228 protein-coding genes, 5 tRNA genes and 3 pseudogenes (2 of these 236 running past the window's edge) are annotated in these 220,721 nt (G+C 62.8%); 116 read left to right on the forward strand and 120 right to left on the reverse strand.

Annotation, left to right across the window (positions count from 1 at the left end; translation table 11 throughout):
- The 4 genes from B6S01_RS09555 to B6S01_RS09570 form a co-directional block, all read right to left on the reverse strand.
- Positions 1-1,225 carry the 5' portion of a GGDEF domain-containing protein gene (locus tag B6S01_RS09555; protein WP_051908030.1) on the reverse strand. It extends 11 nt beyond the left edge of the window, so only the first 1,225 of its 1,236 coding nucleotides appear in the window; its start codon is at positions 1,223-1,225; the stop codon falls past the left edge of the window.
- 216 nt (positions 1,226-1,441) lie between these two features.
- Positions 1,442-2,020 (reverse strand): YybH family protein, encoded by a 579-nt coding sequence (locus tag B6S01_RS09560; RefSeq protein ID WP_081570359.1) that lies wholly within the window; start codon positions 2,018-2,020, stop codon positions 1,442-1,444.
- A gap of 17 nt (positions 2,021-2,037) precedes the next feature.
- Complete coding sequence (locus tag B6S01_RS09565; protein ID WP_051908028.1) at positions 2,038-3,786, reverse strand: amidohydrolase; 1,749 nt, start codon at positions 3,784-3,786, stop codon at positions 2,038-2,040.
- Positions 3,787-3,847: 61 nt separating this feature from the next.
- Complete coding sequence (locus tag B6S01_RS09570; protein WP_081875938.1) at positions 3,848-6,193, reverse strand: TonB-dependent receptor; 2,346 nt, start codon at positions 6,191-6,193, stop codon at positions 3,848-3,850.
- A gap of 50 nt (positions 6,194-6,243) precedes the next feature.
- Here B6S01_RS09570 and B6S01_RS21030 point away from each other — a divergent pair, with 50 nt between their 5' ends.
- Together B6S01_RS21030 and B6S01_RS09575 are read left to right on the forward strand one after the other, a co-directional pair.
- Entirely contained in the window at positions 6,244-6,387 is a 144-nt protein-coding gene (locus B6S01_RS21030) for a hypothetical protein (protein WP_156103317.1), read from the forward strand.
- Between the two features lie 166 nt (positions 6,388-6,553).
- On the forward strand, positions 6,554-7,543 hold the full coding sequence (locus tag B6S01_RS09575; protein ID WP_037462930.1) for an AraC family transcriptional regulator: 990 nt from the start codon (positions 6,554-6,556) through the stop codon (positions 7,541-7,543).
- Positions 7,544-7,650: 107 nt separating this feature from the next.
- On the opposite strand, the gene B6S01_RS21035 is transcribed toward B6S01_RS09575, so the two are convergent.
- Together B6S01_RS21035 and B6S01_RS09585 are read right to left on the reverse strand one after the other, a co-directional pair.
- Positions 7,651-7,827, reverse strand: a complete 177-nt coding sequence (locus B6S01_RS21035) for a transposase (protein WP_156103316.1) — start codon at positions 7,825-7,827, stop codon at positions 7,651-7,653.
- 133 nt (positions 7,828-7,960) lie between these two features.
- Positions 7,961-8,035: transfer RNA gene (locus B6S01_RS09585), tRNA-Gly, on the reverse strand.
- Between the two features lie 252 nt (positions 8,036-8,287).
- On the opposite strand from B6S01_RS09585, the gene paoA reads away from it, so the two are divergent.
- From paoA to B6S01_RS09610, 5 genes are all read left to right on the forward strand, one after another.
- Positions 8,288-8,923 carry an aldehyde dehydrogenase iron-sulfur subunit PaoA gene (gene paoA / locus B6S01_RS09590; protein ID WP_037462929.1) on the forward strand — a complete coding sequence of 212 codons (636 nt, stop codon included), beginning with the start codon at positions 8,288-8,290 and terminating at the stop codon, positions 8,921-8,923.
- Complete coding sequence (locus B6S01_RS09595) at positions 8,920-9,876, forward strand: FAD binding domain-containing protein (RefSeq protein ID WP_037462928.1); 957 nt, start codon at positions 8,920-8,922, stop codon at positions 9,874-9,876. Before paoA ends, B6S01_RS09595 begins: the two co-directional genes overlap by 4 nt.
- A complete protein-coding gene (gene paoC / locus B6S01_RS09600; RefSeq protein WP_037462927.1) occupies positions 9,873-12,089 on the forward strand; it encodes an aldehyde oxidoreductase molybdenum-binding subunit PaoC in 2,217 nt (738 codons plus the stop codon). The genes B6S01_RS09595 and paoC overlap by 4 nt, the downstream gene beginning before the upstream one ends.
- Before the next feature lie 68 nt (positions 12,090-12,157).
- Positions 12,158-14,200, forward strand: a complete 2,043-nt coding sequence (locus B6S01_RS09605) for a TonB-dependent receptor (RefSeq protein WP_037462925.1) — start codon at positions 12,158-12,160, stop codon at positions 14,198-14,200.
- Positions 14,201-14,332: 132 nt separating this feature from the next.
- The gene (locus B6S01_RS09610) at positions 14,333-15,043 is read left to right on the forward strand and encodes a Crp/Fnr family transcriptional regulator (protein ID WP_231567924.1); all 711 of its coding nucleotides are present in this window, start codon (positions 14,333-14,335) and stop codon (positions 15,041-15,043) included.
- A gap of 47 nt (positions 15,044-15,090) precedes the next feature.
- Here B6S01_RS09610 and B6S01_RS09615 read toward each other — a convergent pair.
- Positions 15,091-15,165, reverse strand: a tRNA-Thr gene (locus B6S01_RS09615).
- Between the two features lie 112 nt (positions 15,166-15,277).
- On the opposite strand from B6S01_RS09615, the gene B6S01_RS21340 reads away from it, so the two are divergent.
- Positions 15,278-15,415, forward strand: coding sequence for a hypothetical protein (locus B6S01_RS21340; protein WP_169802862.1), 138 nt, complete (start codon positions 15,278-15,280; stop codon positions 15,413-15,415).
- A 7-nt stretch (positions 15,416-15,422) separates the two neighbouring features.
- On the opposite strand, the gene B6S01_RS09625 is transcribed toward B6S01_RS21340, so the two are convergent.
- Complete coding sequence (locus tag B6S01_RS09625; RefSeq protein WP_037462990.1) at positions 15,423-17,204, reverse strand: aminopeptidase P family protein; 1,782 nt, start codon at positions 17,202-17,204, stop codon at positions 15,423-15,425.
- A gap of 107 nt (positions 17,205-17,311) precedes the next feature.
- Here B6S01_RS09625 and B6S01_RS09630 point away from each other — a divergent pair, with 107 nt between their 5' ends.
- From B6S01_RS09630 to B6S01_RS09640, 3 genes are all read left to right on the forward strand, one after another.
- A complete protein-coding gene (locus tag B6S01_RS09630; RefSeq protein ID WP_037462923.1) occupies positions 17,312-19,372 on the forward strand; it encodes a S9 family peptidase in 2,061 nt (686 codons plus the stop codon).
- A 100-nt stretch (positions 19,373-19,472) separates the two neighbouring features.
- Positions 19,473-19,871, forward strand: coding sequence for an acyl-CoA thioesterase (locus tag B6S01_RS09635; RefSeq protein ID WP_037462921.1), 399 nt, complete (start codon positions 19,473-19,475; stop codon positions 19,869-19,871).
- A gap of 90 nt (positions 19,872-19,961) precedes the next feature.
- Complete coding sequence (locus B6S01_RS09640; RefSeq protein WP_231567923.1) at positions 19,962-20,447, forward strand: hypothetical protein; 486 nt, start codon at positions 19,962-19,964, stop codon at positions 20,445-20,447.
- A 40-nt stretch (positions 20,448-20,487) separates the two neighbouring features.
- Here the strand turns inward: B6S01_RS09640 and B6S01_RS09645 are convergent, their stop codons facing one another.
- The 6 genes from B6S01_RS09645 to B6S01_RS09670 form a co-directional block, all read right to left on the reverse strand.
- On the reverse strand, positions 20,488-20,766 hold the full coding sequence (locus tag B6S01_RS09645) for a hypothetical protein (protein ID WP_037462919.1): 279 nt from the start codon (positions 20,764-20,766) through the stop codon (positions 20,488-20,490).
- Between the two features lie 7 nt (positions 20,767-20,773).
- Complete coding sequence (locus tag B6S01_RS09650) at positions 20,774-22,630, reverse strand: ABCB family ABC transporter ATP-binding protein/permease (RefSeq protein ID WP_037462917.1); 1,857 nt, start codon at positions 22,628-22,630, stop codon at positions 20,774-20,776.
- 108 nt (positions 22,631-22,738) lie between these two features.
- Positions 22,739-23,578, reverse strand: a complete 840-nt coding sequence (dapD, locus tag B6S01_RS09655; RefSeq protein WP_037462915.1) for a 2,3,4,5-tetrahydropyridine-2,6-dicarboxylate N-succinyltransferase — start codon at positions 23,576-23,578, stop codon at positions 22,739-22,741.
- On the reverse strand, positions 23,575-24,246 hold the full coding sequence (locus B6S01_RS09660; RefSeq protein ID WP_037462913.1) for a pyrimidine 5'-nucleotidase: 672 nt from the start codon (positions 24,244-24,246) through the stop codon (positions 23,575-23,577). Before B6S01_RS09660 ends, dapD begins: the two co-directional genes overlap by 4 nt.
- Before the next feature lie 171 nt (positions 24,247-24,417).
- Positions 24,418-25,296, reverse strand: coding sequence for an LOG family protein (locus B6S01_RS09665; RefSeq protein WP_037462910.1), 879 nt, complete (start codon positions 25,294-25,296; stop codon positions 24,418-24,420).
- A 42-nt stretch (positions 25,297-25,338) separates the two neighbouring features.
- Positions 25,339-26,034 carry an extensin family protein gene (locus tag B6S01_RS09670; RefSeq protein ID WP_037462909.1) on the reverse strand — a complete coding sequence of 232 codons (696 nt, stop codon included), beginning with the start codon at positions 26,032-26,034 and terminating at the stop codon, positions 25,339-25,341.
- A 160-nt stretch (positions 26,035-26,194) separates the two neighbouring features.
- Between B6S01_RS09670 and B6S01_RS09675 the strand changes: the two genes are divergently transcribed.
- From B6S01_RS09675 to B6S01_RS09705, 7 genes and pseudogenes are all read left to right on the forward strand, one after another.
- Positions 26,195-27,358 carry a phosphoserine transaminase gene (locus B6S01_RS09675; protein WP_037462908.1) on the forward strand — a complete coding sequence of 388 codons (1,164 nt, stop codon included), beginning with the start codon at positions 26,195-26,197 and terminating at the stop codon, positions 27,356-27,358.
- Between the two features lie 122 nt (positions 27,359-27,480).
- Entirely contained in the window at positions 27,481-29,061 is a 1,581-nt protein-coding gene (gene serA / locus B6S01_RS09680) for a phosphoglycerate dehydrogenase (protein ID WP_037462906.1), read from the forward strand.
- 56 nt (positions 29,062-29,117) lie between these two features.
- Entirely contained in the window at positions 29,118-29,507 is a 390-nt protein-coding gene (locus B6S01_RS09685) for an endonuclease domain-containing protein (RefSeq protein ID WP_094182611.1), read from the forward strand.
- Positions 29,507-30,636: pseudogene (locus B6S01_RS09690) on the forward strand (ATP phosphoribosyltransferase regulatory subunit). Before B6S01_RS09685 ends, B6S01_RS09690 begins: the two are co-directional and overlap by 1 nt.
- A gap of 131 nt (positions 30,637-30,767) precedes the next feature.
- Positions 30,768-32,057, forward strand: coding sequence for an adenylosuccinate synthase (locus B6S01_RS09695; RefSeq protein WP_037462903.1), 1,290 nt, complete (start codon positions 30,768-30,770; stop codon positions 32,055-32,057).
- Between the two features lie 5 nt (positions 32,058-32,062).
- Positions 32,063-32,245 (forward strand): hypothetical protein, encoded by a 183-nt coding sequence (locus B6S01_RS09700; RefSeq protein WP_037462902.1) that lies wholly within the window; start codon positions 32,063-32,065, stop codon positions 32,243-32,245.
- Between the two features lie 163 nt (positions 32,246-32,408).
- The gene (locus B6S01_RS09705; RefSeq protein ID WP_037462901.1) at positions 32,409-32,978 is read left to right on the forward strand and encodes an NADPH-dependent FMN reductase; all 570 of its coding nucleotides are present in this window, start codon (positions 32,409-32,411) and stop codon (positions 32,976-32,978) included.
- 30 nt (positions 32,979-33,008) lie between these two features.
- Here the strand turns inward: B6S01_RS09705 and B6S01_RS09710 are convergent, their stop codons facing one another.
- From B6S01_RS09710 to pdxH, 3 genes are all read right to left on the reverse strand, one after another.
- Positions 33,009-34,262 (reverse strand): dicarboxylate/amino acid:cation symporter, encoded by a 1,254-nt coding sequence (locus B6S01_RS09710; RefSeq protein WP_094182638.1) that lies wholly within the window; start codon positions 34,260-34,262, stop codon positions 33,009-33,011.
- A gap of 161 nt (positions 34,263-34,423) precedes the next feature.
- On the reverse strand, positions 34,424-35,755 hold the full coding sequence (locus B6S01_RS09715) for a dicarboxylate/amino acid:cation symporter (protein WP_037462898.1): 1,332 nt from the start codon (positions 35,753-35,755) through the stop codon (positions 34,424-34,426).
- A gap of 103 nt (positions 35,756-35,858) precedes the next feature.
- Positions 35,859-36,434 carry a pyridoxamine 5'-phosphate oxidase gene (pdxH, locus tag B6S01_RS09720; protein ID WP_037462897.1) on the reverse strand — a complete coding sequence of 192 codons (576 nt, stop codon included), beginning with the start codon at positions 36,432-36,434 and terminating at the stop codon, positions 35,859-35,861.
- Between the two features lie 118 nt (positions 36,435-36,552).
- Between pdxH and B6S01_RS09725 the strand changes: the two genes are divergently transcribed.
- From B6S01_RS09725 to B6S01_RS09750, 6 genes are all read left to right on the forward strand, one after another.
- Positions 36,553-37,476, forward strand: a complete 924-nt coding sequence (locus B6S01_RS09725) for a DnaJ C-terminal domain-containing protein (RefSeq protein WP_037462895.1) — start codon at positions 36,553-36,555, stop codon at positions 37,474-37,476.
- Positions 37,477-37,502: 26 nt separating this feature from the next.
- Positions 37,503-38,522: a YihY/virulence factor BrkB family protein gene (locus tag B6S01_RS09730; RefSeq protein ID WP_051908024.1), complete on the forward strand. Its 1,020-nt coding sequence runs from the start codon at positions 37,503-37,505 to the stop codon at positions 38,520-38,522.
- A complete protein-coding gene (fabI, locus tag B6S01_RS09735) occupies positions 38,470-39,279 on the forward strand; it encodes an enoyl-ACP reductase FabI (protein ID WP_037462894.1) in 810 nt (269 codons plus the stop codon). Before B6S01_RS09730 ends, fabI begins: the two co-directional genes overlap by 53 nt.
- A 69-nt stretch (positions 39,280-39,348) precedes the next feature.
- Positions 39,349-39,762, forward strand: a complete 414-nt coding sequence (locus tag B6S01_RS09740; protein WP_051908047.1) for an endonuclease domain-containing protein — start codon at positions 39,349-39,351, stop codon at positions 39,760-39,762.
- A complete protein-coding gene (gene aroC / locus B6S01_RS09745) occupies positions 39,759-40,832 on the forward strand; it encodes a chorismate synthase (protein WP_037462893.1) in 1,074 nt (357 codons plus the stop codon). The genes B6S01_RS09740 and aroC overlap by 4 nt, the downstream gene beginning before the upstream one ends.
- Before the next feature lie 390 nt (positions 40,833-41,222).
- Entirely contained in the window at positions 41,223-42,011 is a 789-nt protein-coding gene (locus B6S01_RS09750; RefSeq protein WP_037462891.1) for a PhzF family phenazine biosynthesis protein, read from the forward strand.
- Here B6S01_RS09750 and B6S01_RS09755 read toward each other — a convergent pair.
- Positions 42,008-43,132: a serine hydrolase domain-containing protein gene (locus B6S01_RS09755; RefSeq protein ID WP_037462889.1), complete on the reverse strand. Its 1,125-nt coding sequence runs from the start codon at positions 43,130-43,132 to the stop codon at positions 42,008-42,010. The genes B6S01_RS09750 and B6S01_RS09755 overlap by 4 nt on opposite strands.
- A gap of 38 nt (positions 43,133-43,170) precedes the next feature.
- On the opposite strand from B6S01_RS09755, the gene B6S01_RS09760 reads away from it, so the two are divergent.
- The 4 genes from B6S01_RS09760 to B6S01_RS09775 all read left to right on the forward strand — a co-directional run bounded on the left by B6S01_RS09760 (position 43,171) and on the right by B6S01_RS09775 (position 47,272).
- Entirely contained in the window at positions 43,171-43,491 is a 321-nt protein-coding gene (locus tag B6S01_RS09760; RefSeq protein WP_037462887.1) for a hypothetical protein, read from the forward strand.
- A gap of 51 nt (positions 43,492-43,542) precedes the next feature.
- The gene (gene recQ / locus B6S01_RS09765) at positions 43,543-45,315 is read left to right on the forward strand and encodes a DNA helicase RecQ (protein ID WP_037462885.1); all 1,773 of its coding nucleotides are present in this window, start codon (positions 43,543-43,545) and stop codon (positions 45,313-45,315) included.
- 344 nt (positions 45,316-45,659) lie between these two features.
- On the forward strand, positions 45,660-46,088 hold the full coding sequence (locus B6S01_RS09770; protein WP_037462883.1) for a protein tyrosine phosphatase family protein: 429 nt from the start codon (positions 45,660-45,662) through the stop codon (positions 46,086-46,088).
- Positions 46,088-47,272 (forward strand): BaiN/RdsA family NAD(P)/FAD-dependent oxidoreductase, encoded by a 1,185-nt coding sequence (locus B6S01_RS09775; RefSeq protein ID WP_037462881.1) that lies wholly within the window; start codon positions 46,088-46,090, stop codon positions 47,270-47,272. Before B6S01_RS09770 ends, B6S01_RS09775 begins: the two co-directional genes overlap by 1 nt.
- A 13-nt stretch (positions 47,273-47,285) precedes the next feature.
- Here the strand turns inward: B6S01_RS09775 and dmeF are convergent, their stop codons facing one another.
- Both dmeF and B6S01_RS09785 read right to left on the reverse strand, forming a co-directional pair.
- Positions 47,286-48,275, reverse strand: a complete 990-nt coding sequence (gene dmeF, locus B6S01_RS09780) for a CDF family Co(II)/Ni(II) efflux transporter DmeF (RefSeq protein ID WP_037462879.1) — start codon at positions 48,273-48,275, stop codon at positions 47,286-47,288.
- The gene (locus B6S01_RS09785; protein WP_037462878.1) at positions 48,272-48,544 is read right to left on the reverse strand and encodes a metal/formaldehyde-sensitive transcriptional repressor; all 273 of its coding nucleotides are present in this window, start codon (positions 48,542-48,544) and stop codon (positions 48,272-48,274) included. The genes dmeF and B6S01_RS09785 overlap by 4 nt, the downstream gene beginning before the upstream one ends.
- 108 nt (positions 48,545-48,652) lie before the next feature.
- Between B6S01_RS09785 and crtY the strand changes: the two genes are divergently transcribed.
- The 4 genes from crtY (at position 48,653) to B6S01_RS09805 (ending at position 52,862) form a co-directional block, all read left to right on the forward strand.
- Complete coding sequence (gene crtY, locus B6S01_RS09790; protein ID WP_037462876.1) at positions 48,653-49,804, forward strand: lycopene beta-cyclase CrtY; 1,152 nt, start codon at positions 48,653-48,655, stop codon at positions 49,802-49,804.
- Entirely contained in the window at positions 49,804-51,285 is a 1,482-nt protein-coding gene (locus tag B6S01_RS09795) for a phytoene desaturase (RefSeq protein ID WP_037462875.1), read from the forward strand. Before crtY ends, B6S01_RS09795 begins: the two co-directional genes overlap by 1 nt.
- Positions 51,282-51,863: an LOG family protein gene (locus B6S01_RS09800; RefSeq protein ID WP_037462874.1), complete on the forward strand. Its 582-nt coding sequence runs from the start codon at positions 51,282-51,284 to the stop codon at positions 51,861-51,863. The genes B6S01_RS09795 and B6S01_RS09800 overlap by 4 nt, the downstream gene beginning before the upstream one ends.
- 99 nt (positions 51,864-51,962) lie before the next feature.
- Entirely contained in the window at positions 51,963-52,862 is a 900-nt protein-coding gene (locus tag B6S01_RS09805; protein WP_051908045.1) for a phytoene/squalene synthase family protein, read from the forward strand.
- Between the two features lie 101 nt (positions 52,863-52,963).
- On the opposite strand, the gene B6S01_RS09810 is transcribed toward B6S01_RS09805, so the two are convergent.
- The 13 genes from B6S01_RS09810 to B6S01_RS09870 all read right to left on the reverse strand — a co-directional run bounded on the left by B6S01_RS09810 (position 52,964) and on the right by B6S01_RS09870 (position 63,980).
- Positions 52,964-54,298 carry an ammonium transporter gene (locus B6S01_RS09810; RefSeq protein WP_037462871.1) on the reverse strand — a complete coding sequence of 445 codons (1,335 nt, stop codon included), beginning with the start codon at positions 54,296-54,298 and terminating at the stop codon, positions 52,964-52,966.
- A gap of 13 nt (positions 54,299-54,311) precedes the next feature.
- Positions 54,312-54,650, reverse strand: coding sequence for a P-II family nitrogen regulator (locus tag B6S01_RS09815; RefSeq protein ID WP_037462870.1), 339 nt, complete (start codon positions 54,648-54,650; stop codon positions 54,312-54,314).
- 155 nt (positions 54,651-54,805) lie between these two features.
- The gene (locus B6S01_RS09820) at positions 54,806-55,381 is read right to left on the reverse strand and encodes a DUF924 family protein (protein WP_037462868.1); all 576 of its coding nucleotides are present in this window, start codon (positions 55,379-55,381) and stop codon (positions 54,806-54,808) included.
- A gap of 54 nt (positions 55,382-55,435) precedes the next feature.
- Positions 55,436-56,878, reverse strand: coding sequence for a metalloprotease TldD (gene tldD / locus B6S01_RS09825; RefSeq protein WP_037462867.1), 1,443 nt, complete (start codon positions 56,876-56,878; stop codon positions 55,436-55,438).
- A gap of 62 nt (positions 56,879-56,940) precedes the next feature.
- Positions 56,941-57,168 (reverse strand): zinc-finger domain-containing protein, encoded by a 228-nt coding sequence (locus tag B6S01_RS09830; protein WP_037462865.1) that lies wholly within the window; start codon positions 57,166-57,168, stop codon positions 56,941-56,943.
- A gap of 45 nt (positions 57,169-57,213) precedes the next feature.
- A tRNA-Val gene (locus B6S01_RS09835) sits at positions 57,214-57,289 on the reverse strand.
- An 83-nt stretch (positions 57,290-57,372) separates the two neighbouring features.
- Entirely contained in the window at positions 57,373-58,371 is a 999-nt protein-coding gene (locus tag B6S01_RS09840; RefSeq protein ID WP_037462864.1) for a helix-turn-helix domain-containing protein, read from the reverse strand.
- A 250-nt stretch (positions 58,372-58,621) separates the two neighbouring features.
- Positions 58,622-59,473: a D-amino-acid transaminase gene (locus B6S01_RS09845; RefSeq protein WP_037462862.1), complete on the reverse strand. Its 852-nt coding sequence runs from the start codon at positions 59,471-59,473 to the stop codon at positions 58,622-58,624.
- 80 nt (positions 59,474-59,553) lie between these two features.
- Entirely contained in the window at positions 59,554-60,954 is a 1,401-nt protein-coding gene (locus tag B6S01_RS09850) for a UdgX family uracil-DNA binding protein (RefSeq protein ID WP_037462861.1), read from the reverse strand.
- Positions 60,955-60,961: 7 nt separating this feature from the next.
- On the reverse strand, positions 60,962-61,426 hold the full coding sequence (locus tag B6S01_RS09855; protein ID WP_037462860.1) for a hemerythrin domain-containing protein: 465 nt from the start codon (positions 61,424-61,426) through the stop codon (positions 60,962-60,964).
- A gap of 58 nt (positions 61,427-61,484) precedes the next feature.
- The gene (locus B6S01_RS09860) at positions 61,485-61,781 is read right to left on the reverse strand and encodes a hypothetical protein (RefSeq protein ID WP_094182641.1); all 297 of its coding nucleotides are present in this window, start codon (positions 61,779-61,781) and stop codon (positions 61,485-61,487) included.
- A 134-nt stretch (positions 61,782-61,915) separates the two neighbouring features.
- Positions 61,916-63,166 (reverse strand): putative DNA modification/repair radical SAM protein, encoded by a 1,251-nt coding sequence (locus B6S01_RS09865; protein WP_037462858.1) that lies wholly within the window; start codon positions 63,164-63,166, stop codon positions 61,916-61,918.
- Positions 63,167-63,221: 55 nt separating this feature from the next.
- Positions 63,222-63,980: a class II aldolase/adducin family protein gene (locus B6S01_RS09870; protein WP_037462856.1), complete on the reverse strand. Its 759-nt coding sequence runs from the start codon at positions 63,978-63,980 to the stop codon at positions 63,222-63,224.
- A 225-nt stretch (positions 63,981-64,205) separates the two neighbouring features.
- Here B6S01_RS09870 and rpsU point away from each other — a divergent pair, with 225 nt between their 5' ends.
- Together rpsU and B6S01_RS09880 are read left to right on the forward strand one after the other, a co-directional pair.
- Complete coding sequence (gene rpsU / locus B6S01_RS09875; protein ID WP_004208618.1) at positions 64,206-64,412, forward strand: 30S ribosomal protein S21; 207 nt, start codon at positions 64,206-64,208, stop codon at positions 64,410-64,412.
- Between the two features lie 74 nt (positions 64,413-64,486).
- Positions 64,487-65,050 carry an FKBP-type peptidyl-prolyl cis-trans isomerase gene (locus B6S01_RS09880; RefSeq protein WP_037462855.1) on the forward strand — a complete coding sequence of 188 codons (564 nt, stop codon included), beginning with the start codon at positions 64,487-64,489 and terminating at the stop codon, positions 65,048-65,050.
- A gap of 45 nt (positions 65,051-65,095) precedes the next feature.
- Here B6S01_RS09880 and B6S01_RS09885 read toward each other — a convergent pair whose 3' ends face one another.
- From B6S01_RS09885 to pyrE, 5 genes are read right to left on the reverse strand one after another with little or no spacing between them, the layout of a single operon-like run.
- Positions 65,096-66,175: an AI-2E family transporter gene (locus B6S01_RS09885; protein ID WP_174525927.1), complete on the reverse strand. Its 1,080-nt coding sequence runs from the start codon at positions 66,173-66,175 to the stop codon at positions 65,096-65,098.
- Positions 66,176-66,199: 24 nt separating this feature from the next.
- Positions 66,200-67,096 carry a signal peptidase I gene (gene lepB, locus B6S01_RS09890; protein WP_037462853.1) on the reverse strand — a complete coding sequence of 299 codons (897 nt, stop codon included), beginning with the start codon at positions 67,094-67,096 and terminating at the stop codon, positions 66,200-66,202.
- Between the two features lie 31 nt (positions 67,097-67,127).
- Complete coding sequence (gene acpS / locus B6S01_RS09895; RefSeq protein ID WP_037462851.1) at positions 67,128-67,529, reverse strand: holo-ACP synthase; 402 nt, start codon at positions 67,527-67,529, stop codon at positions 67,128-67,130.
- Positions 67,526-68,263 (reverse strand): pyridoxine 5'-phosphate synthase, encoded by a 738-nt coding sequence (locus B6S01_RS09900; RefSeq protein ID WP_037462850.1) that lies wholly within the window; start codon positions 68,261-68,263, stop codon positions 67,526-67,528. Before B6S01_RS09900 ends, acpS begins: the two co-directional genes overlap by 4 nt.
- A gap of 5 nt (positions 68,264-68,268) precedes the next feature.
- Positions 68,269-68,850, reverse strand: coding sequence for an orotate phosphoribosyltransferase (pyrE, locus tag B6S01_RS09905; protein WP_037462986.1), 582 nt, complete (start codon positions 68,848-68,850; stop codon positions 68,269-68,271).
- 281 nt (positions 68,851-69,131) lie between these two features.
- Here pyrE and coxB point away from each other — a divergent pair, with 281 nt between their 5' ends.
- The 9 genes from coxB (at position 69,132) to B6S01_RS09945 (ending at position 77,594) form a co-directional block, all read left to right on the forward strand.
- Entirely contained in the window at positions 69,132-70,130 is a 999-nt protein-coding gene (gene coxB, locus B6S01_RS09910) for a cytochrome c oxidase subunit II (protein ID WP_037462849.1), read from the forward strand.
- A 17-nt stretch (positions 70,131-70,147) separates the two neighbouring features.
- Positions 70,148-71,815: a cytochrome c oxidase subunit I gene (ctaD, locus tag B6S01_RS09915; RefSeq protein WP_037462847.1), complete on the forward strand. Its 1,668-nt coding sequence runs from the start codon at positions 70,148-70,150 to the stop codon at positions 71,813-71,815.
- A 118-nt stretch (positions 71,816-71,933) separates the two neighbouring features.
- Positions 71,934-72,854: a heme o synthase gene (locus B6S01_RS09920; RefSeq protein WP_037462985.1), complete on the forward strand. Its 921-nt coding sequence runs from the start codon at positions 71,934-71,936 to the stop codon at positions 72,852-72,854.
- Positions 72,851-73,009 carry a hypothetical protein gene (locus tag B6S01_RS21345; protein WP_197689933.1) on the forward strand — a complete coding sequence of 53 codons (159 nt, stop codon included), beginning with the start codon at positions 72,851-72,853 and terminating at the stop codon, positions 73,007-73,009. The genes B6S01_RS09920 and B6S01_RS21345 overlap by 4 nt, the downstream gene beginning before the upstream one ends.
- Positions 72,981-73,556, forward strand: a complete 576-nt coding sequence (locus tag B6S01_RS09925; protein ID WP_037462844.1) for a cytochrome c oxidase assembly protein — start codon at positions 72,981-72,983, stop codon at positions 73,554-73,556. The genes B6S01_RS21345 and B6S01_RS09925 overlap by 29 nt, the downstream gene beginning before the upstream one ends.
- A 43-nt stretch (positions 73,557-73,599) precedes the next feature.
- Positions 73,600-74,430, forward strand: coding sequence for a cytochrome c oxidase subunit 3 (locus B6S01_RS09930; protein ID WP_037462841.1), 831 nt, complete (start codon positions 73,600-73,602; stop codon positions 74,428-74,430).
- Between the two features lie 211 nt (positions 74,431-74,641).
- Entirely contained in the window at positions 74,642-75,283 is a 642-nt protein-coding gene (locus tag B6S01_RS09935; RefSeq protein ID WP_037462837.1) for an SURF1 family protein, read from the forward strand.
- A gap of 44 nt (positions 75,284-75,327) precedes the next feature.
- On the forward strand, positions 75,328-76,728 hold the full coding sequence (gene thrC, locus B6S01_RS09940; RefSeq protein WP_037462835.1) for a threonine synthase: 1,401 nt from the start codon (positions 75,328-75,330) through the stop codon (positions 76,726-76,728).
- Entirely contained in the window at positions 76,725-77,594 is an 870-nt protein-coding gene (locus B6S01_RS09945) for a class I SAM-dependent methyltransferase (protein WP_037462834.1), read from the forward strand. Before thrC ends, B6S01_RS09945 begins: the two co-directional genes overlap by 4 nt.
- A gap of 8 nt (positions 77,595-77,602) precedes the next feature.
- Here B6S01_RS09945 and B6S01_RS09950 read toward each other — a convergent pair whose 3' ends face one another.
- The 8 genes from B6S01_RS09950 to B6S01_RS09985 form a co-directional block, all read right to left on the reverse strand.
- Positions 77,603-78,841: a murein hydrolase activator EnvC family protein gene (locus B6S01_RS09950; protein ID WP_037462833.1), complete on the reverse strand. Its 1,239-nt coding sequence runs from the start codon at positions 78,839-78,841 to the stop codon at positions 77,603-77,605.
- 81 nt (positions 78,842-78,922) lie between these two features.
- Positions 78,923-79,345 carry a 23S rRNA (pseudouridine(1915)-N(3))-methyltransferase RlmH gene (locus B6S01_RS09955; protein WP_037462831.1) on the reverse strand — a complete coding sequence of 141 codons (423 nt, stop codon included), beginning with the start codon at positions 79,343-79,345 and terminating at the stop codon, positions 78,923-78,925.
- Positions 79,346-79,389: 44 nt separating this feature from the next.
- The gene (gene rsfS, locus B6S01_RS09960) at positions 79,390-79,779 is read right to left on the reverse strand and encodes a ribosome silencing factor (RefSeq protein ID WP_037462830.1); all 390 of its coding nucleotides are present in this window, start codon (positions 79,777-79,779) and stop codon (positions 79,390-79,392) included.
- A 12-nt stretch (positions 79,780-79,791) separates the two neighbouring features.
- A complete protein-coding gene (locus B6S01_RS09965) occupies positions 79,792-80,421 on the reverse strand; it encodes a nicotinate-nucleotide adenylyltransferase (RefSeq protein WP_037462828.1) in 630 nt (209 codons plus the stop codon).
- A gap of 4 nt (positions 80,422-80,425) precedes the next feature.
- Positions 80,426-80,938: a sterol desaturase family protein gene (locus tag B6S01_RS09970; RefSeq protein ID WP_037462827.1), complete on the reverse strand. Its 513-nt coding sequence runs from the start codon at positions 80,936-80,938 to the stop codon at positions 80,426-80,428.
- Between the two features lie 90 nt (positions 80,939-81,028).
- The gene (gene metC / locus B6S01_RS09975; RefSeq protein WP_037462825.1) at positions 81,029-82,252 is read right to left on the reverse strand and encodes a cystathionine beta-lyase; all 1,224 of its coding nucleotides are present in this window, start codon (positions 82,250-82,252) and stop codon (positions 81,029-81,031) included.
- Positions 82,249-83,097 carry a 3-mercaptopyruvate sulfurtransferase gene (gene sseA / locus B6S01_RS09980; RefSeq protein ID WP_037462822.1) on the reverse strand — a complete coding sequence of 283 codons (849 nt, stop codon included), beginning with the start codon at positions 83,095-83,097 and terminating at the stop codon, positions 82,249-82,251. Before sseA ends, metC begins: the two co-directional genes overlap by 4 nt.
- Before the next feature lie 159 nt (positions 83,098-83,256).
- Positions 83,257-84,492 carry a hypothetical protein gene (locus B6S01_RS09985; protein WP_062793050.1) on the reverse strand — a complete coding sequence of 412 codons (1,236 nt, stop codon included), beginning with the start codon at positions 84,490-84,492 and terminating at the stop codon, positions 83,257-83,259.
- 101 nt (positions 84,493-84,593) lie between these two features.
- Here B6S01_RS09985 and queF point away from each other — a divergent pair, with 101 nt between their 5' ends.
- From queF to B6S01_RS10000, 3 genes are all read left to right on the forward strand, one after another.
- Positions 84,594-85,061 carry a preQ(1) synthase gene (gene queF, locus B6S01_RS09990; RefSeq protein ID WP_037465589.1) on the forward strand — a complete coding sequence of 156 codons (468 nt, stop codon included), beginning with the start codon at positions 84,594-84,596 and terminating at the stop codon, positions 85,059-85,061.
- Positions 85,062-85,367: 306 nt separating this feature from the next.
- Positions 85,368-85,673: a GIY-YIG nuclease family protein gene (locus B6S01_RS09995; RefSeq protein ID WP_081570361.1), complete on the forward strand. Its 306-nt coding sequence runs from the start codon at positions 85,368-85,370 to the stop codon at positions 85,671-85,673.
- Between the two features lie 177 nt (positions 85,674-85,850).
- On the forward strand, positions 85,851-88,481 hold the full coding sequence (locus B6S01_RS10000) for a M1 family metallopeptidase (protein ID WP_037465584.1): 2,631 nt from the start codon (positions 85,851-85,853) through the stop codon (positions 88,479-88,481).
- Positions 88,482-88,524: 43 nt separating this feature from the next.
- On the opposite strand, the gene B6S01_RS10005 is transcribed toward B6S01_RS10000, so the two are convergent.
- Positions 88,525-89,574: a phytase gene (locus B6S01_RS10005; protein ID WP_407695229.1), complete on the reverse strand. Its 1,050-nt coding sequence runs from the start codon at positions 89,572-89,574 to the stop codon at positions 88,525-88,527.
- Positions 89,575-89,720: 146 nt separating this feature from the next.
- Here B6S01_RS10005 and B6S01_RS10010 point away from each other — a divergent pair, with 146 nt between their 5' ends.
- Positions 89,721-89,969: a hypothetical protein gene (locus B6S01_RS10010; protein ID WP_037465581.1), complete on the forward strand. Its 249-nt coding sequence runs from the start codon at positions 89,721-89,723 to the stop codon at positions 89,967-89,969.
- 43 nt (positions 89,970-90,012) lie between these two features.
- On the opposite strand, the gene B6S01_RS10015 is transcribed toward B6S01_RS10010, so the two are convergent.
- On the reverse strand, positions 90,013-90,945 hold the full coding sequence (locus B6S01_RS10015; RefSeq protein WP_156103355.1) for a hypothetical protein: 933 nt from the start codon (positions 90,943-90,945) through the stop codon (positions 90,013-90,015).
- Between the two features lie 374 nt (positions 90,946-91,319).
- Between B6S01_RS10015 and B6S01_RS10020 the strand changes: the two genes are divergently transcribed.
- Complete coding sequence (locus B6S01_RS10020) at positions 91,320-91,721, forward strand: type II toxin-antitoxin system PemK/MazF family toxin (protein WP_037465579.1); 402 nt, start codon at positions 91,320-91,322, stop codon at positions 91,719-91,721.
- 149 nt (positions 91,722-91,870) lie between these two features.
- Here B6S01_RS10020 and B6S01_RS10025 read toward each other — a convergent pair whose 3' ends face one another.
- The 3 genes from B6S01_RS10025 to B6S01_RS10035 form a co-directional block, all read right to left on the reverse strand.
- Positions 91,871-92,863: an IS1595 family transposase gene (locus B6S01_RS10025; protein WP_051908238.1), complete on the reverse strand. Its 993-nt coding sequence runs from the start codon at positions 92,861-92,863 to the stop codon at positions 91,871-91,873.
- A gap of 289 nt (positions 92,864-93,152) precedes the next feature.
- Complete coding sequence (locus tag B6S01_RS10030) at positions 93,153-93,359, reverse strand: hypothetical protein (RefSeq protein WP_081570363.1); 207 nt, start codon at positions 93,357-93,359, stop codon at positions 93,153-93,155.
- Between the two features lie 83 nt (positions 93,360-93,442).
- The gene (locus B6S01_RS10035; protein ID WP_157704815.1) at positions 93,443-94,084 is read right to left on the reverse strand and encodes a hypothetical protein; all 642 of its coding nucleotides are present in this window, start codon (positions 94,082-94,084) and stop codon (positions 93,443-93,445) included.
- A 374-nt stretch (positions 94,085-94,458) separates the two neighbouring features.
- On the opposite strand from B6S01_RS10035, the gene B6S01_RS10040 reads away from it, so the two are divergent.
- Positions 94,459-94,860 carry a type II toxin-antitoxin system PemK/MazF family toxin gene (locus B6S01_RS10040; protein WP_037465579.1) on the forward strand — a complete coding sequence of 134 codons (402 nt, stop codon included), beginning with the start codon at positions 94,459-94,461 and terminating at the stop codon, positions 94,858-94,860.
- A 149-nt stretch (positions 94,861-95,009) separates the two neighbouring features.
- Here the strand turns inward: B6S01_RS10040 and B6S01_RS10045 are convergent, their stop codons facing one another.
- The 4 genes from B6S01_RS10045 to hspQ form a co-directional block, all read right to left on the reverse strand.
- Positions 95,010-96,002, reverse strand: coding sequence for an IS1595 family transposase (locus tag B6S01_RS10045; protein ID WP_051908238.1), 993 nt, complete (start codon positions 96,000-96,002; stop codon positions 95,010-95,012).
- 139 nt (positions 96,003-96,141) lie between these two features.
- Positions 96,142-98,109 (reverse strand): OPT family oligopeptide transporter, encoded by a 1,968-nt coding sequence (locus B6S01_RS10050; RefSeq protein ID WP_037465578.1) that lies wholly within the window; start codon positions 98,107-98,109, stop codon positions 96,142-96,144.
- Between the two features lie 65 nt (positions 98,110-98,174).
- Positions 98,175-98,978 (reverse strand): GDSL-type esterase/lipase family protein, encoded by an 804-nt coding sequence (locus tag B6S01_RS10055; RefSeq protein ID WP_051908237.1) that lies wholly within the window; start codon positions 98,976-98,978, stop codon positions 98,175-98,177.
- The gene (hspQ, locus tag B6S01_RS10060) at positions 98,935-99,306 is read right to left on the reverse strand and encodes a heat shock protein HspQ (protein ID WP_037465613.1); all 372 of its coding nucleotides are present in this window, start codon (positions 99,304-99,306) and stop codon (positions 98,935-98,937) included. Before hspQ ends, B6S01_RS10055 begins: the two co-directional genes overlap by 44 nt.
- Positions 99,307-99,429: 123 nt before the next feature.
- On the opposite strand from hspQ, the gene B6S01_RS10065 reads away from it, so the two are divergent.
- The 5 genes from B6S01_RS10065 to B6S01_RS10085 all read left to right on the forward strand — a co-directional run bounded on the left by B6S01_RS10065 (position 99,430) and on the right by B6S01_RS10085 (position 102,797).
- Positions 99,430-99,519, forward strand: a tRNA-Ser gene (locus tag B6S01_RS10065).
- Between the two features lie 220 nt (positions 99,520-99,739).
- Positions 99,740-100,345, forward strand: a complete 606-nt coding sequence (locus B6S01_RS10070) for a peptidylprolyl isomerase (protein WP_231567990.1) — start codon at positions 99,740-99,742, stop codon at positions 100,343-100,345.
- 38 nt (positions 100,346-100,383) lie between these two features.
- Positions 100,384-101,127 (forward strand): DUF72 domain-containing protein, encoded by a 744-nt coding sequence (locus tag B6S01_RS10075; RefSeq protein WP_037465575.1) that lies wholly within the window; start codon positions 100,384-100,386, stop codon positions 101,125-101,127.
- Between the two features lie 305 nt (positions 101,128-101,432).
- Entirely contained in the window at positions 101,433-101,819 is a 387-nt protein-coding gene (locus B6S01_RS10080; protein WP_037465572.1) for a gamma-glutamylcyclotransferase family protein, read from the forward strand.
- Positions 101,820-101,882: 63 nt separating this feature from the next.
- Positions 101,883-102,797 (forward strand): dienelactone hydrolase family protein, encoded by a 915-nt coding sequence (locus tag B6S01_RS10085; protein ID WP_037465570.1) that lies wholly within the window; start codon positions 101,883-101,885, stop codon positions 102,795-102,797.
- Between the two features lie 5 nt (positions 102,798-102,802).
- Here the strand turns inward: B6S01_RS10085 and B6S01_RS10090 are convergent, their stop codons facing one another.
- Entirely contained in the window at positions 102,803-103,339 is a 537-nt protein-coding gene (locus B6S01_RS10090) for a peroxiredoxin (RefSeq protein WP_094182614.1), read from the reverse strand.
- 36 nt (positions 103,340-103,375) lie between these two features.
- Here B6S01_RS10090 and B6S01_RS10095 point away from each other — a divergent pair, with 36 nt between their 5' ends.
- The 4 genes from B6S01_RS10095 to B6S01_RS10110 all read left to right on the forward strand — a co-directional run bounded on the left by B6S01_RS10095 (position 103,376) and on the right by B6S01_RS10110 (position 106,503).
- The gene (locus tag B6S01_RS10095; protein ID WP_037465568.1) at positions 103,376-103,948 is read left to right on the forward strand and encodes a hypothetical protein; all 573 of its coding nucleotides are present in this window, start codon (positions 103,376-103,378) and stop codon (positions 103,946-103,948) included.
- A gap of 40 nt (positions 103,949-103,988) precedes the next feature.
- Positions 103,989-105,059, forward strand: a complete 1,071-nt coding sequence (gene recF / locus B6S01_RS10100) for a DNA replication/repair protein RecF (RefSeq protein ID WP_037465565.1) — start codon at positions 103,989-103,991, stop codon at positions 105,057-105,059.
- Positions 105,060-105,166: 107 nt separating this feature from the next.
- On the forward strand, positions 105,167-105,694 hold the full coding sequence (locus B6S01_RS10105; protein WP_037465564.1) for a CHAP domain-containing protein: 528 nt from the start codon (positions 105,167-105,169) through the stop codon (positions 105,692-105,694).
- Positions 105,695-105,774: 80 nt separating this feature from the next.
- Positions 105,775-106,503 carry a CHAP domain-containing protein gene (locus B6S01_RS10110; RefSeq protein WP_037465562.1) on the forward strand — a complete coding sequence of 243 codons (729 nt, stop codon included), beginning with the start codon at positions 105,775-105,777 and terminating at the stop codon, positions 106,501-106,503.
- A gap of 69 nt (positions 106,504-106,572) precedes the next feature.
- Here the strand turns inward: B6S01_RS10110 and B6S01_RS10115 are convergent, their stop codons facing one another.
- From B6S01_RS10115 to B6S01_RS10145, 7 genes are all read right to left on the reverse strand, one after another.
- Positions 106,573-106,848 (reverse strand): DUF3297 family protein, encoded by a 276-nt coding sequence (locus B6S01_RS10115; RefSeq protein ID WP_037465606.1) that lies wholly within the window; start codon positions 106,846-106,848, stop codon positions 106,573-106,575.
- A 55-nt stretch (positions 106,849-106,903) separates the two neighbouring features.
- Complete coding sequence (locus tag B6S01_RS10120; protein ID WP_037465561.1) at positions 106,904-107,734, reverse strand: S1 family peptidase; 831 nt, start codon at positions 107,732-107,734, stop codon at positions 106,904-106,906.
- A 4-nt stretch (positions 107,735-107,738) separates the two neighbouring features.
- Positions 107,739-108,161, reverse strand: coding sequence for a DUF350 domain-containing protein (locus B6S01_RS10125; protein ID WP_037465559.1), 423 nt, complete (start codon positions 108,159-108,161; stop codon positions 107,739-107,741).
- A gap of 90 nt (positions 108,162-108,251) precedes the next feature.
- The gene (locus B6S01_RS10130) at positions 108,252-108,551 is read right to left on the reverse strand and encodes a hypothetical protein (RefSeq protein WP_037465557.1); all 300 of its coding nucleotides are present in this window, start codon (positions 108,549-108,551) and stop codon (positions 108,252-108,254) included.
- Between the two features lie 139 nt (positions 108,552-108,690).
- Positions 108,691-109,932 carry an SAM-dependent methyltransferase gene (locus tag B6S01_RS10135; protein ID WP_037465556.1) on the reverse strand — a complete coding sequence of 414 codons (1,242 nt, stop codon included), beginning with the start codon at positions 109,930-109,932 and terminating at the stop codon, positions 108,691-108,693.
- A 32-nt stretch (positions 109,933-109,964) separates the two neighbouring features.
- Positions 109,965-110,717: a molybdopterin-binding protein gene (locus B6S01_RS10140; RefSeq protein WP_037465554.1), complete on the reverse strand. Its 753-nt coding sequence runs from the start codon at positions 110,715-110,717 to the stop codon at positions 109,965-109,967.
- The gene (locus tag B6S01_RS10145) at positions 110,714-111,442 is read right to left on the reverse strand and encodes a cytochrome b/b6 domain-containing protein (protein ID WP_037465551.1); all 729 of its coding nucleotides are present in this window, start codon (positions 111,440-111,442) and stop codon (positions 110,714-110,716) included. Before B6S01_RS10145 ends, B6S01_RS10140 begins: the two co-directional genes overlap by 4 nt.
- Positions 111,443-111,857: 415 nt before the next feature.
- Here B6S01_RS10145 and B6S01_RS10150 point away from each other — a divergent pair, with 415 nt between their 5' ends.
- Complete coding sequence (locus B6S01_RS10150) at positions 111,858-112,364, forward strand: outer membrane protein (RefSeq protein WP_037465548.1); 507 nt, start codon at positions 111,858-111,860, stop codon at positions 112,362-112,364.
- A gap of 240 nt (positions 112,365-112,604) precedes the next feature.
- On the opposite strand, the gene B6S01_RS10155 is transcribed toward B6S01_RS10150, so the two are convergent.
- From B6S01_RS10155 to B6S01_RS10170, 4 genes are all read right to left on the reverse strand, one after another.
- The gene (locus B6S01_RS10155) at positions 112,605-113,522 is read right to left on the reverse strand and encodes an EamA family transporter (RefSeq protein WP_037465546.1); all 918 of its coding nucleotides are present in this window, start codon (positions 113,520-113,522) and stop codon (positions 112,605-112,607) included.
- A 2-nt stretch (positions 113,523-113,524) separates the two neighbouring features.
- Positions 113,525-114,001: an endonuclease domain-containing protein gene (locus tag B6S01_RS10160; RefSeq protein ID WP_407695230.1), complete on the reverse strand. Its 477-nt coding sequence runs from the start codon at positions 113,999-114,001 to the stop codon at positions 113,525-113,527.
- On the reverse strand, positions 113,998-115,518 hold the full coding sequence (locus tag B6S01_RS10165) for a fumarate hydratase (protein WP_037465543.1): 1,521 nt from the start codon (positions 115,516-115,518) through the stop codon (positions 113,998-114,000). Before B6S01_RS10165 ends, B6S01_RS10160 begins: the two co-directional genes overlap by 4 nt.
- Before the next feature lie 62 nt (positions 115,519-115,580).
- On the reverse strand, positions 115,581-116,225 hold the full coding sequence (locus tag B6S01_RS10170; protein WP_037465540.1) for a glutathione S-transferase family protein: 645 nt from the start codon (positions 116,223-116,225) through the stop codon (positions 115,581-115,583).
- A gap of 532 nt (positions 116,226-116,757) precedes the next feature.
- Between B6S01_RS10170 and B6S01_RS10175 the strand changes: the two genes are divergently transcribed.
- Positions 116,758-118,692, forward strand: coding sequence for a ribonucleoside-diphosphate reductase subunit alpha (locus B6S01_RS10175; RefSeq protein WP_051908235.1), 1,935 nt, complete (start codon positions 116,758-116,760; stop codon positions 118,690-118,692).
- Positions 118,693-118,755: 63 nt separating this feature from the next.
- Here the strand turns inward: B6S01_RS10175 and B6S01_RS10180 are convergent, their stop codons facing one another.
- Entirely contained in the window at positions 118,756-119,010 is a 255-nt protein-coding gene (locus B6S01_RS10180; RefSeq protein WP_037465597.1) for a DUF2171 domain-containing protein, read from the reverse strand.
- 87 nt (positions 119,011-119,097) lie between these two features.
- Here B6S01_RS10180 and B6S01_RS10185 point away from each other — a divergent pair, with 87 nt between their 5' ends.
- From B6S01_RS10185 to B6S01_RS10195, 3 genes are all read left to right on the forward strand, one after another.
- Positions 119,098-120,153 carry a ribonucleotide-diphosphate reductase subunit beta gene (locus B6S01_RS10185; RefSeq protein ID WP_037465538.1) on the forward strand — a complete coding sequence of 352 codons (1,056 nt, stop codon included), beginning with the start codon at positions 119,098-119,100 and terminating at the stop codon, positions 120,151-120,153.
- Between the two features lie 2 nt (positions 120,154-120,155).
- Complete coding sequence (locus B6S01_RS10190; RefSeq protein WP_037465536.1) at positions 120,156-121,265, forward strand: DUF4917 family protein; 1,110 nt, start codon at positions 120,156-120,158, stop codon at positions 121,263-121,265.
- Positions 121,266-121,444: 179 nt separating this feature from the next.
- Entirely contained in the window at positions 121,445-122,032 is a 588-nt protein-coding gene (locus tag B6S01_RS10195; protein ID WP_037465533.1) for a glycine zipper 2TM domain-containing protein, read from the forward strand.
- 129 nt (positions 122,033-122,161) lie between these two features.
- Here the strand turns inward: B6S01_RS10195 and B6S01_RS10200 are convergent, their stop codons facing one another.
- On the reverse strand, positions 122,162-122,467 hold the full coding sequence (locus B6S01_RS10200; protein ID WP_037465530.1) for a hypothetical protein: 306 nt from the start codon (positions 122,465-122,467) through the stop codon (positions 122,162-122,164).
- A 136-nt stretch (positions 122,468-122,603) separates the two neighbouring features.
- On the opposite strand from B6S01_RS10200, the gene B6S01_RS10205 reads away from it, so the two are divergent.
- Genes B6S01_RS10205 through B6S01_RS10220 form a run of 4 tightly spaced genes read left to right on the forward strand, consistent with a single transcriptional unit; the run spans position 122,604 to position 124,538 of the window.
- Complete coding sequence (locus B6S01_RS10205) at positions 122,604-122,984, forward strand: RidA family protein (protein ID WP_037465528.1); 381 nt, start codon at positions 122,604-122,606, stop codon at positions 122,982-122,984.
- Positions 122,985-122,988: 4 nt separating this feature from the next.
- Positions 122,989-123,351 carry an ArsC family reductase gene (locus B6S01_RS10210; protein WP_037465527.1) on the forward strand — a complete coding sequence of 121 codons (363 nt, stop codon included), beginning with the start codon at positions 122,989-122,991 and terminating at the stop codon, positions 123,349-123,351.
- Positions 123,352-123,403: 52 nt separating this feature from the next.
- Positions 123,404-123,829, forward strand: coding sequence for an RrF2 family transcriptional regulator (locus tag B6S01_RS10215; protein WP_037465524.1), 426 nt, complete (start codon positions 123,404-123,406; stop codon positions 123,827-123,829).
- A 52-nt stretch (positions 123,830-123,881) separates the two neighbouring features.
- On the forward strand, positions 123,882-124,538 hold the full coding sequence (locus B6S01_RS10220; RefSeq protein WP_037465522.1) for an MBL fold metallo-hydrolase: 657 nt from the start codon (positions 123,882-123,884) through the stop codon (positions 124,536-124,538).
- Positions 124,539-124,543: 5 nt separating this feature from the next.
- On the opposite strand, the pseudogene B6S01_RS10225 reads toward B6S01_RS10220, so the two are convergent.
- Positions 124,544-124,971 (reverse strand): annotated as a pseudogene (locus B6S01_RS10225) (MAPEG family protein).
- Between the two features lie 213 nt (positions 124,972-125,184).
- Here B6S01_RS10225 and rpmF point away from each other — a divergent pair.
- The 5 genes from rpmF (at position 125,185) to B6S01_RS10250 (ending at position 128,286) form a co-directional block, all read left to right on the forward strand.
- Positions 125,185-125,364 (forward strand): 50S ribosomal protein L32, encoded by a 180-nt coding sequence (gene rpmF, locus B6S01_RS10230; protein WP_081570365.1) that lies wholly within the window; start codon positions 125,185-125,187, stop codon positions 125,362-125,364.
- Between the two features lie 65 nt (positions 125,365-125,429).
- Entirely contained in the window at positions 125,430-126,455 is a 1,026-nt protein-coding gene (gene plsX / locus B6S01_RS10235) for a phosphate acyltransferase PlsX (RefSeq protein ID WP_037465520.1), read from the forward strand.
- The gene (locus B6S01_RS10240) at positions 126,452-127,420 is read left to right on the forward strand and encodes a beta-ketoacyl-ACP synthase III (RefSeq protein ID WP_037465518.1); all 969 of its coding nucleotides are present in this window, start codon (positions 126,452-126,454) and stop codon (positions 127,418-127,420) included. The genes plsX and B6S01_RS10240 overlap by 4 nt, the downstream gene beginning before the upstream one ends.
- A gap of 124 nt (positions 127,421-127,544) precedes the next feature.
- A complete protein-coding gene (gene ihfA / locus B6S01_RS10245) occupies positions 127,545-127,841 on the forward strand; it encodes an integration host factor subunit alpha (protein ID WP_037465517.1) in 297 nt (98 codons plus the stop codon).
- A 73-nt stretch (positions 127,842-127,914) separates the two neighbouring features.
- A complete protein-coding gene (locus B6S01_RS10250; protein ID WP_037465595.1) occupies positions 127,915-128,286 on the forward strand; it encodes a MerR family transcriptional regulator in 372 nt (123 codons plus the stop codon).
- Positions 128,287-128,289: 3 nt separating this feature from the next.
- Here the strand turns inward: B6S01_RS10250 and B6S01_RS10255 are convergent, their stop codons facing one another.
- The 3 genes from B6S01_RS10255 to B6S01_RS10265 are packed head-to-tail and all read right to left on the reverse strand — an operon-like array spanning position 128,290 to position 132,112.
- Positions 128,290-128,811 (reverse strand): GNAT family N-acetyltransferase, encoded by a 522-nt coding sequence (locus B6S01_RS10255; protein WP_037465514.1) that lies wholly within the window; start codon positions 128,809-128,811, stop codon positions 128,290-128,292.
- A gap of 11 nt (positions 128,812-128,822) precedes the next feature.
- Entirely contained in the window at positions 128,823-129,365 is a 543-nt protein-coding gene (locus tag B6S01_RS10260; protein WP_037465512.1) for a SixA phosphatase family protein, read from the reverse strand.
- Positions 129,362-132,112, reverse strand: a complete 2,751-nt coding sequence (locus B6S01_RS10265) for an ATP-dependent DNA helicase (protein WP_037465509.1) — start codon at positions 132,110-132,112, stop codon at positions 129,362-129,364. The genes B6S01_RS10260 and B6S01_RS10265 overlap by 4 nt, the downstream gene beginning before the upstream one ends.
- A 141-nt stretch (positions 132,113-132,253) precedes the next feature.
- On the opposite strand from B6S01_RS10265, the gene B6S01_RS10270 reads away from it, so the two are divergent.
- A complete protein-coding gene (locus B6S01_RS10270) occupies positions 132,254-133,831 on the forward strand; it encodes a lysine--tRNA ligase (RefSeq protein ID WP_037465508.1) in 1,578 nt (525 codons plus the stop codon).
- Between the two features lie 247 nt (positions 133,832-134,078).
- On the opposite strand, the gene B6S01_RS10275 is transcribed toward B6S01_RS10270, so the two are convergent.
- From B6S01_RS10275 to B6S01_RS10285, 3 genes are all read right to left on the reverse strand, one after another.
- Positions 134,079-134,552, reverse strand: coding sequence for an RcnB family protein (locus tag B6S01_RS10275; RefSeq protein WP_037465500.1), 474 nt, complete (start codon positions 134,550-134,552; stop codon positions 134,079-134,081).
- A 189-nt stretch (positions 134,553-134,741) separates the two neighbouring features.
- Positions 134,742-135,419 carry a 2OG-Fe(II) oxygenase gene (locus B6S01_RS10280; RefSeq protein WP_037465498.1) on the reverse strand — a complete coding sequence of 226 codons (678 nt, stop codon included), beginning with the start codon at positions 135,417-135,419 and terminating at the stop codon, positions 134,742-134,744.
- Between the two features lie 99 nt (positions 135,420-135,518).
- Positions 135,519-136,382, reverse strand: a complete 864-nt coding sequence (locus tag B6S01_RS10285) for an RcnB family protein (protein WP_037465593.1) — start codon at positions 136,380-136,382, stop codon at positions 135,519-135,521.
- A 287-nt stretch (positions 136,383-136,669) separates the two neighbouring features.
- Between B6S01_RS10285 and B6S01_RS10290 the strand changes: the two genes are divergently transcribed.
- The 3 genes from B6S01_RS10290 to B6S01_RS10300 all read left to right on the forward strand — a co-directional run bounded on the left by B6S01_RS10290 (position 136,670) and on the right by B6S01_RS10300 (position 140,596).
- A complete protein-coding gene (locus B6S01_RS10290) occupies positions 136,670-137,155 on the forward strand; it encodes a biliverdin-producing heme oxygenase (RefSeq protein ID WP_051908234.1) in 486 nt (161 codons plus the stop codon).
- Complete coding sequence (locus tag B6S01_RS10295; RefSeq protein WP_037465496.1) at positions 137,148-139,718, forward strand: HWE histidine kinase domain-containing protein; 2,571 nt, start codon at positions 137,148-137,150, stop codon at positions 139,716-139,718. The genes B6S01_RS10290 and B6S01_RS10295 overlap by 8 nt, the downstream gene beginning before the upstream one ends.
- Before the next feature lie 68 nt (positions 139,719-139,786).
- On the forward strand, positions 139,787-140,596 hold the full coding sequence (locus tag B6S01_RS10300; protein ID WP_037465493.1) for a DODA-type extradiol aromatic ring-opening family dioxygenase: 810 nt from the start codon (positions 139,787-139,789) through the stop codon (positions 140,594-140,596).
- A 6-nt stretch (positions 140,597-140,602) separates the two neighbouring features.
- On the opposite strand, the gene B6S01_RS10305 is transcribed toward B6S01_RS10300, so the two are convergent.
- From B6S01_RS10305 to B6S01_RS10315, 3 genes are read right to left on the reverse strand one after another with little or no spacing between them, the layout of a single operon-like run.
- Entirely contained in the window at positions 140,603-141,139 is a 537-nt protein-coding gene (locus B6S01_RS10305) for a (2Fe-2S)-binding protein (protein WP_037465490.1), read from the reverse strand.
- The gene (locus B6S01_RS10310; RefSeq protein WP_037465487.1) at positions 141,136-141,612 is read right to left on the reverse strand and encodes a DUF2721 domain-containing protein; all 477 of its coding nucleotides are present in this window, start codon (positions 141,610-141,612) and stop codon (positions 141,136-141,138) included. Before B6S01_RS10310 ends, B6S01_RS10305 begins: the two co-directional genes overlap by 4 nt.
- Positions 141,613-141,652: 40 nt before the next feature.
- Positions 141,653-142,861, reverse strand: a complete 1,209-nt coding sequence (locus B6S01_RS10315) for an LL-diaminopimelate aminotransferase (protein ID WP_037465485.1) — start codon at positions 142,859-142,861, stop codon at positions 141,653-141,655.
- Positions 142,862-143,002: 141 nt separating this feature from the next.
- Between B6S01_RS10315 and B6S01_RS10320 the strand changes: the two genes are divergently transcribed.
- The 5 genes from B6S01_RS10320 to B6S01_RS10340 all read left to right on the forward strand — a co-directional run bounded on the left by B6S01_RS10320 (position 143,003) and on the right by B6S01_RS10340 (position 148,596).
- Positions 143,003-144,745, forward strand: coding sequence for a PHA/PHB synthase family protein (locus tag B6S01_RS10320; RefSeq protein ID WP_037465482.1), 1,743 nt, complete (start codon positions 143,003-143,005; stop codon positions 144,743-144,745).
- Between the two features lie 139 nt (positions 144,746-144,884).
- The gene (locus B6S01_RS10325) at positions 144,885-145,739 is read left to right on the forward strand and encodes a phasin family protein (RefSeq protein ID WP_037465479.1); all 855 of its coding nucleotides are present in this window, start codon (positions 144,885-144,887) and stop codon (positions 145,737-145,739) included.
- A gap of 141 nt (positions 145,740-145,880) precedes the next feature.
- Positions 145,881-146,255, forward strand: coding sequence for an ATP-dependent Clp protease adapter ClpS (gene clpS / locus B6S01_RS10330; RefSeq protein WP_037465476.1), 375 nt, complete (start codon positions 145,881-145,883; stop codon positions 146,253-146,255).
- Positions 146,256-146,336: 81 nt separating this feature from the next.
- Complete coding sequence (locus tag B6S01_RS10335; RefSeq protein WP_037465474.1) at positions 146,337-148,118, forward strand: sensor domain-containing diguanylate cyclase; 1,782 nt, start codon at positions 146,337-146,339, stop codon at positions 148,116-148,118.
- 100 nt (positions 148,119-148,218) lie between these two features.
- Positions 148,219-148,596 carry a MerC domain-containing protein gene (locus B6S01_RS10340; RefSeq protein WP_037465590.1) on the forward strand — a complete coding sequence of 126 codons (378 nt, stop codon included), beginning with the start codon at positions 148,219-148,221 and terminating at the stop codon, positions 148,594-148,596.
- A 72-nt stretch (positions 148,597-148,668) separates the two neighbouring features.
- Here B6S01_RS10340 and glpX read toward each other — a convergent pair whose 3' ends face one another.
- From glpX to B6S01_RS10355, 3 genes are all read right to left on the reverse strand, one after another.
- Positions 148,669-149,649, reverse strand: coding sequence for a class II fructose-bisphosphatase (gene glpX, locus B6S01_RS10345; protein WP_037465467.1), 981 nt, complete (start codon positions 149,647-149,649; stop codon positions 148,669-148,671).
- 483 nt (positions 149,650-150,132) lie between these two features.
- The gene (locus tag B6S01_RS10350) at positions 150,133-151,437 is read right to left on the reverse strand and encodes a homoserine dehydrogenase (RefSeq protein WP_037465463.1); all 1,305 of its coding nucleotides are present in this window, start codon (positions 151,435-151,437) and stop codon (positions 150,133-150,135) included.
- A 98-nt stretch (positions 151,438-151,535) separates the two neighbouring features.
- Entirely contained in the window at positions 151,536-152,393 is an 858-nt protein-coding gene (locus tag B6S01_RS10355; RefSeq protein ID WP_037465460.1) for a hypothetical protein, read from the reverse strand.
- A 233-nt stretch (positions 152,394-152,626) separates the two neighbouring features.
- On the opposite strand from B6S01_RS10355, the gene B6S01_RS10360 reads away from it, so the two are divergent.
- From B6S01_RS10360 to B6S01_RS10410, 11 genes are all read left to right on the forward strand, one after another.
- Positions 152,627-153,982, forward strand: a complete 1,356-nt coding sequence (locus B6S01_RS10360) for an IS1380-like element IS1247 family transposase (RefSeq protein ID WP_006473457.1) — start codon at positions 152,627-152,629, stop codon at positions 153,980-153,982.
- A 269-nt stretch (positions 153,983-154,251) separates the two neighbouring features.
- A complete protein-coding gene (locus tag B6S01_RS10365) occupies positions 154,252-154,554 on the forward strand; it encodes a YciI family protein (RefSeq protein ID WP_037467959.1) in 303 nt (100 codons plus the stop codon).
- A 1-nt stretch (position 154,555) separates the two neighbouring features.
- Complete coding sequence (locus tag B6S01_RS10370; protein WP_037467957.1) at positions 154,556-155,185, forward strand: glutathione S-transferase family protein; 630 nt, start codon at positions 154,556-154,558, stop codon at positions 155,183-155,185.
- Between the two features lie 7 nt (positions 155,186-155,192).
- Positions 155,193-155,816, forward strand: coding sequence for a glutathione S-transferase family protein (locus B6S01_RS10375; RefSeq protein WP_037467955.1), 624 nt, complete (start codon positions 155,193-155,195; stop codon positions 155,814-155,816).
- Positions 155,817-155,852: 36 nt separating this feature from the next.
- Positions 155,853-156,116, forward strand: coding sequence for a nitroreductase family protein (locus tag B6S01_RS10380; RefSeq protein ID WP_081570369.1), 264 nt, complete (start codon positions 155,853-155,855; stop codon positions 156,114-156,116).
- On the forward strand, positions 156,101-156,379 hold the full coding sequence (locus B6S01_RS10385; RefSeq protein WP_081570370.1) for a hypothetical protein: 279 nt from the start codon (positions 156,101-156,103) through the stop codon (positions 156,377-156,379). Before B6S01_RS10380 ends, B6S01_RS10385 begins: the two co-directional genes overlap by 16 nt.
- 656 nt (positions 156,380-157,035) lie before the next feature.
- Positions 157,036-157,689: an energy transducer TonB gene (locus B6S01_RS10390; RefSeq protein WP_037467796.1), complete on the forward strand. Its 654-nt coding sequence runs from the start codon at positions 157,036-157,038 to the stop codon at positions 157,687-157,689.
- A 68-nt stretch (positions 157,690-157,757) separates the two neighbouring features.
- Complete coding sequence (locus tag B6S01_RS10395) at positions 157,758-158,516, forward strand: MotA/TolQ/ExbB proton channel family protein (RefSeq protein WP_174525907.1); 759 nt, start codon at positions 157,758-157,760, stop codon at positions 158,514-158,516.
- A 116-nt stretch (positions 158,517-158,632) separates the two neighbouring features.
- Entirely contained in the window at positions 158,633-159,121 is a 489-nt protein-coding gene (locus B6S01_RS10400; RefSeq protein WP_037467794.1) for an ExbD/TolR family protein, read from the forward strand.
- A 19-nt stretch (positions 159,122-159,140) separates the two neighbouring features.
- On the forward strand, positions 159,141-159,563 hold the full coding sequence (locus B6S01_RS10405; RefSeq protein ID WP_037467793.1) for an ExbD/TolR family protein: 423 nt from the start codon (positions 159,141-159,143) through the stop codon (positions 159,561-159,563).
- Positions 159,564-159,754: 191 nt separating this feature from the next.
- A complete protein-coding gene (locus tag B6S01_RS10410; protein WP_037467792.1) occupies positions 159,755-160,072 on the forward strand; it encodes a PilZ domain-containing protein in 318 nt (105 codons plus the stop codon).
- 19 nt (positions 160,073-160,091) lie between these two features.
- Here B6S01_RS10410 and B6S01_RS10415 read toward each other — a convergent pair whose 3' ends face one another.
- Both B6S01_RS10415 and B6S01_RS10420 read right to left on the reverse strand, forming a co-directional pair.
- The gene (locus B6S01_RS10415) at positions 160,092-161,879 is read right to left on the reverse strand and encodes an ABC transporter transmembrane domain-containing protein (protein ID WP_037467790.1); all 1,788 of its coding nucleotides are present in this window, start codon (positions 161,877-161,879) and stop codon (positions 160,092-160,094) included.
- A 57-nt stretch (positions 161,880-161,936) separates the two neighbouring features.
- Entirely contained in the window at positions 161,937-163,223 is a 1,287-nt protein-coding gene (locus B6S01_RS10420; RefSeq protein WP_037467788.1) for a class I SAM-dependent methyltransferase, read from the reverse strand.
- A 103-nt stretch (positions 163,224-163,326) separates the two neighbouring features.
- On the opposite strand from B6S01_RS10420, the gene dgcA reads away from it, so the two are divergent.
- Positions 163,327-164,304, forward strand: coding sequence for an N-acetyl-D-Glu racemase DgcA (dgcA, locus tag B6S01_RS10425; RefSeq protein WP_037467786.1), 978 nt, complete (start codon positions 163,327-163,329; stop codon positions 164,302-164,304).
- Here the strand turns inward: dgcA and B6S01_RS10430 are convergent.
- The 5 genes from B6S01_RS10430 to B6S01_RS10450 form a co-directional block, all read right to left on the reverse strand.
- Complete coding sequence (locus B6S01_RS10430) at positions 164,298-164,699, reverse strand: hypothetical protein (RefSeq protein WP_407695218.1); 402 nt, start codon at positions 164,697-164,699, stop codon at positions 164,298-164,300. The genes dgcA and B6S01_RS10430 overlap by 7 nt on opposite strands.
- A gap of 85 nt (positions 164,700-164,784) precedes the next feature.
- Positions 164,785-165,957 carry a mechanosensitive ion channel family protein gene (locus B6S01_RS10435; protein WP_037467784.1) on the reverse strand — a complete coding sequence of 391 codons (1,173 nt, stop codon included), beginning with the start codon at positions 165,955-165,957 and terminating at the stop codon, positions 164,785-164,787.
- A 22-nt stretch (positions 165,958-165,979) separates the two neighbouring features.
- A complete protein-coding gene (locus B6S01_RS10440; protein ID WP_037467782.1) occupies positions 165,980-166,987 on the reverse strand; it encodes a DNA topoisomerase IB in 1,008 nt (335 codons plus the stop codon).
- 58 nt (positions 166,988-167,045) lie between these two features.
- Positions 167,046-167,762, reverse strand: coding sequence for a hypothetical protein (locus B6S01_RS10445; protein WP_051908421.1), 717 nt, complete (start codon positions 167,760-167,762; stop codon positions 167,046-167,048).
- Positions 167,762-169,129, reverse strand: coding sequence for a putative O-glycosylation ligase, exosortase A system-associated (locus B6S01_RS10450; RefSeq protein WP_037467780.1), 1,368 nt, complete (start codon positions 169,127-169,129; stop codon positions 167,762-167,764). Before B6S01_RS10450 ends, B6S01_RS10445 begins: the two co-directional genes overlap by 1 nt.
- A 200-nt stretch (positions 169,130-169,329) precedes the next feature.
- On the opposite strand from B6S01_RS10450, the gene B6S01_RS10455 reads away from it, so the two are divergent.
- Positions 169,330-170,556, forward strand: a complete 1,227-nt coding sequence (locus B6S01_RS10455; protein WP_037467778.1) for a TIGR04063 family PEP-CTERM/XrtA system glycosyltransferase — start codon at positions 169,330-169,332, stop codon at positions 170,554-170,556.
- A gap of 29 nt (positions 170,557-170,585) precedes the next feature.
- Positions 170,586-171,416, forward strand: a complete 831-nt coding sequence (locus B6S01_RS10460; RefSeq protein ID WP_051908420.1) for a hypothetical protein — start codon at positions 170,586-170,588, stop codon at positions 171,414-171,416.
- Between the two features lie 6 nt (positions 171,417-171,422).
- On the opposite strand, the gene B6S01_RS10465 is transcribed toward B6S01_RS10460, so the two are convergent.
- Together B6S01_RS10465 and B6S01_RS10470 are read right to left on the reverse strand one after the other, a co-directional pair.
- The gene (locus B6S01_RS10465) at positions 171,423-171,794 is read right to left on the reverse strand and encodes a hypothetical protein (RefSeq protein ID WP_037467777.1); all 372 of its coding nucleotides are present in this window, start codon (positions 171,792-171,794) and stop codon (positions 171,423-171,425) included.
- Positions 171,791-171,976, reverse strand: coding sequence for a hypothetical protein (locus B6S01_RS10470; RefSeq protein ID WP_037467856.1), 186 nt, complete (start codon positions 171,974-171,976; stop codon positions 171,791-171,793). The genes B6S01_RS10465 and B6S01_RS10470 overlap by 4 nt, the downstream gene beginning before the upstream one ends.
- Positions 171,977-172,091: 115 nt before the next feature.
- Here B6S01_RS10470 and B6S01_RS10475 point away from each other — a divergent pair, with 115 nt between their 5' ends.
- Positions 172,092-172,763 (forward strand): S24 family peptidase, encoded by a 672-nt coding sequence (locus B6S01_RS10475; protein WP_037467775.1) that lies wholly within the window; start codon positions 172,092-172,094, stop codon positions 172,761-172,763.
- A 53-nt stretch (positions 172,764-172,816) separates the two neighbouring features.
- A complete protein-coding gene (locus tag B6S01_RS10480; protein ID WP_037467772.1) occupies positions 172,817-173,734 on the forward strand; it encodes an XdhC family protein in 918 nt (305 codons plus the stop codon).
- Positions 173,735-173,743: 9 nt separating this feature from the next.
- Here B6S01_RS10480 and B6S01_RS10485 read toward each other — a convergent pair whose 3' ends face one another.
- The 11 genes from B6S01_RS10485 to B6S01_RS10535 form a co-directional block, all read right to left on the reverse strand.
- On the reverse strand, positions 173,744-173,929 hold the full coding sequence (locus B6S01_RS10485) for a YbdD/YjiX family protein (RefSeq protein WP_037467769.1): 186 nt from the start codon (positions 173,927-173,929) through the stop codon (positions 173,744-173,746).
- Positions 173,926-175,974, reverse strand: a complete 2,049-nt coding sequence (locus tag B6S01_RS10490) for a carbon starvation CstA family protein (RefSeq protein ID WP_037467768.1) — start codon at positions 175,972-175,974, stop codon at positions 173,926-173,928. The genes B6S01_RS10485 and B6S01_RS10490 overlap by 4 nt, the downstream gene beginning before the upstream one ends.
- Before the next feature lie 53 nt (positions 175,975-176,027).
- Complete coding sequence (locus B6S01_RS10495; RefSeq protein ID WP_081570371.1) at positions 176,028-176,480, reverse strand: DoxX family protein; 453 nt, start codon at positions 176,478-176,480, stop codon at positions 176,028-176,030.
- Positions 176,480-177,127, reverse strand: a complete 648-nt coding sequence (gene yihA / locus B6S01_RS10500; RefSeq protein ID WP_037467766.1) for a ribosome biogenesis GTP-binding protein YihA/YsxC — start codon at positions 177,125-177,127, stop codon at positions 176,480-176,482. Before yihA ends, B6S01_RS10495 begins: the two co-directional genes overlap by 1 nt.
- A gap of 95 nt (positions 177,128-177,222) precedes the next feature.
- Positions 177,223-178,923 (reverse strand): membrane protein insertase YidC, encoded by a 1,701-nt coding sequence (gene yidC / locus B6S01_RS10505; RefSeq protein WP_037467765.1) that lies wholly within the window; start codon positions 178,921-178,923, stop codon positions 177,223-177,225.
- Positions 178,924-178,959: 36 nt separating this feature from the next.
- Positions 178,960-179,172 (reverse strand): membrane protein insertion efficiency factor YidD, encoded by a 213-nt coding sequence (gene yidD, locus B6S01_RS10510; protein ID WP_081570372.1) that lies wholly within the window; start codon positions 179,170-179,172, stop codon positions 178,960-178,962.
- Positions 179,169-179,585, reverse strand: a complete 417-nt coding sequence (gene rnpA, locus B6S01_RS10515) for a ribonuclease P protein component (protein WP_037467853.1) — start codon at positions 179,583-179,585, stop codon at positions 179,169-179,171. The genes yidD and rnpA overlap by 4 nt, the downstream gene beginning before the upstream one ends.
- Positions 179,586-179,617: 32 nt before the next feature.
- Complete coding sequence (gene rpmH / locus B6S01_RS10520; protein ID WP_062113878.1) at positions 179,618-179,752, reverse strand: 50S ribosomal protein L34; 135 nt, start codon at positions 179,750-179,752, stop codon at positions 179,618-179,620.
- A 195-nt stretch (positions 179,753-179,947) separates the two neighbouring features.
- Positions 179,948-180,718, reverse strand: a complete 771-nt coding sequence (locus B6S01_RS10525; protein ID WP_051908418.1) for a DsbA family protein — start codon at positions 180,716-180,718, stop codon at positions 179,948-179,950.
- Positions 180,715-182,067 (reverse strand): M48 family metalloprotease, encoded by a 1,353-nt coding sequence (locus B6S01_RS10530; RefSeq protein WP_037467764.1) that lies wholly within the window; start codon positions 182,065-182,067, stop codon positions 180,715-180,717. Before B6S01_RS10530 ends, B6S01_RS10525 begins: the two co-directional genes overlap by 4 nt.
- A gap of 149 nt (positions 182,068-182,216) precedes the next feature.
- Positions 182,217-184,877 carry an Rne/Rng family ribonuclease gene (locus tag B6S01_RS10535; RefSeq protein ID WP_037467763.1) on the reverse strand — a complete coding sequence of 887 codons (2,661 nt, stop codon included), beginning with the start codon at positions 184,875-184,877 and terminating at the stop codon, positions 182,217-182,219.
- Between the two features lie 482 nt (positions 184,878-185,359).
- Between B6S01_RS10535 and B6S01_RS10540 the strand changes: the two genes are divergently transcribed.
- From B6S01_RS10540 to B6S01_RS10565, 6 genes are all read left to right on the forward strand, one after another.
- On the forward strand, positions 185,360-186,286 hold the full coding sequence (locus B6S01_RS10540; protein ID WP_037467762.1) for an N-acetylmuramoyl-L-alanine amidase family protein: 927 nt from the start codon (positions 185,360-185,362) through the stop codon (positions 186,284-186,286).
- Between the two features lie 66 nt (positions 186,287-186,352).
- Positions 186,353-188,890, forward strand: coding sequence for a penicillin-binding protein 1A (locus B6S01_RS10545; protein ID WP_037467761.1), 2,538 nt, complete (start codon positions 186,353-186,355; stop codon positions 188,888-188,890).
- A 135-nt stretch (positions 188,891-189,025) separates the two neighbouring features.
- On the forward strand, positions 189,026-189,313 hold the full coding sequence (locus B6S01_RS10550) for a GIY-YIG nuclease family protein (protein WP_037467760.1): 288 nt from the start codon (positions 189,026-189,028) through the stop codon (positions 189,311-189,313).
- Positions 189,314-189,684: 371 nt separating this feature from the next.
- Positions 189,685-190,812: a peptide chain release factor 2 gene (gene prfB, locus B6S01_RS10555; protein WP_037467759.1), complete on the forward strand. Its 1,128-nt coding sequence runs from the start codon at positions 189,685-189,687 to the stop codon at positions 190,810-190,812.
- Positions 190,812-191,537, forward strand: coding sequence for a class I SAM-dependent methyltransferase (locus B6S01_RS10560; protein ID WP_037467757.1), 726 nt, complete (start codon positions 190,812-190,814; stop codon positions 191,535-191,537). Before prfB ends, B6S01_RS10560 begins: the two co-directional genes overlap by 1 nt.
- Before the next feature lie 111 nt (positions 191,538-191,648).
- On the forward strand, positions 191,649-191,960 hold the full coding sequence (locus B6S01_RS10565) for a PilZ domain-containing protein (RefSeq protein ID WP_037467849.1): 312 nt from the start codon (positions 191,649-191,651) through the stop codon (positions 191,958-191,960).
- 3 nt (positions 191,961-191,963) lie between these two features.
- Here the strand turns inward: B6S01_RS10565 and B6S01_RS21350 are convergent, their stop codons facing one another.
- Genes B6S01_RS21350 through B6S01_RS10575 form a run of 3 tightly spaced genes read right to left on the reverse strand, consistent with a single transcriptional unit; the run spans position 191,964 to position 194,096 of the window.
- On the reverse strand, positions 191,964-192,119 hold the full coding sequence (locus tag B6S01_RS21350) for a hypothetical protein (protein ID WP_169802846.1): 156 nt from the start codon (positions 192,117-192,119) through the stop codon (positions 191,964-191,966).
- A gap of 17 nt (positions 192,120-192,136) precedes the next feature.
- Positions 192,137-192,847, reverse strand: a complete 711-nt coding sequence (locus B6S01_RS10570) for a hypothetical protein (protein ID WP_037467755.1) — start codon at positions 192,845-192,847, stop codon at positions 192,137-192,139.
- Between the two features lie 34 nt (positions 192,848-192,881).
- Positions 192,882-194,096 carry a toxic anion resistance protein gene (locus B6S01_RS10575; RefSeq protein WP_037467753.1) on the reverse strand — a complete coding sequence of 405 codons (1,215 nt, stop codon included), beginning with the start codon at positions 194,094-194,096 and terminating at the stop codon, positions 192,882-192,884.
- Between the two features lie 196 nt (positions 194,097-194,292).
- Between B6S01_RS10575 and typA the strand changes: the two genes are divergently transcribed.
- Together typA and B6S01_RS10585 are read left to right on the forward strand one after the other, a co-directional pair.
- Positions 194,293-196,128, forward strand: a complete 1,836-nt coding sequence (gene typA / locus B6S01_RS10580) for a translational GTPase TypA (protein WP_037467751.1) — start codon at positions 194,293-194,295, stop codon at positions 196,126-196,128.
- A gap of 148 nt (positions 196,129-196,276) precedes the next feature.
- Positions 196,277-197,324: pseudogene (locus tag B6S01_RS10585) on the forward strand (DUF1176 domain-containing protein).
- 21 nt (positions 197,325-197,345) lie between these two features.
- Here B6S01_RS10585 and egtD read toward each other — a convergent pair.
- The 5 genes from egtD to gluQRS form a co-directional block, all read right to left on the reverse strand.
- On the reverse strand, positions 197,346-198,305 hold the full coding sequence (gene egtD, locus B6S01_RS10590; RefSeq protein WP_037467750.1) for an L-histidine N(alpha)-methyltransferase: 960 nt from the start codon (positions 198,303-198,305) through the stop codon (positions 197,346-197,348).
- 3 nt (positions 198,306-198,308) lie between these two features.
- A complete protein-coding gene (gene egtB / locus B6S01_RS10595) occupies positions 198,309-199,577 on the reverse strand; it encodes an ergothioneine biosynthesis protein EgtB (RefSeq protein WP_037467749.1) in 1,269 nt (422 codons plus the stop codon).
- A 90-nt stretch (positions 199,578-199,667) separates the two neighbouring features.
- The gene (locus B6S01_RS10600) at positions 199,668-200,237 is read right to left on the reverse strand and encodes a cob(I)yrinic acid a,c-diamide adenosyltransferase (protein WP_037467846.1); all 570 of its coding nucleotides are present in this window, start codon (positions 200,235-200,237) and stop codon (positions 199,668-199,670) included.
- A gap of 7 nt (positions 200,238-200,244) precedes the next feature.
- Positions 200,245-200,478: a twin transmembrane helix small protein gene (locus tag B6S01_RS10605; RefSeq protein ID WP_037467748.1), complete on the reverse strand. Its 234-nt coding sequence runs from the start codon at positions 200,476-200,478 to the stop codon at positions 200,245-200,247.
- A 9-nt stretch (positions 200,479-200,487) separates the two neighbouring features.
- Positions 200,488-201,372, reverse strand: a complete 885-nt coding sequence (gene gluQRS, locus B6S01_RS10610) for a tRNA glutamyl-Q(34) synthetase GluQRS (protein ID WP_051908413.1) — start codon at positions 201,370-201,372, stop codon at positions 200,488-200,490.
- A 121-nt stretch (positions 201,373-201,493) separates the two neighbouring features.
- Between gluQRS and B6S01_RS10615 the strand changes: the two genes are divergently transcribed.
- On the forward strand, positions 201,494-202,060 hold the full coding sequence (locus tag B6S01_RS10615; protein ID WP_037467746.1) for an HNH endonuclease: 567 nt from the start codon (positions 201,494-201,496) through the stop codon (positions 202,058-202,060).
- A 23-nt stretch (positions 202,061-202,083) separates the two neighbouring features.
- Here B6S01_RS10615 and B6S01_RS10620 read toward each other — a convergent pair whose 3' ends face one another.
- Positions 202,084-202,827, reverse strand: a complete 744-nt coding sequence (locus B6S01_RS10620) for a Crp/Fnr family transcriptional regulator (RefSeq protein WP_037467745.1) — start codon at positions 202,825-202,827, stop codon at positions 202,084-202,086.
- Between the two features lie 204 nt (positions 202,828-203,031).
- Here B6S01_RS10620 and murA point away from each other — a divergent pair, with 204 nt between their 5' ends.
- Together murA and B6S01_RS10630 are read left to right on the forward strand one after the other, a co-directional pair.
- Positions 203,032-204,315: a UDP-N-acetylglucosamine 1-carboxyvinyltransferase gene (gene murA / locus B6S01_RS10625; protein ID WP_037467744.1), complete on the forward strand. Its 1,284-nt coding sequence runs from the start codon at positions 203,032-203,034 to the stop codon at positions 204,313-204,315.
- Positions 204,308-205,831, forward strand: coding sequence for a PAS domain-containing protein (locus B6S01_RS10630; protein WP_037467743.1), 1,524 nt, complete (start codon positions 204,308-204,310; stop codon positions 205,829-205,831). Before murA ends, B6S01_RS10630 begins: the two co-directional genes overlap by 8 nt.
- On the opposite strand, the gene B6S01_RS10635 is transcribed toward B6S01_RS10630, so the two are convergent.
- The 3 genes from B6S01_RS10635 to B6S01_RS10645 form a co-directional block, all read right to left on the reverse strand.
- Entirely contained in the window at positions 205,776-206,213 is a 438-nt protein-coding gene (locus tag B6S01_RS10635; protein WP_037467742.1) for a response regulator, read from the reverse strand. The two genes, B6S01_RS10630 and B6S01_RS10635, sit on opposite strands and share 56 nt — an antisense overlap.
- 69 nt (positions 206,214-206,282) lie before the next feature.
- Positions 206,283-206,513: a hypothetical protein gene (locus B6S01_RS10640; protein WP_037467741.1), complete on the reverse strand. Its 231-nt coding sequence runs from the start codon at positions 206,511-206,513 to the stop codon at positions 206,283-206,285.
- A gap of 3 nt (positions 206,514-206,516) precedes the next feature.
- Positions 206,517-207,134 (reverse strand): DNA-3-methyladenine glycosylase family protein, encoded by a 618-nt coding sequence (locus tag B6S01_RS10645; RefSeq protein ID WP_037467845.1) that lies wholly within the window; start codon positions 207,132-207,134, stop codon positions 206,517-206,519.
- A gap of 75 nt (positions 207,135-207,209) precedes the next feature.
- On the opposite strand from B6S01_RS10645, the gene B6S01_RS10650 reads away from it, so the two are divergent.
- Positions 207,210-207,527, forward strand: coding sequence for a 2Fe-2S iron-sulfur cluster-binding protein (locus tag B6S01_RS10650; RefSeq protein WP_037467740.1), 318 nt, complete (start codon positions 207,210-207,212; stop codon positions 207,525-207,527).
- Between the two features lie 23 nt (positions 207,528-207,550).
- On the opposite strand, the gene B6S01_RS10655 is transcribed toward B6S01_RS10650, so the two are convergent.
- Both B6S01_RS10655 and B6S01_RS10660 read right to left on the reverse strand, forming a co-directional pair.
- Positions 207,551-208,297, reverse strand: a complete 747-nt coding sequence (locus tag B6S01_RS10655; protein ID WP_037467738.1) for a hypothetical protein — start codon at positions 208,295-208,297, stop codon at positions 207,551-207,553.
- Positions 208,298-208,353: 56 nt separating this feature from the next.
- On the reverse strand, positions 208,354-209,094 hold the full coding sequence (locus B6S01_RS10660) for a TrmH family RNA methyltransferase (RefSeq protein ID WP_037467735.1): 741 nt from the start codon (positions 209,092-209,094) through the stop codon (positions 208,354-208,356).
- Between the two features lie 107 nt (positions 209,095-209,201).
- On the opposite strand from B6S01_RS10660, the gene B6S01_RS10665 reads away from it, so the two are divergent.
- The 6 genes from B6S01_RS10665 (at position 209,202) to B6S01_RS10690 (ending at position 215,862) form a co-directional block, all read left to right on the forward strand.
- Positions 209,202-209,288: transfer RNA gene (locus tag B6S01_RS10665), tRNA-Tyr, on the forward strand.
- A 98-nt stretch (positions 209,289-209,386) separates the two neighbouring features.
- Entirely contained in the window at positions 209,387-209,707 is a 321-nt protein-coding gene (locus B6S01_RS10670; protein WP_037467733.1) for a DMT family transporter, read from the forward strand.
- A 70-nt stretch (positions 209,708-209,777) separates the two neighbouring features.
- A complete protein-coding gene (bglX, locus tag B6S01_RS10675; protein WP_037467731.1) occupies positions 209,778-212,048 on the forward strand; it encodes a beta-glucosidase BglX in 2,271 nt (756 codons plus the stop codon).
- A 65-nt stretch (positions 212,049-212,113) separates the two neighbouring features.
- Positions 212,114-213,982, forward strand: coding sequence for an ABC-F family ATP-binding cassette domain-containing protein (locus tag B6S01_RS10680; protein ID WP_037467729.1), 1,869 nt, complete (start codon positions 212,114-212,116; stop codon positions 213,980-213,982).
- A gap of 42 nt (positions 213,983-214,024) precedes the next feature.
- Positions 214,025-214,498: a MaoC family dehydratase gene (locus tag B6S01_RS10685; protein ID WP_037467727.1), complete on the forward strand. Its 474-nt coding sequence runs from the start codon at positions 214,025-214,027 to the stop codon at positions 214,496-214,498.
- A gap of 113 nt (positions 214,499-214,611) precedes the next feature.
- A complete protein-coding gene (locus B6S01_RS10690; protein WP_197053230.1) occupies positions 214,612-215,862 on the forward strand; it encodes a glycosyltransferase in 1,251 nt (416 codons plus the stop codon).
- A 12-nt stretch (positions 215,863-215,874) separates the two neighbouring features.
- On the opposite strand, the gene B6S01_RS10695 is transcribed toward B6S01_RS10690, so the two are convergent.
- The 3 genes from B6S01_RS10695 to B6S01_RS10705 form a co-directional block, all read right to left on the reverse strand.
- A complete protein-coding gene (locus tag B6S01_RS10695; protein ID WP_037467726.1) occupies positions 215,875-216,306 on the reverse strand; it encodes a hypothetical protein in 432 nt (143 codons plus the stop codon).
- A gap of 1 nt (position 216,307) precedes the next feature.
- Positions 216,308-217,225, reverse strand: a complete 918-nt coding sequence (locus B6S01_RS10700) for a sterol desaturase family protein (protein WP_051908410.1) — start codon at positions 217,223-217,225, stop codon at positions 216,308-216,310.
- Between the two features lie 101 nt (positions 217,226-217,326).
- Positions 217,327-217,773 carry a nuclear transport factor 2 family protein gene (locus B6S01_RS10705; RefSeq protein WP_051908408.1) on the reverse strand — a complete coding sequence of 149 codons (447 nt, stop codon included), beginning with the start codon at positions 217,771-217,773 and terminating at the stop codon, positions 217,327-217,329.
- 201 nt (positions 217,774-217,974) lie between these two features.
- On the opposite strand from B6S01_RS10705, the gene B6S01_RS10710 reads away from it, so the two are divergent.
- The gene (locus tag B6S01_RS10710; protein WP_231568048.1) at positions 217,975-219,174 is read left to right on the forward strand and encodes a GGDEF domain-containing protein; all 1,200 of its coding nucleotides are present in this window, start codon (positions 217,975-217,977) and stop codon (positions 219,172-219,174) included.
- A 272-nt stretch (positions 219,175-219,446) separates the two neighbouring features.
- On the opposite strand, the gene B6S01_RS10720 is transcribed toward B6S01_RS10710, so the two are convergent.
- Positions 219,447-220,721: the 3' portion of a penicillin acylase family protein gene (locus B6S01_RS10720; protein WP_231568047.1), read on the reverse strand. It continues 894 nt past the right edge of the window; only the last 1,275 of its 2,169 coding nucleotides appear in the window; the start codon falls outside the window, past its right edge; the stop codon is at positions 219,447-219,449.

Raw genomic sequence — 220,721 nt, forward strand, 5'->3', positions numbered from 1 at the left:
CAACTCGCTGCGGCTGCAATCGGTGGAAGCCTGATCTCGCTTCTCCGGCGCATGAAAGGGCCGTACTGACATTGCCCCGCTTGTCACGGTATCGCACGCCGATGCCCTTGCCAGCTTCCTTTGCCTTGTAGAGCGCCTGATCTGCCCTTAGCCGCAATTCAGCCGCCGTAGCGGCATCTTCTGGCAAACAGGCATAGCCAATGCTGGCGCCGATCCGCGCCATCATGCCGCCATGCAGCTCATAAGGGCGATGGGATATGGCGGCAATCAGGGCTTCCGCGAAGGGACCGACCTGCGCAGGAGACACGTCACGCATCACCACCATGAACTCATCGCCTCCCATTCGTCCAAGGAGGTTTTCGCCAGAAACAAGGGCCTGGATCCGTTGCGCCACTTTGATCAGGAGGAGATCGCCCGCCCCATGACCGTAGCTGTCGTTCACCTGTTTGAAGCCATCAAGGTCGATCGCCATCAGCGCCATCTTACGCTGCGCGTCAGGCTTGATGCGACTAAGTGCGGTATCCATCCCATGGCGATTGAGGATGCCGGTAAGTGAATCATGTTGGGCAAGGTGGAGATTTCGAGCCTGGGCCTCAAGGCTAAGCAATAACGCGCGGTGAAAAGACACGATGATCTGCATCGCTCCGATCAGGAATGGCGGTGTCATCACGACGAGGACGAGTAACCACGGATCATGAGAGGCAATGGCTCCTGCCACAAAAGGCAGGTCGAGCAGGAGTACGAGCAAGAAGGCGAAACGCGGGGCAGCGTAATTCCTGGAGCAGATGGGTCCGATGAGCGCCATGACCAGCGTTGCCGATAACACGCGCAATACGGAGTCTCCGCTCGACATGATGATGTATGTCGACAGCCCCTGAAGCGTGCACCAGAGGAGGGACAACAGCGCCGAGAGATCAATGGCGGGGACATATCCTGAATGTGCGCGAAGATGCGCTTGCCTCCATCTCCACTCCAGAAAGCGCGCCGCGGCAAGCGCCAGTTCGACAACAATCAGGACGCCGAAGAAGAAGTGGGCGGTTCGCAGGTAAGCGGTGGCCAAAACCATGAGAGCGCAAAATGAGCCCATGAGGGCGGCCAACGGAGCGTTCAGGAGCTGCCCAAGCAAAAACCCGCGGCCCGTGTCGTTCACGTTGCCGAGCGGCTTAAAAAACCAGGCGACAGTCGCGCTGCGCGTTATGAGCCTGCCGTGAGCAGCTTTCTGCATGGTGAAAATTCCCGGTGATTTATTCCCCGGAGTAGCAGGAACTCCCCTGCCATTTAGTAAACGGGTAACGAATCCAGAGCGGCGACGGCGGGTGGTGTGCGCTGGTCGCAGGACGATCCTTATGTTTTCGCCCGCATGTGTCTCACCGTCCCCTTTCGGCGGCGCCGGCATCTCCGGGATGAGCCGCGAAGGCGGCGGTTATGCGCTCGACCTGCTTCAGGGATTGCCCATGACCACATCAAGGTAGCACAACCACTTGCCATCGTCGCTCTTTCGCCAGACCGTCAAAAGACGACCATCGCGCGTTTGCTTTTGGCCGTCGGGCATTGCGAACGAAATGACGGACTTGCCGGTTACGTAGCCGACATTGCCATCGATGCTCAACGACACCGAGTCCGGCTTGAACTCGACGTGGAAACCGGGCGTCGCCACCAGCTTCGACACATAGCCGACCAACTGCTCCCGCCCCTGAGCCTGGGTTCCATCAGGCGCGATTATCGCGGCATCAGCGGTCATGCCGGCAATTCCGCGCGCCACGTCCTTGCTGTTGACATCAGTGATCCATTGCTCGCTGGCGGCTGTCAGCCGGCTGACCTCCGCCTCGTTGCTCGAAGACTGCCCAGAAGCGCCGGTGCTTGACTGCGCAGCACTGGCGCAAATCGATACCGAAATCAGCGGCAATATTGCCAGCCGCAGCCAATGGGAAAATTTGCTCATTCGATGCCCTCGCAAAAAATATCGAGCCAAATGTTTCGGGCGGCATCGCGACGACGATACTGCCGCGATGCCGCTCATCAGCCGGTTCTGGGAGCTTACTTCCGCTCGTAGACTGTCTTGCCACCGAATAGCGTCATATCGACCTTGGTCGCGGCGATCCTGTCAGGCGAGATATTGAACAGATTCTGGTCGAGTACGACAAGGTCTGCATCCTTCCCGACCTTGATGGACCCAATGCGGGCGTCGGCTCCCATCGCCCTGGCGGAATTGATCGTGTAGAACCGGATCATGGTTGCGACGTCGATTGCCTGCTCGGGCCAGAGCGCACCTGGTGCTGCGCCCCGCGGATTTCGGCGCGTGACCATGCCCTGCATGCCGTCCCACAGGCTTGAGAACTCGCCCGGCAACGTTTTCCAGTCCGTTCCACCCGCGACGACAACGCCATTTTCTGCAAAAGTCTTGAAGGGCCAGAAACGGTTGGCGCGCTTTTGGCCGATCACGGCCTCCGTGCCCGTCAGAATTGGCCCCGGATACCAGACCGTGGGCGACGCATCGACGGCAGCATTAAGGGCGGGCAACCTGGCAATATCAGAGTCGGCTATGTAGCCCGCGTGCGCCAGGGTATGGATCGGCCCGTTCGTCCCATTTGCGTTGCGCGCCGCTGCGATCGCGTCGAGCGCCATTCGCACCGCGCCATCGCCGGCCACGTGCATCTTCACCGATACCCCGCGGCGGTCGAGTTCCTTGACCAGCCGGGTCAATCGCTCCCCGCTTATCTTCGTCATCCCCCTGAAGTCGGATCCGTGCGCCTCATCGGGCAAGTAAGGGTCAATGAATTCGGCGGTGTGGCTGACCATGACTCCATCGACCATGATCTTCGCAAAGTTCATGTTGAGGAGCGCCGAGTTGGTTTCGGCCCGATCTGCGTAAATCTCATCGAGCGCAGGGCCATCCGGGTCGACAAGCATCGAAAGGGCGACGTGCGCTGTCAGACCTCCGCGCTTGTCCAGCAGACGATAGGCCCGCACGTCGGAAAATGTTCCGGGACTGTGCGTGACGCCTGCGTCGTTGAAGCCGGTGATGCCTTGGGAGTTCAAGAACCGAATGCCGACGGCCAGGGCGTCCGCTTCTGCCTCGACTGTCGGATTGGCATTCATCGCGGGTACGACGCGCTCGACGAGTTCGCCGGCGCGCTCAAGCATGAGACCGTTCAATTCGCCCGTTTTCGGATCGCGCCCGATCTTCCCGCTCTTTGGATCCGGAGTATCCTTTGTGATCCCCGCAAGAGCCAGAGCCTTGGAGTTGACCCAACGGTCATGAATGCTGTCATTGCGCAAAAGGACCGGGTGGTCGCCGCTGGCCTCGTCGAGCATTTTCAGCGCGGTTGCGTCGGACAGACGCCCGTACAGTCCGCTTCCCCAACTCTCGCCAAGAATCCAGTCGCCGGGCTTTGTCTCGGCTGCACATTTGCGAATGTTTGCGAGCAATGCTTCAAGGTCGCCATAAGCGGAAAAGTTGCAGGTATAGGTTTGCAGTTCAAACGCTGCTGCAGCGACATGCACGTGATTGTCGACAATTCCCGGCATCACCATCCGCCGCTTGAGATCGATGATCTTCGTTGCACGACCCTTCAGTCGATCGACCTGACGATTTGTCCCGACAGCAGCAATCTTACCGTCGCGCACCGCAACTGCCTCGGCCCATTTGCCTTCGGGTTCGACCAGATAGACCGACCCATTCCGAAGTATCAGGTCGGCGGGAGCCTCCCTGGCAACAGCGGCGCCAGCGGCACTCGTGAACAGGGAGGCCAAAATCACTGGCGCCGTTAGGATCGCGTTTTTCATGAATGCTCCTGCAATCTGTGCTCTGGCGCCGTTTTCACGGCGCCAGTTTTGGTCCCGCGAGTCAGTATCGCAGGGTTGAAGTCAGCCCGATCGTCCTTGGCCGAAAGCCGGAGAAGCGCGTCAGGAAAGTATTGTTTTGATTTTGCCCGTCCAGGATTGCCGTCGTATTGGTAAGATTGTCGATGAATAGGGACACATCGAACCTCGAAAGCTTTACACCCGCTCGCAAGGCGACGAAGTGGCTTTCCGCCGCCCCGAAATATTGCGGGATGAAGTTCAGGCCGTTGGTCGGGTTTGTCTGTGCAACATTCGCCGGTTCCTGGCTGGCGAACTGATAATCTACGCGCCCGTAGACTTCGGCGCTGTCGGAAACCTGGTGGCGATATTCGGCATTTGCCGAGATACGCCACGGCGAGCCCTGGATCCGGTCGCCCCGGCTGACTGCCGATTGCCCCGGGACAGGGCCTGCGGCAAAGACCGTGTCCTTGAACTCGCCATGAGTGTAACCCGCCGCAAGGCCCAGGTTCAATCCGGGCGCCGGGCTGGCCGACACTTCGAGGTCAAAGCCCTTGCTGACTGCTCGACCAAGGTTCGCAAGGAAGCCGCCACCGCAGCTGGCGAGGGTAACGAACTGCTGGATGTTGTTCCAGTTTACGTAGAACAGGCTTCCGTTAACCTGCAGCTTCCGGTCGAATAGTCGGTTCTTGCTACCGATTTCGTAGCTCCAGACCGTGTCGGAATCGTAGCGCGTCGGGTTTATGCCCGCCAATCCCAGGCTTGCCAGCTGCGGGCCGCACACCGCGAGTTGCCGGGCATTGGAGCCACCCACGCGGTAGCCCTTGCTGACCGAGGCATAGACGCTGGAATCGGGATCGAAGCGATACTCCAGCCCGAATTTCGGCGTGACAGGTGTTTCGGACTGTCGGCCTGAGTCATTGAAGGTTGGACCGGCGAACGGACCGCCAGTCGTGGTCTCGAAGGAAAACTTCGTGTTCGAAACGCGCAGGCCCACCGTGGTCGTCAATCCCGGAAGAACATCGAGATCCGCCTGCGCGAAGCCGGCGATCTGGGTATCCTTCGTCCGGAAGGGATCCTGGAAAAAGACGAGATCGCCTGCAGGGCTGCCAAAGAGACTGGCGATGAACGGATCGTAGGCGAACTGGGAAGCGTTCTGCCGCGTATTCTGGTAGAAAGCACCCGCTACCCACCGCAACTTTTGCGAGGGATCCGTCGACTGCAAACGCACTTCCTGGGTGAAGCTTCTTTGCGAATTGTCGAACAGGTTGGGCCCCTTGTTGCCCGGGATCGGGATGGGAGTGCCAAGTATGATGGCGCTGCCTTGAGCCGTGTAGTCGGCAATCGCGTTCTGATCGCGATGCAAATAGGAAGTTACCGAAACCAGCGAGACTTTCTCGCCCAGTTCCGCTGAAATATTGAGCGACGGTATGTAGAACTTGTCGGTGTTCGGCGAGGCAAGTTCATTGCCGCTGATATAGCGACCCTGTTTCGGCGATGAAAGGTAACCCCAATAGCTGTTGACGTCGTCGCTATGCTCTCTCTGGAAGTAGATCGACGGCGTGATCAGGATGCCTTCGGTCGGCGCCAGCGCAATGGCAAGGCGCCCGACAAATGCATTGCCTGTATTTACGTCCGTGTCCTGCACGGCGCCGGTCCGAGGATCAACCCGATCGATCCATCCTGCGGTTTTGCGATACCATGCGCTCGCCCGAATACCAACCTTGTCCTCGACAAGGGGACCGCCCGCCGCGGCGCCGATTTCGTACCCAACGCCACCGTACTTCGTTTGCGTTATCTCCGCACGTCCATAGGCTGAAAAGTCAGTCAGGCTTGGCGCTGGAGTGATGAAGCGGATCGTGCCCCCCTGGGAGCCCGCCCCAAACAAGGTGCCCTGAGGGCCGCGCAGCACTTCAACACGCTCGAGATCGAAGGTCAGCGGAAAGGGCGATCCGCCCGAGTAGCCCGCACGACGAACCTGCAAAGGAACATCGTCCAGGTAGATGCCCGTCGTGCTCGCACCACCGTTCGACCGAATGCCCCGGATGGAAATGTTGGTGAGCCCCTGCTGCCCGCCCCGGCTGAAGTTCAAGCCTGGAGTGAGACGGACGATGTCCTGGATGTCGCGCACGCCCTGCCGGTCAAGGGTCGCCTGGGTGAAGGCGCTAATGCTGATCGGCACCTTCTGGATACTTTCCCCGCGGCGCTGCGCCGTGACGACGATCTCGCCGACTGCGCCATTTTCAGGATCGTCTGGTTGTGCAGTCCCACCTTGGGATGCGGTTTGCGCCTGGCAGGCCGCAGAAAGCGCCATCAGCGAAACGACCGCCGCAAACGCTTGAACATGAGGCATCTTAGAAGCCATTTTTATCTCCCCGTTATTGCGTTCCACGCTCGCCCCTTTCCCCTGAACAGTTCTCAGCAGGCGTGATCTTTTCGTGGTTGCTTGATTTTCTGTGCAGCAAAGAAGCGCTTGTCAAAATGCGAGCGATGCAAGGCAGGGACGCAAAGGAAAATGCTCAAACATTTGGTTTTAATGGCGTTTTTTCCAAAGGCACGAATGGCGATTGCAAAGACTGGCACTGACAGACCAAAGTTTGGCAGTATCGTCCCAGAAAGCGGCCGATTGTGACTAGGGGAAACGGCCCAGTGCAGCAGACACCGGGCGTGGAGTACGGCACCGACATTGCCGAGGTGCTTCTGCCCGCTGTTTCTGGTTGAAATCAATACGCCGAATCGTCAGGCTGCGAAGATGTCGTGTCGCAACGTCCATTCGCCGCTCCAACGGCGCGAAAAGGTTCTGCAGCAGCTGGTCGGTCCCATCCGCCTCAATCTGCGTGGGCCGGGACAGGCGCGTTTCGACATCGAGAAACGCGATTGCGCCTCCAGTGCGCTCTTTGTTTCCAGATTGTCCAACGTGGCGGTTGTGCGAACACACAGAGATCTCAGGGAACGCTGGCACGGCGATGTCTTTGTCAATTTTCAAGCCAAAGGGAACCTCCACGCCTGTGAAGATGGCCATGCTTTCACGGTCAAACCTGGCGACGTAACATTGTTGGACCCGCTAACCTCCAATGTTTTCTGGGCAGACAGTGAGTCCTGCTTTCTTTCCCTATCGATCCCACGACACGAAATCGCCAGTGCCGGGCTGCCGATGCAGATCCCCGCCGGCTTGGTCATACCAGGAGATCAGGGAAAGGGAGTATTGCTCTCTACAATCGTCAGATCGTTTTTTACAACGCTGCACAAAATGGATGAAACAGCAGGAGCCGCCGGTCGCGGGATCATATTACAGCTCATTCGTGAAGGACTCGAGGAGCAATGGTCCTCGAATATATCTGATGACGCGCTGCTGCTTGACAGAATGTGCTGCTGGGTCAAATCACGACTGCTCATCCAGAAGATAACAGTCGATGAGTTGGCAAAGAATTTCGGTATATCCGTGCGGTCTTTGTACAGACTATTTCAACGGAACAGCACTTCTCCGCAGTTATGGTTGCAAAATATTCAACTCGAAGTCGCTAGAGAAATTCTTAGATCAAATAATGCGCACATAGCAAAAATCGCCCATGATGTCGGCTTTAAAGATGCCTCACATTTTACAAGGCTCTTTAAAAAAGCCTATGGTGATACTCCTATTTCATTGAAGTCAAAGAACAATCAAGCTGTCGAAATTCATGCGGAACCTGGCAGTCTTCGGTCGTCCCATCGCCACCGGGAACGTCATGGTGGTTGGCACTAGGTTTCGTGGACAATGGGTATCCATAGCAACGCTGAAGCGATTCTGACGAAAGCCGAGGTAGGATTCCCTGGTTTTGTCGTAGCGGGAAGCAATAGGCCGCCAGTTCTTTAGCTGTTTAACAGCCGCTCGACGAGATTTCGCCAGCGGCATATTTCGCGGTCGTGCGGGATGGGTTCGCGTCGGGTGCTATTGGCCGGGATGACGGCTTCGACTTCCGCCTTCGCCAGTTCCGCGCGGAAAACATCGGCGTCATAGCCTCTGTCGGCCAGCAGCGCCTCGATCATGCGGAACAGCGGGCCGAAGCCCTGGATGTCGTGGGCCCGCCGGTGTCAGGGCAAAGCCGAGTGGGCGGCCTTTGGCGTCGCACCGTGCGTGGAGTGGTGCTGAAGCCGCCATGCGAGATTTGCGAAGAAAAACTGGAGCGGGCGAAGGGATTCGAACCCTCGACCCCAACCTTGGCAAGGTTGTGCTCTACCCCTGAGCTACGCCCGCTCTGGCGGCCGGAGGATGTCCCTCTCGGCGGGTGAGGCGGGCAACTAGCAGCGGTTATTCACCTGGGCAAGGGAGAAATGGCCGTCGGCGCAAATTTCTTCATTCGCGGTCCCGCGCGGCGCTTGGGCGCTTTTCGGCTTGGCGCGGCGGGTTGGGCTGTTAGTCTGCGGCCTTCAACTTTTCCGGCGGGTCCGGGATCATCTTGGTCTGTGTTGCGTCATATGATCCGGGCCAGCAGCAGGAGGTGGAGCTTTGACGTCCGATAATCTGACACGCCGTGGCCTGTTGCAGGGAAGCGCCGCTGCGGCTGCGGCGCTTCCTTCGCTGGGCGAGGCGCGGGCTGCGCCGCGCCGCCAGCCGCCATCAAGCAAGGGAGAGCCCATGGCTGCCGTGGAATTGACCGTGAATGGCCGGGACGTGCATCTGCAGATCGATACGCGGACGACGCTGCTGGACGCGCTGCGCGAACATCTGCACCTGACCGGCACCAAGAAGGGCTGCGATCACGGCCAGTGCGGCGCGTGCACGGTCATTGTCGAAGGACGGCGGATCAACAGCTGCCTGACGCTGGCCGTCATGCACGAAGGGGATTCGATCACCACGATCGAAGGCCTGGGCACGCCGGAAAAGCTGCATCCGATGCAGCGCGCCTTCATCACCCATGATGGCTATCAATGCGGCTATTGCACGCCGGGGCAGATCTGTTCAGCGGTGGCCATGCTCGATGAACTGGATGCTGGCATCCCAAGCCATGTGACCGACGATCTCGAGAAGGTCGATTTGTCGGACGCGGAACTGCGGGAGCGGATGAGCGGCAATATCTGCCGCTGCGCCGCCTATCCCAACATCATCGCCGCCATTCGCGATGTCGCGGGGGAAAAGGCGTGAGACCGTTCAGCTATACCCGCGCCACCAGCCCTGAAGAAGCGGCAAAGGCTGCGGCCGCCACGCCGGGCGCACGCTTCATTGCCGGCGGCACCAATTTGCTCGACCTCATGAAGCTGCAGATCGAAACGCCTGCCCATCTGATCGATGTCAACCGCCTGGGCCTTGATCGTATCGAACGCACGGCGGAGGGCGGGCTGAAGATCGGCGCCCTGGTGCGCAATACGGATCTCGCGGCCGACAGGACGGTGCGCCGCGATTATGCGGTGTTGAGCCGCGCGCTGCTGGCCGGGGCATCGGGACAGTTGCGAAACAAGGCGACGACCGCGGGCAATCTGCTCCAGCGTACCCGCTGCCCCTATTTCTACGACACGCGCATGCCGTGCAACAAAAGGCGTCCGGGCAGCGGGTGCGGCGCATTGCAGGGGATCAACCGCAGCCTGGCGATCATCGGCACGAGCGACGCCTGCATTGCCCAGCACCCATCCGACATGGCGGTGGCGATGCGGCTGCTGGATGCGACGGTCGATACGGTGGGCGCGGATGGCGCGCGGCGGTCCATCCCGATTGCGGACTTCCACCTTTTGCCCGGCGATACCCCCAATGTGGAACATGCGTTGAAGCCCGGCGAACTGATTACATCGGTCACCTTGCCGCGACCGCTGGGCGGGGCCCATGTCTATCGCAAGGTGCGCGACCGCAGCTCCTACGCCTTCGCGCTGGTGTCGGTGGCGGCGGTGTTCGGCAAGGATGGCGCGGCGCGCTTCGCCTTTGGCGGTCTCGCGCCCAAGCCCTGGCGGGTCGCAGAGGCCGATGCGGCGGCATCTGCTGGCGCGGCGGCGGTGGCGGAGGCGGCGATGGCGGGCGCAAGGCCCACGACGCAAAACGCCTTCAAACAGGGCCTGACCGCCCGGACGCTCGCATCCATTTTCCGGCAGAAGGAGGCCCGGTCGTGAAGTTCGACACGCCTGCCACCAGCAATCCCATCGATCGCGGCCGCGTCGTCGGCCTTCCTCATGATCGCATCGACGGACCGGCGAAGGTCACTGGCACCGCGCCCTATGCCTATGAACGTCATGACGCAGCGCCCAATGCCGCCTATGGATGGATCGTGGGATCGGCCATCGCCAAGGGGCGGATCGGGGCCATGGACCTGCGCGCGGCGGAAGCTGCTCCGGGCGTGCTCGCCATCATCACGCATCAGAATGCGGGACAACTGGGCAAAGGCGACATGAACACCGCCCACTTGCTGGGCGGCCCGCAAATCGAACATTTTGAGCAGGCCGTCGCGGTGGTGATCGCCGACACGCTTGAAAATGCGCGCGATGCGGCGGGGCAGTTGCGCATCGACTATATCCCGGAACGGGGTCGTTTCGACCTGGCGGCTGAACGCAGCAAGGCGGCTGTGCCGAAAGGGGGGTTCGGTGGCGAGCCGGACAGCAAGGCGGGGGATTTCGAGGGCGCATTCGCCAAGGCCGCCGTTCGGATCGACCGACACTACACCACGCCGGACCAGAGCCATGCGATGCTGGAGCCGCATGCTACCACAGCGGCATGGAATGGCGACAAACTGACGCTCTGGACCTCCAACCAGATGGTCGCATGGGCTGTCGGGGAAATGGCCAAAACGCTGAAGATTCCGAAGGCCAATATCCGGGTCGTCGCGCCCTATATCGGCGGCGGCTTTGGCGCCAAGCTGTTCCTGCGGGCTGACGCGCTGCTCGCGGCGCTGGGCGCCCGGGCGGTGGGACGGCCGGTCAAGGTCGCGATCGCCCGGCCGCAGATACCCAATAACAGCACGCATCGTCCTGCGACCATCCAGCGCATTCGCCTGGGCGCTAGCCGCGATGGCATCATAGATGCGGTTGGCCACGAATCCTGGTCCGGCGACCTTCCCGGCGGCAGCCCTGAAATCGCGGCCCAGCAGACACGGCAACTATATCGTGGCGCGCACCGGATGACCACGCACCGCCTGACGACGCTCGACCTGCCCGAAGGCAACGCCATGCGCGCTCCGGGCGAAGCGGTGGGCATGCTCGCGCTGGAAATCGCGATGGATGAACTGGCGGAGGCTTGCGGGATCGATCCGGTCGAACTGCGCATCCGCAACGATGTGCAATATGATCCGGAGGCCGGACCGGAACGGCCTTTTTCAAGCCGCAAATTCGTCGAATGCCTGCGCGAAGGGGCGCAGCGTTTCGGCTGGGACCGGCGCAATCCCCGGCCGGGGCAGGTGCGCGACGGCCGCTGGCTGATCGGCATGGGGATGGCTGCTGCTTTTCGCGGCAATCTGGTCCTGGCTTCCGGCGCGCGGGTGGGCGTTGATATGCGCGGCCATGTGACAGTTGAAACCGACATGACCGATATCGGCACGGGCAGCTACACGATCATCGGCCAGACCGCCGCGGAAATGCTGGGCGTGCCGCTCGACGCCGTGACGGTGCGGCTGGGCGACAGCCGTTATCCTGTCTCGGCCGGCTCGGGCGGACAGTTCGGCGCGAACAGCTCGACCGCAGGCGTCTATGCCGCCTGCGTCGCGCTGCGCGCCAAACTCGCCGAAGCGGCCGGGTTTCCTGCCGATCAGGCGCTGTTCGAGGACGGGCTGGTGCGGCTTGGCAACCAGTCGAAGAAACTGGGCGCGATGGCGGGACGCGATGGTTTGTGGGCCGAGGACCGGATCGAGTTCGGGGATCTTACCCAACGCTATGCGCAGGCGACGTTCGGCGCGCATTTCTGCGAGGTGGGCGTGGATATCGACACGGCGGAAGTACGCATCTGCCGCATGGGCGGAGCCTTCGCCGCCGGGCGCATCCTCAATCCCAAATCGGCGCGCAGCCAGGTCATCGGCGCAATGACCATGGGCGTGGGCGCGGCATTGATGGAGGAATTGGCCGTCGACACCCGCTTCGGCTTCTTCGTCAATCATGACATGGCCGAATATATGGTGCCGGTGCATGCCGACATTCCCGAACAGGATGTGCTTTTCATCGAAGAGTTGGATGACAAAAGCTCGCCGATGAAGGCCAAGGGCGTGGGTGAACTGGGCATTTGCGGCGTCGGGGCGGCGGTGGCCAACGCCATCTACAATGCCACGGGGGTAAGGATCAGGGACTATCCGATCACCATCGACAAGATGCTGGCGGCAGTGGACGGTTCGGCGCTCGCCTGATTGCAGGCCTTCGCCAACGGCCCGTCATCTCATTGTCAGCATGACAGCGGACGATTAAGCGGGGGCGCATGAAAAAATGTGCGCCCCTGTTGTTTCCCGCCCTGCTGCCCTCGCTTGCAGCCGCCCAGCCCGCACTGAATGACGGGCCAGAGGCGCGCATTGTCATCACCGGCGCGGGTTTGCCCCTGCCGCCCGGCACGCCCGCCTACGGTTCGGTAGTCATCGAGCGTGAGCGGATCGTAAACAGTGCGTCCGGGCGACTGGAAAACATCCTCGGCGATGTCGCGGGCTTTCAGCAGTTCCGCCGGTCGGACAGCCGTTCGGCCAACCCCTCCGCGCAAGGGGCGACTCTGCGTGCGCTTGGCGGCAATGCGTCCAGCCGGACGCTGCTGCTGCTCGACGGCGTGCCGATGGCCGATCCCTTCTTTGGCTATATCCCGTTCAGCGCGCTGGCGCCCGATCGCCTGTCGGGCATCCGCGTGACGCGCGGCGGCGGGGCAGGGGCGTTCGGCGCGGGCGCTGTCGCCGGGACCATCGAACTGGCCAGCGCCACGCGCGATCAACTGCCGCTCGTCGCCGCCAGCGCGCTGTACGGCAGCCGCGACGCCAGCGAATTGTCCGCCAGCTTTTCTCCTGACCTTGGAAGCGGTTACGTCTCGCTGTCGGGCCGCTGGGACCGGGGCGACGGATTTCAAACGACGCCAGCCGATCAGCGCGTCGCCGCCACCGTGCCCGCTGCTTATGATGGCTGGTCGGCCAATCTGCGCGCTGTCGCACCCATTTCGGCCAATTCGGAAGTGCAGTTCCGCGCCACCCTGTTCCGGGACGAACGCACGCTGCGCTTTCGGGGCGCGGACAGCATGAGCGAAGGGCAGGACGCCAGCATCCGCTATGTGTCGCGCGGGCGCTGGCAAGTGGATGCGCTTGCCTATCTGCAGGCCCGCAACTTCACCAACATCGTGGTTTCCTCCACCCCGCCTTCCCGCAAGTCGCTCGACCAGCGCGCCACGCCGTCGACCGGCCTTGGCGGCAAGATCGAACTGCGCCCGCCGGTCGGCAGCGACCATGTGCTGCGGGTCGGTGCTGACGCCCGCTTCGCCAGCGGCGACATGTTTGAAAATGCCTATAATGCAGTCGATCCCGCTAATCCGGTGACCGCGCGCCGCCACGCCGGGGGCAGGCAACTGACGACCGGCTTCTTTGCCGAGGATGACTGGACGATCGGCCGGCTGGTGCTGACGGCGGGCGCAAGGGCCGACCGCTGGTCGATCAGCGACGGCTTCTTCCGCGCAGATGCAGCCATTTCGTCGGACAATCGCTTCCCCGACCGCAGCGGATGGGAATATTCCGGGCGGGCGGGGGCGCTCTACCGGATAGACGATGGCGTCGCGCTGCGCGCGGCGGCCTATACAGGTTTCCGCCTGCCGACCCTCAACGAACTATACCGGCCTTTCGTGATCGCGTCCCCCGCCTCAATGGTAACGACGCGGGCAAATCCGGCGCTGACCAATGAAAAGCTGAAAGGGGTTGAGGCAGGCATCGACCTTTCTCCCATCTCTGGAGTGACGCTGGCCGCGACCGCCTTTTACAACCGCCTGGATGGCGCGATCGGTAACGTGACGACCAGTTCATCGGTGGTGGGCGGACGCAGGATGATCGTGCGTGAAAGGCGGAATATCGACCGGATCGTCGCCAAGGGCATTGAACTGACCGCGTCCGCGCGAGCGAACGATTTCCAGTTGAGCGCATCCTATGCCTACAGCCACAGCAGCGTCCGTGCGCCGGTTGAGGATTTCGACGGCCTCACGCCTGCCCAAAGTCCCCGGCATGCCGCCAGCGCCACGCTGGCCTGGCAACCCGTCAGCGGGCCGATGCTGTCCACGACGCTGCGCTATGTGTCACGGCAATTTGAAGATGACCTGCAAACCGATGTTCTGCCCGAAGCGTTGACGGTCGATGCGGTGGCGCGCATTCCGCTCGCACGCGGCCTCACCTTTGTCGCGCGCGGCGAAAATCTGTTCGACGAAGAAGTGGTGACGCGCAACGCGGGAGGCTCGATGGATCTCGGCACGCCGCGAACCCTGTGGGTCGGCTTCGCCCTTGCGCGCTGAATTATGTGCTTCTTGCTCCACTTTAAAGAGGGCGCATGCGCCATTTGCTACAGCGGCGGCGACTATCCGTCCTGAGGCTGTGTGCGCGTATTTTCCGACGAACCCCTTTCGCAGGCTCTCCCGCGAGCAAGATTGACCGAATTTCGTTCGCCCAGCCCGGCGGAGCTGGCGATTCTTGCCAGTCTGGCAGGGCCGGTGCAGTCCGTGGCGCGCCATCGCACGATCCGGCGTGAAGGAGACCGCCCTCAATCGGTCTACATGCTGGTCGAAGGATGGGTGTTGAGCAGCATCACGCTTGCCGATGGCAGCCGCCAGATATTGAAGGTCCACCTGCCCGGAGACATACTCGGCGCGCCCAGCATCGCGCTGGATCGCGCGGCGGAGACGCTGACCGCGCTGACCCCGACGAGGCTGCGGACGATAGGCCTTTCAGCGCTTGGCGGCCTGTTTACGCGCGCTCCGCATCTGGCCGCGCTGCTGTTTCTTAGCGCCCAGCAGGAACGGGTGATCCTGATGGACCGGCTCTGTTCGATCGGGCGGACCTCGGCGGAATGCCGCCTGGCCGCCTTTCTCGTGCATCTCCACGATCGGCTGAAACTCATCACGCCTGACGTCGGCGCGCGGTTCGATCATCCGCTGACGCAGGAACAGATTGGCGACATCATCGGCCTGACCGCGGTCCATGTGAACCGGGTATTTCGTGCGTTGGAGGACAGGAAGCTGATCCTGCGTGAAGGCCACGGCATCGAACTGCTCGACATGGCCGCCTTGCGCAAGCTCAGCGGCGTTCCTGCAAGAACGCTGGCGCAGGACCTCAGCTGGCTACCCAAACCGCTCGACTGACGCGGCGGCCCGCCTTCATCTGTTGATCGGGAAGGGGGGAGGGGAAATGGTGCTGCCGGCGAGGATTGAACTCGCGACCTCAGCCTTACCAAGGATGCGCTCTACCACTGAGCTACGGCAGCACTTTCACCATCCGCAGGGCCTTTCGGCTTGCGGAGCCGGGCCTATGGCCGCGCGCGTCCGGCTTGTCAAGGCGGGTTGCGGCGGGCGGCGCAATTTGGCTATGGCGCGGGCATGACAAGCGGGCAGGATGATCGCAAGGCACGGCTGGCGCAGGCGCTGCGCGACAATCTGCGCCGCCGAAAGGCGCAGGCGCGTGAGAGCGTGAACGACCCCGCGCCTGCGGATCCAAAGCCCAGGCAGGACGATTAGACCATATTCACAGGGGCGCGCAGGCCGCCGTCAGCCATGCCAGCGCATCGCCCTCCAGTTGCGACCCCACTATCTCCACCACCTTCGCATGATAGGCGTCGATCCACGCCCGTTCATCGCCGGTGAGCAGGCCAACCGCGATAGCGTTGCGGTCGATCGGCGCAAAGGTCAGCGTCTCGAAGCCCAGCATCTCCCGCTCGGCCCCCGGCACCTCGCGCGGTTCGACCAGCACCAGATTTTCGATGCGGATGCCATATTCGCCGGTCTTGTAATAGCCCGGCTCGTTGGACAGGATCATGCCGGGTTGCAGCGGTTCGTCGCCGCCGCCAAAGGTCGCGATACGCTGCGGCCCTTCATGCACCGACAGGAAACTGCCGACGCCATGACCGGTGCCATGGGCGTAATCCAGCCCCTCGGCCCACAGGAACTGGCGCGCCAGCACATCAAGCTGGCTCCCTCGCGTGCCCGCCGGAAATTGCGTCCGGGCCAGCGCGATATTCCCTTTCAGCACCAGGCTGAAGCGGCGCTTCATCTCCTCGGTCGGCGTCCCGATGGCGATGGTGCGGGTGACGTCCGTCGTGCCATCGCGATACTGGCCGCCCGAATCGACCAGATAGAAGGAACCCGGCTCGATCCGCCGGTTGGTCTTTTCCTCGACCCGGTAATGCACCACCGCGCCATTGGGGCCTGCGCCGCTGATCGTGTCGAACGACAGATCCTCCAGCAGCCCGGTATCTCTGCGGAACGCCTCCAGCCGGGCAGCGGCGGTCAGTTCATCGATACCGCCCGCAGGCGCTTCGACTGCGATCCAATGCAGGAAGCGGGACAGGGCGGCCCCATCGCGCGCCTGCGCCGCCTTGTGCCCCGCGATTTCGACGGGGTTCTTGATCGCCTTGGGCAGGACGGCGGGATCGCGCAGCGGCAGCACTTTTGCGCCGCCCGCCTCCAACGCTTCGAAGATCGCCGCCACTGCCCGCTCCGGGTCCGCCGCCACCGTCTTTCCCGTAAAGCCCTTCAACGCTTCGGCAAAATCGACCCGTGGATGCACGCGGACGGCATTGCCCAGATGCTGCACGACCGTTTCGTCGATCTTTTCCGGCGCAACATACAGGTCCGCCGTCGCGTCGGCATGTACGATGGCATAGGCCAGCGCGACCGGCGTGCGCGCAACATCCTTGCCCCGGATGTTGAATGTCCAGGCAATGGAATCCAGTGCGGACAGCACTACCGCATCGGCCTTCCGCACCGTCAGCCAGTCGGCCATCGCCTGCCGTTTTTCCGCCGCGCTCTGCCCGGCATGGCGTTCCTCATGCACTACCAGCCGCGCGTCGCTGGGCGCGGGCCGGTCCGGCCAGACCGCATCGACGGGATTGCTATCCACCGCCACCAGCCGCGCCCCGCGTTCCGTCAGCGCTTCGCCAGCCGCCTTCACCCATGCGCGGGTGTGCAGCCACGGATCATAGCCGATCCGCCCACCTTCGGGCGCATGGGCGCCAAGCCAGGCCGCAACCGATGTCTGCGGCACGCTTTCATACCGCCAATGCGCGCCATCCACCTGCTCGCGCACCTGCAACGTGTAGCGCCCATCGACAAAGATCGCCGCTTCCTCCGGCAGCACCACCGCGCTGCCCGCCGACCCCTGAAACCCCGTCAGCCAGGCGAGGCGCTGGGCATAGGCGCCGACATATTCGCTCATATGCTCGTCGGTCAGCGGCACGACGAACCCATCCAATTGCACGCGCACCAGTTGGGCGCGCAGGGCGTTCAGACGGTCTTGATAGGTGGACATCGCAATTCCCTTGATACACAGCCCTTGCGCAAGGCGCTTCACCGCCAACATAAGCAGGCAAATGCGCTTATGCCAGCACATCACCCGATCGAGAATCTGGACTTTGAATGACCGCAAACAACACGCCTCCCTCCGCCGCCCGCCGTCCGCACAGCTTCACTCGCCACGGCATTACGGTGGACGATCCATGGGCGTGGCTGCGCGATCCTGGCTATCCTGAGGTCAAGGACAAGGATGTCCTGGCCTATCTGGAGGCGGAGAACGCCTTTTTCGAAAGCGCGATGCAGCCGCACAAGGCGCTGACCGACGGCCTGTTCGCGGAAATGAAGGGCCGCATCAAGGAAGACGACAGCTCCGTCCCGCAGAAGGATGGCGACTATGTCTACTGGCGCGCCTTCGAAACCGGCGCGCAATATCGCAAATGGTATCGCCGTCCCGTGGCTGGCGGGGACGATCAACTGATCCTCGATGAGCCGTCGCTGGCCGAGGGACATGACTATTTCCGCCTCGGCGCTTTGTCGGTAAGCCCCGATGGCCGCTATCTCGCCTACGCCATCGACAATGACGGGTCGGAACGGTTCGAGGCGCGGATCAAGGATCTGTTCACCGGCGAAATCCTGCCGGAGGTCATCCCCGACACCCTGTCGTCGCTGGTGTGGACCAGCGACAGCAAGGGGCTGCTCTATGGCGTCGCCAACGACCAGTGGCGCACCGACAATGCGCGGCTGCACTGGCTTGGGCAGCCGGTCGACAGCGATGTCGAGCTGTTCCACGAGGATGATGACGGCTTTCGCGTATCGGTGGGCCTCACCTCATCGGAAAAATGGATCGTGATCGCGACCGGCGATCATGTGACGACCGAAAGCTGGCTGCTGCCCGCCGACAATCCGCTGGCCGAGCCTTTGCTGATTTCCGCGCGCAAGCCCGGCCGCGAATATGATGTCGATGAGCATGAAGGCACGCTCTATATCCGCACCAACGACATCCACCCCAATTTCCGGTTGGTAAAGGCATCGCTGGCGGCGCCGGCGCAATGGGAGGAAGTGATCGCGCCGGACGCGCATTTCTACCTGACCGATTTCACCCTGTTCAAGGGCTTCTACGTCACCGAAGGGCGGCAGGACGGCCTCGACCAGATCGAGTTGCGCGATTACGCGACGCATTCGGCCAAGCGCCTGTCCTTCCCGGAGGCCAGCTATTCCGCATCGCTCGACGACAATCCCGAATATGATGTGACGAAACTGCGCATCGGCTATGAATCGATGGTCACGCCCGACACCATCTATGACTATGATCTGGCGACCGGCGAGATGGAAGTGCTCAAGGTTCAGGAAATCCCTTCGGGCTATGACGCGACCCGTTACGCGACCGAACGGCTGATGGTGCCCGCGCGCGACGGCACGCCGATCCCGGTGTCGATCGTCTACCCGAAGGATTTGCCCCGCGACGGCAGCGCGCCACTGCACCTCTATGGCTATGGCGCTTACGGCATCGCGATGGAGCCGGGCTTTTCGACTGGCCGCCTGTCCTTGCTGGATCGTGGCTTCGCCTTCGCCCTCGCCCATATTCGCGGCGGCGATGATCTTGGCCAGCAATGGTATCTGGACGGCAAGCTCGACAAGCGCAGCAACACGTTCAACGATTTCGTCGATGTGGCGAAGGGCCTGATCGAGCGCGGCTACACATCGAAAGGCCGGATCAGCATTTCCGGCGGATCGGCGGGCGGCGAGCTGATGGGGGCCGTCATTAACAGCGATCCCGACCTGTGGGGCGCGGTAGTGGCGCATGTGCCCTTCGTCGATGTGCTGAACACCATGCTGGACGAAACGCTGCCGCTGACGCCGGGCGAATGGCCCGAATGGGGCAATCCGATAGAGGACAAGGCGGCGTTCGAGACGATCCTGTCCTACGATCCCTACTGCAATGTGAAGGCGCAATCCTATCCGCCGCTGCTGGTGACGGCTGGCCTTAACGATCCGCGCGTCACCTATTGGGAACCGGCCAAATGGGTGGCTAAGCTGCGTTCGGCCAAGACCGACGACAACATCCTGCTGCTCAAGACCAATATGGGCGCGGGCCATGGCGGCAAGTCGGGCCGCTTTGAAAGCCTGCAGGAAACCGCGGAGGAATTTGCCTTCATCCTCTGGCAGATGGGCGTGGCGGAGTGAGCATGTCTCACTCTCCCACGCTCGCCCTGAGCCTGTCGAAGCGCGCTTTGCCGATACAGGGGAAGTGCTTCGACAAGCTCAGCCCAAACGGAAACGAGTAATGTCCTCCACCTACACCACGCACATCACCGCAGGCCCCGAGCATATCGACATATTGGGCCATGTGAACAACGCGGTCTGGGTGCAGTGGATGGAGCAGGTCGCGACCGAACATTGGACGCGTGACGCAGCGCCGGAACATCTCGATGCCTATATCTGGGTCGTGACCCGGCATGAAATCGACTATCGCGGCAATGTGAAGCAGGGCGAAACCGTTACCGCGCGCAGCTGGATTCCGCAAGGTCCGCGTGGCGCGCGTTTCGACCGGCACATGGAATTTATCGGCCCCGATGGAAAGGTGAAGGTCGCGGCCAAATCCACCTGGGCTATCATCGACAAGGAAACGGGCCGCATCCTGCGCGTGCCCCCGGATGTCGCCGCGCCATTTCTGGCCGACTGACAGATAGTTGGCTTCCCTCCGGCCACTACGCATGCGGAACCTGGCCGTTGAAGGCACGTTACCCCGCTCTCAACAATGACAGGAGAGCATATGCGTAAATTTGGCTTTTCCATGAGCGTCATCGCCGCCGCTTCCGCGCTGTTCATCGCCAGCGGTCCGGCGTTCGCAGGTGACGAAGAACGCGCGCTCAAGGCCATCGCACAAGCGCAGGGCAAGATCGACGCCGCAACCAAGCTGACGACCGGGCAGGTCGATCCGGCCGTTCTCGCCCAGGCTCAGGCCTCGCTCCGTCTCGCGCAGGAAAAGCTCAAGAGCGGCAAGGAACAGGACGCCATCACCGCCGCCGTCGAAGCGCAGGGCTTTGCCGACACCGCCATCGGCCAGAGCCAGGCGAACGCGCAAACCGACGCGCAGGTTCAGGCATCGACCGCCGCCGCCGCGCAGCAGGACGCCGCCGCCGCCAACCTGCGCGCTGACGCGGCTGCCCGCGCCGCTGCTTCTGCCGCAGCCGATGCGCGCGCCGCCCGCGCCTCGGTCGTCGAAAAGACGACGACCACCACCGTCACCAGTCGCTGACATAAAGGGGCGGCTCCCCTTTGCAGGAGCCGCCTCCCGGTCAGAAGATGCCGACCGCGCCTTGCGCCCAGACGATCATGACGAACAGCAGCAAACCGCCGCCCAGCAGAACGCGCCATCGCCGGTCCTGAATGAAGCGCGCCGCCAGTTGATACCCGCCGACCGCGCCGCCCAGCAGCCCGGCCGCCACCGCAAAGTCGAATCCGGTCCAGCGCACCTCGTCCGTGAATCGCATCGCGACAAGCGGGGTCAGCAGGATCAGCGCGATCATTATCCATGGCGCCACCCGCCAGATTCGCCTGCCCATGCTGTCCATCATCTGTCCTTCAATGCACGGACGTCGCGGGTTCAGCCCCATCATAGTCCAGAATGTCAGGATCGGCGCCGCCCTCGGTTCGCTCCGATGCCTGGCGCGTCCACATGACGGCATATAGGCCGTCCGCCTGAACCAGGTCCGAATGGCGTCCGCGCTCCACGATCCTGCCCTGATCCAGCACGATGATCTCGTCAGCATCCACCACGGTAGACAGGCGGTGCGCGACGACCAGCGTCGTCCTCTTGCGCGATATGTCGCGCAGCACGGTCTGGATCTCGGTCTCTGTCCGGCTGTCGAGCGCGCTCGTCGCCTCGTCCAGCACCAGTACCGGCGGATCTTTCAATAGTGTCCGGGCGATCGCCACGCGCTGCTTCTCGCCGCCTGACAGCTTCAACCCGCGCTCGCCTACCCGCGTGTCATAGCCCTGCGGCAGGCGCATGATGAAATCATGGATGGACGCGGCGCGCGCGGCCTGCTCGATTTCGGCCTGGCTGGCGTCTGCCCGTCCATAGCCGATATTATAGCCGACCGTGTCGTTGAACAGCACCATGTCCTGCGGCACGATCCCGATGGCGGCGCGCAGCGACGCCTGGGTCACGCGCGCAATGTCCTGCCCGTCGATCAGGATGCGCCCCGCCTGAATGTCGTAGAATCGGAACAGCGTTCGCGCGATGGTGGACTTGCCCGCGCCCGACGGCCCCACAATCGCCAGCGTCTTGCCGGCTGGCACCGTGAAGCTCACATCATGCAGAATCTCGCGGTCGGGGTCGTAGCCAAAGCGCACATGCTCGAAACGCACCTCGCCGCCACGCGGCTGGAGCATGGGCGCGTCGGGCACATCGCTGATCTCGGCCGGCGTATCGATCAGCTTGTACATCGCCTCCATGTCGATGACGCCCTGCCGGATCGTGCGATAGACCATGCCCAGCAGGTCGAGCGGGCGAAACAGCTGGGCCAGCAGGGTATTCACCAGCACTACGTCGCCGGTGGTGAAGATGCCCCGGCTCCAACCCCACACGGTATAGCCCATGGCCCCGGCCATCATCAGGTTCGTGATCAGCGACTGGCCGACATTCAGCCAGGCCAGGCTGTTTTCCGATTTCACCGCCGCTTCGGCATAGCGGCGCATCGCATTGCCATAGCGCGCGGCCTCGCGCTCCTCCGCGCCGAAATATTTGACCGTCTCGAAATTCAGCAGGCTGTCGACGGCGTGGGCGACGGCATTGGTGTCCATGTCCACCATGTCGCGCCGCAACTGATTGCGCCATTCGGTGATGGTGCGCGTGAACCAGATATACAGGGCGACCATCGCCAGCGTCGCCGCAACCAGCTCCGCCCCGAACTTCACGAAAAAGATGACGCACACCGCCGCCAGTTCCAGCACCGTTGGCGCGATGTTGAACAGCAGGAAATACAGCATCGTGTCGATGCTCTTGGTCCCGCGCTCCACGATCTTGGTGACAGCCCCGGTCCGCCGGTCGAGGTGAAAGCGCAGCGACAGCCGGTGCAGATGGACGAACACGTCGTCCGACAATCGCCGCCCGGCTTCCTGCCCGACCCGTTCGAACACGGCGTTGCGCAGATTGTCGAACAGCACGCTGCCAAAACGCGCGCCCGCATAGGCGACGACCAGCGCGATGGCGAGGCCGGCGGCAGGCTCCAGCCCCGGCGTCATGCGATCAATCGCGCCCTTATAGGCGAACGGCATGGCCAGGCTGATGACCTTGGCCATCACCACCAGGATCATGGCGATAGCCACGCGCCGCCGCAGCGCGGGGGCGTCAGCAGGCCACAGATAGGGCAGAAACCGCCTTAAAGTCGCCCAGACAGGCGGAAGGGGTGTGTCGTCGGGGGTGGATGGCGGCATGCGCGCTATGTAGGCGAATGCCGCCGATCTTATAAGCCCCTCCCTTTCAAGGGAGAGGGAAGGCGTGGGGGCGAGAGCAGCAAGCGCGCCCCCACAGGCCAATCCGGATCAGTCGCGCAGCAGTTCGTTGATCCCGGTCTTGGACCGCGTCTGTGCGTCCACGCGCTTCACGATCACCGCGCAATAGAGGCTCGGTCCCGGCGTGCCGTCGGGCAGCGGCTTGCCGGGCAGGCTGCCGGGCACGACCACCGAATAGGGCGGCACTTCGCCCATGAAGACCTCGCCAGTGGCGCGATCGACGATCTTGGTCGACTGGCCGATGAACACGCCCATCGACAGCACCGATCCCTTGCCGATGCGCACGCCCTCGACCACTTCGGACCGCGCGCCGATGAAACAATCGTCCTCGATGATGACGGGATCGGCCTGCAACGGTTCCAGCACGCCGCCAATACCGACGCCGCCCGACAGGTGAACATTCTTGCCGATCTGCGCGCAACTGCCCACCGTCACCCAGGTATCGACCATCGTGCCTTCATCGACGAAAGCGCCGATGTTGACGAAGCTGGGCATCAGGATGACGTTCTTCGCAATGTGCGACCCGGCGCGGGCGAAGCTGCCCGGCACCGCACGGAAACCGGCGGCGCGGAAAGCCGCTTCGTCCCAGCCGGCGAACTTGCTCGGCACCTTGTCCCACCAATGGCCCGCGCCCGGTCCATTGTCGATCATGACATTGTCATTGAGGCGAAACGACAGCAGCACCGCCTTTTTCGCCCACTGATTGACCTGCCAGCCGCCGCTTGCGGGTTCCGCAACGCGCAGTTCGCCCTTGTCCAGCATGGCCAGCGCCTTGTCCACGGCCTGGCGCACTTCGCCCTGGGTGGACACGCTCACATTGGCCCGGTCTTCCCAGGCGGCGTCGATGGTGGCGATCAGATCTTGGCTCATGGCTTTTCCCCAATGATGTCGGCCAGGAATGGCGTCAGATGGTCGGTTTCGAAATCGATAAAATCTGGGTGATGCTCGTGATTGCCCGCTTCTGACCCGTTGTTCACCCAGATGGTGGACATGCCGATCGCCTTGGCGGGCTTCAGGTTGCGCGCCATATCCTCGAAAAAGGCGGCGCGCGTTGGATCGACGCCATGCACGCGGCACAGCTCCGCATAGCCTGACGGATCGGGCTTGGGCACATATTGGCAGGCATGGATGTCGTGGATCAGCTCGAACGCGCCCGCAAGGCCCAGCTTGTCCAGCACGCGCCCCGCATAAGCCGCATCGCCATTGGTGAAGATCAGCCGCCGCCCCGGCAGCGCGGCGATATGGGCATTGAGCGCCTCATCGACCTCCAGCCGGTCCATCGAGATATCATGGACATAGTCGAGGAATTCGCGCGGCTCGATGTCATGATGGCGCATCAGCCCGGACAGCGTCGTCCCATGCTCCATGAAATAGCGTTTCTGCGTCTCTCGCGCGACATGCGGGTCGCAGCCCAGCAGGGCCTGGACGAACTCCCCCATCTTGACGTCGATCAGGGCGAACAGGTCCGCCTTCGCCGGGTACAGCGTATTGTCCAGATCGAAGATCCAGCAATCGACATGGGCAAGCTCTGCGCGCATGGCCGCGCCCTAATAGCGTGCGACGAGTAGGGCAAGGGAATGCCTGCCAAGACTCTACCGCGAAGCGATCTAAATCTCCTTCTCTGCGTCCTCTGCGCCTCTGCGCGCAAAAATTGTTCGCGCAGAGGCGCAGAGGACGCAGAGATTCATAAAGAGGCTGCACCGCTACGTTCAGCTACATCCAGGCGTCTCGATATCCTCATAAAAGGCCTGCACCGCCGCCCAGGCTTCCTCGGCCGTCTCGACCCAGGTCAGCAGGTTCAGGTCCGAAGGCGAAATCACGCCCTCATCGGCAAGCGCCTTGAAATCCACTACCCGGTTCCAGAATTCCCGCCCGAACAGCAGAACCGGAATGGGCTTCATCTTGCCCGTCTGGATCAGCGTCAGCAGCTCGAACATCTCGTCGAACGTGCCGAACCCGCCCGGAAACACCGCCAATGCGCGCGCGCGCAACAGGAAGTGCATCTTGCGCAGCGCGAAATAGTGGAACTGAAAGCTCAATTCCGGCGTCACGAAGCGGTTGGGCGCCTGTTCATGCGGCAGCACGATGTTCATGCCGATGGTCTGCGCGCCCACATCCGCCGCGCCGCGATTGGCCGCTTCCATGATCGATGGCCCGCCGCCGGAGCAGACGACGAAATGGCGGCATCCCGCTTCGTTTACCGGATATTGCGCCGCGATCCGGGCCAGCTTGCGCGCCTCTTCATAATAGCGCGCCTTTTTCGCCAGATTTTCGGCGACCCGCCGCTGCTCGGGCGTGGTGGCGGCGTCGATCCGCGCCTGCGCCTGCTCGGGCTCTGGAATGCGCGCCGATCCGTAAAAGACGAAGGTGGAATCGATCCGCGCCTCGTCCATCAGCAGCTGGGGTTTCAGCAACTCCAGCTGGAACCGCACGGGCCGCAGATCCTCGCGCAGCAGGAACTCTGTGTCCTGAAAGGCGAGGCGGTAAGCCGTGCTGCTCGTCTGCGGGGTGTCGACCGCCCTGCGGGCGTCGTCGGCTTCCTGCCGGGCGGGGCGGAATTTGCGTTCTTCGATTTCTTTTCTTGTCATTACAGCCAACTTAGGGCGGGACGCGTCAAAACCCAAGGGCGCCTAGCGGCAAAAACCGCCAGACCCGCCCATGTCGAAATGAAAATGGTCGCGATGCGCGGCATTATAGTCAGGGCTCAGGACGGTTCGGAACCGCTTGCACGCGCTGGCCCGAACGATCTCCAGGAACTGCCGGGTCTGGCGGTCGCCATTCCACCCCTGCTCGATCGTGATCCGCCGCCCGTCCGACAGGACGAATGCGGATACGTCCACCGCATTGCTGAGCGCATGTTCGGACAGCTTGCCGCTGCCCGCGATCGGGCGGCAATTATAGGTGCCGAACGTCTCGATCTTCTCGATCTCCGCGCCCAGGATCAGCCGCGCCGCAGGCTGTACGCCATATCGCGTCCATGCCGCGAAGTTGGCCGCCAGATTGCATGTCATCGCCCCCAAATTGGTCGCGGGCACGCCGATGTCGAGCAGCTTGACGCTGCCTCTCGCGCTGCATCCGCCGCCGAAATTCTGATCGGGCAGGGGGGTGAAGAGGACGGATTGCGATTGCAGCTTCACCAGGCATTGCCGCAATTCCATGGACGGCTGCGCAAAGGAACCCTTGTTTTTGATCGGCTTGGACGGGCGCTCCACCCGCCCGCGCGGCACCAGATCGCCGCCACAGGACGCCAGCGCGAAACTCAGCGCCAGCAAACCCGCCCGCCCCAAACCGCGCACCGCCACTTTTCCCCAAGCCCGCTCTTTCATGATCAGCCATTTACCACGGCTCGCCGCTTTTTGGGTTAACGGGGGCAACGGTTCGTCGCATCCAGACATTCGGCTTGACTCTGGTCGAGCGATCTTTAGAGCGACCGCCGGGCCACGCGGTCCCAACGCCGCGCGTGCTCTCTGCAAGGAGAAGCATTACATGACTGAAGTTACTGCCGCCGACGCCACTCTTGCGCCCATCGCGGCCAAGCCCGCTACCAAGCCGGCCCGCCCCTTCTTTTCTTCCGGTCCCTGCGCCAAGCCTCCGGGCTGGAGCGCCGCTGCGCTCGCTTGCGATTCGCTGGGCCGCTCGCACCGTTCGAAAATCGGCAAGAACCGCCTCGCTTACTGCATCGACCTGATGCGCGAGCTGCTGAACCTGCCCGACACCCATCGCATCGGCATCGTGCCCGGTTCCGACACCGGCGCTTTTGAAATGGCGATGTGGACTATGCTGGGCGCCCGCCCGGTGACGACGCTGGCCTGGGAAAGCTTCGGCGAAGGCTGGGTGACGGACGCCGCCAAGCAGCTGAAGCTCGATCCCACCGTCATTCGCGCCGACTATGGCCAGTTGCCCGACCTTTCCACCGTCGATTTTTCGACCGACGTGCTGTTCACCTGGAACGGCACCACGTCGGGCGTGCGCGTGCCCAATGCGGACTGGATTCCGGCGGACCGCGAAGGGCTGACCTTCGCCGACGCCACCAGCGCGGTGTTCGCTTATCCGATCGATTGGGCCAAGATCGACGTCGCCACCTTCTCTTGGCAGAAGGTGCTGGGCGGAGAGGGCGGTCATGGCGTGCTGATCCTCGGCCCGCGCGCCGTCGAACGGCTCGAAACCTACACCCCCGCCTGGCCGCTGCCCAAGGTGTTCCGCCTCGTGTCGAAGGGCAAGCTCGCCGAGGGCGTGTTCAAGGGCGAAACGATCAACACCCCCTCCATGCTGGCGGTCGAGGACGCGATCTTCGCGCTCGAATGGGGCAAGTCGGTCGGCGGCGCTCAGGGCCTTATCGCTCGCAGCAACGCCAACGCGGCGGCGCTCGACAAGCTGGTTCAGGAACGCGACTGGCTCGGCCATCTCGCCGCCGATCCGGCGACTCGCTCGACCACCAGCGTCTGCCTGACGGTCGAGGGCGCGGATGAAGCCTTTATCAAGAGCTTCGCGGCCCTGCTGGAAAAGGAAGGCGCTGCCTTTGACGTCGCTGGTTATCGCGACGCCCCGGCTGGCCTGCGCATCTGGTGCGGCGCAACCGTGGACACCGCCGATATCCAGGCGCTCGGTCCCTGGCTCGACTGGGCCTACGCCACCGCCAAGGCTGGCTGACCCTTACCCCATTCACGTCACCCCGGCCTCGAGCCGGGGTCCCGCTTCTTCTTTCGTCTGCCCGCTGAGAGAGCGGGACCCCGGGTCAAGCCCGGGGTGACGGCAAAATCAGGACAAAATCCATGCCCAAGGTACTTATTTCCGACAAAATGGACCCCCGCGCTGCAGCGATCTTCCGTGATCGTGGCGTGGAAGTCGACGAAATCACCGGCAAGACCCCGGAAGAGCTAAAGGCGATCATCGGCCAATATGACGGCCTCGCCATCCGCAGCGCGACCAAGGTGACCAAGGAAATCCTGGACGCCGCGACCAATTTGAAGGTCATTGGCCGCGCTGGCATCGGCGTCGACAATGTCGACATTCCCGCCGCTTCGGCCAAGGGCGTGGTCGTTATGAACACTCCGTTCGGCAACTCCATCACCACCGCCGAACATGCCATCGCGCTGATGTTCGCGCTCGCCCGCCAGCTGCCCGAAGCCAACGCCCAGACCCAGCAGGGCCTGTGGCCCAAGAACGGCTTCATGGGCGTGGAAGTCACCGGCAAGACGCTGGGCCTGATCGGCGCGGGCAATATCGGCTCGATCGTCGCCAGCCGCGCGCTCGGCCTGAAGATGAAGGTCGTCGCCTTCGATCCCTTCCTCACCCCTGAACGCGCTGTCGAAATGGGCGTGGAAAAGGCTGACCTGGACACGCTGCTGGCAAAGGCGGACTTCATCACGCTGCACACGCCGCTGACCGACCAGACCCGCAACATCCTGAGCAAGGAAAACCTCGCCAAGACCAAAAAGGGCGTGCGCATCATAAACTGCGCGCGTGGCGGTCTGGTCGATGAAGCCGCTCTCAAGGAAGCGATGGATTCGGGCCATGTCGCTGGCGCGGCGCTCGACGTGTTCGTGCAGGAACCGGCCAAGGAATCGCCGCTGTTCGGTACGCCGGGCTTCATCTGCACCCCGCATCTGGGCGCATCGACCGACGAAGCGCAGGTGAACGTCGCGCTTCAGGTCGCCGAACAGCTCAGCGACTATCTGCTCGACGGCGGCATCACCAATGCGCTGAACGTGCCGTCGCTGTCGGCGGAGGAAGCGCCCAAGCTCAAGCCCTACATGGCGCTGGCCGAGGAATTGGGCAGCCTGGTGGGTCAGCTTGAAGGCGACCATGTGCAGGGCGTCTCGGTAGAGGTCGAAGGCCATGCCGCCGAACTCAACCAGAAGCCGATCACCGCTGCGGTGCTCGCTGGCCTGATGCGCGTCTATTCGGACACGGTGAACATGGTCAACGCGCCCTTCCTGGCGAAGGAACGCGGCCTTGACGTGCGCGAAGTGCGTCACGACCGCGAAGGCGACTATCAGACGCTCGTCCGCGTCACGGTAAAGACCGAGAGCGGCGACAAGTCGGTGGCCGGCACGCTGTTCGGCCATGGCAGCCCGCGTCTGGTCGAACTGTTCGGCATCAAGGTCGAAGCCGACCTCGAAGGGCATATGCTCTACATCGTCAATCAGGACGCGCCCGGCTTCATCGGCCGCCTCGGCTCGACGCTGGGCGAAGCGAATGTCAACATCGGCACCTTCCACCTCGGCCGCCGCAACCAGGGCGGCGAAGCCGTCCTGCTGCTCTCGGTCGATGGCGCCGTGAATGACGATGTGCTGAAAGCGATCTGCAACCTTGCGGGCGTCAAGACGGTGAAGCTTCTGAAGTTCGCGTAAGGCCCTAAAAGCCCTCCCCCCACTGGGGGGAGGGTTTGGGAGAGGGGGAAGCAATCGTGCGCCTTGATCCAAAGCTCAAGGAACGCGCGCGATCAATGCGCGCCAATCCCACCCCCGCCGAACAAAAACTCTGGCTCGCCCTCCGAGCCAATCGCTTCGAAAACCAGCAATTCACCCGTCAGTCGATCATCGCGCCTTATATCGTGGATTTCGCCTCCAAGGCCGCGAAACTCATCATAGAGATCGACGGGGATACACATTCCGCCAAAGATCGCTATGACGCGCGACGTACAGAGTTTCTGGAATCGCTAGGATATCGCGTGCTTCGTTTCGGCAACCCCGATGTGATGGGAAATATTGAGGGCATCTTGAGTGTGATAGCGCAGGCGTTGCGCCATTCCCCCTCTCCCCAGCCCTCCCCCCTAGGGGGGAGGGAGCAGGACTGATGACCATGATCCCCCCCGGCCTCCTTCCCGAAGGGCTATCCGACCGCCTGCCGCCGCAGGCCGAAGCCTCCGCGCGTCTGGCGCGCCGCGTGCTCGATACGGTCGCGGCGCACGGCTATGAGCGCGTCATGCCGCCGCTCGCGGAATTTGAGGACACGCTGGTCGGCCGCCTCAAATCCATGCGCGCGCAGGATCTCGTCCGCGCCGTCGATCCGGTCTCGCAGCGCAGCCTTGCGCTCCGCCCCGACGTGACGGCGCAGGTGGGCCGCATAGCCGCCACCCGCCTTGCCAGCGCCCCGCGTCCGCTGCGCCTGTCCTATGCAGGCCCGGTTATCCGCCTGCGCGCGAACCAGCTGCGCCCCGAGCGGGAGCGTCTGCAGGTCGGCGCTGAACTGATCGGCAGCGACAGCACCGCGGCCGCCGTCGAAATCGTCAATGTCGCGATAGAGGCGCTGCAGGCTGCTGGCGTCACCGGCCTGACCATCGACTTCACGCTCCCCGACCTGATCGACAGTCTCGCCGCAGGGCCGCTTCCCTTGGCGCTATCCGAGATTGAGGCCGTCCGCGCCGAACTGGATGGCAAGGATGCCGGCGCGCTTGCCGCGATCAGCCCCGCCGCCGCGGCCTATCTCCCGCTGATGGAGGCGACCGGCCCCTTCCACCCCGCCATGGAAAAGCTGGAAGCGCTGAACGCCCAACTGGGCGGCGCGATCGACAGCCGAATCGCAGGCCTGCGCGCCATCGCCAAGCCGATCGGCTGGGACATCACGCTGACGCTCGATCCCACCGAGCGGCACGGTTTTGAATATCAGAACTGGTTCGGCTTCTCGATCTTCGCGGATGGCTTCATCGGTGAAATCGGCCGGGGGGCAGCTACGCCATCACCCGCGCGGATGGTTCGGATGAACCCGCCATGGGCTTTTCCCTCTATCCCGACCCGCTGATCGACGCGGGCTTCGGCATGGAAAGCCCTCGCCGCCTGTTCCTGCCGCTTCACCATGACGAAAGTCGCGCCGCGCAACTTCGCGGGGAAGGCTGGCACACCGTCGCCGCGCTCACGCCGCAGGAAAATGGCGAGGCGCTGCGCTGCACGCATTGGCTGGACGGCGACAGCCCACGCGCCTACTAGACTTGACGCATAGGGGGGCGTGCGGCTAACGCGCGCCCCGCATCGGGCGAATGCGCCCATTGATCCCACCGGCATGCCGAGTCCCGTCGAAGGGCATGGCCGGTCCGCGCGGCGGGCGGAGGACTGTATCTGTGGCAAATGTTACCGTGATCGGCGCTCAGTGGGGCGACGAAGGCAAGGGCAAGATCGTCGACTGGCTGTCGGAACGCGCCGACGTCGTCGCTCGCTTCCAGGGTGGCCATAATGCCGGGCACACGCTGGTCGTGGGCGAAAAGGTCTACAAGCTCTCGCTGCTTCCCTCGGGCATCGTGCGCGGCACGCTGTCGGTCATCGGCAATGGCGTCGTCCTCGACCCCTGGCACTTCCGCGATGAAGTCGCCAAGCTCAAGGGGCAGGGGGTCGAGATCAATCCCGACAATCTCCAGATCGCAGAAACCTGCCCCCTCATCCTCCCCTTCCACCGCGACCTCGACGGCTTGCGCGAGGACGCATCGGGCGCGGGCAAGATCGGCACCACCCGCCGTGGCATTGGCCCGGCTTATGAGGACAAGGTTGGCCGCCGCGCCATCCGCGTCTGCGACCTCGCCCATCTCGACGATCTCGGCCCGCAGCTTGACCGCCTGACCGCACATCACGACGCCCTGCGCGCGGGCTTCAACGAAGCCCCGATCGACCGCGACGCCCTGATGGCGGAACTGCGCGACATCGCCAGCTTCATTCTGCCCTTCGTCAAGCCCGTCTGGCTCACGCTCAACAAGGCGAAGTCGGAGGGTAAACGCATCCTGTTCGAAGGTGCGCAGGGCACGCTGCTCGACATCGACCACGGCACCTATCCCTTCGTCACCTCGTCCAACACGGTCGCGGGCACGGCGGCGAGCGGCACCGGCCTCGGACCCAGTGGCGCAGGCTTCGTCCTCGCCATCGTCAAGGCCTACACCACGCGCGTCGGCTCCGGTCCCTTCCCGACCGAGCAGGAAAATGACGTCGGCCAGCGCCTTGGCGAACGCGGCCATGAATTTGGCACCGTGACTGGCCGCAAGCGCCGCTGCGGCTGGTTCGACGCCGTGCTGGTGCGCCAGTCGGTCGCGGTTTCCGGGGTCACCGGCATTGCGCTCACCAAGCTCGACGTTCTCGACGGCTTCGACACGCTGAAAATCTGCGTCGGATACAAGATCGGCGACCAGAGCTTCGACTATCTCCCCGCCCACGCCCAGGACCAGGCTAAGGCCGTGCCCGTCTACGAAGACATCGAGGGCTGGCAGGACACCACGGCGGGCGCGCGCAGCTGGGCCGACCTGCCGGCACAGGCGATCAAATATATTCGCCGCATCGAGGAACTGATCGGCTGCCCGGTTACGCTCGTCTCCACCAGCCCCGAGCGCGAGGACACCATCCTCGTGCGCGATCCCTTCGCGGATTGATCGCGATGGCCGGCGACCGCTTTGAGCGTCACAAGCAACCCTGGACTCAGGACGAGATCCAGAAGCTGCATACGCTCGCCAAGAAGGGCATGGCGCTGAAAGCGATCGCCAAGGCGCTGACCCGCAGCGAGGAATCGGTGAAAACCCGCGCCAAGCAGGACGGGCTTTCCATCGCCAAGCTGCGCTAGAGCCTCATCCCCCATGCGTCATGCCAGCGCAAGCTGGCATCTCATGCCCGAAGCTGTGCCCTTTGACCTGAGATGCCAGCGTCCGCTGGCATGACCGACTAGCGGGGGCTGGACGCCTGCCCTTCCCGATGCGACAATCCTTTGAACAGCAAGGGAGCCTGCCATGTCCCTCGACATACTCATCCTCTACGGCTCCTATCGCCGGGGCCGCATGGGCATCCGCCTTGCGGACTATCTCGTCACTGGCCTCAAGAATCTTGGTCACAAGGCCGAACTGGTCGATGCGATGGCGGTCGATCTGCCCATGCTCGACCAGCGTTACAGCGACTATTCGCCCGGAGAAGCGCCCGCCGCTATGGCCGCGCTGGCCGAACGCCTGACCGCCGCGGACGCCTTCGTCTTTGTCGCGGGCGAATATAATCGCGGGGTGCAGCCGGGCCTTAAAAATCTGGTCGATCATTATCTCAAGGAGTTCGACCGCCGCCCTGCCGCCATCGCCAGCTATTCGGCGGGCCGCTATGCCGGGGTGAACAGCCAAGCCAGCTGGACGGTGACGCTTTCCGCCATGGGCATGACCGTCGTTCCAGAGCGGCTGAGCGTCGGCCAGATCGGCCAGACGCTGGACGAACAGGGCAGGCCGCAGGGTGATGGTGGCGCGGCGCTCGATCGGGGCTTTGCGGGTTTTGCCAAAAACCTCATCTGGTGGGCGGAAGCGGCCAAGGCGGCGCGCTGATCCCCGCCGCATGCGAAGGGGCAGGGGGCCTCAGGCGACGGCCTCCTCCTGCTCCTCCTCCTCTCCCGCCGAAATCACGGTCGCAGCCACCAGGTCGCCGGTGACGTTCAGCGTCGTGCGGCACATGTCCAGGAAGCGATCGACCCCCAGCACCAGTCCAATGCCTTCGGGCGGCACGCCGACCATCCCCAGGATCATCGCGACCACCGGCAGCGACCCCGCCGGAACCCCCGCCGTGCCCACACCACCCAATATGCACACCAGCATGACCGTGATCTGCTGCGCCCAATCCAGCTCTATGCCGAAAAACTGCGCGAGGAAGAGGACGGTTATGCCCTCGAACATCGCCGTTCCGTTCTGATTGGCGGTGGCCCCGATGGTCAGCACGAATCGCGAAATGCGACGGGGCAGGTGCAATCGTTCTTCGGCCACCATGATCGCGGTTGGCAGCGTGGCGTTTGACGACGCCGTGGCGAAGGCCATGACTATCGCTTCCTGTGCGCTGGCGAAGAAACGCAGCGGCGATCGCCGCGCGATCAGGGCGAGCAGCAGCGAATAGACGCCGAACATCTGCAGCCCCAGCGCCAGCAGCACCACGCCGGCATAGGCCGACAGCCGCTCCAGCAATTCCCACCCGAACTGCGCGGCCAGGTTGAACATGAAGCAGGCGATGGCGATCGGGGCGATGCGGATGACCAGCCCCATCAGCCGCATGGTCACCTCGAACAGCCCTTCGACAGCCGTCAGCAGCACGCGCGTCCGTTCGGTGGGGACCAGCACCATGCCGATGCCGAAGAACAGCGCAAAGACCATGACGGCCAGAATGTCATTATTCGCCATCGCCCGGACGATGTTGTCCGGCACCATCGCCAGCAGCGCGTCCACGCCCTTGGGCGTCTCGCCGCCGCGCGCCAGGATCGCGCGCGCGCCGTCGCCCGCCTGGTCGAGCATCGCGCGCGCCTGCGCCGGGTCCACGCCCTCGCCGGGGCGCAGCCAGTTGACCAGCGTGATGCTGATGGCCACCGCGATGCTCGACACGATCAAGGTATAGGCCAGCGTTTTCAGGCCAACCCTTTGCAGCGACCGGATCTCGCCCATCTCGGCAATGCCGACGATCAGCGCCGAAACGAGCAGCGGGATCACCAGCATGAACAGCAGCCGCAGGAAAATCTGACCCACCGGCTCGGTTACATAGGTAGTGGCGAAATCGACCCACGCCGCATCCCGCGCGCCCGCATGGACGACAAGGCCCAGGATCAGCCCAACGAGAAAACCGGCCAGCATCTGCCATTGCAGCGAGAATGCGGCCTTCTTCTTCCCTTTCACAGGCTGCTCCCCATGCCGTCCTGACAGGACAACCGTTTAACTGCCGTAATGTTTCAGGGTCAATGGATCCCGCCCATGAAGCGCGGGCATCGCGTCAGGCCACATCGGCGAAGGGGGTGTCAGCCGTGCGGCCTGTCGTCCACCATGTCGCTCGCCAGTTCCAGACCGGCCCGGCCATGCGCGGCCGTATGGGTCGGCGCCTTGGGATGCGGCACATAATCCGGCTCCTCGACCTCCAGCATGCCTTCCCATTTGGTGATGACCGATGTCGCGATGGCGTTGCCCAGCACGTTGGTCGCGGTGCGGCCCATGTCCATGAAATGATCGACGGCCAGGATGAACGCGATGCCTTCCACCGGCAGGTCGAACTGGCCGAGTGTCGCCGCGACGACGACCAGCGAGGCGCGGGGCACGGCGGCGATGCCCTTGCTGGTCACCATCAGCACCAGCAGGATGGTGATCTGCGTCGCGATGGGCAGGTCGATGCCATAGGCCTGCGCGATGAAGATGGTGGCGAAGGTCGAATACATCATCGACCCGTCGAGGTTGAACGAATAGCCCAGCGGCAGCACGAAGCTGTAGATGCGCCGGGGCACGCCGAACCTGTCGAGCTGCTCCAGCATCTTGGGGTAGGCCGCTTCGGACGATGCGGTCGAAAAGGCGATCAGCAGCGGCTCGCGCACATATTTCAGCAGCTTGATCATCCGCCGCCCGAGGAACAGCGCTCCCGCGCAGCACAGCAATATCCACAGCGCGAACAGCGACAGGTAGAATTCGCCCACCAGTTCCCCGAAGGTCTTGAGCACGCCCAGCCCCTCGGTCGTGATTGCCGACGCCAGCGCGCCGAACACGGCGAAGGGCGCCACCCGCATGACATAGCCGGTGACCTGCAGCATCAGCTCGACCATCGCCTCGATCACCGTCACGATGGGCTTGCCCTTTTCCCCGATGGCGGTGAGCGCCACGCCGACGAACAGGGAAAAGACCACGATCTGCAGGATCGAATTTTCCGCCATTGCCCCGACCATGGAGGTCGGGAAAACGTGCAGGACGAAATCCCTGAAATTCAGCGCTTCGGTATTCACGCCCGAATCCGCGCCGCTGCGCACCAGGTTCAATCCTTCGCCGGGCGCGAAGAAATTGACGAAGATCAGGCCCAGCGTCAGCGAAATCAGGCTGGCGATGATGAACCATGCCAGCGCCCGCCCACCGATCCGTCCCAGCGCCGCGCTGTCGCCCATATGCGCAATGCCCGCGACCAGCGTGGAAAAGACCAGCGGCGCGATGATCATCTTGATGAGGTGCAGGAAGATGTCGGCCAGCAGGTGGAAATAACCCGCCACATCCTTGGCCAGAACCTTGTCACCGCCGACCCACAGATTGGCCGCGAAACCCGTAATCACCCCCAGCACCATGCCCGTCAGGATGAACGCCGTCAGTCGATTTCGCATGCAACCCCTCTAAGCCGTGCCCGGCGGGCACACCTGACAGGCGCCCGCGTGGCCGCCTATCCCATTGAACGAACGAGCGCCCCGATTCCGCGCTTTGGAAAGCTCAGGGATAAAGCAGTCCCTCGCGCCATCCATCGCCGTCACGTTCGAACAGCCGCCGCTCATGCAGCCGATGCTCGCGATCCTGCCAGAATTCGATCCGGTCCGGCGCCACGCGAAAACCCGACCAGTGCGGCGGGCGCGGCACGGGGCCGCCTTCGAACCGGCTCAGCGCATCGGCATAGCGCGCCATGAAAACATCGCGCGAGGGCAGGGGGCGCGACTGATCCGACGCCCATGCGCCCAGCTGGCTGTCCCGGCTGCGGGTCGCGAAATAGGCGTCGGCGGCGGCATCATCGACGGTGTCCACCGGCCCTTCGATCCGGATCTGCCGCCGCATCGATTTCCAGTGAAACATCAGCGCCGCATGGGGATTGGCGAGCAGTTCCTCCGCCTTTCGCCCTTCGAAATTGGTGTAGAAGACAAAGCCGTCCGGCCCATGTCCTTTCAGCAGCACCATCCGCACCGAAGGCCGCCCGCGCGCATCGGCGGTGGCCAGCGCCATGGCGTTGCTGTCGTTGATCTCGCTCTGGCGCGCTTCGCCATACCATTGGTCGAACAGGGTGAATGGGTCGGTCATGTTGCTGATCTAGGGGTGGAACAGGATCATGTCGATGGTCACGCCGCTTGAACGATCGTGACGCTTTCGCCACATATGGCGCAAATCGGTTTTTTCGAACAAGGATTGATATCGGGCAATGGCGGATCCCTACTCCACTCTGGGCGTCGCACGCGGCGCAAGCGAGGCAGAGATCAAGTCGGCCTATCGCAAGCTGGCCAAGGAACTGCATCCTGATCGGAACCAGGACAATCCCAAGGCGGCGGAGCGTTTTTCGGCGGTTTCCAGCGCCTATGACCTGCTGTCGGACAAGGACAAGCGCGCGCGGTTCGACCGCGGGGAAATCAACGGCGACGGCAATCCCACGGCGCCCTTCGGCTTCGGCGGCGGCGGTGGCGGCGGCTTTCGCGGTCGGCCGGGCGCGGGCGGCGGTTTCGACGACGGCGCGGATTTCGGCGATATTTTCGAAGGACTGTTCAGCGGCGGTGGAGCCCGGCGCGGCGCGGGCGGTTTTGGCGGCTTTGGCCGGGGCGCGCCGCCGCAGAAGGGCGCCAACGTCTCCTATCGCCTGGCGGTCGGCTTCGTCGACGCCGCCACCCTCGCGCCGCAGCGCATCACGCTCCAGGATGGCAAGACGATCGACCTCAAGCTCCCCGCCGGGGTCGAGAGCGGCACGCAGATGCGCTTGTCGGGCAAGGGACAGTCGGGACCGGCCGGGGCAGGGGACGCGATCGTCACCATCGAGGTGAAGCTCCATCCCTTTTTCACCCGTGACGGGGACAATGTGCTGCTCGACCTGCCGATCACGCTCGACGAAGCGGTTAAGGGCGGCAAGGTCAAGGTGCCCACGGTCGATGGCCCCGTGATGCTGGGCGTGCCCGCTGGCGCCACCAGCGGCAAGACGCTGCGGCTGCGGGGCAAGGGCTTCACCCACAAGGGCGGCGAGCGTGGCGACCAGCTGGTGCGCCTGCTGATCGACGTGCCGGGCGATGATCCGGCGATCAAGGCGCTGGTCGAAAGCTGGCACGACAGCCGGGCGGTTCGCGCCCATCTGGGCGTCTAGGGCGTTGGCAAGGGCAAGGAGACCGCATGCCTAGCCCTTCGCCCTATTCGCCCGAATCCCGCCGCAAGCGCGTCGCCCAGGACGCCCGCGCCCACATACACCGCCATATCGCCAGGGTTCGTCCCGGCAGCCACGCCTTTGAAATCGTGAAGCGCGTGGCTGTCGGCACCTATAATGACGGCTTCATCCATGCGGGCAACCTTGCCTACCTGTCGCTGATGACGCTCTTTCCCTTCTTCATCGTCGCGGCGGCGGTGGCGAGCATCTTTGGCCGGTCTGAGGACGGGCTGGCCGCAGTCGGCGCTTTTCTGGAAACCGTGCCCCCCGGCGTCGCATCGGTCGTGAAACAGCCGATCATCGACGTCCTCAACGCCCGCACCGGCCCGCTGCTCTGGCTGGGCGGACTGGTGGGCCTGTGGACCGTCGGCAGCCTTATCGAAACGATCCGCGACATCCTGCGCCGCGCCTACGGGACAAAGAGCACGCGCCCCTTCTGGCACTATCGGCTCAACGCGATCGGCATTACCCTGATCAGCGTCTTTGCCGTCATGTTCGCCTTTTCCGTGCAGGTCATCATCACCGGCATCGACCAGTTCCTGCGCCAGATACTGCCCTTCGCGGATCAGGCGATCCAGATCGTCACGCTGACGCGCATCCTGCCGATGCTGATCCTGTGCGTCGCGCTCTACTATCTCTATTTCTCGCTGACGCCCAGCGCCTACAAGGACAGCCGCTTCCCCAAATGGCCGGGCGCGGTGGCTACATCGCTCTGGTGGTATGGCGTCACGATGCTGCTGCCGCATACGCTGTCTCTGCTGGGCGGCTACGACCGCACCTATGGCAGCCTGGCCGGCGTCATGATCACGCTCATTTTTTTCTTCCTCGTTGGCTTGGGCGTGGTAATTGGCGCGGAACTCAATGCGGCGCTTGCTGAATTTCCCGAAGAGGAACTGGAGCCTGCCGCGACCGATAGCAAAGGGAACGGGACATCAGATGACGGGCTTGATGGCGGGGAAGCGGGGGCTCATCATGGGGCTCGCAAATGACAAGTCGCTGGCGTGGGGCATTTCAAAGGCCCTGCGCGCGCAGGGAGCGGAACTGGCCTTTTCCTATCAGGGCGAGGCGCTGGCGAAGCGCGTTCGGCCGCTGGCCGAGGAACTCGGGTCGGATTTCCTGATCGATTGCGACGTGTCGGACATGGACAAGCTCGACGCTGCCTTCGACGAGGTGAAGGCGCGCTGGGGCAAGCTGGATTTCGTCGTTCACGCCATCGGCTTTTCCGACAAGAATGAGCTGCGCGGCAAATATGTCGACACCAGCCTCGAAAATTTCCTGATGACGATGAACATCTCGGCCTACAGCTTCGTCGCCGTCGCCCGCCGCGCGCGCGCGCTGATGGCGGAGGGCGGCAGCCTGCTCACCCTGTCCTATTATGGCGCGGAAAAGGTGATCCCGCACTATAACGTCATGGGCGTCGCCAAGGCGGCGCTGGAAACCAGCGTCAAATATCTGGCGATGGACCTGGGGCCTGAAAATATCCGCGTCAATGCGATCTCCGCCGGCCCGATCAAGACGCTGGCCGCCAGCGGCATCGGCGATTTCCGCTACATCATGAAGTGGAATGAACTGAACAGCCCGCTGCGCCGCAACGTGACGATCGAGGATGTGGGCGGCGCGGGCCTCTACCTCCTTTCCGACCTGGCGTCCGGCGTCACGGGTGAAGTCCATCATGTCGATGCAGGCTACAACGTCATCGGCATGAAGGCCGAGGACGCGCCTGACATCGCCCTCGACAAGGGCTGAGTTGAAAGAATCCCTCTCCCCTTGGGGAGAGGGAGGGGCCCGTCGCAAAGCGACGGGAGGGTGAGGGAAATGACAAGACCTGACCCGAAAACCCGGCTCAATCGCGTCCGCGCCCTGCGCCGAAACCAGACCGAGCCAGAAAAGCGCCTCTGGGCAAAACTCCGCAATCGCCAGCTTGGCGGCATCAAATTCCGCCGTCAGGTCTGGCTGGACTGCTGGATAGCTGACTTCGCCGCCCTCGAACTTGGCCTGGTAATCGAGATCGACGGCGACACCCACGCGCACAGCAGCATTGCGGATGCGCGGCGCACGGCATATCTGGCCGTCAAAGGCTATCATGTCATCCGCTTCGCCAATGTCGATGTGATGACGAATATCGACGGAGTGTTGGAAGAGATCATGGCTGTGGCGCGCAACTGCCCCTCACCCTCCCAAGCCTGCGGCTCGGGCCCCTCCCTCTCCCTGGGGGAGAGGGGAGCATGAGCTTCAACACCTTCGGCCGCGTATTCCGCTTCTCCACCTGGGGCGAAAGCCATGGGCCTGCCATCGGCGCGGTGGTGGACGGCTGCCCTCCCGGCCTTCCGATCAGCGAAGCGGACATTCAGCCTTTCCTGGACAAGCGCAAGCCGGGCACTTCCAAATTCACCACGCAACGCCGTGAACCGGACGAGGTGCGCATCCTTTCCGGCGTGTTCGAAGGCCGCACCACCGGTACGCCGATCAGCCTGATGATCGAAAATACCGATCAGCGGTCGAAAGATTATTCGGACGTGGCCAAGGCCTATCGCCCCGGCCATGCCGACTATGCCTATGACGCGAAGTATGGCTTTCGCGACTATCGCGGCGGGGGGCGTTCCTCGGCGCGCGAAACCGCCAGCCGGGTCGCGGCGGGCGCCGTCGCCCGGCTCGTCATTCCGGACGTCGATATCTTCGCCTATGTCAGCGAGATTGGCGGGGACGCCATCGACTATGCCCGTTTCGACGCGAGCGAGATCGACAACAACCCGTTCTTCTGCCCCGATCCAGAAGCCGCCAAACGCTGGGAACAACTGGTCGATGGCGCGCGCAAGGATGGCTCCTCGCTCGGCGCGGTCGTGGAATGCGTCGCCAGCGGCGTGCCAGCGGGCTGGGGCGCGCCGCTCTACGCCAAGCTGGACAGCGAACTCGCCGCCGCGATGATGAGCATCAATGCGGTCAAGGGCGTCGAAATCGGCGACGGTTTCGCCGCCGCGCGCCTGCGTGGCGAAGACAATGCCGATCCCATGCGGCCCGGCGCGGACGGACCGGAATTTCTGGCCAATCATGCGGGCGGCATCGCGGGCGGCATCTCCACCGGGCAGCCGGTCAAGCTGCGCGTCGCCTTCAAGCCGACCAGTTCCATCCTGATCCCGGTCGAAACCGTGACGCGGGAGGGCGAAGCGTCGGACATCATCACCAGGGGCCGCCATGATCCCTGCGTCGGCATTCGCGGCGTGCCGGTAGTCGAAGCGATGATGGCGCTCGTGCTGGCCGACCAGAAACTGCTTCATCGCGCCCAGTGCGGCGGCGACTGACAGGCCGAAACGAGCGGATTTCCCGGTAAACGCTGGATGGGCGCGAGACGACTCGCGTGATCTAGGTTATTATCCTGCTCATAGATCGCCCGCGGGAGGGCGAGCGGCAGTGCGTAAGCCTGGGGAGCGTCATTCCTCTTCGGCCTTTGGCCCAAGCATGGATTGACGGTCAAAACGTCCCCTCAAGCCGCGAACACGGGCCAGCCATGGAGACATGGCTGGCCCATTTTCATGAAGCCCTAAGGCGCGCCCCCTTCGTCATCCCAGCGAACGCTGGGATCTCCACCCCATCACCAACCTCTCCACGTCCAAAAGACCACTCCCACCCGACCGGCCCTGTCCTTCGCCGCCCCGCACCGCCATCATGACGCCATCACCCAAGGACCGCTCATGACCAGTCTCCCCTTCACACAGGTCGATGCCTTCGCCCACGCGCCTTTCACCGGCAATCCCGCAGCGGTCATGCCGCTCGGCCGCTGGCTCGACGACGATACGCTCCAAGCGATCGCGCAGGAAAATAACCTCTCCGAAACCGCCTTCGCCGTGCCCACCCCGGACGATCCCGACGCCGACTATGCGTTGCGCTGGTTCACTCCGGCCGTGGAGGTGAAGCTGTGCGGCCATGCCACGCTGGCGAGCGGTCATGTGCTGATGGGCAGCCGCACCGCGCTCCGGTTTCGCACGCGCCAGGCGGGCGTCCTGACCGTCGCGCGCGATGGCGAAGGCTATGCCCTCTCGCTTCCCGCCTGGTCCATGGAGCCGCGCCCGTTGCCCGACCTTGCGGCGGGGCTGGGCGGCGCGCCCGTCGAATCGCATTGGCGGGAAGGCGGCTACAGCCTGTTCCTTTTCCCCGATGCTGCCGCCGTTCGCGCGCTACGCCCCGATTTCGCCGGACTGCGCGCGCTGGGCAACATCATGCTGATGGCCACCGCACCGGGTGAGGACAGCGACATCATCAGCCGCGTGTTCGTGCCGGGCGGCGGCGTGGACGAAGACCCCGTTACCGGCTCGGCCCATTGCCTGCTCACCCCCTTCTGGGTGCAGCGCCTTGGCAAGACAAAGCTCAGCGCCGTTCAGGCGTCGGCCCGTGGCGGGCGTATCGGGTGCAGGCTGGAACGCGACCGCGTCATCCTCTCGGGCGCCTGCCGCACCGTGATAGAGGGCCAGTTCATCCTCTAGGCCGGGAACAGCCGCATCAGCTTCGCCAGTCCGCGCTTCACCGCCGCGCGCTGTTCCTTTTCCGGCGACATGCCGATGCGCACCACGGTCAGCCCCTGGCCGGGCGACACCAGAATATATTGCCCGCCATGGCCGACGCAGCCGAACAGGCTTCGCGGCGCATCACCGGGCATCAGCGCGCTTTCCTCGCCCTCGCGGTTCAGCCACAGATGCGCGCCATAGGCCGGGTTGCGCCGCGACGGGGTGCGCATGAAGTCGACCCATTTCTCCGGCACGATCTGATGTCCGTTCGGCCCACGCCCATGGCGGCGCAGCAACTCGCCGAAACGCGCATAGTCGCGCGCGGTCATATGGATGAAACTGCCGCCGATCATCGTGCCCGCCGCGTCATATTCCGCCGTCAGGCTTTTAAGGCCCGCAGGAACCGCCAGCCGCCCGTCGATGAATGTCTGCATCGCCCGCCGCCGCGCGTCAGCGCTGGCGCTGTTGGTCAACATCCGCGCCATCAGGTCGGTCAGGATCAGCGTGTTGCCCGTGCTGTAGGAAAAGCGCGAACCCGGCGCATGGGCCAGCGGTTTGGCTTCGGCAAAGGCGCTCATATTCTGCGCCCCGTCGGTGAACAGCATCCGTACGGTATCGGCCTGCGCCAGCAGTTCCTCATGCTCGACATGGTCCAGCCCTGACGTCATGGCGAGCAGTTGCCGCAACGTGATTCGCCCGCGCGGGTCGCCCGGCTGGCTCCAGGCCGCGACCGGCACCGGCGAATCGAGCGCCAGCCGCCCGTCCGACACCATCAGCCCCACCAGCACCGCCGTCACGCTCTTGCCGATCGACCAGCCCAACAGCTTCGTGTCCGGGCCGAAGCCCGGCGCGTAGCGTTCGGCGACGATCTCGCCCCGCCGCATGACGATCAGCGCGCGGGTTTCGCCCACATCCTCGTCCCCTTCGAACAGCGGGTCGATGGCGGCCCGCAGATCGCCTGCATCGACGCCCGCATCGTCCGCCACATGATAGCGCTGCTCCGGGTCGGCGGCGCGCACGGTGAGCGCTCCCGCCGTCAACAGGGACAAAATGGCGACGGCCACGCCAATCTGCTTTACGCTTTTCCGCTCGAGCTTCATAAGCCGCGGCCTTAGCACGGCTCATCGGAAAGGGGAGCATGTCCGGCCGCCCGAAATGGATTTATGCCCTGGCCGCAGTCGCGGCGGCGCTCACCATCCTGCTCGCCTGGAACTGGACGTCTCTGCGCGCCCAGGCGGCCGTGGGCGCGGGATTCGGCGCGCGCGTCATCTGTTCCTGCCGCTATGTGGAGGGGCGCTCGATGGACAGTTGCAGGGGCGACAAGGAACCCGGCATGGCGCTCGTGACGCTCTCCGACGACCCTGAATCGCGCAGCATCGACGCCAGCGTCCCGCTGCTCGCGTCCCGCACCGCCCGCTATCGCCAGGGCTGGGGCTGCCTGCTCGACCCTGTCGAGTAACGCCGCACAGCCGCATATTGCCTCTCCCGCCACAGCCGCTACAGCCCCCTGATGCGCCCCGACATCGCCACGCTCCTGCACGACATTTTCGGCTTTCCGGCTTTTCGGGGCGTGCAGGAACAGGTGGTGGGCCGGGTGATGGCGGGTCAACCGACCCTCGCCATCATGCCGACGGGCGCTGGCAAGTCGCTCTGTTACCAGCTTCCCGCCGTCGCCCTCGACGGCTGCTGCGTCGTCATCTCACCGCTCATCGCCCTGATGCACGACCAGCTTCGCGCCGCGCAGGCGGTCGGCATTCGCGCCGCCAGCCTGACCAGCGTCGATAGCGACTGGCGCGAAACGCAGGAGCGGCTCCGCAATGGCGATCTGGACCTGCTGTACGTCGCGCCGGAACGCGCAAGCGGCGAGGGTTTTCGCAACCTCCTGCGCACGACGAAAATCGCGCTGTTCGCGATAGACGAGGCGCATTGCGTGTCCGAATGGGGCCATGATTTCCGCCCCGACTATCGCCTGCTCCGCCCGCTGCTGGATGAATTTCCCGACGTCCCCCGCCTCGCGCTGACCGCCACCGCCGACGCCCACACGCGCGAGGATATCCTTGTCCAGCTCGGCATCCCGCGCGACGGGCTGGTGATCGCCGGGTTCGACCGCCCCAATATCCGCTACGCCGTCCACCCGCGCGACGGCCTGCCCCGCCAGCTATCCGACCTGATCGCCAGCCGCGAAGGCCCCGGCATCGTCTATGCGCCGACCCGCGCCGCCACCGAAAAGCTGGCCGAGACGCTGACCCGCACGGGCCGCCCAACCCGCGCCTATCATGCCGGACTGGACCCTGCCGTGCGCGCCGCCAACCAGTCCGCCTTTATCGGCAGCGAGGACATGGTGATGGTCGCCACCATCGCATTCGGCATGGGCATCGACAAACCCGACGTCCGCTTTGTCGCCCACGCCGCGCTGCCCAAGTCGATTGAAGGCTATTATCAGGAATCGGGCCGCGCGGGCCGCGACGGCGAACCGGCCGAAGCGCATCTTTTCTGGGGCGCGGATGATTTCGCCCGCGCCCGCCAGCGGCTTACCGAACTCGACCCCAGCCGCCAGCAGGGCGAGCGCGCCCGCATCACCGCCATGGGCGGCTTAGTCGAAACCGCCATCTGCCGCCGCGCCATATTGCTCCGCCACTTTGGCGAGCATCCGCCCGCAACCTGCGGCAATTGCGACAATTGCCTCAATCCCCCCGCCAGCATCGACGCCACAGAAACGGCGCGCAAGTTCCTGTCCGCCGTCTATCGCACCGGCCAGAGCTTTGGCGCAGGCCATATCGAACAGGTGCTGACCGGCGCCGTTACCGATCGCATCCGCGAACGCGGCCACGACAAGATTTCCGTCTATGGCATCGTCACGGGCGACGAAATTCCCTTGCTACGCCCGGTCTCACGCGCGTTGATCGTGAAAGATGCTTTGCAAACTAACGAACATGGCGGCCTGGAGCTCGGGCCCAACGCCCGCCCGATCCTGCGTGGTGAAGATGAGGTCAGCCTGCTGCTCGCCCCGCGCAAGGAACGCCGCCGCCGTAGCGCCCGTAACGGCAGCGCGGACAACCCGGTCGGCGATCCGCTGTTCGACGCCCTGCGCGCCTGCCGCCGCGAACTGGCGCAGGAACAGGGCGTGCCCCCTTATGTGATCTTCCACGATTCAACCCTGCGCGAGATGGCCGAGCAACGCCCTGCCAGCCTTGCCGAACTGGGGCACATCAGCGGCGTCGGCCAACGCAAGCTGGACGCCTATGGAGACGCCTTCCTTACTGCGATCCGCCCCTTTCTCTGACGGGAGGATTTGGTTCGCGCAGAGGCGCAGAGATCGCAGAGGCGTTGGAGGGATTTGGTTCACGCGGAGGCGCGGAGGCGCGGAGGCGCGGAGAGAGCCGTGGGTTGGGTGAGGTCATCGAATTGAGCCAGCGCGCAGCGCAAATATTCAGTTCGCCTTCGGCGGGAGGTGAGCTTGGCGGCGGTCACTGCTTTCCTCTCTCTCTCATTCTCCGCGCCTCCGCGTCTCCGCGTGAACCAAAAATCCTCTCTGCGCCCTTGCGCGCCTCTGCGCGCCAAAAATCCCAACCCCCTTGAAACCCTTCCCCCACAAGCGCATGGCATCGCCAAGAAGGAGTCCCGCCCATGTTCCGCCAACTCACCCCCAACCTCTACGTCTCCCCCCAGATCGGCGTCGATCAGGTGCAGGAAGCCAAGGCGCTGGGCGTGGCCGTCATCATCAACAACCGCCCCGATGACGAGGAATCGGGCCAGACCAACGGCGCGGAAATCGAAGCCGCCGCGAAGGCCGCCGGTATCGCCTATGCCGCCGTGCCTGTCGCCCATGGCGGCTTTGCCCCCTGGCAGCTCGACGGCATGGCCGCGGCGCTCGGTCAGGCCGGGGAGGGCAAGGTTCTCGCCTATTGCCGCTCCGGCACGCGCAGCACGCTGCTCTGGGCGCTCACGCGCGCCCGCGCAGGCGATCATCCCGCCGCGCTGTCGGCACAGGCCGAGGCGGCAGGCTATGATCTGACCCCGGTTCGCCAGATCATGGACGCGCTTTCCGCAGGTTGATGCCGTCTCAATCCGATCCTTATGACGCCATCGTCCTGGGCGCTGGCGGTGCAGGGCTGATGTGCGCGGCGGTGGCGGGGCAGCGCGGCAAGCGCGTGCTCGTCATCGACCATGCTGATCAGCCGGGAAAGAAAATCCTGATTTCCGGCGGTGGGCGGTGCAACTTCACCAATATCCACTGCGCGCCGGATCGCTTCCTGTCGGCCAATCCGCACTTCGCCAAGTCCGCGCTTGGCCGCTACACGCCCACCGATTTCCTGGCGCTGGTCGAACGGCATGGCATTGCCTGGCATGAAAAGACGCTGGGCCAGCTATTTTGCGATCAATCCGCGCGCCAGATCGTCGCCATGCTGCTTGCCGAATGTGAGGCGGGCGGCGTCGTCATCCGCCTCAATCATGGCATCACCGCCGTAACCCACGCCGATGGCCTGTTCACCGTCGCCCATGGCGGCAGCGTCGCTCGCGCCCCGGCGCTGGTCATCGCGACCGGCGGTCCGGCCATTCCAAAGATCGGCGCCACCGGATTTGCCTATGATCTGGCGCGCCAGTTCGGCCTTAAGGTCGTCGAACCGCGCCCGGCGCTCGTCCCGCTGACGCTGGGCGGTGAAGACCTGCTGTTCCGTTCGCTATCGGGCGTTTCCACGCCTGTCATCGCCCGTCATGGCAAGACCGCCTTTCGCGAGGCGGCGCTGCTCACCCATCGCGGCCTGTCCGGCCCGGCGATCCTGCAAATCTCCTCCTATTGGCGTCATGGCAGCGCCATCAGCCTCGACTTCCTGCCCGACGCGCCCGCTGGCTGGCTGGTGCAGGCGAAGGGCAGCAAGCCGCGCGCCTCTGTGACGTCGGCTCTGCGCGGGCACTTGCCCGACCGTCTGGCCGATGCGCTTGCGGAGCGGCTGGCGCTGCCCGGCGATCTCGGCAACATCCCGGATCGCAAACTGGAAGAGGCGCAGCGCCGCCTTTCGGCATGGGATTTCACGCCCAACGGCACCGAAGGCTTCGCCAAGGCCGAAGTGACGATCGGCGGCATTTCCACCGCCGAACTGTCCTCTCAAACGACGGAGGCGCGGCGCGTGCCGGGGCTTTATGCCGTTGGCGAGGCAGTCGATGTCACGGGCTGGCTGGGCGGCTACAACTTCCAATGGGCCTGGGCGAGCGGCTGGGCAGCGGCGCAGGCGCTCTGACTGCTGGCTCCGGTCAGCCGCATTCCACCGTCACATGCTCCATCCGTGGCAGCGCGTGGACCCGCTGGCGCACCGCCGCGACGTTGCCGCCGGGCGACAGGCTGATGATCGCAGCATGGGCGTGCGGGCCTATGCGCCAGACATGCAGGTCGCGGATGGTCCCGCCTTCTGCCTCTACCAGATCCTTGATGCGCTTCATCAGTGCCGGCTCGGCGGTGTCGAGCAGGATCGACGCCGTGTCCTTCATCAGCCCCCAGGCCCAGCGCGCGATGACCACCGCGCCCAATATGCCCACCGCCGGGTCGAGCCACAGCCAGCCCATGTAACGCCCTGCCAGCAGCGCCGCGATCGCCAGCACCGATGTCAGCGCGTCGGTCAGCACATGCACATAGGCGGCGCGCAGGTTGTTGTCGGCATGACCATGTTTGTGGTCGTGGCCCCCGTCATGATCGTGATCATGATCGTGCCCATGACCATGATGGTCATGGCTGTGATCATGGCCCAGCAGGACCGCGCTGATCAGGTTGACCACAAGGCCGACGACCGCGACCAGCGTCGCTTCGCCGAATTTCACGGACACCGGCTCGAAGAATCGGGTTGCCGATTCGACCAGGATCAGCAGGGCGGTGACGCCCAGCAACAGGGCGGACGCAAAGCCTGAAAGGTCGCCGACCTTGCCCGTGCCGAATGTGAATCGCGGATTGCGGGCGTGTCGCCGGGCATAGCCATAGGCGGCGGCCGCCACCGCCAGCGCGCCTGCATGGGTGGCCATGTGAAATCCGTCGGCCAGCAGGGCCATCGACCCGGTGATCCATCCGAAGACGATCTCGACCACCATCGTCGCGGCGGTCAGCCATACCACCCACAGGGTGCGCCGGGCATTCTGGTCATGGCCCGCGCTCAGGTAGATGTGATCGAAATAATGCTGCTCCTTGCCTTCATCCGCGGGGGAGGCGGCGGCGCTCTGCGGAGAATGTCCGTGGTGATGGTCGTGCATCGTCATTTCCCGTACCGCCGGATCAGCGCCAGCATTTCTTCCGCCGCCGCCTCGCGTTCGTCGTCGGTCAGGCCGGGACGGGCGACATGATCGCGCATATGCTGCTCGATCAGCTCTTCCATCAAGCTGCCGACCGCGCCGCGCACGGACGCGACGAGCTGCAACGTCTCCGAACAGCCCGCATTGCCCGACAACTGCCGCTCGACCGCGCCCACCTGTCCTGCAATGCGCCGCACCCGCGCCAGCAGCTTTTCCCGATTTTCGACCACATGCATAGGATACCCCCCTATCCTATACGGGCGCTTTCCGTCAAATCCGTTTCAACTCGCCATTTCATTCATTAAATCCCTTCCCGCCGCCGTCCCGTCTGCCTAACAGAAGGGATGGCCAAAACCATCGACTGTGACCTTGCAATTCTGGGCGGCGGCCTCGCCGGCACGCTCACCGCGCTCGCCTTCGCCCGCCTCCGCCCCGATGTCGATCTGCTGCTGATAGAGCGCGGCGCTGCTCTGGGCGGCAATCATATCTGGTCCTTCTTCGACAGCGACATCCGCCCCGCCGACCGCTGGCTGCTCGACCCGCTCGTCACCTATCGCTGGCCATCGGGGAATGAAGTCCGCTTCCCGGCCTATCGCCGCAGCATGGATACGCCCTATAACAGTATCGCCTCCACTCAGCTCGATGCCTATGCACAGCAGGTGCTGGGCAACCGCGTCATCCTCAACACTGACGTCGCCGGGATTGAGCCAGACCGGGTCACCCTGCCGGATGGACGCGAAATCCGGGCCCGCGCCGTTCTCGACGCGCGGGGTGGCGGCGACCTGTCGGCACTGGACTGTGGCTGGCAGAAGTTCGTGGGCCAGGCGCTTCGCCTGCGCCATCCCCATGGCTTGGACCGCCCCGTCATCATGGACGCCAGCGTTCAGCAGATCGACGGCTACCGGTTCGTCTATCTGCTCCCTTTCGACGACCGCACCGTCTTCGTCGAAGATACCTATTACAGCAACAGCCCGGATCTCGACATTCAGCCGCTCACCGATCGGATCGCCAGCTACGCAGACCAGCAAGGCTGGCAGGTGGAGGAGGTCGCGCATCAGGAAAGCGGCGTCCTTGCCGTTGTCCATGGCGGCAATTTCGACCGGTTCTGGCCCTCCGATGACAGGATCGCCCGTGCTGGCGTGCGCGCTGGATTATTTCATCCGATGACCGGCTATTCCCTTCCCGATGCGGTCGCCGCGGCGCTCTGGCTTGTGGATCAGCCGCTCGACGGCCTGGCCGTTGCGACCCGCGCCCGCGCAGCCGCGCACTGGCGCGCCGGCGGCTATTACCGCCTGTTGGGCAAGATGCTGTTCCGCGCCGCCGAGCCCAACCAGCGATGGCGCGTGTTCGAACGCTTTTACAGGCTCCATCCCAATCTCATAGGGCGCTTCTTTGCAGGTCATTCTACATGGGCAGACCGCATCCGCATCTTGTGCGGACGCCCACCCGTGCCCATAAGGAGCGCCATGCGCGCACTGTTGAAACCCTCCGCCTGATGAACCGTAAAGCGATCGTCATAGGGGCGGGCTTCGGCGGCCTCGCCCTTGCCATCCGCCTGCAATCGGCCGGCGTCGATACGACCCTCGTCGAAGCGCGTGACCGCCCCGGCGGGCGCGCCTATATGTGGGAAAAGGACGGGTTCACCTTCGACGCCGGACCGACGGTGATCACCGACCCGGACTGCCTGGGCGAACTATGGCGTCTGTCGGGCCATGAGATGGCGGAAGATGTCGATCTGGTGCCGGTCACGCCCTTTTACCGGCTGAACTGGCGGGACGGCACGAATTTCGACTATTCCAACGACGAAAATTCCCTGCGCGCCCAGATTGCGAAGCTCAATCCGCATGACGTCGCCGGCTACCAGCGTTTCCTCGACTATTCGGCCGGGGTTTACGAGGAAGGCTATCGAAAGCTGGGGTCGGTCGCGTTTCTGGACTTCGCCTCGATGATCCGGGCCGCCCCTGCGCTCGCCAAGCATCAGGCATGGCGGTCGGTCTATTCGATCGTCTCGTCCTATGTGAAGGATGAAAGGCTGCGTCAGGCCTTGTCCTTTCACACGCTGCTCGTCGGCGGCAATCCGATGCAGACCAGCGCCATCTATGCGCTGATCCATAAACTGGAAAAGGATGGCGGCGTCTGGTTCGCCAAGGGCGGCACGAACCGCCTGGTGCAGGGCATGGCCACCCATTTCGAAAGGCTTGGCGGCACCTTGCGCCTGGCCGATCCCGTCGTGCGGATCGAGACCCATGGCGATCGAGCAGTCGCGGTTTCGACCGCGTCAGGCTGGCGCGGTGAGGCGGATGCGGTCGCCAGCAACGCCGATCTGATGCACAGCTATCGCGACCTTGTCGGGCATCATCCGCGCGGGCGGAAACAGGCGGAAAAGCTCGCCCGCAAACGCTGGTCGCCCAGCCTCTTCGTCCTGCATTTCGGAATCAAGGGCAGCTGGCCAGGCATCCCGCATCATATGATCCTGTTCGGTCCGCGCTATGATGGGCTGCTGACCGACATTTACGATCATGGCGTGCTGCCGCAGGACTTTTCGCTCTACCTCCACCACCCGACCGTAACCGATCCGTCGATGGCGCCGGATGGGCATTCGACCTTCTATGCCCTCGCGCCTGTCCCGCACATGGGCAAGCTGCCGATCGATTGGGAGCAGTTCGGCCCGGTTTATGCCGAACGCATTCTGGACGAAATCCAGCATCGGTTGATCCCCGACATCCGGTCGCGCATCGTTACCCGTTTCCATTATGCGCCGCCCGACTTCCGGCACGACCTGTCGGCCCATCTTGGCAGCGCCTTCAGCATGGAGCCGCTGCTTACGCAGAGCGCCTGGTTCCGCGCACATAACCGCGATGACGTGATCCCCAATCTCTATCTGGTCGGCGCAGGAACCCATCCTGGCGCCGGCATCCCCGGCGTAGTCGGCAGCGCCAAGGCGACGGCTGCGCTGATGCTTGAGGATCTGGCGTGAGGCGATTGGCGGTCTATTGCGGCTCGGCCATGCCTGCCGATCCCGTCTATGTGGAAACGGCGCGCCATGTCGGCCGCACGCTTGCCGGACGCGGCATTGGAGTCGTTTATGGCGGCGGGCGGCTTGGCCTGATGGGCGCCGTGGCCGATGCGGCGCTGGACGCAGGCGGCGAAGTGATCGGCGTTATCCCGGAAGCACTGGTCAACGCGGAGGTGGCCCATCGCGGCTGCACCGAACTTCGCGTCGTGCAGACAATGCATCAGCGCAAGGCGCTCTTCACCGATCTCTCCGACGGCTTCGTCACGCTCCCGGGCGGCGTGGGGACTATGGATGAGTTGTGGGAGGCGATCAGCTGGGCGCAGCTTGGCTATCATTCAAAACCCGTCGGGTTGCTCAACGTCGCTGGCTTCTACGACCACCTCATCGCCTTCAATCACCATATGACGGGCACGGGATTCATCCGCCGCCAGCATGCCGGCATCCTGCTTCATGCAGATGCGATCGAACCCCTGCTTGACCAGATGGCGGCCTATCAGGCGCATGAGCCTATCTTCTCCATGAAGCTCGACCGACTCTGATCTTTACCTCGCCCGCTTGCGGGCGGCGGCGCGGGAGGGCATGCCTCCAACGTGACTTATCTGGACCGCCCCAAGCTCGTAGCCCATGCCCGCGACAGTATCGCGCGCGGCTCCAAATCCTTTGCTCTCGCCTCCAAATTGTTCGACCGCCAGACGCGCGAGCGAGCATGGCTGCTCTATGCCTGGTGTCGGAAATGCGATGATATTGCCGATGGGCAGGATCATGGCGGCGCGATGCAGGGCGTCACCGACGGGCAGGCGCGACTATCCACTATCCGCGTGCTGACCGATGCCGCATTGCGCGGAGAGGTGACCGGGGATCCCGCATTTGACGGCTTCGGTATTGTGATGCGCGAATGCCGCATCCCGACCCGCTATGCCCATGACCTGATTGAAGGCTTCGCTCTCGACGCTCGCGAGTGGAGGCCACGTAGCCAGGCCGACATGCTGCGCTATTGCTACCATGTCGCTGGCGCCGTGGGTTGCATGATGGCGGTGCTGATGGGAGTCGATCCAGACGACCAAGCGACGTTGGACCGCGCGTGTGATCTGGGCCTTGCCTTTCAACTAGCGAACATCGCTAGGGACATCAGCGAGGATGAAGCCGCCGGCCGTTGCTATCTGCCTGAAGAATGGCTTGTAGAAATGGATATTCCGCCCGGCGAGCATATGAAGCCGTGGGCCCGCCCCAAGCTTGCCATTCTCGCCCGCCGCCTTGCGGACATGGCGGCGGATTATGAGCAAAGCGCCCGTCACGGCGCGATTGCGCTCCCGCCTCGATCGGCATGGGCGGTTCTCGCGGCAGCGGGCATTTATGGCGATATAGCCCGCGAAGTCGCTCGCCGCGGCGAACATGCCTGGGATCACCGGGTGGTCACGCCCAAGGGGGACAAGCTTGGCTGGGTGGCGCGCGCCGCGATGCAAGTTGTGGGCCGCGCCCGCCGCTGGCCTGCTTCGGCGCTGCGTCCGCCGCATCTCTGGACCCGGCCGCAACCCTGACAAAAAAAGGACCGATACTTTCGTACCGGTCCCAGGCGTGTTCGCAGGAGGAACAAGGTGAGGCGGGCGGGCCGTTCGTCGCGGCCCGCCCTGCCGAAGTCTTAGATGTTGTAAGCGCGTTCGCCGTGCTCGCCGAGGTCGAGACCTTCCTGCTCGACTTCGCGGCTGACCCGCAGGCCAGTGACCGCCTTGGCGATGAAGATGGCAATGGTCGTGCCGATGGCTGCCCAGACGATGGTCGTCAGCGTGGCGAGCAACTGGGTCACGAGCTGGCTGCTCATCACGAAGTCCGCGCCGCCGGGACCACCGAGCGAGGGCGAGTAGACGATGCCGGTTCCGATGGCGCCAACCATGCCGCCAATGCCATGGATGCCGAACGCATCGAGCGAGTCGTCATAGCCGAGCTTGGGCTTGAGGACGGTGACCGCATAGAAGCAGATGATCGATGCTACCCCGCCGAGCACGATTGCGCCGAACGGACCGGAGTTGCCAGCAGCAGGAGTGACCGCGACGAGGCCGGCGATGATACCCGAGCAGAAGCCCAGTGCCGAACCCTTGTGACCGTTGAGGCGCTCTGCGAGCATCCAGAACAGGCCAGCCGAAGCCGTGGCGACAAAGGTGTTGATCATCGCGAGGGCAGCCGAACCATTGGCTTCCAGGGCCGAACCCGCGTTGAAGCCGAACCAGCCGACCCACAGCAGGCCGGTGCCGACAGCCGTCAGCGTCAGCGAGTGCGGAGGCATCGGTTCCTTGGGATAGCCCATGCGCTTGCCCAGGATGATGCAGGCCACCAGCGCCGAGACGCCAGCGTTGATATGCACCACGGTGCCGCCAGCGAAGTCCAGCGCGCCCATTTCGAAGAACAGGCCACCGGCCGCCCACACCATGTGCGCGATCGGAAAGTAGACGATGGTGAGCCAGACGATGGCGAACACCATGACTGCCGAGAATTTGATGCGCTCCACCACCGAGCCCAGGACCAGAGCAACCGTGATGGCGGCGAAGGTCATCTGGAAGGCGACGAACACATATTCAGGGATGACGACGCCATCAGTGAAGGTGGCGGCGGTCGAGTCCGGCGTGATGCCCGCCAGGAACGCCTTGGAGAAATCGGAGATGAAGCCGTTGCTGGGGCCCGCGAACGCCAGGCTGTAGCCGTAGATCACCCAGATCAGCATCGCCAGGGCTGCCGCGGCGCCAATCTGCGTCATGACCGACAGCATGTTCTTGGTACGAACGAGGCCGCCGTAGAAAAGGGCGAGGCCCGGCAGGATCATGGCAAGGACGAGGACCGTCGATGTCATCATCCAGGCGGTATCGCCCTTGTCCGGCGTCGGCGCGGCGGCTGCCGCATCCTGTGCCCATGCGGGCATCGCGGCGAAGATGAACAGGCCAGCAGCCCCCATCGCGCCGCAGAATTTATTGGAAAAGGTCATTATTCCCCCCTTCTTACAGCGCGGTTTCGCCGGTCTCGCCGGTGCGGATGCGCACGGCCTGACCAACATCGAGGACGAAGATCTTGCCATCGCCGATCGCGCCGGAGTTGGCCGCCTGTTGCGTCGCTTCGACTACGCGCGGAGCGAGATCATCATCGCAGACGACCTCGATCTTGATTTTCGGAACCATGTTCGTGGAATATTCGGCGCCCCGGTAGATTTCGGTTTGCCCCTTCTGGCGGCCGAAGCCTTTCACCTCGCTCACCGTCATCCCGGCGATACCCAGCGAGGAGAGTGCCTCGCGGACATCGTCAAGCTTGAACGGCTTGATGATAGCCATGACAAGTTTCATGTCGCCCCCTGTTAATGGTGTGCGACAACACTCCAGCAAGGGTCGTGCCAGTTTGTTAAAAGCGCGTTATCGCGGCCTTCTTCCAAAGCCGCTCTCCTTGCGCCGCTAAAAAAATGGGCAGCACAAGGGCATTGCCTAAAAATCGGGCAGGGACTCTACCAGTCGGCGCCTGCTTGCGCGGCCAGTTCTTCGCCGGGCAATGTTTTTCGGCCCAAAGCGGCGTTGCGATGTGGAAAGCGACCGAACCGCTGTATTACCGCATAATGTTTTTTGGCGAATTCCAGGGAGGAAGCATCATCCGCAGCCTCGAAAAGGCTGAGGGATAGTTTCTGATCCTCCAGATCCTCGCTGTGCTGGAACGGCATATAAAAGAAGAGCCGACCCGCGCCGCCAATCTGTATGTCATAGCCATGTGCTAGCGCTCCACGTGCCACCGCTCTGGCGAGTTCATCGGTTGCAAAGGCTTTGACCGTGTCACGAAACATGTTGCGCGGTAATTGATCGAACAGCAGGACGGCGGCCAGCGCATCATCGGCGCGCTCAAGGAACGCTTCTGGAGCCAAGCCCTGTTTTTCGCTCCACAAACGGTGAAATCGGGCTGCACATTCCTGATCCAGGCAGGGGTCATGCGCCCACCAGCCTTTCTCCCCGACATGATTGAACCAAAAATCCAGAAGCGCCGCAGCCCAGTCGGCGGTCACGGCGTCATGACTATCCGTCAACATGTTCATGTTAAAAGAAGCAAGTTACGGAAACTTGGTTCCTCAATCCGTAGCGTCGTCGTCTCAGGTCGCCGTACCGCCGACGGTCAGTCCCTTCATCAGCAGCGTCGGCTGTCCTACGCCGGCGGGCACGCTCTGCCCGCCCTTGCCGCACACGCCGATGCCTTCGTCCAGCGCCCAGTCGTTGCCGATGCCGGCAACTTTGGTCAACGCGGTCGGTCCATCGCCGATCAACGTCGCGCCCTTGATTGGCTCGCCCAACTTCCCATTCTCGACCTTATAGGCCTCGGTGCAGGAAAATACGAACTTGCCGGACACGATATCGACCTGACCGCCGCCGAAGCTCCTGGCGAAAATGCCCGACTTCATGCGGGACAGCAGCTCTTGTGGATCGTCCTGCCCACCCTTGATGAAGGTGTTGGTCATGCGCGGCATGGGCGCGTGGGCATAGCTTTCGCGGCGGCCATTCCCGGTCGGTTCGACGCCCATCAGCCGCGCGTTCAGGCGATCCTGCATATAGCCTTTGAGTATGCCGTCCTCAATCAGCACATTTTCCCGTGTAGGCGTACCTTCATCGTCGATCGACAGCGATCCCCGCCGGTTCAGGATTGATCCGTCATCGACTACCGTAACGCCGGACGCAGCTACCCGTTCTCCGATCCGGCCGGAAAAGGCGCTGGTGCCCTTGCGGTTGAAGTCGCCTTCAAGCCCATGGCCGATAGCCTCATGCACCAGCACGCCGGGCCAGCCGGGGCCCAGCAATACAGTCATCTCTCCAGCAGGCGCAGCGACTGAGCGCAGGTTCACGCGCGCCTGAGCCAGCGCCTCGTCAATCGCACGGTTCCAGATCTCCGGGTTCATCACCTGATCGTACAGATAACGCCCGCCAATCCCGAACACGCCCGTCTCGCGACGGCCGTTTTCTTCCAGGATGAGCGACACGTTGAGCCGCACCAGCGGGCGAATGTCGGTCGCCATAAAACCGTCGGCGCGGACAATCTCGACGACGGACCAGCTTCCCGCGAGGCTCACTGACACCTGTGCAACGCGCGGATCACGCGCCCGTGCCGCCGCGTCGATCGCCGCGCAGAGAGTCACCTTTTCGGCGAAAGGCACGATTTCCAGTGGATTGGCGTCTGTATAGAGGTGGCGATTGGTATGCTGGGGCGGTGGTGCGGGCCGGCCCTTAGCCGGATCGAGCAACGCCAGCGTTTCCGCCGCGCGACGGATCGCCGCCTCGCTGATATCATTGGCATGGGCGAAGCCAGTCATCTCGCCGGATACGCCGCGCAGGCCAAAGCCCGCATCGGTCGAATAGTCGGCGGTCTTCAGCCGCCCGTCATCAAAGCCGAAGCTCTCGCTCGCTCGATATTGCAGATAGAGCTCGCCATCGTCGCAACTGGCGAGTGCTTGAGCAGTCAGGCGGCGAGCGCCATCAGGATCTAGCAGGCCGGGCCGGTAGAGAAGGCCGCGCGCATCGGTGAACTGAGAGGCAATATCGGTCATGCCGCTCGATATAGGGGCGGCACCTCCGAAGCCCAATCAAAATCGCAACGCGTGCACCCGGATCAGAGGCTTGCGCCGGACGCGATGTCAGGCAGACCGGCAACCTCGGGCGTGTCCGCCGGGCCGCCGATCAGGACGAAGCGCCGGTCGCAATAGCCGCAATCGACATAGCCATGCTCGTCAATTTCCAGGAAGACACGCGGATGGCCCAAGGCTGCGGGGATGTCACCCGATCCATCGCAGGAGACGCGGGGCTTGGTGACTCGAATAATTTCAGGCGGCTGAATCATGATGGCTCGATTAGCAGCGGCGGCGTGACGCCGCAAGAAGGGCGGTGGTGGGCGATGACGGGCTCGAACCGCCGACATTCTCGGTGTAAACGAGACGCTCTACCAACTGAGCTAATCGCCCGTTACCGCACCCCAATCCGGTGCAGCCGGAGCGGGCCTATCTAGGCGAATCGGCGCGCGGGTCAAGCATTGATGACGATCGGATCAACCGCAAAGAAAGCGGCGGCTGGCCGCGAACCAGCGCGTCAGCGCTTCGGCGGTCTCTTCGGTCAGGGCGATGAACACACGGCGACCGTCCTGTGGATCGGCCTGACGACGAACGATGCCCTTGTCCGTCAGGGTTCGGATCCAGCGCAGCGCGGTGTTCGGCGGTACGGCGGAGGCGATGCACAGGCTGGAAACGGAAACGCGCTCCTGCTCCAGCCGCGCCGCCAGCAGATCGAGCAGCATGTCCCAGGCCGGATCGGCGAACAGGTCGCCGGGCAGAAAATCCTCGCGCAGTCGTCTTGCCCGCAACAGATCCCTGACCTGCGACGCGTCGAGTGCGGCTGTATCTGTTATCGACTGGTCGCTGCCCATCGGCTCGACCGCCGGCATGCCGATATAGTCGCTGGAGCGGTCTGATATGCGTGGCCCCAGCGCGAAGGATGGCGTGGCATGGCGCGGCCGGGATGTCAGGGCTTCCAGCGTACGGGCAAGCCGACTGACCTCTTCGCTCAATTGCTGCAAGCGAATGCCTTCGCTTTCCTGATTGACTTCATGAAGGGTGCGCTGCGGCGTAGCGCTTCCAGCGGTCAGCAGCGCCGCTGCGAGATCGGTATGATCCGGCGTACACAGTAATTGCGTCCGCTCGCTTCGGATACAGGCGAAGGCCAGATCGACCGTGTCCATCCCGGCGACGAGGATGACCGACAGGTCATTCTGCATTGCCAGCGTCTCAACCTGCACCAGCAGGCGTTCGAGCAGGGTGGATGGTTGCGTGCAGAATAACAGGATGACGTCGCATCCCACCTGCATGTCCAGCCGCAAGGAGGCCTGTTCCAGCCGGACGATGTCCAGCAGCCGGAATTGGGCGGCACGAGCGAGACCGTCAATATCATCGAGGAAGACGTCGTCGGCCAGGATGAGCAGGCCAGCGCGTTGGTCTTTCACCCCGTAGCTTTCCTCCATCCTGGTGCCAAAATCGGCCGAGGAACGATCCATTTCCACCTGTTATCTCCTGTCCCTGGTCTGTTCCGAGCTTATCGGAATATGGCGGCCATGCGCCGGATCTCTCCTCCATATTGGAGGGTGTGCGCGCTTCTGTCCGCCGGATGCTCGCTTGCCGCTACGAAATGCACGGGGTCAAGCGCCGCTGCCGCCAAAATGGTGGCGCTTTTCGCCGAAGTGGGGAGAGCGTCAGCGCGGATTTGATTTTATCCGAAACGGATTCATTTTGTTTGGCAGATTCACCTCAAACGGCCGTTTTAATGGCAAAGTCGATGTAAAGTTCCCGCAGCCGGGTCGCCATGGGGCCCGGCGCTCCGTCACCAATCTGTCTGCCATCGATGCTGACGACCGACTGGCAGAGCGTCGATGCGCTCGTGATGAAAGCTTCGGATGCCCCTAAAGCCTCGTCGACGGTAAAGGGGCGATGCTCGACCATGATGCCGCGTTCCTCCGCAAGGGCGGTGAGGGCTGCCCCGGTGCAGCCCGCCAGCACAGCCTGGGAATAGGGACGGGTGACGACGCCATGTTCGGTCACGAGAAAGGCTGTCGATGACGCGCCTTCGGTGACAAAGCCGTCCTCCACCATCCACGCCTCTTGTGCACCCGCATGGACCGCAATTTGTTTTGCCATTGCTTGCGCTAACAGCCCGACGCTTTTGATGTCGCGCCGCGTCCAACGCAGGTCCGGCGTCGTCACGACTGCTATTCCAGTGCGTGCAGCAGGGCTATCCAGAAATCGCTTCGCCTGGACGAACATGACGAGGGTCGGCTGCAGGTCGGGAGAGGGGAGGAAGTCTCGGCTGACATCGGCGCCCCGCGTCAGTTGAAGATAGATCAGCCCTTCTTCCAGATCGTTGCGCGTGGCCAACTCCCTCTGCACCGCCTCGATTTGAGCCGAGGGAAGAGGGAGTGTCAGGCCGATCGCCGCTGCCGATCGTTCCAGCCGGGCGAGATGCGATGCGCTATCGACCAGCCTGCCTTCGATCACGGCGGTGACCTCATAAATGCCGTCCGCGAACAGAAAACCACGATCGAGCACGGAGACGCGGGTTTCGGCGAGGGGCAAGAACGCACCATTGAGATAGGCTATCGACATGAGGGGGCACATTTCTCCCGCGCGACAATGCGCTATGCGGCGATGTTGCCGGGGCAGTGCCCTGGGTCAAGCGAGGATCGTCACCCCATCGCCTTCACGCGCTCGCCTATGTAACGCAATTCATCAACGAAGCGCGCCCGTTCGGCCTCCCTGCGCCTCTCGTCGGGCAAGCGCAGGAGAAAACTGGGATGCACCGTAACCCAGCCTTCCATGCCATTTTCCATCGAGATTGGAGTCCCTCGTGTCCGGCTGATCGTAACGGCCTTGCCCAGCATGGCTCGCGCAGCCGTGACGCCCAGAGCTACCACGATGCGTGGACGGAGAAGGTCCAGCTCCCGGTCGAGCCACCATCGGCACGCCTTGATCTCCGGCGTGTCCGGCGATTGGTGGATACGCCTTTTGCCGCGACGCTCATGTTTGAAATGCTTGACTGCATTGGTGACATATATGCTGCCGCGATCAATCCGCGCCTCTTCCAGCGCCCGGTCAAGCAACTGGCCCGCAGGTCCAACAAAGGGGCGTCCCGCGATATCTTCCTGATCCCCCGGTTGCTCGCCGATGAGGGCCAGTCGAGCGTCAAGCGGGCCTTCGCCAAAGACCGTCTGGGTTGCATCCTGGTAGAGATGGCATCGAGTGCAGCTCATCGCCTCCTCACGCAACATCTTCCATGCGACATTTATGTTAGATGGCCTTGCGGGGGCTTTTGGCGGTGTGGCGATCATGGCTGCCTCCCGGGCCTGTGCCCCTGCGACCAATTCGGGGATGAGCGCGGCCTCGGGCAGATTGCGCCAATATTTCTTCGGCATTTCAGACAGCATGGCGCGCTGCTTGAGACGTGCCGGGTTGAATATTGCCGCGTAATAGCTTTTCCACACATCCTCGATCGGGTCACTCGCCGGCGTATCCGATCGCGTCGCTCCCGGTCCCTCGCTCAACGTGTCGCCGTCCCAATGGATGCTGGTTTCAGGCGTCAGGATCGACCAGCGCATTGACGCAAACCGGCGGACAAAAAATCCCGCATTGGCGCGGACGATGTGATGATCGGGTTCAAACCAGGCGACGAAGCGGGACACGCCGCCTTCTTCCTCGACCTCCCGGAAACGAACGAAGGCGCGCATCTTGTGGATATCGCGCCTCACCGCTCTGGCCAGAGCTTCTACGCGGCGCAACAGCGGATCAGCCTGATCTTCCATCCGTAAGGGCCTTTGCCGCACTTTGAGCAGCAAGTTGTAAAGGAGGGCGAAGCGTTCCTCATCCCGATTCAGAATTGCGATGCCCGCCAGTTCCAGAAATGCGCGGGGTACAGAAAAAGCGTTGCCCGGATCGATCGGAGGCAGTTCGTCGACGGGCAGAAGAGACGCCGCCTGTCCTGCCACGCACCAGTCAATGTCTTCCGCTGCGACATTGGCCAGCGCGAAACGCCTGGCTGCCGTTCGCCACCCATCGAAATCGTCCGGCCCGCTAAGCAGCGCCTGATACATTCCCGCCTCAGTCGGCTTTTTCCGCCCGTTGCAATTCTGCCGGCTTGCGCCGGGCGAAGGTTGCGGCGAGCTTCTGTTCCTCCTCGGTCGTCAGCTCGGCAGCAGCGTCAGGGAACATCTCCTCTTCCTCCTCCTCAATATGGTGGAGGTAGCGCTTTTTCATCTTGTCGAAAGTCTCGCGCCATGCGGTGCTGTTAAACTCCTGCTCCTGGAGTTCCTCCAGATAATCGTCGATTTCCTTATGCTCCGATACGCTATGCTGCGCGTCTTCTCGCAAATCAGGGCGAGCGAGCATCGTGGCGTAGAGCGTTTCTTCTTCGGCAGCGGCGTGTGCGGTCACTTCAACTCGAAACTGCTCGAACAGCTTTGCCAGCCGCTCATTGTCACCCTCCGCGTCCGCCATTTTGTCGAACAACTGGCGATGGGCGTCGTGATCCTGCTTAAGGCGGTCGAAAATGTTGGCGTCAGCCATAAGTGCTCCTCTTGTTTCAGAGGGCACAACGAAATGGATGACCCTTTGGCTCCGTAGTTCAGCCGAACAGAAAGCGGAAGATTATGGCGACCGGTATCCACAAAAGGCTGCTGGCAATGCTGGTCAGCCAGAGTTGCACCACATCGCGGCGGAAACGCAGGTCAAGCCCCGCGCCAGAAAGACCGCTTTGGTCAAATAGCTCCCAGCGGCGCTCAAGGCCACGGGCAGCCATCGCAAACCCGGCGATGGCGACGATGATGGCGAGGTGCAGCACGAGCGAACCGCCCAACTTGGCGACGATTGCGATCTGGAGCAGGCAGCAGACGACGAGCGCAGTGGCCAGATGGCTGCTCATTCGCTTGGCATAGCGACCGCCATGCGATTGCGCAGAAGCATTTTTGAACAGCGTCGCCACCAGCCTTACCCCTCCATTCCCTGCTCAGAAGAAAACATGAAGTGCAACGCTTATCAACGGCAAAATTCGCTGCCTCAGGCAAAAAGCTCCAGTTGAGTCGCGGCAGGGGTGAGCCGCCTTTGAAGGTCTACGCTATCGATCAAATGCAGCGGCCGCCAATCGCTTGCGATCAGGAACGGTCGCAACTTGGCTATCGAGTTGGTCAGCCGGGCGACATCTGCCAGCTTCAGGCGGCGCTCTCTGCGACTCGCCACGATGCGATCAACGGCCCTGACGCCAAGACCTGGCACACGCAGCAGCATTTCCCGCGCGACCTTGTTCACATCGACCGGAAAAATCTCCCGGTGCCGCAGCGCCCAGGCCAGTTTGGGGTCTATGTCGAGCGGAAGATGCCCCGTTTCAGGATCTGTCGCCTGTTCAAGATCGCGCACCGAAAAGCCATAGAAGCGCATCATCCAGTCTGATTGATACAGCCGATGTTCGCGAAGAAGCGGCGGGCGTTTGAGAGGCAGGACGCTGCTGGGCGAGGGGATGGGTGAAAAGGCGCTGTAATAGACACGGCGCAATGCATGTTTGTCATAAAGCGACCGCGCCCGGCGCAAGATGGTGCGATCATCCGATCCATCGGCGCCGACTATCATCTGCGTCGATTGACCCGCCGGGGCAAAGCGGGGCGCATGGCGGTAACGCTTCCTTGCGTCACCCATATCCTCGATCGCCATGCGCAAATCCTTCATAGCGCCTTCGATCCGCGCGCCGTTCTTTTCAGGCGCCAGCCGTTCCAGCCCCTGTTCGGTCGGCAGTTCGACATTGATCGACAGCCGGTCTGCATAAAGTCCGGCCTGATGCGCCAGTTCAACATCGGCGTCCGGAATGGTCTTGAGATGGATATAGCCGCGAAAGTCGTGCTCCTCACGCAGCGTGCGGGCGACCTCGATCAACTGCTCCATCGTATAGTCCGGCGACCGGATGATGCCGGAGGACAGAAAAAGCCCTTCGATATAATTGCGGCGGTAGAAGTTGAGCGTCAGCGCGACGATTTCCTGCACGGTAAAGCGGGCGCGGCGCACATTGCTCGACTGGCGATTGATGCAATAATGGCAATCGAAGATGCAGCTGTTGGTCAGCAGGATTTTGAGCAGTGAAATGCATCGGCCATCAGGCGCATAGGCGTGGCAGATGCCCATGCCCTCGGTCGAGCCCAGACCGCCTTTACGCCCGGACAGGCTGTCACGCCTTTTCGTGCCCGATGACGCGCAGGAAGCGTCATATTTTGCAGCGTCAGCAAGGATTTCGAGTTTTTGGGCGACTGAAAGGATCGACATAAGTTCATGATATGTTCTTATCTTGCCTATGTCTTTGATGCAGATTGGTATCGCCTCAGCTTTTCCAACCAGGGTCGATCCGGTCGATCAGCCTTACCATGGCTTGAAAGTCTGGCACTCCGGGACCGCTGGGCAACTGGATGCCCCCAATATCGCGTTGGTGAACAGCGATGACCTCGGCCGGGACGTCAAGCGGCGTCCCGGCCGCGCCGGTCGCGACCTGAATTTCACAGGCGCGCTGAAGCATCCAGTGCATGAGAAACGCTTTGGGCAAGCTGTCCGCCATGACTAGCGTGCCATGATTGCGCAGCATCATGATGCGACGGTCCCCCAGGTTGGCGATCAGCCGTTCACCCTCTTCGGGCCGAAGGGTGATCCCTTCAAAGTCGTGATAGGCGATTCGCCCTGCAAATGCCGCCGCATAGAAATTTGTTGGCTGCAATCCTTCGTGGGTCGAGCTGACCGCCATCCCCGCCGTGGTATGTGTATGAATTACGCAATGGGCGTCGGGCACGAGGCGGTGAAACACGCTATGCTGGGTAAAGCCGGCGCGGTTCACCGGATAGGCGCTGCCATCAAGCACGTGGCCGTCGATATCGATCTTGACCAGATTCGACGCCGTTACTTCGGAATAAAGAAGGCCGAAGGGATTGATCAGGAAGGCGCCGTCCTCACCTGGAACACGCAGCGTTATGTGATTATAGATAAGCTCCGACCAGCCCATATGGTCGAATATGCGGTAGCAGGCCGCCAGTTGCCGGCGGGCTTCCCACTCTGCTGCTGACGCATCGGGAAAGGAAATGGCACTTGCCATGGTGATCCTCCTCCTGTCTTGTGCGCCCGACTATCTCTCTTGAGTGCGCCGCTGTCGAGTGGAACGGCTTTAGGGTTGAATTTGGCCGACTCTGCTGATAGGGCGCGCCCCACACGGCGCAGGCTGGCCTGCGACGACTCATCGCTATTACGTTCGGTAGGCCCGTTGGGAGGGGTTTTTGTCTCCTGGCAATCTGGCCTCTTTCGACTGGAGTTTGACTGGCTTATGCAAATCATCGTTCGCGACAACAATGTCGACCAGGCCCTGCGCGCGCTCAAGAAGAAGCTGCAGCGCGAGGGTGTGTATCGCGAGATGAAGTTGCGCCGTCACTACGAAAAGCCGTCGGAAAAGCGCGCCCGCGAAAAGGCGGCTGCGGTTCGCCGCGCGCGCAAGCTGGAGCGCAAGCGCGCTGAGCGCGACGGCGTCCGTTAAGACCTTCGTTATCCGGGGCGGCTGTCCGGCCGTCCCAATCCTGCTGATCACCCGCACCTGCGAGGCTTAGGTCCATGTCCACGACCGCTGTTCCCCTTCGTCCCATCGCCAAGGGGTCGCTCACGCGTCTCTGGATCGGCGTTGCAGCCGTGGCGGTTGCCGCTGGCGGATTGGCCTGGGCCGGGCAGCGCGGCGTTGAGCCTTCCCCCGCCAGCTATCTGGCGCGCAATGCGGGGGAAGACGGCGTCATGACCACCGATTCGGGGCTCCAGTATAAAGTGCTGGAAGAGGGCGAAGGCCCCAGTCCGACGGCGGCGGATGTCGCGCTGGTCGGCTATAAGGGCACTCTGCTCGACGGCACCGTCTTCGATGAAAATCCGCAGACCGCGATGCCCGTCGATGGCGTGGTCCCCGGCTTCTCCGAAGGGCTTCAGAAGATGAAGAAGGGCGGCAAATATCGCCTCTGGATCCCGCCGCAGCTTGGCTATGGGGAGCAGGCGGCTGGGCCTATTCCTGCCAATTCGGTGCTGGTGTTCGATGTGCAACTGCATGATTTCAAGTCCAAGGCAGACATCATGCGGATGCAGCAGATGATGCAGCAGGACGGCGCTACCCCGCCGCCATTGCCTGGCAACTGATCGGATCACCAGCGTTAGATGAAGGCCCGGTTTTCCGGGCCTTTTTCATTCGATCCGAACAATGCCGCTGGTGGCGGGACCATCGTCGCGCGCCTTGGAGCGTTCCTCCAGATAAACCTTGATCATCGCCACGATGGGGTCGGCCAGGAACAGTCCCAATATACCAAATAGCGCGCCGAACAGAATCTGCGCGGCCAGCACCAGGGCAGGCGCAAGGTCGGTCGCGCGCTTGGCGACCATCGGGACGATCAGATAGCCGTCCACGATCTGCACCACCAGATAGACGGCAAAGGCGTACAGACCCGCGTTCACTCCAGCTGAAAATCCAACCAGCACGATCAGCACACCGGAAATGATCGCCCCGATATTCGGCAGCAAGGCGAAAAGCCCGGTGAGGATGCCCAACAGGCCGGCCATGGGTACACCACCGGCAAGCAGGAGAAGCCAGGTCCCGACTCCCTCGACCGCCATGCCGATCAGCCGGCCGAACATCAATCGGCGCAAGGTCCAGCCCATCTTGTCCACGACATTGTAGAAGCCCACCCTCCGGCCCATAGGCAGCATCCAGGCAACGCCCCGTTCGTAGAGCCGAGGTTCGACCGCAATGAAGATCGCCAGCACCAGCATCATGACGCCGCTGGTAACAGCGCCCATCATCGTTCCCACCGCAGCCGTGACCCGACCGAGGGAACTGAAGGCCTGACTGGCAAGGCTTTTGAAGTCATTTGGCGTTGTGGTGACGCCCAGTTGCTCCATCCATCCGCCGATGCGGACCACTTGCGCCTCGACGATTGACCGCATCGCCTGCGCCTGCATCGCCAGGCTCGATCCCGTCAGGTAAAAGGTGTAGGCGAGGAAAAGCACCGCTGAAATCAAAACAATGGTGAGACGCCAGCCGCGACTGATGGGTAAAACCCGGCCGAGCAGCCTCGTGCCCCCATCCATCATCGTGGCCAGGACCAGCGCGCCAAGGATCAGCATGATCGGCTGGGCGAGAAACCACAGCAGCGCCACTGCCACCGCCACGCCGATCCACACGCTTGCGCGCTGAATCTCCCGATTAACTAGGGGGCTGCGCAGTTCGCTGGGGCCTGGCTCCTCAATGTGGACATGGTTTCCGCGCAATCGCCAGCCCCTTTTTGCCAACCATTACTTCGGGGGTGCAACGCTCTCCGGTCGCAAGCTGTTCCCGGCCCGGCCGCTGCGCAGCCCATGGATCCAGCTGATTGGGTTCCATGTGGAATTGCCATCCAGTGAGAAAGTGATGAACTCCGCGCGTCCTCCAATCGCTTCCCACGGGACCGGGCCACCCAGGCCATTTTCCTCCAGCGGAGCGCGGCTGTCGGCGCTGTTGTCCCGATTGTCGCCCATCAGGAACACATGATTTGCCGGCACCCGCACTGGTTCATACCAGTCGAGCGTACTGGGGCCCATGTCGATTATCAGATAGCTCTTGCCATTGGGCAGAGTCTCCTGCCGGACGGGCAACTGGCAATAGCTTCGTCCGTCCGTCCCGGTCGCACGCGCGCCCGGGAATTGGGCGGGAGAGCAGGGCGCATTGCCATCGATGGGGATGCGCACAGGCTTCAGCGCCCTTTGGGGGACCGCCGCGCCGTTAAGGATCACCTGTCCGCCCCGCACCTCGATAATGTCGCCGGGCAGACCGATCACGCGCTTGATATAGTCCTCCCGCCGGTTGTGCGGCGACACGATGACGATATCCCCGCGCTCGGGCAGGCGGCCGAAAATCCGGCCTTTCAGGAAGGGGAGGGGATGAAAGCTCGGCGAGACGTAGGACCAGCCATAGGGAAATTTGCTGACCACCAGACGGTCGCCCTTGAGGAGGACTGGCATCATCGATTCGCTAGGAATGTAGAATGGCTTCGCCACGAAGCTGTGGAACGCGAGCACTGCCAGGATTAGAAGAGCGATGCTTTTTACTTCATGCCACCAATCGATTGACCCTTTTTCGGTTTGGGCGGGCGGCGGGGTTGCTGGCTCGTCGGGGGAAAGCGGGTCGTTTTCGCTCATATCGGTTGCCGTCATGAAAGGCTTCTCGGATTCAGGGACGCCGCTGTCACTGGGGCAGCGCTTCGATGATGACGAAGGCCTGCGCCCATGGGTGATCATCGGTTAGCGTGACGTGAATGACAGGCTTGTGACCTGAGGGAACCATGGATCGAAGCTGCGCCAGCGCGCCACCGGTCAGTTCAAGCGTGGGCGCGCCCCCCGCCCGGTTCACGACGCCGATGTCCTTCATGAACACGCCGTGCTTGAATCCGGTGCCGACCGCCTTGGAAAAGGCTTCCTTCGCCGCGAACCGCTTGGCGAGAGTCCCGGCCTTTGTGAAAGGACGCCGATTGGCCTTTACTCTTTCGACATCGGTAAAGACGCGCTGTTCGAAGCGCTCGCCGAACCTGTCTAGCGAATGCTGGATCCGCTCGATATTGCACAGGTCGGAACCCAGGCCGATGATCAACGGACGAGGTCCATCTGCCGCCGCATTTCCCGGATGCTGCCTTCCAGGCCGTTGAATATCGCCTCGCCGATCAGGAAATGGCCGATGTTGAGTTCGGCCACCTGCGGGATCGCCGCGATAGGGCCGACATTGTCGAAGGTCAGTCCGTGGCCCGCATGCGGTTCGATCCCGTTCTTGGCGGCCAGAGCCGCAGCGTCCGTGATGCGGCGCAGTTCGTTTACACGCTCCGTGCCGGAAACATGAGCGTAGCGGCCGGTATGGAATTCGACGACCGGTGCACCAAGCTGGATCGCGGCCGCGATTTGAACCGGATCGGCCTCGATGAACAGGCTGACCCGGATTCCCGCGTCGCTCAGAGCCTGAACAATTGGTTGTAGCGCATCGATCTGCCCGGCTGCATCAAGGCCGCCTTCGGTCGTTCGCTCCTCCCGCTTTTCGGGTACGATACACGCGGCATGGGGGCGATGCTTCAAGGCGATGTCCAGCATTTCCTGCGTCGCCGCCATTTCCAGATTGAGCGGCACCGTGAGCGCCGTCATCAGCGTGGCGATATCCTCGTCCCGAACGTGCCGCCGGTCTTCGCGCAGGTGCGCGGTGATGCCGTCCGCACCGGCTGCCACCGCGAGCAGCGCGGCCTTCACGGGATCGGGATGCTCTCCCCCGCGGGCATTCCGGATGGTCGCAACATGGTCTATGTTGACACCCAGGCGCAGATGGGCGGGGGACTGGTGCATATAGCTTATTGCTTCCGGCTGCCGGGCTTGATCGCGGGCACTGCCGCCAGTTCGGGTGGCACCTCTTCGGCTTCATAAACCGGAAAGTTTATGCTGACGAGCGGATAGAAGGGTACGCCCAGATCCACTTCGCCTGCAGAGCGATCGACCAAAGAAGCCTCTGCAATGACGATGCCGCCGTCCGCTTCCACCGCTTCGATTGCCTGGCGCGAGGAGAGGCCGGTGGTGACCACATCTTCGACCATCAGCACTTTTTGACCCGGCACGATCGCGAAACCGCGGCGAAGTTCGAACGTACCTTCGGGCCTTTCCAGAAACACTGCATCCTTGTCGAGCGCCCTGCCCACCTCATGTCCGATAATCAGCCCCCCCATGGCAGGCGAAACGACCAGGTCGATTTCTTGCCGCAATTCGCGCGGCAGCTTCTGCACGATGGCGCGCGCGAGGCGACCTGCGCGTTCGGCGTTCATCAACACGCGCGCGCATTGCAGATAATTGGCGCTACGGCGGCCCGAGGACAGAATGAAATGCCCTTCCAGCAGCGCTCCGGCCGCCCTGAATTCCGCCAATACTTCCTCGTCGGTCATCCGATTTTTGATCCATCCGCCCATGCCAGGGCCATGTTTCAGAACCAGCCGGCACATCTTATTCCAGCATGAGACACGCCCATGATCGCGCTCCTGCGCGCGAGGTGCGAGATAGGCGGACGACAGGGGCGTTGCAACAGCGAAGAAAATCTGCTCCTGCCCGCTTGAGGCAGGAAAAAACCATGCCTATAAGCCGCGGCAGACCGACCGGGCGGGGGGAGCGCGTATGCGCGCGCCTTCGTTGCAGCGGCGCCAAGGGGTTACGGGGTAAGAAGACGCTTATGAAGATGGTGAAATCGCTCGTTCTCGCCGGATTGCTGGCCTTTGCGCCGGCTGCGGCGTTGAACAGTCAGGCGCTGGCACAGGACAATGCCGCCGTCGCGGCTGCTGCTGACAATGCGGTCGTGCCGACCGAATCGAGCGCCAATGCTGCGGCTCCCGCTGCCGAAGTTGCCGCCCCGGCCCGGATGAAGCCGACCGAAGGCATAGGCATGCCGCGTCCTGGCGAAATCACCTTGCAGGAACAGTTCAGCCCAACCGGCCACACGGCCCGCTGGCTGCATGATGTGCTTTTGCTTCCGCTCATCACGATCATTTCGATCCTCGTGCTGGTCCTGATGCTCTATGTCATGGTCCGTTTCCGTCGCAGCGCGAATCCGGTGCCCTCGAAGACTTCGCACAATACGCTGATCGAAGTGATCTGGACCGTGGTGCCGGTGATTATCCTTCTGGTGATCGCCGTGCCGTCGATCGGCTTGCTGGCCGACCAGTATAAGCCTGCGCCCAAGGATGCGCTGACTGTCAAGGTCACAGGTTATCAATGGTATTGGGGCTATGAGTACCCCGACAACGCCATTCCCGAATTCGTTTCGAACATGCTCCCGAAGGACAAGGCCGAGGCAAATGGCGAGCCATATCTGCTTGCGCCCGACAATCGTCTCGTGCTGCCTGTTGGCCGTCCGATCAAGTTGATCATCACTGGCGCTGACGTCATTCACAGCTTTGCCATTCCGTCGCTTTGGGTGAAGATGGATGCGGTGCCGGGCCGGCTGAATGAAAAGAGTTTCTCCATCGAGAAGCCCGGCGTCTATTATGGTCAGTGCTCGGAACTGTGTGGCGCACGCCACGCCTTCATGCCGATCGCGATCGAGGCGCTGCCCCCGGCTCAGTTTGACCAGTGGGTCCTTTCGCAAGGTGGCCAGCTCCAGGGTGCAACTGCGGCAGCGACTGCTGCTGCCGCTCCCGTAGCGCCTGCCGCCGCACCCGCCGAAAAGCTTTGATGTAAGGGCAAGATGCCATGACAACCATTACCGCAGATCATCACGGCGACCATGCTCATGAGCATCATGACGCCGACCACAAGCCAGCCTTTTTCCAGCGCTGGTTCATGTCGACGAACCATAAGGATATCGGCACTCTCTACCTGATCTTCGCGATCCTTGCAGGCGTGATCGGTGGCGCGATTTCAGGACTGATGCGTGCTGAACTTGCCCAGCCGGGCATCCAGTATCTACAGACTTGGGCGCAGTTCAGCGATGGCCCCAATGCCACGCTTGATCAGGCATATCATCTCTGGAACGTGCTGATCACCGCGCATGGCCTGATCATGGTCTTTTTCATGGTCATGCCCGCGATCATCGGCGGCTTTGGCAACTGGTTCGTGCCGATCATGATCGGTGCGCCCGACATGGCTTTCCCGCGGATGAACAATATCAGCTTCTGGCTGCTCATCCCGGCTTTCGCTTTGCTTTTGGGTTCTGCCTTCGTCCCCGGAGGCACTGGCAATGGCGCTGGGACGGGTTGGACGGTCTATGCGCCGCTTTCGACCAGCGGTTCAGCTGGCCCGGCCGTCGATATGGCCATCCTGTCGTTGCATATTGCGGGCGCCAGCTCCATTCTGGGTGCGGTCAACTTCATCACCACCATTCTCAACATGCGCGCGCCGGGCATGACCTTGCACAAGATGCCGCTGTTCGTCTGGTCGGTCCTGGTCACAGCCTTCCTGCTGCTGCTCGCGCTGCCCGTTCTGGCTGCCGCGATCACCATGCTGCTTACGGATCGTAACTTCGGCACCACATTCTATGATGCGGCCGGTGGCGGCGACCCTGTGCTGTACCAGCATCTCTTCTGGTTCTTCGGCCATCCCGAAGTGTACATCATGATCCTGCCCGGCTTCGGCATTGTCAGCCAGATCATCTCGACCTTCAGTCGCAAGCCAGTATTCGGTTATCTGGGCATGGCATATGCCATGGTCGCGATCGGCGTCGTCGGCTTCGTCGTGTGGGCGCACCACATGTTCACCACCGGCATGTCCGTGAACGTTAAGATGTATTTCACGGCCGCGACGATGGTCATCGCGGTCCCTACCGGGATCAAGATCTTCTCGTGGATTGCGACGATCTGGGGTGGTTCGATTAGCTTCAAAACCCCGATGGTGTGGGCCCTGGGTTTCATTTTCCTCTTCACGGTGGGCGGTGTTACAGGCGTTGTGCTAGCGAATGGCGGCGTGGATGACGTGCTGCATGACACCTATTATGTCGTGGCGCATTTCCACTACGTCCTTTCGCTGGGCGCGGTGTTTGGCCTGTTCGCGGGCTTCTATTACTGGTTCCCGAAGATGTCGGGCCGGATGTACAACGAGTTTCTCGGCCATCTGCACTTTTGGGTCTTCTTCGTCGGCGTGAACCTGCTGTTCTTCCCGATGCACTTCCTGGGCCTGTCGGGCATGCCTCGCCGCTATCCTGACTATCCCGAAGCCTATGCTTATTGGAATGGCGTCGCCAGTCACGGTTATGAGATCATGGCGGTCGGCGTGCTGATCTTCTTCGTGAACGTCTTCTGGTCGCTCGTCGCTGGCAAGAAGGCGGAAGGCAATCCGTGGGGTGAAGGCGCCACTACGCTGGAATGGACGCTGTCTAGCCCGCCGCCGTTCCACCAATTCGAAACCCTGCCGGTCATCGACTGACGATCGGCGCGAACAAGGGCGTCCCGGTATTGGGACGCCAGGTAGCGGCTAACGCCGTCGACCTAGTATGAGCATTCCCGGCGTCCGTAATGGCGCCGGGTTGCCGCATGAGGAGCATATGGCAAGTTTGCCGTTCGAGACCACAAGCACGGTTTCCACGATCCCCGCTCATTGGCGGGATTTCGTCGCGCTGACCAAGCCGCGAGTGATGACGCTCGTGGTCTTCACCGGGCTTTGTGGCCTGCTTGCTGCGCCGGGCCATATTCACCCCGTTTTGGCTTTCACGGCCATCCTCTGCATTGCGCTGGGTGCGGGCGCTGCGGCGACGCTCAACCAATGGTACGAAGCCGACATTGATGCGAAGATGAAACGGACCGCTAATCGGCCGCTGCCGGCGGGCCGAATGGATCGGCAGTCCGCGCTCCACTTCGGCGTCGGCCTTTCCTTTTTTTCGGTGCTGTTGATCGGGGTCGCCACCAACTGGCTGGCCGCAGCCGTTCTCGCGATATCGATCCTCTTTTATGTGTTCGTCTACACCATCTGGCTCAAGCCCAGGACGACGCAGAATATCGTGATTGGCGGCGCTGCTGGCGCCTTTCCTCCGGTCATCGGCTGGGCTGCTGTGACCGGCGATGTGGGCGCATTGCCGATCGCGCTATTCGCGCTCACCTTCTTCTGGACGCCGCCACACTTCTGGGCGCTCGCTCTGTTCGTGAAGACCGATTACGCTGCGGCAAACATTCCGATGCTGCCGGTTGTGTCCGGCGAAGCCGCCACGCGGCGGCAGATCTGGTTTTATACCGCAATCATGGCGGCGGCGGCGATGGCGCCGGTCCTTCTGCGCCTCACTGGCCTCATTTACGGGGTGACCGCGCTGCTCGGAACTGCCTTATTCGTCGTCTTTGCTTTCCAGGTGTTCCGGCACAGGGAGACCGATCCGGCTCGCATGGCTCCTGAACGGCGGCTGTTCAAATATTCGATTTTCTACCTTTTCCTTCTCTTTGGAGCGGTCGTGATTGATCGTTGGCTGCTTGCATGACGCCTGAAGAAGAAAAGCAGGTCAGAAGCAGGCAGAAGTCGCGCGCGCTTGTGACGGGCCTCCTGCTTGCGGCGCTTGTCGTCCTCTTCTACGCCATCACCATCGCCAAGATGGGGGAGGCCGTTGATGGCCAGCTTGCCGCCGTCACCCTTTGACCGGGACCGGCGAAATCGGCGAACTTTGATGGCCATGGCCGGCGTAGGTCTCGCCATGCTCGGCCTGGGTTTCGCGTCGGTCCCACTTTATCGCATCTTCTGCGAGCAGACGGGTTTCGGCGGCACGACCCAGCGCGCGTCCAGTAACGTCAACGTGCAGCCGGCCGTTGGCCACACCATGTCTATCCGCTTCGACTCAAACATTCAGCCCGGCATGCCCTGGCAATTCTATCCTGAGCGCAGGACCGATACGGTAACCGTTGGCGCCAGGGACATGGCTATCTTCATTGCGAAGAACATGTCCGACAAGCCGGTCACCGGAACGGCGAGCTTCAACGTCACGCCGACTCAGGCTGGCGCCTATTTCACCAAGATCCAATGCTTTTGCTTCACGGAGCAAACCTTGCAGCCTGGCCAGGAAGTCCGGATGCCAGTGCTCTACTATGTTGATCCAAAAATTCTGGCGGATCCCGACAACCGGGACACCCAGCAAATTACGCTCAGCTACACCTTCTATCCTGTTGAGCAGGACAAGAAGCCAAGCTAAGGCAATCCACGATAACGCGAACGCGAACAGGGAAGAGTACGTCATGGCAGGCGCCAAGCAGCACGATTATCATATTCTACCGCCCAGCATCTGGCCGCTTTTTGGATCCATGTCTGCGCTGGTTATGGCAGTTGGCGCGATTATGTGGATGCATCCCGACGCGATGCCCGCTGGCGGTGGTTGGGTGTTCCTGATCGGCGTGGCTGGCGTCCTTTTCACCATGTACAGCTGGTGGGCCAATGTGATCGCCGAGGCGCATGCCGGCGATCACACGCCTGTCGTCCAATTGCACCTGCGTTACGGCATGATCTTGTTCATCGCTTCCGAAGTGATGTTTTTCGTGGGCTGGTTCTGGGCATATTTCGACTTCTCGCTATTCCCCAGCGAACTCCCGCCGATTGATGGAATGTTCCCGTCAAAGGGCATCGAGGTAATGAATGCGTTCGAGCTGCCGCTGCTCAACACGCTCATCCTGCTCTGCTCCGGCACCACCGTCACCTGGGCGCATCACGCGCTGATTCATGGCGATCGTGAAGGCCTGAAGACAGGTCTGTGGTTGACCGTGATCCTGGGCGTTCTGTTTTCGGCGATCCAGGCCTATGAATATGCCCATGCTCCGTTCCCGTTCGGCGGCAGCCCGTACAGCTCGGCCTTTTATATGGCGACCGGTTTCCACGGGTTCCACGTTCTGGTCGGCACGATCTTTCTGATCGTCAACCTGATCCGCGTCTACAAGGGGCACTTCACACCCCGCCAGCATTTCGGTTTTGAAGCCGCTGCCTGGTACTGGCACTTTGTCGATGTTGTCTGGTTGTTCCTCTTCGTCGCCATCTACGTCTGGGGTGGCTGGGGCGCCCCGATGCATGGCGGCTGATCACCGATCAACGTTCAGATAGCGAACGGCCGGGCATGATCCGGCCGTTTCCTTTTGCGGCGAGGCCAATTATCTCTGCTGCGATCATGTCCTTGATTGCTCCTCCGCCACGGCCGTTCCCATGTGGCGCTTACAGTCGCGGATCGAAGAGGTTCGGCAACGGGATATTGGCGATAGCACCTGTCGATATCAGGCTAGCGGAGTAGCAATTATGAAATTTGGGCGCTTCCCGCTTTTCGCGACCTTGGTTGTCGTCGTCGCAATTCTAGTCATGATCGGCCTTGGCGTTTGGCAATTGCAAAGGCGTGGTGAAAAGGAAGCCACGCTCGCGCTTGTGGCGGCGAATCCGGCGAAACCGGCGATCAGCTTTCCCTGGACGCCTCCGGTCCCCGACGAATTGCTGTTCCGTCGCTCGTCGCTCCATTGCCTTGATGTCGTAGCTTGGCAAACCGAAGCCGGGCGGGCCGCCGATGGGTCGGTGGGATATCGCTATATCGCGCATTGCTCCACTGGCGCAGAGGGACCAGGTGCGCTCGTCGCAATGGGTGTCGCCAAGCAACCGGATCTGAAGCCGAGTTGGGACGGAGGCAATGTAGGCGGGTGGATCTCGGAAGAACCGGATCACAGGACGCTGCTTTCGCGATTTGTTGGCAATGCTCCTCCATTGCGGCCGATGCTGATTGCGGAACGCGCTCCGAATGGGCTGAAGCCTGTTGCGCCGCCGGCCGTTGATGACGTCCCCAACAACCACCTCGCTTATGCCGTCCAGTGGTTTCTCTTCGCCGCGGTGGCAGCTCTCATCTATGCGCTTGCACTGCGCAGGCGCACCCTGTCCCCAGGCGGATCGTCGTAAATGCTTGCTCCTCCGTCTCTGCATCGTTACCGGGCGTCCCCATCATGCAATATGTGAGCACCAGAGGAAGCGCCCCAACGCTGGGTTTCGAAGATGTGACGCTGGCGGGGCTGGCGTCCGATGGGGGGCTCTACATTCCCGAAAGCTGGCCGCGCCTTTCGGATGACCAGATCAATGCGCTTGCCGGCCTCTCCTATGTCGAAACCGCGGTGCGGGTCATGGCGCCCTATGTGGCAGGATCACTGACGGAAGAAGAGTTGCGGGAACTCTGCACCGCAGCCTATGGACGCTTCAGCCATCAGGCGGTGACGCCGCTGGTGCAACTCGATCATCGGCATTGGCTGCTCGAACTTTTCCACGGTCCGACGCTGGCGTTCAAGGATGTAGCGCTTCAGTTGCTCGGCCAGTTGTTCGAGCGGTTTCTTTCGCGACGGGACGATCATCTGACGATTGTCGGCGCGACATCAGGGGACACCGGATCGGCGGCGATCGACGCTGTCGCCGGACGCGAGAAGATCGACATTTTCATGCTGCACCCGGAAGGTCGGGTGTCGGACGTCCAGCGTCGGCAGATGACGACCGTGCGCGCGCCCAATGTCCATAACATCGCCATTGAGGGCAGCTTTGACGATGCGCAGTCGCTGGTAAAGGCGATGTTCAACGACGCCGCCTTTTCAAAGCGCTTCAATCTGTCAGCGGTGAACAGCATCAACTGGGCACGGCTGATGGCTCAGGTCGTCTATTATTTCTACGCTGCGGTTCGCCTTGGCGCGCCGGAGCGGCCCGTCGCCTTTTCCGTGCCGACGGGAAATTTCGGCGATGTGTTCGCTGGCTATGTGGCCGCGCAGATGGGGCTGCCCGTCGCCAGGTTGATGGTCGCCACCAATGTGAACGACATTCTCCACCGCGCACTTTCAGACGGCGACTATAGCCAGGGCCAGGTGGTCCAGACGGCAACGCCCAGCATGGACATCCAGATCAGCTCCAATTTCGAGCGGTTGCTGTTCGACGCAGGAGGGCGGGATGGCGCGGCCCTTTCCGCACAGATGAAGGGTTTTGAGACGAGCCGCGCGATGCGCCTTACCAATGCGCAGCGGGCAGGCGCCGGGAAGCTTCTGACGTCTGCTCGTGTTGATGGCGATGCGATGAACATGGCGATCCGTTGGGCTTTCGATGGTTCGGGCCAGGTGATCGATCCGCATACTGCCGTGGGGCTTGCCGCCGCGCGCGAGCTGGAAGTCGATGCGAGCGTTCCGATCGTGACGCTGGCGACCGCGCATCCGGCCAAGTTCCGCGAGGCCGTCGAGCGCGCAACAGGTATTCGCCCCCCGTTGCCAGCGCGGATGGGGGATCTGTTCGCCCGCGAGGAAGCCTATGCCAAGCTGCCTGCGACCTTTGACGCGATAACCGCCTATGTCGCGGAGCGCGCTACGCCGCGGGCATGAAGCTCGACACCCTCATTGGCGAGCCTTGGCCCGATTACGGCCTGATAGATTCAGGTCACGGCCGGAAGCTGGAACGCTACGGCCGTTTCCGGTTCATCAGACCCGAGCCGCAGGCCATGTGGGCGCCAGCCAACGCGGATTGGCAGGCCGATGGCGAGTTCGTGCCCGGCTCTGACGAGGAAGGTGGCGGCCGCTGGGTTCACGCCCGGCCGGTTCCGCCGGAAGGGTGGCCACTTAGCTGGAAGGAAGTGACCTTCCAGGCCAATTGCACGCCCTTTCGCCACCTGGGCTTCTTCCCTGACATGGCGCCGGTCTGGAACTGGATGCGCGGGCAGGTCGATGGCGTGGAGCAGCCACAGGTGATGAACCTGTTCGGCTATACCGGCGTCGGTACGCTGGCGATGGCGGCTGAGGGCGCGCAGATGGTCCATGTCGATGCGTCGAAAAAGTCCGTGGCGCAGGCACGCGCCAACGCCGCCGCATCGGGCATGGAGGACCGGCCGGTGCGCTGGATCGTCGATGATGCGGCCAAATTCGTTGCACGCGAGGTGAGAAGAGGGCGGCGCTATGACGGCATCTTGCTGGATCCGCCCAAATATGGTCGCGGGCCTGATGGTGAGATTTGGCGGCTTGAGGAGGATCTGCCAGGGCTTATCGCCAATTGCCGGCAGCTGCTCGATGCGGACAGCCGTTTCCTGTTCCTGACAGTTTATGCGGTTCGAATGTCGGCGCTGGCGATCGGGGAATTGCTGCGACAAGTCTTCGCCGATCTGCCCGGAGAGGTGGAGGCGGGTGAGCTGGCGGTGCGTGAGGAAGCGCGGGGCCTGTCCCTGCCGACGGCGATCTGGGCGCGCTGGCGGCGCTGAGCGCTCGCCTACGCCCCCCTTGATCCCAGCAGCGGTACGATGTTCACTGGCCGTCCGTGGCGCCGCAATTCAATGGTTATGCTTGGCCGTCCCAGCCCCGCGCTGCCCAGTGGGTCGCCTTGGCGCACCTTGTCCCCGACGGTTGCGGAAATGCGGAGCAATCCGGTGATCAACGTCGTCCAACCGCCACCATGGTCCAGGATCAATATCTGCCCATAGCCGCGATACGGCCCGGCAAAGACCACGCGACCCGCCGTCGGCGCTACCGCCAGCGCGCCTGGCTGCGTCACGATGGTCAGGCCGCGTGAACGCACACCACTTTCGGACAATTCCCCCATTCCCGTGACAAGCTGTCCCATGACCGGGAGACGGTAGGGCGGTGGTCCGTTTGGCTGTCGCTTCTCCGTTGGCGCAGGAGCGGCAGCCAGATCCGGCCGCGCGGGCCGAAGCAGCGGGCCGGGGAGCGCCGCCAGCGCATCGCGCAGGTCGCCAGCCGCCTGCAGGCGGTCCATCAGGTCAACGATATCGCGTGCGCGCTCGCCCATGGCCAGCGCGCGATCGCTCTCAATATCCGCGCTGGAACGATAGTCTTTTGCCGCCAGCCGCTTGCGCGTTTCCAGCGTCTGGAGCGCGGCCTGACGATTGCGCAGGTCGGCCTGGCTCTGTGTCAGGGAACTTGCGGCCTGTTCCGCGCTTTCGCGCAGCGCCCGGCTGCGATCCAGCTCCGCCCGCAGGCCTGCGGTGCGTTCCTGGATGACAGGAAGTATCTGGCCCAGCACGGCGCGCATGTGCACCGCGTCACTGACCGATCCCGGTTGCACCAGCGCGAGCGCCAGTGGGCGGCGCGCCATCATCTGAAGCGCCGCTGTCAGGCGCACGACCGGCTCCTGCTTCGCCGCGAGCCGCGCCGCCTGGGCGCGCTGCATGCGGGAGATGATGGCGATGCGGGCCTGTGCGGCCTGAATGTCGGCTTCGGCCTGTTGAATGCGCGCGGCCATGGCGGCGGCGCGGCGTCGTGCCTGATCGGCCTCGTCACGGGCGGCCCCGGCCTGTTGTTCCAGCCGTTCGGACCGTTCGCGCGCCTGCGCTGACTGGACGCGCGCAGCCTTGAGGGCGGCCTGTTCCTGTTGAAGACTGGTTTCACCCGTGCCGCCAAGGATGATGCCGGGACCGGCGGCGGTCAGGCGTGCGGCTGCGATGGCTGCCGCACCACCGATGACCGCTGCGACAATCGCTGACCGTTTCACCCTTGCCCCCTGCGGACCATGTGGACGGGCCGCGTGGATTGCCTATCCTGAAAGCCCGGCCGCTGTCGAGCGGCGACCATATCAGCCTTCGCGATGATAGGGATGCCCCGACAGGATCGAAGATGCGCGCCAGAGTTGCTCCGCCAGCATCGCGCGCGCCATCATGTGCGGCCATGTCATTGCGCCAAAGGCGATCAGCAGGTCAGCGTTCGCCCTGTCGGCATCCTCGAACCCGTCCGCAGCGCCGATCAGGAAACGGCATTCGCGGGCGCCTGCGTCACGCCAGCCTTCCAGCCGTCTGGCGAACTCCACCGAGCCCAGTTGGCTGCCCTTTTCGTCGAGCATGACGGTGACCGCGCCCGGCTGCGCAGGCGGCAGTTTGCCGCCGCGATCGGGCAGTTCGGTTATCCTGTGCGGCATCGTCAGCCGCTTCATATAGCGCTCGACAAGCTCAGCCTCGGCCGAGCGTCCGATCTTTCCGCGCGCAATGATGTGAAGGAGCATGGAGAAGCCCCTAACAAGTCAGTGCGCGCTTGTCGAAGGCCGTTTCAGGCGGTGCCGGCCACCGGCGCGTCGACAAAGCCCCACATGCGCTCCAGATTGTAGAAGCTGCGCACTTCCGGCCGGAACAGGTGGACGATCACGTCGCCCGCATCGATCAGGACCCAGTCGGCAACCGGCAGACCTTCGACACGCGCGGAGCGGCCGGTGGCTTGCTTGATGCGCTCGGCCAGCTTCTGCGCCATCGACGCGACCTGACGCGATGAACGCCCGCTGGCGATCACCATATGGTCAGCGATGCTGCTCTTGCCTTCGAGAGGGATGGAGATGGTTTCCTGCGCCTGGTCGTCGTCGAGCGACTTGAGGACAAGGTCGTGCAGGGCGGCAACGCTATCGGCACTTTGGGCCGTGTCGTTGGCGGGATGTGGTCTGGTCAAAGATGCTCCATTCTAGACAATCAACCGGCGCGTGAGCGAATCGCGCACACGTGCATGTTCATATTCGCGATGCCAGAGGGGTTTCGCCTGCCGTAGCAGGGTCGCCGATCTTGGATCAGGGCGAAAGCGCAAAAGCACAAGCGCCGGCGTTCTCCAATCCGTCCACTCTGCACTCTGGCGCGCGGGCCGGACGAAACGCCGCAGCCAGGCCATGGCCACAGAGCCACGGGCAGCACCATCATAGCCGGGGCGGGCGATGACGGCAATGGGCAACTGTTGCGCAATGCCGCGCCAGTCCTTCCACTGGCCGAACTGCGCCAGATTATCCCCACCCATCAGCCATATGAAGCGGTTGCGGGGGAAGCGGTGGATGATTGCTCTTACCGTATCGACGGTAAAACGGGTGCCCATAGCCTGCTCGATCGCGGTGGCGCGAATCGGTGCGCGGCGCGCCACATGACGCGCGTGGCGGAGTCTGGCGGGCAGCGGCGCCATGCCTTTGCGAGGCTTAAGCGGATTGCCCGGCGAGACAAGCCACCAAACCTCGTCAAGGCGCAAAGCCTTCGCCGCGAAGAGCGAGATGGCGCGGTGCCCGCCATGGGCCGGATTGAAGGAGCCGCCCAAAAGGCCAATACGCGCCATGCCTTCAGTCGGTATCCACCATGACCCGCGCTTCGCGCAGTCCCGCACGCCCGCTGCTGGACAGCTTTTGTTTCAGCTGCTCGGGCCGCGGCGCGATCAGAAAGCCGAAGCTGACGCAACCTTCGCGAGTCCCGACTGCGTGGTGCAGCCTGTGCGCCTGGACGATCCGCTTCATATAGCGCGATCGCGGGACATGGCGGTGGCCGATGCGGCGGTGAACGAGAATGTCGTGGAAGCCAAGATAGATCAGCCCATAAGCGGCGATCCCAGCCCCGCAGGCGGTCGCCCAATCACCCCAGCCCCATTGCACGCCGCCCAGCAGCAGCAGGATGGAGGGCATGGCGAAGATCACGAAATACAGGTCGTTCGCTTCCCACCAGCCGATGCGGGGGCGATGATGGCTCGCATGCAGGAACCAGCCGGGACCATGCATCACCCAGCGGTGCATGGCATAGGCGAAGCCCTCCATCGCGGCGACCGTGGCTGCAAAGATGAGGAATAGCGAAAGGGCGGTCATGCGGCTCTATATAAGGGCGTCTATCAGCGCGCGCGACAGGTAAAGCGGGTGGCGTGAAAAAGGCCGCATCCAATGGACGACGTCTCTGCCCTAGCCACGCGCTTTCCGGAATCGGGCGAGGCCAGCGTCGAGGTCCGCGACCAGATCGGCGGGATCTTCCAGACCGATCTGCAGCCGCACGACGGGGCCTTCCGCTTGCCATGCCGTCGCGGTGCGGTAGCGAGCGGGATCGACCGGCAAGGCAAGGCTTTCAAATCCGCCCCAGCTGTAGCCGATGCCGAAATGGGCGAGCCCGTCGATCAGGGCGGCGCGGGACTGTTCGTCGCCGCCGTTCAGCACGAAGCTGAAGAGGCCGCTCGACCCGGAAAAGTCGCGCCGCCAGATCTCATGGCCGGGACAGCTGGGCAGCGCGGGATGAAGGACGCGGGCGACGTCCGGTTGGTCGGCGAGCCAGCGGGCGACATGAAGTGCGCTGTCCTGATGCTGGTTGAGGCGGACGCCGAGGGTGCGCAGGCCGCGGGAGGCGAGCCAGGCGTCGTCCGGGCTGACCATCTGGCCGAGGAGATAGGCGGTCTGGCGGACCTTCGGGAACAGCGCCGGAGTGGCGGTGACGGAGCCGAGCATGACGTCGCTGTGGCCGACGATATATTTGGTGCAGGCGAGGATGGAGATGTCTGCGCCGTGGGAGAGGGCCTGGAAGAAATATGGCGTGGCCCAGGTATTGTCGATCAGGGTGACGATACCCCGTTGCCGGGCGAGGGCGGTGATGGCGGGGACGTCCTGCACTTCAAACGTCAGGCTGCCGGGGCTTTCGAGGAAAATGGCGCGGGTTTTTTCATGAATGAAATGGTGAATTGAAACGGATTCCAGCGGGTCGTAGTAGGTCGTTTCGATACCGTAACTTTTCAGCATCTTGTCGCAGAAGTTGCGGGTGGGGTCGTAGGCGCTGTCGACCATGAGCAGGTGGTCGCCCGGTTTGAGCACGGACAGCAGGGCGCAGGCGATGGCGGCGACGCCGGAGGGGAAGAGCATCGTGCCTTCCGCCTCCGGCTCCATTTCGGTGAGCGCGTCGGCGAGGCTCCAGGCGGTCGGCGTGCCCTTGCGGCCGTAGAAAAGGCGTTCGTGCGTGCTGCTGCTGGCGGCGCGGCGCAGATGGGCGACATCGTCGTAGAGGATGGTCGAGGCGCGCCAGACGGGCGGGTTGACGATCGCGCCGGGCTGGCCGGGCATGCTCGTCCATTCAGGCTTGCGCCCCGCCTGCGCCAGATGGGTGAGCGGCTTGCGATCCTTGCGATCCCCCTGATCCCCGCTCATGTAGCGGCTCCCGTCGCCTTGGGCGTCGCGGGATCGAGACCCCATTCGGACCAGCTGCCGTCATAGAGGGTGACATCGGACTTGCCGAGCAATTCGAGCCCTGCGAGCAGAATGGCGGCGGTCACGCCGCTGCCGCAGGTGGTGATGATCGGCCGCGAGAAATCCGTTCCCGCGTCCACGAAGAGACGGCGCAGTTCCTCGCCCGTCTTCATGCTGTGATCGGGATTGAAGAGGCTGGACGAGGGAATGTTGCGCGAGCCCGGAATGTGCCCCGAGGCCATGCCGGGCCGTGGCTCTTTCTCTTCGCCGGTGAAGCGGGCAGCGCCGCGCGCGTCGATGACCTGTGCGGCTTGATTGGAAAGGTTGGCGAGCAAGTCGTCCTTCGTGCGCACCTGATCTTCGGCGCGGCGGGCGGTGGCGTTGCCGCGCGGGATGACGGGCCAGCCGGATTCGGTAGGCTGTCCTTCCGCCACCCATTTGGGAAGCCCGCCATCCAGGATCGTGGCGTTCGCGCCCACGCCATAGACGCGCATCATCCACCACGCGCGCGCGGCGCTGTGCGTGGGGCTGTTGTCATAGAGGATGATGCGGCTGTCCGTGTCGATGCCAAGCGCGCGGCAGCGTTCGGTCATGAAAGCGTCGCTGGGCAGCATGCCGGGGCGCGGGTCGTCCGCATCGGCGAGGGTCGGCAGGTCAAGATAGGCCGCGCCCGGAATATGCGCGGCTTCAAATTCGGCGCGCGGATCGCGTGGCGTGCCGGGCAGGAAGAGGCTGGCGTCGAGAATCTTCAGGTCGCGCTTGCCCAATTCCGCCGCGAGCCAATCTGTTGAGATGAGAATGTCCATGCCGCCTCATTGTGTGCCGTTTCCGGCATTTTACGAGGAGGAGGGGATGGTGGGAAGGGAATTGCGCGAGGAGAAAGAGGCGCGATCATTCAGGTCATGCGCGGTCGGATATTTTCGCGCAGAGTCCGCAGAGGGCGCAAAGCTCCTGATCGACGACGCCTAGCTGGCCAGTTCCAGTGCGGTGGCGCGGCTGCCGGGTGCGCGGAACTGGCGCGGACCCTGATCGATGCGGAAAGGCGCGAGGCGGTCGGCGGGTGGGGATTTTTCCTGACCCACGATGAAGGCGCGGCCGGTGCGGCCTGTGCCGGTAAGGCTTTCCCCTGCCTCATCGGCCCAGCGATATTGCGCGTCGAAGGCGACGAGCGGGATCAGCAGGGCGCGGTTGCCCATCTGCACCGGTGCGATCTGATCGGGCAGGAGGCGCAATTCGCCGGTCAGGCTGTGGCTTTCGCCCGGCGCGATGGACACGGCCGAATGGGCGGGCATGCCGGTCGCTCCGGCGAAGAATTGCTGCATTGTCGCCTGCTGTCCGGTGTCGGCGTTGGCGATGAGCGTGCGGATGAGAATATCCTCCGCAGCAAGCGTGCCGCGATTGTGGAGCGTGAGCCGGTAACCGATGGTCGCACCCATCAGCGAAAGACGCGCGCTGCGTATTTCCAGCGAGAGATCGAGCCAGGGGCGATCGGTGGTCGCTGCTTCGGGGGAGGGCCGCTTGGCCGGGGGCGAAGCGGGTTTCGGCGCCGTTGCTGCGGGCGTGGGCTGCGGTTCGGGTGCGGGCCGGGGCGGGACCGGCGCGGGGGCCTCTGGCCGCGCCTCATCTTTGAACGCCTCCTGATCCGGCTGTTCTTCGCGACGGCGGCGGAGGAACAGCCAGGCGGCGGCGAGGGCAGCGGCCAGCAGGGCGATGCCGCCAATGATCCATTGCCAGGACGGGGATTCGGCTGGTGCGCCGGGGGGCGGTGGGGGCGATGGTTCAGTGGTGGGCGGCTGCGGAGCGGCTTGCGGCTCGGCGGGGGAGTCAGGCGCTGCCTGAGGCGCGGGCGCGGCAGGCGCGGGGGCGTCACTTTCCGTGCGGGGCGCGGGTTGGGCGGGCGCAGCAGGCGGCGTTGCCGGGCGCTGCGGCTGCGCAGGCGCCGACGTCTTCGGTTCCGGCGTGGACGCTGGGGGTGTGATGACCTGCGGCGGCGGCGTGATTATGGGCGGAGTGACCGGCGGCGGGGCGACGGGCGAGCCGCGAAAGACGTCCAGTTCCGGTCCTTGCCGGGTCGGATCGGCAGGCGGCTGGCCAGTGCGGGGCAGGTTGAAGACGGGGTCGTTGCCCTGCTGATCCTGAGCGGCAGAGGGCGTGGCCAGCAGCAGCGGCATGGCGGCGATGATGGCAGGACGCAGACCCATGGGCAGCAGCCAAGGCAATGCAGCCGCTGAACGGCAGGTGAACGGCGGAGATGGGCGGCGCTGCGGTGACATTAGGCGTGCAATCGCGTAGATGGCCGGTCATGACTGATACGCCTGAACCTGTAAAGCCGATCCATCTGGGGCAGAGCAGCGCGCTGCCTGCGTCGCCCGAAGATGCGGTGCTCGATTATGTGCCCAATCCGCGTCCCGGGAAGCCCTATCTGGTGCGCTTCACCGCGCCGGAATTTACATCGCTCTGCCCGGTGACGGGGCAGCCCGACTTCGCTCATCTGGTAATCGACTATGCGCCCGCCGCAACGATCGTCGAATCGAAATCGTTGAAGCTGTTCCTGGGCGCGTTCCGCAACCATGCGGCGTTCCATGAAGATTGCACGGTGGGGATCGGCGAGCGGCTGTTTGCCGAGATGCAGCCGCTGTGGTTGCGGATCGGCGGCTACTGGTATCCGCGCGGGGGCATTCCGATAGATGTGTTCTGGCAATCGGGCGAGCCGCCCGCAGGCTTGTGGCTGCCTGCGCAGGATGTGCCGGGGTATCGCGGGCGGGGTTGAGGATTGCTCGCCCTTCCGCTCATGCGGGCCTGCGAAGCGCGATTTTCTGCGCTCCGGTGCTCACGTACTGAAGTACGCTGCGCTCCGGTACTCGAAAATCCCACTTCTCGGCTCCCCCTGAACGAAAGGGCGAGCAATCCTCCGGCCTCGCTTGTTGCTATACTTTGCCGCTGGTTGTCACAGGCGGGGGTGAGGGCGCCCGGTAGCCGGTGGAGATCCCGGCGTTCGCTGGGATGACGGAGTGAGAGGTGTGTCGTCATGCCAGCGAAAGCTGGCATCTCGGGAGGCTGGAGATGCGTTCGCGTGATGCGGCGTAGTTGGACGTACATCATGACGAACAAGCCGCGCGGGGTGCTGTATATTGGCGTCACCAGCAACCTGGCTGTGCGTGTGGACCAACATCGGCGTGGTGTGGGATCGGTGTTTTGCAGCAAATATAATCTGCGCTGTCTGGTGCTGGCCGAGGAACATCAGCGGATTGACGATGCGATCGCGCGGGAAAAAGCGTTGAAGGCGTTGAAGGCGTTGAAGGCGTGGAAGCGAGACTGGAAGATCGAGCTGATCGAAGCCGGGAATCCAGAATGGCGTGATTTGTTCGAGCTTATTATGTGAGGCGGGAGATCCCGGCGTTCGCTGGATGACGATGGTTAAGCCTCCCGTATTAAACAAAAGAATAACAACGCCTGGCGAACGGCTTGACCGCAGCGCCGAAAGGTTCGATCCCGCAACTATGTTGGCGCTATGCCGTTGTGGCTGCGCCGTTCTCAACGTGTCGGAGTTGCGAACCTGATGTCTTTTGGAAAATTCCTGCCCCTGATGCTGGCGGCTGCGCCGTTGGCCCTGATCCAGCCCGTTCTGGCGCAAGCCCCCACTGGCCCCGCGCCGGGGATCACGACGCAATTGCCGCGTGGCGCGGCGCCCAGCCATTATGCGATCGAAGTGACGCCGGACGCCGCGAACCTGAAGTTCACGGGCAAGGTGACGATCGACGTCGCCGTGGCGCAGTCCATGCCGGTGCTGGTGCTGAACGCCGCGGACCTGACGATCGGCGATGTCAGGCTGACGCCCACGAAGGGCAAGTCGCTAACGGGCACGGCCAAGATCGATGCCGACGCGCAGACGGTGACGCTGGATTTCGGCAAGCCGCTCGCGCCGGGAAGCTATAAGCTCGACGTCGCCTATGCGGGCGTCATCAATACGCAGGCGAACGGTCTTTTCGCGCTGGATTACACCGATAATGAAGGCAAGGCGAAGCGGGCGTTGTTCACGCAGTTCGAAGCGCCCGATGCGCGCCGCTTCGTGCCGAGCTTTGACGAGCCGAGCTACAAGGCCACGTTCGGCCTTTCCGCCATCGTGCCCACGGGGCAGCTGGCGGTCAGCAACATGCCGGTCAAGGCGTCGCAGGATCTGGGCGGCGGCAAGACGCGGGTGACATTTGGCGCCAGCCCCAAAATGTCGTCTTATCTGCTGTTCTTCGGTCTGGGCGATCTGGAGCGCGCGACCAAGATGGCGGGCGCGACCGAAGTCGGCGTCATCACCGGCAAGGGGAATACGGGCAAGGCGCAGCTGGCGCTGGATGCGTCGGTGGCGATCCTGCCGTGGTTCAACGATTATTTCGGCGTGCCTTACCCCCTGCCCAAACTCGACAATGTTGCGGGGCCGGGGCAGAGCCAGTTCTTCTCCGCAATGGAGAATTGGGGCGCGATCTTCACCTTCGAGCGGGCTTTGCTGGTCGATCCGCGCTTTACGTCAGAGGGCACGCGGCGGACCATCTATTCCATCGTCGCGCATGAAATGGCGCATCAATGGTTCGGCGACCTGGTCACCATGGCATGGTGGGACGACCTGTGGCTGAATGAAGGTTTCGCCAGCTGGATGGCGACCAAGGTCACCGACAAGTTGCAGCCGGAATGGGAGATGCTGTTGACCCGCGTTGGCGGGCGGGAGCGGGCGATGGCGCTCGACGCGCTGGCGACCACGCATCCGGTGGTGCAGAAGATCAACACCGTCGAAGAGGTGAACCAGGCGTTCGACGACATCACCTATGAAAAGGGTGAGGCGGTCATCACCATGCTGGAAGGCTTTGCGGGCGAGGATGTGTGGCGCGAGGGTATTCGCAGCTACATGAAGGCGCATGCCTATGGAAATACCGTGACCGACGATCTGTGGAAGGCGGTTGAGGGCGCGGGGGCCAAGGGGCTGGTTTCCATCGCGCATGACTTTACCAGCCAGCCGGGCATTCCGCTGGTGAAGGTGGACAGCGCGCAGTGCAAGGGCGGCTCCACCGTGCTGGCGCTGAGCCAGGGCGAGTTCAGCCGCGACCGGAAGGACAAGACGCCCTTACGCTGGAACGTGCCGGTGATGGCGCAGACCATCGGCGGCGCGCCGCAGCGGCTGATCCTGAACGGGGCGGCGTCGCTCACGCTGCCGGGATGCGGGGCCTATGTGATCAATGCGGGGCAGACGGGCTATTATCGCTCGCTCTATCCGCAGGCCAATGTGCAGGCGCTGGCGAAGGGCTTTACCCGGCTTTCGGCGATGGATCAGATCGGGCTGCTGGCGGATAACTTCCAGCTGGGGCTGGGCGGTTATCAGCCGATCGGGCTGGCGCTCGACATGGTGGACGCGGTGCCTGCCAGTGCGAGCCCGGCGGTGCTGGCGGAAGTACCCGACTATCTGGGCAGCGCCTATCATATGCTGGAAAGCGACAAGGCGGCGCAGGGCCGGGTCGCGGCCTATGCCTCGCGCAAGCTGGGGCCGGTGCTGGCGGGCGTCGGTTTTGACGCCAAGGCCGGAGAGGGGCCGCAGGCGCCGGTGCTGCGGTCGGCGCTGGTGGCGACGCTGGGCGGCATGGGCGACAGGGCCGTGGTGGCGGAAGCGGCGCGGCGCTTTGCTGAGCCTGCCCTGCTCGACGGGCCGCTGCGCAATGTGTGGCTGAGGATCATTGCCCAGAATGCCGATGCCGCGACCTGGGAAAAGCTGCGCGCGATGGCCAATGGTGCGAAGACCGATCTGGAGAAGAGCACGCTGTTCGCTCTGCTGGGGGCGGCGAAGGATGAGGCGCTGGCGACGAAGGCGCTGGACCTCGCCATGACCGATGAACCGGGGAAGACGACGAGCGCGGCGATCATATCCGCCGTGGGCGCGGAGCATCCGATGCTGGCGGTGGACTATGTGCTGGCGCACCGGCAGCAATATGAGGCCATGATCGACGTGTCGGCGCGGAGCCAGGCGATTGCGCGGCTGGGCGGCGGATCGGCGGACCCGGCGATGGCGACGAAGCTGGACGCCTATGCCAGCCAGCATCTGACGCCTGAATCGCGCAAGGTCGTGGATCGGTCGATATCGGCGATCAAGACGCGGATCGAGACGCGGGCGCGGCTGAAGCCGGCGCTGTTGGCCTGGTTTGCGAAGAAGTGAGGTGCCTCCCCCTCCCTTCGGTGAAGGGAGGGGATGTCGTTGCTTAGCGAAGGCCCAGCGCCTTGGCGATGTCATCCCAGGCGACCAGCTTGAAATTCTGCGCCGCGGCGGCGTTGTGGCCGTCCTGCGCGACGAAGAGGCCGCCGGGATAGGCTGGCCCGAAATCGCCCAGCATCAGGTCGATGCCGTCCGTTTCTTCTGTCCCGCCGATAGCGCCAGCGCCGACGCGGAAGCGCCCGGCATAGCTGTCGTCGCTCAGCCGGTAGGCGACATAGGCATTGTCGCCCTGGCTGGAGACGAGGACATAGCCGTCCTTCTCCCCAATGGGCGCGATCGCGACGCCTTCGGCATCGGCGACCAGGTTCCTGCCATCGGCGGCTGCGATCATGACCGGGGTGGTGGAGCCGGTGGCGCTGGCGTCGAAGCGCCACAGTCCTGCATCTTCCTCCGCCACGTACAGGATGCCGGTGCGGTCGTCGGCGGCGCAGCCTTCCGACTGCGAGGCGAGCTTCATGGAGCGGACGATGCGTGCCGTGGGCGCCGCGCCCGCCGTGTCGAGCGCGATCTGGTTGATCGTGCCGTCCTTGAGGACGATGAAGGCATAGGTGGCGGCCGCGTCCCGGTAGAGGCAGATGCCGTAAGCCTCGCCCTTGCCGCCATCGACCTTGCCAAGGGCGGTGAGCTTGGCCGTGGCGGGGTCGAGAAGGAAGAGCGCAACCTTTGCGTTGGCAAGGTCATTGCGATCGCTGGCTGCGACCAGAATGCCCTTTTGCCCATTGATGACGACATCGTCGCGCAGATCGACATTGTTGACCCGGCCAGCGTCCAGGAAATCGCGCGTCTTGCCGTCCAGACCGTAGACATACAGCCCGGCCTTCTTGTCGGTGCCGACGATCAGGCTCTGCGCCGGGTTGGCGGCATTGCGCCAGATCGCAGGATCGTCCGCCGCGTCCGCATTGGCCGTACCCACAGGGGCGGTTTCGCCCCGCGCGGTGACTGCGACGGCGGGGGTGGCGTTGGCGATACGCGTGGCAAGTGGAACTTCCCGTTCTACCGGCGCGCAGCCTGATAATGTAATAAAAGTGAAACCTATAATCGCTGAAATGTAATATTTATTACATGATGCAGTCACCAATACCTCCTGGCGGCAATTTTCACCGAATAAATACAAGAGATAGTTGGTTGGTCAATTTATCAATTAAATGATCCACGGCCAATTTATGGGAAAAAAGATATGTTATGCTTTATTCTGCGTCGGTGGCGCTGTTTCCCTTTCCGCTCATGCTGAAGAGGAATTTGGGCGATTATATACTTGTTTGGACCGCTGAATTTGCCGGGGATTATATCGCTGTACCGCCCGTTGAAATGAATGAGACGTATATTGGCAAAGGCCCCGCTCACTCCTTCTCGGGTGACGGGGCCTTTTTCCGTTTCGGTTTCCCGGACTTCTCTGGCGGCTTCACCTTGAGTAGCCCGCCAAGGGCCTGAGCCAGACCAAGCGGCTTTAGACTGACCGGCTTTTCGTCAGGCATCAGCTTAGCAGCTTCAGGATTTCCTCGTACTTGGCGAGCATATCCTTCAAATCAGCTATTTCATCAGGGCCAACATCGGCTGTTAGCTGTAAGCGGCCACCATCCACGTAGGCGGTGACGTTGAGTTTTCCGCCCTTGGCGGACGGCTTAGCAATGTCTCGCTTTTGCGTCGCATGTGGTGCGTCAACGAGTTCGACTTCGCTCATAGGTATCCCTGCAGGGCTTCCAAAAACGCGCAGGTGTGACCCATCTTCTGAAACCCAATCAACCTTCCGGGCTTCAAACTGGATCACCCCCCCCGATTCCCACTGCACAAAATCCCCGACTTTGACGTTCGGGACGCGCGGAGCCGGAGTTACACCAGGTTCGTTTTCGTCGGCCTTGTCCTCTTGTTGAGGAGATACCTTAGTGGAATCCTCGAGTCCTGCATAGGCTATTGTGGCTCGGTACGTCGCGATAACCTCGTCAGCCGCAGCCGGGCTGTAAGGTGCCTCGCCTCCTTCTTCTCTGTCGATCGTCAAATGCGTCCTTATGACGGTATCTGAAAGGCCGCTTGCAACATTGTAGCGATCCCAAAGCTCGCGATGAATCATTGGACCCAAGGCGGCGTTTTGAATTGCCTCCTGCCTACGCTGAGAGTCGGGGCTGGTATCCAAAATTATTCGTTTTGCTGCGTCGGTAATCTGGAATTTTCTATTCTTCCCGGTGCCAGAATCCTGCATCAGTCCATATTGGATAAGCGAAGCAGCAGTCCGCCAGACCTTTCCATCGACCGACTTCATGCCCCACGCCTCAGCAAGAACTTGAACCCCCGCAGCGTGCGCATTGGCTTTGGAGTAAACCTCCTTTGCCCGTTCAACCGCCTTTCCCAAATCGAACATGGGGTAGGGCGGAGACCGGAAGCGCTTCGGTTTTTCGTTCTCATCAGACATCGGGGCCATCACCTTTCCGCCCCTCACTATCGCCCTAGACCTTCCACGTCAAGTTACATGGATAGCTCTTAGACCTTTTTTAACTTGCGCCATGTTCGACGGTTGGGCATAGGGGTCGGAGAAAGGAATGACCGATGCCGCCACCCGCTAGTTGACCCGCGCGCCATGGCACACTGACTTGCGACGCGGATGAATGGCCTGAGGGTCAGGCCGGATCGGAGAGCTTAGGACCTCTACCGACCCGGTGGGCAAAACCCATTATCGACTGTGCCCCCGTGGTGGAACGTAGACACGCCAGCATAGGATGCTGGTGGCCTATAGGCCGTCCCGATGCGAACTCGGGCGGGGGCACCATTTTTATATATGAGATTTAGATGCCGCTCAACTTTTATCCCCGCGCGGGTCAGGTGCTGATGTGCGACTTTTCAGGCTTCAAGGTTCCTGAGATGGTGAAGCCGCGCCCTGTGGTGGTGGTATCGCCGCGTTTGCCGCGTAGGTCGGATGTGGTTGCTGTCGTGCCGATCAGTCTTACTGAGCCCACGCATTTGATGCCATATCATGTTAGGCTATCGAAGAATTATCATCCGAGTGAGCCCGATGATTTGCCATGTTGGGCAATCGCCGATTTACTGATGAACCTGGGCATATACCGTCTCGATGGCTTCAAGGTTGGTCGTCGGAAATGGGAGAACCCGCAGATGACGGGCGACGATCTAGCCGCCGTGAAAGATGCCGTTCTGCACGGCCTGGGGATGTTTCCAGTTGCCAACTCTTAACGCGATTCCTATATGGTGACTACTCCCGGTCATCGGGCTTTAAGACCTAGCTTGCTAGGCAGGCTGCTCAACGGACGATGACAAGTCCAGAGTAGCCTAGATATTGTCAGTGTCCGAAACCCCGTCAGAAATGGCGGGGTTTCGTCATTTTAGCCTACCGTTTCGCTGTACGTCAGACGCTTCCCGATAGCGGTTTCAATCACTCGTACTGTGCGAGCGCCATCGCGCTCCTTGCGCGTATTCCAGCGGCGATCAAACTCGGCGAGATAGCGCGGAAGGTGCTTGTCGCTGACATGATGGAAGGAGCCGATGATGCCCCGCTTGAGCAGGCTATGATAGCTTTCCGCGAAGTTGGTGTGGAAAATCACGCCGCGAACGAACGTCTTGCTGTGGTCGACCACATGATGGCCGTGGAAGTGCTCTGCAAGGCCCTCATAAGAAAGGTGGGCGTCTGTGATGATCGTCGCGCTCTGGTCAACGATAGGACGAGCGAGCGATTGCAGAGTGTTCTTGCGAACGTTCGGGACTTTGACGGTCTTAACGTCGCCCTCGCGGTCGATCAGCGTCATGACGGCGGTCTTCTTGCCAGCCTTGGCGGTGCGGTTCTTGTGGCGATTGTTCTTCAGCTTGCCGCCGACATACGTTTCATCCAGTTCCACGATGGCATCCGGGCCGCCGCCAAGCATGCCAGCCATAGGTTCTTGCAGCATGGCCTCGCGAACGCGGTGGCACATGAACCAGGCCGACTTGTAGGTGACGTTCAGTTCCCGAGCGAGCTGGTTGGCCGAGACGCCCTTCTTGCTGCTGCACATCAGGAAAATGGCATAAATCCACTTGCCGACCGGAATGTGAGCGCCCTCGAAGATACTCTTGCTGGTGACGCTGAACTTCTGACGGCACTTGCCGCACTTCCACTGCTTGCGGACGGTCGGGATGACGTTCCCGTCCTTGTCCTTGCGCTTGTAGCTGACGGCGTAGACCTTCGTACCACCACACGAAATGATTTCGCCGGTCTCGGGATCGGCAGCATCAAGCGGGCAAACGACGTTTCCGTCCGGCCAGCGCAGATCGGCCAGGGCTTGCTGTGCGGCGGCTTCGTCAGTGAGGAAGCGGGCGATATCGGTGATGCCATTGATCTGCATGGATCATTGTATGGCATACTTTCTTGGTCCAAACAAGTATATAATCGCCGGAATTTGGGCGATTATATACTTGTTTGGACCGCTGAATTTGCCGGGGATTATATCGCTGTACCGCCCGTTGAAATGAATGAGACGTATATTGGCAAAGGCCCCGCTCACTCCTTCTCGGGTGACGGGGCCTTTTTCCGTTTCGGTTTCCCGGACTTCTCTGGCGGCTTCACCTTGAGTAGCCCGCCAAGGGCCTGAGCCAGACCAAGCGGCTTTAGACTGACCGGCTTTTCGTCAGGCATCAGCTTAGCAGCTTCAGGATTTCCTCGTACTTGGCGAGCATATCCTTCAAATCAGCTATTTCATCAGGGCCAACATCGGCTGTTAGCTGTAAGCGGCCACCATCCACGTAGGCGGTGACGTTGAGTTTTCCGCCCTTGGCGGACGGCTTAGCAATGTCTCGCTTTTGCGTCGCATGTGGTGCGTCAACGAGTTCGACTTCGCTCATAGGTATCCCTGCAGGGCTTCCAAAAACGCGCAGGTGTGACCCATCTTCTGAAACCCAATCAACCTTCCGGGCTTCAAACTGGATCACCCCCCCGATTCCCACTGCACAAAATCCCCGACTTTGACGTTCGGGACGCGCGGAGCCGGAGTTACACCAGGTTCGTTTTCGTCGGCCTTGTCCTCTTGTTGAGGAGATACCTTAGTGGAATCCTCGAGTCCTGCATAGGCTATTGTGGCTCGGTACGTCGCGATAACCTCGTCAGCCGCAGCCGGGCTGTAAGGTGCCTCGCCTCCTTCTTCTCTGTCGATCGTCAAATGCGTCCTTATGACGGTATCTGAAAGGCCGCTTGCAACATTGTAGCGATCCCAAAGCTCGCGATGAATCATTGGACCCAAGGCGGCGTTTTGAATTGCCTCCTGCCTACGCTGAGAGTCGGGGCTGGTATCCAAAATTATTCGTTTTGCTGCGTCGGTAATCTGGAATTTTCTATTCTTCCCGGTGCCAGAATCCTGCATCAGTCCATATTGGATAAGCGAAGCAGCAGTCCGCCAGACCTTTCCATCGACCGACTTCATGCCCCACGCCTCAGCAAGAACTTGAACCCCCGCAGCGTGCGCATTGGCTTTGGAGTAAACCTCCTTTGCCCGTTCAACCGCCTTTCCCAAATCGAACATGGGGTAGGGCGGAGACCGGAAGCGCTTCGGTTTTTCGTTCTCATCAGACATCGGGGCCATCACCTTTCCGCCCCTCACTATCGCCCTAGACCTTCCACGTCAAGTTACATGGATAGCTCTTAGACCTTTTTTAACTTGCGCCATGTTCGACGGTTGGGCATAGGGGTCGGAGAAAGGAATGACCGATGCCGCCACCCGCTAGTTGACCCGCGCGCCATGGCACACTGACTTGCGACGCGGATGAATGGCCTGAGGGTCAGGCCGGATCGGAGAGCTTAGGACCTCTACCGACCCGGTGGGCAAAACCCATTATCGACTGTGCCCCCGTGGTGGAACGTAGACACGCCAGCATAGGATGCTGGTGGCCTATAGGCCGTCCCGATGCGAACTCGGGCGGGGGCACCATTTTTATATATGAGATTTAGATGCCGCTCAACTTTTATCCCCGCGCGGGTCAGGTGCTGATGTGCGACTTTTCAGGCTTCAAGGTTCCTGAGATGGTGAAGCCGCGCCCTGTGGTGGTGGTATCGCCGCGTTTGCCGCGTAGGTCGGATGTGGTTGCTGTCGTGCCGATCAGTCTTACTGAGCCCACGCATTTGATGCCATATCATGTTAGGCTATCGAAGAATTATCATCCGAGTGAGCCCGATGATTTGCCATGTTGGGCAATCGCCGATTTACTGATGAACCTGGGCATATACCGTCTCGATGGCTTCAAGGTTGGTCGTCGGAAATGGGAGAACCCGCAGATGACGGGCGACGATCTAGCCGCCGTGAAAGATGCCGTTCTGCACGGCCTGGGGATGTTTCCAGTTGCCAACTCTTAACGCGATTCCTATATGGTGACTACTCCCGGTCATCGGGCTTTAAGACCTAGCTTGCTAGGCAGGCTGCTCAACGGACGATGACAAGTCCAGAGTAGCCTAGATATTGTCAGTGTCCGAAACCCCGTCAGAAATGGCGGGGTTTCGTCATTTTAGCCTACCGTTTCGCTGTACGTCAGACGCTTCCCGATAGCGGTTTCAATCACTCGTACTGTGCGAGCGCCATCGCGCTCCTTGCGCGTATTCCAGCGGCGATCAAACTCGGCGAGATAGCGCGGAAGGTGCTTGTCGCTGACATGATGGAAGGAGCCGATGATGCCCCGCTTGAGCAGGCTATGATAGCTTTCCGCGAAGTTGGTGTGGAAAATCACGCCGCGAACGAACGTCTTGCTGTGGTCGACCACATGATGGCCGTGGAAGTGCTCTGCAAGGCCCTCATAAGAAAGGTGGGCGTCTGTGATGATCGTCGCGCTCTGGTCAACGATAGGACGAGCGAGCGATTGCAGAGTGTTCTTGCGAACGTTCGGGACTTTGACGGTCTTAACGTCGCCCTCGCGGTCGATCAGCGTCATGACGGCGGTCTTCTTGCCAGCCTTGGCGGTGCGGTTCTTGTGGCGATTGTTCTTCAGCTTGCCGCCGACATACGTTTCATCCAGTTCCACGATGGCATCCGGGCCGCCGCCAAGCATGCCAGCCATAGGTTCTTGCAGCATGGCCTCGCGAACGCGGTGGCACATGAACCAGGCCGACTTGTAGGTGACGTTCAGTTCCCGAGCGAGCTGGTTGGCCGAGACGCCCTTCTTGCTGCTGCACATCAGGAAAATGGCATAAATCCACTTGCCGACCGGAATGTGAGCGCCCTCGAAGATACTCTTGCTGGTGACGCTGAACTTCTGACGGCACTTGCCGCACTTCCACTGCTTGCGGACGGTCGGGATGACGTTCCCGTCCTTGTCCTTGCGCTTGTAGCTGACGGCGTAGACCTTCGTACCACCACACGAAATGATTTCGCCGGTCTCGGGATCGGCAGCATCAAGCGGGCAAACGACGTTTCCGTCCGGCCAGCGCAGATCGGCCAGGGCTTGCTGTGCGGCGGCTTCGTCAGTGAGGAAGCGGGCGATATCGGTGATGCCATTGATCTGCATGGATCATTGTATGGCATACTTTCTTGGTCCAAACAAGTATATAATCGCCGGAATTTGCGTCGAATGGCGAGATTGCAGGTTCCGCCAGACTGACGGCAAGAAGCGGGAGAGAAAGGGGCTGCTGGCGCGGCCCCTTTTTTCATGCGAGCGGGATGCTGGCCCAGCGGCGCAGGCGGGCATAGAGAACCGCGATGACCCCGGCGAAGATCAACAGGGCGAGGGGCGCGGCAAAGGGATTTTCGGCCACCAGCGCAAGCGGCGCGTCGCTGCCGGTTGCGGCGACGATCCCGGCGAAGGCGACGCCGAACAGGCTTTCGCCGACGATGAAGCCGGTCGCCATCAGCACGCCCATGCGTTCGGCAAAGTCGGGATTGGCCTGACGCAGCGCCCAGCGGTTGTAGAAATGGCCGATCAGTGCGCCCACCGGGATCAGCAGGGTGAGCGCCATCGGCAGATAGATGCCCATGCCGACCGCGAGCGGGGGCAGGCGCAGCTTGCCCGCCTTGCCCAGCAGTTCGTCGATGACGACGACCACCGCACCGATCAGCGCGCCGACGCCAATCAGGTTCCAGTCGAGATCGCCGCCAAGCACGCCCTTTGCCAGCGCCGAAATCAGCGCGGCCTGCGGTGCGGGGAGTGCGGTTGCCTTGGCCCCCGGCGCGCCTGCAAAGCCAAAGGCGTTGTTGAGAAGGTCCAGCACTGGCGGGATCACCAGCGCGCCGAAGATCACGCCCAGCACCAGCGCGAGCTGTTGCTTCCACGGCGTCGCGCCGACGAGCTGGCCAGTCTTGAGATCCTGAAGATTGTCGTTCGATATGGTGGCGATGCCAAAGACGATGGCGGTCGTGAACAGGGCGTAGGCGATCAGCGCCTGCGATTGTTCGGGATCGCCGCCCGATCCGTAAATGGCGGCGAGGATCAAGGATGCGCCCAGGACGGCGAGGATGCCCACGCCCGAGATCGGACTGTTCGACGCGCCGATCAGGCCCGCCATATAGCCGCACACCGCCGCGATCACTATCCCCGCGACAAGGATATAGGCGAGCGTCAGGGCGATGATCGGTGCCGGATTGAGGGCGATCGGCCCCCCTTGCGCAAAGTACCAGAGCAGCACCGCGATGGGGACGAGCGAGGCGATGATAGTGCCGCCGACGATGCCGATGGGCAGGTCGCGCTCGGTAAGTTCAAGCAGGCCGCCTTCGCCCGCATTGCGCCGCCGCGCCGCCGCCATCGCGGATCGGATGCCGCTGACAATCGGGCCGAGGATCTTGAGTAGTGTCCAGATCGCCGCCACGCCAATCGTCCCCGCGCCGATGAAGCGGGCCTTTGTACGGAAGGTCGCGCCCACCACCTCCGCCAGATCGGCGCCCGTGGGCAGCGGGGCCGTGAGCCAGGGGACAAGGCCCAGCCAGCTGATCAGCAGGCCGACGAACATGGCGAGGCCGACCGACAGGCCGACCAGATGGCCGACGCCGATCAGCGCCATGGAAAAACTGGTCGAAAGGGATGTCGCGCCGCTGCCGAGTTTGAAGAAGGTGGCGGCTTCCTCTGCGATCAGTTTCGTCTTGGCGGTGATCGAGAAGGCGGCGGCGGCGAGAGCGCTCATGATGATCGCCGCAAGGCCACGCCTGTTTTCTTCAAGCCCCTCGCGCGAGCCTGCTCCAACCTTGAGCACTTCGGCGGCGGCGACGCCCTCGGGATAGGGGAGGTCCGATCCGGTCACCAGCGCGCGGCGCAAGGGCACCGAATACATGACGCCCAAAATGCCGCCGATCGCGATGGTGAAGGCCGAAAGCCAATAGGGAAAACCCTGCCACCAGCCGATGATGACCAGCCCCGGCAGCACGAAGATGATCGCCGAAAGCGTGCCCGCCGCCGAAGCGATCGTCTGTACGATGTTGTTTTCCAGGATTGTCCCGGTCGCGAACATGCGCAGCACCGCCATGGATATGACGGCGGCAGGGATGGAGGTGGCGAAGGTCAGCCCGATCTTCAGCCCGAGATAGACATTGGCGGCGGTGAAGAGCAGCGTGATGAGCGCGCCCAGAATGACGCCGCGTAGCGTCAGTTCCGCCATGGGCGTGGCCTTGGCCGAATCGGTGGTCACCAGCGTCTTCCCCTCAAGGCTGTGATTTTTAGAGATGTACGGTAATAATGTTGCTTGACCGTGGATCAATCGGAAAGTGAGGCGCTGCGTCCCATGGGGGCCGTCTTTGCTGGCTGGCCCGTTACGGAGGCGGTCTCGCCGCGATCCAGCCAGCCATCGACCAGGCGGGTCCAGCGGCTGTAGCCGCGCGCATTCATGTGCAGGCCATCGGGCCTGAACAGCGACGCGTCGGGCAGCCCGTCGCGGGCCAGCAAGGCGCTGCCGACGTCAAGATAGTCGAAGCGGCCGACGCGGCTGCGCGCGGCGACAGTCATGTTGACCGCAGCCATTTTGGGCCAGAGCGTCCAGCGGATCGGCGATGGCTTGAGCGAAAGAAAGGCGATGCGCGACCGGGGATAATCGGCGCGCAGTTTTTTCAGCAGCGCCAGCAGGTCATGGGCGACCGCAGCGGGGGTCGCTCCGCCGGCAAGGTCATTTTCCCCGACATAGACCAGGATCGACCGGGGTGCGGCGCGCGGCAACAGGCGGGGATAGTAATGGAGTACGTCCGGCGTGGTCGCGCCGCCAAAGCCCCGATTGACGGTGGCCTCGTCCGGGAAGCTGCCGCCCGTATTCCACAGCCGGATGCTTGAACTGCCGAGGAACAATATGCCGCCCGGCGGACCGGTATTGGCTCCATCGGCCTTTGCGAAGGCGGCGATTTCGTTGGAGAAGGGGAAAACGGGATCAGCGTTGACGCGGGGCGCTTCGGACGATCCGGGCGCGACCGTCTGCGCGGCCAGCGTCCCGGCTGGAAGCAGCAGCGCGAGCGCGGCCAGCGCGATCCTAATGCCGATGGAGGGGGCGCAGCTGATATTTGCCGTTGGCATAGGTGCCGAACATGCCCGTGATGGCCGGGTGGTCCACAGGCTCTTCACTGTCGTCGGCGAGCAGATTCTGCTGGCTGACATAGGCGACATAGCTGGTTTCGCCATTTTCGGCGAGCAGATGGTAGAAGGGCTGGTGCTTGTCGGGCCGGGACTGTTCGGGAATGGCCTGATACCATTCCTCGCTGTTGGCGAAGACAGGGTCGATGTCGAACACCACGCCACGGAAGCCGAAGCTGCGATGCTTTACGACATCCCCAATGCTGAAACGCGCGTGGACAACGGGCGGGGCGCTGACATCTGCTCCGAAAATGGCGGTGGTGTTGGTCATGATGGACAATTTAGGGCGCTTCCCTTTCGTTACAAGAAAAATACGGTCCAGCCCGCTTGGCAAGCCGACCATCATTCGCTAATGGCCGCCGCTCGACCGGGTCGGTGCACGCCGCCCTTCTGCGGAGAGGTGGCAGAGTGGTCGAATGCACCGCACTCGAAATGCGGCGTGCCGGCAACGGTACCGAGGGTTCGAATCCCTCCCTCTCCGCCACGACTTTCCAAGTCACCGTTTTTTCGTAACAATCTGATGAGTGACGGGTGGTTCCGGCAGGAACCTTGATCCTTGAAGGTGTTAGTGCTGGAAGATCGTGCAAATGACATGTTTGACGCTTTTCTTTCCGGCCGCCTGAATGTTTGATCGATACGTGGCTGAGCCATTGATCCGTGCCGCCGCCTTGTTGCTGGCTCTGTGCCCCGCGCTTGCATCGGCGATGCCGACGAACCGGCCGACGCCCGGCTATACGCGTGTCGCGATCGAAACATCGGTGGGGACGATCATCGTTGCCGTCGATAACAAGCGGGCGCCGCGGACGTCCGCGAATTTCCTGGCCTATGTCGATGACGGGCGCTTTGACGGCGTCACCTTTTACCGGGCGGCGCGGCGGAAGAGCAATCCGAAGCTGGGGCTGATCCAGGGCGGGATCGACACCGACGCGCGGCGATCCTTGCCGCCGATCCCGCATGAGCCCACCAGCAAGACGGGGATCCGCCATCTCGACGCCACGCTGTCGATGGCGCGGCCCAACCGGCCGGATTCGGCGATGGGCAATTTCTTCATCACGGCTGGCGCGACGCCCAATATGGACGCGCGGGGAGACTATATCGGCTATGCCGCGTTCGGCCATGTGGTGGCGGGAATGGATGTGGTGCAGCGCATCCTGGCGATGCCGACCTGCTGCGGATCGGGGGCCATGCGTGGGCAGATGATCGTGAAGCGCGTCGAGATCCGGCGTGCGCGGCGGCTGGAGGGCACGGCGAGGCCGACGCGGGGGGTAAAGCCCTGGTTGATCGGATTGCGGCGCAAGCAGGGCGACTGATTCCGGCCAGTCGGGATGCGGGCGAAGGAGGCGGTTACATGTCGGCAGGACGGATCAGGATTGGCATCGGCGGATGGACGTTCGAGCCATGGCGCGGGACCTTCTACCCCGAAGGTCTGCGGCAGAAGGATGAGCTTGCCTATGTGGGTGAGCATCTGACCGCGACTGAGATCAACGCCACCTATTACGGCACGCAAAAGCCGGCCAGCTTCGCCAATTGGGCCAAGGCGGTGCCGGACGGATTCCAGTTCGCGGTGAAGGCGTCGCGTTACTGCACCAATCGGCGCGTCCTGGAGGAGGCGGGCGAATCAATCGCGAAGTTCACCGGCCAGGGGATTGCCGAACTGGGTGATCGGCTGGGACCGATATTGTGGCAATTCATGCCGACCAAAAAGTTCGATGCGGATGATTTCGGCGCCTTCCTGAAACTGCTGCCCGCCAGTGTCGGTGGTCTGCCGCTGCGCCACGCGCTGGAGGTGCGGCATGAAAGTTTCGATGATCCCGTTTTCCTGGCGATGGCGCGGGATGCCGGGGCGGCGGTGGTGCTGGCGGACCATGACGAATATCCCGCGATCGAGGGCCATGATGTCGGCTTTTCCTACGCCCGCCTGATGCGCACGCGGGAATCGGAGGCGACCGGCTATAGCGCGGAGGAGATTGAGGGCTGGGCAGACAGGGCGCGCACCTTGGCGCGGAAGGGCGACGTCTATGCCTTCTTCATCAGCGGAGCGAAGGTGCGCGCGCCTGCGGCGGCGCAGGCGATGATCGTTGCATTGAGGTAACAGGGGCTGTTGCATTTGCTGCAACTGCGAACGCGTCCTTTGCGATTGTGACAAACGGGTTACGCGACCATATGCGCCCTTGTCGAACACGACAGATAACAAAAATTGCAGGAAACGAAACAATGCGGCACACATTCCATGGCGTTGCGCTGATGGTAGCGGTCGGCGCGCAGATGCTGACCTTCTACTCGGTGCTTTTCGCCTAAGCGATCACAGATCCCTATCTATTCCTCGTCATGAGGAAGCCAAAAAAGGCCGCCCGGCATTGTCAGGGCGGCTTTTTTATTACTATTGAAGGTCGCGATATGACCAGCGACCTGCTTTTCGTTTATGGAACACTCCGCCCCGGATTTGGCGGAGAGAGGGCCGCCTGGCTCGCGTCGGTGGCGCGGCCCGTGGATGCAGCCATGGCGCGCGGCGCACTATATCGTGTCGATTATTATCCGGCCTTTGTCCCCCAGGCGGATGGATTGGTCGTTGGAGACCTGTTCCACCTGCCCAACGCCACTGCGATCCTGGCCACGCTTGATGAATATGAGGAATGCGCGGCGCATTTCCCTGCCCCGCACGAATATCGGCGCGAGCGGGTGCGGGTGCAGACGACGGGGGGCGGCGTCGATGCGTGGACATATGTTTACGCGCGCGACGTCGCGGGGCTGGAGCGGATCGCGGGCGGCGACTTCCTCGGCTGAATGCTTGCGCTCGACGCGCGAGCCGATAGGCTGCCGCAGGCGGGGAATGCGGAGAGATGAGCGATGAGCAATGAGACGCAAGGGACGGCCAGGTCCGAACGGCTGCCAGAGGATTGCAACTGGATCGACAGCAAGGGGCTGAACCGGCGCAAGCTGCTGATGAGCGGCGCTTTTGCGGCTGGCTTCGCGGCGGCATGTCGCCCGGTGTCGAGCAGCGCGGTGCAGACCTCGGGCGAAGGGTTGGAAGAAGAAACGGTGTCTATCAAGGCCAGCGACGGCTTTGCCTTGCCCGCCTTTGTGGCGCGGCCGAAGGGGGCGAAGAACAGCCCGGTCATCGTCGTCGTCCATGAGGTGTTCGGCGTTCATGAATGGATCCGGGACATGTGCCGCCGTTTCGCGCGCGCGGGCTATTATGCGGTCGCGCCGGACCTGTTCGCCCGCCATGGCGATGCGACGAAGATCGCCGACATCAAGCAGCTGGTGAGCAGCATCGTGTCCAAGGCGCCCGATGCGCAGGTCATGGCGGACATCGATTCGACCTATGAGTGGGCGGGAAGCCATGGCGGCGATGCGGCGCGTCGCGGGATCACCGGATTTTGCTGGGGTGGGCGGATCGTGTGGCTTTATGCCGCGCATAGCGCGCAACTGGACGCAGGCGTCGCCTTTTACGGTCGGCTGGTGAGCGACAAGACGGCGCTGCAACCCTTGAGCGCGATCGAGCAGGTGAAGGCGCTAAACGCCCCGGTGCTGGGGCAATATGGCGCGTTGGACAAGGGCATTCCGGTTGCCGACGTCGATGCGATGCGCGCGGCGCTGAAGCAGGCGGGCAAGTCGCCGCCCGCCGACATCACGCTTTATCCTGATGCTGACCATGGGTTCATGGCGGATTACCGGCCCAGCTATAATGAAGCTGCGGCGAAGGCTGCCTGGACCGCGACGCTCGACTGGTTCGGCCGTTATGTGAAGGGCGGGAAGTAAGGCCGCTAGTCCGCCTTCATCGACTGTACGGCGGCCAGGGTGCTCTTCACATGATCGGCATAGTTCATTTCGCTGTGGACGAAGACGATGCGGCCATTGGGCGCGATGACATAGGATGTTCGGTCGGTCATGCCCGGCCGCATCTTAAGCGCGACGTCATAGCCCGATATGATGCCGGGGCCAGCCGATGCTACCGCGAACTTGCCCGCGCATTCCTTGGTCGAGAAGGCGACAAGGTCGTCCACCGGGTCCGCCGACATGCCGATGACGGTGGCCCCCGCCTTCTTGAAGTCTTCGATATGCGTGGCGAATTCGCGGGCTTCCGCCGAACAGCCGGGCGTGAACGCCTTTGGGAAGAAATAGAGGACGACCGGCCCCCGTTTCAACTGGTGCGAGAGGGTCAGGGTGAAGGGCTTGCCCGCCAGCGCGCCGCGCGTCGTGAAATCGGGCGCCTTTGCCCCGATCGCAAGCGCCGCCATCGCCCCGGTGCTTCCCAAGGCGGCTGCGGCAAGGCCAAGGGCGATCTTCGCGCTCTTCAACATCGGTCGTCTCCATCGTCAGGGGCTTTGCAGCCAGTGATGGCCACAAGTAAGGCGGCTGGCAAGCCCGATGCCGGAACCCTTGGGCGGCTGGCCGGTTCATTACGGATGCGCCTGCTTTTCGCCATGCCTCTGCTGCTGCTCGCCGCCTGTGGCGAGAAGGATGAAGGCAATCGGGGCCTGTCGGCCAATATCGTTGATGAACAGCCATCCTATGACGTGAGCAATGAAATGTCTGCCCAGGATGAGACACTGGCGGTGGACAATGGGACGCAATCGGCGCCCGCGAACAACGCCGATGCGCCCAAGCGATCTGCGGCCATGACGATTCCCGCCGCGTTGCAGGGGAACTGGACCGGGCTTAACGATCGTTGCGGCGACCGGTCTGCGGAGCTGGAGCTGAAAGTGACGCCGGAAAGCCTCATCTTCCATGAAAGCGTTGGAACGGTGGAGGGCGTTACGACCGGCCCGGATGGCCGGGTGCGCATCGATGCGGCCTTTACGGGCGAAGGCCAAAGCTGGACCAAGAGGCTGGACCTGCGCCCGTCCGCGAACGGCCGGGAACTGGTCATCACCAATGACGGCGCGGCGGTGACGCGCAAGCGCTGCTGAACCGCTTTCCGTTTGGGCTTCGCGCCGCTAGAGCGGGGCGATGATCGGCCGCCTGACCTTAAGCGATTTCCGCAATCATGCGGACGCGCTGATCCTGCCCGATCACGCCTTCATCGTGCTGACCGGCGAAAATGGCGCGGGCAAGACCAATATATTGGAGGCCGTGTCGATGCTGGCCCCCGGTCGCGGCCTGCGGGGCGCGGCGATGCGCGACATGGCGCGGCAGGGCGGGCCGGGCAGCTTCGGTGTGGCGGCGGAGGTGGATGGCGTCGTGCTGGGCACCGGCACATCGCCCCAGGCGCCCGACCGGCGGCAGGTGCGGATAGGCGGTGTGTCCTCTTCGGCGAATGCGCTGGCCGACCATCTGGCGATCATGTGGCTGACCCCGGCGATGGACAGGTTGTTCATGGACAGTCCGGGCGGGCGGCGGCGCTTCCTCGACCGGCTGACGCTGGCGCTGCATCCGGGGCATGCCGTGCACAGCGCGCGCTATGAAGCCGCGATGCGCGCGCGCAACCGGTTGCTGACCGACCTGAAAAGCGCGGACCCCGCGTGGTTGACGGCGCTGGAAGCGCAGATGGACGAGCATGCCGCCGCGATTTCCGCCGCGCGGGGCGATCTGGTCGCGCGGCTGGGGGCGCAGCTTGCGGGACAGCCGGACGAACCCTTTGCCCGGCCCTTGGTGGCGATCGAGGGAGAAGATGGGGGCGAAGAGGCGCTTGGCCCACGTCTGGCGCGGGAGCGGCGGCGCGACGCGGCAGCGGGGCGCACATTGTCCGGGCCGCACCGGCAGGATCTGGCTGTCACCCACGCCGCCAAGGGGCAGGCGGCCGCGCTTTGTTCGACCGGTGAGCAAAAGGCTTTGCTGCTGTCGATCCTGCTCGCCCATGCCGCGCTGGTCGCCGCGCATCGCGGCCAGCCGCCGGTACTGCTGCTCGACGAAGTGGCGGCTCATCTCGACCCGTCGCGACGGGCTGCGTTGTTCGAACGGTTAACGGAAGCGGGCGGGCAGGTGTGGATGACGGGAACGGAGTCCAGCCTTTTCAGTAGTTTGTCCGATGCAACCCGATTTACCGTAACATCGGGCCGATTGTTTCGTTCCGCAGATTAACGCACCTGAACAACCATTCATCGCTCGACGCTTCTCAACTCGTCCTGGCTCTGCACAAGAGCTTCACAGGGTTGAAAATCAAGAAGAAGTCGGGGGTCGTTTCACACATGATCGGTGCTTTTCGCGCATTTATCGCGACTGCTACGCTTGCGCTCGGCGCACTGATCGTTACCCCCGCCGCTGCCGGTACGCTGCAGTGCGTGCCCTATGCCCGTCAGGTTTCCGGCATCGAGATTTACGGCAACGCCCATACTTGGTGGAACCAGGCCGAAGGTCGTTATGCGCGAGGCCATGAGCCGCGCGAGGGCGCTGTGCTGGCCTTCGCGGCGAGCCGGTCGATGCCCGTCGGTCATGTCGCCATGGTCAGCAAGGTCGTCAGCGAGCGCGAAGTGCTGCTGACCCATGCCAACTGGTCCTATCGTGGCGGGATCGAGCGCAATGTCCGCGCCATCGACGTGTCGCCGAACAATGACTGGACCGATGTGCGCGTATGGTACGGCCCCATCGGCGGCCTGGGCCTGCGGTCCAACCCGGCCAACGGCTTCATCTATCCGGTGCAGGCGAGCGAGCCCGCCCCGACGATCCAGATCGCGATGGCCGATCGCGCGGCCTCCACCGCGCACGCTGCTTTCTGAGATTTTAACCAGTTCATAAGAGCCGCCGCCTAATGTGATCGGCGGTGGGGCGATGCTCAAAAGATTTGAGGTCGCAAATAATGTTTCGATATGTTCGCGGAGCAGTGTGGCTGTTGGCGGGGCTGATCGCGACGCCGGTATCCGGCGCAACGGCTCTGCAATGCGTACCCTATGCGCGGATCGTTTCCGGGGTGAATATCCGGGGCGATGCGCTGACCTGGTGGGATCAGGCGCAGGACCGCTATGCGCGCGGCCATCTGCCTCGGCGCGGGGCAGTGATGGCATTTCGTCCCTATGGGCCGATGGTGCTGGGCCATGTCGCCGTGGTCAGCAAGGTGCTGGACGACCGGCGCGTGTTGATTCGCCATGCCAACTGGTCGGTGCCCGGCGCAATCGAGGAAGATGTGCTGGCCATTGATGTGTCGGATGCGGGCGACTGGAGCGCGGTGCGTGTGTGGCACAGTCCAACGGGGCAAATGGGCGCGCGGACCAATCCGACTTTCGGTTTCATCTATCCGGGCAAGGCGCAGTTGCGGCCGTTCGAGCCCGATCCGGCGCTGGGCGCAAGCGTCCGCTTTGCGAAGGCGGATCCGGCGGTATGGGAGCAGGCCGGGCCAGCAGCCAAGGCTGTCGATGAAAGCGAGGGGGCCGAACGCCTCGCCGGTCTTGGCCGTTCCTTGCGCAAGGCATTGCGCGAGCCACGGCTGGAAACCGATATGCGCGCTATCCAGTTTGCCGACGCTGCGCCGTCGGGACGGTCGCTGCGCGACATCATCGCTGATGTGAAGCGGGACGCTCGGCTGCGTTGACAGCCCTGCGATCTGCTGACGCTGACCCGATCTGCATCCGTTCGCATGGCACGAACGGATCAGGACAGCTTATTCCGCGTCGGCGGGCTTTTCTTCCTCACCCTCGGCCGGGCGTTCGAACCAGGCTTCGACCGGGCCGGTCAGCTTGATCGTCAGCGGCTGGCCGTTGCGGTCGCGGGTCTTGCCGGCTGCGACGCGAATCCAGCCTTCCGAGATGCAATATTCCTCGACATCCGTGCGGACGCGGTCCTTGAAGCGGATGCCGATTCCCCGTTGCAGCACGTCCATGTCGAAAAAGGCGCTGCGCGGGTTGGTGGAAAGGCGGTCGGGAGGCGTGTCGCTCATGGCTGTTCCAAAGGTCCTTCGTTTCGCGCCGCCTAGCGCCTCGGCCTTATCGCCGTCAACCGGGGCCGTCATCGACGTCGCAGAAGATGCGGCGGATCACGCCCTGTTCCAGCCATGAAGCAAAGCGCACCTCTGCATCGGCAAGGCCGGTGAAGGGGTAGGCGACCGGCCGGTCATTGACCGCGCGGCTGGCCTGCACCAGCCGGATCATGGCGTCGGGCGCGGTGGTAAGGATGCGGCCCCGCCTGTCGGTCGCCGCGCTGTTGACGCCGACGACATGCCCATCCTCGGCAAAGACGGGGCCGCCGCTGATGCCGGACAGGGTGTGGTCACCCTCTGGCAAGCGGCCAACCTCTGCCCATGCGAGCACGGGCTGCGTTTCTTCGGTCCGACCCCGGCGGGCGCTAGCCGCGCCGATCAGTTCGGACATGACGAGGGTGGGGCGGCCCGCGGGGAAGCCCATATGGAATCCGGCCGATCCCGGTGGCGGCATACGGTCTGACAGGGGCAGCGCATGGCCGCTGGGCATGCCATCGCGCACGAGTGCGGCGTCGGCCTCACGGCTTGCCACGACGCGGGATACGGGGCGCGCGATCCCGCCTTCGTCAATGCCGATGCGGGCGCAGCCGTGCGTGACATGTTCGGCCGTCAGCCAGACGCCGTCCTGATCAATGGCAAAGGCCGTACCCATGCTGTCGGCGGGCCCGTCGAGCCGGTCCTGGATCACGAATGTCTCGTCGCTCCATTGCGGCATGGGGCGGCGGGGGGAGCGAGGGTCGTAGACTTCGACCTGCAACGGCGTCGGGCGCGTGACCTCGCCAATCCAGGCGAGCGCCAATATGCCGCCCAGCATCAGCGGCAGGCAGCCAAGGCTCCGCCGCGCCATCGCTTTAGCCCGCCACGGCCGCAGCCGTCAGGCATGCGATCGCGGCTTTCATCATGGCAAGGAAGACGGCGGCCGCCCGCTCGTTCGCCTCGATCCGGGTGGAGAGCGAGCCGAGCAGGAAATCGACGAAGCGAAAGGCGATGAGTTGCAGCACAAGCGTGACGCTGCCCCAGATCATGACGTCCCAGACATTGACCGATCCGGCAAGGCACAGCGCCAACGGGATGGCGAGGCCAATCGCAGCGCCGCCCAGCGATATTGCCGCCGCTTCGTTCCCAGCGCGGATCAGGGCGAATTCATCATGCGGGGTAATCCACATGTAAAGCGCAAGGGCCGCCAGCCAGACCAGCGTCGCGCAGGCAAGGTGAAGCAGGAAGATCGGGAGCCCGGAAAGCAGGCTCTGGATAACGGGCATGGGATCGGTCATGTCCGCCACGATGCCGCAACCTGCCCCCGGCTTCAATCCGGGATAAGGTTGCGGCGCCGTTTCTAACCGAAGTTCAGAAAACTTGACCTGTTATCGGCAGATCCGAACCCGAACGTCCCGGTCGCGGTAATAATCATAGCGCCATTCGGTCCAGCAGCGCTGGCGGTAGCGGTAATGGTTGCGTCGCCCATCGCGCCAGTGGCGGCGATATTCCCCGCGCCAATGGCGGCGGGCATCGCGCCGATCCCAGTGGCGGTCGCCGCCGCGCCAGTCGCGGTCGCCATAGCCGTAATAACCGCCCCGATATTGAGCCTGCGCCGGAGCAGCCGTGGCGCCCATCGCCGTGATCGTCAGCCCGACCGCCACCGCGCCCTTCATAAAGATGTTCATATTCTCTCTCCTCACTTGCACCCCGACGCATCGGCGTAAAGCGGGGCCACGGGAGGGAAGATGCGCGCGCGTGACTGAACCGTCCGGGAACGGCGTTGTCAGGTGGCGTTAAGCGAACGAGGGCGCGATGGGACGGACCTTACTTGCCCTGCAGCGCCTCTTCGGCTTGCGCGATATAGTCGCGGGTGATCGGCAGGGCGCGGCGGTCGCGCACATATTGCACCTGGTAGTTCACCATGCTGCCATGTTCGAACACCGTCGCGGCCCCGGCGAGGTAAAAGGTCCAGAGGCGGAAAAATCGCTCGTCATACAGGGCGATGATGTCGGCGCGGCGCGCCATGGCGCGGGCATACCATTGCCGGATGGTGAGGCCGTAATGGATACGCAGCACCTCTACATCGGTGACCATCAGCCGCGTGCCCTCGCTGCCCTGGATCATTTCGGAGAGCGCCGGGATATAGCCGCCGGGGAATATATATTTCTGGGTGAAGGCGTCGGTGATCCCCGGCCCGCCAACACGGCCGATCGTGTGGACCAGCATCACGCCGTCGCGCGTCAGCAATTGGGTGCACTTGTCGAAGAAGGTGCGGTAGTGCGCGGTGCCCACATGTTCGAACATGCCGACCGACACGATCCGGTCGAAGGGCCCTTCGATGTCGCGATAGTCGATCAGTTCGAACCGGACATGATCGGCGACGCCAGCCTCCTGCGCCCGTTGGCGCGCGACCTTCAGCTGTTCTTCCGACAGGGTGATGCCGGTCACATCGACGCCGCAGGTGCGGTGCAGGTAAAGCGCCATCCCGCCCCAGCCGCAGCCGATGTCCAGCACCTTCATCCCCGGTTTCAGGTGCAGCTTGGCCGCGATATGCGCCTTCTTGTCCTCCTGCGCCTGTTCCAGGCTGATGCCCGCTTCATTGTCGGCGTCCGGCCAATAGGCGCAGCTATATTGGCGGTCGCGATCGAGGAAGAGGGCGTAGAGCGCGCCCGACAGGTCGTAATGATGGGCGACATTCGCCTTTGCCCGCGCGCGGTGATTGGCGCGCCAGAGCGTCTGGCGGATCGACTTGAACCCCCGCTTGAGCGCGCCCATGTCGCTGATCGACTTGCCGCTTTCCCAGCTGTTGTTGGCGCGGATCAGCGAGATAAGCTCCATGATCCCGCCGCCCTCGATGCCGACGCGCCCGTCGATATAGGCTTCGGCCATGCCAAGGCGCGGATCCTTGATGATGTCCAGCGGCACGCGGGCGTCGCGGAACTTCAGGGCAAGCGACGGGAAGGCCGGATCGGGGGCGCCGACCGTCACTTTCCTGCCGTCATGATAGATGATGGTCAGTTGCCCCCGCGAGACCAACCGCTTGATGACCCGATCGAACAGTTTCATGGGCGGCAACCTGTCAGGTCATTTCGCGTCCGTCAAATGCCTGCATACCAATCATATCCTGCACGGTCCTCCCAATAGCCGCCCTTGCCTTCGCCAATGCCGGAGAGGCTGTCGACGGCCTTTATCTCCATCAGATATTTAGCATGTTTGTAGCCCAGGTGCCGTTCGACGCGCAGTCGCAGCGGCGCGCCGTTGGCGACTGTGAGCGGCCGATCGTTAAGCGCGAAGGCGAGGACCGTCTGGGGATGAAAGGCGTCGATCAGGTCGATGCTTTCATAATAGGGCCGCCCGTCACCCATGAAGTCGGCGCAGTGAAACAGGATATAGCGCGCACGGCTGTTCATGCGCGCTGCGTCGAGGATGAGCGCCAACGGCACGCCGCGCCACTTGCCGATGGCGCTCCACCCTTCGACGCAATCGTGGCGGGTGATCTGTTCGCGATGGGGCAGGCTGCGCAGCTGGGCGAGCGACAGGGAGAGCGGGCGGTCGACCAGGCCCGTGATCTTCAGCCGCCAGTCGGCAAAGCCGGTGCGCCACAGCGCCCGATATTCGGGCGTGTTCGGGTTGGCGGTGCCATTGGAGCGGAAAATGGGCGAGATCTGGTCGGGCCGAAACTCGCGCGCCATCGCGTCGCGCGTCATCAGGCTGCGCTGCGCCCATTTGTGGAAATTCTCGGCGGAAAAGAGCGCCTCGCGCACGCCTTCGTTCCGCGCCAGCCGGTCGCAGCCCGCGAGCGTGGCCGTCGCGCCGACCAGCAGAGTGCGGCGGTCGAAGATCAGGCTCATGGCCGTTCCCTTGGCAGCCGGTAACGGCCGGTGATCATGGAACGCAGTTCATTGATTGGTCCGGCGAGCAGCACCATGACGATATGGACAAGGAAAAAGGTGGCCAGCGCGAATGCCATGATGAAATGGATAGACCGGGCCGACTGCCGCCCGCCGAACAGATCGACCAGCCAGGGCCATGCGGCGTTCATGCCGGGCGACATGGTCAAGCCGGTCAGGATGAGCAGCGGGAGCGCGACGAAGATAACGGCGATATAGCTCGCCTTCTGCAGGACATTGTAGCGCAGGGCCGCTTCGCCGGTTGGAAAGCGTAATCGGGCGTGATCGAGGATGTCCCGCAAGATATGGCGCGGGGCGAGGTCTTCCCGACGGAAAGCGAGATCGCGCGCGATGTGACCCTTCATCAGCGCCCAGAGCATGTAGGCCAGCAGGGCGAAGGCGAAAAGAGGTGCGGCCGCCAGATGCCAGTGCCGCGACATGGCGAGATCATAATGGCCGGGCAGGGTGATCCAGCCGCCGAAACGCTCCAGTTCCAGCCAGGCATGGTCGAAATTCGCCCCATATTGCCCCCAGTAGAGCCGGGGATGGGCGTTGAAGATGCCAAGGCCGCTGGTGAAAAGAACGTACAGCAGGATGGCGTTGAGCCAGTGCCACAATCGCACCGGCCAGCGGTGCCGGAGCACGATCGGCGTCGGCGGGGCGACATGGGGCGAAGGACCAGCCATGGCGCACTGTTACCCTTTTGCATCAAGCCGGTCAAAAATCATTGCCTAGCCAGAACGGTATCGAAACAAATTAAAACCGTTCATCTTCTGGCCATAATCGGGCTGGATAAGCGCTGATGATCGGTTCCGGCCGGTCGGCAGGTCCACGACAATGCGCTACGCCTGGCAGTGTTCGGATCGACTGTTGCGAAAGTGCATCATTCTACATTAATCTTCATGACGCTGTTGCAACGCGGAACAAAGGCTACCATATGCGCCCCTGTCCACGGCGCAAGATCGTGGCAAGCAGGGATGGAGTAAAAGGGGTCACTTCATAGCGATCCTCGAAGCAGCAAAGCTTCAGCGAAATTCCTGTCCTATATCGAGAGTGCTGTCCAATCCTTGGATAATGCACTCCTTATTGCATGAGGACTTTATGAAGACTGTGATTTTCGCAGCCGTTGCTGCTGCCGCTGTTGCGGCCCCCGCGTTCGCTCAGGACGCTGCTCCCTTCACCGGCCCCCGCGCAGGCGTGACCGTTGGTTACGACAACCTCGGCAACGAAGGCGTGAGCTACGGCGTGAGCGCTGGCTACGACATCGCCCTGACCCCGAACGTGACCTTCGGTCCGGAAGTCACGCTGGGCGACAGCACCGTTGATGCCCCCGGTTCGGAAGTAAGCCGCGACCTGGCCGCTTCGGTCCGTCTGGGCTACATCCTGACCCCGCAGGTTCTGGCGTTCGGCAAGGTTGGCTACGCCAGCACCCGCCTCGAAGCGTCGAACAGCAACTTCGGCTTCGCGCTGGAAGGCGTTCGTTTCGGCGGTGGTCTGGAATATGCCATCAACGGCAACACCTACATCTCGGCTGAATATCAGCGCACCGAGTATGAAGACAATGGCAGCCGTGACGCTGGCGTCGTCGGCATCGGCTTCCGTTTCTAATCCTTCCCGGATCTGAAACGCATAGAGGGCGGTCCCATTGGGGCTGCCCTTTTTCGTGTCAGGATTTTTGATTTTCACGCGGAGACGCGGAGGCGCGGAGGCGCGAACATTGGAGCGAAGGGCTCGGTCATCGACTGCCGCACCTCACGCATCTTGAGCCTGGATTCCATTTGAGGCATTGCGCGCGCCGTTGAGGTCTGCGGCCTCCTCGCGTGAATATCGGGTGGGAATTTGGCCTGGCTAGAGCGCGCCCGCCAGCGCCAGCACGACCCCGCCAACGACCAGCAGAAGCCCGGCCACTTCGCTGCGGCTCATCCTTTCCCCAAGATAGAAATGGCCGAAGCCCAGGGTGAAGGCGACCTCTATCTGGCCGACGATCCGGACCAGCGCCACGGGCGCGGTGGCAAAGCCCGTGAACCAGCAGGCCGAACCGAGCGCGGACAAAAGCCCGACCTGGCCGGATACACGCCAGGTCGCCAGCACCTTGCGCATCTCCCCGGCCTCGCGCGCCAACAGATAGCTGCCCTGCATCAATGTTTGCAGCGCGACCGTGACGACAAGCACGATCAGCGCGGCCAGTATGGGATCGCTGCCGCCGACCTCCTGCGTTGCGCGGCGGATCGCGATGGCGGTGAGGGCAAAGAAAAAGCCGGACGCGATGCCGGTGAGCGCGGCGGGCTGGCCCAGCGCTTTCATGAAATCCGCCGGACCCATGCGCTTGCCCCCGGTGGACAGCAGCATCACGCCCATGACGCCGCAGCCGATCCCGGCCCAGGCGAGTGGATTGAGCCGTTCGCCCATCAGCAGGAAGGACAGGGCGGCGCCCTGCACAGCTTCGGTCTTTGAATAGGCGGTGCCCACGACGAAGTTTCGATGGGCAAAGGCCAGGATCAGCAGATTGGTGGCGATAATCTGCGCCAGCCCGCCGCCCAGGCAGAAAAGCAGAAACAAGGGGTCCGCGCTGGGCAACTGCCCCGGAACGAGCAGCCGGTAACCGCCCAGCAGCCCCAGAGCGAAGGGCAGACCGTACAGATAGCGCACCAGCCCGGCGGCGTTGACAGACAGGCTGTGACTGACGCGGCGCTGGATGGCCGTGCGCCAGGCTTGCACCGCCCCGGCCAGCAGCGTCGCGGGAAGCCAGATGGGAGAAGAGATCATGCTTAATCCTCCCCATGCCAGGCATGGGGAGGGGGACCAGCCGCAGATTGGCGGAGGGCAAGGGCGCGGCAGTGGAGAAGAATGTGCAGCATCACATTGTCGAGATCGTGGAGAACATCGGCTGCTTTGATCCTTAGCATCCGGATGCCTTGGGCTTGCAGCCATGCATCCCGGCGCTCGTCCTGCGCGATCTGGCTGGCATGATCGTGACTGCTCCCGTCCACCTCGACCGCGAGCCGAGCGGGTGCGCAGTAGAAATCCAGCACATAGGGTCCGACGGGATGCTGCCTTCTAAACTTCATACCTTGTGGGCGCGAGCGCAGCCATTGCCATAGCGCAACCTCTGAAGGAGACATCGCTCGCCGCAGGTAACGAGCCAACTCAACCGTCTTCCTTATCGGCGGCATCGCGCTCTTCCCCTCCACCGCCTTCGGCGGTCCCCCTCCCCATCTTTCAATGGGGAGGATCTGCGCGATCATGCCTTTTCGAGAAGACCTTCCTTCTTGATCTTTTCCTGCCACACCAGCGGGGCGAGGCGGTGGACGTTCTGGCCATCGCTGTCCACGGCGACCGTCACGGGCATGTCCTGCACGTCAAATTCGTAGATCGCTTCCATGCCGAGATCTTCAAAGCCGACGACCTTTGCGCCCTTGATCGCGCGGGCGACCAGATAGGCCGCGCCGCCGACCGCCATCAGATAGGCGCTCTTATGCTTGGCGATGCTGTCGGTCGCCGCCGGACCGCGCTCGGCTTTGCCGACGCAGGCGGCGAGGCCCTGTTCCAGCATCATGTTCATGAACTTGTCCATGCGGGTCGCGGTGGTGGGGCCAGCGGGGCCGACCACTTCGTCGCGTACCGGGTCAACCGGGCCGACATAATAGATGACGCGGCCCTTGAAATCGACCGGCAGCTGCTCGCCCTTGGCCAGCATGTCCTGAATACGCTTATGCGCGGCGTCGCGGCCAGTGAGCATCTTGCCGTTCAGCAGCAGGCGGTCGCCATGCTTCCAGCTCTGGACGACTTCGGGCGTCAGCGTGTCGAGATCGACGCGGATCGCTTCCTTGCTCGGCTTCCAATCGACCTGTGGCCATTCGGACAGCTTGGGCGCTTCCAGATAGGCGGGGCCTGAACCGTCGAGCGTGAAGTGCGCGTGGCGGGTGGCGGCGCAGTTGGGGATCATCGCCACCGGCTTGCCCGCCGCGTGGCAGGGATAGTCGTAGATCTTGACGTCGAGGATGGTCGAAAGCCCGCCCAGCCCCTGCGCGCCGATGCCGAGCGCATTCACCTTGTCGAAAATCTCGATGCGCAGGCGTTCAATATCATTCTGCGGGCCGCGCGCTTTGAGCTCGCCCATGTCGATGGGCTCCATCAGCGATTCCTTGGCGAGCGCCACAGCCTTTTCCGCCGTGCCGCCGATGCCGATGCCCAGCATGCCGGGCGGGCACCAGCCAGCGCCCATCTGCGGGATCATCTCCAGCACCCAATCGACGATCGAATCGCTGGGGTTCATCATCTTGAACTTGGTCTTGTTTTCCGAGCCGCCACCCTTGGCCGCAACGTCGACGATCACCTTGTTGCCCGGCACCATTTCGACATTCAGCACGCAGGGCGTGTTGTCCTTGGTGTTCTGGCGCGAGAAAGCCGGGTCGCGCAGGATGGAGGCGCGCAGGCGGTTTTCCGGGTTCAGGTAAGCACGGCGCACGCCTTCGTCGACGACGTCCTGCATCGAACGGCTGTTGTCGTCGAGGCGGCAATCCATGCCCCATTTGATGAAGACATTGACGATGCCGGTGTCCTGGCAGATCGGGCGATGCCCTTCCGCGCACATGCGGCTGTTGGTCAGGATCTGCGCGATGGCGTCCTTCGCCGCCGGATTGGCTTCCGCCTCATAGGCTTTGCCCAGCGCGCGGATGTAATCCATCGGGTGATAGTAACTGATGAACTGAAGCGCGTCGGCGACGCTTTCGATCAGATCGGCGGTCTTGATGACGGTCATCTTGCCCTATGTCCCAATTGTCCCTGACCGCGCGGCTAGTAGGGATTGCGCCAAGAGTCCAGCTATCCGGCGGCAAAGGGGAACATGTGCCACCAGGGTTCCTTCTCTTCCAGCACGCGCGCAAAGCTGGGCCGCGCCTCCAGCCGGTCAAGATAGGCGGCGAGCGTCGGAAAGCCGCCACGCATCGGTTCCACCCTGTCCGCATAGAAAAGGGCAGGGGCAGCCGCGCAGTCGGCCAGGCTGAACATATCCCCCGCTGCCCAGTGCCTTCCTTTCATCCGCTCCTCCAGCAGGGTGTAGGCCTTGCCCAGCATCAGCCGCGCCTCACCCACGCCATAGGGGTCGCGCACATCTTCCGGCCTCAGCCTGTCGGCGACGATCGCCTGCATCGGCGCCATGACATAATTGTCGAACAGCCGGTCCATCAGCCGCACTTCGATCGCGTCGTCCGGGTCGGCGGGAATCGCGCGGAAGGGACCGGGGCAATGCTGGTCCAGATATTCGATGATGACGCTGGTTTCGGCGAGCGTCCGGTCGCGCGCTTCATCCCGCAGCACCGGAAATTTGCCGAGCGGCCATAGCGCCAGCCAGGCTTCGGCGACCCCAGGTTCCTCCATCATCGCACGCTCGAAGGGGACGTCATTCTCATACAGGGCGATCAGCGCCTTCCAGCAATAGGATGACAGCGGATGGTAATAGAGAATCATCGGACGCCTTTCTCCTCTCCCAAGGTTGTTCATGGGGGGCACGGAGGGCGAGAATAGCCCGACTTACCCACATATTCATCCACAGCAGCTTGTGGATAACCGCGCCCTTACCCCCTATCTTTAGTGGAAAGGGACATGCCTGCTGACCTGTCGGAACGCATTTGCGTGGCAAGGGAAATTTATTTTCGTTCGCATATTGTCCCCCTTGCCTTTTACGGGAGCCAGAGAAGTCCGCGCGTCGCTGCGATGCAGTGTGGCGGATTGCCGATGAAGCGAGTCAGGCGCGCGCCCATCGGAGTCTCCATATCGTCATTTACCCCCTTGCAAGCATTTCGGGCTGTGGCACTATCCCTTGTATCAGGTTAACGGGGGTTACCCTACAGATTGTGATTGCACCGGCCGGACCATTTTCCGGAAGGGAGGCGTTTTACCTCATGCGATCCGCTGCAGGCGAACCCCGATGCCGGTCCGGGCAGTCTCAAAACATGAGGCTTGACCGAATCGAACGAAACAGGAACATTCGGGGGCTCGAATGGATTTTCGTGACAGCGAACAGACAGGTGCAAGCGACGTGGCGACGGTGATCGACGAAGTGATTGAAACGGTAGCGGAAAAGAAGACGGCTGCGCCCGCCAAGGAGGCGCCGCGTTCCTCTTCCTCCATCCAGGCGCGCCGGTTCGACGTCGTGACGGATGAAAGCCGCGACGCGTTGCTGACCGAATTCGGCAAGGATACGCTCAAGGACCGCTATCTGCTGCCCGGCGAGAATTACCAGGACCTGTTCGCTCGCGTGGCGGCCGCCTATGCCGACGACCAGGGTCATGCCCAGCGCGTCTATGACTATATATCGCGCCTCTGGTTCATGCCCGCAACGCCCGTGCTGTCGAACGGCGGCACCGGGCGCGGCCTGCCTATCAGCTGCTATCTGAACAGCGTGGACGACAGCCTGGAAGGCATCGTCAACACCTGGAACGAGAATGTCTGGCTCGCCTCGCGCGGCGGCGGCATCGGCACCTATTGGGGCAGCGTGCGCGGCATTGGCGAGCCGGTGGGCCTCAACGGCAAGACCAGCGGCATCATCCCCTTCGTCCGCGTGATGGACAGCCTGACGCTGGCGATCAGTCAGGGCAGCCTGCGCCGCGGTTCGGCCGCCTGCTATCTCGACATCTCCCATCCGGAGATCGAGGAGTTTCTGGAAATCCGCAAGCCCAGCGGCGACTTCAACCGCAAGGCGCTGAACCTGCACCATGGCGTGCTGTTGACCGATGAGTTCATGCGGGCGGTGCACAATGGCGACGAATTTCAGCTGAAATCGCCCAAGGACGGTTCGGTCCGGGGCAAGGTCGACGCGCGCAGCCTGTTCCAGAAGCTGGTGGAAACCCGCCTGGCGACCGGCGAGCCCTATATCGTCTTTTCCGACACCGTGAACAACACGATGCCCAAGCATCACCGTGACCTGGGCCTCAAGGTGTCGACATCCAACCTTTGTTCCGAAATCACTTTGCCGACGGGTCGCGACCATCTCGGCAAGGACCGGACGGCGGTCTGCTGCCTTTCGTCCCTGAATCTGGAAACCTGGGACGAATGGAACAAGGACCCCGTCTTTGTCGAGGACGTCATGCGCTTCCTCGACAATGTGCTGCAGGACTATATCGACCGAGCGCCGGACGAAATGGCGCGGGCCAAATATAGTGCTGAGCGCGAACGGTCAGTGGGCCTGGGGGTGATGGGGTTCCACTCCTTCCTCCAGGCCCGGGGCCTTCCGTTCGAAGGGGCCATGGCCAAGAGCTGGAACCTGCGCATCTTCAAGCATATCAACGAGAAGGTGAACGAAGCCTCCATGCAGCTCGCGGTCGAGCGGGGCCCGTGCCCCGACGCTGCCGACATGGGCGTCATGGAACGGTTCAGCTGCAAGATGGCGATTGCGCCCACCGCGTCGATCAGCATCATCTGCGGCGGCACTTCGGCCTGCATCGAGCCGATCCCGGCCAATATCTACACCCACAAGACGCTGTCCGGCAGCTTCGTGGTGAAGAACCCCTATCTGGAAAAGATCCTGCGCGACAAGTCGAAGGATTCGACCAATGTGTGGAACACGATCCTGGAACGCGGCGGTTCGGTCCAGCATCTCGACTTCCTGAGCCAGGAAGAAAAGGACACGTTCAAGACCAGCTTCGAAATCGACCAGCGCTGGCTGCTCGAACTGGCCGCCGACCGCACGCCTTACATCGACCAGGCGCAGTCGCTGAACCTGTTCATCCCGGCGGACGTCGAAAAATGGGACCTGCTGATGCTCCACTATCGCGCGTGGGAGCTGGGCATCAAGTCGCTCTATTATCTGCGGTCGAAGTCGGTGCAGCGCGCCGGTTTCGCGGGCGGCGTGGAAGCCGACAATACGATCGATGCGCCAAAGTTCGAACTGGCCGGCGGGAGCACCGACTATGACGAATGCCTCGCCTGCCAATGAGCTAATGGGGGGATGGACGCGGCGGCTAACCCTGCCGCGTCCAAACCATTGCCCACAAAAAATTCAGCGTTCGTCCTCTTCTTCTTCGAAAAGGACAGCGTTGGCGCCCGTAGCCGACAGCCTTACGGTGCCATCCTCGTCAACCCCGGCGATCAATCCTTCGCTGATATAATGATGATGTCCCGCATGACTGCCTTCGCCGCTGTCCGCCTTGATCAGCTTGATACGCTTTCCTTCGACATGATCGACAGTGCCCACATGCACGCCATCGGCGCCGATAATATCGGCATGTTCCTTGATGCTGCCCAGATCAACCATCATATTGCTCCTGTGCCGGGAATGACGGGGTCTGAACGCCCCGAACCCGCGCAGGTTGCGCTAACCCATTAATCGCGGAGCCGACCCATGCCCCTTCTGCAAGCCAGCAAGGTCTACAAGCCTTTCGAATATCCCTGGGCCTATGAATATTGGAAGCGCCAGCAGCAGCTCCACTGGCTGCCCGAAGAAGTGCCGCTGGGCGAGGATTGCCGCGATTGGGCGCAGAAGCTGTCGGACCATGAACGCAACCTGCTGACGCAGATCTTCCGCTTCTTCACCCAGGCGGACGTGGAAGTGCAGGATTGCTATCACGAAAAATATGGCCGCGTGTTCAAGCCGACCGAAGTGAAGATGATGCTGACCGCGTTCAGCAACATGGAAACGGTCCATATCGCCGCCTACAGCCATCTGCTCGACACCATCGGCATGCCCGAAAGCGAATATAGCGCGTTCCTCCAGTATAAGGAGATGCGCGACAAGCATGATTATCTGCAGCAGTTCGGCGTCGATACCGATGAGGATATCGCCCGCACGCTCGCCATGTTCGGGGGCTTTACCGAAGGCTTGCAGCTGTTCGCGTCGTTCGCGATGCTGATGAACTTCCCGCGCTTCAACAAGATGAAGGGCATGGGCCAGATCGTCACCTGGTCGGTCCGCGACGAGACGCTGCACTGCGAAGGCATCATCAAGCTGTTCCACGCTTTCTGCGCCGAACGCGGATGCCTGACCCCGGCGGTCAAGGACGACATCATGGACATGTGCCAGAAAACGGTGCGGATCGAGGATGCGTTCGTCGATCTCGTCTTCGAAATGGGCCCGGTGCCCGGCATGACGCCCAAGGACATCAAGAAATATGTCCGCTACATCGCCGACTGGCGGCTGGGGCAGCTGGGCCTGAAACCCATCTACATGATCGACGACCACCCGCTCCCCTGGCTCGCCCCGCTGCTGAACGGCGTGGAGCACGCCAACTTCTTCGAAACCCGCGCGACCGAATATTCAAAGGGCGCAACGCGCGGCCAGTGGAACGAAGTGTGGGACGCGTTCGACCGTCGCAAGAAGCTGAAAAGCGGCGACGCGGCGAATGCGGATGAAGTGGCGGACCCGGATATGTTCAAGGCTGCGGGGATCGCGGCTGAGTAGGCATGGCGCTAAGTGTAATTTCCTTCGACGAGGCATTGCAGAAAACAGAAGGTAGGAAGCGGCATCTTCTTTTGGGGAATGGCTTCAGTATCGCGCTATTTCCAAATAAGTTTCGTTATGGGAGCCTGCTTGATCGCGCTAAGGAGGACGGGGTATTCAATGAGTACCCTGAACTTGTAGAGGCGTTCGAGATTCTTTCGACAACAGACTTCGAAGTGGTGCTCGAAGCGCTTGTGAGAATGACCCGCCTGATCCATTTGTATGTTGATGACATCAATCCTAGATCAAAGCTAGTTCAGCACGTCGAGCGCTTAAAAGAGGCGCTGATTACCGCTGTCGCAGGCAGCCATCCGGCGAGGTTGTCAGAAATACAGTCCCAGCAATTTGATATGTGCCGGAAATTTTTGCTTAATTTCGCTGGCGCTGGCTTGGAAAAGCCGGGATGTATTTACACGCTGAATTATGATCTATTGCTCTATTGGGCTGTGCTGCACGAGCCACAGCCTGAATGGAAGGGGCTCAGTCTAGTACAGCCTCCCAAGGAGTTGCTGCTCAAGCACGACGATGGATTTCGATCACCTGACGACTACCCTGATGCGCCTTACGTAACTTGGGATGTCGATGGTGGCTCTAATAAGCAGAACATCCACTTTATCCATGGTGGCCTGCACATATTTGATGGGGGCTTCGAGCTTCAAAAATATTGCTGGGAACGGTCAGGCGGTGTGCCGCTGATGGACCAAATCAAGGACGCATTGGATGCGGATATATACCCTGTCTTCGTTTCTGAAGGAAACTGCGAATCTAAACTGCAAAAGATTTTGCACAATGGGTACTTGACTAGATCGTTCAAAAGCTTGGCTGGGGTTTGTAATTCTCCAACAAGTTCACTTTTTATTTATGGACATTCTCTGGCGAGCAATGATGATCACATTTTGCGGCTCATTGAAGATGGGCAGATTCGTGAAGTGTATATTAGCATATATGGAAATATCGATGATGAATTTAATAAATATATGGTTGAGCGTGCTACACTATTAAACGCGAGGCGTGACAGATTTCCACTAAATGTTTATTTGTATGATGCTCAAAGCGCGAAAGTTTGGGGATGAACTACTACGTTAAGCGGCACGCACAGCTGGAGTTTACCTGATTCCTTGCTCATGCCGACCGACCCAATCACCACCTGTCCCCCCGCTGAACGCGATGTTTTGTTCCGTTCATGCAACGTCCATGCGCCATCATGTGTTTTAGCTCCACAGCCTGATAATAATGGCAAAGGAGCCAGGTCATGACATTCTCGATCAAGCGGACCATTGCCGCTTTTTCCCTTGGCGCGATGACGCTGACGGGTTTGGCGGCGACGCCGGCTTTCGCCCAGCCCCGTGAATGGCGCGGGGACGCACGTGAATATCGCAAGGATGTGCGGGAAGCGCGGCGCGAGCGTGACAAGGATCGCCGCGAAGCCCGGCGCGAATATCGCAAGGACGTGCGGGAAGCGCGTCGCGATTTCAGGAAGGATCGCCGCGATGACCGTCGCGATGGATGGCGTCGTCCGGGCAGGGTCGTCTATGGCTATGACTGGAACCGCCCGGATCGCCGCTATGGCTCGCGCTATCGGCCCGACCGCTATTATCGCGGCGGCTATGAGCCGATCCGCGTGACCCGGTCTACCCGCATCTATCGCGGCTATGACGACCGCTATTATTGCCGCCGCTCGGACGGGACGACTGGCCTGATCGTCGGCGCGGCGCTTGGCGGGCTGCTCGGTAGCCAGCTCGACCGCGGCTATTCCAACACGGCTGGCATCCTGATCGGTGGCGGCGCGGGCGCGCTGCTGGGCCGTGAGATCGACCGTGGCAGCCTGAACTGCCGCTAATGATGGCATCAAGGCTGGCGCTGCCCGGAACAGGGTTGCGCCAGCCTGATTTTTATCAACTGAGTTACGCTTACCGATAAGGATGGCGCGGTAATCTTTCGCCGTTGAAGCCCGGAAAAACCGGCTCCGCTATTCCTCATTCTCGGTGCGGCCGAGATATTCTTCTTCATCGTCCATCTGGGGCTCGCCAGCGAAGGCGTCATTGTCGATCCGCCCGGACCGGTTCATTTCCTCCATCCGCTCGACCAGGTCGGGGGTGTCGTCGGGAATGATCTGCGCCGGGTTGGGGCGGCCGCCGCGCTCGCTGTCCTCGGACAGGTCGGTGGAGCGGGCGCGCGCATCTTCCGCGACGTCCTGCGCCTGCGTTCCGCTGTCGCGCTGTTCGTCATTTTCCTCGATCTGGTCGGGCAAGCGGTTACTGTCGTCCTGATTCATGGCATGTCTCCTTGCCTGCCCAACCGACCAACCCGGACACCCGTTCCATGACCCGCAAAAGGCGCTGGACAGCGGCAGCGGCAGGGGGCAAGAGCCGCCCGATCCTTTCATCCGCTACTGCTTCCAAGGAACTTCCATGACCCGCAAACTCATTTCCTCGGGTTCGCCTTTCGAGGCGCAGGTCGGCTATTCGCGCGCCGTGGTCCAGGGCGACTGGTGCTTCGTCGCGGGAACGACGGGCACGGACCCGGAAACCAAGGCGATGCCCGAAAGCGTCGTGGATCAGGGCGTCAACGCGCTGAAGGTCATCGGCAAGGCGCTGGAGGATGCGGGCTTTTCCTTCGCGGATGTCGTGCGCGTGACCTATTATATCACCGACCCGGCCTATTGGGACGAACTGGGCAAGGCGACCGCGCCGGTGTTCGGCGACATACGCCCGGCGGCCAGCTGCATCATCACCGGCCTTATCAAGCCGGAGATGAAGATCGAGATCGAAGTCACCGCTTTCAAAGGCTGACCCCATGATTACCATGTACGGCATCAAAAATTGCGACACCATCAAGAAGGCGCGCAATTTCCTGGATAATGAGCGCGTCGCCTACAACTTCCACGACTATAAGGTGTCGGGGGTGGACAAGGCGAAGCTGGAGGATTGGGTGATGGAACATGGTTGGGAAACCATCCTCAACCGATCCGGCACGACCTTCAAGGCGCTGGACGCAGGCGACAAGGCGCATATCGACGCCGAAAAGGCGATCCTGCTGATGACGGCCAACCCATCGATGATCAAGCGGCCGATCCTGGACGTGGGCGGCCAGGCCATCGTGGGTTTCAAGGCAACGACCTATGAAACGGCGCTGGCGAAGGCAAAGACAAAGGCCTGATTTGCCGCGACGGCGGCTTGTCAAATGAGGCGGGTGGGCGAATAACGGGATCATGCTTTCGCAGAAGACCCGTTACGCCATCCGCGCGCTTCAGCATCTTGCCGATCGCTACCGCCAGGGCCCCGTGCCACTGAACGAAATCGCGACGCGGCAGAATATCCCGGCCAAGTTCCTGACGGTCATCCTGTCGGAAATGGCGCGCGAAGGATTGGTGGCGACGCAGCGGGGGCGCGACGGCGGCTATTGGCTGGCGCTGGCGCCGGTCGACATCAGCTATGGCGACATCGTCCGGCTGACGCGCGGGTCGCTGGCCCTGACGCCATGCGCCAGCCGATTCGCGCATGAAACCTGCACCAACTGTTTGCCCGAATCGGAATGCAGGCTGCACCGCGTAATGCTGAGGGTGCGCGACGAAACGGCCAAGGTGCTGGACAGCATCAGCCTGGCCGAACCGCTTGCGATGGAGGAAGCGGGCTAGCCGATAGCGCCTGGCCCTTGCGCCGCGCGCGCCGCTTCGCCACATCGTCGGCATGACCACGCCTCCACTCAAAGCCGCGCTGATTCCCGTTACGCCGTTGCAGCAGAACTGCACCTTATTGTGGTGTACCGCGACCAACCGGGGCGCATTCGTCGATCCCGGCGGCGACCTGCCCCGGCTCAAGGCAGCGGCGCAGCAGCATGGCGTCACCATCGAAAAGATCCTGGTGACCCACGGCCATATCGACCATTGCGGCGAGGCGGGCGTGCTGGCCAGGGAGTTGGGCGTACCGATCGAAGGGCCGCATGAAGCGGATCGATTCTGGATCAGCCGGCTGGAGGAGGATGGCCGCAAATACGGCATCCGGGGCCAGCTGTTTGAACCCGACCGTTGGCTGACCGACGGCGACAAGGTCCATGTGGGCGACCTGGAACTGGACGTCTATCATTGTCCGGGCCACACGCCGGGCCATGTCGTCTTTCACCATGCTCCCAGCAAGCTCGCGATCGTGGGCGATGTGCTGTTCCAGGGTTCAATCGGCCGGACCGACTTTCCCATGGGGAATCACCAGCATTTGATCGACGCGATCACCGGCAAGCTGTGGCCGCTGGGTGGCGATACGGCCTTCGTGCCCGGACATGGGCCGATGAGCAATTTCGCGCATGAGCGCCGCTCCAACCCTTTCGTTGGCGACGCGGTGCTGGGCTGATTCCTTTAGCGGGCGGCCATGGCGGGAGGCGCTGGGACGGCGCGGGTGGCGTGATAGGCGACATAGAGCGCGGTCGCCGCCAGCGCGGCGGTGACTGCCCAGCTGAGCAGCGCGCCGCCTGCACGCCAGACGGTGGGGCGGTCGGCGTCCATGCCAATTCCATGCGCCGCGCGGGCAACGACATAGACGAGTGCGCCAATCCACAGCCAGAGCGGGGAGCCGATCGCCAGTTCGACCAGCGCGAAGAGAATGAGGACGATCGGCGTATATTCGTGAAGTTCGCATGCGCCCTTATCCGCCGCGCCAGCAGCGGATTGCCGCCATCGCCGTGCAATGTCTTGTTGCCCACCCGAATCCGGGCGCAGCGAAAGGCAAGCCACAGGTTGAGCAGCGCGCACGCGGCAGCCAGGGTCAGCGTGATCGGCAACAACATGGATGTCTCCCCCCAAATCCTTTTCTTCACCGGCACAATAGGCGGACGCCATTGCGGGGCAAGGAAGGACTTGCGCGTCCGTCAAAAAAGGCTATAGGCGCAGGGCTTCGCGATCACCCGGGCCGCATGGGTCTGCGGCGCCTGTGGCGTCGGCACCCATCGGATACTGGCCAGTCGCTTAACCAGATCTAATTTATGGAATAAGGTGCCGACATGGCTGTCCCCAAGAGGAAAACTTCCCCGTCCCGCCGCGGTATGCGCCGCAGCCACGATGCGCTGCGCGTCGAAGCATTCCAGGAATGTTCCAACTGCGGTGAACTGAAGCGTCCGCACAATCTGTGCGACGCTTGTGGCCACTATAATGGCCGCGAAGTCGTTGCCGTCGGGGCCTGACGACACACTCTCTCCTGTAAAGGTGTCCTGAAGTGTCCAGCCAACCGCGAATCGCAATCGACGCGATGGGCGGGGATGAAGGCGTGCGCGTGATGATGGCGGGCGTGGCGCTCGCCCGTCACCGTCATGAAGGGCTGCGCTTCACCCTTTTTGGAGACGAGACGCGGATCAAGGCCGCGCTCGATCATCATCCGAATCTGCGCGCCGCTTCCGAAGTGGTGCATGCCAGCGATGTTGTGGCCGCCGGGGACAAGCCAAGCGTCGCCATCCGCAAGAAGGCCAGCTCCATGAGCATGGCCATCGCGGCGGTGAAGGCGGGCGAGGCTGGCGCTGCCGTTTCGTCCGGCAACACCGGCGCCTTGATGGCGATGGCGAAGCTCGCGCTGCGCACCATGCCCGGCGTCGATCGCCCGGCGCTGGCTGCGCTGCTGCCGACGCTTGGCGCGAATGACGTGGTCATGCTGGACCTTGGCGCGAACACGGAATGTGACGCCCGCAATCTGGTGCAGTTCGCGGTCATGGGCGCTGCCTATGCCCGGATCGCGTTCGATCTGGAACGCCCTCGCGTACGGTTGATGAACATCGGCACCGAAGACATGAAGGGCACGGAGGAAATCCGTGACGCTGCCGCCATGTTGCGCGCTGCGACCAACCTGCCGCTGTCCTTTGATGGTTTCACCGAAGGCGACAAGATCGGGCGGGGCGAGGCCGACGTCATCGTCAGTGATGGTTTTTCCGGCAATGTCGCGCTCAAGACCGCGGAAGGTACGGCGCGCTTCGTCACCGATCTGCTGCGCACGGCCTTTACCAGTTCGATCCGGTCGAAGATCGGCTTCCTGATTTCCAAGCCGGCGATGCACCTGCTGAAGCATCATCTGGACCCCAACAATCATAATGGCGCAGTGTTTCTGGGCTTGAATGGTGTGGTGGTTAAGAGCCATGGCAGTGCGAACGACAAGGGTGTGGCCAATGCCGTGCATGTCGCCGCGCGCCTGCTGGAAGAGGATATTACCCGGCGCATCGCTGCCGACATGGCGGGCGTGAGTGCGCTGTCGGCCGTCGCGTCCAAACAGGAGCTTGCCGCCAAGTGATCCGCAGATCGATTCTTCTGGGCACCGGGTCCGCGCTTCCGGTCCGTGCGGTCAGCAACGCTGAACTGGCGCAGACCGTCGATACCAGCGACGAGTGGATCGTCGAGCGCACTGGCATCCGCAACCGGCACATCGCTGGTGACGGTGAAACGACGGCCACCCTGGCGACCGATGCGGCCAGGGCGGCGCTGGACGCTGCGGGCCTGACCGCGCAGGACATCGACCTCATCATCCTGGCGACCGCTACGCCCGACCAGACTTTTCCGGCCAGCGCCACCCTGGTTCAGGCGGCGCTGGGCATCGACGATTGTGTCGCATTCGACGTCGCCGCCGTCTGCTCAGGGTTCCTTTATGCGGTCACCGTCGCGGACAGCATGATCCGTTCGGGCGCGGCAAATCGCGCGCTGGTGATCGGATCGGAGACGTTCAGCCGCATTCTTGATTGGGAAGATCGTACGACCTGCGTGTTGTTCGGCGACGGCGCCGGGGCGATCGTGCTGGGCGGTGAGGAAAGTGCGGACGGCGCGCGAGGCATATTGGCGGCCAAGCTGCACGCCGACGGACGGCATAACCAGCTGCTCTACGTCGATGGCGGCCCCTCAACGACCCAGACCGTCGGCAAGCTGCGCATGAAGGGGCAGGAGGTGTTCCGCCATGCGGTCGTGAACCTTGCCGGAGTCCTGACCGAAGTCATGGCAATGGCCGACCTCAGCACGGCCGATATCGACTGGCTGATCCCGCACCAGGCCAATGCGCGCATCCTGGACGCGACGGCCCGCAAGCTGAAGCTTTCGCCCGATCGCGTGGTCATGACAGTCGATCGTCACGCGAACACTTCCGCCGCATCGGTGCCGTTGGCGCTTGACGTAGCCATTCGCGACGGCCGGGTGCAGGCTGGTGATTTGCTGGTGCTGGAGGCGATGGGCGGGGGCTTTACCTGGGGCGCTTGCGTTCTGCGGGTCTAAACCCTTTCATTTGCGCATAATTTTTTACAGAGTTTTACGAGTCATCTTGCAGAATCACTCGGGTTATCGCAGAATTTACTATTATCGTCCGCATCAACCCGGCGGATGAAGGTGGGGACGTTCGATGACTGGTCATGCTACCCTGACGCGTGCGGATCTCGCGGAAAGCGTAAATCGTCATATTGGCCTCTCACGATCCGAGGCGGCCGCCCTGATCGAATCCATTCTGGAGCATATGACATCTGCTCTGGAACGCGGCGAAAATGTGAAAATCTCGAGCTTTGGTACCTTCGTGCTGCGCGACAAGACACAGCGCATGGGCCGCAATCCCAAGACGGGTGTAGAGGTGCCGATTGAACCGCGCCGGGTTCTGACCTTTCGCGCCAGCCAGACCATGCGGGACCGCGTCGCCGCTTCCTGAAACGATCGCGTCACCTTCTGCGGTCCTTTCCAATGGTTGACCTTTGCGCTTTGATGAGTGCAACATCGCGCCCATGGCAAAGGTAGAGGGCGCATTCCTGACGATAAGCGAACTGTCGGGAGAGCTTGGGCTTCCGCAGCATATCCTGCGCTATTGGGAAACCCGTTTTCCGCAGTTGCGGCCGCTGCAGCGTTCGGGCAACCGCCGCTATTATCGCCCCGCAGATGTGGCGTTGGTGCGGCGGATCAACCATCTGCTGAATGTGGAAGGCTTTACCGTACGCGGTGCGCAAAAGGCGCTGGCCGAGAATGGGGTGGCGGCTGACGCAAGGTCTGGCCCCGATGCTCCCACGCAACCTTCAACAGCGGCAACAGGGACGTCCGGAGCGTTGCTCCATCGCTTGCAGGCCATCCGGGCGACGCTAGCCCGCGCGATCGGTGAATGAAGATCAGAGCGTCCGCGCATATATAAGATCGCGGAACGGAACATCGCCCACCATGAATGTGGTTTCGCCGATTTCCTGAAATCCATGCCGTGCATAGAAGCGGCGCGCGCGGTCATTTTGCGGATAGACGGCGAGCAGCATCCGCTTCGCGCCGCGATGGCGAGCATGATCGGCAAGCAATTCCATCAAGGCGTCGCCCCGGCCGCCGCCTTGCCATGGCCCGAGCAGATAGATCCGCTTGATTTCGACATCATCGCGTTCGTCGGTGAAAATGGGAAGGTCCGGGGGCGTCAGCATCGCATAGCCCACGGGCGCGCCCAGCGGCGTTTCGCCGATCAACAGGTGCTGCGCCGGATCATGAAGCGCGACCCGATAATAGCTTTCCGCATGCGCCACCTGAATGTGGGCGATCAGCGCGGGCCCGGGGTGGTCGTGGGCGAAACTTGCGAGAAAAGTCGCGCCGCCCAAGAGGGAAAGCGCCGGGGCGTCTGACGGAACAGCCCGGCGCCAATGGATCGGCGTCATGACGCCGCCTTTCAGCGGGAACCCGGACCCAAGGCCGGATCAAGGTCGCGCGGACGCGTAAAGCTGACCAGCGTTGCGGTATCCTGCCGGACGTCCGCCCAATGGTCGATGGCCAGATCCATCACGGCGAGGCTGGCGGTCGGGAACTTGACCTCCACATCCTCGCGCAAAGGGCTGGCGCCGTCATCGGGCACCAGTTCCAGGATCAATTCTTCAAGTCCCGGATTATGCCCTGCCATGATGACGTTGTCCGCCCTGTCGGGCAGATCGCGAATGACGTCCATCAGAGTCGCAACGGACGCCAGGTAGATGCGCCGGTCCCAATGGGGCTCCAACGGATTGCCATAGCCATCCAGAAAAGTGTCGAGAGTCTGCACGACCCGCGTGGCGGGAGAGGCGATCAACAGGTCAAACTGCATCTTGCGGTTGCGGGCAAACTGACCGACCAACAGCGCCGCCTTTTCCCCTCGCCGGTTAAGCGGACGGTCGAAGTCGCGCTCGACCGGGTCATCCCAATCGGACTTGGCATGGCGCAACAGGGTCAACCGCTTCATTTTTGCTCCAGGTCGAGGGTGCCGGATTCGACTCCCTGATGCCCTAGCGCCATGCTGTCGCCAAGACCAGCACGGGAATGGGCGCTGACCGCGATGATCGCTTCGTCCAGCGTCATGCGGCGGATTGGCGTGCCTGCCGGAAAGGCGCTCAGCAAGCGGCTGGGCATGGCGGCAGACAGGATGACGAAGCTGCCGCGATCCTCGGCGCGGCGGATAAGGCGGCCGAATGCCTGCGCGAGCCGGGCGCGGATCAGCCGGTCGTCATAGGCTGCGCCGCCTCCGGCCAGGCGGCGTGCGGCGTGCAGCACCGTCGGCTTGGACCATGGCACGCCCTCCATCACCACCAGCCGCAGCGAATGACCCGGCACATCGACGCCGTCGCGCAGGGCGTCGGTGCCGAGCAGCGATGCGCGCGGATCGTCGCGGAAAATGTCGATCAGCGTGCCGGTGTCCATCGGATCGACATGCTGCGCGTAAAGCGGCAGCCCGGCACGTGCCAGGCGATCGGCGATTCGGGCGTGGACGGCGCGCAAACGCCGGATGGCGGTGAACAGGCCGAGCGTGCCGCCGCCCGCTGCCTCGATCAGCCGTCCATAGGCGCCCGACAGCGCGGCTATGTCGCCACGCTTGATGTCGGTCACGATCAGCACTTCGGCGCGGTCGGCATAGTCGAACGGACTGTGCGCCTCAAACTGCTGCGCGCCATGGGGCAGGTGGCTTGCCCCGCTGCGGCTTTCGGCATTGTCCCAATCGCCGCCGCCTTTTAGCGTTGCCGATGTGATGAGCACGCCCTGCGCCGGTTTCAGCACCGTTTCGGCAAGCGGCCGGGTGGGATCGAGCCAGTGGCGATGAATGCCGATATCGAATTCTCGCCCTTCGATCCGGTCAACGGTCATCCAATCGACGAAGTCGGCGTCCGCAGGGCCGCCGATCCGCGCGAGCAGCGCCAGCCAGGCAGCAAGCAGGTCGCGCCGCCAGCCGAGCGAGGCAATCGCCCCTTCGATGCGGGCGCGGGCTGCGCCGTCCAGCCAGTCGGGCGCATCCTCTATCACCGCTTCCAGCCGCTTGGCGAGGCGGGTGAGCGGACGCAACAGGCCATCGAGGGCAAGCGCCGCTTCCTGCGCCGCTTCGACCAGCGGGCCATCCGGTTCGGTCAGTTCCGTTTCCAGCCCGTACCCCGCATCCGCGTCACCCATGTCCGCGGCGCGGGCATAGACGGTGCCCCGCACGGCGGCGAGCAACTCTTCAAGCGGCCCGAACGGTTCGCCCGCGACAATGCGCTTAAGCCATTCATCGGCCGGCAAAGCGCGCGCGGCGTCGGCTGCGGCCCGGATCGCCTCGCCGCCTTCCTCATCATAGCTGGCGAGGTCGGACAGCCGCGCGGCAAGGCCCCGGCGGCGACCGCGCGAATTGCCCTCTGGTCCCATCACCCATCGCCGCAGTTCGATCGCCTCATGCCCGGACAGCGCGACCGAAAAGGTGGAGTCCGCAGCGTCGAAGAGATGATGCCCCTCGTCGAAGATGATGCGTTGCGGCCGCTGGCCCGTTTCGCGCCCCCGCGCGGCGTTGATCATCACCAGCGCGTGATTTGCGATGACGATGTCCGCATCGGCCGACGCGCGAGCGGATCGTTCGATGAAGCATTTGCGATAGTGCGGGCAGCCCGCATAGATGCACTCGCCGCGCCGGTCGGTGAGCGCGGTCGATCCGTTGCGCCGGAACAGCGTCGGCAGCCAGCCGGGCAGGTCGCCGCCGATCATGTCGCCATCCTTGCTGAACGCAGCCCAGCGCGCGACCAGTTGGGCCAGGATAGCGGCTCGCCCGGCAAAGCCGCCTTGCAACGCATCCTCCAGGTTCAGCAGGCAGAGATAATTTTCGCGCCCTTTGCGGACGACTACCCGCCGCGCCGCCACAGCAGGATCGGGAAAGAGGCGCAGGGATTCGCGGTCCAGCTGCCGCTGAAGCGCCTTTGTATAGGTGGATATCCAGACCGTGCCCTGAGCCTCTGACGCCCAGAGGGATGCGGGCGCGAGATAGCCCAGCGTCTTGCCGATGCCCGTGCCCGCTTCGGCAAGCAGCATGTTGGGCTGGTCGCGATGCTTGCGCGGGCGGAAACTTTCTACGGCGGCGGCGGCATAGGCGCGCTGGCCGGGACGGCTTTCCGCGCCGCTGCCGGTCAGATGCACCAGCCGCGCCAACACCGCCTGATCGTTGAGGGAAACGGTGCGCGGGGCCGGTCTGGGCTGAGCTTCCTCCCATTCGGGGAGGCGGGAGAAGAGCCACCGCTCCGCTTGTGCGGGCCGGGCGATGCGCGGGGCGACAAGGGGCGCCCATGGCCAGCGCAGCCGGTGCAGCGACTGGGCCGAGGTCCAGCCACCCTCCCGCTCCAGCCAGTTGGGGGAGCCGAGCGTGTCGAGTAGCGCCGCCGTCGCGCTTTGCAGCAGTTGGGGGATGTCCGCTTCGGTCGCCGGACGTTTCAGCTCCAGCGCTTCGGCCAGCCCCTTCGGCGTCGGCACGAGGAAGCGTGCCGGATGAACGAAGGCCCATAGCTCCAGCAGATCGAGGCCATTGAGGTCAGGATAGCCCAGCCGCTGGCCGGTGAGCGGCGCGTTGAGCAGCAGGGTGGGCGTTTCCGCCGCGCGGGCGATCGCGGCGCCCTTGGCCACCGCCTGCGTCGAGCCGCCTTCGCGCAGCCAGATGCCGCCGTGACTGGCGTGAAGGGCAGGCAGGGCGGCAGGATCAATCACTCGACCGGCTTAGGCGAGCAGGAACAAAAGAGAAACTGGAAAAAGGATCGGTTCAGCTTATGCGGCGACCCAATCCACCAATGCCGCACGAGCACGGAAAGGCGTTCCATTTCGTCCCGCGCGGAGCTAGGGGCTTGCACCATGACCGTGTCCGATATTCTCCGCACCGCCGCGCAGGCGTCGAAGGCCTGGCCCTATGAAGAAGCGCGCAAGCTGCTGAAGCGTTACCAGAATGGCGCGCCCGATAAAGGGCATATCCTGTTCGAAACCGGCTATGGTCCTTCGGGCCTGCCGCACATCGGCACATTCAACGAAGTGCTGCGCACCACCATGGTTCGCAACGCCTATCACGCGCTGTCGGACATACCGACCCGGCTGATCGCGTTTAGCGACGACATGGACGGGCTGCGCAAGGTGCCCGACAATGTGCCCAACCAGGCGATGCTGATCGAGTATCTGGGCAAGCCGCTGACGCAGGTGCCTGATCCGTTCGAGAAGTTCGAGAGTTTCGCGCATCACAATAATGCGATGCTGTGCGACTTTCTCGATCGGTTCGGCTTTGAATATGAGTTTGTTTCGGCCACCGACCGATACAAGTCTGGCGCGTTCGACGACGCGCTGAAAAATGTCCTGCGCCATTATCAGGACATCATGGACATCATGCTGCCAACGCTGCGCAAGGAGCGGCAGGCTACCTATTCGCCGGTCCTGCCGATCAGCCCGAAGAACGGTGTCGTGTTGCAGGTGCCGGTCGAGGTGCTCGACGCCGACGCCGGGATCGTCAGGTTCGAGGATGAAGGCGAGATCGTCGAACAGTCGATCCTGTCGGGTGGGGCCAAGTTGCAATGGAAGGTCGATTGGGCGATGCGCTGGGTCGCGCTGGGCGTCGATTATGAGATGGCGGGCAAGGATCTTATCGATTCCGTCACCCAGTCGTCGAAAATCTGCCGCGCGCTTGGCGCTCGCCCGCCCGAAGGCTTTAACTATGAGATGTTCCTGGACGAGAAGGGGGAGAAAATCTCCAAGTCCAAGGGCAATGGCCTCAGCCTTGAACAATGGCTGACCTATGGTCCGCAGGAAAGCCTGGCTTTCTACGCCTACCGCGAGCCGAAGAAGGCCAAGCAGTTGCACATGGGCGTCATCCCCCGCGCGGTGGACGAATATTGGCAGTTCCGGGGCAACTATCCCAATCAGGCGATCGAGCAGCAGCTCGGAAACCCCGTCCATCACATCCATGACGGGAAGCTGCCGGATGGCAAGTTGCCGGTCACGTTCGGTCTGCTGCTGAACCTGGTCGGTGTGATGGGCGATGCCAGCCGTGATCAGGTCTGGGGCTATCTGCGCAACTATGTTGAGGACGCCAGCGCCGAAACCTATCCGGAGCTGGATGCGCTGATCGGCCATGCGCTTGCCTATCACCGCGATTTCGTAGCGCCGACGCTCAAGCGCCGGGCGCCGGAAGCCAATGAGGCAGCAGCCCTGCGCAAACTGGACGAGGAACTGGCGGCGTTGCCAGCGGATGCAAGCGCCGAGGATATCCAGAACATCATCTATGCTCTGGGCAAGGACGAAACCTATGGTTTTGCCGAACTTCGTGACTGGTTCAAGGCGCTGTACCAGACGCTGCTTGGTGCGGATCAGGGCCCGCGAATGGGCAGTTTCATCGCGCTTTATGGCATCGAAAACAGCCGCCGCCTGATCGCCGAATCGCTGGGCTGAACCGGAACATTCGGGGCGTCCAAGCGTTCTTGCTCTGGTCCACCCCCTTTCGGACTGATGGCGCGCCTTGAGTGCGTCATCGGCCGCGCCTGCTCGGAGACGAGCGGCGCGGCCAAGGGGCTTCTTGAAATCAACTCTTCGTCTTGCTGAGCGAGGCCCAGGCGCACTCCATATATGGAAATGCCGCGATAAGCGCGGCGGCTCTGAGCGAGTGCCCAGAGCCGCCTTCATTCACATCATGCTGGCGTTACCAGAAGAAGCCACGATGGACCTGCATTACCCGGCCGCTGCGAACATTCACCAGCAGCACATCATTATAGTGCCTTACCCAGCGGAGGTTCCGATTGCCCGGACGGGGCAGGCGGTAACGATTCGGGTCAGCGATATAGTAGCGCGAGTTGTAGTAGTTCGGGCGCAACCGCGAACCGACTTCCCAACGATTGTAGCGGAACGGGGCCCGCCAGTTGCCGCCGCGATAAACGTCGCGGTGGGAGCGGCGATAGTCGCGCCAGTCTTCGCGCAGTTCCTGCCTGGCGTCGCGGACGTCGCGCCGCTGTTCGCGCACATCGCGGCGGTCGCCGTAGCGCCGTGCATCGCGAAGTTCCCGCTGTTCCTGCCGCAGGTCACGCGCACTGTCACGGACCTCGCTGCGCGATTGGGCCATGACAGCCGTCGGCATCGCAGTTGCGGCAATAAGCCCGAGGATGATAAACTTACGCATATATATTCTCCCATCAGCTTGGCGGACTGAACCGGCGGGGGAACTAAACCTGTTTCCCAAGCGCGGGTTCCGCTGCCAACAGACATGCTTATGCCGCCATGCCGCTGAATGGGTCGAGAACGGGACTGTCAGGAATCAGTCATTTATGTCGCGAATTGTAACCACGCTCTGAACGCAGGGCGTCGCCGTTCAGGAAGTCCAGGGCCGTTCCCGAAACCATTTGGTCACCACATATTTCGTGCCCTTTTCAACAGGGCGTGCGGCGTGAATGCTCAATGGATTGGGTGCGCCATCCGGCTTCATATTGTTCCAGACGAGGATCATGCCTTCGACTGGCGGCACCATGAATTCGCAATGTGGGAAGTGCGTCTCTCCCCCCGATTCCACATGCGACAGATAGACCATGGCGGTCCAGCTGCGCTGGCCCCCGGTCTTCATCATCGCGGGCCAGTAGCTGGTGGTGACGGGGAAATAGTCGCAATGCGCTTTATATTCCTGCCCCGGAGCATAGCGCTGCCCCTGCAGCGTTTCCCCATTTTCCGGCGGCAGCCCGGTCAGCGCGCAAATGCGATCGCTGATACGGGCGACCAGAGGATCCCATCGATCGAGATTGCAGCTGTGGCTGGTGCGGTATTCGGGGTTTGCGCTGCCGGAGAACAATGTGGAAGGCTGGGCGTCGGCATCGACCATTGCGCGCAGCGCCGCGCACTCGTCAGCACTGAGGAAATTGTGGCGGCCATAGATTTCGAGGCCGGGGGCGTCGATGCGGCTGACCATGGGGTTGCGGTCCAGCTTCGTCCGCACCGCCTCGCCGATTTGCGCCCGCACGCTTGAAGCGATGCCGCCATCATCGATCACATCCGTCATGCCCGCTTCCTGCCCCGGCCTTTCGTTTCTCGTAAATGAAAATGAGCCCGAAGCACATGGCTCCGGGCCCAGCAGATCATTGAGGATCGTTCATTCGCCTTACCAGAAGAACTCGTGGATCACGTCAACGACATAGCCATCGCGGATATCGACCAGCAAGGCATCGTCATAGTAGCGGACCCATCTCAGCGTCCCATAGGCAGGGGGGAGACGATAGGAATAGGGATCGTTGATCCAGTAGCTATTGGAAAACAGCAGGCCGTTCAGGAAGATCCCGGTCGAAAAGCGGGTGTAACCATAGCTCCATCCGCGCGGCGCATAATAGCGGCCGATCCGGTAGCGATCGCTATAGCGCGAGCGGTAGCTCCGCCAATCATATCGGCGATCCTGCCGCCAGTCATTGTCCCAGCGCCGCTGCCCGTGCCACCGCGTCCGGTCATCGAAGCGGCGTGCGTCGGCCAGACTGCCACGCCAATGGCCACCGCTGTTCACCCGGTTGTCGCGGCGATTGTCCCGCCATTCCGGGCGCTGCGCCTGGCGATTGTCGCGCCAGTCCTGACGGCCGCTGGTCCGGCGATCATCCCGCGATTGGCGGCGGTCGTTGTCAGCACGATCCCGGACCCTCGCGTCGCCGCGCAAGGCATCGCGTGACACAGCGACACGGCCCTCAGCGCGGTTCCATTGCCGGTCAGGCTGCTGCTGCCGACGGTCAGCCTGCGGCTGTGCCGGCCTGCGATCGGCCTGACGCTGCTGCTGCCAGCGCTGCCCCTGATCGCGTGCGCCGGCGTCGCTGCGCGGACCGCGCTGATCGCCGCCACGGCGCGCGTTGCCGTCAGGGCGCCCGGCCCTCTCTTCGCTGCGACCGCGCCATCCATCTTCCCGACCTTGAGCGTAAGCCGGAGCAATGCCGCCCAAAACCGTTGCGGACATAAGTCCCGCCAACATCAAATTCTTCAGCATCATCTTCGCTTTCAAAAGGGGCATCATGCCCCGCATATTGCTGCTTTATGACCATGGCGATGTCGCGATGCTGAACTCTTCTGTCAGCTATCCGAAAGAATCGTTGCGGTAAGGCTGGCTTTGCTGCTGGTCTGACCCGGATCATTACAGCAGAAAATCGACCAACCGCTTCCCTGCCGGAAGAAAAGCTGATCCAGATCAGTGCAGACAGGTTTCACAGCTTTTAGGAACGACCAGTGAAAAGAACGTCCAACGCTGGCCGCGTCCGACAGGCCCTTCGCGACGCGACTATGGCGAACCATCAACGCGTCGACGATCTGTTTTCGGGATTTTCCTTCGACTCTCCGGCTGGATATGGCGCTTTCCTGAAGGCGCACGCGCGCGCGGTCATGCCTTTGGAGCAACTGGCCATGCCCGATGCTCCACGCCTCCCGCACTTGATGGAAGATCTGACAGCGCTGGGCGAACGGATGCCAGACCCACTGCCGGTGGAGGGACAGGGTGGCGAGGCGTTCCGCTGGGGCGCGCTTTACGCGCTGGAAGGATCGCGGCTTGGGGGAGCGATGCTTGAGCGCCGCGTGCCACCGGGCCTGCCGCGCGCCTATCTATCGTCGGTGCACGGCAAGGGCGGATGGATAGCCTTTCAGGACGCGCTTGATCGGGCCGCGGACGGTGGCGGCGATGCGTGGATCGACGACGCGATTCGGGGCGCGGAAGCAGCCTTCGCCTTGTTCGCGGCCGGAGCCGCCGCGGAACAGGTCGGCACGCGTGGCTGACGGCCATGATCCGAATTTGGCGGCCTTCGCCGTCGATATCAGCAATTGCGACCGGGAGCCTATTCATGTTCCGGGCACGATCCAGCCCTATGGATTTCTGGTAGCGCTGACCGCGGATTGGCTGGTGTCGCGCGTTTCCGCCAATAGCGGAGACTTTATCGGCCTGACGCCGGAAGATATGCTCGGTCGGCCGATCAGCGACCTGTTTCGCGGGGAAGCGATTCATTCGCTGCGCAATCGCATCACATTGCTGCGCGGTCCCGATGCGGTCGAGCGGATATTTTCGCTGAGCCTGATTGACGGAAAGCCGCCCTTCGACATTGCGGTTCACTTTTCCGGGTCGCTCGTGGTGATCGAGGCGGAACCGGCCTGCGCCGATGAGATGGAGGCGACCAGCATGGTTCGATCCATGGTCGCGCGACTGGCGCAGACGGACAGCATGGCGGCTTTCCTGCGCGATGGCGCGCGGCAGGTGAGGGCGGTGACCGGTTTCGACCGGGTGATGGTGTATCAGTTTTCGGACGGTGGCGACGGGGAAGTCGTGGCGGAGGCGCTGCGCCCCGGCATCGACAGCTTTTTCGGCCTTCATTATCCCGCGTCCGATATTCCAGCACAGGCCCGTGCGCTGTATTTGCGTAACATATTCCGCATCATCGCGGATGTGCAGGCAAAGCCGGTCCCTGTCGTCCCCGTTCTTGATCCGGCCGGGGTGGCGCTCGACATGTCGCTGTGCCTGCTGCGCGCGGTGTCGCCAATTCATATCGAGTATCTGGGCAATATGGGCGTGGGGGCTTCACTCTCCATCTCCATCATTGTCGAGGGTCGGCTGTGGGGCTTGTTCGCCTGCCATCATTATGGTCCGCGCCTGCCCAGTTTTGCCCAGCGCAGCGCGGCGGAACTGTTCGGCCAGATCTTTTCCATGATGCTGGAAAGCCGCGAGCGGGCGCAGACGGCGGATTATGAAGGAAAGGCGCGACAGGTCGCCGACCGATTGATGTCTGCCATCGCGCAGGATCATGACCTTCTTTCCAACGCCCGCTGGCTGGGCGACGTCATCTTCGACACGATCCCCGCCGATGGGGTCGGGGTTTACATCGATGGCGAAATGACGCTGGCCGGACTTACGCCCGACAAATCCGCCTTTGTGGCGATCATCGGGGTACTTAATCGCGCGGCGGCAAGTCAGGTCTATACCACGGACAGCCTTGTTCGGTTGATGCCGGACGCCGCCGCCTATGCGGATCGGGCCGCCGGGCTGCTCGCGATTCCTCTGTCCCGTCGCCCGCGCGATTATGTCGTCCTGTTTCGCGCTGAGCAGATGCGGTCGGTGCGCTGGGCCGGCAACCAGGAAAAACACATTGAATACGGCCCCAACGGCCCCCGCCTGACGCCCCGCAAGAGCTTTGAGGAATGGTCGCAGCTGGTGAAGGGGACGGCGCTGCCCTTCAGCGCGGCAGAATTGCGCGTGGCTGAAGCGCTGCGCACCGCTTTGCTCGAAGTCGTCCTGCGCCTGTCGGATTCGGCCAATGAGGAGCGGCAGAGGGCGCACGAAAAACAGGAATTGCTGATCGCTGAACTCAATCACCGGGTCCGCAACATATTGTCGCTGATCCGGGGGCTGCTGTCGCAAACGAAGGACAGCGCCCGTTCGGTGGAAGAATTCATCGCGACGCTGGAAAGCCGGATTCAGGCGTTGGCGCGCGCCCATGATCAGATCACGGCTGACCGCTGGGCTCCGGCCCGATTGCAGGATCTGATCGAAGTGGAAGCTGGAGCCTATCTCGGCGAACGGCGCGATCGGGTTAAGCAGACCGGCCCCAATGTTCTGTTGACCCCGTCGGCCTTTACCGTCCTGGCCCTGGTCATCCACGAACTGTTGACCAATGCGGCGAAATATGGGGCCTTGTCCGACGGCGGAACGGTCGCGATCGACTGGCATGTGGATGCCGACGGCAGCCTGTTGCTGCATTGGCTGGAAAGTGGAGGCCCCGCTGTCGTTGCTCCCAGCCGCCGGGGCTTTGGATCGACCGTGATCGAACGGTCGATACCCTATGATCTGGATGGCAGGGCCGAAATCGCCTATCGCCTGGCGGGCGTGGAAGCGCATTTCTGTATTCCGTCCGCGCACATCGTGTCGGTTCTACCGGATGTTGTCGGCGCGGAACGGGCAAAGCCAGCGGCTGCACCCGCTCCGGAACTGCTGAAAGGGCGCAACGTCCTGCTGGTTGAGGACAATATGATCATCGCCATGGATGGCGAGGATGCGCTGTGCGACCTGGGGGCAGAGGTGGTCACGGTCGCCAGCGTCAGCCGGGCGAAGGAGGCCATCGACCTGGGGCGCATTGATTTCGCCGTGCTCGACTTCAATCTGGGGACTGAAACGAGTCTGCCGATCGCTGACCTGCTGGCAGAGCGGGGCATCGGATTCCTGTTTGCAACGGGCTATGGGGACGGGCTGGACCTGCCTGAGCGCTTTAGCGGCATCACCCTGATCAAGAAGCCCTATTCGGGTACGACCCTGGGCCAGGCCATCGCACCCATGATCGCCGGACAAGGTCGTTAGCGCGGCAGAAACCGACTGTTTCGTGACACGCTCTTGCATGAGGCCGTCCGCCCTCTGATGTTCGGCGGATGAAACAGCCGAGCTTTTACATTCCGCACGGCGGCGGTCCCTGCTTCTTCAATGACCCGGTCAATCCGGATCGGCCGTCGTGCGATCCGATGTGGCAACCGATGCAGGACTATCTCGCCCAATTGATCGAGAGCTTGCCTGAGCGTCCCCGCGCGATGCTGATCGTTTCGGCCCATTGGGAAGAAGCGCTATTTACCGTTCACAGCGGAGACAGGCCGGCGCTGCTTTTCGACTATTACAACTTTCCGCCCCACACTTACGCGTTGCGCTGGGACGCGCCGGGCGCCCCGGCCGTCGCCGCGCGGGCAACCGACCTGCTCCGCCAAGGTGGATTTGCCGTCGCAGAGGAAAGCGAGCGGGGCTGGGACCATGGCATATTCATTCCGATGAAGGTCGCGCGGCCACAGGCCGACATTCCGGTCGTGCAGCTATCGTTGCGCACCGACCTGGACCCGGCGGCGCATATTGCCGCAGGCCGCGCGCTTGCGCCTCTGCGCGACGAAGGCGTGGTAATCATCGGATCGGGCATGAGCTTTCACAATATGCGCGTGCGGGACTCCGAGGCGAGAACGTCCTCGATCATGTGGGACGAAGCGCTGACAGACGCGGTGACCGATGGCGATGTTGAACGCCGCGCGGATCGCATCGCCGCGTGGGAGTCGCTGCCGGAGGCTCGCTTCGCTCATCCGCGCGAAGAACATCTGTTGCCGTTGATGGTGGCGCTGGGGGCGGGCGGGGACGACGCAGGCCGCATCGACCATCATAGCGCAGTGCGCGGCTGGCCCATATCGGCCTATCGTTTCGGCTGAGCGTGGTCAGGGGCGGCGAAGCGCCGGAACGGTGCGGGCAGCGTCTTCAGGTTTGACGCCAGGCGGGGGTGCGGCCTCGACCTGCTCCTCGCCCCGCATGATCCGGCCAGCGCGCCTTATCGCGCCCCGCAGCCGGGGATAGATGCCGCAGCGGCAGATATTGGTGATCGCGGCGTCTATCTCTTCGTCGCCCGGATCATTGTTACGCTTCAGCAGCACGGCGGCGGCCATGATCATGCCGGGCACGCAATAGCCGCATTGCGAGACGTTGTCGGCGGCGAAGACCTGCTGTAGCGGGTGCCCGCGATCGGGTGAAAGGCCTTCGATGGTGGTGACGAAGCGGCCCTCGGTTTCCCGGATCGACACCTGGCAGGATCGAACCGCCTGACCATCGATGTCTACCGTGCAGGCGCCGCAATCGCCCGTGCCGCAGCCATATTTGGCGCCCGTGAGGTTCGACGCATCCCGCAGCGCCCACAGCAGCGGCGTTTCGGGATCCATCCTGTATTGGACAGGCCGATCATTGACGGTGAACTTCGTCATTCGGCCTCATCCTCATCAACCTTGTGATAGAGCACTTCGTTACGGATGTGGATGATGCGTGACGCGAGGCGGATTTCCTGAATGAAAGTGGCAAACGCCCCGGCCTGAAGCAGCATTGAAAGGCTGAACAGGATGGCAATCGCCGTACCGAGATGCGCGTTCAACAGGTTGCCCGCGAACAGCAGGATGACGACCAGGCAAACGGCGCAGGCAGACACGACCGAGAGGAAGATCGCCGCGTTGACGACGCTCATCCGCCGGTCCAGCACGCGAATTTCGCTTACCAGGCGATCATGTTCCTTGCCGCGCGAGTTGAGGATCTTTTCCTCCACCCGCCTTGCCCGGTCGATGATACGCGCAAGCCGCCCGACGCAGACGTTGAGGAAAGCGCCGATGCCCGCGAGCAGGAACACCGGCGCCAACGCAAGTTGAATCGTCTGCGAGACGAGCGAGACCTGGGGCAGGGGGATCATCGGTGACAGCGCCTCGCCTGCAACCCGTCTTTTCCTTCTGTCAGGCAGCGCCCTTGGCGGGCGTGTTGACGCCCATGGATTTCAGATATTGTTTGATGTTGCGCGCGGCCTGCCGCAGCCGCTGCTCATTTTCGACCATCGCGATGCGTACGAAGCCCTCACCGTCCTCGCCATAGCCGACGCCTGGGGCGACCGCGACCTTGGCGTGGGTGAGGAGCTGCTTGGAAAATTCCAGGCTGCCCATATCCTTGAGCGCGGGGGGCAGTGGCGCCCAGGCGAACATCGACGCCTTGGGCGCGGGGATTTCCCAACCCGCGCGGCTGAACGCCTCGACCATGACGTCGCGGCGCTTGTGATAGAGTTCGCGGTTCTTCTGGACGATGTCCTGCGGCCCGTTGAGCGCCGCGCAGGCAGCCGCCTGAATGGGCGTGAACGCGCCATAGTCCAGATAGGACTTCACCCGTTTCAAGGCCGTGATCAGCTGGCGATTGCCCACGGCAAAGCCGATGCGCCAGCCCGCCATGGAATAAGTCTTGCTGAGCGATGTGAATTCGACGGCGACATCCTTCGCGCCCGGCACTTGCAGGATCGAGGGCGTCGGATTGCCGTCATAATAAAGTTCGGAATAGGCGAGATCGGAAAGAATCCAGACCTTGTTTTCCTTCGCCCAGGCGACCAGCCGCTCATAAAAGGCAAGGTCCACCGTCTCCGCCGTCGGATTGCTGGGATAACCGACCACCAGAATCGAAGGGCGCGGCACGGTAAAGGCCATCGCCCGCTCCAGCGATTTCCAGTAATTTTCGTCCGGCGTGGTCGGAACCGACCTTATGGTCGCGCCCGCTATGATGAAGCCGAACATATGGATCGGATAGCTGGGATTGGGCGCCAGCACGACGTCGCCGGGCGCGGTGATCGCCGTGGCCAGGCTCGCCAGACCTTCCTTCGACCCCATGGTCACGACCACTTCGGTTTCCGGATCAAGATCGACGCCAAAGCGGCGGCCATAATAGTTCGCCTGTGCACGGCGAAGGCCGGGTATGCCCATTGACTGGGAATAGCCATGCGCGCTCGGCTTTTGCGCGACTTCGCACAGCTTGGCGATCACATGGTCGGGAGGGGGCAGATCCGGATTGCCCATGCCCAGGTCGATAATGTCCTCACCCGCGGCTCGCGCGGCGGCCCGCATCGCGTTGACTTCGGCGATGACATAGGGCGGCAGGCGCTTCATGCGGTAGAATTCTTCGGACATTATAGGGCTTTCCTGAAAGGTCTCCGTAGGGGATAGTGCTGCGACAGCTTTCGATGCGACGCGCTTGGGCTATAACCCGGCGAACCGTCTCGCGCCAGTGAAAGCGGCGGGCAGGATGATGCCAGGAGCAGGAAGGTGGCCATGGAAGCGCAAGACCTCAATGAACCGCATTTGCCGACTCTGGAACAGATGCAGCAATGGACAGAAGTGGTTGGCCGCGCGCAGCAATTGATGCTGGAGCAGGCGGCTGGAGCTGCTGGCCGGACGTTGCCTTTCGACCCGCAAATGGTGTCCCGCATCCAGACAGGCTTCGCCAATGAGGGCCTTGCCTTGTGGCAGCGCTTCCTGGATTCGGGCGGCATGCTGCGCGATCGGGCCGAACCGCCGCCACCCGGCAGCCCGGCGGCGCGCAAGGACAGGCGTTTCGCCGATCCCGCATGGACCAACCATCCCTTTTATGACCTCATCCGGCAAAGTTATCTGCTGCTGTCCGATTATCTGTTGAATATGACCGATGCGGTGGACGGGGTTGATCCCAAGCAGAAGGCAAAGCTGCGCTTCGCCACCAACGGCCTGCTCGATGCCATGGCGCCGAGCAATTTCCCGCTCACCAACCCGCTGGTCATTGAAAAGACGATGCAGAGCGGCGGCGAGAATCTGGTGAAGGGCCTTCAGCATATGCTGGCCGACATCGAAAAGGGGCAACTTACCCACACTGATGGCACGCAGTTCGAGGTTGGCCGCAACCTGGCCGCGACGCCGGGCAAGGTGATCAAGGAAACGCCGCTTTACCAGTTGATCCATTATGCGCCGAGTACGGCGAAGGTGCTGGAAACCCCGCTGATAATCTTTCCGCCATGGATCAACCGCTTCTACATTCTGGACCTGGCGCCTGAAAAGAGCTTCGTGAAATGGGCGGTCGATCAGGGGTTGAGCGTGTTCCTGGTGTCCTGGAAATCGGCCGATGCGTCGATGAAGGACCTTATATGGGACGATTATATCCTGCGCGGCCAGATTGATGCGATCGACACGGTGCGCGAATTGCTGGCCGTCCCCAGCGTTCATACCATCGGCTATTGCGTGGCGGGCACGACGCTGGCCGCTACGCTGGCGCTGCTGGCGGCGCGGGACGAGGCGGACAAGGTGGCGAGCGCGACCTTCTTTACCGCGCAGGTCGATTTCAGCGAGGCGGGCGACCTAAGCCTCTTCATCGACAGTGATCAGATGAAGCTGCTGGAGCAGTTGTCTTCCGGTGGGTTCCTCGATGGGCGTTACATGGCCGCGACCTTCAATCTGCTGCGTGGGCGTGACCTTATCTGGAATTATGTCGTCAACAATTACCTGCTGGGGCAGGATTACCCTCCCTTTGACCTGCTTTACTGGAATGGCGACACGACCAACCTGCCCGCGCGCTGGCACAAGGATTATCTCTGCCAACTCTACCGCGATAATCTGCTGGTGAAGCCGGGCGCGCTGAGCGTGGATGGCACCCCGATCGACCTGGGGAAGATCCGCACGCCCGCCTATGTGCAGGCCGGGCGCGAGGACCATATCGCGCCTGCCGAAAGCGTGTGGAAGGCGACCCAGCATTTTTCCGGGCCGTTGCGCTTTCTGCTTGCGGGGTCGGGGCATATCGCGGGCGTGGTGAATCCGCCAGCGGCCGGCAAATATCAATATTGGACCTGTGATGAGCTGCCCGACAGCCTGGACGCCTTTGTCGCAGCTGCGAAGGAAACCAAGGGCAGCTGGTGGCCGGACTGGATCGAATGGATTCGGTCCATGGGTGATTCGTCGGTGGCGGCGACCAAAGGTGCCCGAGTACCCGGAGGCGGGAAACTAAAGTCTATCGAAGATGCGCCCGGACGCTACGTAAAGGGGCGATGAGCCCTGTCTTTCTTCTATTTTTGCCCATGATCATCTGAACATAGGCTCCGCCCGGCAGCGGCTTTGCTGCACTGCACAAAAATACTTGCGTCCATGTGGCGGCATGTGTATTGTGCACTGCAACAACGGAGGATGTTTCATGGCCGTGACTCCAAAGCCAGCTCGTCGCAAGCCGGGGATCAAGAAGTCCTCGTCAACACTTTCGGCAGCTGAAGCGCTCAAGGCTGCGGAAGCGGCAGTTGGGACCAGTCCCAAAGTCGCCCCGCCTGCAAAATCGGCAGTCGTCAAAAAGCCCGCTGCGCCCAAGCCCTCGCCTGCCGCCAAAGTGAATCCGGCGGCAATCGCTGCTGCGACCACCGCCGTCGATGCGGCGCCCGAACCGGCCACTCCGCCAGCGGTCGAACCTGTGCCCTCGGCACCGGCGCCGCTGGTTGAAGAGGCAAAGGTCGAACCCATGGAAGTCAAGAGCCTGTCATCCAAGGCCGGGCCGAAAGAGCCCGAATCGCTGCCCGCCACAGAAGGAACCAAGATGATGAACGACGTAATCGAAACCGGAAAGAAGTTCGCTGAAGAGACCAAGGTCAAGCTGGAAACGGCTTATGCCGATTTCAACGAAAAGGCGAAGGCCAGCGTTGAAAAGTCGACCAAGGCGATTGAAGAGTTGAGCGACATCGCCAAGGGCAATGTCGAGGCGCTGGTCGAATCCGGCAAGATCGCCGCGAAGGGCATCGAGACCCTGGGCCAGGACGCTGTCGATTACAGCCGCAAGAGCTTTGAAAAGGCGACGGCGTCTTTCAAGAGCTTCTCCACGGTTAAGACGCCCACCGAGTTCTTCCAGCTTCAGAGCCAGCTTTTCTCCAGCAGCTTCGACGAGCTGACCAAGGAAGCGGCCAAGAGCAGCGAAGCGCTGATCAAGCTGGCGGGTGACGTAGCCCAGCCGCTCACCGCTCGCGTGACCGTGGTGACCGACAAGGTGAAGTCGATCGCCGCCTGATCTGCGGCGCTCTTTCGACGGACAAATGTGGCGGCTCCTGCCTTTGGCGGGCGCCGCCACTGTTGGTTACAGCACAAGGTGCGATGACTTGTGCCCTGCGCCCTTGCCTTGCCAGGTGGAATCGCCATATTCTCACCCGACATGAGCAGCATCAGCACAGCGGCATATCCCATCGCCATGGCGGGCAGGGATCAGGACGACCAGGGGGATGGCCCCGGCGGCCCCAATGTGGGCATCGCCACGCGGACCCGATCACGCACGAAAAAGCCTTCGCTCTACAAGGTGTTGATGCTGAACGACGACTACACGCCGATGGAGTTCGTCGTACATGTGCTGCAGCAATTCTTCCGCATGGACATGGAAGAAGCGACCCGCGTGATGCTGCACGTCCATCAACGCGGGGTCGGCGTGTGCGGCATCTTCAGCTATGAGGTGGCGGAAACGAAGGTCAATCAGGTGATGGACTTTGCCCGGCAGAATCAGCACCCCCTTCAATGCACGCTGGAAAAGGCGTAACCGAATAGAGGTGGCGCGCCGGTCCAGGGCGTCCGTTACGGTTATCTAATTTTAACGATAATTGGCTAGCTCAGCAATGTGATGTCTGAGCCGCTACGTTCTCCTTCTTCCCCGCTGACGCCGATGATTGCCGGCGTGATCTATTTTTGCATGGCGTCGATCGCCTTGCTCAGCTCGCGGTTTGAAGGTGGATTGGCGTTCATATGGGCCGCCAACGCGCTGCTGATGGCGGAACTGCAAACATCCAAAACCAGCTATTGGCCGCGCGTCATCCTGGCATGCGGCGTAGCCAGCATGATTTCGACGGCCCTGTTTGGCATGGGACCGCTGGCCGCTTTGCCGATGGCCCTCATCAACATCGCCGAGTCCCTGATCGTAGCGACTTTATGCCGTCGCTTCATTCCCGTGCATCTGGCGGATGGATCCAAACGATCATTGCTGGTCTTCATAGCCGCGCTTTGCGTGCCCGCGAATATCATCGCGGGCCTGGGCGCTGCACTCGTCGCCGCTACGCTGACTCGGGTGGATTTCGGGGCATCCTGGCTTCAATGGTATAGCGGCCATGTGCTGGGTGGTCTCACCTGCACGCCAATCCTCGCCATGTTGCTGCAGGGGCAGGTAAGCCGCTGGGTAAAGGAAACGCCGAAGAAGAAGAAGTTGGAGGCGCTGGGGCTGCTCGCCATTTTCGCGCTCGTGACGGCACATGTCTTTTTTCTGGCGCGCTATCCGATGCTCTTCCTGCTGCTGTTGCCTCTGGTTGCGATCTCCTTCCGCGTCGGCTCGCTTGGGGCGGCTGCATCCGTGATGGTGCTTGCGGTTATCGGTGGCGCGGCGACGGTGGCCGGCTATGGCCCGCTGAATATGGTGTCCGGCAGCATCGGGGAACGCACCCAATTGTTCCAGGTGTTTCTGGCATTCAGCTTTCTGCTTTCCATGCCGCTAGCGGCGGAACTCAATGGGCGGCGTCGGCTGTTCCAGATGCTTCAGGCGAGCGAGGCGCGATATCGCGCGATCGCCGAACATAGCGGCGACGTAGTGCTGAACGTCAGTGTGGACGGGATTATCGAATATGCCTCGCCTTCCGCTGCCGAGCAGATTGGCTGTGCTCCCGGCTCGCTCATCGGTCGGCCGGCAGAGATCCTGGTCGATCCTGAGGACCGCGCCGAAGTGATCCGCGCGCACCGCCGCGCGCTAGCGCAGCCGGGTGATGTGCAGACCGTTGAGTTCCGTCCGTCGATTACCGCAGATGGTCTTGATTGGTGTGAAATGGTCACGCGCGCCATGCTTGATGAACAGGGCTTGCCTATCGGCGTCGTCAGCACCGTCCGTGACATGTCGCGGCACAAGGCCCGCCAGCGCGCTCTGCAACGGGTCGCGGCGGTCGATACGCTGACCGGCGCCGATAGCCGCTGGGCGTTCCTGGAAAAGCTGGAACAGGAAATTCAGCGGGTTGCGCGGGGCGCTCAAGCCTGCCTGCTGCTTATCGATATCGACCATTTCAAGTCCGTCAACGACCGCTTCGGTCATGGCGTCGGGGACAAGGTGCTGTCCGGCTTCGTCGAGCGCCTGCGCCCCGGATTGCGCGGAGGCGACAGCATCGGTCGCCTGGGAGGGGAGGAGTTTGCGATTCTCCTGACCGGAACCGATATTCAACGTGCAAGCATGGTGTGCGAGCGGTTGCGCAAGATGGTATCCGCCCAACGCATCAGCGCCCAAGCGTCAGACACAATCACCGTCACGTTCAGTGCCGGCCTGGTCGAACTTGACGGGAAAAGCGGCCGGGCCGAACTATTGGAAGCCGCCGACAAGGCGCTGTACCGTGCCAAGCATAGCGGCCGGAACTGTCTGCGTCTGGCGGCGTAGCTTTGGCCGGGTCCAAATAAATGGATCGCGTTACACCATCATAGAATATGTCATATGATATGTTGTAACTTAAAGCTTGCTGACTTATGTAGCGGCCATCATGCCAATCAGCATCCACTCCAGCCTTTCGAACGGCCGCATCGATCGCCTTGCAATCGCGCTGTCTGGCGTGTGCGCGGCGCATTGTGTCGGGACCGCTATTGTGCTGGGCGTGCTTGCATCAGCCGGCGGCATTTTCGAGAACCCTCTCTTTCATGAGGTCGGGCTGGTGCTGGCTATCCTGCTGGGGGCGGTGGCGTTGGGCCACGGCGCCATCAGGCATCGCTTCATGATGCCCGCCGCGATCGGGTCGCTGGGTCTTGGGATCATGGCAGGTGCGATGACATTGGACCATGGATGGATCGAAAGCGCCTATACCCTGCTGGGCGTCGCGACGTTGGCGTTGGGCCACGACCTCAATCACCGCGCCGGGCGCTAGGCACGGGACCATCGGAAGAATAAAAAGGGGGCCGTTAAGCCCCCTTTTCTGTTCTGATCCAATGCTCGCTGGTCAGGCGTTCTTGCGGCTATGATGTTCGCCCTTCACCCAACGCACGGTGCCCGTGCTGGCGCGCATGACGACGCTGTCGGTGGTGAGCTTGCCGCCGGGCAACCGCTTGACGCCGCCCAGCAATGACCCGTCGGTGACGCCGGTCGCCGCGAAAATGCAGTCGCCCTTGGCCAGTTCCTTCAGGTCATAGACCTTGTCGAGATCCGTAATGCCCCATTTGAAGGCGCGGGCGCGTTCGTCATCGTTGCGGAACAGGAGCTTGCCCTTGAACTGTCCGCCCACGCAGCGCAGCGCGGCGCAGGCCAGAACGCCCTCTGGCGCGCCACCTGAACCCATATACATGTCGATATTGGTTTCGGGGTCGGTGGTGGCAATCACGCCAGCGACATCGCCATCGGGGATCAGCATGATGCCGCATCCGATAGCGCGCAGTTCGGCGATCAGCTTTTCATGGCGCGGACGGTCCAGGACGCAGACGATGATTTCATTGGGATCAACGCCCTTGGCCTTGGCCACCGCTTCGACATTTTCCCGCACGGGCCTGTTGAGATCAATGACGCCGTCCGGATAGCCGGGGCCGACCGCCAGCTTTTCCATATAGACGTCCGGTGCGTTGAGCAGGCCGCCTTCTTCGGAAATTGCGAGGACGGCTAGGGCATTGGGTCCGGCCTTGGCCGTGATCGTCGTCCCTTCCAGCGGATCGAGGGCGATGTCGATCTTTGGCCCGGTGCCGATCGCGTTGCCTACCTTTTCCCCGATGTAGAGCATTGGCGCTTCGTCGCGCTCGCCCTCGCCAATGACGACGGTGCCGTCCATGTAAAGATCATTGAAGGCGAGGCGCATCGCTTCGACCGCGGCGGCGTCGGCCGCCTTTTCATCCCCGCGCCCGATCAGCTGGGAAGCAGCGATGGCGGCCGCTTCAGTTACGCGCACCATCTCAAGCACCAAGACACGATCGAGAATCGAGCTAGCCTGCACCATGATAATCCCTCTGCTGTCTCTTTGTTGACAGGGCGATAGGAGGTCATCCGAGCCTTGTCGAGCCATCCCGCGGACATCCAACCGCTTTTCGCGGCGCGGATGCAACGGAAGGTCGCCTGTGGCGTTGGACCGGCTGATAACGCAAAAGGGTCGTGATGATGATCGCCGCGCTGCTAGCCGCCAGCCTTGCCCCGTCCGCCACCCTGCCAGACAAAATCCTCCCCCTTCGATCGCTCCCTGTCACGCTGTCCCGGCGCTCTGCATCTCCAGTCGTCATGACGACGACCGATTGATGGTCGATGGTGGCGGTCGGGGTGTAGACAACAAGATGAGCGCCTACCGCTTCGACGCGCGGCCTTGCCGGGTGATTGGCAATATTGGTTGCCCCAAGCGCGCGAGACTTCGGCTGTTTCGTTTGGGCGAGCCGTTGCGCGAGACGCTCCTGAAAAGCCTCATGCCCCGCTGACCGGGCTGAATCGCGTCCTAGTCGAGGATATGCATGACCATCGGCGTCTGAAGCAGGCTTTCCGATCCGGCGAGCCGTTCCAGCGTGTTGAGGACGCATCGTTCTTCGCCTGCATGCGTCACGATCGCCATCAGCACGCCGCCGTCCACGCTGGCGCCGCGTTGAATCATGCTTTCAATCGATACTCCGGCATCGCGTGTGGCGGCGGCGATTTCGGCCAGCACACCGGGCCTGTCCTGCACCTTGAAGCGGAGATAGGCGCGGCCGACGCGCGCTCCCGCATCCGCTGGCGGTTGTTGTGAAAGCGCCGAGACCGGCATGGCGAATGCGTCGCCATATTCATCGCGCGCAACGTCGATGAGGTCGGCGACGACCGCCGATGCAGTCGGCCCGTCTCCCGCGCCACGGCCCTGGAAGAAAAGCCGGCCGACGAAATTGCCCTCGGCAACCACGGCATTCAGCGATCCATCGACATGGGCCAGCGGATGATCGAGCGGGACCAGCATCGGATGGACGCGCTGGAACAATCCACCCGGCCCATTTTCCGCCATGCCGACAAGGCGGATGCGATAACCTAGCGCCGCCGCTTCGGCGATGTCGGCAGCGATGACATCGCGAATGCCGGTTACCGCGACACCGTCAAAATCGAGTTCCGTACCGAACGCAAGGCTGGCAAGGATGGTCAGCTTGTGCGCGGCGTCCACGCCGTCGATGTCGAAACTCGGGTCCGCTTCGGCATAGCCCAGCTCCTGCGCTTCCTTCAGCACCTCGTCAAAGCCGCGCCCTTCCTTCTCCATCGTCGTCAGGATGTAATTGCAGGTGCCGTTGAGGATGCCATAGACGCGGCTGATCTCATTGGCCGCAGCGCCTTCGCGCATGCCCTTGATGACTGGGATGCCGCCAGCGACCGCGGCTTCATATTTCAGGGCGATGCCCGCCTTTTCCGCCAGGGCTGCGAGATCCAGGCCATGATGGGCCAGCATCGCCTTGTTCGCCGTGACAAAGGGTTTGCCGGCAGACAGGCATTGACGAGCGAGCGTAAGGGCCGGGCCATCAGCGCCGCCGATCAGTTCGACGACTACATCGATATCGTCCCGGCCGGGCAAGGTGGTCATGTCATCCACCCATTCATAGGGGGAAAGATCGACGCCGCGGTCCTTGTTCCTGTCGCGGGCGGATATGGCGACGATCTGAATGGGGCAGCCAGCCCTGCGGGCGATGAGGTCGCCGTTGGTTTCCAGCAGCCGGATCACGCCGCCGCCCACTGTGCCCAGGCCGACAAGCGCGACGCGCAGCGGGGCATGGCGGTGCAGATTGGTCATGATCTTCGCAGTCCTAACGGGTGGCATAAAGGCGCGCTGATAGCCGCCAACGCGCCGCTGTCCAAGCAAAAGGACGATGCGGCGGCGTCAGCAGCCGGTCACGATCCGAATCGGGTCCGACCGCAATTGCCGAGCGATTGGATGACCAAGGCGTAATCCGCTCGCGCCGCTTCCGCATCGGTCGGCGACAGCGCGCGGGACGAGTATGCCGGCAGAGTGGGCGGCAGGCCGCACGCGAGGCGATACCATAGCAGCGTGCCCGGTTCTGGAGGACGCGCGGCTTCATCGACGATCTCGCCCAGCGCGACCGCCCATTTGGGTTCCTGCCCCGGACGGCGCAGAATGGAGAGCGATACCGGCTCGCCGCTGGCGGTGCGCAGGAAGATTTGCGTTTCGCTTTCGTCCGCTACCGTACCGGCGACGTGAAAGGCGTCGCCCAACTGGACGATGCGGGGGGGAGCGCGTTCCGCCATCAGGTCGGAAAGAATGGCTTTTACCTGTTCGACCGTGGCGGGCGCCGCCGGAATCTGGGCGTCCCGCGCTACAAGTTGAATGTCTCCGGGACGATCCGCCCGCCGCGCGAAGAGTATCACATGGGTCTTCTTCAGCTTGGGCAATTTCCCCCGCGCGTCGAGCGGCGCGTCATAGAGGTATCGAACAACCGGGCTGATTCCGCCTTCGCCGCGAATCAAATTGATGACTTCAGCCTCGACATAGACCCTTTTATGCCCCTGGGGCGCGCTCTGACCCTCCTCGGCAGGTATTGCAATAATGCTTCGGATGCGTGTGAGGGCGACGATGGGAGCGGCGTCTGAAAGGTCGGCGAGATCCGCATAGGAGAGCATGGAAGTTCCCGCCAACGCGTTCGTCTGAGCAGCCAAAAGCTGCGGATATGCGGCGAAAATGAGGCATGCAGCAGCCGCACTTTGGAATGTCATGGAGGATTTGCTTTTCATGTTCGTCCTGTGGAGAGTCGGTCGTGACAATGATGTCACAGGCAAATGATTCTGTTTTGGAATGTTACTCGAAAATGATTGAAACGATAAAGCGTTTGCGTGCCACGATGCGCCGCGATAGGAGTTTGCGCGGTAGCAACCCACATTTCCCAAGTAAGGCGCTGATTTCGCTGTCCTGACCATTATATTTCCTATATAAAACATGGTGTTGAAGGCTGCGAGGGGCGCGTTTCATGGATCACCCAGAGGGTGCGGGCTTGCAACGGGCAGATCGGGTGGATTTCGACCCTCGCGTGCGGCTGGAATTTCGCGGCACGCAGCTCAGTTCCGACGGCGGCCTTCTGGTGATGCGCGAGCTTGATGACGCGCTCGGGTTGTCCGATTTGGCGTCAGCGGCGCTGCGCGATACTCGCTCTGGCAAGAACACGGTCCATCGGCTCGACGGCCTGTTCCGGCAATCAGTCTTTGGGCGGCTGGCCGGATACGAGGATGTCAACGACGCCAACCGTCTCGCCTGCGATCCGGTCATGCGCCAAGTTGTCGGCGGCAGAGCGGTCGATGCACAAGCGGCCTCGGCATCGCAGATGGGACGGTTCGAGACCGAGACGCTGGCTCTGGCCGGGAACCGTGCCGCGCTGGCCGACCTGAACGGGCAATGGATCGACCGGTTCCATGACCGTAACGGGCTGAAGTACATCGTTCTGGACATGGACAGCTCGGTCAGCCCGACCCATGGCGACCAGGAAGGGTCCGCCTGGAATGGCCATTTCGACTGTAGCTGCTATCACCCCAACTTTCTGTTCAACCAGTTCGGGATGCTGGAACGCTGCGCCCTGCGCCATGGCAACGTCCACAGCGCCGATGGCTGGCGTGATGTTCTCGACCCCGTCATTGCGCGCTACGCGGAGCGCGACCTTGGTGGCAGGTTCTTCCGGGCCGATGCTGCCTACGCGATCCCGGCGATCTATGAGCGATTGGAAGAAGCGCGGTTCTTCTACGCCATCCGGCTGCCCGCAAACGCGGTCCTCAAGGACAAGATCGCGCATCGGCTAACGCGCCCTGTCGGGCGGCCGTCACTGACCAAGGTCAAGCGGTTCTTCGAGGAATTCGAGTATCAGGCGGCGTCCTGGGACAAGGAACGCCGGGTGATCGCCAAGATCGAATGGCATCCGGGCGAACTGTTCCCGCGTGTCGGCTTCATCGTCACCAACCTGCCGATGGAGCCGGACTGGGTGGTGCGGTTCTACAACCAGCGCGGCACCGCCGAGCAGCACATCAAAGAGGGCAAATACGCCTTTCGCTGGACGCGGCTGTCGTGCCGGAAGTTCCGCGACAATGAGGTGCGGCTGCAACTGCACGCCCTGGCGTACAACCTGGCCACCTTCTTGCGCTGCATCGAGCTGCCCGAGGCCATGGCCGACTGGTCGTTGACCAGCCTGCAACTGAAGCTGATCAAGATCGGGGCACGTGTGGTCCGTCACGCCCGCACCATCACCTTCCAGCTGGCCGAGGTCGCTGTCACCGGCACGATGGTACGCGCCATCCTCGCCGCTATCCGCCGATTGCGAGCGCCACCGCTATGCGCATGATCGCGATCCACGCTCAAACTGAACGAAAGCGGCTGGACAGATCTGTCCGCTGCGCTGAAAAACGCCGCCCCTGGGCAAGGAAACAGCGGCTTCGCGGTCTGATCCGTCCAGATCCAGCAGTCTGCGCGACCGCAGGTGCCGCTTGCGGCAGAAAATCCTTGTCTAGCGCTCGGATACAGGCGATCTTCACCTCAAACGACACGCCACTTGGGGAATGCAGGTTCTACACGCTCGACTATCGGTTTAACCTGCACCCGGTGGCTTGACACATGTACTTCGTTCTTCAGGCGATGGACCGCCCGGACGCGGGTGATATTCGCGCGCAAACGCGCGAGCGCCACGTGGCTTATATGTCGGGCGGCGAACTTCCGGTTCGGGTCATCCTTTCCGGGCCATTGATGGACGAGGCGGAGGAGAAGGAGGTCGGCTCGCTCATCGTGGTTGAAGCTACGAATCGGCACGATGTCGAGGAATTCTCCCGAAATGATCCCTACCGAAAGGCCGGGCTTGTCGGTGCGATCTTGATCTTGCCGTGGCGCTGGACCCGCGGCAACCCCGACCGGAGGAACTGATATGACCTTGCAGCTTTTTACCTGGCAGACGCCGAACGGGCGCAAGATTTCCATCATGCTCGAAGAGCTGGGGCTGGGTTATGAACTGCGGCCGATCAACATCCTAAAGGATGAGCAATTCTCGCCGGACTTTCTAGCGAAGAACCCCAACAACAAGATCCCTGTGATCGTCGATCCCGATGGCCCCGGAGGTGAGGAACTGGTGCTCTTTGAGTCCGGCGCCATTCTGGTTTATCTGGCACAGAAATACCGAAGCGAGCTACTGCCGTCCGATCCACGCGCGCAGGCAATAACCTTGCAATGGCTGATGTTCCAGATGGGCGGCGTGGGCCCGATGCTTGGGCAACTCCATCACTTTCGCAGATATGCTCAAGACCAGGAATATTCGCTCGGGCGCTACCAGAAAGAGGTGGAGCGAATCTACGGCGTGCTTAACAAGCGGCTGCAAGATTCAGCTTATATCGCGGGGGACGGGTATACTATCGCCGATATCGCCACCTATCCCTGGCTCGCGCGCAACCCGCTTCACAACATCGATCTTGAAAAGGTACCAAATCTCAAGCGCTGGTACGATCACGTTGGTGCACGCCCCGCCGTGCAACGCGGAATGAACATACCGGAAGCAGGTTGAGAGAGTCATGCTTCGAGTTTTAGGAAGGCGCAGCTCCTCCAATGTCCAGAAGGTCCTCTGGCTCCTGGACGAGTTGGATATACCGTTCAGCCAGGAAAATTTCGGCGGCGAATTTGGCGGGAACCGCGACCCGGAATATCTTGCCGTGAATCCCAATGGCGTCGTGCCGACGTTGATAGACGAAGGCAACGCGATCTGGGAATCCAACACCATTCTCCGCTATTTGTGCAATTCGCGCGGACCCACCTCGCTTTATCCCCAGGACCCGATCGACCGGGCAATGGTCGAGCGCTGGATGGACTGGCATCTTGCCGCCTTGAACAAGTTCATGTCACAGCTTTATATCGGCATCGTCAAAACTCCGGAAGCCGAGAGAGACCTGCAGGCTTTAGACCGGGCGCGCATGGAGTCGCAGCGCTGCTTTGCGCTACTAGACGATGCCCTTGCACAAAATTCCTACCTTGCTGGCGATGCATTTTCGCTCGCCGATATTCCCTGCGGAATCATGGTCTATCGCTGGATAGCTCTCGGGTTCGCCAGGGATTCGGAGCAGCCCAATCTTCGTAGGTGGGCCGACCGTCTCGCGGAACGGCACGCCTATCGCAAGAACGTCATGGTCGGCCTTGGCTGACCGGAATCAGAAATCAAACAAACGGAAGGGCTGCCAATGACGGTTGCTGACGAGAAAACCCTGGAAATCCTCTTCACAGAGGCACGTTCTCAGAATGGCTGGACCGACCAGGTGGTAACGGATGCGGAACTTCAGGAGGCATATGATATCGCCAAATGGGGACCGACCTCGATGAATATCCAGCCATTTCGGGTGGTATTCCTGCGCTCTCTTGAGGCAAAGGAGCGGCTCAAACCCGCGCTGAAGCCGGGCAATGTCGAATTAAGCGTTGACCCGTCATCACCATGCAGGACAAGATGATCCCCATCCATCCCGCCGGTGAGTCCTATGTCGATGGGGTTCCGTGCGTAGAAGTAGTGGCCGGCGACGAACTCGGTGTGGTTCCTCACCGTCATGTGTGCGCCGACGCCATACGGGCCAATGGACCCGTCCAGGCCCTCCTCGTCGACACCGGGGACCGCAGCGCCATGCTCGATTGCCGTGCTGGAAGTGTCGGTCATCTGACCGGCATCCTGCCCTATGATCTGTTTCCCGGCGATAGCTTGCAGCCTCACAGCCGGTGAAACAGTCGGATTATCCGGGTAGCTATGCCCGTCATAGCGCAAGCGCGCCTCATATCCGCGAACGATGCCTCCACCAGCGACCATCACTCCCAGATCACGCCACCCATGCGTAGTTGTCGCCAGAACGCGAACGGGGGGGCGGGCGACGGAGATATCGGTGATTTCCCGGTAGCCGGTCGGCGTCATGGCCAGGACGTAAAGGTCGCATCCCCCGCTGCCGCAAAGGTCGGCTTTGCCGCCGCCTTCAGACGTGGCCATTGCGTAGATCAGCGCCTCCGGCTTCTTGTCCCCGTCCAGGTCCGCCAACGCGACGGTGTAGCGCGTCAGCTTGTGATCCCGGATGAAGGCCGCGACCCCGGAAGGCGCTGTTGGAGCTGCCATCCCTGCGGCCGTAATCAGGCCGGCGATTGTAGCTGCGGAATAAACGGCCAGACGCTTCAAGACAGCCTCCACCACAAAATGTCGCGACGCGCTCATGCGCCAATCGTTTTACCTTGCCTATGCGTTCCCGTAAACGAACCTGTAATGGGAATCCGGCAGCAAATGAACGGATAGGGGCCAAAGGGGACCGGGGATGACCCGGCCAACTGTGGCCGTTTTTTTGGCTTATTTGCCGTATAACAATGGTAAGCTGAGTTAAGGAGTGTCGTTGCCGAATGGCCTATGCTGACCACTCGCAAGGATCGAGTCGCACGATCTCGATTATCATCGTCGCCCTGATTCACGCTGTTCTGGGTTATGCCTTCGTCACCGGTCTTGGCATGAAATATGTCAAAAAGGCGGCTGAACAGCTGAACGTGATCGAGGTGAAAGAGGAACCGCCGCCACCGGACGAGGAGCCGCCGCCGCCGCCGCCAGACCAGCCGGTCGAGCCGCCGCCGGTTGTAGCGCCGCCGCCCATCGTTCAGACGCCGGCTCCGGCGCCGCCGATTCAGACGGTTCGTACGCCGCCGCCGGTTTTCAACCCGGTTCCGGTCGCTGCGCCTCCGCCGCCTCCGCCGCCTCCGGCTGTTCCTGCGTCGCGCGCAACGCCACGCAGTTCGCCGGGCGGCTGGCTCAGCGACGCGGACTATCCCAGCCGTGCGCAGCGTGAAGAACGCTCGGGCACCGCGGGTTTCCGTCTGGAGATTGGTCCCGATGGACGGGTAACCAACTGCACCATCACCTCTTCGACCGGGCATTCCGATCTCGACGAGGCGACGTGCAGGCTGCTTCCGCGACGCGCACGGTTCAAGCCCGCGACCGCGGCAGGTGGAGGCCCCATGTCCGACACCTACAATGGTCGCATCACGTGGCGACTGCCTGAATAATTGTATCGGGAAGGCTGGCGCTGCCGCCTTCCCCTTTTATTGATCCTTTTGAGAGGGAAGTCTTGAAAATGTTGATGTATCTCGCAGCTGCGGCCGCGCCGAAGCCGGAAAACCCTTATGGCCTGATGGAGGCTCTGGAGCAGGGCGGCACGATCGCCTGGGCCACCTTCCTCATCCTCTGCGGCATGTCGGTTGGCACTTTCTACATCCTGTTCACCAAGCTCATCGAGCAGCAGAAGGTGATCAATCAGGGCAAGAAGGTTCGCGCGACCTTCTGGCGTTCGCCAAGCCTGAAGGAAGGCTCGGCCAAGCTGGAAAAGAATTCCGCCTACAAGCAGATCGTTGACGACGGCATCAAGGCCCAGGAAGAACACACCAAGCTGACCGACCCGGTCGAGGCGCATGACTGGCTGCATGGCTCGCTCGCCCGTTCGGAAGCTTCGATCAACTCGAAGCTCGGCGGTGGCCTGGCATTCCTCGCGACGGTCGGTTCCACCTCGCCGTTCATCGGTCTGTTCGGTACGGTTATCGGTATCTACCGCGCGCTCATCAAGATCGGCGCTGCCGGTCAGGCCTCGATTGACGCCGTTGCCGGCCCGGTCGGTGAAGCTCTGATCATGACCGCGCTGGGTCTGGCTGTGGCCGTTCCTGCGGTGCTCGCCTACAACTTCCTGCAGCGCCGCAACAAGTCGATCGCCGAGCAGCTGAACGGCTTTACCGTCGATCTGCTGGCCCACCTGGTGTCGAACGGCGCGGTTAAGCCTTCGTTCGCCGCTACCCCGGCTCCTGCCGTCGCCAAGCCGGCTGCGGCTCCGACCAAGGCCTGATTGGGTCAAGGGCCGGTGGAGGAACCGGCGGGCGGCTGCGACCGCCAAGGTTCCTCCCCCGGCCATGGGCCCCGTGCTGACGGGGCGCCATCGACACGGATGTTAGGAAATTATCAATGGCAATGAGTGTTGGCTCCGACGGCGGTGATGACAAGCCGATGTCCGACATCAACACGACGCCGCTCGTCGACGTCATGCTGGTGTTGCTCATCATCTTCCTCATCGCGGTCCCGGTCGTCGTCCAGACGGTTCAGCTGCAGCTTCCCAAGGTCGCGTTCGAGCCGACGACGACGAAACCGGAAAATGTCTCGCTGTCGATCACGCAGGCGCCCGATGGTGGCTGTGCGGTCTACTGGAACCTGACGCGCGTGTCTTCTGACGAGCTGCTCAACCGCGCGGTTGCGAAGCTGGAAGCGGACATCAAGAAGGCGGGCGGCGTGGAAAATCTGACGCCGGAGGATCTGCCCGAAGTGCATATTCGCGGCGACATCAATACGCCTTACCGGTGCATCGGCGGCACCATCTACACGATGCAGCGCGCCGGTTTCCCGAAAGTCGGCTTCATCTCCGAACCCGAACCGGGTACGCAGACGCAGCGGCTTTAAGTTTTAGGAGTATCGCCCCATGGCTATGAGTGCCGGAAGAGAAGATGGCGAGCCGATGGTGGAAATGAACACGACGCCGCTTATCGACGTCATGCTCGTTCTCCTCATCATGTTCATCATCACCATCCCGATCCAAACGCACGCGGTAAAGATTGATTTGCCGCAGAATGCGCCGCCGACCGACAGCGTCATCGACCCCGTCAAGAACAAGGTGGCGATCGATCAGGGTGGCGTTATCACCTGGAACGGTTCGGCCATCGACCTGCTGACCTTGCGTCAGTATCTGCAGCAGTCGCTGCGTTTGCCGGTCGAGCCTGAACTGCAGTTCCAGCCCAATGCCGCGACGCGTTATGTCGTCGTCGATCAGGTGTTGGCGGAGATCAAGCGCGCTGGCGTCACGAAGCTGGGCTTCGTGGGCAACGAACAATATTCGCAGTTCTAGGGGCCGAGCGTCGCCACCGCCATCTGGCCGGGAATATTCGACTTCCCGTTTCCGGGCGTGGGCAGGGGTGACGCAACAGCCTTTGGCAACTATCGGCAAGGGTCGCTTCGGCGGCCCTTTTTTTGCTTTGCGCCTGCAATGCTTCCTTAACCCTGATGAGCGATATTAAGGCCAAGGAACGCATTTGAATCATGGCCGCTGGACATCAAATCGACCTGAGCACAAGGACCAGCCGCCTGGCTGACCGGCGCTATGTGCAGGTGCCTGTCAAGGTTCGCAGGCCCGGAGAAAACTGGTTCAAAAGCTCCGTCGCAGACCTTTCGGTCGCTGGCTTTCGTCTTCAAACTTTCATGAAGCTGACAACGGGCGACAGCCTTTGGATCATGCTACCCGGATTTGAAGGACGCCGCGCTCATGTCCTTTGGACCCGCGGACATGAGGCGGGCTGTCATTTCGAACGCCCGTTACACCCGGCAATCCTGGATCATATCGTCAGAATAAGCCGGTAGGGATGGCGCCGCGCCCTTGTCAGGCGGCGGGGGCATCCTGGAACTGAAGGCGGGCGAGCCGGGCATACAGGCCCTTCTGAGCCATGAGGGCGGAGTGATCGCCTTGCTCGACCACCCGGCCGCCGTCGAGCACGATGATCCGATCGGCTGCGCGCACGGTCGCCAGCCGATGGGCAATGACAATCGTCGTGCGTCCCTTCATCAGCCGTGCAAGCGCGTCCTGAACCAGCCGCTCCGATTCGGCATCCAGGGCCGATGTCGCTTCGTCCAGCAGGAGGATGGGCGCATTGCGAAGCAAAGCACGTGCGATCGACAGGCGCTGACGCTGGCCCCCAGACAGACGGGCGCCGCCTTCGCCAAGGAAAGTGTCCAGTCCCTCTGGCAAGGCACGCAGGAAGGTTTCGGCATTGGCGGCCCGCGCCGCTTCCCAGATCTGCTCATCCCCGGCATCCCAACGCCCGAACCGCAGATTGTCGCGCGCCGAAGCGGCGAAGATCACGCTGTCTTGCGGCACCATCGCCATCATGTCGCGAACTGCGCCGGGGTCCGCCTCGGGCAGGGGCACGCCGTTCAGCCGGATCGTGCCGGCAAGGGGGTCGTAGAAGCGCAGCGCCAACTGGATCAACGTCGATTTGCCCGCGCCCGACGGCCCGACAATGGCCACCGTCTCGCCCGGCCTGATGTCGATGGAGACGCCATGCAGCGCCGCATCGTCCGGGCGCGTCGGATAGCTGAAATGCACCTGATCGAATTCGAGATGCGCGCCCTGGGGAAGCCGTGGGAGGGGCGTGGCGTGTGCAGGCGCGACGATCTCGGGCTTCGCCGTCATCAGTTCGTGCAACCTGCTGGCTGCGCCCGCTCCCCGGAGCAGGTCGCCCCAGGTTTCCGAAAGCGCGCCGAACGCGCCCGCCACCAATCCGCCGGTCAGCACGAACGCGGCGATGCTGCCCCCGGACAGCCTGCCCGCCGCAACGTCGAGAGCGCCCTGCCACATCACCGCGGTGATGGAGCCAAACACCAGCGCGATGACGACGGCGGTCATGGCCGCACGGAGCAAGATCCGACGCCGCGCCATCGCGAATCCGGCTTCTACCGTGGTGTCGAAACGTGCCGCCTCGCGTGCTTCCTGTCCAAAGGCCTGGACGATCTTCATTGCGCCCAGAACCTCAGCCGTCGCGCTGCCAACGGCGGCCAGGCAATCCTGGCTTGCGCGCGACAGCTTGCGTACGCGGCGCCCCAGGCTGATCATGACCAGCAGGATGAGCGGAATGCCCAGCACCAGAAGTGCGGCGAGCTTTGGCGCAAGAGCGAACAGATAGATAAGCCCGCCGGTGCCAGTGACCAGATTGCGCAAGGCGACCGAAACGGTGGAGCCCACGATCTGATCGATGATGGCGGTGTCCGCTGTCATCCGCGAAGCTATTTCGGACGGGCGGTTTTCCTCGAAGAAGCGCGGCTCCAGACGCAAGAGATTGGCCTGCGTCGCTGAACGGATGTCGGCGACGACGCGCTCGCCCAGCCAGGAAACGAAATAGAAGCGCGCCGCAGTCGCCATCGCCAGGATCAGCACGATCAGCAGCAGATATTGAAACCAGCGGCTGATATCGCCTCCGCCCATGAAGCCCCGGTCTATGACCAGCCGAAAGCCGCTGGGGATCGCAAGCGTCGCGGCCGAAGAGACCATGAGCGCCGCGCCCGCCGCTGCAATGCGGCCGGGATAGCGCACGGCGAAACGCCACAGCATGGCCAGGCTGCCAAGGGAAGACGGCGCACTGTCGCGCGGGTTGGGCTTTTCCGCTTCTTGCATGTGCGGGCGCTTAGCAGCCCCTTATGCAAGCCTCAACGAGGATCGGCGCGTATCCCATCAAAGGGGTGGGGTGATCTCCGCCGCCAGTGTCATGATGCGGCGCGGCGCGGTCCGCCCGGTAAGGGCATAGGCCATGTCGCCAGCCTCCCAATAAGCGATGACATCGCTTGCGCGGCGTGCGAGTAGCGGGCGTGCTTCTGCCTCAGTTTCCGCCCGGTCGGCAAAGAAGGACAGTTGCTCGCCAGCCGGGGTGGTAAGCGAAACGGCTATTGCGGGACTGTCGGGGGTAGGGAACAGCTGAACATCGGTCACGCGCCAACTGGGCGGCAGCGCCGGCAGGACGATGCCAGTGGAACGGCGTATTTCATCGCTGTCGAGCGCCGCGCTTTCGACCTGGGAAGCCATATCCCGCCGGAGCAGGCCGGTGCGGTGGGATGCGGCTGCTTCATCCAGAAAGGGGCTTGCCTGCGCCGCTTGCGGAAATTCGCCCAGCTCGCCCCTGGCGATCCAGCCGGTGGCGAGCAGGGCGGCCATGGCCGCCGCACGACGCAGATGTCGCCAGCCGTGGCCGCCGTCATTATCGTTGGCGACCGGCATGGATATATCGCGCCTGCGGCCGACCAGCGTGCCTTTCGTCCCGTCATGCATCAGGCGAAAATCGATATGCGGCCAGCGTTGACGCCAGCGGCGTGCGACAATGCGTTCGCCTGGCCGCGCTGCATCGTCCAGCAGCACGACGGCGTTGGGGGAAAGCCGCGCAAACAGGCTGTCCGCCGCGCCGCGCACCAGCGGATGCACCGACCAGGGTGGACCGTCGATGATCAGCAGGTCGATCCGATCCGGCAGGTTGTCCAGCGCATACCATCGTCCCGGCCAATCCGCGCTTTCAGCGGTGAGCGGGGCGTGGCGCAGGTCGGCGTTCAGCCCGTGATCGGCAAGCCACGCGCGCGTCGCATCGACGAAGCCGCCATGCTGATCGAAGCTGGTCAGTTGGCCGCCCCCATGGAGGGCGAGCGCCTGCGCCGCGACCAGTGTGGACGCGCCCGCGCCGAGTTCGACGACCTGCGCTGGCCGCAAGCGGGTGATTTCGTTCGCTATATGACGCAGAAACCCGACATCGGCCTTCCAGCTTCCCAGATGGGGGAGGGCGTCATGCGGCAGGGCCAGTTCATCGAGCAGCGCTCGCTTGTCCGCCTTCCGACCGCCCGAAAGGCTGGCCAGCAACCACGGCCAGCTGATCGCGCCAAACCCAAGACGCCAGGCCAGGTCGGACATGCTGCGCCGCGCGGCGCTGCCCTGATGTTCGGCCAAGGGAAGGAAACCAGTCAGTTCGCGGGACGTCACGGTAGGCTGATCCTCATATTGAAACAGCGGGACTATGCGAGGCTACGGGATTTTCGCATAGACCCTTGGCGCTCTCTCTTTCTCGTCCGTTTAGGAAACGTCGATGACACATATAATTTCCGCGACTGTTGAACGCTGGCCCGTGGCTGGCGCCTTCATCATCAGTCGGGGCGCCAAGACATGGGTCGATGTGGTCATGTGCGAGGTGGGCGATGGCGAGCATATCGGCCGGGGAGAGGGCACGGCTATCTATTATGAAGGCGAAACGGCGGAAGGCTGCGCAGCGGCGATCAGCGCCTATGATGGTCCGCTGAACCGCGAGGCATTGTTGCACAGGATGCCGCGCGGCGCGGCGCGCAATGCCCTCGACTGCGCTCTTTGGGATTTGGAGGCGAAGCAGGCGGGGCTGCCTGTGTGGCAACTTGCGGGGCTTCAGGCTCCCGTTCCCTTGCCGACCGCCTTTACGATCAGCCTGAACGAGCCCGCGCAGATGGAGGCGGATGCGCGCGCAGCCGCCGCGAAAGGGTTCGCGCTGCTGAAATGCAAGTTGACCGGAGACGGCGATCGGGCGCGTATAGCCGCAGTTCGCGCGGGTTCGCCCAGCGCGCGGCTGATCGTGGATGCCAACGAAAGCTGGCATGACCTCGACGTCGCGGCCGAAGCGCGGGCTTTGGCCGAACTGGGCGTCGAGATGGTCGAGCAGCCTATCCTTCATGGCCGCGAGGAAAGGTTGAGGGGCGTGAAGTCGCAATTGCCGCTTTGCGCCGATGAAAGCTGTCATACGCGGGCCGATCTTGACCGCTTGGGCGATTTCGACGCGGTCAATATCAAGCTCGACAAGGCGGGTGGGCTGACGGAGGCGCTTGCATTGGCGCAAGAGGCGCGCGCGCGGAATTTTCGGGTGATGGTTGGGTGCATGCTCGGCACCTCGCTCGGCATCGCTCCGGCGGCGCTGGTCGCCCAGGGGGCGGACTGGATCGACCTGGATGGCGCGCTGCTGCTGGCCAGGGACCGAGATGGCGGCTTGCCGTTGAAAGACGGCTTGCTCCACCCCGGAACGCTCTGGGGCATGGGTCAGTAACCCAGCGTCAGGCCCAGCGTGTAATATTTCGGCCCGATATTTCCCTTTGCCCGCAGCTTGGGAAAGATCGGCATGGCGATCGTCGCATAAGGACGCACATTGTCGCCGCTGACCCGGACACCCGCGCCGATCGTGGCAGAGGCGGGCAGGGTATAGGCTGCCTCCACCCTGCCATAGAGTTTGGTGTTGCCGTCGCGAAGATAGACGCCTGCTCCGGGCGTAAGGCTGAATCCCGCGACATCCATGGCGTAGCCAGCGCCGATTTCCGTGCCCCAATGGCCATCCGCGCGGCCATAGTTCGCTTCCACGCCCAACCCTTCTGCGTGGGCCGATGGAGCGAGGGCAAGCGCGCTCAACAACGCAGCGGCGGCGTATTTCCGACGTGTAATCATCATCTTCCTCGATACTGGCGGAATGACGCCTGACTGGCTCGCCCGGTTCAGGCAAGCAAGGGGAAGGTGAAGCGAATCGAAAATCCGATCAGGCGAGAGGCGAAACTCTTTTGCCGTCGATATAGACCGAATCGGGATAAGGCATGATGGTCCGGCCGTCAGGCGCGGCCGTGAAGCTCGTCTGGGTGGGGTAGGCGAACTCGATGCCTTCGGCCTTGAACCGTTTCCAGATGGCGAGACCGACGCGGTGACGCGATTCAAAATAATCGTGCTGGTCCGGCTGCGGCACGTCGAAATTCAGTTCATAATCCAGCGAGCTTGCGCCGAAGCGCACCAGGCCCGCATTGATGAAATGAAACTCTTCGGCATCCACGATTTCCCGCAGGATTGCTGGAATGGCGTCCGCCTTCTCATCCGGCGTCTGGTAGATGATGCCCAGCGAAAAGGTTACCCGGCGCTGCTCGAGCGTGTGAAGGCTGGTGATTTCCTTTTGTAGCAGATTGGCGTTCGATATGACCTTCTTCTCGCCGGACATTGCACGCAGGCGCGTGCTTTTCAGCCCGATCTTTTCGACCCGGGCGGTCGTCTGGTCATAGGTGATGACCTCGCCACGGCGGAAGGGCTTGTCGAAGATGATCGAAAGGGCTGCGAACAGGTCTGAAAATATGCCTTGGGCCGCAAGGCCGATGGCGATGCCGCCGATGCCGAGGCCAGCAACCAGGCCGGTGACATTGACCCCCAGATTGTCGAGCACCACGACAGCAGCGATTGCGAACAGGCCGACCGTCACGAGCAGGCGGATAAGACCCATGGCATTGGCCAGCGTTTCGCCATGTATATCGTCGCCGACGGTCTTTCGCTCGACCAGGCCCAGGATGATTTCCCGCGCCCAGATGGCCGCCTGGAACACGGCGGCGATGGTGAAAAGAAAGATGACGGTTTTCAGCACCATCGGCGGAGGACTGGCGTAACTGACAACCAGACGCGCGGACACCAGCGCCATGAAGAAATGGGTCGTGCGCGAAACGGCGCGGCCGATGACATGGGAAAGACCTATCGTATCTCCCGGCCTGCCATTGAACCGCTTGCCAAATTGTCGGAGCGTGGCGAGCGCCAGATAGATGAGAATGCCCGCGCCCACCGCGATCAGGATCTGCAGCGAGTGGATGGAGAACCAACTGGCCGTCGCCTGCCATAATTCCGGAAGGTTCGAGGGCGGAACCGCGATATCTGAAAGGGCAGGATCGTTCTGAGCAGCCATGGTAATCCCGAAATATGGGCGGTCAGGCCGCCAGGGGTAGAGCGGTACGCGCGCCCTGCTCTTCCAGAAAGGCGATCAGTCCACGCTCGTAACGGGTCAGATAGCGCGTACTGCGCGGCAAGCGAAGCCCCGCGCGCCATTCATCCTGTCCCGATTTGCACAAGTCGATAAGCGCAGGGTGGATGTAGCTCTTGCGACTGATCGCGGGCGTGTTGCCCAGCGCCTCCGCGACGGGCGCGACCATCTGCGCCAACGATACCGGCCCGGACGCCAGCGTTTCGAAGGCGATGGTCGAAGCGGCCCAGGTACGGAAATGCTTGGCGGTGAAGTCGTGGCGCATGGCCTGCGCGATATAGGCGTTGACGTCCCCGGAACTGATCGGGCGGGCAACGCCATCCTCATCCAGATATTGAAACAGATGCTGGCCCGGCAAATCCTGCATCGCGCGCACGAAACGCAGCAGGCGGCGGTCGCTGATCGTCAGGTCATGTTCTCGCCCCGATTTGGCGCGATAGCGCAGCCGCAGCTTCTGACCCGTCAGATCGACATGGCGGCGGCGCAGCGTTGTCGCGCCGAAGCTCTTGTTGGCGGCGGCATATTGTTCATTGCCGATACGCACCTTGGCGAGGTCGAGCAGGCGGACGACAGCGGCAATGGTGCGCTCCTTGCGCAGGCCGCGAGTCGACAGGTCGGCTTCGATCCGGGCGCGAAGGCGGGGCAGGGCGCGGCCAAAGAGTGCGCAACCACTATATTTCTCGGCCTCGCGCGCGGCGCGAAACTCGGGATGGTAGCGATATTGCTTCCGCCCGCGATCGTCATAGCCGGTGGCCTGGATATGGCCGTGCGGCTTCAGGCAAAACCAGCAATCGCGATAGGCGGGCGGCATGCCAACGGCGTTCAACCGCTCGATTTCCTCACGGTCGGTGATGCGCGTGCCGTCGGGCAGGAAATAGGCCCAGCCTCGTTTCAGCGCGCGGCGTGAAATTCCCGGCAGGCTGTCATTGGCGTGGACGAGGCGGCTTTGGGGCATGAACTCCTTCTCAAGAGCCTCTAACCCGCCTTTCTTGCCTTCGTTCCGCGCCTTTGCCTTACCTGTTGAGGAAGGGTGCGCTTGCGCCGTTCGCGGAAACGCCAGTGCGGCGAAGGCGCCAATGGTCCGGGTGGCGGCGGATCACCGACAGATGAGCCAGGGTGAGAGTGGCCCCCAGCATAGCCGCTGGCATGGCAATGACGGCGGATTCGGGCACAAGCCAGGCGCACAGCATCGCTGCCCCCGCAACCATTGCGCAGAATATCGTCGATTGCGCTTCGCCATCCGGGCCGCGCATCCAGAATACACAGCCGCTCATGCCCAGCGCAAAGGCCATGGCGAGGCGAGCGGGCTGGCCCTGCCCGGCGAGGCCGCAACCGATCAGCAGAAGAAGGATCAGGGCGGCAAGACCGGGGCGCGGCAGGCGGCCGAGCATATAGGCGCCGACCGGATAGATCAGCAGTTCGCCCATCAGCACGGCGGCCAGTATCGATCCGGCAAGGGCCGCCTGCTGCGGACCTGCAATCACCGCGACCACGGCCGTCCCCGCCCAGGGGACGATTCGGCCCGGCGCCATGCGAATATGGCTTGCCCAGCCCCGTAGCCCGGCCCGACATTCCCAGCGGCGATCGGCCAGGCGCAACTGGAAAGCGGCGATGATGAACAGTGCCTCCACACCCCAGGGCATCAGGTCCGGGCCGATCATCGGCGATGCCAGCACAAGGCCCAGGAGCAGGCCGTGGGCGACTCCCAAAATGCGGAGTTCTCCGCTCATCACATTCCTCCCCTGATCGGTCGCAATGGTTGTAAAGACGCGCGCCGGTCCCGCGCCGCCGCCCCGCGCTTGCGCGTGAGATAGGTGTCGAGACCGATCTGCAGCGATAGCATCATGAATATGAAAGGCTGGTAAGCGATGCCGACGAACAGCGAACCGACCATGTAGATAATGTGCCCCTGTTGCAGCGCGAGCGCGAAGGGCGCGATCCACGCGTCGCCCGGACCGTCCCGGTTGCGGTAAAGACGGCGGACCGATTCGGTGCGGATGAAGCAGATGAGGTGGATCAGCAGCCAGACGGCAAAGCCGAAATAGCCCTGTTCGCCGAGCATTTCGAAATAGGCGCTGTGATAGGCGCGACCCTTGTCGGTGACGAGCCGCCGTTCGACGCGCGATCCGCCGCTGTCGATCACGCGTTCCTGCGTATGATAGGTGAAGCTGTTCTGCAGGTAGTTGTCGAAGCCGCCGCCTCCGGGATGCTCCTTCACATAGCCCAGGGTCCATTTCCACACAGCGAGGCGCGTGGAAGCGCTTTCGTCGCCCTGATGATTCTCGATCGTCGACATGCGCTGGGTGAAGCTGGCGGGCAGGAAGGGAATGGCGGCTAGCGCGGCGATCGCCATTAGCGGACCATAGACGAAGCGCCGCTTCGACCGCATCAGCATGAGGCCCGCCAGCACCGCGATGCAGACCAGACCGGTACGCGCTTCCGTGCCGATTGGCATCAGCAGGCATGCAAGGCAGAGCGCATAGGCAAATCCGCGCACGCGCCAGTCGGGCGGGAATATGGTCCCATGCTTCGCCAGCCATAGGATCAGCGGGATCAGCGAAATGGCGACGCAGCTGATGATGCTGCCTTCGTAAAGCCCGCTATTATTATCCACCATCAGGTTCAGCACGCCATAGCCGCCGCCCGACAGCGCCGTCTTCATGCCGCCGTTGATGATGATCGTGCTGGCGCACAGCACCATGAAGAGCGCCAGCGCCTCCAGCCGCAGACGGGTTCGCAGGGTGAGCGGCAGGAAGATCGCGAAGATCATCGCCTTCCACACCCATTCCCATTTCGTCTGTGCGTCGATCGGGAAGTCGGCGGTCGCCGTCGTATAGCCGCACCAGGCGAGCAGGATCAGCAGCAGCAGCTGGCGCATGGAGAAGCGGCAGTCCGCTTTCTTGTCCACCAGCAGCCATGCGCCGACGGCCAGCGCAAAGGCGATGGCCGAAATGGGGATGCTGTTCAGCAGGAAATAGGAAAGCCGCTGGGGTGAGACGATGTCGATATAGGCATAGACCGCGATCAGCAGGAAAGGCCGCCGAAGGCCCAGCAGGAAGAAAGCGCCGAGGAAGGCGACGAAGAAGAGGTCACGCATCGGGCGTGCGCTCCGCAGCCGATTCATCGTCCAGATCGTCACGCGACAGCAGCCGCCATGCCGCGAGCATGATCACGCCATGGCTGATGAGGAGGGAGAGAGCGTCAATCATCGCGTGAGGGATTCGTCCGTGGCCACGCGCTTTTCCTAGCCCGTCAGAGTTGACGGGCCGTTAAACCTTTTCCGGCACAAGATTGCCCATGACTCGGATACTCCACGTGCTCGATCACAGCCTGCCCATGCACAGCGGCTATACCTTCCGCACCCGCGCGATCCTGCGGGCGCAGATGGCGAGAGGCTGGGATGTGCGAGGCATCACAGGCCATCGCCATGGCGCGGCGGGGCCTGCGGAGGAGGTTGTCGATGGCCTGCATTTCCACAGGACGCCTGGGCAGGCGGCAACGGGCAATCCGCTGCTGCGCGAATGGCGCGATATTTCGGCCCATGCCGACGCCATCGATTCGCTCATTGGGCGCTGGCGGCCAGACATTATTCATGCCCATTCGCCGGTGCTGAACGCCATGGCCGCCCAGCGCGCCGCCAAGCGGCACGACATTCCCCTGGTCTATGAGATCCGCGCCTTTTGGGAAGATGCGGCGGTAGGCAACGGCGCCGGTACTGAAGGAAGTCCGCGCTACTGGTTGACCCGACAGCTGGAAACCCATGCCGTGCGCGCGGCCGATGCGGTTGCGGTGATATGCGAGGGGCTGCGAGCCGATCTGGTGTCGCGCGGCATTGATGCTGACAAGATCATTGTTTCGCCCAACGGCGTGGACATGGAGCAGTTTGGAACCCCGGTGGCCCGCGATCCGGCGCTTACCGCCAAGCTCGGCCTGGAAGGGGCGGACGTTGTCGGCTTCATCGGCAGTTTCTACGATTATGAAGGTCTGGACGACCTGATCGCAGCCATGCCACGGCTGGTGCGCGCGCGGCCGAAGGTCAAGCTGCTGCTGGTCGGTGGCGGTCCTTGCGAACAGGCGTTGCGCGATCAGGCGACGGCATCGCCCTTTGCCGACCATATCCTGTTCGTCGGCCGCGTGCCGCATGACCGGGTCGAGGACTATTATGCCCAGGTCGATATCCTCGCTTATCCTCGCAAGGCGATGCGACTCACCGATCTGGTGACGCCGCTCAAGCCGTTGGAGGCGATGGCGCAGGGACGGCTCGTCGCCGCGTCGAGCGTTGGCGGACATCGTGAATTGATCGAGGACGGGGTGACGGGCGCCTTGTTCGCGCCGGGCGAGCCAGCCGCGATTGCGGCGGCGTTGGCGGGCATGTTTGCCGATCGCGACTTCTGGGACAACCGACGGGCGGCCGCGCGGGCATTTGTCGAGCGTGAGCGTAACTGGTCATCAAATATTCTGCGTTATGAGCCGGTTTATGAGCAGCTTTTGCAGCGACCGCAGCGCATCAGCGCCGCCGCCTGAATATCATGGTGGCAATGGCCCGACGTCGCATGGCGATGATGCCAATGCTGGTGGGTGGTGTCGCCATGGCCGTGATCCTGCTGGCGATGCCGGCGGGGCTGGTGGAAACGATCGTCGCGTCGAGCGGGCTCAGCGAAGCCTGGCCCGCTGCCGCGCCGCCATTGGGGATGAAGGCGCGCCTGATGCTCGCCGGGTTTGGCGCGATGATGGCTATGGGCTGGGTGTGCTTCAACGCCGCGCCGGTCCCGGTGAAAGAGGATAGACGCCGTCGCGGCGTCACGGGAGTGAGTAGAATGGGTTTTGCATTGCCGAAGCTGAACTGGCTGTCCCGCAGCCGGACCACGGGAGCCTCCCGGGTTGCGCGCCCGCTGGCGCGGCGCGCTGACGCGCATCCCGATGCGCCGGCCCGCACACCGATCTTTGCCAGTCGTGATTTCGGCGGACTGGAGATATTTCCCCGAATCGCCCCTGCGCTCGCCAGAGAGGCAGAGGCGAATCATATTGAACAGCAGCCGGCAATGCCGTCATTCCAGCCGGTCATCGAAGAGCATGCGGTCGCCCCGGAGCCGGTCGAAGCGGAATTTGAAGAGATCAGTTCCTGGACGCACCCGGCCAGTGCCGATCCGGTCGAGCAGCCGATGCAAGCCGCGCAAGCGCCGTCTCTCGCCGAACTGACCGCTCGTTTCGAGCGTGGCCTTGCCGAGCGCGTGCGTGGCGCGAGAGGGGCGACGGATGGCGTGATCGCCGACATGCCGGTCGAGCAGCCTGTGCCTGTACGCGAGCGGGTGGAGGACGATGTCGATAAGGCGCTGCGTGCGGCGCTGGGCACCTTGCGGGCCATGGCGGACCGCACGCGCTAAGCCCTTTCACCAGTCTTCGATGGTCAAGGCCGACAGCTCGATCCATTCCTCTGCTGGAGCGGATCGGCTGTGGTCTATAGCGATGTCGGCGACGAAATGCCGACGAAGAGTCCATTCCGCTTCCTCCAGTCCTGCCGCGAACGCCAATCGCCGCGCCTGCGCGTCTGGCCCGAAAAGGCGAATGGCTATGACATGTCGCCTTCCCTGAAATAAAGCACTCGCCCAAGGTCGGCTGGTCGCGCGTTCAACGACCGCAGGTTCCCCGGCGCGCGCCAGCAGTTGCGCCAGCAGTCGGGGCAGGGGGTCCTTGCCTTGCAAGCGACTTTCTTCTTTTTCGTCACGGTTTCGCGGTTGGCGGATATGATCGATGCTTGTCATTGGCCGGTGCTCCTGCGATATGTGTTCATGAAATGTTCTATTCGTCTCTTGATCCGTTCCCCCGGTTCGCGACCCTGCCGCAGGTCGAACACCAGACGGGGATCGCGCACGCTTTCCCTGCCAAAGCGTGTTGCGGGAATGCCGTTTTCCCGCAGGAATTTCTCGACGGCGCGAAGCAGCATGCCTTTCATTCTCCCTCTTCAACCAAACCCGCCCCATGCGAATCTCGTAATATCTTCCTATCTGTTATCCTATTTCCTACTTGTCTAGGATAAATCCTATCACTATGGGTGAATCATGTTGAGTGATGGAGAAGATCCGCGCATCGTCCTGGAACGGTTGATTGCCGAGAGGGGAGAGAATTATGCCGATCTGTCCCGTCTGCTGAAACGTAACCCCGCCTATATCCAGCAGTTCATCAAGCGTGGTTCACCCCGCAAACTGGATGAGGAGGACAGGCGCGTGCTCGCCCGCTATTTCGGCGTGGCGGAGGAACTGTTGGGCGGGCCCGGTGCGCGAGTGGCCATCGAACGAAAGTCGCGCCCGCTGCCAGCTGTTGTCCCTGTGCCGAGGCTGGCGCTCGGCGCCTCGGCAGGATCCGGTTCGCTTGATGAGGATGAGCGAGCCGCAGGGGTGCTCGCGTTTGACGCCAATTGGCTTCGGCATCTGGGCGTGCGGCCGCAGCGTGTTTCAATCATCCGCGTTGACGGCGAATCGATGGCGCCGACTTTGAATGACGGCGATGAGATCATGGTCGATCACGATGATGATGCGACACGGATGCGTGACGGTGTCTATGTCCTGCGGCTCGATGGCGTGCTGATGGTGAAGCGGATCGCAACGGGGCCGCGCCGGGGTTTGTTCAGCATACTTAGCGATAACGCCCATTATCCCGCCTGGGTGGACATTGATCCGTCATTGGTCGCCATCGTCGGGCGAGTGGTCTGGACTGGTCGTCGTCTCGTTTAGCTTGGCTAGCTGTCGTCGGCTTCCTATGTGTTGGTCTCGCAGGGAGGTTTTGCTTGAACGACAATGGCGCGGTGATCCGCAAGGCAGTCGAGTGGCGTGGCTCGCCCATGGCACTGGCGACGGTGGTATCGACATGGGGGTCGGCTCCCCGGCCACGCGGCAGCCACATGATCGTGCATCAGGACGGCCGTTTCGAAGGCAGCATCTCGGGCGGTTGCGTGGAGACCGATGTGCTGCAGCGGGCGGAGGAGGTCATCGCGGGAAGATCAGCGCATGCCGAACGTTATGGCGTTGCCAATGACGATGCGTGGGCAGTGGGCCTGCCCTGCGGCGGCGAGATCAGCGTTCTGGTGCAACCGGTGGGCGAGGGCGGCTTTCCACCGCACCTCTTCGACCGAATCGCGCAGGCGCGGGAGGAAGGGCGCACACTTGTTCTTTCCACCGATCTCGCCACCGGACTGACACAGGAAGGCGCGATCGAAGGGCAGTTCCAGAACCGTTATGATGCGCCGCGCAGGCTGCTGATTGTCGGAGCGGTCCAGATTGCGCAGGCGTTGAGCGCGCTGGCGCTGGCGATTGGCGTGACGCCGGTGGTAATCGACCCGCGCGGGCGATTCCTGACCGAAGAGCGTTTCCCCGGCGTTGAACTGGACGACCGCTGGCCCGACGAGGCGATCGCCGCGCGCAGCCCTGGCGAGGCAACGGCGATTGTGACGCTCAGCCATGATATCAAGATTGATGATCCCGCACTTGTCGCAGCGCTACGGGCGCCGACCGGTTATGTTGCCGCGCTGGGATCGCGCAAAAGCCACGCCGCGCGGCTGGAGCGGCTGTCCGCTATCGGCTTTTCGGCGGAGGAGCTTGCGCGAATTGATGGGCCCGCTGGCCTGGACATCGGCGCAGTGGGCGCGGCGGAGATCGCTCTGTCCATCGCGGCTGGCATGATCGCACGCTTTAACGCCTGCTCTTGAGCGGCGCGCTCAGCAGCATTTTCCACCATTCTTTCCGCCGTAGCGTGCCTCCTGCCGATCGAGGAAGAATTGGGCGGGCGTCATCACTGGCCGTTCGGGATGGTGCGCGCGCATATGCCGCGCATAATTCTCATAATCCGGCACGCCCACCATCATCCGCGCGGTTTGCCTGAGCTTGTCCAACAGCCTTTTCATTCGGCGGCCACCAGCGGTCCGGGGATTTCGCGCGCCGTTGACATGTCTGCCCGCCGTGCGGCGATGCAGGTGCGGATGGTGAAGAAAAGCAGCGAGAGGACGACGGCCAGAAAGATCGCGACAAGCCCCGCATCCACCCGGTCGTTAAAGACGATCTGCTGCATCTCCGCCATCGACTTGGCGGGGGCAAGCACCGTCCCTGCGGCGGCCGCCTCGCTGAATTTCGCGGCATGGGCCAGGAATCCGACTTTCACATCGCCGGAAAACAGCTTCAGCAAGCCGGCCGACAGCGTGCAAACCAGCAGCCATGCCGTCGGGATCATCGTGACCCAGGCATAACGGTCCTGCTTCATGCGGAACAGAACGACCGTCGCCAGCATCAGCGCGATGGCCGCCAGCATCTGGTTGGAAATGCCGAACACGGGCCAGAGCGTGTTCACACCGCCCAGCGGATCGGTGACGCCCTGGTAGAGGAAGAAGCCCCAGGCCGCGACGGTCAGGCCAGTCGCAATCAGGCTGGGACCGATACTCTTCGTCTCCTTGAAACCGGGGACGGCCAGCGCGATCAGATCCTGCAGCATGAAGCGGCCCGCCCGCGTTCCCGCATCCACGGCGGTCAGGATGAACAGCGCTTCGAACAGGATCGCGAAATGATACCAGAAGGCCTTCATCGCCGGGCCGCCGATAACGTGTGAAAAAATTTCCGCCATGGCGACCGCCAGTGTCGGCGCGCCGCCCGCCCGCGAGATGATCGTATGCTCGCCAACGTCTTTTGCGGTCTGGGCGATCAGCTCGGGCGTGATTGGAAAGCCCATCGCGGTCACCGCCGCCGCCGCGCTTGACGCGTCAGTGCCGATAACTGCCGCAGGGCTGTTCATCGTGAAATAGACGCCTGGGTCCAGGATCGATGCTCCCACCAGCGCCATGATGGCGACGAACGCCTCCATCAGCATCGCGCCATAGCCGATGATCGGCGCATCGGCTTCGCTCGCGATCAGCTTGGGCGTGGTGCCGCTGGCGATCAGGGCGTGGAAGCCGGATACCGCGCCGCAGGCGATGGTGATGAACAGGAAGGGGAAGAGGCCGCCAGCCCAGACCGGCCCGTCGCCGTTCACGAACTGCGTCACCGCATGCATTTTCAGCGGCGGAGCCATGATGACTATGCCGATGGCCAGCGCCGCGATCGCGCCAATCTTGAGGAAGGTGGACAGATAGTCGCGCGGCGCGAGCAGCAGCCATACGGGCAGCACCGATGCGACCGCGCCATAGCCGACGAGTATCCAGCACAATTGGACGGGCGTGAAGGTGAACACTGGCCCCCAGACTGGCGAAAGCGCCACGCTTTGCCCATAGACGATCGCGGCGAGCAGGCCGACGAGTCCGAGCAGGGACACTTCCCCGATCCGTCCCGGCCTGATCCAGCGGGTATAGGCTCCCATGAACATGGCGAGCGGCACGGTCGCGGCCACGGTGAACATGCCCCACGGGCTTTCGGCGAGCGCCTTCACAACGATCAGCGCCAGCACGGCAAGGATGATGACCATGATCATAAATGCGCCGAAGAGGGCGATGGTCCCCGCCACCTGGCCCATTTCCATGCGTATCAGTTCACCCAGCGACTTGCCATCGCGCCGCATGGAGATGAACAGGATCATGAAGTCCTGCACCGCCCCCGCCAGCACGACGCCGGCGATGATCCAGATCGTGCCGGGCAGATAGCCCATTTGCGCTGCCAGCACCGGACCGACGAGTGGCCCCGCACCCGCGATGGCGGCGAAGTGATGGCCGAACAGAACCACCCGGTCGGTCGCCACATAATCCAGGCCATCCCCCCGCCGGATCGCCGGCGTGGGGCGGGATGGATCCAACCGCATCACGGCGCGGCCGATGTAGAGCGCATAGTAGCGATAGGCGACCAGGAAACTGCTGACTGCGGCGACGACAATCCACAGTGCGTTCACCGCTTCGCCGCGCGACACAGCGACAACGGTCAGCGCGGCCGCGCCAACGATGGCGATCAGTATCCATGGAATGTGCCGGGTCATCGCTCTCTCTGGGATTGTCCTGAAATTTGGCGGCTACAGTAAGGCCGCGTCATTCAAAGACAATCGCCCTTGTCGCATGCGACTGTCCTTCGTCTGAATGGCCAGTCGATCACGCGGGCAGCCCATAGCGCCCACCAGATGATGACTGGCTGCAACAGCTGGCGCGGGCCATGATACCACCAGCCCAAACGGACGCCGCCCAGCGGAATATCGTTGATCGCATGGTTGATGTTGGCGGGCCACACGCACAGGGCATAAAGGGCGAGGGCGATGCCTGCTGCGTGGCGGAGACGGGGGGCATGCAGGCCGATCGCGCCCGCAATTTCCGCAACCCCGGTGAATGCAACCACCTGTTCCGGCCAGGGCACCCAATGCGGCGTGATGGCCACGAAACCGTCCGGCCGCGCGATATGAGCCACGCCTGCAATCAGATACAGCCCTGAAAGAAGCCAGCGCGCCGCTGTGCGAATGCGATGGCTTTCTGCCCTGGCTGGAGCGTCGCCCATCACCCTTGGATGACGCTCTCCAGCACAGCCGCCCGCAGTTCGGGGATGCCCATGCCCTTTTCGCTGGACGTCGGAATAATGTCAGGATGAGCGGCAGGACGTTTGCGGATGGCGTCACCGGTCGCCTGGATCACTTCGGCCAGATGGCTGGCTTTCACCTTATCCGCCTTGGTCAGCACGACGCGGTAGCTCACCGCCGCCGCGTCGAGCATGTCGAAAATGTCTTTATCGACGTCCTTTATGCCATGGCGGCTGTCGATCAGCACCAGTGTACGCTTCAGCTGCGCCCGGCCGCGCAGATAGTCGTTCACCAGAAAGCGCCATTTGCGAACCATATCCTTGGGCGCTTTGGCGTAGCCGTATCCGGGCATGTCGACCAGGCGGAAGCGCAGCGGGTCGCCGACATCGAAAAAATTCAGCTCCTGCGTCCGCCCCGGCGTGTTCGATGTCCGGGCCAGGCCGTTGCGACCTGTCAGTGCATTGAGCAACGACGACTTGCCCACGTTGGACCGGCCCGCGAAGGCGACTTCATTGACCGACATGTCGGGCAGGAATTTGAGGTCCGGCGCGGATTTAAGAAAGGTGATCGGCCCGGCAAAGACCTTGCGCGCTTCCTCGATCAGGTCGGGATTGTCTTGCTCGGTCAAGGGTAACTCCGTTCGCCCGGCTTCTGCATATGACCGTCATCCTGAAACCGGTTCAGGATGACGGTAAAGGTAACGGGCCGTCTCGCCGTGCGGCCCTATTTCGCTTCCACCGCGCTCAGCACGGGATGGCGCTTGTACAGCCACCACTGCTGCAGCATCGACAGGCAATTGTTGGTGATCCAGTAAACCAGCAGACCCGCGGCAAAGGGCGCCATGATGAACATCATCATCCACGGCATGATCGAAAAGATCTGCTGCTGCATCGGATCCATCTGCGCCGGGTTCAGCTTGAACTGCAGCCACATGGAAATGCCCAGAAGCAGGGCCAGTACGCCGATCGCCAGGAAGGATGGAGGCGTGAATGGCAGCAGGCCAAACAGGTTCAGGATGTGCAGCGGATCGGGCGCCGAAAGATCCTTGATCCACAGCACGAACGGCTGGTGCCGCATTTCGATTGTCAGCTGCAGCACCTTGTACAGGGCGAAGAAAATCGGGATCTGGATGAAGATGGGGAGGCAGCCAGCGAGCGGGTTCACCTTTTCCCGCTTGTACAGCTCCATCATCTCCTGCTGGAGCTTGGGCTTGTCGTCCTTATACTTCTCTTGCAGCGCCTTCATCTTGGGCTGCACCGCGCGCATCGCGGCCATGCTGGCGAACTGGCGCTGGGCTACAGGGAACATCAAGGCCCGGACGACGAAGGTCAGGCAGATGATGGCGACGCCGAAATTGCCGATATGTTCGAACAGCCAATGAAGGAGCGCGAAGATCGGCTTTTCGAACCAGTAGAACCAGCCCCAGTCGATCGCCCGGTCGAATAGCGGGATGCCTGCATCCTGATAGGCTTCCAGCGTCTTCACTTCCTTTGCGCCGACGAACAGGCGCGCGGTTTGCGTGACAGCCTTGCCCGGCGCGAGCACGGTTGGCGCTACGCTATAGTCGGCCTGATACTGCGTGCCGGCGCCTTTGCGGAACTGGCCTTCAAAGGCTGTCTTCTGGTCGGGCACCAGGGCCGAGAGCCAATATTTGTCGGTGAAGCCAAGCCAGCCGCCGGTCGACTGGAAGCTTTGGGTCGAAGGGCCTTCATTCAGGTCGTCATAGTCCACGTCGTAATTGGCGGCGCCATTGAACACGCCCATTGGACCGATATGGATGGTCCAGGTGTCAGGGTCCTTGGACAGCGTGGAGCGGCTGACATAGCCGTAGCTCTTTACGGCGATCGCGCCGGTCCCGCTGTTCGACACCTTCTGCTGGGCCGTGATCATGTAGTTTTGATCGACGGAGAAGCGAATTTCGAAATTCTGTCCGGCACCGTTGTTCCAGCGCAGCGTCAGCGGGCTGGCAGGAGTCAGTTCGGTCCCTTCCGCAGTCCAGATGGTGTTGGCATCGGGGACCTTCACGCCCTCGCCTTGCCAGCCGAAGCCCGCAAAGAATGCATCCTGCGTCCCTGACGGGCTGTAAAGGCGGATGGACGGCGAATTTTTCGCGATGGTCTCGCCATAGGTCGGCAGCACGATGTCGTCGATGCGCGCGCCCTTCAGGTTGATCGAGCCGGTCAGCTTGGGCGTGCGGATCGGTACGCGCGGGCTTTCCTTGAGTACCTGCGCGCGATCGCGAATCGCGGCGGGGCCGGTTGCGACCGGGCTGACGCCCTGCGATACGGGGGTGGTCTTGCCGCCTTCGATCTTTGTCGCGGGCGGATTGGCGGCGGGAAAGAAATGCTCGGCGATATAGGGCCAGCCAAACAGGATCGCCGCGGTCAGCAGCACCGCCAGAACAATATTCTTCTTGTCGTCCACGCTTGTCGGCTCCGCCGTCTCTTGTGAAAATTCGTGTCAGGGAACGGGGTCGTAGCCCGACCCGCCCCAAGGATGGCATCGCATTAGCCGCTTCGTGGCGAGCCAGCTACCCTTGACCGCACCATATTTACGAATGGCCTCGATCGCATATTGCGAGCAGGAAGGCGCGTAGCGGCAACTGGGCGGCAGGATGCGGGAGGGGCCAACTTGCCAGAAGCGCGCCATAAGGATGAGCAGCCGGGCGATCACTGCCCGGATTCCTGGCCAGGCCGTTCCGAGGCGGAAGATATGCCCTTCTTGCCTTTCGAGGAACGGCGCGGGCGATTGGGCGCGTCGCCTACCGGTCGGGCCATCACCTTAAGCAGCGCCTTTTCCAATTCGGCGCGCAGCAGGGTGAAGTCGCGTTCTATCCCGCCTTCGCGCCCGATCAGCACATGATCCGCGCCAGGCACGCCGTGGACGGGCAACAATTCCCGCGCCAGAACGCGAAAACGGCGCTTCATCCTGTTGCGGATGACAGCGCCGCCGATCTTTTTCGTGACCGTGATGCCATAGCGCATCGCCGGATCGCCGTCGGAGCGTTCGCGTACCAGCAGGACAAAGCCCGGCATTGGCGCACGCCGCCCGCGATTCGCCGCCAGAAAGTCGGCGCGCCTGCTCATGATGGCAGGCACGTTATCCGACGGCGCGTCGTTCAGGCGCTCAGGCTCTTGCGGCCGCGGGCGCGACGGGCACGCAGCACGTTGCGGCCACCGGGGGTCGCCATGCGGGCGCGGAAACCGTGACGGCGCTTCCGAACCAGATTGCTCGGTTGAAAGGTGCGCTTCATCGTTCATTCCTCAAAGCAAAACGTCAAAAATCGGGCGTGACAAAAAAGGGCCGCCGTTGGGCGACCGCATGTCAGGGGGCGTCCGATAGGCAAAAGACGGGGTCGAGTCAATGGGCGGGGTGGGGCGAAAGCCGATCAAACAGCGGCCGTTCGGTGCATTTCGACTTCGTTCGTTTCGGCAATGCAGCAGAGCGCCTATTTTGCCCGCGCCGATGCAACTGCCTGCTTCAACGCGTCATAACCCACCGCGCCGTTCAGTACCTGATCACCCACCACGAAAGTCGGGGTTCCTGTAGCGCGTAGTTGCTGGGCGAGGGCGATGTTGGATTGGATTTCGGCGTCATATTTCTTGTTCGCCATTGCGCCCTCGGCAGCCTGGCGATCTATGCCCACCTTGGCGGCAGCGGCCAGGATCGTTTCGCGCGTCACCTTGCCGCCTGCATAAAGCGCGCGGTGATAGGGCATATATTGCCCCTTTTCGGCCGCCAGCAACGAAACCCTGGCCGCGTCGGCGCTTTCGTCGGACAGGATCGGCAGTTCGCGATAGACGACCTTCAATCCCTTGTCCTCGGCCACCAGCTTGGCAAGATCGGCCAGCGATGCACGGCAGTAGCCGCAGGCATAGTCGAAAAACTCGACCAGCGTGACGTCGCCATTCGCCGCGCCTTCCCACGCGCCGGCATAGGGGGTTTCGATCGCCTTGCGGCTTTCGCCGATGCTGTTCGCAACCCGCTTGGCCTGAAGCCGTTCGACCGCTTCGGGAATGATTTCCGGGTGTTCCAATATATAGTCGCGCACGATCTTTTCGATCGCGGCCTTGTCCCCTACGGCCACGCTGCCAGTGCTTTGCATGCCAAGGGCGGCGCCCGTGGCGGTGGCTGCGATAAAGGCGAGCGCGCCAATCGTCATCTGGATCGTCCTGTTCGAAAGTGCCGAGCGAAAGCCGGGCCGAGTGGTTTCGGTCATCTTTTCTTCCGCTTCTGTTCAACGGCCGCCCGTGAAACCATCGCGATATCCTGTGCCCGCAGATAGTCAACCGTTCCTGGCTGCAATCCCTGCATGGCGGCGTCGGCGCTCCGCAATGCCATCTGATTGTCACCCATCAGCGCATAGCGTTCGGCGGTAGCGAGCGCCGCGCGGGGGGTGTCTCCGCGCCGCGCATAGACGACGCCCAGCTGATACCAGGCAAAGGGATTTTCCCTGTCCCGCGCGACCGCATTGCGCAGCACCTGTTCGGCTTCGGCGAAATTTTTGTCATCCTCGGTCGCGATCAGAGCGTGACCCAGCATGGTTGCGATCAGTGGCTGGCGGGTCAACTGCACGGCCTCGCGCAGTGGCGGAATTGCGTCGGCGGGCCTGCCGCTTTCAAGGAGCACCTGGCCCTTGAGTTCCAGAAAATAGGGATCGTGGGGCTGGGCCGCGAGCAGCGCGTTCACCTCGCTTATCGCCTTGTCCGGGTAGGCGCTCTTGTGCCACGCATAGGCGCGGGCATAATGGGCCGGGATCGATTGGTCGCTTTCCGGGTATTTGCGCAATGTTTGCGTGGGTTCCGAAACGAAGCCGACCAGCTTTGCCTTGATGCGTTCGAACCGGGCTTCCAGCTTGGGGTCTACCGGTTTGTCCCAGGAAGGGTCGACCGTATAGACTTCGCGCAGCACGTTGATCCGTTCGCCGGACAGCGGGTGCGTGCGGCCGTAGCTGTCGTCCTGCGGAATGGCGAGCCGATATTCCTGGTTCTGCAGCTTCTTGAAGAATTCCAGACTGCCCTTGCCGGACACGCCCGCCTGGCTGAGATAACGTGCACCTGCAAGGTCGGCCGAGCTTTCCTGCGCGCGGGAAAAGGCGAGATATTTGCCCATCGCCGCTTGCTGGCCCATGCCCAATATGCCCATGCCCGCTTCGGCGCCGCCCGCCGCAATCGCCGCAGCGCCCAGCACCAGGCTGAGCAGGGTGATGCCGGTCGCCTCCTTCATCCCCTCGGCGGAGCGAATGACATGGCCGCCTTCGATATGGCCCAGTTCATGCGCGATCACGCCCTGCAACTGGTTCACATTGTCTGCTGCGGCAATCAGGCCGCTATGCAGCCACACATATTGGCCGCCCGCGACAAAGGCGTTGATCTCGCGATCGTTGAGCACGAACACTTGCACGTTGCGCGGTTCCATGCCTGCCGCGCTGACCAGCGGCGCTGACATGTCGGCCATGAAGGCTTCGGTTTCGGCGTCGCGCAGGATTTGCTGCGCCGCCGCCGGCCGCGCCAGCATCGACAGCCCCGCCACCGCGATGGCCAAGGCATGAAGCCATCGGTCCTTCATGAGCGGCCAACGGGAATATGGGCGGCGACATTCATGCCCGAAAGCCGATGGCAGCAGCACTCTGAACCGCAGGTGAAGCGAGAACGCCGCCGCCGTCCGGGGGAGACCGGCAGGGCGACGGCGTTGCTCATAGGAACGAATAGTCCCTGTTACTGGCCGAAGGTGCGCTGCCACCAGCCACGGCGCGGTGCGCTGTCGTCATCAGTCTGCGCATCGGCGGCGTCCGCGCCGTCCAGCGTGTTGCCGACGTCGTTCGCGCCCACCGGCTCGGTTTCCGCCGCAGCCTGAGCCGTGACTGGCTCTGCGATCGAAGGCGCTTCTGCCGCGTCCTGCGCAAGGGCATCGGCCTTCTTGCGGCGGGTGCGCTTGGGCTTGGCCGGGACTTCCGCTTCTGCTTCCACGGTCGGGGGCGCTTCGGCAGGCGCCTCGGCCGCCACATCGGCCTTCTTGCGACGGGTGCGCTTGGGCTTGGCCGGCGCTTCCTCGGCAGGTGCCTCGGCTATGGCTTCGACCGCCTCGACTTCGACTGGCTCAGCCGGAGTTTCAACGGCTTCCTTAGCCTTGCGAGCGCGAGGACGGCGGCGCGTCTTGGGCGCTTCTTCCTCGGCGGGTGCTTCGGGCGCCGCATCTACCGCTGCTTCAGCGACCTCTTCGGCTGCGACAGTGTCGGCCGCGGCCTCTGCGGTTTCAGCAGCCGCATCCTCGGCCACGCCTTCACCGCCTTCACGGCGGCGGCGTCCGCCACGGCGGCCACGACGGCCACGGCGACGAGCGCCTTCCTCGCCTTCATCACTAGCCTCGACGGGTTCCTGTTCGGCGTCTTCGACGATCAAGGCGCTTTCGTCTTCAGCCTCGCCTTCGACGTCGGACGCAGCCTCGGTCTCGCCATCGGCGCGATGCTCGTCACGCTGTCCGCCACGGCGGCGGCGACGGCGGCGGCGGCGGCGTCCGCCTTCGCGATCCTCGCCCCGATCGCCTCGCTCTTCGCGTTCGGCGGCTTCGACTTCCTCGATCTCTTCTTCTTCCAGTTCCTCGACGATATCGAGGTCGTCATCTTCCTCGACAAGCGGAGCATAGCTCACCACCCGCTCCGGACGAGGACCGCTGGCTTCGACCGACATCCGCGCGCCCTCTACCTCGCCATCGGGCAGGATCTCGATACGGACGCCATAGCGCTGCTCGATTTCATCCAGCTCGGCGCGCTTGTTGTTGAGGACATAGAAGGCCGCTTCCTGGCTTGCGCGCAGCGTGACCAGGCTGCCCCGGCCTCGCGCGGCTTCTTCCTCCAGCATGCGCAGCGCCGACAATCCCGCCGACGACGCAGTGCGGACCAGACCCGTGCCTTCGCAATGCGGGCATTGGCGGGTCGATGCTTCCAGCACGCCGGTGCGCAGGCGCTGGCGGCTCATTTCCATCAGGCCAAAGCCCGAGATCCGGCCGACCTGAATGCGGGCGCGATCGTCCTTTAGCGCCTCCTTCATCGCCTTCTCGACCTTACGGATGTTGGAGTTCATCTCCATGTCGATGAAGTCGATGACGACCAGACCCGCCATGTCGCGCAGGCGCAACTGGCGTGCGATTTCGCGCGCGGCCTCCAGATTGGTCGCGACGGCGGTCTGCTCGATGCCATGTTCGCGGGTGGAACGGCCCGAGTTGATGTCGATGGACACCAGCGCCTCGGTGGGATTGATGACCAGATAGCCGCCAGACTTCAGCTGGACGACCGGATTGTACATCGCCGCCAGTTGTTCTTCGACGCCTGCGCGCTGGAACAACGACACCGCGTCGGCATATTGCTGCACGCGCCGCGCATGGCTCGGCATCAGCAGCTTCATAAAATCCTTGGCCGCGCGATAGCCTTCCTCGCCCTCGACGATGACCTCGTCGATATCCTTGTTATAGATATCGCGGATCGCGCGCTTGATAAGGTCGCTGTCGTTGTGGATCAGCGCGGGGGCAGCGGATTTGAGCGTGTTTTCGCGGATCTCGTCCCACAGCCGGGCGAGATAGTCGAAGTCACGCTTGATTTCCGGCTTGGTGCGCTGCAGCCCGGCTGTGCGGACAATGCAACCCATGGACGACGGCAGGGCCATTTCGGCGACGATAGACTTCAGCCGCTTGCGGTCGGCGGCGTTGGAAATCTTCCGCGAAATGCCGCCACCATGCGACGTGTTCGGCATCAGCACGCAATAACGACCTGCCAGCGACAGGTAAGTGGTCAGCGCAGCGCCCTTGTTGCCGCGCTCTTCCTTGACGACCTGGACCAGCAGCACCTGGCGGCGCTTGATGACGTCCTGAATCTTGTAGCGGCGGCGCAGAGCCATGCGCTTGCGACGCAGCTCGTCTGCGGCGTCGTCGCCACCACGCTTGCGGCGGCCGGGCTTGTCGCCGCCCTCGCTGCTTTCCGCAGCTTCGCCTTCTTCTTCCTCATGATGCGTGGCTTCGACGACTTCAACGCCATCCTCACCATGATGATCATCCTCGTCATCATAGTCCGCGCGCAGAGCGGCCTCTTCTTCGGCGTGCGCGCGCTCTTCGCGCAGCAGCGCCTCGCGGTCTTCGCGCGGGATCTGATAATAGTCGGGATGAATTTCGCTGAAGGCAAGGAAGCCGTGGCGATTGCCGCCATAATCGACGAACGCCGCCTGAAGCGATGGTTCTACGCGGGTAACCTTGGCGAGATAGATATTGCCCTTGAGCTGTTTGTGCTCGGCGGACTCGAAATCAAATTCCTCGATCCGATTGCCCTTGACGACCGCGACCCGGGTTTCTTCCCGGTGGCGCGCATCGATCAGCATACGCATTGTCATGTATAAGTCTCCGGCGATGACGGCCTGCGGCGCTCGGCCGGGCTGTCACGCGATAGTGAAGGGACGAATGCAGTCGCGCCGCCAGCGGCGCGGGTGTTGCTATCGTCCGGTTTGACAGGAAAAACTGCGCTTCTGCTGCATTGGCAGGGCCGGGCAAACCGCCGGTCCACTCCATCCACGCCGCATCGCCCGGGACCGGGCTCAGCGTGGAATGGAAATCATGCCTCATGCAGCGTCAACCTGTTCGTAGCATCGGGGCCGGGCGGCTGGCGCCCGCCGATGCTGTCGTGAAAGCTCCTGAAAAGAGCCGCGCCGACATGGGCGTTTCTTTCAGGAATGTGAATGGGTAGCAGCCAAAGGCCACCCTAGCAACGTCCCGCACAAAATTGTTTCGTCGGCGGTGGACGTTCCCCTGTCACCCTCCAATCGCAAAACATGGTGAAGCAAAGGTTAAGGGCGGGACTGTCGCCCGGTGGCAAGAAATGGGGTGGACGGCCAGGGGCGGAGCGGGGCACAAGCGCGCCATGCTCCACGCTCTTGCCCTGGCAGGCGCTCTCTTCACCAGCCCGATCGGGACGGCGCGCGTCGCCTTTGACGCGCCTGCCGCCATGGCGGCGCGGCCCGTCAAGCGATGGCACAGCATTACCGTGCCGATCCCGCCAGTCGCGCGCGGCCTGTCGCTGCCGCGCGTCGAAGGACCTGCCGATGCTTCACGACCGCTGGTGGTCATAGACGCCGGACATGGAGGGCATGATCCGGGCGCCATCAACGGGCGGACAGGGCAGCGCGAAAAGGACCTGACCCTGGCGATCGCCCGGGCCATCCGCGACCAGCTGCTGAAGTCGGGGCGTGTGCGGGTCGCGCTGACGCGGGATGACGATCACTTCCTGGTGTTGCAGGAACGCTATGGCGTTGCGCGTCAGTTGAACGCGGATCTGTTCCTGTCGGTCCATGCCGATTCGGCCGCAAATGAAGAAGCGCGCGGCGCTACCGTCTACACCCTCTCGGAAGTGGCGTCGGATCGGGAGGCGGCGCGGCTGGCGGCGCGGGAGAACAGGGCGGACATATTGAACGGCGTCAATCTGGGCGCGCAGCGGGATGACGTATCCTCTATCCTCATCGATCTCACGCAGCGTGAAACAATGAAGGAATCAGCGAATTTCGCCGCATTGTTGAAGCGGGAGGCGTCGGCCTACATGGACTTTCGCAGCGCCTTTCACCGCTATGCCTCACTCATGGTTTTGAAAGCGCCCGATACCCCTTCGGTGCTGTTCGAGACCGGATATCTCAGCAATGACGAGGACGCCGCCTTCCTGGCGTCCCGCGCTGGCCAGGCGAGCATCGCCAAGGGCGTTGCGCGGGCGATCGAGGTGTATCTGGCCCTCAGGCGCGCTTCGGACGGTAGCTGATCGGGTAGCGCCCGGTCGATCCGCACTGGCGCTGTCCGCATTTTGACCTTAGAGCCTCCTGTCGTCATGGAAGAGGCTCGCCCCGATACTGCCCGATCGTCCCTAGCAGCCCGCCTGCGCGGCCATGGCGGCGCGTTTCGCGAGCGGCTCGCGCCGCTCTGGAGCCGGCGCTGGTTCCGTTGGGTCGCCATCGCGCTGGGCGGCCTGTTCACGGCGATGCTGCTGTTCTGGCTGATCTTCGCGCGCGGATTGCCCGACGCCGCCACGCTGCTGGAATATGAGCCGCCTCTGCCGACCATCGTGCGCGACATCAACGGTCAGCCGGTGCACAGCTATGCGCGCGAACGCCGGGTACAGTTGCAATATAGCGATTACCCGCCGCTCCTGATCCGCGCCTATCTGGCGGCCGAGGACAAGACTTTTTTCGAGCATCATGGCGTCGATATTCCCGGCTTTGCAGGGGCGGTGGTTGATTATGCCACCAAGATCGGGTCTGGCCAGCGCGCCAAGGGTGGATCGACCATCACGCAGCAGGTCGCGAAAAACCTGCTGATCGGCGACGAATATTCTCCCACGCGCAAGGTGAAGGAGATGATCCTCGCCTATCGCATGGAAGGCGTGCTGACCAAGCAGCAGATACTGGAACTCTATTTCAACCAGATATTCCTGGGCCGCAACGCCTATGGCGTCCAGGCCGCGGCGCGGGCCTATTTCGACAAGGACGTCGCGGACCTTGAGCTGCACGAAATGGCCTATCTGGCCATCCTGCCGAAGGGCCCGGCCAATTACCGCCCCGAAAGCCCGACCGGCCTCGCACGGGCGCTGGACCGTCGCAACTGGGCGCTCGGCGAAATGTTCAAGAACGGCTGGATCACGCAGGCGCAGCTGAACGAAGCGCAGGCGCAGCCGCTGGGCACGGTAGCGCCGCACAGCTCCGGTTTCGATGCCCGTGCGGGCGGCTATTATATGGAAGAGGTGCGCCGCCGCCTGATCGATCTGTTCGGCGAAAAGGCGGAGGACGGCCCCAACAGCGTCTATGCGGGCGGCCTGTGGGTGCGCAGCCCCTATGATCCCAAGCTGCAGGAAGGCGTTGCAACCGCCCTGCGCAACGGATTGCTGCGTTTCGACGCGGGCAAGGGCTGGTCCGGGCCGGTTGGCAAGATCGACATGGGGCGCGGATGGCAGCGCGAGCTGGCGGCCAGCTATATCGGCATCGACTATGCCAACTGGCGGATCGCGGTGGTGATCGACCGCAATTCCGCAGGAGCCGAAATCGGCTTTGCCGACGGATCCACCGGGACGCTGCCTGCTGGCGCCGCGCAGATGCCCTATCGGCGCGCGGGCGGCCCGGCCTTCAACAGCATGAAGCCAGGCGACCTGATCGCGGTTGCGCCCAACGGAACAGGCTGGGCGCTGCGTAATGTGCCCGAAGTGTCCGGCGGCATGCTGGCGGAGCAGACCCATTCGGGCCGCGTGCTTGCCATGCAGGGCGGGTTCGACAGCCGCCTGTCATCCTACAATCGCGCGACGCAGGCGATGCGGCAGCCCGGTTCGACCATCAAGCCCTTTGTCTATGCCGCAGCGCTGGACAATGGCATGACTCCGGCTTCGATCATCGTCGATGGCCCATTGTGCGTCTATCAGGGCGCCGGGCTGGGGCAGAAATGCTTCCGCAACTTTTCCGGCGGCAGCGCCGGTCCCCAGACCATGCGCTGGGGCGTCGAGCAGTCCCGCAACCTGATGACGGTGCGCGCCGCGAGCCAGACCGGCATGGATCGCGTGGTGCGCACGATCAAGGCGATGGGGATCGGCGATTATCAGCCCTATCTGTCCTTTGCCCTGGGCGCTGGCGAGACGACGGTTGAGCGGATGGTGAATGCCTACGCAACGCTTGCCAACCATGGCCGACAACTGCCGCCCAAGGTCATGGACTATGTGCAGGACCGTCGCGGCAAGGTGATCTGGCCGCTGCGCTGGCGCGCTTGCGAAGGGTGCAACATGGCCAATTGGGACGGGAAGCCCATGCCCCGTTTCGGATTTGAAGGGCGGCAGGTGATGAACCCCATGACCGCCTATCAGGTGGTGCACATTACCGAAGGCGTGATCCAGCGGGGCACCGCCACCGTGCTGGCCGACCTCAAGCGCCCGCTGTTCGGCAAGACCGGCACCACCAACGGTCCGACCAATGTCTGGTTCGTGGGCGGATCGCCCGACATCGTCGCGGGCGTCTATATCGGCTACGACCAGCCCCGCAGCCTGGGCGGCTGGGCGCAGGGCGGCCGCGTCGCCGCGCCGATCTGGAAGGCGGCGATGGCGCCGGTGCTGGAAACGATGCCCAAGACGCCTTTTGTCGCCCCGGCTGGCATCCGCATGGTCACAGTCGACCGGCGGTCGGGCAAGCGCGTCTATGGCGTGTGGCCGACCGAGGAACCTAAGCCCGCCGTGATATGGGAAGCGTTCAAGCCCGAAACCGAACCGCGCCGCTCGATCCGCAAGGAGGAGGTTGCCGCCCAGGAACAGGCGGCGCAGCGCCGCGAAGCGGGGGAGCGAACGAGGCCCCGTACGGACAGCGACTTCCTGCAGGATCAGGGCGGGATTTATTGAGGCTTGGTTTTCGTGCGTCCTTCGACAGGCTCAGGACGAACGGAGGTTGAGGAGGGCCGCCAACCGGGGTCAACAACATAACCTCCGTTCGTCCTGAGCTTGTCGAAGGACGCGCGCCAACACTTAGGCGCAATCATGGCTTTCTACGCATATCTTCTCCGTTGCAGCGACGGCTCCTTTTATGCTGGTCATACGGACGATCTGGAGAGCCGGATCGCGCAGCATGAGAGGGGTGTGATTCCTGGATATACTGCGGCGCGTCGGCCGCTTGCCTTGGTGTGGTCGGAGAGCTTTGGCACGAGGGACGAGGCTCTGGCGGCCGAACGCCGGATCAAGGGGTGGAGCCGCGCCAAGAAGCTCGCGTTGATCGATGGCGACTGGGAAAGGATGAGAATGTTGGCGCGTAACCGGCAAGGCAGCTAAGCTCGGCGTAACGGCAGCGCGCGTCCTTCGACAGGCTCAGGACGAACGGAAGTTGGGTTGCTGGTCCACGATCCCGGCGTCTTGGGAGGTGATGGTCGTTGTCCCGGTGGATGGCTCTTGAGCCCGGTCATCAGGGTGGCGTGCGTCCTTCGACAGGCTCAGGGGAGCCGCCAAACTTGGACCGACAACCCAACTCCCGTTCGTCCTGAGCCTGTCGAAGGACGCGCCCCGCACAAAATTCCGTTCAGCCCCTCACCTTGCAGGGGGCGGTCAGGTTACGCTCTTCCCAAATCCGCCTGCCTCGGATAGGGCCGGGCGTTTGATGCGTTTCTCTGCCGAACGCCACGACGTGATATTTCTGGAGACTTCCCATGCGCGCCGAAGCGCAGCAATATATCGACCGCATCGACGCCGCGCTGGACCTGCTGCGCCGTTTTCTGGATTGGGACCGCGCCCTTCGCCGCCTGGACGAGCTGAACGCGCGCGTCGAAGACCCGACGCTGTGGGACGACCAGAAAAAGGCGCAGGAAGTTATGAGGGAGCGCACGCGGCTGGACGCCGCCATCGGCGCGACCCGGGCGATCGACAGCGAGAAGACCGACACAGCCGAACTCATCGAAATGGCCGAGGCCGAGGGCGACGAGGATATGGTCACCGAAGCCATCGCGTCGTTGAAGGCGCTGGCTGACCGGGCGGATGAGGACAAGATCAAGGCGCTGCTGGCAGGCGAAGCGGACGCCAGCGACACCTATCTGGAAATCCACGCGGGCGCGGGCGGCACGGAAAGCCAGGACTGGGCGGAAATGCTGTCCCGCATGTATCGCCGCTGGGGCGAACGGCGGGGCTACAAGGTGGAACTGGTCGACTATCAGGCGGGCGACCAGGCGGGGATCAAGTCCGCGACCTTCCTGTTCAAGGGCGAAAATGCCTATGGCTATGCCAAGACGGAAAGCGGCGTGCACCGGCTGGTGCGCATCAGCCCCTATGACAGTTCGGCGCGGCGGCACACCAGCTTCTCGTCGGTCTGGGTCTATCCGGTGATCGACGACAATATCGAAATCGAGGTCAATGAAGGCGACCTGAAGATCGACACATATCGTGCGTCGGGTGCGGGCGGGCAGCACGTCAACACGACCGACTCGGCGGTCCGCATCACCCACATTCCATCCGGCATCATCGTTGCTTCGCAGAATGACCGGTCGCAGCACAAGAACCGCGCGACCGCGATGAACATGCTGAAAGCGCGCCTGTATGAAGCCGAATTGCAGAAGCGGGAGGCTGCCGCTTCCGGCGAATATCAGGCCAAGACCGAGATCGGCTGGGGGCACCAGATCCGATCCTATGTGCTGCAACCCTATCAGCTGGTGAAGGACCTGCGCACCGGCGTCACCTCCACATCGCCGGACGATGTGCTGGATGGTGCTCTCGACCCGTTCATGGCGGCTGCCCTGTCGCAAAAGGTGACGGGCGAAAAGGTCGATGTGGAGGACGTCGATTGATGAAGGCGCTGACGCTGGCGGGATCATTGCTCCTGCTGGCGGGCTGCGGCCTGTTGTCACCCGACAGGAATGAAGACCGGCCTGTGGCTGCACGCGATTTTCCGCGTGCCGACCGGCCAGTCGCCCCGGTCGTATCGACACGCTGGTCCAGCGAAGAGGCCCGCGACCGGGTCAATGAAGCAGACGACATCATGGATCGCGCCGGCATCAAGCCCGGCATGACCGTGGCCGATATCGGCGCGGGCGAAGGCTATTATACGGTGCGCCTCGCCAAGCGCGTGGGCCCCAGCGGGCGGGTTCTTGCCGAGGACATCATGCCCGAGGTGATCGAGGCGCTGTCCCGTCGCATCACCCGCGAAGACTGGCGCAATGTCAGCGTGCGGCTTGGCGCGCCGGAGGACCCCCGCCTACCCGAAAACAGCTTCGACCGCATACTGATGGTCCATATGTATCATGAAATCGCCGAGCCCTACGCCTTTCTGTGGCATTTGAGCCCGGCGCTGAAGGCTGATGGCGAACTGATCGTGGTGGATGCGGATCGGCCGACCGACCAGCATGGCACGCCACCGCGCCTGTTGACCTGCGAGCTTGCGGCAATGGGCTTCCGGCTGGAGGAACTGGTTCCCAAGCCTACCGCGGGCGGATATTTCGCGCGCTTTCGCCGGATAACGGCCCGGCCCGCGCCGGAAAGCATCGTCCCCTGCGCTCTGAGAAACGAAACTTAATCTAAATTAGTAGTTTCCCTCGCGCGAAACGCAGCTAATGGCGCGTTAACCATGATTCTGTGGATCGCATTGACCTTTTCATGATTGAATGGCCTGTGGGAGCGGCTCGATATGATCGATCAAAGCAGAACCCCGGCGGTTAACGCCGAGCAGCGACGGCATACCGCCAGGCACAAGATGTTCGGCCCGGTCATGTTGCGCATGGGCAGCGTTGAAATGCGCGGCCACTTTCTCGATCTGTCGGCGGCGGGCGCGCTCGCCCATTGCGAAACGCCGCTTGCACCCGGCGCCTATGTGACTGTCGAGGCCATGGGCATGGAAGCCAGCGGTCGGGTGGTGTGGGCGCAGGGCAAGCGCTTCGGCATTCAGTTCAGCCAGCCTTTGGCCGACGATGCGATGGAAAGATTGATCCGCGGCGCATGATGTTCAGCCCCGGCGGCGCCATCGTCTGAACAGCGATGCGCTCACCAGCCCCCCGCCGATCAGCGCGGCAATCGCCCCGCCCGCCGACGCCAGCGCCCAGGCGCCCGCCGCCAGCAGCCCGGTCAGGAAATCGACGATGATCAGCGTCAGGTGGATCATGGCGGGGGACGGATGGGCTAGCGGCCCAGTTCCTTCGCCTCCTGATATTTTAGCTCAAGGAAGCGGTTTTGCACCGCCAGCTTGTCGATGTCGCCGCTGGCCAGCGTCTCGCTGATCCGGGCCAGTTCCTTGTCGATGACGCCAAGCCCTTCGACCAGCTGCTGTTCAGGGACGCGCCCATTGCGTTCCTTGCGGCGGAGCGGGGCGGGAATGGATTCATAGCCGGTGACGAGTTCGGGCAGATGATCGGACAGCAGCTTGCGGATCTCCTGCGCCGCCGGTTCCTGCTCGTTCAGCCGTTCAAGCTGTGGCGCAAGCATCTCCAGCTTGACGCCGATGCTGTCGGCCAGCGTGGCGGCTGGCGGCGGCAGTGCCTTGCGCTGGTTGTCGAGCCAGATTTCGGTCTGGAGCGGAAGCGCGGGGAGGGGCGTGGCCGCGAGTGCGGCGGTCCTGACGCGCGGCTCGGTGGGCATGACGGCGATCAGCAGCAGCGCCGCGATCATGACGCCCAGCGCAACCATCACGCCCGTCGTGCCCAGCGGCAGGATGAAGCCCGCGACGGCAGCGGCCATCAGGACCGTCGCAATCGTCCAGAAGGCATATTTCAGCTTCCGCATCAACGCTGCGTTGCGCCGTTGCCGCGCGCGGGCCGACAGGCTGCGTCCGCGCTCCCCATGGCGGCGCAGGACAGCCTCCGCATCGGCCAGGACGCGGTCGGATCGGCTCATGACGGCTTGCGTGACATGGGCGCGGCAATCATCTTCATGCCTCAAGCGCGCTCAACAGCGGGTTGTCTGCTCGCGCCTCGCTTGCGGCCTGTGCCTGCCCTTCGGCGCGGGCGATATAGCCCTTGGATTTTTCGACCTCGCTGGACAGGGAGTTTACCGTCGTTTTCATGTTTTCCAGCGCCTTCGCCTTGAAGGTGTCGATGCTGTCCATCGTGTCGTAGATATTCTGGAAGGCGCGCTGCAGCGTTTTCATGGGAATGGTGCTGGACGCGGCCTGTTCATGGATCTGCGCGGTCTGGCTCTTCAGCATCTCGCCGGTCGAATCGATCATGTTTGCGGTCGTGCTGTTGAGCGCCGTGATCTGTTCGAGGACGAGGCGCTGCCCAGCGAGAGCCTGCGCCACGGTGACGGCGGTGCGCAGCGCGGCAACGGTCGTGGTGCTGGCGCGATCGACGCCCTTCACCAGTTCGACGTTGTTTTTCTTGACCAGGTCCAGCGCCAGATAGCCCTGAACCGTCACCGCCATCTGCGTCAGCAGGTCCTGGCTGCGCTGGCGGATGTAGAAGAGCGCGCTTTCCCGGATCGCCTTCGCCTTGGCCGGGTCGGCGGAATCCATTTCCAGCGCCTTTGCCTCCAGTCGTGCGTCAAGCGTTTTGGAGATATGGATCATCTGCTCCAGACGACCCATCGCCGCCCACATATTCTGCCGTTCCACATCGATGGCGGCATTGTCCTTGATCAGCACATCCTTGCCGCTGGCGAGCGAACCGAGGATGGAATTGATGTGTCCCTGCGCGCTCTTGTAGCTGTCGAAATAATTCCGCATGCGGTTGCCGAAGGGGATGAGCCCGAACAGCTTCCTAGGAGCGGTCAGGTTGCCGCGCCTGCCGGGATCGAGATCCTCGACCGTGCGGCGCAACTGCGCCAGATCGGCGCCGACCTTGTTGTCGCTGTCCATCGCGCGAACGGGACGATCGAGAAAGCGGTTGGAATGGCCCGCCGCGTCCGCGATTTCCTTGCGGCCCATGTTGGTCAGCTGGTCGACGCGCTGCCCGAATGCCGGGGAGTTGGGATCCTGCGCCACCAGATCGTCGACGAAGGCATCGACCTTCGCGTCGAGTTTCGACCTTTTTTCCTCCTCCAGGGGGACCAGTCCCGCTGCCTTCTCCACTGAAACCGGGGGCACCGGGTCGGGCGGCGTGAGGTTGAGCGTGTCGGCGGTCGTCGTGGTGGTCGCGCTGCTGGCCATAACGTCTCCTTCAAGCTGTTATATGTGACTATAACAGTTGCTCTTCAATCCGGAATATGAGCCACCGTTCGGGCCGATGCAAATGCGGACAGGGTCGTCCCGCCTTGCCGCAGCGCGTCATTTCCTGTAGGGGCGCGCCCGATACTCTGGTCAGGCACGGTGCCGGCCGGGAAAATATATATCCCAAAGGCAAGACATGTCCCTGCGTAATATCGCGATCATCGCGCACGTTGACCATGGTAAGACCACGCTCGTGGATCAGCTGTTCCGCCAGTCCGGCACTTTCCGAGACAATCAGCGCGTTGAAGAACGCGCGATGGACTCGAACGACTTGGAAAAGGAACGCGGGATCACCATCCTGGCGAAGCCGACGTCGGTTGAGTGGACGCCTCCCGGCGGTGGTGAAGCCGTGCGCATCAACATCGTCGATACCCCCGGCCACGCCGATTTCGGCGGAGAGGTGGAGCGCATCCTGTCGATGGTCGACGGCGTCGTCCTGCTGGTCGATTCGTCGGAAGGCGCGATGCCGCAGACCAAGTTCGTGACCGGCAAGGCGCTGGCGCTGGGCCTGCGCCCGATCGTCGTCGTCAACAAGGTCGATCGCCCCGACGAGCGCATTCAGGAAGTGCTGGACGAGGTGTTCGACCTGTTCGTGTCGCTCGACGCGACCGACGAGCAGCTCGACTTCCCCGTCCTCTACGCATCGGGCCGCAACGGCTACGCCAATGAGGATGCATCGCTGCGTTCGGGCACGCTGGTCCCGCTGTTCCAGAAGATCGTCGACCATGTGCCGCCGCCGTCGCTGGACGTCGATGCGCCCTTCACCTTCCTCGTGACGCTGCTGGATCGCGACAATTTCCTTGGCCGCGTGCTGACCGGCCGCGTGACCAGCGGTCGCGTGAAGGTGAACCAGGCGATCCACGCGCTCGACATGGACGGCAATGTGATCGAAACCGGCCGCGCGTCGAAGATCATGTCCTTCCGCGGCCTTGACCGCGTTCCCGTCGATGAAGCGCAGGCGGGCGACATCATCTCGCTGGCGGGCCTTGCCGTCGCCACCGTGGCGAACACCATCGCCGACACGTCCGTCAGCGAACCGATCCAGGCGCAGCCGATCGATCCGCCGACGCTGTCGATGCGCTTTGCGGTTAACGATTCGCCGATGGCCGGCCGCGAAGGCAGCAAGGTGACGAGCCGCATGATCCGCGACCGGCTGGAGCGCGAAGCCGAATCGAACGTCGCCATCAAGGTGACCGAGAGCGAGGACAAGGACAGCTTCGAAGTCGCCGGTCGCGGCGAACTCCAGCTGGGCGTGCTCATCGAAACCATGCGCCGCGAAGGCTTTGAACTCGGCATCAGCCGCCCGCGCGTGCTGTTCGGCACCGATGAGGAAGGCAACAAGACCGAGCCTTATGAAACCGTCATGATCGATGTCGATGACGAGTTTTCGGGCACCGTCGTCGAGAAGATGAACCTGCGCAAGGCCGAGATGACGGACATGCGTCCTTCGGGTGGCGGCAAGACCCGCATCACCTTTTCCGCACCCTCGCGCGGGCTGATCGGCTATCATGGCGAATTCCTGTCGGATACGCGCGGCACCGGCATCATGAACCGCCTGTTCGAGAAATATGGTCCCCACAAGGGCAAGATCGAAGGCCGCAAGAACGGCGTGCTGATCTCCAACGGATCGGGCGAAGCCAACGCCTATGCGCTGGGCCCGCTCGAAGAACGCGGCGTGCTGATGGTGGGCGTGGGCGAAGCGCTCTACGAAGGCATGATCATCGGCGAAAACGCCAAGACCGAAGATCTTGAAGTCAATCCGATGAAGTCGAAGGCGCTGACCAACTTCCGCGCTTCGGGCAAGGACGACGCCGTCCGCCTGACCCCGCCGTGGAAGATGACGCTGGAACAGGCAATCGCCTATATCGACGATGACGAACTGGTCGAAGTGACGCCCAAGAGCATCCGTCTGCGCAAGCGCTACCTTGATCCCAATGAGCGCAAGCGCATGTCGCGGGCCAAGGCGGCTTGATGAAAAGGCCGGTGTCGCAGGGCGCCGGCCTTTTTCTTTGGCGAAGGGCCGGGATGGGGCGCCAAGCTAACCAGCACCCGCGCGCCGACATTCCGGCTTCGCAACAAACGGTCTATCGCTGGCCTATGCATTAAGTTATAGTTAACCCATGGGGGCGAAACGCATATTTGCACTGGCAGCGATGCTGTCGGCAGTCACTGGTCTGGCGCATGCTCAGGCGCCAAGGCCCGGCACTTTGGAAACCTATAAGGACTGGACGATCGGTTGCGACAATCGCCTCCGGTGTGAGGCCGTGTCGTTGTTGCCCGAAGGCGGTGACTGGCCGGACGACCCTGTCATGCTGGGCATTCAGCGCGATGCTGGCGGGCGGGCCGAGCCGGAAATCTGGGTGAGCCGCGATGCCAGGGGAAGGGATGAGCTGAGCTTCTTCGTCGATGGCCGCAAGATCGCGACCGCCGCCAGCCAGGATGGGGAGGCCGTGTTGCAGGGACCGCAGGCGGCGGCGCTCGCCATTGCGATGGCGCGGGGAATGACGATGGAGGTGCGATCGGCTGGCGTGCTGATAGCGCGGCCATCGCTTGCCGGAGCGGCGGCGGCGATGCGCTACATGGACGCGCGGCAAGGGCGCGCGGGCACGATGGCGGCGTTGATCGCCATTGGCCCGCTTTCCCGCAGCGCGGTTCGTCCGGCTCCACCGAGTAGTGTCGGTCCAGCGCGCGTCTGTCCCCAGCGGACCCGCGCCGGTCACCTTGTGGCGGGAAGAACTGACTGCGCTGGGCAAGTTGACCGGTTGCGCCGAAGAGATGCGCGATGCGTCGCCTCCCCAGCTTCATCGCCTGTCGAAAACGGAGACGCTGATACTCGTCCCCTGCGGGACGGGCGCCTATAATTTCTCCGCCGTTCCCGTGATCGCCTCAGGCATTGCGGGCAGGCGCAGCTTCCGTTTTGCGGCCTTCGACTACCAGCCCGGCTGGAGCGAGGATGCGGCGCACCCGATGCTGGTCAATGCGTCATGGTCGCCGGAAAGCGCCTCGCTGGAAAGCTATGCCAAGGGCAGGGGGCTGGGCGACTGCGGCAGCAGCGAATCCTATGTCTGGGACGGCACGCGCTTCCGCCTGGTCGAGGCGCGCGCGATGGGCGGATGTCGCGGCGCGTGGCACTGGATCACGACCTGGTCGGCGACGGTGAAGAACTGACGAGCAGGTGGGAGCAAGGCGTCAGGCGGCCGAAGCAAGAATCAGCGAAAACAGGCCTTCCGCGTCGGACCATTGACGGATCGGATTCCAACGGCCCGCGCGCAGCAGCAACCGTTCGTCGCGCGGCCCATATTTGTGGCTGCTTTCGCTATGGATTGTCTCCCCCGCCTCCATTTCGAAGCGACGGCCCGCGACATGGAAATGAAGCGGCCGCAGCGCCTCCAGATGCATTTCGATGTGCGCCTTTTCATCGTTCCATATGGCCCGATGCGCAAAACCATCCAGCGGCATGTCGCCATCCAGCTCACGATTGATGCGGGCCAGAAGGTTGAGGTTGAAGGCCGCCGTCACGCCAGCCGCGTCGTCATAGGCGGCGATCAGCCGGTCGGGATCCTTGACCCGGTCCATCCCGATCAGCAGCAACGCGTCGTCCCCCAGCAATCGCCGCATGGCGCGCAAAAGATCGACTGCGCCCGCAGGCTCCAGATTGCCGATGGTCGATCCGGGGAAAAAGCCGAGGCGGGGCAGGCCCTCTACGCCCGCGGGCAATGAAAGGTCGGCGTTGAAATCCCCCACCAGCGGTAGCACGGGCAGGCCCGGAAAGACGGAGGCAAGCGCAGCGCTGCTGGCGTGGAGAAATTCGCCGCTGATGTCGATCGGCACATAGGCGGCTGGTTCAATCGCTTGCAGCAGATGGGGCGTTTTGCGCGCGCTGCCCGCGCCAAATTCTATGACGGCGCGGCCTGGCCCGACAGCCGTGGCAAATTCCGGCCCGTACCGCTGCAACAACGCCGTTTCCGTGCGGGTGGGATAATATTCAGGCAGGTCGGCAATCGCCTCGAACAATTCAGAGCCGCGCTTGTCGTAGAACCAGATGGGCGGGGTGGCCTTTGGAAAACGGGAAAGCCCTTCAATTATGTCACGGCGAAAGGCTGGGTCCACGGCAGGCACCGGGGAAGCCGCTTCTCGGGTCAACACCATCCGTCAAAGATCCTTGGCCAAGCGCAGCCCGGTAAATTGCCAGCGCTGATGCGGATAGAAGAAATTGCGATAGCTTGCGCGGACATGCCCACGCGGAGTGGCGCAGCTGCCGCCCTTCAGCACGAACTGGCCGGACATGAACTTGCCGTTATATTCGCCGACCGCGCCTTCGTCCGCCTGGAAGCCCGGATAGGGGCGATAGGCGCTGCCGGTCCATTCCCAAACGTCGCCGAACATGCGGGTCAGCGCCGCGCCGCCGTCGGTCGCCTGTGGGCGGGGGCAGGTGGGCCCATCCAGTTGATTGCCGCTGATGGGCGCGACATTCTGTGCGCCGCTTTCCCACTCCTCCTCGGTCGGTAGCCGCGCGCCAGCCCACCGGGCATAGGCGTCGGCTTCATACAGGCTGATGTGGCAGACGGGCGCGGCCGGGTTGACGGGCTTGCGTCCGTCAAGGCCAAAGCGGGTCCAGCCCTGTGGCTCGTGCCGCCAGTAAAGCGGCGCCTCGATACCTTCCGCCTGAACCCAGGCCCATCCGTCCGACAGCCAGTGCGCCGGATCCCGATAGCCGCCATCATCGATGAAGCTGATCCATTCGGCGTTCGTGACTGGCCGATGGGCCAGCGCATGCGGGTGAAGCAGCGCCTTGTGCCGGGGCCCCTCGCAATCGAAGGCGAAATCGGTCCTGCCATCATCGCCAATCTCCACCAGCCCCTGGCGGCCTTCGATCCAGTGGATGGGACCGGGCAGCGCCGCGGGCATGTCGTTGGGCGCGTCGAACAGGGCTGGCTCCAGCGGATTGATCGAGAAAAGATGCTGGATATCGGTCAACAGCAATTCCTGATGCTGTTGTTCATGGTGCAGGCCCAGCGCCACCAGCGTCTGCGCCTGCGCGCCCATGTCTGGGAGGGCAGCGAGCAGCGCCGCATCGACATGGGCGCGATAGCGAAGGATGTCGTCGAGCGACGGGCGGGTCAGCAGGCCGCGCAGCGGTCGGGCATGGCGCGGTCCTTCGCCTTCATAATAGCTGTTGAACAGATAGGCGAAGCGCGGGTCGAACGGCTGGTAATCGGCCGCGTGATCGCGCAGCACGAAGGTTTCGAAGAACCAGCTGCTGTGCGCCAGATGCCATTTTGCGGGGGACGCGTCGGCCATCGACTGGACCGTGGCGTCCGCGTCCGATAATCCGGCCGCCAGCGCCTCGCTCAACGCGCGCACATCCCGGTAACGGGGCGCCAGATCTTCTTCCCCCGGCGCCATCCGGCTTTTTGCCATGCTTGCCCCTTCCGACAGGTTCGTGCTGCACTTGCAAAAACAAGCGCATGAAGCGGGAATTAGGTTCCCGGCAAGCGCATCGGAAATGGTTCAGCGCGACGCGCCGGGCACCCATTTGACGTCGCCCGCGCCATTGCCGTTCAGGCGGCGCGCGAGAACGAACAGCAGGTCGGAAAGGCGATTGAGATAGGCGAGCGCCTGTGGATTGAGCGCGACCTCCGCCGCGGCGGCCGTTGCGCTACGTTCAGCCCGGCGCGTGATGGCGCGGGCAAGATGGACAGCGGCGGCGGCGGCCGATCCGCCGGGCAGGATGAAGCTGTCGAGCGGTTGCAGATCGGCGTTCATCGCATCGATCTGCCCCTCAAGTCGCTCCACCTGGCTGGCGATGATGCGCAGCGCCCATGGTTCGTCCTCACCCTCTGGCATGGGCGTGGCCAGGTCCGCACCAAGATCGAACAGGTCATTCTGAACCATGGTAAGCCAGTCAGCTTCCGGCGCCTTGCCGATTGCCACAATGGCGAGCCCGATTGCGCTGTTCGCTTCATCGACGTCGCCCACTGCCTGCATGCGCGGCGCGTGCTTGGGCAGGCGCGATCCATCGACAAGGCCGGTGGTGCCCGCGTCGCCGGTGCGGGTGTATATCTTGTTGAGCTTCACCATGAGCGGATCAGCCATTGCCCTTCATCAGCAGCAGGATCGCCACGATGATGATCGCCGCCGCCTGGAACAGGATGCGGTTCATCATCATCTTGTTCTGCTTGAGGCTGGAGGCGCTGGGCCCATCGTCGGGCGCATTCAGCTGCTCCTTGGAAGCCTGCAGAAAGGCGATGATGCCACGGATCAGCGCGAACAGGGTCGCGGCCATGGCGAGGATGAGGGCAATGACAAGAACTGTATTCATGGCGCGAATCTAGGCTTTGGCCAGTGAAATGCCAACTGGAAAGGTCGCGTTGCGCAGATCGGTCGCCAGGCGCTGCGGATCGACGCCTTGCGCCCGCAAATCCGCGATCGCGATCGATCCGTCCCGTTTGGCAAGCCGCCTGCCATCGGCCCCGACCAGCAGCGGATGATGGCAGTAAACAGGCGATGGCAGGCCGAGCAACGCCTGGAGCAGCCGGTGGATATGGGTGGCGGCAAACAGGTCCGCCCCGCGCAGCACATGGGTCACGCCCATAGCGGCATCATCGAGGGTGCAGGAAAGATGGTAGCTGGCCGGTGCGTCCTTGCGCGCGAGAACGACGTCTCCGGCGCTCAGCGGATCGGCTGGCATGACTTCGGCTTTGACTGGCTCCGCCCCGGCGGGAGGGAAGGGCAGATTTCTCCACTCCAGAGGGCCGGTTTGCGCCACCGCCTTCGCCATGTCGAGGCGCCAGGCGTGGGATTGCCCAGCGGCGATCCGCTCGCCGCGTTCGGCGGCGGACAAGGTTCGGCAGGCGCCGGGATAGATGGGGCCTTCGGGACCATGGGGCGCGGTCGCGCTCGCAGCGATGTCGGCGCGGGTGCAGAAGCAGGGATAAAGCAGGCCTTGAGCGCGCAGGTTCGCCAGCGCGATTGCATAGTCGTCCAGCCGGGTCGATTGAAAGACGATCTCTCCATCCCACCCGACCCCCAACCAGTTGAGGTCGTCGATTATGGCCGCGACATGCTCCGGGCGGCTGCGCGTACCATCGATATCCTCGATCCGAAGGCGAAACGAGCCGCCATTCGCGCGGGCCAGGTCCATGGCCAGCAGGGCCGACCAGCCATGGCCGATATGGAGCCTGCCGGTAGGGCTTGGCGCGAAGCGAGTCACCATATGCTGTGGCAAGAGGGAAAGCGTCATACAGGCCCTTGACGGGTCGGGGTGGTTAATGCTGTCATGTTGCCGTCACGTTCCTGATCAATCAGGGCATGGCAATGGGGGTTTGAGGGTTCTTATGTACCATCCCGACCTGATACGGCACCCGGAAAACTGTCCGGCACTGGTCCTGAACGCAGACTATACGCCGTTAAGCTATTATCCCTTGAGCCTTTGGCCCTGGCAAACCGCCATCAAGGCCGTTTTCCTGGAACGGGTGGACATCGTCGCCAGCTATGAACGGGAAGTCCACAGCCCCAGCCTGCAGATGAAAATCCCTTCGGTCATCGCGCTCAAGCAATATGTGAAACAGTCCGAGCATCCTGCCTTTACCCGGTTCAACCTGTTTCTGCGCGATCGCTTCGCCTGCCAATATTGCGGATCGCAGAGCGACCTGACTTTCGACCATGTCATTCCCCGTCGCGCGGGCGGGCGCACGACCTGGGAAAATGTCGCGACCGCCTGTTCGCCCTGCAACCTGAAAAAAGGCGGGCGCACGCCCAGGGAAGCGCATATGCAGCTGCACGTGACGCCGATCCGTCCGACCAGTTGGCAATTGCAGGAACATGGCCGCGCCTTTCCACCCAACTATCTGCATGAAAGCTGGCGTGACTGGCTATATTGGGATGTCGAACTGCTGGCCTGAACGGATGAGCGGCGACGGTTTCGTCACCCGCAACCCAGCGCGGGGATCCAGTCCAGATCGATATCCTTGTGCCGATTGGTATAATGGCCGATTTCTTCCAGCCGGGCGATGTCGAGCAGCGTGATGCGTCCGTTCGATCGGCTGATCAGCCCTTCCTGTTCCATCTGACGCACCATGCGGTTCACATGAACGGAGGTGAGGCCAATCGCGTCGCCAATCTCTTCCTGCGTCAGGCGGAGATCGAAGCTGTCGGTAATCCCGTCGTCGGTGACGCGCAGCCTGTCGAATATGTCCAGCAGAAAGGACGCGACACGGGCCTTGGCCGACGTCCGCCCAAGTGACGCAAGCCGGTCGGTCAGCGCGACCTTTTCCGAATTGGACAGCAGGAACAGCAGCGCGGCGACGCGGGGATATTCCTCCAGCAGACGGCGCAGGGCGTGCTTGTCGAACGGACAGACGATCGCGTCGGTCAAGGCCACCAGCGATTCCGGCGCCTTGCTGTAGATGGTGCTGGCCGACCCGATGAAGTCCCCTGGGAAATAGACCCTCAGGATCTGGCGGCTGCCATCGGGCAGGATGACGAAGCTCATCACCCGGCCTTCGCGCAGCACGAACAATTCCGTAACCGTTTCATTGACCCGCTGGATCATCGCGCCGCGCTTAACCTTGCGTGGGTTCTCTTCCAATCTTGTCAGCGCATTTCTTTCCGCATCCGAAAGGGTTACGTTTTTCGCCAGCCTTTCCGCGAAACAACTCGTCGCCACCAAAGCACCTTTTTTAAAATTGTCGTTACGATGGCAAAACGCCCCTTGCGTCTTTTGGCTGCATTTACGGGCGCTGCACTAAACTCGATCAACATCGCGCGGGCGAAGGTGAAATGTTTCCACAATCTATTCAGGAGGTGGCGACCGGGCTGCCGCTGGCCTTGTCCCGCCTTGCGCGGGATGGAATTAACGTTAAGAACCCAGCCGATGGACCGCATTATCATTCGCGGCGGCAAAGTGTTGAGCGGCCGCCTTCCCATTTCCGGTGCGAAGAACGCCGCGCTGACGCTGCTGCCCTGTGCATTGCTGACCGACGAGCCGGTTACGCTGCGCAATCTGCCGCGCCTGGCGGACGTCGATAGTTTCGGGCATCTGCTGAACCAGCTGGGCGTTTCGACGATGATCGAAGGCGCGCGGCCGGAGGATTTCGGGCGGGTGATGACCCTGCGCGCGGGCCGGGTTACCTCGACCGAAGCGCCCTATGACATCGTGCGCAAGATGCGCGCGTCGATTCTGGTGCTGGGGCCGTTGCTGGCGCGCGCAGGCGAAGCGCGGGTTTCCTTGCCCGGCGGCTGCGCGATCGGCAACCGACCCATCGACCTGCACCTGAAGGCGCTGGAAGCGTTCGGCGCGATCATCGAGATAAATGCAGGCTATGTCCGCGCCAGCGCGCCTGATGGCGGCTTGCCGGGTGGCATCTACACATTCCCTGTCGTGTCGGTTGGCGCGACAGAAAATGCGGTGATGGCGGCGGTGCTGGCCAAGGGCACCTGCATCCTGGAAAATGCCGCGCGCGAACCGGAAATCGTCGATCTGTGCAAATTGCTGATCGCGATGGGCGCCGATATCGAAGGCGTGGGGACCGACAAACTCACGATCCACGGCCGCGACCGGCTGCATGGCGCAACCTACAGCGTCATGCCCGATCGGATCGAAGCGGGCAGCTATGCCTGCGCCGCGGCGATAACCGGCGGCTCGCTGGAACTGGCGGGCGCATGCGCTGACGACATGCACGCGATCCTGGCCGCCTTGCGCGATGCAGGCGTGCAGGTCGATGAACTCAAGGACGGCATCCGAGTGTCGGCCAACGGCAAGCTGAAGCCCCTGACGCTATCGACCGCGCCATTCCCCGCCTTTCCGACGGATATGCAGGCGCAGTTCATGGCGATGCTGACCAAGGCGGACGGTGCGTCGGTGCTGACCGAAACCATATTCGAAAACCGCTACATGCATGTGCCGGAACTGGCGCGCATGGGGGCTGACATCGGCGTGAACGGGCGCACCGCGGTCGTGCGCGGCGTCGACAGGCTGGTCGGCGCACCCGTCATGGCCACGGACCTGCGCGCTTCGATGAGCCTGATCCTTGCCGGACTGGCGGCGGAGGGAGAGACGCAGGTCAATCGCGTCTATCATCTCGATCGCGGCTATGAGCGGCTGGAGGAAAAGCTGTCGGCCGTGGGCGCCGACATCGAACGGGTCAGCGATGGCTGACGGCCGGGGGCTGGAGACGGATCGCGCCGCTCTGTTGGCGCATTATGATCTGGACGCCGGCGGCTTTCGCACGCTGGACCAGATAATCGATTTTGCTGCGGCGCTTTGCGAAGCGCCAATCGCGCTTGTGAGCATCGTCGAGGATGATCGCCAGCGGTTCCTGGCGAGAACCGGACTGGATGCGGAGGAAACGCCGCGCGACGTCTCATTTTGCGCGCATGCGATGCACGGCAGCGACATATTCGTCGTTCCCGACGCCCGGATGGACCCCCGCTTCGCCGCCAATGCGCTGGTAACCGGGCCGCCCCACATCCGTTTCTATGCAGGCGCGCCGCTTATGGACGGCGAGAGCATGCCGCTGGGCGCGCTGTGCGTCATCGACGATCAGCCGCGCGACGACCTGACGGCGTTGCAGCGGCAGGGCCTGTCGCTGCTCGCGCATCAGGTGATGGTGGAGCTGGAGGGAAGGCGTCGCGACCGGGAGGTGATCGCTCGCCAGGCCAGGGACGCCCAGGCGGTAGCCGAAAGCGACCGGCTGTTCCGCACCTTGGCGGACGCCATGCCGCAGATGGTCTGGTCGACGCTGCCCGATGGCTATCACGACTATTATAATGCCCGCTGGTATGAATATACCGGCGTTCCGCACGGATCGACCGATGGGGAGGGTTGGAGCGGCAATTTCCACCCGGACGATCGCGAAGCGGCCTGGCCGCGCTGGCGTCATTCGCTGGAAACCGGCGAGCCTTATGAGATTGAATATCGCCTTCGCCATCATAGCGGCGAATATCGATGGACGTTGGGCAGGGCGCTGCCGATCCGCGATGACGAAGGCAGGATCACGCGCTGGATCGGCACCTGCACCGAAATCCACGAGCAAAAATTGATGATGGAGGAGCGCGAGATCATCGCGCATGAACTGTCACACCGGATCAAGAATATCTTTTCGGTGATATCGGGCCTGATCGGCCTGTCAGCGCGTCAGAATCCGGAAATTCGCTCCGTGGCGGACGACCTTCGCGCCCGGATCATGGCGCTTGGCCGCGCGCATGATTTCGTCCGGCCGCATGATGCGGACGAGCAGGGCGAGCTTCAGCGGGGGCGATTGCGCGGAATATTGGAGCAGATTTTTGCCCCCTATGACGACGCAGGCAAGAGCCGCTTCATATTTTCAGGGGAAAATCCGGCCATCGACGACCGGTCGGCCACGCCGCTGGCGCTGCTGTTCCATGAACTCGCCACCAACGCCGCCAAATATGGCGCACTGTCCGTCCCGCAGGGGCGCGTCCATGTCAATGTGCGGGGCGAGGATGCCGATGTTCGCGTCGATTGGCGCGAGGAAGGCGGACCAAGGGTCGAACCGTCTGGTGAAGAGGGCTTTGGCACCCGCCTCATGCAACTTACCGCAGAACGGCAGCTGGGCGGGCGGATGCGGCGGGACTGGCGGCCCGAGGGCCTGCTGGTCAGCCTGTGGATCCCATCCCGTTCCATGAGCCGGACGGTGGCGGGAAAGGTGTGAAGCCGTATATTTCGGCGCTTTCCAGGTCATTTTGATTGGAAGCGACGAGGCGGAGCGTCGCGGCGATGCTCTGCGGGCGGAACGGTTTGGTGATGACCCCCAGCGCCGCTTCGGATGCGGCGCCGATCTGGGCAGGGTTCGCCGTCACATAGATGACGCGCACGCCATATTGCGCGGCGAGCTCCATGCCGATGGATGGCCCCGTGGGTCCGTCCCGAAGGTTGAGGTCAACCAGCGCGATGTCGCAATCGGCCGCAGCGATGAGCGCGCTTTCCCGGTCGGCTGCAATGGCGCTGACCGAGAAACCGGCATCCTCGACGATCTGTTCGATTTCCAGCGCGACGAAAATTTCGTCTTCTACAATCAGGACCTTTTTGCTCATGCCTCTGCCCACGATCTGGAGCCGATAAATGTCGGAACTGGCAGCTGGTTCCCTCAAAGGTCAAAAAAGTCAGGACGATGCTTCGTCCGTCTGGTTCGTCCAAAGCGTTTCGAAGCGCGTGCCGTGCATCAGCAGGACGGTGGCAGGGTAGCCGCCCTCGGCCGCCTTGCGCGCGGTATCGGTTGCATTTTCGACCGCCGCCTCTTGCGTCGCGAAGGGACCGAAATAGCGATTGTCCAGATTGATCTTCCAGACGCCTTCATGTTCAAGGACGATATAACGGGCATGGGGGAAGGACATGGATCAGATAACCTCTGTGTTATAATGGTGCCACGCCATGATGGCGGCGGCGCCTCTATGGGGACGCCAGCGATCTGCCAGCGCGCGTGTTTCCCGTTCGCTCGGCCGTTCGGGAAGGCCCAGCATCCGGCCAACCTCAATCTGGACGGCAAGGTCTCCTGCTGGCCAGACGTCCGGGCGACCCTCGGCGAAAAGCAGATAGATTTCCGCTGACCACCGGCCAATCCCCTTGACCCGCGTCAACAGGGCGATTGCTTCTTCATCATCCTGTGGCAGGGCGTGCAGGTCCAGCCCGCCGCTCGTCACCAGTTCGGCGAGGCTGCGGGCATAGCCCTGTTTCTGCCGCGACAGCCCACAGGCGCGCAAGGCGTCGTAATCGCGGGCGAGCAACTCGCCTGGCGCACATCCTTCGCCCAGTTCCTGTCCCAGCTTCCGCCACACGGCTGCTGCTGCGGCGACGCTGACCTGCTGACCGACGATGGTGCGCAGCAGGGTTTCATATCCCGGCTCCCTCATGCGCGGCGCGGGGTAGCCGACCCGCGCCAGCGCGGCGGCGAAACCGGGTTCGAGGACGGCAATCGCGTCCAGGCTGGCGCGCAGCTGCTCTGGGGTAGTCACCATGGTCTGCTGTTCCGGCTCTTGATTTATTGCCACCCCCGCCTATGAGCGGCGGGTGAATTGTTAGGATTGAGGTACATGCCTAAACTGATTGTGGTCAACCGTTCGGGTGAAGAGCAGGCCGTTGAGGGCGATAACGGCCTGTCGGTGATGGAAGTCATCCGTGACAATGGCTTTGACGAATTGCTGGCGCTGTGCGGCGGCTGCTGCTCCTGCGCGACCTGCCATGTCTATGTCGATCCCGCCTTCGCCGACAAGCTGCCCGCGATCAGCGAAGATGAGAACGACCTGCTCGACAGCTCCGACAATCGTAATGACAGCAGCCGCTTGTCCTGCCAGCTGGTGATGAGCGCGGAACTGGACGGTCTGCGCGTCACCATCGCGCCGGAAGACTGAAATCCCCGCCGACGGGGCGCCCCTTATCGGCTGACGCGCAGCGTCGCCGTGGGCGCCTCGCTGGTCAGCGGCGTCACTTTCCAGACGATCCGTTTGCCATCGGCCGTGCTTTGCGCGCCGTCTTCCTGATTCTGGCTGACGACTTCCGCGTTGGTGGTCAGCGTGAATGTGCCGTCGAGCGCCTTGGCCGCGTCGTCGCCCGGCCCGCTCTGGCCCATCGGCTCGCGGCTCTTGTCGAAATCGTTCGAATAGCCGGGCGCTTTTACCCGCACCCGATCATCGCCGCGCAGTTCGACGGCGACGAAGGGCAGGACGATCTTGGCATCGCTGTTAAAGGGAAACAGGAAGGCGTGGGTGAGCCGCCCGCTGATCGCATAATCGATCTCGAAGCGGTTATTTCCCATATAGCGGGCGGAGCGGAACCCCTTTTCCTTCGATAGCGCGGTCGCAATCGCCTGCATTTGGGCGTCGTCCCTTTTGTCGCGGCTGTTGTCGAAGGGGTCATCGTCGCCCTGTTGCAGCGCGGTCTTGCGCCAGGCGCTGTCCTTCTTTTCCGGCGCGCTGTCGCCAAGCGGGTCATTGCCCGGCGTGCCTGGAGAACTGCCCAGCCCCTTCATGTCGGACGACAATATTTCGCCCTTGTAGGTGAAGCTGAACTGCCGGTCGGCGCGGATGTCTAGCGTCGATTCGAACTTGCCCGGCGTGACCAGGCAAGCGCCCAGCATGAGGCAGCAGGCCAAAGCGCTGGCGGCGCGAAGAAAACCGGCCATGTCGTCCCCCTTGTTCGCGTGCGCCTTTGGCGGAAGCGCAGCCTTTACCCTGGGCGCTACCGGCTGGCGGCCGCGTACAGGGCGATAGCGGCCGCATTGGAGACATTGAGGCTCTCCATCCGCGGGCTGATCGGCAGTTTAGCCAGAATATCGCAATGCGCCATGCTGTTGTGACGCAGCCCTTCGCCTTCCGCGCCCAGCACCAGCGCGACGCGCGAATCGCCGATTGCCTCGGCCAGGTTCGTATCCGCCTCGCCGTCCAGGCCGATGCGCCAATAGCCGGCTTCCGCAATCTCATCGAGGGCGCGGGCCAGGTTCACGACGCGTACCCAAGGTACGATTTCCAGGGCTCCCGACGCGGATCGAGCCAGGACGCCCGATTCAGGCGGCGCGTGGCGGTCCTGCGTCACGATGCAGAGCGCGTCGAAGGCCGCCGCCGAACGCAGGATCGCGCCGACATTATGCGGGTCAGTCACCTGATCCAGCACCAGCACCGGGCGCTTGTCGTCAACGCCCGCCTCCAGCGCGTCACCCAGCCATACGTCGTCCAGCGGCTCGACCTCTGCGACGATGCCCTGGTGCGGCGCATCGGACGGCACCATGCGGCCAAGGTCGGCGACGTCGGCATAGACGATGGGCAGGATCGGCGGCAGGTCGAGCGCGCCCAGCGCGTCCCGCGTCCCCCATATCTTGCGTACGACGCGATTGGGATTGGCCAGGGCCGCAATGACGGCATGGCGACCGTAAAAGCGGGGAAAGTTGCCCTTGGGCTTTGCGCTGCGTTGTCCTCTTTTCATGCAAGCGCTCTTTTCACATCGGACCATTGACAGGCAAGCCTCCTTTCGCCATTGAGCGCGCCTCCAGCGCGGTAAATGACGTTTTTTGTCTGCCGCGTAAGGGCACTGGACAGGTGGCCGAGTGGTTAAAGGCAGCAGACTGTAAATCTGCCCGGGTTTCCCGTACGCTGGTTCGAATCCAGCCCTGTCCACCACCCTTGGGGCCTGCTGGCCCTGTCGGGCGCGCCGCCTCTTTCGGGTTTCCGGCCCGCGCGCCTTTCGTCCGAGCCCGTTTGGAAGAAGGAACGCTGTGATGGCGTGGCTTGTGCTGGGCATTGCCGTTTTTACTGAAATCTGCTGGGCGCTCAGCCTGAAATGGGCGGCGACCATCGGCAGCTGGCAGGCATCCTCCGTGCCGATCGTTTTGAGCTTCCTCAACATGGCGCTGCTGGCCTTTGCCATGAAGGGCCTGCCGGCGGGCACGGCCTACGCCATCTGGACGGGGTTGGGCGCGGTCGGCGTGATCATCGGCGGCGTCATCCTGTTCGGGGACCGGGTGACGCCGGTGCAGGCCGGTTTCATGGCGCTCACCGTCGTCGGCGTCATTGGCACGAAGCTGTTCGCCCCGGCCTGAACCCGGCCCGGCAACATAAGGCGCGGCGGGACGTTGGCCGCAGAGCCTTCATCCGTTACGCTGTCGTCCAATGACCATAGATCGTCGCACGCTCCTTGCCGCCGCCCTGACTGGCTTGGCTGCCCTGCCGTTTCCCCGCCGTGCGTTCGCCGCCGCCGATGTTGCGCGCGTCGATGACCTGATCGGGCGCATGACGATTGAGGAAAAGGCGGGGCAGATGACCTGCCTGACCGACAGCTTTCGTCCCTATAACCCGCCCAATCCGCAGGTCGGCATTCAGGATGAAAAGCGGCTGTCGGACGAGGTGCGCAGGGGCCGGGTCGGCTGCCTGTTCAACGGCATCGGCGTCGCGGGCGCTCGCCGCGCGCAGGATCTGGCGGTCAAGGAAAGCCGCCTTGGCATCCCGCTGCTGCTGGCGGGCGACGTTATCCACGGCCTCAAGACCATCTTCCCCGTGCCGCTGGCCGAGGCCGCGAGCTTTGACCCTTCGCTTGCCCAACGCACCGCGCGGGCCATGGCGCAGGAAGCCAGTGCGGCGGGGCTTCACCTGACCTTCGCGCCCATGGTTGATGTCGCGCGCGACCAACGCTGGGGCCGGGTGGTCGAGGGGGCGGGGGAGGATGTCTATCTGGGCAGTCTGTTCGCCGCCGCGCGCGTTCGCGGTTTCCAGGGGCGCGACCTGCGCCGCGACGACAGCCTGCTCGCCTGTCCGAAGCATTTCGCCGCCTATGGCGCGGTCGCCGCTGGCCTTGAATATGGCAGCGTCGATATTTCCGATGAGACATTGCGCGAGACGCATCTGCCGCCCTTCGGCTCTGCATTCGCGGCCGGCGCGCTGACCACCATGGCCGCCTTCAGCGAGATCAACGGCGTCCCGGCGACCGCCGACCGGGAACTGCTGACCGATCTGTTGCGTGGGGAGATGAAGTTCCGGGGCTTTGTATTTTCCGACTATACCGCCGACGAGGAACTGATCGCCCACGGCTATGCCGAGGATGAGCGTGACGCGGCGCGCCTTGCTGTGCTCGCAGGCGTCGACATGTCGATGCAGAGCGGCCTTTATATCCGCCATCTGCCCGATCTGGTGAGAAGCGGCGCGGTGCCGATGGAGACGGTCGATGTCGCGGTTCGCCGCATCCTTTATGTGAAGACCGCCATCGGCCTGTTCGACAATCCCTATCGGTCGATCAGCGAGGACGCTGAGAAAACCCGCATCGCAACGCCCGCCCATCGGGCGCTTTCACGCGAAGCGGCGACGCGGTCGATCGTGTTGCTCCAGAATAGCGGCGTCCTGCCGCTCGATCGGGGAAAGCGGCAGAAGATCGCGCTGATCGGCCCGTTCGGAGAAGACCGCGCGAATTTGTATGGACCCTGGGCTTTCTACGGCGACAAGGAGAAGGGCGTGGACATCGCCGCCGGTCTGCGCGCGGCGATGGCGGACCCGGCCCTGCTCAGCATCGCCAAGGGCTGCGAGATAGGCGCGCCGATGGACGGCGGGATCGCGCAGGCTGTGGAGGCGGCGAAGGCGGCCGACATCATCCTGCTGGCCGTCGGCGAATCGCAGGACATGTCGGGCGAGGCGCAGTCGCGTACCGTGATCGAACTGCCCCCGGCGCAGCAGATGCTGGCGGATGCGGTTGCCGCTACCGGCAAGCCGATGATCGTGCTGTTGCGCCATGGCCGCGCACTTGCGCTGCATGGTTCGGTCGCCAGTGCGCAGGCAGTGCTCGCCACCTGGTTTCTGGGATCGGAGGCGGGCCACGCCATTGCCGATATCCTGTTCGGCCGGGTCGATCCGTCGGCCAAGCTGCCGGTCAGCTTTCCTTGGGAATCGGGGCAGGAGCCGTTCTTCTACGACCGCAAATCCACTGGCCGCCCCGTGGTGGACAACCGCACCGAATATCGCGCGCGCTACACGACCACCGACAACAGCGCGCGTTATCCGTTCGGTCATGGACTTAGCTATACGACGTTTGCGCTGGATAAGCTGAAGCTGTCGGACAAGGCGTTGCGCTGGGATCGCGCCATCGAAGTGACGGTGCGGCTTACCAACAATGGCGACAGGCGCGGCAGTGAGGTGGTGCAGCTTTATATCCGTGACCGTGTCGCCAGCCGCACACGCCCGGTGCGCGAACTCAAACGCATGGAGCGCGTGACGCTGGGGCCGGGGGAAAGCAAGATCGTGCGCTTTTCCCTTTCGCGCACGGACCTGCAATTTGTCGGCGCAGGCAGCCGCATCATCGCGGAGCCGGGCCTGTTCGACGTGTGGGTTGGCCAGTCGTCCGTTGGCGGCCTGCATGCGCAATTCACCCTTTATGCAGCGGAACCAAACAAAGCCTAGCGCGCGACCATCATCCTGAACCCTGGCCCCTGACAAGCCGCGCAACACCTGCTACGGGGCCGCCCATGCTGAATCTCAAGGACATTACTGTGCGCCTCGGCGGCCGCACCATTATCGACCGCGCAGGCGTTGCCTTGCCCCCGCGCAGCCGCGTGGGGCTGATCGGCCGCAATGGCGCGGGCAAATCGACGCTGATGAAGGTCATGATCGGGCAGCTCGACCCGGACGAGGGCAGCTGCGAAATGCCGCGCGACACGCGCCTTGGCTATATCGCGCAGGAAGCGCCCACGGGCACGGCGACTCCGTTCGAAACCGTGCTTGCCGCCGACAAGGAGCGCGCCGCGTTGATGGCCGAGAGCGAGGCGACGCATGATCCCGATCGCCTTGGCCATATCTATGAGCGGCTGAACGCAATCGACGCCTATACCGCGCCCGCGCGCGCCGCGCGCATCCTCGTCGGTCTTGGCTTCGATGAAGAGATGCAGGGCCGTCCGCTCGACAGCTATTCGGGCGGGTGGAAGATGCGCGTGGCGCTCGCCTCGCTGCTCTTTTCCAATCCCGACCTGCTGCTGCTCGACGAACCGAGCAACCATCTCGACCTCGAAGCGACGCTGTGGTTGGAGAATTTCCTCAAGGCCTATCGCGGCACCGTGGTTGTGATCAGCCATGAGCGCGACCTGCTCAACAACGTCGTCGATTACATCCTGCACCTGGAAGGGGGGAAGGTCACCCTTTATCCCGGCGGCTACGACGCGTTCGAGCGGCAACGCGCCGAACGGCTGGCCCAGCAGGAGGCGGCACGCGCCAAGCAGCAGGCGGAACGCGAAAAGTTGCAGGATTATGTTGCGCGCAACTCGGCCCGCGCTTCCACCGCCAAGCAGGCGCAGTCGCGCGCCAAGGCGCTGGCCAGGATGCAGCCAATCGCCGCCGCCATCGAGGACCCGACGCTGCATTTCGGCTTCCCCAGCCCGCCCGAACTGCGCCCGCCGCTCATCACCATGGACATGGCGGCGGTCGGCTATAATGACACGCCGGTTTTGAAGCGCGTCAACCTGCGCATAGACCCCGACGACCGGCTGGCATTGCTTGGCCGCAACGGCAACGGCAAGACGACGCTCGCCCGCCTGATCGCCGCGCAGTTGAAGCCGATGGAAGGGGCGATGAACGCGTCGGCAAAGATGAATGTCGGCTATTTCACCCAATATCAGGTGGAGGAACTGGACGTCACAGATACGCCGCTGGAACATATGACGCGCGTGATGAAGGGGGCGACGCCCGGTGCGGTACGCGCGCAGCTGGGGCGCTTCGGTTTTTCCGGCGAGCGGGCCACGCAGAAAGTCGGTTCCATGTCGGGCGGCGAACGGGCGCGGCTCGCGCTGGCGCTTATCACCCGCGACGCGCCGCATCTCCTGATCCTCGACGAGCCGACCAACCACCTCGACGTGGACAGCCGCGAGGCGCTGGTGCAGGCGCTCAATGAATATTCCGGCGCGGTGGTGATCGTTTCGCACGACCGGCACATGATCGAGCTGGTCGCCGATCGGCTCGTGCTGGTCGATAACGGCACGGCGCAGCCCTTCGACGGCAGCCTGGAGGATTATACCGACATCATCCTGCGCAAGGCGGACGGCAACAGCAGCAGCAGCGATACGCCCAAGGTCGATCGCAAGGCGGAAAAGCGCAACGCCGCCGAATGGCGCGAAAAGCAGAAGGCTGCGAAAAACGCCGTCAGCAAGGCGGAAAAGGAAATGGCTGCGCTGACGGCCGAGCGCAGCCGCATCGATCAGGCGCTGTTCGATCCCAAGGCCGCGACCGGCGCCGAGGCCAGGATGACGACGAGCGAACTGATGGTGAAGCGCGCTACGCTCGAACAGAAGCTGGAAGCCGCCGAGGAAGTCTGGATGCAGGCGAGCGCGGCGCTGGAGGAGCTGTAATTTCTGGCCTATCAGGGGCGTGACGCAGAGAGGAGCGCGCCTGTGGCCGGATTATATTTCGAGGAGCTGACGCCGGGGCTGGAAATTGAACATCCCTGGTCGCGTACGGTCACCGAAACGGACAATATCCTCTTTTCCAGTTTGACCATGAATGTGCAGCCGTTGCACATCGATTCCCATTTCGCGGCGCAGACCGAATGGGGCCGGCCGCTGGTCAACAGCCTGTTCACGCTGGGGTTGATGATCGGCATGTCGGTCAACGACACCACGCTGGGCACCACGGTCGGCAACCTGGGCATGACCGATGTCATTTTCCCCAATCCGGTGTTCCAGGGCGACACGATCCGCGTGCGCAGCAAGGTCCTGTCCGCGCGCGAAAGCAAGTCGCGGCCGATGACCGGCATCGTCGAATTCGAGCATGTCGCACGCAATCAGGACGGCAAAATCGTCGCCCAATGCCGCCGTCAGGCGATGATGCGGAAACGTCCGATGGAGGCGGGCGAGGGGACGACATGAACTGACGGCTTGGGCGGGGGCGAAAGAAGGCCGCCTCATCAATTTTATCCACTGGCATATGCTGAATGGCAGCTTTCCTGAAAGCGGCCGCCCATCCTATTCTCGCATCGATAATGGCGTTGACCGGGGGTGGGTGCGGCATGGACGAGGCAGGCGCGAACTACGAACAGGAGGCGCAAGCCCAAAGGATCGCCATCCTGACCGTTGCGACCAATATTCATGCGATCCGGTGGATCAATGCGCTGGCCGGACGAGGCCTGGACCTGATCGTCATTACGCAGCAGCCGCCGTTGCCGGGCGACTATCATCCGTCCGTGCGTTTTGCCCTGCTGCCGTTTCGCGGGCGTTTGGCCTATCTCCTGAATGCCCTCGTACTGCCCCGCATTTTCGCCAGGACCGGCGCCCCGCTGCTGCATGTCCATTATGCGGGCGGCTATGGCGCGACCGTCTGGCTGTCGGGCATCCGCAACAGCCTGGTCTCCGTATGGGGCGGGGACGTCTATGATGTGCCGGGACGCAGTGCGCTTCATCGGCGGGCGGTTTGCGGGGCGTTGGAAAAAGCGGCACTGATTACATCGACCAGCCATGTCATGAAGGCGCAGGTGGAACGGCTGGGCGTTTCCACCCCGGTTGATGTCGTGCCGTTTGGCGTCGATACCGAGCGTTTCCGGCCCGGTCTCCGCCCGAAGACGCAAGACCGCCTCGTCATCGGCACGGTCAAGACGCTGGCCCGCAAATATGGCATCGACACGCTTATTCGGGGCTTCGACCTTGCTCTTCGCGATCCCCATTTCCGCGCGCTCGACCCGGAATTGCATCTGGTCGGAGGCGGCACGGCAAAGCAGGAATATGAGCAGCTCGCCGCATCACTTGGCCTTGCCGACCGCATCCGCTTTCATGGGCAGGTCCGGCATGAGCAGGTGCCCGCGATCCTGTCCGGCTTTGACATCTATGCCGCCATCAGCCGCGACGACAGCGAAAGCTTCGGCGTCGCCATCATCGAAGCGAGCGCCTGCGGCTTGCCCGTGCTGGTGTCCGACGCTGGCGGCTTGCCGGAAGTGGTCGAGAACGATGTCACTGGCATCATCATTCCTCGCGATGATCCGGCCGCCGTGTCGCGCGCCTTGCTGCGGCTGGCGGCAGACCCTGCCATGCGTCAAAAAATGGGAGCTGCGGGCCGACAGAGGGTGATGCGCCTCTATGAATGGTCCGGCTGCGTTGACGCGATGATCGCCATCTACACGCGGATCACAGGGAGTGGCGTCATGACCGGCCGGCAAAATGGGTTCGCCCGGCTCGTGCAGAGGACGACCAAAGCGCGCGAGCCGTCGTGCTTTCCGACCCGCTTCGCAAAGGGCTTGTGAGATACCGTCGCTTCAGTTCCAGACGAGCAGGATGATCGCGAGAAAAACAAGGCCGAGGAACAGGTTGAGCGGGATCAGACCGCGCATGGCGGCCCGACGCGCCGGATCGGCGAAGCGCAACACGATCATCGCCGGGGCCAGCATGAGCCACAATTCCGCCGTCACCACGGCCAACGCCAGGGCGAGGCCAGTTGCAGGCCCATGGCTCTGCGTCATCACCGCATAGGTATGCTGGGGCAGGGGCGACAGCCGCCCGGCCATCATCAACCCGATGCACATCGGCACGATGAATATCAACGGCACCAGCCATCCGGGGCCGCTGATGATATTGCTGATCCTGCCTCCGCATCGCTCCGCCCCCGGCCAGCTTTGCCGAATCGTGGCGGCCAGCGGGAACAGCATCAGCAGGGGGATGAGCGCGGCAAATCCATTCACTCCCGCCATGTCAGTTTTCCGCCGTGCCCCTAAGGCCGCGATCGATCACCATGGGGTCGGGCGCGTGGTTCGCCTGAAAGGTCTTGCCTGGTTTGCCCAGCAGCACCTTCAGCTTGGCGGTCAGTCCGGGCGCTGCCCGGACGTCCTGGACCAGGTAGCGGAACTCATGCGTCAGCACCTTGGCCGGGTTGGGGGATCGGGGCTGGCGAGTGATGCCGAAAACAGGCGGTTCGCTGTCCTCCAGACGCTGATAGGTGCCAAAGGCGTGATCCCAGATCATCAGCAGCCCGCCATAATTTCTGTCGAGATAGATGGGATTGCACGCATGATGCACGGCATGGTTGCTGGGCGTCACGAACAGCCATTCGAACCATGGCGCCAGCCGTCCGATGCGCTGCGTGTGGCAGAATGTCTGGAACGCCGGAATGTTGATGGCCATCAGCACCAGCACGACCGGGTGGAATCCCAACAGCGCCAGCGGCGACCAGGTGAGCAGCCTGTAAACGGTCGAAAAGGGGGTGTGGCGCAGGTTGACGGTGAAGTCGTAGGTTTCCGCCGAATGATGGATCGAATGATCGGCCCAGAAGATGCGCAGTTCGTGCCCTGCACGGTGGAAAATGTAAAAGGCCAGCTCGCCCACCAGGAAATAGACAGGCAGCGTCCACCAGCTCACCGGCACCCGCAGCGGGGTCAGATGCCAGATGGCCGTCAGCGCGGCGATCAGCAGCGTGTTGGCGATGATGCCTTCCAGTAACGGGCCCAGTGGGAAGAACAGGTAATTGTGGCCGGTCTCGCGGCTGAATGGCTTTAGTCCCTCGCGATGGCGCAGATATGCTTCCGCGATCAGGCAGAACAACAGCAATATGCCCCCGCCAAAGCCGAACAGGGCAATCGCCTCAACCACATTCTTCACAAATGCGTCGTCCATCGCTCTCCCCCGAGCCATGCCTTTTTCATCCGGCTGGCTTTCGGGAGAGAATAGGCTCCCTTGGGGCGGCTGCCAAGGTTCTTCGGCAGCCGGCCGCTTGTTCAGCCAGCATCGACACGCAGCCGTGTCAGGCGGATTTCCTTGATCCGCCACCCGTCGGCCAGCCGCACATAACGCTCATGATAATGGCCGTAGCCATGCATCCATCGGAATGGCAGCGGCGCCCCTTCCTCGACCCACAGCTTGTCTTCCATCGCCCAGATGCCGCTTGCCTCCGTTTCCGTCTCGATGCGGATTTCGGGCATATGGCCGTGATGGACGGTGCAAACCTGTTGCAGCATCGGCGCCAGTTGGGCGACATAGGCAGCGGCGCCATGGATCAACATGGCTTCGTTCCACTCGCCGGACGCAGCGCGAAAGTCGGCGATCAGGTCGGGGGCGAACGTCGCCTGCAGGCCCGCCCAGTCCTTCATGTCCATGGTTCGGAAATAGCGTGCCTTAAGAGCATGAATCTCCAGAATGGCGGCGGCCTTGTCATTATCGGTCAAGCATCCCTCCTCATTTTCGTCGTCAGCGGCTTACCTGTTAATTGCGCCGATGCCGCTGAAAAGATAGAACTTCTCAAATTCGAAGCGGACCCTTAGGTGAGGTGGCAGGTTTCGGGTCTGGGGCGTTAGATGACGATGCGCCGATTTGCCTGGAACAGGATTTGACGCGGATTTTCCATGAAGCGCAGCTGGTTAATTAAGATGACGCGGGCGCCGGTGGGTGCGCTGTCCAAGGGTGTGATGTCCCTTCCCATGCCCGACGCGGTCTATTGCGAGCTGGTCGCGGCATTGTTTCACATGCGGTTGCCGATAGCTGGCATGGGCATCCTGTTCGGCCTGGCTGGCATGACGATCTACATGGAACATGGCGGTGTCGTCATTGGCCTTGTTACGGCGGCAGCGGTGATCGTCACGATCGCGCGGCTGATATTGCTGACCGCTTACCGCCGGGAAGCGCATCGGACCGTTCTGACCGTTGAGCGGGTGCGGCAGTGGGAACGGCGCTATGCCATGGGCAGCTATGCCTTTGCGACGTTGCTGGGCGCGCTCAGCGCGACGGTGCTCATCATGCATTCGCCGCTCCACCATCTTGTAGCGGTCAGCCTGATCTTCACCTTTGGCGCGGGTATCGTTTCGCGCATCGGGGGCAGGCCGCGAATCTGTGTGATCAGCCTGCTGCTGGCGACAGTGCCGACCATCGCCGCCCTGGCGCTGCACGCCCGGAACCCCGACGCGGGGCCGATGCATGCGGAATATTTCGTCATAGAGGCGCTGCTGGTCGCCGTCGTGACGCTGCTCAGCCTTGAATCGGTGCGCCATCTCTATCGTTCGGATGTGGAGCGCCTGATCGCGAAGCATGACCTTGCAGACCTTGTGCGGCAGGACGCGCTGACCGGACTTCCCAACCGATTGCTCCTCAGGGAGCGTTTTCAGAACAGCCTGAGCGTCACTGCGTCTAAGGACAGCCAACTGGCGGTCCATTTCCTCGATCTGGACGGGTTCAAGGTCATCAATGACCGTCATGGTCATCCCATGGGCGACGCGGTCTTGCGTGAGGTGTCGGTTCGGTTGCGGTCGACGGTGCGATCGGTGGATACGGTTGCACGGATCGGCGGCGACGAGTTCATCGTCGTGCAGGAAGGCGTCCAGCATGAAGGCGAGGCCGAGATGCTGGCCCGCCGCATCATCAAGCAATTGAGCGCGCCCTATATGTTGATGGACGAACCGATCTGCATATCCGTCAGCATCGGCATAGCGATGGCGCCGCGTCATGGCGTGGACCTTGAGCATCTGACCGCCTGCGCCGATGCTGCGCTCTATCGCTCCAAGCGAGGCGGCAAGGCACAGCTATATTTCTGCACACAGGAAGATGTCGCCAATGCGGGGCGCGCCGTGGCCTGATGCCGTGGCGGGGCTCACGCTAGCCTTCCTTGAACGCGCCTTCAAAGGCGAATTAATCGGCTGGTTTGCGGGTCGCCGGGTTCTTCTCGCGCCTGTAGCGCTGGGCAAGTGCCAGCGATTTCGCGGCATGGGCTATAATGAATCCCCGATCCACGGCGGTTTGAGAGACACAGGTTAAAGCTGCACGGCTACTGGCGTTCGGGAACCAGCTGGCAGCGCCTCCGCCCCAACGTAGGCGCTGCCGATTGCGGAAAGCCGTTCGGGAAGGCTCGTCAGAAGGCGTGCTTCTCCTCCAGATGGTTTTCGACATCGGCGCGTGCGATCCAGAGTGTGCGGAACTTCTTCTCGCTCAACAATTGCAGCTGATCGCTATTGTGCTTCGATCCGGGCTGACTGCTATTGCCATAGCTCATCAGGCCCACCGCTTTCATCGGCGTGCCGAACTCGACCATCGACACCCATGTTTCGCCATGGACGGGCGTGCGCTCGCCATTCTTCATGGGCCCCCATGTGATCGTGCGAAATACGCCCATATTGCCGAACCCGCCACTGGCCGGGACGCTGACGTCGCCGATACGGAAACGCGACACATCGCCATAGGGCCGGTCGATCGCGCCATATAATTCCCTGGTCTTGCCCGCCGCCTGCTTCAGCATGACGACGGCCGCCGCAGGATCCTTCAGGCCGCGCGGCGTTTCCAGCGGATCATTGAGGGTCCATTTGACGGCATAGTTTGATTGATCGGTGAAATTTCTGGGTGAAAAGATTCCGGCCCAGGTTTCGAATAACAAAGCCGCCCGGCTGTCAGGTTCGAAACGGTGATCCCACGCCTTGAGCAGTGCCACCGCAGCCTGAACGTCGGCATCGCCCGAACCTGCGGCAGCAGCCAGCAGCTCGGGCAGCATCCGGCCCGCCATCAACGATGTGGTCGTCACCTTGCGCGCAACGAAATCGTCAAAGCTGATCTTGTCGGCCTTGGTCATCAGCTTGACCGACAGCTGGGCGCGCTGGCTCATCGGCCCCACAGGCGCGACATAGGCGGGATAGCTTTTGGGATCGAGCGCCCGAGGCCAGGTGGCCAGCCACGGCGGATCATTGGCATTCTGTACGAAGCCGGTGGCGGGATCGAGCAGCTTGGGCATCTCATCATAGCTGTGGACGTCCTTCCACAGGGTTTTCGATGTGTCGCCAGCTACGGGGGCAGACCAATATTTGAGGTCGCCGCCATCATGCTTGGGCAGCAGGCCGTTGTCGAGATAGAGAATATGGCCCGCACGGTCGGCGTAGATGATGTTGAACATCACCACCTGCATCCTGCGCAGCGCCTTTTCGAACGTCGCCCAGTCGCGCGCCTTGCCCATGTCGAGATATTGCTGGAGCACGCCCGGCCGATCCAGTCCGGCGACCTTTAGCGCGATTGTCGTCTTGCCGTCGGGCAGGGTGAATAACGGGCCGTGGACCGTGCTCTTTTGTTCGAAGCTGACCGTCTTCGTCGTGCCGTCGCCTTGCTTGACCTTGTAACTCTTCACCACCGACTTGAAGGGCTG

Origin of the sequence: Sphingobium herbicidovorans, assembly GCF_002080435.1 — a bacterium.
In the GTDB taxonomy this organism is placed as follows: Bacteria; Pseudomonadota; Alphaproteobacteria; order Sphingomonadales; family Sphingomonadaceae; genus Sphingobium; species Sphingobium herbicidovorans.

What these genes read in the sequence shown, in the direction of transcription:
- B6S01_RS09560 (WP_081570359.1), bottom strand. Translation starts at nt 2,020, where the DNA reads ATGAGCGGCATCGCGGCAGTATCGTCGTCGCGATGCCGCCCGAAACAT.
- B6S01_RS09565 (WP_051908028.1), bottom strand. Translation starts at nt 3,786, where the DNA reads ATGAAAAACGCGATCCTAACGGCGCCAGTGATTTTGGCCTCCCTGTTC.
- B6S01_RS09575 (WP_037462930.1), top strand. Translation starts at nt 6,554, where the DNA reads ATGTCGTGTCGCAACGTCCATTCGCCGCTCCAACGGCGCGAAAAGGTT.
- B6S01_RS21035 (WP_156103316.1), bottom strand. Translation starts at nt 7,827, where the DNA reads ATGATCGAGGCGCTGCTGGCCGACAGAGGCTATGACGCCGATGTTTTC.
- B6S01_RS09605 (WP_037462925.1), top strand. Translation starts at nt 12,158, where the DNA reads ATGAAAAAATGTGCGCCCCTGTTGTTTCCCGCCCTGCTGCCCTCGCTT.
- B6S01_RS21340 (WP_169802862.1), top strand. Translation starts at nt 15,278, where the DNA reads ATGACAAGCGGGCAGGATGATCGCAAGGCACGGCTGGCGCAGGCGCTG.
- B6S01_RS09625 (WP_037462990.1), bottom strand. Translation starts at nt 17,204, where the DNA reads ATGTCCACCTATCAAGACCGTCTGAACGCCCTGCGCGCCCAACTGGTG.
- B6S01_RS09630 (WP_037462923.1), top strand. Translation starts at nt 17,312, where the DNA reads ATGACCGCAAACAACACGCCTCCCTCCGCCGCCCGCCGTCCGCACAGC.
- B6S01_RS09635 (WP_037462921.1), top strand. Translation starts at nt 19,473, where the DNA reads ATGTCCTCCACCTACACCACGCACATCACCGCAGGCCCCGAGCATATC.
- B6S01_RS09640 (WP_231567923.1), top strand. Translation starts at nt 19,962, where the DNA reads ATGCGTAAATTTGGCTTTTCCATGAGCGTCATCGCCGCCGCTTCCGCG.
- B6S01_RS09645 (WP_037462919.1), bottom strand. Translation starts at nt 20,766, where the DNA reads ATGATGGACAGCATGGGCAGGCGAATCTGGCGGGTGGCGCCATGGATA.
- B6S01_RS09650 (WP_037462917.1), bottom strand. Translation starts at nt 22,630, where the DNA reads ATGCCGCCATCCACCCCCGACGACACACCCCTTCCGCCTGTCTGGGCG.
- dapD (WP_037462915.1), bottom strand. Translation starts at nt 23,578, where the DNA reads ATGAGCCAAGATCTGATCGCCACCATCGACGCCGCCTGGGAAGACCGG.
- B6S01_RS09660 (WP_037462913.1), bottom strand. Translation starts at nt 24,246, where the DNA reads ATGCGCGCAGAGCTTGCCCATGTCGATTGCTGGATCTTCGATCTGGAC.
- B6S01_RS09665 (WP_037462910.1), bottom strand. Translation starts at nt 25,296, where the DNA reads ATGACAAGAAAAGAAATCGAAGAACGCAAATTCCGCCCCGCCCGGCAG.
- B6S01_RS09670 (WP_037462909.1), bottom strand. Translation starts at nt 26,034, where the DNA reads ATGAAAGAGCGGGCTTGGGGAAAAGTGGCGGTGCGCGGTTTGGGGCGG.
- B6S01_RS09675 (WP_037462908.1), top strand. Translation starts at nt 26,195, where the DNA reads ATGACTGAAGTTACTGCCGCCGACGCCACTCTTGCGCCCATCGCGGCC.
- serA (WP_037462906.1), top strand. Translation starts at nt 27,481, where the DNA reads ATGCCCAAGGTACTTATTTCCGACAAAATGGACCCCCGCGCTGCAGCG.
- B6S01_RS09700 (WP_037462902.1), top strand. Translation starts at nt 32,063, where the DNA reads ATGGCCGGCGACCGCTTTGAGCGTCACAAGCAACCCTGGACTCAGGAC.
- B6S01_RS09705 (WP_037462901.1), top strand. Translation starts at nt 32,409, where the DNA reads ATGTCCCTCGACATACTCATCCTCTACGGCTCCTATCGCCGGGGCCGC.
- B6S01_RS09710 (WP_094182638.1), bottom strand. Translation starts at nt 34,262, where the DNA reads ATGCTGGCCGGTTTTCTCGTTGGGCTGATCCTGGGCCTTGTCGTCCAT.
- B6S01_RS09715 (WP_037462898.1), bottom strand. Translation starts at nt 35,755, where the DNA reads ATGCGAAATCGACTGACGGCGTTCATCCTGACGGGCATGGTGCTGGGG.
- pdxH (WP_037462897.1), bottom strand. Translation starts at nt 36,434, where the DNA reads ATGACCGACCCATTCACCCTGTTCGACCAATGGTATGGCGAAGCGCGC.
- B6S01_RS09725 (WP_037462895.1), top strand. Translation starts at nt 36,553, where the DNA reads ATGGCGGATCCCTACTCCACTCTGGGCGTCGCACGCGGCGCAAGCGAG.
- B6S01_RS09730 (WP_051908024.1), top strand. Translation starts at nt 37,503, where the DNA reads ATGCCTAGCCCTTCGCCCTATTCGCCCGAATCCCGCCGCAAGCGCGTC.
- fabI (WP_037462894.1), top strand. Translation starts at nt 38,470, where the DNA reads ATGACGGGCTTGATGGCGGGGAAGCGGGGGCTCATCATGGGGCTCGCA.
- B6S01_RS09740 (WP_051908047.1), top strand. Translation starts at nt 39,349, where the DNA reads ATGACAAGACCTGACCCGAAAACCCGGCTCAATCGCGTCCGCGCCCTG.
- aroC (WP_037462893.1), top strand. Translation starts at nt 39,759, where the DNA reads ATGAGCTTCAACACCTTCGGCCGCGTATTCCGCTTCTCCACCTGGGGC.
- B6S01_RS09750 (WP_037462891.1), top strand. Translation starts at nt 41,223, where the DNA reads ATGACCAGTCTCCCCTTCACACAGGTCGATGCCTTCGCCCACGCGCCT.
- B6S01_RS09755 (WP_037462889.1), bottom strand. Translation starts at nt 43,132, where the DNA reads ATGAAGCTCGAGCGGAAAAGCGTAAAGCAGATTGGCGTGGCCGTCGCC.
- B6S01_RS09760 (WP_037462887.1), top strand. Translation starts at nt 43,171, where the DNA reads ATGTCCGGCCGCCCGAAATGGATTTATGCCCTGGCCGCAGTCGCGGCG.
- recQ (WP_037462885.1), top strand. Translation starts at nt 43,543, where the DNA reads ATGCGCCCCGACATCGCCACGCTCCTGCACGACATTTTCGGCTTTCCG.
- B6S01_RS09770 (WP_037462883.1), top strand. Translation starts at nt 45,660, where the DNA reads ATGTTCCGCCAACTCACCCCCAACCTCTACGTCTCCCCCCAGATCGGC.
- B6S01_RS09775 (WP_037462881.1), top strand. Translation starts at nt 46,088, where the DNA reads ATGCCGTCTCAATCCGATCCTTATGACGCCATCGTCCTGGGCGCTGGC.
- dmeF (WP_037462879.1), bottom strand. Translation starts at nt 48,275, where the DNA reads ATGACGATGCACGACCATCACCACGGACATTCTCCGCAGAGCGCCGCC.
- B6S01_RS09785 (WP_037462878.1), bottom strand. Translation starts at nt 48,544, where the DNA reads ATGCATGTGGTCGAAAATCGGGAAAAGCTGCTGGCGCGGGTGCGGCGC.
- crtY (WP_037462876.1), top strand. Translation starts at nt 48,653, where the DNA reads ATGGCCAAAACCATCGACTGTGACCTTGCAATTCTGGGCGGCGGCCTC.
- B6S01_RS09795 (WP_037462875.1), top strand. Translation starts at nt 49,804, where the DNA reads ATGAACCGTAAAGCGATCGTCATAGGGGCGGGCTTCGGCGGCCTCGCC.
- B6S01_RS09810 (WP_037462871.1), bottom strand. Translation starts at nt 54,298, where the DNA reads ATGACCTTTTCCAATAAATTCTGCGGCGCGATGGGGGCTGCTGGCCTG.
- B6S01_RS09815 (WP_037462870.1), bottom strand. Translation starts at nt 54,650, where the DNA reads ATGAAACTTGTCATGGCTATCATCAAGCCGTTCAAGCTTGACGATGTC.
- B6S01_RS09820 (WP_037462868.1), bottom strand. Translation starts at nt 55,381, where the DNA reads ATGAACATGTTGACGGATAGTCATGACGCCGTGACCGCCGACTGGGCT.
- tldD (WP_037462867.1), bottom strand. Translation starts at nt 56,878, where the DNA reads ATGACCGATATTGCCTCTCAGTTCACCGATGCGCGCGGCCTTCTCTAC.
- B6S01_RS09830 (WP_037462865.1), bottom strand. Translation starts at nt 57,168, where the DNA reads ATGATTCAGCCGCCTGAAATTATTCGAGTCACCAAGCCCCGCGTCTCC.
- B6S01_RS09840 (WP_037462864.1), bottom strand. Translation starts at nt 58,371, where the DNA reads ATGGATCGTTCCTCGGCCGATTTTGGCACCAGGATGGAGGAAAGCTAC.
- B6S01_RS09845 (WP_037462862.1), bottom strand. Translation starts at nt 59,473, where the DNA reads ATGTCGATAGCCTATCTCAATGGTGCGTTCTTGCCCCTCGCCGAAACC.
- B6S01_RS09850 (WP_037462861.1), bottom strand. Translation starts at nt 60,954, where the DNA reads ATGTATCAGGCGCTGCTTAGCGGGCCGGACGATTTCGATGGGTGGCGA.
- B6S01_RS09855 (WP_037462860.1), bottom strand. Translation starts at nt 61,426, where the DNA reads ATGGCTGACGCCAACATTTTCGACCGCCTTAAGCAGGATCACGACGCC.
- B6S01_RS09860 (WP_094182641.1), bottom strand. Translation starts at nt 61,781, where the DNA reads ATGAGCAGCCATCTGGCCACTGCGCTCGTCGTCTGCTGCCTGCTCCAG.
- B6S01_RS09865 (WP_037462858.1), bottom strand. Translation starts at nt 63,166, where the DNA reads ATGTCGATCCTTTCAGTCGCCCAAAAACTCGAAATCCTTGCTGACGCT.
- B6S01_RS09870 (WP_037462856.1), bottom strand. Translation starts at nt 63,980, where the DNA reads ATGGCAAGTGCCATTTCCTTTCCCGATGCGTCAGCAGCAGAGTGGGAA.
- rpsU (WP_004208618.1), top strand. Translation starts at nt 64,206, where the DNA reads ATGCAAATCATCGTTCGCGACAACAATGTCGACCAGGCCCTGCGCGCG.
- B6S01_RS09880 (WP_037462855.1), top strand. Translation starts at nt 64,487, where the DNA reads ATGTCCACGACCGCTGTTCCCCTTCGTCCCATCGCCAAGGGGTCGCTC.
- lepB (WP_037462853.1), bottom strand. Translation starts at nt 67,096, where the DNA reads ATGACGGCAACCGATATGAGCGAAAACGACCCGCTTTCCCCCGACGAG.
- B6S01_RS09900 (WP_037462850.1), bottom strand. Translation starts at nt 68,263, where the DNA reads ATGCACCAGTCCCCCGCCCATCTGCGCCTGGGTGTCAACATAGACCAT.
- pyrE (WP_037462986.1), bottom strand. Translation starts at nt 68,850, where the DNA reads ATGACCGACGAGGAAGTATTGGCGGAATTCAGGGCGGCCGGAGCGCTG.
- coxB (WP_037462849.1), top strand. Translation starts at nt 69,132, where the DNA reads ATGAAGATGGTGAAATCGCTCGTTCTCGCCGGATTGCTGGCCTTTGCG.
- ctaD (WP_037462847.1), top strand. Translation starts at nt 70,148, where the DNA reads ATGACAACCATTACCGCAGATCATCACGGCGACCATGCTCATGAGCAT.
- B6S01_RS09920 (WP_037462985.1), top strand. Translation starts at nt 71,934, where the DNA reads ATGGCAAGTTTGCCGTTCGAGACCACAAGCACGGTTTCCACGATCCCC.
- B6S01_RS21345 (WP_197689933.1), top strand. Translation starts at nt 72,851, where the DNA reads ATGACGCCTGAAGAAGAAAAGCAGGTCAGAAGCAGGCAGAAGTCGCGC.
- B6S01_RS09925 (WP_037462844.1), top strand. Translation starts at nt 72,981, where the DNA reads ATGGCCAGCTTGCCGCCGTCACCCTTTGACCGGGACCGGCGAAATCGG.
- B6S01_RS09930 (WP_037462841.1), top strand. Translation starts at nt 73,600, where the DNA reads ATGGCAGGCGCCAAGCAGCACGATTATCATATTCTACCGCCCAGCATC.
- B6S01_RS09935 (WP_037462837.1), top strand. Translation starts at nt 74,642, where the DNA reads ATGAAATTTGGGCGCTTCCCGCTTTTCGCGACCTTGGTTGTCGTCGTC.
- thrC (WP_037462835.1), top strand. Translation starts at nt 75,328, where the DNA reads ATGCAATATGTGAGCACCAGAGGAAGCGCCCCAACGCTGGGTTTCGAA.
- B6S01_RS09945 (WP_037462834.1), top strand. Translation starts at nt 76,725, where the DNA reads ATGAAGCTCGACACCCTCATTGGCGAGCCTTGGCCCGATTACGGCCTG.
- B6S01_RS09955 (WP_037462831.1), bottom strand. Translation starts at nt 79,345, where the DNA reads ATGCTCCTTCACATCATTGCGCGCGGAAAGATCGGACGCTCGGCCGAG.
- B6S01_RS09965 (WP_037462828.1), bottom strand. Translation starts at nt 80,421, where the DNA reads ATGGCGCGTATTGGCCTTTTGGGCGGCTCCTTCAATCCGGCCCATGGC.
- B6S01_RS09970 (WP_037462827.1), bottom strand. Translation starts at nt 80,938, where the DNA reads ATGACCGCCCTTTCGCTATTCCTCATCTTTGCAGCCACGGTCGCCGCG.
- metC (WP_037462825.1), bottom strand. Translation starts at nt 82,252, where the DNA reads ATGAGCGGGGATCAGGGGGATCGCAAGGATCGCAAGCCGCTCACCCAT.
- sseA (WP_037462822.1), bottom strand. Translation starts at nt 83,097, where the DNA reads ATGGACATTCTCATCTCAACAGATTGGCTCGCGGCGGAATTGGGCAAG.
- B6S01_RS09985 (WP_062793050.1), bottom strand. Translation starts at nt 84,492, where the DNA reads ATGGGTCTGCGTCCTGCCATCATCGCCGCCATGCCGCTGCTGCTGGCC.
- queF (WP_037465589.1), top strand. Translation starts at nt 84,594, where the DNA reads ATGACTGATACGCCTGAACCTGTAAAGCCGATCCATCTGGGGCAGAGC.
- B6S01_RS09995 (WP_081570361.1), top strand. Translation starts at nt 85,368, where the DNA reads ATGCGGCGTAGTTGGACGTACATCATGACGAACAAGCCGCGCGGGGTG.
- B6S01_RS10000 (WP_037465584.1), top strand. Translation starts at nt 85,851, where the DNA reads ATGTCTTTTGGAAAATTCCTGCCCCTGATGCTGGCGGCTGCGCCGTTG.
- B6S01_RS10010 (WP_037465581.1), top strand. Translation starts at nt 89,721, where the DNA reads ATGCTTTATTCTGCGTCGGTGGCGCTGTTTCCCTTTCCGCTCATGCTG.
- B6S01_RS10015 (WP_156103355.1), bottom strand. Translation starts at nt 90,945, where the DNA reads ATGTCTGATGAGAACGAAAAACCGAAGCGCTTCCGGTCTCCGCCCTAC.
- B6S01_RS10020 (WP_037465579.1), top strand. Translation starts at nt 91,320, where the DNA reads ATGCCGCTCAACTTTTATCCCCGCGCGGGTCAGGTGCTGATGTGCGAC.
- B6S01_RS10025 (WP_051908238.1), bottom strand. Translation starts at nt 92,863, where the DNA reads ATGCAGATCAATGGCATCACCGATATCGCCCGCTTCCTCACTGACGAA.
- B6S01_RS10030 (WP_081570363.1), bottom strand. Translation starts at nt 93,359, where the DNA reads ATGAGCGAAGTCGAACTCGTTGACGCACCACATGCGACGCAAAAGCGA.
- B6S01_RS10035 (WP_157704815.1), bottom strand. Translation starts at nt 94,084, where the DNA reads ATGTCTGATGAGAACGAAAAACCGAAGCGCTTCCGGTCTCCGCCCTAC.
- B6S01_RS10040 (WP_037465579.1), top strand. Translation starts at nt 94,459, where the DNA reads ATGCCGCTCAACTTTTATCCCCGCGCGGGTCAGGTGCTGATGTGCGAC.
- B6S01_RS10045 (WP_051908238.1), bottom strand. Translation starts at nt 96,002, where the DNA reads ATGCAGATCAATGGCATCACCGATATCGCCCGCTTCCTCACTGACGAA.
- B6S01_RS10055 (WP_051908237.1), bottom strand. Translation starts at nt 98,978, where the DNA reads ATGCCAACGGCAAATATCAGCTGCGCCCCCTCCATCGGCATTAGGATC.
- hspQ (WP_037465613.1), bottom strand. Translation starts at nt 99,306, where the DNA reads ATGACCAACACCACCGCCATTTTCGGAGCAGATGTCAGCGCCCCGCCC.
- B6S01_RS10070 (WP_231567990.1), top strand. Translation starts at nt 99,740, where the DNA reads ATGCCGACGAACCGGCCGACGCCCGGCTATACGCGTGTCGCGATCGAA.
- B6S01_RS10075 (WP_037465575.1), top strand. Translation starts at nt 100,384, where the DNA reads ATGTCGGCAGGACGGATCAGGATTGGCATCGGCGGATGGACGTTCGAG.
- B6S01_RS10080 (WP_037465572.1), top strand. Translation starts at nt 101,433, where the DNA reads ATGACCAGCGACCTGCTTTTCGTTTATGGAACACTCCGCCCCGGATTT.
- B6S01_RS10085 (WP_037465570.1), top strand. Translation starts at nt 101,883, where the DNA reads ATGAGCAATGAGACGCAAGGGACGGCCAGGTCCGAACGGCTGCCAGAG.
- B6S01_RS10090 (WP_094182614.1), bottom strand. Translation starts at nt 103,339, where the DNA reads ATGTTGAAGAGCGCGAAGATCGCCCTTGGCCTTGCCGCAGCCGCCTTG.
- B6S01_RS10095 (WP_037465568.1), top strand. Translation starts at nt 103,376, where the DNA reads ATGGCCACAAGTAAGGCGGCTGGCAAGCCCGATGCCGGAACCCTTGGG.
- recF (WP_037465565.1), top strand. Translation starts at nt 103,989, where the DNA reads ATGATCGGCCGCCTGACCTTAAGCGATTTCCGCAATCATGCGGACGCG.
- B6S01_RS10105 (WP_037465564.1), top strand. Translation starts at nt 105,167, where the DNA reads ATGATCGGTGCTTTTCGCGCATTTATCGCGACTGCTACGCTTGCGCTC.
- B6S01_RS10110 (WP_037465562.1), top strand. Translation starts at nt 105,775, where the DNA reads ATGTTTCGATATGTTCGCGGAGCAGTGTGGCTGTTGGCGGGGCTGATC.
- B6S01_RS10115 (WP_037465606.1), bottom strand. Translation starts at nt 106,848, where the DNA reads ATGAGCGACACGCCTCCCGACCGCCTTTCCACCAACCCGCGCAGCGCC.
- B6S01_RS10120 (WP_037465561.1), bottom strand. Translation starts at nt 107,734, where the DNA reads ATGGCGCGGCGGAGCCTTGGCTGCCTGCCGCTGATGCTGGGCGGCATA.
- B6S01_RS10125 (WP_037465559.1), bottom strand. Translation starts at nt 108,161, where the DNA reads ATGACCGATCCCATGCCCGTTATCCAGAGCCTGCTTTCCGGGCTCCCG.
- B6S01_RS10130 (WP_037465557.1), bottom strand. Translation starts at nt 108,551, where the DNA reads ATGAACATCTTTATGAAGGGCGCGGTGGCGGTCGGGCTGACGATCACG.
- B6S01_RS10135 (WP_037465556.1), bottom strand. Translation starts at nt 109,932, where the DNA reads ATGAAACTGTTCGATCGGGTCATCAAGCGGTTGGTCTCGCGGGGGCAA.
- B6S01_RS10140 (WP_037465554.1), bottom strand. Translation starts at nt 110,717, where the DNA reads ATGAGCCTGATCTTCGACCGCCGCACTCTGCTGGTCGGCGCGACGGCC.
- B6S01_RS10145 (WP_037465551.1), bottom strand. Translation starts at nt 111,442, where the DNA reads ATGGCTGGTCCTTCGCCCCATGTCGCCCCGCCGACGCCGATCGTGCTC.
- B6S01_RS10150 (WP_037465548.1), top strand. Translation starts at nt 111,858, where the DNA reads ATGAAGACTGTGATTTTCGCAGCCGTTGCTGCTGCCGCTGTTGCGGCC.
- B6S01_RS10155 (WP_037465546.1), bottom strand. Translation starts at nt 113,522, where the DNA reads ATGATCTCTTCTCCCATCTGGCTTCCCGCGACGCTGCTGGCCGGGGCG.
- B6S01_RS10160 (WP_407695230.1), bottom strand. Translation starts at nt 114,001, where the DNA reads ATGATCGCGCAGATCCTCCCCATTGAAAGATGGGGAGGGGGACCGCCG.
- B6S01_RS10165 (WP_037465543.1), bottom strand. Translation starts at nt 115,518, where the DNA reads ATGACCGTCATCAAGACCGCCGATCTGATCGAAAGCGTCGCCGACGCG.
- B6S01_RS10170 (WP_037465540.1), bottom strand. Translation starts at nt 116,225, where the DNA reads ATGATTCTCTATTACCATCCGCTGTCATCCTATTGCTGGAAGGCGCTG.
- B6S01_RS10175 (WP_051908235.1), top strand. Translation starts at nt 116,758, where the DNA reads ATGGATTTTCGTGACAGCGAACAGACAGGTGCAAGCGACGTGGCGACG.
- B6S01_RS10180 (WP_037465597.1), bottom strand. Translation starts at nt 119,010, where the DNA reads ATGGTTGATCTGGGCAGCATCAAGGAACATGCCGATATTATCGGCGCC.
- B6S01_RS10185 (WP_037465538.1), top strand. Translation starts at nt 119,098, where the DNA reads ATGCCCCTTCTGCAAGCCAGCAAGGTCTACAAGCCTTTCGAATATCCC.
- B6S01_RS10190 (WP_037465536.1), top strand. Translation starts at nt 120,156, where the DNA reads ATGGCGCTAAGTGTAATTTCCTTCGACGAGGCATTGCAGAAAACAGAA.
- B6S01_RS10195 (WP_037465533.1), top strand. Translation starts at nt 121,445, where the DNA reads ATGACATTCTCGATCAAGCGGACCATTGCCGCTTTTTCCCTTGGCGCG.
- B6S01_RS10200 (WP_037465530.1), bottom strand. Translation starts at nt 122,467, where the DNA reads ATGAATCAGGACGACAGTAACCGCTTGCCCGACCAGATCGAGGAAAAT.
- B6S01_RS10205 (WP_037465528.1), top strand. Translation starts at nt 122,604, where the DNA reads ATGACCCGCAAACTCATTTCCTCGGGTTCGCCTTTCGAGGCGCAGGTC.
- B6S01_RS10210 (WP_037465527.1), top strand. Translation starts at nt 122,989, where the DNA reads ATGATTACCATGTACGGCATCAAAAATTGCGACACCATCAAGAAGGCG.
- B6S01_RS10215 (WP_037465524.1), top strand. Translation starts at nt 123,404, where the DNA reads ATGCTTTCGCAGAAGACCCGTTACGCCATCCGCGCGCTTCAGCATCTT.
- B6S01_RS10220 (WP_037465522.1), top strand. Translation starts at nt 123,882, where the DNA reads ATGACCACGCCTCCACTCAAAGCCGCGCTGATTCCCGTTACGCCGTTG.
- rpmF (WP_081570365.1), top strand. Translation starts at nt 125,185, where the DNA reads ATGGCTGTCCCCAAGAGGAAAACTTCCCCGTCCCGCCGCGGTATGCGC.
- plsX (WP_037465520.1), top strand. Translation starts at nt 125,430, where the DNA reads ATGGGCGGGGATGAAGGCGTGCGCGTGATGATGGCGGGCGTGGCGCTC.
- ihfA (WP_037465517.1), top strand. Translation starts at nt 127,545, where the DNA reads ATGACTGGTCATGCTACCCTGACGCGTGCGGATCTCGCGGAAAGCGTA.
- B6S01_RS10250 (WP_037465595.1), top strand. Translation starts at nt 127,915, where the DNA reads ATGGCAAAGGTAGAGGGCGCATTCCTGACGATAAGCGAACTGTCGGGA.
- B6S01_RS10255 (WP_037465514.1), bottom strand. Translation starts at nt 128,811, where the DNA reads ATGACGCCGATCCATTGGCGCCGGGCTGTTCCGTCAGACGCCCCGGCG.
- B6S01_RS10260 (WP_037465512.1), bottom strand. Translation starts at nt 129,365, where the DNA reads ATGAAGCGGTTGACCCTGTTGCGCCATGCCAAGTCCGATTGGGATGAC.
- B6S01_RS10270 (WP_037465508.1), top strand. Translation starts at nt 132,254, where the DNA reads ATGACCGTGTCCGATATTCTCCGCACCGCCGCGCAGGCGTCGAAGGCC.
- B6S01_RS10275 (WP_037465500.1), bottom strand. Translation starts at nt 134,552, where the DNA reads ATGCGTAAGTTTATCATCCTCGGGCTTATTGCCGCAACTGCGATGCCG.
- B6S01_RS10280 (WP_037465498.1), bottom strand. Translation starts at nt 135,419, where the DNA reads ATGACGGATGTGATCGATGATGGCGGCATCGCTTCAAGCGTGCGGGCG.
- B6S01_RS10285 (WP_037465593.1), bottom strand. Translation starts at nt 136,382, where the DNA reads ATGATGCTGAAGAATTTGATGTTGGCGGGACTTATGTCCGCAACGGTT.
- B6S01_RS10290 (WP_051908234.1), top strand. Translation starts at nt 136,670, where the DNA reads ATGGCGAACCATCAACGCGTCGACGATCTGTTTTCGGGATTTTCCTTC.
- B6S01_RS10300 (WP_037465493.1), top strand. Translation starts at nt 139,787, where the DNA reads ATGAAACAGCCGAGCTTTTACATTCCGCACGGCGGCGGTCCCTGCTTC.
- B6S01_RS10305 (WP_037465490.1), bottom strand. Translation starts at nt 141,139, where the DNA reads ATGACGAAGTTCACCGTCAATGATCGGCCTGTCCAATACAGGATGGAT.
- B6S01_RS10310 (WP_037465487.1), bottom strand. Translation starts at nt 141,612, where the DNA reads ATGATCCCCCTGCCCCAGGTCTCGCTCGTCTCGCAGACGATTCAACTT.
- B6S01_RS10315 (WP_037465485.1), bottom strand. Translation starts at nt 142,861, where the DNA reads ATGTCCGAAGAATTCTACCGCATGAAGCGCCTGCCGCCCTATGTCATC.
- B6S01_RS10320 (WP_037465482.1), top strand. Translation starts at nt 143,003, where the DNA reads ATGGAAGCGCAAGACCTCAATGAACCGCATTTGCCGACTCTGGAACAG.
- B6S01_RS10325 (WP_037465479.1), top strand. Translation starts at nt 144,885, where the DNA reads ATGGCCGTGACTCCAAAGCCAGCTCGTCGCAAGCCGGGGATCAAGAAG.
- clpS (WP_037465476.1), top strand. Translation starts at nt 145,881, where the DNA reads ATGAGCAGCATCAGCACAGCGGCATATCCCATCGCCATGGCGGGCAGG.
- B6S01_RS10335 (WP_037465474.1), top strand. Translation starts at nt 146,337, where the DNA reads ATGTCTGAGCCGCTACGTTCTCCTTCTTCCCCGCTGACGCCGATGATT.
- B6S01_RS10340 (WP_037465590.1), top strand. Translation starts at nt 148,219, where the DNA reads ATGCCAATCAGCATCCACTCCAGCCTTTCGAACGGCCGCATCGATCGC.
- glpX (WP_037465467.1), bottom strand. Translation starts at nt 149,649, where the DNA reads ATGGTGCAGGCTAGCTCGATTCTCGATCGTGTCTTGGTGCTTGAGATG.
- B6S01_RS10350 (WP_037465463.1), bottom strand. Translation starts at nt 151,437, where the DNA reads ATGACCAATCTGCACCGCCATGCCCCGCTGCGCGTCGCGCTTGTCGGC.
- B6S01_RS10355 (WP_037465460.1), bottom strand. Translation starts at nt 152,393, where the DNA reads ATGAAAAGCAAATCCTCCATGACATTCCAAAGTGCGGCTGCTGCATGC.
- B6S01_RS10360 (WP_006473457.1), top strand. Translation starts at nt 152,627, where the DNA reads ATGGATCACCCAGAGGGTGCGGGCTTGCAACGGGCAGATCGGGTGGAT.
- B6S01_RS10365 (WP_037467959.1), top strand. Translation starts at nt 154,252, where the DNA reads ATGTACTTCGTTCTTCAGGCGATGGACCGCCCGGACGCGGGTGATATT.
- B6S01_RS10370 (WP_037467957.1), top strand. Translation starts at nt 154,556, where the DNA reads ATGACCTTGCAGCTTTTTACCTGGCAGACGCCGAACGGGCGCAAGATT.
- B6S01_RS10375 (WP_037467955.1), top strand. Translation starts at nt 155,193, where the DNA reads ATGCTTCGAGTTTTAGGAAGGCGCAGCTCCTCCAATGTCCAGAAGGTC.
- B6S01_RS10380 (WP_081570369.1), top strand. Translation starts at nt 155,853, where the DNA reads ATGACGGTTGCTGACGAGAAAACCCTGGAAATCCTCTTCACAGAGGCA.
- B6S01_RS10385 (WP_081570370.1), top strand. Translation starts at nt 156,101, where the DNA reads ATGCAGGACAAGATGATCCCCATCCATCCCGCCGGTGAGTCCTATGTC.
- B6S01_RS10390 (WP_037467796.1), top strand. Translation starts at nt 157,036, where the DNA reads ATGGCCTATGCTGACCACTCGCAAGGATCGAGTCGCACGATCTCGATT.
- B6S01_RS10395 (WP_174525907.1), top strand. Translation starts at nt 157,758, where the DNA reads ATGTTGATGTATCTCGCAGCTGCGGCCGCGCCGAAGCCGGAAAACCCT.
- B6S01_RS10400 (WP_037467794.1), top strand. Translation starts at nt 158,633, where the DNA reads ATGGCAATGAGTGTTGGCTCCGACGGCGGTGATGACAAGCCGATGTCC.
- B6S01_RS10405 (WP_037467793.1), top strand. Translation starts at nt 159,141, where the DNA reads ATGGCTATGAGTGCCGGAAGAGAAGATGGCGAGCCGATGGTGGAAATG.
- B6S01_RS10410 (WP_037467792.1), top strand. Translation starts at nt 159,755, where the DNA reads ATGGCCGCTGGACATCAAATCGACCTGAGCACAAGGACCAGCCGCCTG.
- B6S01_RS10415 (WP_037467790.1), bottom strand. Translation starts at nt 161,879, where the DNA reads ATGCAAGAAGCGGAAAAGCCCAACCCGCGCGACAGTGCGCCGTCTTCC.
- dgcA (WP_037467786.1), top strand. Translation starts at nt 163,327, where the DNA reads ATGACACATATAATTTCCGCGACTGTTGAACGCTGGCCCGTGGCTGGC.
- B6S01_RS10430 (WP_407695218.1), bottom strand. Translation starts at nt 164,699, where the DNA reads ATGATGATTACACGTCGGAAATACGCCGCCGCTGCGTTGTTGAGCGCG.
- B6S01_RS10435 (WP_037467784.1), bottom strand. Translation starts at nt 165,957, where the DNA reads ATGGCTGCTCAGAACGATCCTGCCCTTTCAGATATCGCGGTTCCGCCC.
- B6S01_RS10440 (WP_037467782.1), bottom strand. Translation starts at nt 166,987, where the DNA reads ATGCCCCAAAGCCGCCTCGTCCACGCCAATGACAGCCTGCCGGGAATT.
- B6S01_RS10445 (WP_051908421.1), bottom strand. Translation starts at nt 167,762, where the DNA reads ATGAGCGGAGAACTCCGCATTTTGGGAGTCGCCCACGGCCTGCTCCTG.
- B6S01_RS10450 (WP_037467780.1), bottom strand. Translation starts at nt 169,129, where the DNA reads ATGCGTGACCTCTTCTTCGTCGCCTTCCTCGGCGCTTTCTTCCTGCTG.
- B6S01_RS10455 (WP_037467778.1), top strand. Translation starts at nt 169,330, where the DNA reads ATGACTCGGATACTCCACGTGCTCGATCACAGCCTGCCCATGCACAGC.
- B6S01_RS10460 (WP_051908420.1), top strand. Translation starts at nt 170,586, where the DNA reads ATGGCGATGATGCCAATGCTGGTGGGTGGTGTCGCCATGGCCGTGATC.
- B6S01_RS10465 (WP_037467777.1), bottom strand. Translation starts at nt 171,794, where the DNA reads ATGACAAGCATCGATCATATCCGCCAACCGCGAAACCGTGACGAAAAA.
- B6S01_RS10470 (WP_037467856.1), bottom strand. Translation starts at nt 171,976, where the DNA reads ATGCTGCTTCGCGCCGTCGAGAAATTCCTGCGGGAAAACGGCATTCCC.
- B6S01_RS10475 (WP_037467775.1), top strand. Translation starts at nt 172,092, where the DNA reads ATGTTGAGTGATGGAGAAGATCCGCGCATCGTCCTGGAACGGTTGATT.
- B6S01_RS10485 (WP_037467769.1), bottom strand. Translation starts at nt 173,929, where the DNA reads ATGAAAAGGCTGTTGGACAAGCTCAGGCAAACCGCGCGGATGATGGTG.
- B6S01_RS10490 (WP_037467768.1), bottom strand. Translation starts at nt 175,974, where the DNA reads ATGACCCGGCACATTCCATGGATACTGATCGCCATCGTTGGCGCGGCC.
- B6S01_RS10495 (WP_081570371.1), bottom strand. Translation starts at nt 176,480, where the DNA reads ATGGGCGACGCTCCAGCCAGGGCAGAAAGCCATCGCATTCGCACAGCG.
- rnpA (WP_037467853.1), bottom strand. Translation starts at nt 179,585, where the DNA reads ATGAGCAGGCGCGCCGACTTTCTGGCGGCGAATCGCGGGCGGCGTGCG.
- rpmH (WP_062113878.1), bottom strand. Translation starts at nt 179,752, where the DNA reads ATGAAGCGCACCTTTCAACCGAGCAATCTGGTTCGGAAGCGCCGTCAC.
- B6S01_RS10525 (WP_051908418.1), bottom strand. Translation starts at nt 180,718, where the DNA reads ATGACCGAAACCACTCGGCCCGGCTTTCGCTCGGCACTTTCGAACAGG.
- B6S01_RS10530 (WP_037467764.1), bottom strand. Translation starts at nt 182,067, where the DNA reads ATGAAGGACCGATGGCTTCATGCCTTGGCCATCGCGGTGGCGGGGCTG.
- B6S01_RS10535 (WP_037467763.1), bottom strand. Translation starts at nt 184,877, where the DNA reads ATGACAATGCGTATGCTGATCGATGCGCGCCACCGGGAAGAAACCCGG.
- B6S01_RS10540 (WP_037467762.1), top strand. Translation starts at nt 185,360, where the DNA reads ATGGGGTGGACGGCCAGGGGCGGAGCGGGGCACAAGCGCGCCATGCTC.
- B6S01_RS10545 (WP_037467761.1), top strand. Translation starts at nt 186,353, where the DNA reads ATGGAAGAGGCTCGCCCCGATACTGCCCGATCGTCCCTAGCAGCCCGC.
- B6S01_RS10550 (WP_037467760.1), top strand. Translation starts at nt 189,026, where the DNA reads ATGGCTTTCTACGCATATCTTCTCCGTTGCAGCGACGGCTCCTTTTAT.
- prfB (WP_037467759.1), top strand. Translation starts at nt 189,685, where the DNA reads ATGCGCGCCGAAGCGCAGCAATATATCGACCGCATCGACGCCGCGCTG.
- B6S01_RS10560 (WP_037467757.1), top strand. Translation starts at nt 190,812, where the DNA reads ATGAAGGCGCTGACGCTGGCGGGATCATTGCTCCTGCTGGCGGGCTGC.
- B6S01_RS10565 (WP_037467849.1), top strand. Translation starts at nt 191,649, where the DNA reads ATGATCGATCAAAGCAGAACCCCGGCGGTTAACGCCGAGCAGCGACGG.
- B6S01_RS21350 (WP_169802846.1), bottom strand. Translation starts at nt 192,119, where the DNA reads ATGATCCACCTGACGCTGATCATCGTCGATTTCCTGACCGGGCTGCTG.
- B6S01_RS10570 (WP_037467755.1), bottom strand. Translation starts at nt 192,847, where the DNA reads ATGAGCCGATCCGACCGCGTCCTGGCCGATGCGGAGGCTGTCCTGCGC.
- B6S01_RS10575 (WP_037467753.1), bottom strand. Translation starts at nt 194,096, where the DNA reads ATGGCCAGCAGCGCGACCACCACGACGACCGCCGACACGCTCAACCTC.
- typA (WP_037467751.1), top strand. Translation starts at nt 194,293, where the DNA reads ATGTCCCTGCGTAATATCGCGATCATCGCGCACGTTGACCATGGTAAG.
- egtD (WP_037467750.1), bottom strand. Translation starts at nt 198,305, where the DNA reads ATGGTGTTGACCCGAGAAGCGGCTTCCCCGGTGCCTGCCGTGGACCCA.
- egtB (WP_037467749.1), bottom strand. Translation starts at nt 199,577, where the DNA reads ATGGCAAAAAGCCGGATGGCGCCGGGGGAAGAAGATCTGGCGCCCCGT.
- B6S01_RS10600 (WP_037467846.1), bottom strand. Translation starts at nt 200,237, where the DNA reads ATGGTGAAGCTCAACAAGATATACACCCGCACCGGCGACGCGGGCACC.
- B6S01_RS10605 (WP_037467748.1), bottom strand. Translation starts at nt 200,478, where the DNA reads ATGAATACAGTTCTTGTCATTGCCCTCATCCTCGCCATGGCCGCGACC.
- gluQRS (WP_051908413.1), bottom strand. Translation starts at nt 201,372, where the DNA reads ATGGTGACTCGCTTCGCGCCAAGCCCTACCGGCAGGCTCCATATCGGC.
- B6S01_RS10615 (WP_037467746.1), top strand. Translation starts at nt 201,494, where the DNA reads ATGTACCATCCCGACCTGATACGGCACCCGGAAAACTGTCCGGCACTG.
- murA (WP_037467744.1), top strand. Translation starts at nt 203,032, where the DNA reads ATGGACCGCATTATCATTCGCGGCGGCAAAGTGTTGAGCGGCCGCCTT.
- B6S01_RS10630 (WP_037467743.1), top strand. Translation starts at nt 204,308, where the DNA reads ATGGCTGACGGCCGGGGGCTGGAGACGGATCGCGCCGCTCTGTTGGCG.
- B6S01_RS10635 (WP_037467742.1), bottom strand. Translation starts at nt 206,213, where the DNA reads ATGAGCAAAAAGGTCCTGATTGTAGAAGACGAAATTTTCGTCGCGCTG.
- B6S01_RS10640 (WP_037467741.1), bottom strand. Translation starts at nt 206,513, where the DNA reads ATGTCCTTCCCCCATGCCCGTTATATCGTCCTTGAACATGAAGGCGTC.
- B6S01_RS10645 (WP_037467845.1), bottom strand. Translation starts at nt 207,134, where the DNA reads ATGGTGACTACCCCAGAGCAGCTGCGCGCCAGCCTGGACGCGATTGCC.
- B6S01_RS10650 (WP_037467740.1), top strand. Translation starts at nt 207,210, where the DNA reads ATGCCTAAACTGATTGTGGTCAACCGTTCGGGTGAAGAGCAGGCCGTT.
- B6S01_RS10655 (WP_037467738.1), bottom strand. Translation starts at nt 208,297, where the DNA reads ATGGCCGGTTTTCTTCGCGCCGCCAGCGCTTTGGCCTGCTGCCTCATG.
- B6S01_RS10660 (WP_037467735.1), bottom strand. Translation starts at nt 209,094, where the DNA reads ATGAAAAGAGGACAACGCAGCGCAAAGCCCAAGGGCAACTTTCCCCGC.
- B6S01_RS10670 (WP_037467733.1), top strand. Translation starts at nt 209,387, where the DNA reads ATGGCGTGGCTTGTGCTGGGCATTGCCGTTTTTACTGAAATCTGCTGG.
- bglX (WP_037467731.1), top strand. Translation starts at nt 209,778, where the DNA reads ATGACCATAGATCGTCGCACGCTCCTTGCCGCCGCCCTGACTGGCTTG.
- B6S01_RS10680 (WP_037467729.1), top strand. Translation starts at nt 212,114, where the DNA reads ATGCTGAATCTCAAGGACATTACTGTGCGCCTCGGCGGCCGCACCATT.
- B6S01_RS10690 (WP_197053230.1), top strand. Translation starts at nt 214,612, where the DNA reads ATGGCGTTGACCGGGGGTGGGTGCGGCATGGACGAGGCAGGCGCGAAC.
- B6S01_RS10695 (WP_037467726.1), bottom strand. Translation starts at nt 216,306, where the DNA reads ATGGCGGGAGTGAATGGATTTGCCGCGCTCATCCCCCTGCTGATGCTG.
- B6S01_RS10700 (WP_051908410.1), bottom strand. Translation starts at nt 217,225, where the DNA reads ATGGACGACGCATTTGTGAAGAATGTGGTTGAGGCGATTGCCCTGTTC.
- B6S01_RS10710 (WP_231568048.1), top strand. Translation starts at nt 217,975, where the DNA reads ATGACGCGGGCGCCGGTGGGTGCGCTGTCCAAGGGTGTGATGTCCCTT.